A 225,660-nucleotide genomic window follows, 5' to 3' on the forward strand; every position below is an offset into this window, starting at 1 on the left:
TGCAGGTTCAACCCATGCATGACAAGCAACTGTCCACCGAAGAACTGATCGCCCAGGATGTCGGTGCGCGCACCCCGCTGGGAGCCATGGCCCAGGTGATCACCGGCCTGGCTCTGCTCTGGTCGCTGTTTCAACTGTGGATCGCCTCGCCGCTGCCGTTTGTGTTCGGTATTGGTGTGTTCAACGACACCGAAACCCGCGCTATCCACCTGGCGTTTGCCCTGTTGTTGGCGTTTCTCGCCTACCCTGCCTTTCGCAAGTCGCCGCGTGACCGCGTGCCGCTGCTGGATATCGCCCTAGGTCTGGTCGCTGCCGCCAGCGCCGCCTACCTGTTTATTTTCTACCAGCAGTTGGCGTTGCGCCCCGGTAGCCTGACCACTGCGGACATGCTGACCGCGTGCATCGGCATCCCGTTGCTGCTGGAAGCCACCCGCCGAGTGCTCGGCCCGCCACTGGCGATCATCGCTCTGCTGTTCCTCGTTTACAGCCTGGCCGGGCCTTATATGCCGGGGATGCTGGCGCACCGTGGGGTCAGCTTCAATGCCATGGCCAACCACCAGTGGATCACCACCGAAGGGGTGTTCGGCATCGCCCTCGGCGTATCCACCAGCTTCGTGTTTCTCTTTGTGCTGTTCGGTGCCTTGCTCGAACGGGCCGGCGCGGGGCATTACTTTATTCAGCTGGCTTTCAGCATGCTCGGCCACTTCCGTGGTGGCCCGGCCAAGGCGGCCGTGGTTGCGTCGGGGCTGACCGGACTGATCTCCGGCTCGTCGATTGCCAACGTGGTCACCACCGGCACCTTCACCATTCCGATGATGAAGCGCACCGGCTTCTCGGCCGAGAAGGCCGGCGCGGTGGAAGTGGCGTCGTCGGTGAATGGCCAGATCATGCCGCCGGTGATGGGGGCTGCGGCCTTTCTGATGGTCGAGTACATCGGCATGCCCTATGTCGAGATCATCAAGCACGCTTTCCTGCCGGCGGCGATTTCCTATATCGCTCTGCTCTATATCGTCCATCTGGAAGCGCTGAAGCTTGGCCTGCAGCCGGTGGGCGGGCATCAGCCCAAGCCCTGGCTGCGCCGCCTGACCGGCTTCGCCTTCGGTGCGGCGCTGATCAGCGGCCTGTCGCTGGCGGTGTATTACGGCCTCGGCTGGCTCAAACCGGCGCTGGGTGAATATGCCCTGCCGGGTATCGGCGCGCTGCTGGCGCTGATCTACCTGGGCCTGCTGAAAATCGCCGCCAGTGTGCCGGTACTGCCGGCCGAAGACCCGGATGCGCCGCTCGACAAACTGCCGCAAACCCGCGCCGTGCTGCTCTCTGGTCTGCACTTTCTGCTGCCGGTGGTGGTGCTGGTCTGGTGCCTGATGATCGAGCGTCTGTCCCCCGGCCTGTCGGCCTTCTGGGGCAGCGTCATGCTGGTGATCATCCTGCTGACTCAGCGTCCGCTGCTGAGCTGGCTGCGAACCGATGGCACGCATGCCCACGGCTCGTTTATGGACGGCGTGATCGACCTGCGTGAAGGCCTGATTGCCGGTGCGCGCAATATGATTGGCATCGGTATTGCCACGGCGGCGGCGGGCATCATCGTCGGCGCGGTGTCGCAAACCGGGGTGGGCCTAGTGCTGGCCGATCTGGTCGAGTTGTTGTCGATGGGCAATCTGCTGCTGATGCTGGTGCTGACGGCGATCTTCAGCCTGGTGCTGGGCATGGGCTTGCCGACCACTGCCAACTACATTGTGGTGTCCAGCCTGCTGGTGCCGGTGATCGTCACCCTCGGCCAGCAGAATGGCCTTATCGTGCCGCTGATTGCCGTGCACCTGTTCGTCTTCTACTTCGGCATCATGGCCGACGTGACACCGCCGGTTGGCCTGGCCTCGTTCGCCGCTGCCGCGGTGTCCAAGGGCGATCCGATCAAGACTGGTCTGGAGGCCTTCTACTACAGCCTGCGCACAGCGGTGCTGCCGTTCCTGTTTATCTTCAACACTGACCTGCTGCTGATCGACGTGGATTTTTGGCACGGGGTGCTGATCTTTATCATCGCCACCGTCGCCATGCTGATCTTCGCCGCCGGCAGCCAGGGTTACTTCCTGGTGCGCAGCCGCTGGTACGAGAACCTGCTGCTGTTGCTGGTGGCGTTCACCCTGTTCCGTCCGGGCTTCTGGATGGACATGGTGCACGACCCTTACCGTGACATCCCGCCCGCGCAACTGGCCCAGGCCATGGGTGATGTAGCCGATGGCAGCCAGCTGCGTTTGCGCATCAAAGGCGAGGATGCGGTCGGCGATGCCCGCGAGTTCAGCCTGCTGCTGCCGGTGCCGGAAGGCGCCACGGGTGAAGAGCGCCTGGAGAAGCTCGGCCTGCTGACCTATGAAGAGGGTGGCAAGGTGCTGGTCGACAGCGTCACCTTCGGCAGCCCGGCGGCCGAAGCCGGTCTGGAGTTCGATCAGGAAATCCTCAAAGTCCGCGCCCCAACGGATCGCTGGACCAAGGAGCTGATGTGGATTCCTGGCTTCCTGGTGTTCGCCCTGGTGATCTGGTTGCAGCGTCGCCGGCGGGCCAACGGTGCGGCTTGAGTCGAGCCTGACGCCTCACCCGCTGCGCAGCTTGTTGCGCAGCGGATTGTTGATAAGTCTCTGGGGATCAGGCTGTAGGTCTTGTCGCCATTGGCTTTGAGCGGGCTGCGCAGAAACTTGCGCAGCCCTGCGCAACAAGTTGCTCAGCTTTTAGTGATCTGGCTCACAGTGGGTTTGAGTTCGCGCTTTAAAAGATTGCAAGATACTGATTTATAAGGTTTTTATTTAATTGGCATGCTTGTCGCTATAGGGGGAGTTCCCGGATCACTGCAGATCCATGACCCAAGGCAAGGAAAGCACTCATGCCAACACCCGCGTATCTGTCCCTCGAAGGCACCAAACAAGGCCTGATCACTGCCGGCACCTTCACCGAAGATTCCGTCGGTAACATCTTCCAGGAAGGTCATGAAGACCAGATCCTGGTTCAAGCCTTCAACCACCAGGTCATCATCCCGCGTGATCCGCAATCCGGTCAGCCGACTGGCCAGCGCGTCCACAAGCCGCTGATGATCACCAAAGTCTTCGACAAATCCTCGCCGCTGATCTTCAACTCCCTGACCTCCGGTGAGCGTCTGTCCAAGTGCCGTCTGGAGTGGTACCGCACTTCCTCCACCGGTACTCAAGAGCACTACTTCACCATCGAGCTGGAAGATGCCGTGATCGTTGACGTGCAGTCGCGTATGCCGAACTGCCAGGACCCGAACATGTCGCACTTCACTCACCTGGAAGACGTTTACTTCACCTACCGCAAAATCGTCTGGACCCACGAAGTCTCCGGTACTTCCGGTTCCGACGACTGGCGTACCCCGATCTCCGCCTAAGCATTGGCTGAGTTCGTGTAATACCGCTTCGGCCAGGCTTGTCCTGGCCGCTGCGTTTTCAGTGAGACCTGCGTCGCCAAACGCTGACAGGCATCGCGTAAAACCGCGAACAGGCACGGCTGCCAGGCCAAGCCTGGTTTAGAAATGCGCAGTGGTTTGATTCATGGAACGAAACGAGAGGAACAACGAATGTTCGCCGCCGCCAACCAGACTCATTTCAGCCTGACGATCGAAGGTGTAAGCCACGACCTGCAGGTGCTCGAATTCAAAGGTCGCGAGGCGATCAGTCAGCCCTTCGAGTTCGAACTGGAACTGGTCAGCGAACGTCCTGACCTGGATCTGGAAAGCCTGCTGCATCAGGCTGCCTTTCTCGCCTTCGATCAGGCCGGACACGGCATTCACGGGCAGATCTACCGCGTCGCCCAGGGCGAATCCGGTAAACGCCTGACCCGCTACCACGTGACCTTGCGCCCGCAACTGGCGTACCTGGCACACCGCACCAACCAACGCATCTTCCAGCACCTGACGGTGGAGAAGATCATCAGCCAAGTGCTGCAAGAGCACGGCATTCAGGCCAACGCCTACCAATTCCAACTCGGCTCGATTTACCCCGAGCGCGAGTACTGCGTGCAGTACGACGAATCCGATCTGCACTTCGTCCAGCGCCTGTGCGAGGAAGAGGGTATTCACTACCACTTCCAGCACAGCGAGCAAGGCCATGTATTGGTGTTCGGCGACGACCAGACGCCGTTCCCCAAACTCGCTCCTACCGCCTATCAGCAGGACAGCGGCTTGGTCGCCGATCAACCGGTTATCAAACGCTTCGGCGTGCGCGTGGAAACCCGTTCGAGCCGGGTGACCCGCCGCGATTACGACTTCGAAAAACCCAAGCTGCTGATGGAGGCGGACGCCAAGAGTGCGTTCAAGCCCGACCTTGAGGATTACGACTACCCCGGCCGTTTTGTCGACCGCGAGCGCGGCAAACACCTCAGCCAGCGCATCCTCGAACGCCATCGCCACGACTTCGAATTGGCGCAAGGTGACGGCGACCAGCCGCTGCTGGTCAGCGGCCATTTTCTGGCACTGACCGAGCACCCGCGCGCCAGCTGGAACGACCTCTGGCTGCTCACCGAAATCCACCACGAGGGCAAGCAGCCGCGGGTGCTGGAAGAGTCGGTGACCAGTCACACCGAAGTCAGCGATGGCTTCCAGCAGGGCTACCGCAACCGCTTTACCGCTACGCCCTGGACCGTGTTGTATCGCCCGCCGCTCAACCACCCAAAACCGCGCATCCTCGGCAGCCAAAGCGCCGTGGTCACCGGGCCTGCGGGTGAAGAGATTCACTGCGACGAGTACGGCCGGATCAAGGTGCAGTTCTTCTGGGACCGCGAAGGTCAAGCCGACGACAAAACCAGTTGTTGGCTGCGTGTGAGTTCAAGCTGGGCCGGCGACCGCTACGGTGGCATCGCCATTCCGCGCGTGGGCATGGAGGTGCTGGTCACCTTCCTCGAAGGCGATCCCGATCAACCGCTGGTCACCGGCTGCCTGTACCACGCCGAACACGTGGTGCCCTACGCCTTGCCAGCGAACAAGACCCGCAGCCTGTTCAAGACCCTCAGCAGCCCCGGCGGTGGCGGCTATAACGAGCTGCGTATCGAAGATAAGAAGGGCGCTGAACAGATCTACATCCACGCCGAGCGCGACTGGGATGAAAACATCGAGCACGACCAGAAAATCCGCATCGGCAACGAACGCCACGACACGGTCGAGGCCAACAGCTACAGCGAATTCAAAGCCGAAGAACACCGCACCACCCACGCCGACCGCAAAAGCGAAATCAAAGCCAACGACCACCTCACCGTCGGCAACAACCAGCACATCAAAATCGGCACCGGCCAATTTATCAACGCAGGCCAAGAGATCCACCTGTCCAGCGGCCAGAAAGTCGTACTCGAAGCCGGCAGCGAACTCACCTTCAAAGCCGCCGGCAGCTTTATCAAACTCGATGCCAGCGGCATCACAATGGCCGGCCCGATCATCAAATTCAACTCCGGCGGCGCGCCGGGGAGTGGCTCGGGTGCGGCGCCGGTATTGCCGGGTAAGGTTAGGCCGGCGGATGCGGATAAGGCGGGGCTTACCACGGAGGCATACCTCAAACAGGCCTTGGCAGGGCATCTGTTGGTCGCCAGCGGCTGCATTTTCGATGCGCAAGGCAATTGCACGTTACACCAGCACGGATGAGCGATATGACGCAGAGCATTCCCTCCCCCTTTCTTGAGTCGCCATCGCCCTACTTGCGTTGCGTGATACTCGACGGAAGCGCCGATAAGGACTTGCTAACCAACCTTTATCAGCTCAGCAGCCAAGGTACTCCAACCTGGGAGCCACTTTTTCACGGCACTCCTTATTCCGATTTGGAAGAGAGCGGCCCGGTTCTGGTCTTGAGCGATCAACAGGACGGCTGGGAGGCCTACAGCTCAAACCTTCTAGAGCAGAGCGATGCAGGTTGCGTGCTCTATCTGGAAGATCGTCGCGACTGGGAGGCGGCTATCAAGCATTGCAAGAGCCTCCTGACCGTCCGTGTGGAAAACCAGCAGCAACAGCTAATGCGGTTCTTTGAACCGCGCTGGTTGGAGCCGCTGCTCGCTAGTCTCGGCCCAACCGAGCGTGAGAAATTCTTCGGGCCTTTTCGCGCCATGGCCTGGAGGAACGAGCTGGGCTGGCGTTATGCACAACGTTCGGGCAAGTGGGATGGCAAGGTCCAGGCAGACGGCTGGCTATGGCTGGGGCAGGATCTGCAGCAAGCCCTGGAAATGGCGCGGTTACGCATCATCGCCAAGGAGTTGGCGAATGACTATCAGGCGGCCCTGCCTTCTGCTGAGCCCGAAGATTTTGTCCATGGCGAGCTGCTTGCTGCACATGCGGCCGATTTCCATCAGAAAAGCCACTATGAACGCTGGCTGAGAATGACCCTGAGTAAGCCGAAAGGCTTCTGGAAAGAGGCCTTGACTAACGCGGTGCTGGAGCGCGACGACCTCGCTGCGGGTGAAAAATTGGACACATTGGAAGGCCTCTGACTTCAAGGACGACGGACATGACAAGCGGCAAGTCTTATATCGTGCAATCGGGCGACAGTCTCAGTGTGATTGCCAGTGAGCAGGGCACTAGCCAGGCCGAGTTGCAGCAACTTAACCCTATTATCCGCGACCCGAACAAACTTCAGGTCGGCTGGAAACTCAACTTGCCGGACAAGCCTCAACCCCCTACAGCTGATAAACCGGCTGCTTCGCCAGCTGCAAAGCCAACGTCAGCGGTCCCTGCGCCCGCAGCGCTGCCACCGGCCAAACACCAGCAAGACACCGCGAGTGCAAAAGCGCAGTGCGCGAGCCAGTGCAGTGATGAGCTGGTGGATGTCGTGCATGTAACCGGTGACGAGCATTTCTATGTACTGACTGAAGAGCAGTCCAGCTTATTAAAAGCTGAGATTAAACGCGTTCAGACTCTGATGGATGAGTTCAAGCAGATTGTCTCCAGTGCCACCGATAGCCTGTCGTGCAAGAAGGAAAAGAATCCCCAAGCCAGTTGTGCCTGCATTCGCTGCAAGAAGGCCGAGTGGGGTAAGAAAGCCGAGGCTGCTGGCCTGGTCAAGCTTGGCCCACCTCCGCCATCTCCAGCCGAGCCGCCATTGGTGACTGAGGAGGACATCCAAGGCAAGCTCCGCTCTCTGCAGCAAGCCCGCGACTGGTACGAGACATACGAGCCTTCTCTGGTTCGTGACGGCGTGCTGGGCAACGTGATGGAAAACAACTGGCCTGGTCTGAGGAATGCCAAGGTTCGTGAGCTGAATGCAGAGATCGCTGTGTTGCGTGCTCGTCTTGCTTCCGAGCCAGCGGCCTCCGGAACCACGGCCGGCGGTACGCGTCCTTCCCAGGACCACGGCCGCTCACGTACCGCTGAGTACGAGCGCGGACAACAAACCCGCACGGGTTTTGGCGTTGTTGAAGTCGCCTTGTTTAGCCAGCCGGACCGGCGCTACTACATTCCCGTGCGTTACCGCGAGCAGGTGCGTTGGACGCGTAAGGTGCGTAGCGCCGTGCTCAATGGCAAACCATTCGGCAAGGCATTGGCTGGTGAGCTTATCGAGGACATCAAGAAAGGCGTGGGTGGTGATGGCAAAGCCAGTCCCTTGGGTAAGCTGGAAGCCAAGTTGAAGAGCTGGGATGCCCCGGATAACTGCCTGCTTAATGCCTTGCACAAAGAAGCCGCGTGGTCCTCGAATCCCGACGATTCAGCGCCATACGCCGTTCAGGCAGAGGGGCATCTTTTACGCTTTGCGGCCAGTGCGAGCGCCGGTATCAACAGCTGGGACATGAAGAACGGTGAAATTGAAGTGGGCGTGAAGGGCAGTGCAGCCTTTTCCTTGGCGGAAGGTCGCGTCGCCCTTGAGTCCTACTTCCCTTCCCAGGGCGGTCGCACGGTACAGATGGCCTACAAAAATGCCCTTGGCAAGACGGTTTATCACCCTTTCGGCAGTTTTCGGCTACTAGGCAAGGTGGAGTTGTCCTGCTTTGCGGGTGCCCATGTCCAGGGTAGCGCGGGGGTGAAGGTCAATTACAAACCCACCGAGCAGCCGGCGGGTGCGACAGCGTTGCTTGGTACGCCCCACGCCTCCACCCAACTTAGCCGTGGTGGCCAGGTGGGTTTGAAGGCCGACGCCTTCGCGGGTGCGCAAGCCGGCGGTAGCCTGACCGGTGCGATTCAATGGATTGAGCCAAAAAAAGAAGGGCGTGGAAAAATTGAAGCCGGACAGGCGAATGCGTCATCCAGCTGGGGCAGCCTGGCGGAGGTCAAGGCCGAGGGTAACGTCGCGGTCGGTATTGGTGCCGGCTTCGATTTTGGCCTCAGCATCAGCAAGAACCGCCTAGCGGTGAACTGCAAGGCTAGCCTGGTATTCGGCCCCGGCGCGGGTGGCGGTTTTGCGACGGTTGCGGACTTAGAGAAGGTTTACGACCTGGCATCGTTGGTTTGTGGTGCGCTGGCGGAGGTCGATTACCGGCATTTGCTCAGTTTCGAGCCCGCCGCCTTCAACTATATCGCTTGGGGGCTCTACCAAGCGGCATCCGCCCCGCAGAATGCTGTGAAGAAAGCTTTTGAGATGAGCTACAGCGAGATGACCCAATGGTGGACGAACCGCAAAGCCCTAATAGCGGAGGCCGAGCACCTGGCGGCCAGCCTGCTGACCCATCAGGCCGTACTGCTGAAAGGGCGCAAGCTTCCCCTCAGCCAACTGCCCCCCGAAACCATCGGCCCGATGCTGTATGTATTAAGCGAGAGCTTTGTCGAGAGCCTCGAGAGCGAGCAGGAGAAGGCCATCGTTCTGCTGCTATCGCATATGCGCCGCTGGCGTCATTTTATCGAGGCCCTGGAGCATATGTCGCCTAAGGCCACCAAGGTCAATGCGATGGACAGCCTCAATCGTCTAAATGCCTTTCTGGATCGTAACCAGCAACAGCAGTTCAACCAGTTTATTGATCGTCTTGCCGTTCTGCAGGACTCAACTGTTGGCGCTACGCTAGCTTGGACGCCGGTTGCGCCACAACTGAAGCGTAACGTCATGTTGGCCGCACAGCGCAGCGGAAAATTCGATGGCCTGGCTTAGGTTAGGCCGGACTACAATCTGGCCTAACTGATTATTTGAGTGGACGCTCCGACTGGACCGAGCAGCGAAAGCTGGTCGTTGTCACATACCCTGTCTGGTCGATTGCCTCAGGCCAGCGTATGACGGTATTGGCCATGATGACCTCGCCCTCGTTAATGCCGAAGCCGCGCATGATCTTGTAGACACCCGTTTCAGGCCCCTTGGGGTTATCGAGCGGCGAGTTAGGGTAATAATCAGGGTCGTACCAGTCATTGACCCAATCTTTGGCATTGCCCGCCATGTCATACAGCCCCAACGGGTTGGGCGCGAAGCTACCCACGGGATGTGTCATGCCCTGCCAGTCGTCTTCTCGTGGTGGGTAGTTGCGCCCGAAATCCAGGGTGCCCGTGTCTGTCGGGTAGATAACGTACTGACCCCGGTTGCGGGCTGCGAACTCCCATTGTGCTTCTGACGGCAGATCGACCGGAACACCACTGAGCTCACCCAGCCATAGGCAGTAATCCTTGGCCTCCTGCCAATACCTGGTCGGGGCCGGTTTGTCCGGCGAGAAATAGTCCTGCATTTGCTCGCTGTCGCGGTATTCGGCTCCCGAGAGCGGTTTGCCGCGAATTACCTGGAACAGGTCAAAATCACCCTGACGGGTCTGGTAGCGCGATAGGTGGAAGTTGCTCAGGCGCACGGGGTGCACCCCACTGTCTTCCATGTTCTCGGTAATAACGCAGAGCTGGTCGAGTGGCACACCGCACGGCCATTCACATAACTCGGTCAGCGCACGGTCGCATGGCCAACCGAAATCGCCCATATCAAACTCACCGCCTTCGATAAACACCATCTCGTCCAGTGAGCGCACCACGGTGCGCAGCACTGCATCGTGTTGTTCGGCGGACAGGTTGGGGTGGCGCTTTGTGATCGTCGCTGCGATCGCTTTTACCTTGGCAGGGGCCAGCTTGCTACTGCTGGGAAACGGTTCTGATTGGGCGTGGCAGCCCGTTAATGCCAATAAGAGAGCAGCCAGAGACACGCGGAAGAACATTGGACGATCCTTGTCGAAGCAACATAAGCGAGAACTTAGCAGGCGAGGCGGCAAAACCCAATGGAGGCAAATTGCTGGCAGTCGTCCAGTCAGTAGTGGCATCGCAGAATGCGGTGCTAGGTCTCATTTAGTCTCTGCCAGCGGGTGGTGCCGGGCTGGATGTGTTCTCACTCTGCAACAACTCCGGCCTCTCCCTTTGCAGTTTGTTCTGCAGCATTTCCAGTTGCTCCAGCGCGGCGCGGGCTTCGTCGAGTTCGGTTTGGTTGCGTTCGCCGGATTGCGCGGCCTGTTCGATGCGTTCGCGGATGGCGGGGATCTGCTGCACGCCGCTGGCGTAGGCCATGATCTGGTCGCGGGTTTGCTGGTCTTCGAAGGCGTTGTACTGCGCCGGGTCGGCCAGCTGTGCGGCGGATGCGGGTTGACGCGGTTTCAGTTGGCCTAGGGCGGGGCTGCGTGGGTCGCCTTGGTCGGCCATTAGCTGGATCAGCATCTGTGCTTCCTGGGCATTCAGTTGCGGTTTGCTGGGCGGCTCTTTCACCGGTTTTTCTGCGGGCGCTGGGATTGCAGCGGGCTGCTGTGCCGGCAGGGCTGCGGGCATCTCTGGCAAGCGGATAGGCGGGCTGATCGGCGTTGCAGCCTGTGCTGCAGCGGCTGGCGCGGTGTCGGCCTGGGGCGTGCGCACAACGACGATGGTCACCGCCGTGATCACGCCGAGCAGGCCGATGCCGAGCCAGGCCCTCATAGTCCTTCTACCTTGGCGTTGGCCAGCAGAGCGTCGACGCGAGCCTGGAAGGCTTGAGTCAGCTGCTCCTTGGCGACGGCCTGGTTGACCTCATAGCGCACGCTCGGATCACTAAGCGGCAGTTGCTTATCCTCACGGCTACGCACCTGCACGATTTCGAAGGCGCCGTCGATCAGCATTGGTTGGGAAACGCTGTTCGCCTTCTGCAACAGGGCGGTCTTGCGCAGAAAATCCAGCTGCGCATCCTGCGGGCGAATCAGGCCGAGGTCGCCGGGTGGTGTGTTGTTCTTGGTATCCGCCAGTGAGTAACGGCGCACGGCTTCATCGAAGCTCAGATCCTGTTGCAGTTCGGCATATACCCGGTCGGCACTGGCTTGATCAGCCAGGCGGATATGGCTGGCTTGCACCTTGGCAACGTTGAGGTAGAGCTGCAGGTTGCGCTGGTAGTAGGCCTCGGCGTCCGCATCGCTGACTCGGCTGGCGCGTTCGCGCAGGCTGGCGGTTTCATGGTGAAAGTCGTTGTGCAGGCCAAGTTGATGCAGGTATTTGTGGCGGACCAGTTTGTCGCGCACCAACTGGCGGATGCCGGCCTGTTCGTCTGCACTAAATCCCTTTTCTCCAAGCTGATACCAGAGGTAGTCGCGCAGCGCCTGCTGACGCACCTGTTCGGCCAGGTACACCAGGTTGCCCTGCTGCAGCTCCACCCGGCCTTGTACGTTATCGCCCTGATACAGCTCGAGCAGATTCAGGCGTTGTTCGGCCTGACCGGGGAATTGCCAACTGATCAGTTGCACCTGCGCGGCGTCGGCTTGCTGTTGGGGGCTCAGTTGCAGGCTATCGAGCACCACGCCTTGCGTCTGCGTGGTCAGCACCTGGCGCAGGCGGGCGCTGCTCAGCGCCTGTGGCTGGCGCAGAAAGGGCCGTACATCGTGATCGAACTGGCGGCCGTAGACCTGCTCGATCAGGTTGGCAGCCTCGCGTTCGACCAAGGCATCCAGATCACTGCGGTATTTACTGTTCAGTTCGGTTTCCACCTCACGGGCCAGTAGGTGGTTTTCCGCCAGGCCCTTGCGCAGCAGGCGCAGGTCGGTATTGAATTTGACTCGGGTCACGGCCTGCTCCAGCAGGCCGATGCTCTTGCCGGGCAGGCGCTCACCGTTGATACGCATGTCCTGGCTGCCCAGGGCTGACAGGCAAATGCCAGCCAGCCCCAGTACCAGCAAACTGCGCTGGATAAGCCCGCGCACCTTACAGGCCACCCTGGCCGTAGAAGGTGTTGGCACCCTTGGTCAGCACGCTGACGGTGAGGGCGATGGACTCCGGAATCAGCTCCTTGGCCACTCGCAGGCGGGTCGCGTAGCTGGTGTCATACAGCGGTTCGGGGCGCTGGTAGGCAACCTGCGCGGTCTGGGTCAGCAGATCGCGAATCGGCTTTTGCGGATCGTAACTGCCGACGCGGTTGGCCACTGCCGCCATATTGTTCAGGCCTTCGCTGAAGTAGTGATCATCCACCCAGCCTTCCCAGCCGGAGTGACCATTGCCCGAGGTAACCCAGGCATGGTGCGGCTGCGCGACATCGCCGGTGGTGTGCAGCGAGTAACCGATGGTTTGCAGGGACGGTGCGGTCTTGAACTGATCGAACCAGTACTTGGCCAGGTTATCGATGGGCTGGAAGGCCGCCGTCTGGAAGTCGCCGTAGTGCGTCTGCCAGTTGGAGGAAGTGCCCTGGCGGTAATGCGCTTCGGTGGTGTCGAAGTCGCTCTTCTTCAGCTCGCGGTTGTACAGGTAAACCATGGCGTACCAGTCAACGTCGCCGCTCCAGCTGCCATCTACCTTGCGGTAGCGGTAGTCGTAGCCGCCGTGGTCGTTGCCGTGGGCGTCGCCCTGGCGGGCCATGTTGATAAAGTGCCAATAGGACGTGTAATTGACGATGGAGGCCGCTGCGCCATACACCGGCGCGTGCTCGTAGCCGACCCACCAGCCGCCCAGACGGGTGTCCTGGAAGTCATCGACGTCGTAGGCCGCCTGGCCAAGGATTTCCCCTGCGCGGGCTTCGCTGCCGGCTGCGCCGACGTAGAACTGGTAGGCGCGTTTCATCTCGGGTGTGGCGTGCGCCGAGTTGAGGAAGGCCAGGGCGTCCTTGACGATGTTCTTGTGTGTAGGTTGCGACCAGGCGCTGGCGTGGCTGGCACTAAAAGCCAGGCCTAGACCAACGACCAGGGAGGTGAGGGTTTTCATAGGGAAGGCGCTCTTTTGTTGTTGGAGTTGAGCAGTATTAGCGGTCATTGATGGCAGAACTGTTGCAATGCCGCACGCCAACTTAAAGCTGATGCGCTGTATTACCTCAACCCAACTAAGGTTTGGTGGTATAGACCAATTTCCATGTACGTCTTAATCCGCGCCGTTGTCTTCCTGATACAAGGCCCCTGTCTCGCTGCTTTCCAGCACCACATAGGCGCTGGCACAGAACAGTGAGTTGAGGCGCTTCATATCGGCGATCAGCTCCATGTGCAGGGCGCTGGTTTCGATGCTTTGCACCACCTGATGGTGCAGACGGCTGACATGCGCGTGCGCCAGGCGGCGTTCCTGGGTGCGGAAGCGGCGTTTTTCGCGTAGCAGCTGGCGCGCGCTTTCCTTGTCGGCGGAGAGGAACACCGAGAGGCCCAGGCGCAGGTTGGCCAGCAACTGGCCGTGCAGGGCGGTGAGTTCCTCCAGGCCGCTGTCGGAGAAGGAGTGGCGCTGGGCGGTTTTCTGATCCTGCACTTTGCCGAGCATGCGTTCGATGATGTCGCCGGCCTGCTCCAGGTTGACCGCCAGCTCGATGATCTCCGCCCAGCGCCGGCTGTCGTGCTCACTCAACACCTCGCGTGGCACCTGCGCCAGGTAGAGTTTGACCGCGCTATAGAGCGCATCGACATCGTCATCCAGGCGGCGCAGCTCTTTGCCCAGGGCGGTTTGCCCGCCACTTAGTACTTCCAGCAAATGGTTGAGCATGGTCTCGATCAGGTCGCCGATGCGCAGGGTTTCGCGCACTGCATTGGCCAGCGCCAGGCTTGGTGTTGCCAGCGCTGTAGGGTCGAGGTGGCGCGGGCGGGCGACGCCGTTTTCGTCCGGGCGATCCGGCAGCAGCCAATTACAGAAGCGCGCCATCAGCCCGACCGTGGGCAGCATCAGCACGCAGCGCAGGCCGTTGTAGAGCAGGTGAAAGCCGATCACCAGCTCCTCGGGCCGCCACTTCAGGCTGTCCAGCCAGTTGGCCAGCGGATCGAGGAGCGGCATCACTAGCAGCAGGCCGATCAGCTTATACAGGAGGCTGCCCAGGGCCACCCGGCGGCCGGCCGGGGATTGCAGGCTGCTGGTGAGAAAGGCCAGCACGCCGCTGCCGATATTGGCGCCAATCACCAGGCCGATGGCCACCGGCAGGCCGATCAAACCGGCGCCAGTCAGGGTTGCGGTGAGCAGCACGGCGGCCAGGCTGGAATAGGAAATCAGCGCAAACAGCGCGCCGACCAGCGCATCCAGCAGCAGGTCGCCAGTCAGCGAGGCAAACAGCACGCGGATGCCCTGCTCCTGAGTGATCGGCGTGGCAGCGGCAACGATCAGCTCAAGCGCCAGCAGCATCAGCCCCAGGCCGATGGCCACGCGGCCAAGCTGACCGGCGCGGGTCTGTTTGCGCGAGAGAAAGAAGATCACGCCGAGGAAAATCAGCAACGGGCTTAGCCAGCTCAGGTCGAGGGTCAGCACGCGGGCCATCAGCGCCGTGCCGACGTCCGCACCGAGCATGATCGCCAGCGCCGGGGTCAGCGCCATCAGGCCCTGGGCGACAAACGAGGTGACCAGCAGCGCGGTGGCGTTGCTGCTCTGCACCAGCGCGGTCACGCCGATACCGGCGGCAAACGCCAGCGGCCGCTTGCTGACGTTATGGCTAAGCACCTTGCGCAGGTGCGAGCCATACACCCGCAGGATGCCGGTACGGACGATGTGGGTGCCCCAGATCAGCAAGGCGACGGCAGACAGAAGATTCAGCAGGGTGAGCATGGTGCTGCTCCCTGGCGCGCCCGCCCGGTTGCAGCGTGACGCGTGGTTTTTACTTGTTATAAAGGCCCATCGTGTAGAAGTGCAGACCCTGTATGTAGCTTTAGCTGGGGTTGGCACTCTGCGCCAGCGCGCGACACAGACTGTCGCGTAATCCCGTCAGCTTGATTGACCTGATAACCTTGCGCGCTACTGAACGGATGCCCCTCGATGCTGACGCTTTATCACGCCCCCGATCTGGAAACCCTTGGCGAGCTGGCCACCACCCTGCTCGCCACGCCGATGCGCGAGTCCTTTGCTCCGGCGTTAGTGGTGGTGCCGAGCCAGGGCATGGGGCGTTGGTTGACCCTGGAGCTGGCGCGCAAGCAGGGCATCGCCATGCAGCTGGACGTGCAGTTGCCGGCCAAGTTCGTCTGGGACTTGTCGCGCCTGGCTTTGGGCCAGCTGCCGGAGCAATCGGCTTTTAGCCCCAGCAGCCTGAGCTGGCGGCTGTATGACTGGCTGTGCGAGCCGCCCCACCTGGCCGAGGCGCCGCGCCTGGCACATTATCTGGATGGTGGCGATGAGCGCCGCAGGCTGTCATTGGCCGTGAAGATCGCCGACGTATTCGACCAATACCTGCTGTATCGCGACGACTGGCTGGCCGCCTGGGAACGCAACGACTTGCTCGACCTCGGCCCGGATGAAGGCTGGCAGGCGCTGCTCTGGCGCGAGCTGACCAAAGACGGCCATCCACACCGCGCGCGTTTGCTGGAAGAGCTGCTCACCCGCCTGTATGACGCCACGCCCATCGCCGGGCTGCCCGAGCGCGTGCTGGTGTTCGGCATCAGTTCGCTGCCGCCGCACCATATGCGGGTATTGGAAGGCCTGGCGCGGCATACCCAGGTGATTGTTTTCGCCCTCAACCCGTGCCGCGAAGCCTGGGGTGAGATTCGTGATATCCGCGAGCTGGCGCGGCAACCCGAAGCCAGTCCAGAAGACTGGTACCTGGATGTCGGCCATCCGCTGCTGGCCAGCCTGGGCAAACAGGGCCGCGATTTTTTCGACAGCCTGTTTAGCCTGGCCTCCAGCGAGGGCAGTCAGGAAATCGGCCTGTATTCCGAAGACGCTGACCTGCACGACGCCAGCCTGTTGCAGGCATTGCAGAACGACATCCTGCGCCTGCGCACCCGAACGGCGGCTGAACGCTTGGTGCTGCGTGAGGACGATCGCTCGCTGGAACTGCACGTCGCCCACTCGCCGCTGCGCGAGGTGGAAATCCTGCATGACCAACTGCTTGCCCGCTTTGCCGCCGACCCCGCGCTGACGCCCGATCAGGTGGTGGTGCTGACCCCGGATATCGAGCGGTATGCGCCCTATATCGAAGCGGTGTTCGCCCCGCGCGAGGGTGTGCCTCGCGTGCCGTTCAGCCTGGCTGACCGCAGCCTGCGCGCAGAAATTCCGCTGATCGAAGCCTTTCTCAACCTGCTGGCGCTGCCGGACAGCCGCTTTGCTGCCGAGGAAATCCTCGCCTGGCTGGAACAGCCGTCTATTGCCCGCCGCGCAGGTATCGAAGCCGAAGATTTACCGCTGCTGCGCGACTGGCTGCGCGACGCGGGCGTGCGCTGGGGCCGTGATGAAACGCACCGCGAGCAACTGGGCCTGCCTGCCGACGCAGCCTTTACCTGGCGACAAGGGCTGGACCGCCTGCTGCTGGGCTTTGCCGCGCCGCCGCAGCTGGCCGGTCTGGCTGCACCGTTGCTGGGTGACAGTTGGCCGCTGGATGCGCTGGAAGGTGGCCGCGCACAACTGCTCGGGCGCTTGGCCGGTTTTGTCGAGCGTTTGGCCGCGCTGGCGCAGAGCCTGCAACGGCCGCGCGCCCTGGGCGAATGGGCCGAATCCCTGCAAGGACTGATCGATCAGCTGTTTGATGAGCGTGAGGCCGGCGAGACCTTGTTGCTGCTGTCCAAGGCCAGCGCGGCGCTCAAGGAACAGGGCGACGCCTCGGGGGTTGAGCGGCCGATTGAGCTGGCGCTGATCCGCCAGCAACTGACCGCCGCCTTGGAGCAGGGCAGCGCCGCCTCGGGCTTTCTCACGGGTGCGGTGACCTTCTGCACCATGGTGCCGATGCGCAGCCTGCCGTTCCGACTGGTCTGCCTGCTTGGCCTGGATGACGGCGCCTTGCCGCGCCGCACCCCGGCAGCGGGCTTTGACCTGATCAGCCAGAAACCCCGCCGTGGCGACCGCGCACGCCGTCTGGACGACCGTTACCTGCTGCTGGAAACCCTGCTCTCGGCCCGTGGCGGCCTATACCTGAGCTACGTCGGCCGCGACCCGCGCAGCAACGCCGAGCTGCCGCCTTCGGTTTTGGTCAGCGAATTGCTGGATGTGGTTGACCTCACGGCGGTAGATGGCAACGGCCCGGCCAGCGCAAGGGTTACTCACCACCATCCATTGCAACCCTTCGCGCCGGGTAACTTCGCCGGCAACCGCCATGCCGGCTTTGCCGCGCCCTGGTTCCACGCTGCGCAGCGTTTGAGTCAGGCGGTGCAAGCCCCCGCGCCCTTTGCCAGTCCGTTGGATAAGCCGGATCAAGATTGGCTGAGCATCGAGCCGAGTCAGCTGATTCACTGCTTTAAACACCCGGCGCGCTACCTGCTAGAACAGCGCCTCGGCCTGCGCCTTGCGCAGACAGAGGAAACCCTGGCTGGTGACGAGCCGTTCAGTGTCGAGTGGACCAGCCAGCATGGCCTGCGCCAGCTGGCGTTGCAGGCTATCGAGAACGGTTGGAGTGAACGCCAGGAGCACGCCGTGGCGGCTGCGTCCGGCTGGCTGCCGGTGGGCGAGTTGGGCCAGGCGCACTGGGGGCAGATTCGCGGGCCGATCCGCGCCTTTGCTCCGACGCTGTTCGATGAACGCCCGGAAGATGCACCGCAACCGCTGCTGGTGGATCTGCAGCTGGCCGGCGTACGTATCCATGGCTGGCTGGATGGCGTGACCCGCGCCGGCCTGTTCGACTATCGCCTGCGTGATCTCGGCGCTTGGGAGCTGGCGCCGTTCTGGCTGCGTCACCTGCTGCTCAACTGCGCTGCTACGCCTGACATCAGCCGCGACAGCCGCCTGTTATCGCCGAAAAGTGAATGGCGCCTGGGTCCGCTGGCGAATGCCCGTGAACTGCTGTTGCCCTGGCTCGAAGCCTACAAAAGCGCGCTGTGCGAGCCGCTGCCGCTGTTCGCCAAATGCAGCCACGGTTTTGCTCGCAAATGGCGCAACCCCGGGCGCAAAGAGCCGATTGACGCCGCTCGCAGCGAAGCGCGGGTGATGTGGCAAGGCAATGATTTTATGACCGGTGAAGGCCAAGATCCCTGGAACGCCCTGGCCTTCCGCGACCGTGAAGCGCTGGATGAGCACTTTGAAGCGCTGGCCGAACAACTCTACGGCCCAGCCCTCGATGCCCTGCAAGACAGTGACGAGGACGAAGCATGAGCAGCGCCAGCCTGAACCTGCTGCACGACAGCTTCACCGGCCGATCGCTGATCGAGGCCAGCGCCGGCACCGGCAAGACCTGGACCCTGACCGCGCTGTATGCGCGCCTGTTGCTGGAGAAGCAACTCAGCGTCAGCCAGATTCTGGTGGTGACCTTTACCACCGCTGCCACGGCCGAGCTGCGCGAGCGCATTCGTAAGCGCCTGGCCGAGTTGCTGGCGGTGTATGAACAGGGGCCGGGCGACGACGCCTTGCTCAATGAACTGCGCGCCCAGTACCCGGATGCAGCCAGCCACCGGCGTTTGCTGCTGGCGGTGCATGGCTTTGACGAAGCGGCGATCTTCACCATCCACGGCTTCTGTCAGCGCGCCTTGCAGGACGCGGCGTTCGAGGCAGGTGGTGATTTTGATAACGAACTGACCCATGACGACCGCGAGATTATCGATGCCCTGCTGGCCGACCTCTGGCGGCATGAGTTGGCCGCCGCCGAGCCGGAATGGGCGGCGTTTCTGGTGCAGCAAAAGATCACCCCGCAAAGCCTGCGTCAGCGTTTGCGCAATCACCTGGGCAAACCGTACCTGCGCATCGAACCACAACCGGGCACGCGCAGTGAGATGAGCGCCCTGCGTGCCGCCTGGCAGCAGGCGCAGCGTCTTTGGCAGGGTGAAAGCGCCGGCTGGCTGGCGCAGCTCAAAGCCTTCGATGGCTTCAAGAGCAATATGTGCAACCCGGCCAAACTGGGCGTCTGGCAGGCCGAGCTGGACGGTTATTTCAGCGATGCCGCTGCGCTGTTCAGCAAGACCGAAGCGCATCGACGGCTGGCTCGCGAAGGGCTGAACAAAGCCAGTAAGAAGGGCTGCGAAGCCCCGGCCAATCCGCTGGCCGCTGCCTTGCAGGAACTCTGCGACGCCCTCGATACGGCGCAACCCCAAGCCGAGCAACGCCTGATCGACCTGCAGGTGCGCTTGATCCATCAGCTCAACGAGCAACTGCCCGCGCGCAAGGCGGCGCAACGCCTGCTGGCCTTCGATGACCTGCTCAACAAACTGCAGCAAGCCTTGCAGAGTGAGGGCGGCGAACACCTGGCAAGCACCCTGCGCACGCAGTATCCGGTGGCGCTGATCGACGAGTTTCAGGACACCGATCCGGTGCAGTACCGAGTTTTTCATCGCATTTACCAGGACGCCGGCGACCTGTGTTTTGTCGGCGACCCCAAACAGGCCATCTACGCGTTTCGCGGTGCCGACTTAGCCACGTATTTAAAAGCCCGCAGCGAAGCCGCGCGGCAATACAGCCTGGCCACCAACCACCGCTCCACGCCAGAACTGATCGACGCGCTGAATCAGCTGTTCGACCGGCCCATGCCCTTTGCCGAGCCGGGCTTGGCTTACCAGCAGGTCGGCGCCAGCAGCAAGGCGCGGGCGCAACTGGTGCTGCCGCGTATTGAGGATGAAACCGACGCACCGCTGGCGTTGGTCTGGCTGGATAACGACTACCTGGGCAAGGGTGAAGCGGGCGCTTTGGTGGCACGCGACACCGCGCGGCGAATCGCGTCCGTGCTAAGCGCCAGCAGCCGGGGGGAGGCCTATTTCGAACAGTCGGGTATCCATACGCCGTTAAAGGGCGGTGATATCGCCGTGCTGGTCGCCAGTCACCGTCAGGCTGGCGAAGTGGCCGCCGAGTTGGCCGCCCGTGGCGTGCCCAGCGTGCGCCGGGGCAAGGAGAACGTCTGGCACAGCGAGGAGGCCGATGAGCTGTCCGCCGTGCTCGCCGCCTACGCCGAACCGGGCCGCGAGGGTGCGTTGCGTTATGCCCTGGCCAGCCGTTTGCTGGGCCGTAGCGCCGCCGATCTGGCCGCCTGCAGCGAGGATGCCCAAGCCTGGGACCGCGAGCGCGAAGCCGCCGAACGCTACCACCAGCTGTGGCAGCAGCAGGGCTTTATGCGCGCCTTCCGCGCCTGGCTGGATGAGCAGTACGTGGCCCAGCGCCTGCTGGCCCTGGTCGATGGCGAGCGCCGCCTGACCAACCTGCTGCATCTGGCCGAACTGCTGCAAACCGAAAGCCTGCAACGCCCCGGCCTGGAGCAATTGCTCGCCTGGTTCAACGCCCAACGCAGCGCCGAGGCCCACGGCGAAGACGCCTTGCTGCGTTTGGAAAGCGATGCGGAGCGGGTGCAGATCGTCACTATCCACACCTCCAAAGGCCTGGAATACCCGCTGGTGTTCTGCCCCTACCTGTGGGACGGCGCGCTGCTACGCCAGCATGAGGACATCAGCTGCCACGCCGACGACGGCACACCACTGCTGGATCTGGGCAGCGAGCAGATCGACACGCATCGCGAGCGCGCCCGCCATGAGCGTTTCGCCGAAAAACTGCGCCTGACCTATGTGGCTCTGACCCGCGCGCGCGATCGCTTGTGGCTGCACTGGGGGCCGGTGGACTGCAAACCGAAAAAGGACGGCACCCTCGGCGACAGCGGCCTGCACAGCAGCGCCCTGGCCTGGCTGCTGCACGGCCGCGCATTGCCGGGTGACGATGCCCTCGCCGAGCTGGCCGGCCACCTGCAAAGCCTGAGTCCGCAGGGTTTGCGTGCAGAAGTCGAACAATTGATCGCCAGCAGCCAAGGCCAGATGACCCTTCAGCCGTTGCGTGACAGCGAGGCCAGCGCCGCCGGTGAGCAACGCGCCCCGGCCCCGCAGCAACTCGCCACCTTGCAGCGCAGCCTGCACAGCGCTTGGCGCATCGGCAGTTTCTCCGGGTTGGCGGCGGGCATGCATATGGAAGCCCCGGACCGCGACGGCCTGGTGCTGCCGGACGCCAGCGAGCCGGGCACGGGCTTCTTCGCCTTCCCCCGGGGCGCGCGGGCCGGTACTTGCCTGCATGCCATTCTGGAAGATTGGGCGCGCGGCAAAGGCGCGCTGGCTGAGCTGATCGAACCGGGGCTGAGTGGCCACGGCATCAGCAGCGACTGGCAGGCCGTGGCGCTTGACCATCTGCAACAGGTGATCGACGCCGATCTGGATGGCAGTGGTCTGACCCTCGCCTGCCTGAATCCGACGCGCCGCTTGCCCGAACTGGGCTTTACCTTTCCCCTGGCCGGGCTGGATGTGCAGCGCCTGCGTGCGATTCTCTGCGATCCGGCCCATGGCCTGGCCGCACCGATGCGCGAGGCGGCGGCGCGCCTTGAATTCGACAGCCTCAAGGGCTTTCTCAAGGGCTTTATCGATCTGACCTTCGAGCACGATGGGAGCTGGTATATCGCCGACTACAAGTCCAACTGGCTCGGCCCGGATGCCAGCTACTACGGCGGCGAACGCCTGCTGCAGGCCCTGGCTGCCGAGCATTACTACCTGCAATACCTGATCTACCTGGTGGCGCTGCGGCGCTTTCTGCGTCAGCGTCTGGATGACTTCCAGAATGAGCAGCTGGGCGGCGCGTATTACCTGTTTCTGCGCGGCATGCCGGATGCTGGCGTATATTTTTCGCGGCCCAGCGATGGGCTTTTGGATGCATTGGATAAGCTGTTTGCGGAGGGCGCGTGATGCTTAACGATCTACCCCTCGGCCCGTTGGAACGCTCACTGGTCGACAGCCTGCAGCGCCTTGATCCGCAGGCGTCGCCTGTGGTCTTGGCGTCAGCGGCGTTGCTGTGCATGGCCTTGGACAAGGGTGATGTGTGTTTGCCGTTGGCGCGTCTGGCCGGGCAGCGGCCCTGGCCCGACCACGGCTTCAGTTTGCCGCCGCTGGCCGAGTGGCAGGCGCAGCTGGAAGCATCGCCCCTGGTGGGTGGCGACGGTGATTTCACCCCGCTGATTCTCGAGCATGGCCGCCTCTATCTGGCGCGGTATCAGGCCTATGAGCGCCAGTTGGCCGAGCAGCTGTTGCAACGCGCCGCCGATTTGCCCGAGGTGGATGAAGTCCAGCTCAGTGAAAGCCTGACCCGGCTATTTGCTTTTAACCAACAGCAACCCGACTGGCAGCGTCTGGCCGCTGCGCAAGCGGTGCGGCGCAAACTGGCGGTGATCTCCGGCGGCCCCGGCACCGGTAAAACCACCACAGTGGTGCGTCTGCTCGCCGCGTTATTAGAGCAACCTGGCTGCGAACATCCGGGCGGCGCTCCGCTGGCCATCGGCCTGGCCGCGCCTACGGGCAAGGCCGCGGCGCGAATGGCCGAAGCGATCCGCAATGCCAAAGCCGAATTGCCGGTCAGCGAGTCAATCAAAGCCGCCTTGCCGGATGAGGCGCGCACCCTGCATCGCCTGCTCGGCAGCCGGGGCGACAGCCCACAAGTGCGCCATCACGCGGCCAACCCGCTGGCGCTGGATGTGCTGGTGGTGGACGAAGCCTCGATGGTCGATCTGGCGCTGATGGCCAAACTGCTCGACGCCCTGCCGCCCACAGCGCGGCTGATCCTGCTCGGCGACAAGGACCAGCTGTGCGCCGTGGAAGCCGGCGCGGTGTTCGCCGAACTCTGCGAGGGCCGTGGTTTCGACGCCCAGGCTGCTTGTGAGCTGCAGCGCATTACCGGCCAGCAAGTGCCGGTCAGCCAGCCCAGCTCGCAGCTCGGTGATGCCGTGGTGCTGCTCACCCACAGCCACCGCTTTGCCGGCGATAGCGGCATCGGCGAACTGGCGCGGCGGATCAATGGCGGCGACGTCAGCGGCACCCTGAATCTGCTCAAGGAAGCGCGCATCGACCTGGCCTGGAATGCTGCGCCAACGCCCATTGATCTGCTGGAGCGTCTGGATCAGGGCTACGCGCCCTACCTGGCGGCGGCGCAAAGCGGTGATCCGGCTGCGGCCTTTGCCGCCTTTAACGCCTTCCGCGCGCTTTGCGCCCAGCGTGAAGGTGCCTGGGGCGTGGCCGGTATCAACGAAGCCCTGGAAGCACGGATCAAACGCCGCAGTCAGGTGCCCAGCCGCGAACGCTGGTACGTTGGCCGGCCGGTGATGGTGCGGCAGAACGACTACGCCCTCGGCCTGTTTAACGGTGATATCGGCCTCTGCCTGCACACTGAATACGGCCTGCGCGTCTTTTTTGAAGGCGAAAACGGCTACCGCCCCTTCGCCCCGGCACGCCTGCCGAGCCACGATAGCGCCTTCGCCATGACCGTGCACAAAAGCCAGGGCTCGGAATTTGCCAACGTGCTGCTGGTGCTGCCCGAACTGCCCAGCCCCTTGCTCAGCCGCAGCCTGTTCTACACCGGCATCACCCGGGGTAAACACAAGGTGGAAATCTGGGGTTTGCCGGCGCGTTTAAGCGAAGCCGTGGCCACCCGTGCGGAACGGGCGGCTGGTTTGGCTGAGCGGCTGGCCACAACGTCTTTAATAGCAACGCCGCAGCCATTCGCAGCAGACGGCTCCACTCAATTTTCGCTTTTCTAAGGACCGTATGAAGTATGTTTTTCTGACGATATGGGCCGTGTTTTTTTTGCCGTTGGGAGGTTTCGCCAGCCTTGGTCTGTGGAGAAGCCCCGGTAGCTATCAGAGTTATCTGCTTATTGCCGGAGTGGCCTATGCCGCGGTTTGTAGCTTCAAGCTGATTCAAGAAGGCTACCGTAGCAGAGCTTTATTTGGTTCCAGCAAAGTGGGCTTCTGGTTATGCCTGCTGTTGTTGCCATTGTGTTTGCTGCCCTTATACGGTGCCTACGAAACCTGGTTACAGGGTATTTATGTACCCAGCTCTTCAGGGCGTAAGACATACTTGAGCAGTTTGCTACTGGAGGGTTTGCAAGCTTTGGTCGGTCACTGGGGGCCGATCATCGCGTTGTTGGTATTTGGGCTGGGGATGTTGTTTTTTCTGCTGGACGTGATCCGTCAATACCGCCGCTGACGTTGCGGTAGGCTGCCGTGTAATCCGTCTGAACGCCTACACTGCGAAAGCAATTACTGAGTTTTGCGATCCGCCGCGGTGCTGACCGCTAAGGTTGAGGCGCAATGCGCATTCGAACATTTATCTGTTTGTTCTTAAGCCTGGCGCTCTGCACCAGCGTCCTGGCGGCGCCGTTGCGCCTAGTCACCGGCGATGACTACGCGCCCTTTACCGGCAAGGCGCTGCCTGCAGGTGGCATGCTGACGCAGTTGGTGCGTGCGGCGTTGCAGCGCAGCAGCATCGCCAGCAGCCTGGACTGGCAGCCCTGGAAGCGCGGTTACCTGAAAACCCTGCAAGGCGATTACGACGCCACATTCCCGTATGTCCGCACTGCGCAGCGTGAAGAGGTGTTTCTCTACTCGGAGCCGTTGTTTACCGCCGAGCAGTATATTTTCAGCCGGGCAGGTGAGGTAATCGAGCTCGATGATGTCCCCAGTATGCAAGGGTTGCGACTCTGCTACCCGCTGGGTTGGCAGCCGCCACCCATCATTCAGCAGTTGCTGGATGATGGGCAGTTACGCCGGCATTCCCCTACCGGATTGAATGAGTGCGCCCGTTTGCTGTTGATGGACCGCGATGATTTTTTTATCTCGGATCGACGCCTGGGCGAGACGGCGTTGCAATTGAGCGGTGTGCCTTTAGAACGCTTTCGTCGCTCCAACAGCGCCATTAACCGCAGCACCCTGCACCTGATCGTGCCGCGCAGCCACCCGCAGGCGGCGGTGATCATCGCGCAGTTCAATCAGGGCTTGGCGCAGTTGCGCGCCAGTGGCGATTATCAGCGCATGCTTGAGCGCAACCTGCAGCAGAGTGAGGTCGCTGCGCCCTGAGTTAGCGCAGTGGCTTTATGGCCGGCCATCCCTGGCGGCCACCCAGCTATTTCTTAAGTTTGGGGTTAGGAAAGAACTGCACGACTTGCACTTTGGGGTCGGCAACCTTGGGTTTCAGGGCGCTGATATTGACCCGTGTGGGCAGTTCACGCGGCACTGAGTTGCCGCGTTCGTCCAGGGTGTCGGCGTAGCCGCAGCCGATGCACTCGCGGTGCGGCACGCCGTCCACGTTCCACATCTGGATCTTGTCCATTTCGCTGCACGCCGGGCAGACCGCGCCGGCGATAAAGCGTTTTGCGCTGATATTCACAGGTGCATCTGTCATGCGGCCTCCTGGCTCAAACCAAGGTGGCGCAGCAGCGCGTCGATCGACGGCTCGCGGCCACGGAAATCCACAAACAGCACCATCGGTGCCTGCGAGCCGCCGCGCGCCAGGATGGCTTCACGGAAGGCTTGCCCAGTGGCGCTATTGAATACGCCTTCTTCCTCGAACTTGGAGAAGGCATCGGCGCTCAGCACTTCGGCCCATTTGTAGCTGTAGTAACCGGCCGCGTAACCGCCGGCGAAGATGTGCGCGAAGCTGTTGGGGAAGCGGTTGTAGGCCGGTGGACGCAGCACCGAGACTTCCGCGCGGATGCCTTCGAGTACGTCGAGCACGCTGCGGCCGTCGCAGTGGGTGGCGTGCAGTTCGAAGTCGAACAGGCTGAACTCGATCTGCCGCACCATCATCAAGCCGGACTGGAAGTTCTTCGCCGCCAGCATCTTGTCCAGCAGGTCCTGCGGCAGCGGTTCGCCAGTCTCGTAGTGACCGGAGATCAGCGCCAGACCTTCCGGTTCCCAGCACCAGTTCTCCATAAACTGGCTCGGCAGCTCGACCGCATCCCAGGCCACGCCGTTGATACCGGACGCACCGGCGTGTTCGACGCGGGTCAACAGGTGATGCAGACCATGGCCGAATTCATGGAACAGTGTGGTGACTTCATCGTGGGTGAGTAGCGCCGGCTTGTCGCCGACAGCCGGGGTGAAGTTACACACCAGATTGGCCACTGGGCTGATCAGCGTGCCATCGGCGGTGCGACGTTTGTCACGCGCGCCGTCCATCCAGGCGCCGCCGCGCTTGTTGGCGCGGGCGTAGAGGTCGAAGAAGAAGCGCCCGACGTGGGTGCCGTTCTCGGTGATTTCAAACAGGCGCACATCTGGGTGCCAGGTGTCGAAGCCACTCAATTCCTCGATCTGGATGCCGTAGAGCTTTTCAACGATAGCGAACAGGCCAGTCAGCACCTTGTCGATGGGGAAGTAGGCACGCAGGATTTCCTGGGAAATGCTGTAGCGCTGCTCGCGCAGTTTCTCGCTGTAGTAGCCGACGTCCCAGCTTTGCAGCTCGCTGCAGCCCTGCTCACTGGCGAAGGCTTGTAGTTCGCGCAGGTCCTGCTCGGCAAATGGCTTGCCGCGAGTGCCCAGGTCGCGCAGGAAGTGCAGCACCTGGTCGGTGGTTTCAGCCATTTTGCTGGCCAGGCTCAGCTCGGCGTAGTTGCCGAAACCCAGCAGCTTGGCCAGTTCTTGACGCAAGGCGAGAATCTCCTGCATCACCGGGCCGTTGTCGTTCTGCCCGGCATTCGGCCCCTGATCGGAAGCGCGGGTGCAGTAAGCGGCATATAGCTCTTCACGCAGGGCGCGGTCGTTGGCGTAGGTCATCACCGCAAAATAGCTGGGGAATTCCAGGCTGATCAGCCAGCCGTCCAGGCCCTTGGCCTCGGCAGCCTGCTTCATCTGCGCCTTGGCCGAGTCGGTCAGGCCATCCAGCGCCGCCTCGTCGGTGACGTGCTTGGTCCAGGCTTGAGTGGCATCCAGCAGCTGGTTGGAGAATTTGCTGGCCAGTTCGGAGAGCTTCATCTGGATCTCGCCGTAGCGCTTCTGCTGCTCGGCTGGCAGGTCGATACCGGACAGGCGGAAGTCGCGCAGGGCATGTTCGAGGATGGTCTTCTGCGCCACGTCGAAACCGGCTGCTGCAGGGCTCTCGGCCAGCGCTTGATACGCCTGGAACAGCGGTTGGTTCTGGCCAATCTCGGTCCAGTATTCGGACAGCTTGGGCAGGCAGGCCTCATAGGCGGCGCGCAGTTCGGCGCTGTTGCACACGGCGTTCAGGTGGCTGACCGGGCTCCAGGCGCGGCCCAGGCGCGCGCCCAGTTCGTCCAGGGCCAGCACCAGGCCGTCCCAGCTAGGGTCGGCGGCCTGCTGCTCAAGCAGGTTGCTCATGGCGGCGCGGTTGTCGGCCAGAATCTGCTCGACGGCGGGCTCGACATGCTCCGGACGGATGGCGCTGTAGGGGGGCAGATCGAAGGCTTGCAGCAGCGGGTTAGTGGCAGTCACGACAGGTCACCTGTTACGAAATGGGTTTGCAGCTGTGACCCTGGGGGGCGCAAAAGGCTCCCAGGGGCAGGCTTGAGTGGACAGCGGCGCCATAAAGCAGCGCAGTTGTCCTGAACATGGGTGCCATCTTAATTACAATCAAGGCCAGACGCAGCTTAAGAGGTTTCTATCGTGGCGATTCGTACTTACCAGCAGTTAACCCCGCAGCTTGGCGAGCGGGTATTTGTCGATGCCTCGGCGGTGGTGCTGGGCGATGTGGAGATTGGCACCGACAGCTCGGTATGGCCGCTGGTGGTGATTCGCGGCGACATGCACAGCATCCGCATCGGTGAGCGCAGCAGTGTGCAGGACGGCAGCGTGTTGCACATCACCCATGCCGGGCCGTTCAACCCGCAGGGTTTTCCGCTGAATATCGGCGACGAGGTGACCATCGGCCACAATGTCACTTTGCACGGTTGCAGCCTGGGTAACCGCATTCTGGTCGGCATGGGCAGCATCATCATGGACGGTGCCGTGGTGCAGGATGAGGTGGTGATCGGTGCCGGCTCCCTGGTGCCGCCGGGCAAAGTGTTGGAAAGCGGTTACCTGTACGTCGGCAGCCCGGTGAAACAGGCGCGGCCGCTGACGGACAAGGAGCGCAGCTACTTCAGCTACAGCGCGGCCAACTACGTGCGGCTAAAGGACCAGCATCTGATGGAAGGTTATGCCGGCTGATGAGCGAACCTGTCATGCATTACCAGAACATCCTGTTTGACCTCGACGGCACCCTGACCGACCCGCGTGAGGGGATTACCCGCTCGGTACAGCATGCGCTGGCCAAGCTGGGCATTGATGAGCCTGATCTGCAGGCGCTTGAACACTTTATCGGTCCGCCGCTGCTGCAGTGTTTTATGCAGACCTATCAGTTTGATGAGGCCACGGCCTGGCAGGCGGTGAACCATTACCGCGAGCGCTTCCGTGAGGTGGGGCTTTATGAAAACCAGCTGTTCGACGGCGTGGGTGAGCTGTTGCAGCTGCTGCAGAACCAGCAGCGCTCCTTGTATATCGCCACCAGCAAACCGACGGTATTTGCCGAGCAGATCGCCCGGCACTTTGGCTTTGCCCAGCACTTCAAGGTGATTTACGGCAGCGAGCTGGACGGCACGCGCACCGACAAGGTTGAGCTGATCGCCCACCTTCTGGAAAAAGAACAATTGCCGGTGCAGAGCACGCTGATGATCGGAGATCGTAAGCACGACCTGATCGGCGCGCGACGTAATGGCCTGGATGCGGCCGCGGTGGGCTATGGCTTTGGCAGCCTGGCCGAATTGCAGGCCGAAGCGCCGACCTATCACTTCCACAGCCTGGCCGAGTTACACCAGGCGTTTGTGCGGTAGGTGTCGCATGCGGGCTGCCTGGATCAGGCAGCCCGCATACGAGGATTAACCGTTTTTCTGGTAGATGATCTTCTTGGTGCCGCCGTCGCAGCTGCCGACCACCATATTGGAGTCTTGGGCGTCTTCGTTGGGCACGATTTCCAGGGTGTAGCTGGCAACGCCGGCGGCCTGGATTTTCACTTCGATCTCCGCACGCAGCTCTTCGCAGGGCTTGGGTGCGGCCAACACGCTGGTGCTGAGTAGGCCAAGCAGCACGGCCAGGGTGAATTTGTTCATTGCATCGCTCCTTTTGCGTGAACAGAAACTACTGATGTTGGAGTAGGAACTCGGTACGTAAGTTCTAAGAGCCCGCAGATAAGTCCATCAGCGCCTGATGCCGTTCGCGTTCGGGCAACTCGCCCAAGGCGGCGACACGCTGATAAAAGCGCGGCCAATCGCGTTCAACTTGTTCAAACAGCGCGGCGAATGCCGGCACCCATTGATCATAGAGGCCAAACGGCAGCAGCTTGGCGTTGTTTATCGGCGCGTTAATCCAGTCGTCGTAACGCCCGCTACCGCCCCACTCGCGTTTGCTGAGTGCATGGTATTCGGCGCGCAGGCGGGCGATCTCGGCCTGCTTGCCACTGCGCATCTGCGCGGCTGGCAGGTCGCTGGCATAGAGCTGCTGCAGGCGTGTTCGGCTGGCCAGCACCAGGGCGATAAATTGCTCGCGCTGCTGTTCGCCCTGCGGATCGTTAGGCGGCAGCCCCTGTTTGATACGCCATTGGCTTAGGCCTTCACGCTCGACAAAGCTGGCGAAGGATTCGTTGAACGCGGTGTCGTTAGCCACATACAGCTGCTGGTGCGCCAGTTCGTGGAAGATCACCGCCACCAGGCGCTCATCGCTCCAGCGCAGCATGGTGTTGAGAATCGGGTCATCGAACCAGCCGAGGGTGGAATAGGCCTCGACGCCGCCCAGGTAGGTGTCCAGGCCCTGCTTTTTCAGCACTGCTGCCGCGCCCCGTGCCCGTTCTTGGCTGTAGAAGCCGCGATAGGCCACGCAACCGGCGATGGGAAAACAGTGCAGCTCGGGCGACAGGGAAAATTCCGGGGTGGCAAACACATTCCACACTACAAACGGCCGCTGAATATCGGCGTACAGGCGGTAGCTGTCATTGTCGGGCAGGCTCAGCTGGGCGCTGGCGAAATCCCGCGCCTGTTGAGCAAGTGCCAGGCGTTGCTTGAGTTCGGGGTCGGCAGTCGGGTTCTCCAGCAGCTCGGCAATCGGCTCGCGCGCCTGCAGCAGGTGCAGTTGCCCGCCGGCCAGGTGGCTGTAGTAGTCCAGGGTGCTACAGCCGTTCAGCAGCAGCGCAGCGGCCAGCGGAACCCAGCGCCAGAGCAGAGCGTCGAACATGGATAAGTACCCGTGAGTAAACAGGCTGTCACGCTAGCGCATCGGCGCTGCTGCCTCCAGCACGGGATCGGCGTAGGCTAACTGTCGTTGCGATTTATGGAGGTGTCCCATGCGTTACCTGGCTTTGCTTGGCGGTGTGCTGGTGCTCAGCGCCTGCGCCTCTCCCGTGCCTGCGCCTGATCCGAGCCAGGCTTGGGTGGACCTGCGCAGTAATGCCGGCACCCTGCTGATGGCCGATCGCCTTGATGGCCAGCGCCTCAACGATGGTCGTTACTTCCAGGTGCCTGCTGGTGCTCATGAGCTGCAGGCGCGCTTTCAGTTCGAGGTAAACAGCGGTGGTGGCCTGGATGGGGCCTATGAGCCGCGTCAGGTGACCTGTGAAGTTCGCGTGCGGCATGACAATTTCGTGGCCGGCCAACGCTACCGGCTGGAAGCCAGGCCCATGCAGATGAAAGCGCAGGCCTGGCTGTATGACGAGCAACGCAATGTGCTGGCGCGCGGTAAGGTCATGCGCTGCGGTACATTCTGATCAGCTGTCGAGCACTGCTTCTAGGGTGATCTCGGCGTTCAGCACCTTGGACACCGGACAGCCGTTCTTGGCGGTTTCTACGGCTTTCTCGAAGGCCGCGCGGTCGGCGCCGGGGATGCGCGCCTTGAGCGTCAGATGCACGGCGGTGATGGAAAAACCGCCGTCGGCTTTGTCCAGGGTGACTTCCGCTTGTGTGTCGATACTCTCAGCGGTCATTCCGGCTTCGCCTAGCTCCTTTGACAGCGCCATGGAAAAGCAGCCGGCGTGAGCGGCGCCCAGCAGTTCCTCCGGGTTGGTGCCCGGCTGATCTTCGAAGCGGGTGTTGAAGCCATAGGGCGCGCTTTTCAGGGCGCCGCTCTGGGTCGAGATCGTACCTTTGCCGTCCTTGATGCCACCTTGCCAGTGGGCTGATGCTGTCTTCTTCATCCGAGTTCTCCAGTGCGTGGGTTACAAGGTTGAGAGCAGGCTGAGGTGGCACAAGTTCGAAAAATAAGTCCTGGCAGTCGGTTAACGCAGTTGCGCGACCAGCTCGAATGCATGCAGTCGGTCGGCAAAGTCGTACAGGTCGCAGGTGAAAATCAGTTCATCGGCACCGGTCTGTTCCAGTAGCACTTCCAGGCGTGCGCGCACCTTCTCCGGGCCGCCGATCATCGCCATGCCGAGGAAGCTGCTCACCGCTTCTTTTTCATGCGGCAACCACAAGCCCTGCATGCTGGTAACGGGCGGTCTCTGCACCAGGCTCTGGCCGCGAATCAGCGCTAGGATGCGCTGGTAGGCCGAGGTGGCCAGGTATTCAGCCTGTTCATCTGTGTCGGCAGCGATCAGCGGTACGCCGAGCATTACATAGGGTTTGTCGAGCACCTCAGAGGGCTTGAAGTGATTGCGGTAGACGCGAATCGCCTCATGCATATAGCGCGGCGCGAAGTGCGAGGCGAAGGCGTAAGGCAGGCCCCTCTCGCCAGCCAGCTGGGCGCTGAACAGGCTGGAGCCGAGCAGCCAGATTGGCACATTGGTGTCGCTGCCAGGCATGGCGATCACCCGCTGATCCGGCGTGCGCGGCCCAAGGTAGCGCTGCAGCTCTGCAACATCCGCCGGGAAGTCATCGGCGTTGCCAATCCGGTCGCGGCGCAGCGCCTGGGCGGTGAAGTGATCGGCCCCCGGCGCACGGCCCAGACCCAGCTCGATGCGGCCGGGATAGAGCGTGGCCAGGGTGCCGAACTGCTCGGCGATCACCAACGGCGCGTGGTTGGGCAGCATTACCCCGCCGGAGCCCAGACGAATCTTCGATGTACCAGCTGCTAGGTAGCCGAGCAGCACGGCGGTGGCTGAACTGGCGATGCCATCCATATTGTGGTGTTCGGCCACCCAGAAACGCTCGAAGCCCAGGCGTTCGACATGCTGCGCCAGCGCCAGGGAGTTGTGCAGAGCCTGGGCGGCGTTGCCGTCATCGCGAATCGGGGCGAGGTCCAGGGTGGAGAATTTGCTCTGTGCGAGTGCGCTCATCGGGCTGCCTGTGGGTTATCCGTGTGTTCGGGCGCCACAAAGCGCCAATACCTGAGTTAGATAGTGGGGCTTATTCTGCAGATTCCAAGGGGCAATGTGCGTGGGGTGGGTGGATCGGCGGCCATGTGTGGCATGACCGCATGCCTATGGACTCAGCTATTGCTCAGGCGGAAGCCGATTTTCAGGGTGACCTGGTAATGACCGACCTTGCCATCCACGATGTGCCCGCGGGTTTCCACTACCTCGAACCAGTCCATGTTACGCACCGACTTGGCGCATTCGGCCAGGGCATTTTCGATGGCATCTTCGATGCTGACTTTCGAGGAACCGACGATTTCGATTTTCTTGTAGGTGTGATGATCGGACATTGCAGCTCTCCCAGGTGGTTGAACAGGTGGGTCATCTAGTTGAGTCCCACCCCTGAACGCTAAAGTTCAGATTAGTCGCACTTGGTCTGCCCGTTTGCCGGTGACTGCTGCTAGCGCTCCAGCTCCTTGCGCAGCCACTGTGCCAGGCGTTCGGCGCGGTTATTGCGGCTGCGTATTGGCACCCAAAGCGCCAAGCGTGCGCTGGTTTCGACAAAGCCCCAGGGCGCGACCAGGCGACCGGCGGTCAGATCATCGGCGACCAGTTGCTGCGGTGCGATGGCCACGCCGAGGCCTGCCGCGGCGGCTTCCAACAAGTAATAAAGATGCTCGAAACCCTGGCCGAGCTTCAGCGCGCTGGAATCCAGCCCGTTACTGGCGGCCCAGCTGGGCCAGGCTTGCGGGCGCGAGCTGGTGTGCAGCAAGGGTTCGCCGAGCAGGGCGGCGGCGGCAGCCTGATGCAGTGCTGCGAACTGCGCATAACGCGGGCTGAGCACCGGGCCGATGCGCTCGGCGGCCAGCTCGAACACCTGCATATCCGCCGGCCACGGCGGTTCGGCGAACCACAGCGTAGCGTCCACCCCGCTGCGGCGCGGGTCCAGGTCACCTTCGCTGGCGGACAGCTGCAGGCGCAGTTCTGGCAGCTCGCGGTTGAGCCGGTCTAGGCGCGGAATAAACCAGCGCGCCAACAGGCTGCCCGGGCAGGCCAGCACAAACGGCGCATCGGCCTGCCCCTGCTGCAGTTCGGCGCAGGTGCTGCGCAGGCGGTTGAACAGTTCGGCGCTGACATCGCGCAGACGAATGCCCGCATCTGTGAGTTTAAGGCCACGACCTTCCTTGCTGAACAAGGCCACGCCCAGGTGCTCTTCCAGGCTGCGCACTTGGCGGCTGACTGCGCCATGAGTGACGTTCAGTTCGTTAGCTGCCTGGCTGACGCTGTTCAATCGGGCAGCCGCTTCGAAGGCGCGCAAGGCATTAAGTGGCGGAAGGTCTTGACTCATCTGTGAGTTTTCCTAACAGGTTTCGGCAATCTTATCGCTTTTGCCGCGCACGCCACAGCTTTATCCTGTGTCCATTGCCGTAGAAGCAGGCCGATGGCCTGCCAAGCGCGCCCGAATTTTCTGAGGAGAACGCCATGACTTCCTTCCGCGCTGGTCCTGATGCCAACGGCCTGTTCGGCTCGTTCGGCGGCCAATACGTCGCTGAAACCTTGATGCCGCTGATCCACGACCTGGCCGATGAGTACGAGAAAGCCAAGCTCGACCCCGAGTTCCAGAAAGAGCTGGCGTACTTCCAGCGTGATTTCGTCGGCCGTCCCAGCCCGCTGTATTTCGCCGAGCGCCTGACCGAGATGTGCGGCGGCGCGAAGATCTACTTCAAGCGTGAAGAGCTGAACCACACCGGCGCGCACAAGATCAACAACTGCATCGGCCAGGTGCTGTTGGCCAAGCGCATGGGCAAAAAACGCATCATCGCCGAGACCGGCGCCGGCATGCACGGCGTTGCCACTGCCACCGTCGCCGCACGGTTTGGCATGGAATGCGTGATCTTCATGGGTAGCACCGACATCCATCGGCAGAACGCCAACGTACTGCGCATGAAGCTGATGGGCGCCACCGTGGTGCCTGTAGTCGCCGGTACTGGCACCTTGAAAGATGCGATGAACGAAGCCCTGCGTGACTGGGTGACCAACGTCGACACCACCTTCTACATGATCGGCACTGTGGCCGGCCCGCACCCGTACCCGGCGATGGTCCGTGACTTCCAGGCCGTAATCGGCAAGGAAACCCGCGACCAGATGCTCGCCCAGGAAGGTCGCCTGCCGGACAGCTTGATCGCCTGCATCGGCGGTGGCTCGAATGCCATCGGCCTGTTCCACCCCTTCCTCGATGACAAAGACGTGAAGATCATCGGCGTGGAAGCGGCTGGCCACGGCATCGAAACCGGCAAACACGCGGCCAGCCTCAACGGCGGTGTACCGGGCGTGCTGCACGGTAACCGTACCTTCCTGCTGCAGAGCGACGACGGCCAGATCATCGACGCCCATTCGATTTCCGCTGGCCTGGACTACCCCGGCATCGGCCCGGAACACGCCTGGTTGCATGAAGTGGGCCGCGTTGAGTACACCTCGGTGACCGACACTGAAGCCCTCGAAGCTTTCCACATCTGCTGCCGCCAGGAGGGCATCATCCCGGCCCTGGAAACCGCTCACGCCCTGGCGGAAGTGTTCAAGCGTGCGCCGAAGCTGCCCAAGGATCACCTGATGGTGATTAACCTTTCCGGGCGCGGCGACAAGGACATGCAAACCATCGTGCACCACATGGAACAACAGGAGAAGCACGCATGAGCCGCCTGCAGAGCCGCTTTGCCGAGCTGAAAGAACAGAACCGCGCCGCCCTGGTGACCTTCGTCACCGGCGGCGACCCGAACTACGATGCCTCGCTGGCGATCCTCAAGGGCCTGCCTGCCGCCGGCGCGGATGTGATTGAGCTGGGTATGCCCTTCACCGATCCAATGGCCGATGGCCCGGCGATACAACTGGCCAATATTCGCGCCTTGGACAACGGTCAGGACCTGGCGAAAACCCTGCAGATGGTTCGTGAGTTCCGCGAAGGCGAGCAGGTCACCCCGCTGGTGCTGATGGGCTACTTCAACCCAATCCACAAATACGGCGTGGCGCGGTTTATTGCCGAAGCCAAAGACGCCGGCGTCGATGGCTTGATCGTGGTCGACCTGCCGCCCGAGCATAACTCTGACCTGTGCGACCCAGCGCAGGCTGCTGGCCTGGACTTTATCCGTCTGACCACCCCGACCACCGACGACAAACGCCTGCCGAAAGTGCTGAACGGCAGCTCTGGCTTTGTCTACTACGTGTCGGTTGCCGGTGTGACCGGTGCCGGCTCAGCCACCCTGGACCACGTAGAACAAGCGGTCACCCGCCTGCGTCGCCACACTGACCTGCCGCTGTGCATCGGCTTCGGCATTCGCACTCCGGAACATGCGGCGACCATCGCACGTCTGGCCGAAGGCGTGGTGGTCGGTTCGGCATTGATCGACCAGATCGCCAATGCCAGCAGCGACGAGCTGGCTGTAGACGGTGTGCTGAGCCTGTGTGCGGCGTTGGCTGAAGGGGTGCGCGGCGCGCGCGCCTAAGTCCTGGGGTGGGCGGAGCTCCTAGCGGACGCTCCACCCATCCACCGCGGCATCGGTGGATGAAAAAAGCGTTATCCACCCTATTTACCCTGATCTACCTCGTATGGCTCCCGCTATGCGGGAGGTCATTCGCAGCATTTCTTGCCATGAAAAGCGTTCCCGGATTTTATCCGGGCTATGGGTTCGGTGTAGGGTAGGCGGCGAAATGTCATCTGCCCTATTTCCTTGCTCCGAGTCTCGCCATGTCACGCTCACCTGTAGCCCGCAAACCCCGCGCCAGTAGTCAGAGCCGCATCGCCGGCATTCTGGCTGCTGCCCGTGAGTTGCTGGCCGAGCAGGGTGTGGCCAGCCTGTCGATCTACAGCGTGGCTGAGCGCGCGCAAATTCCGCCGTCTTCGGTGTACCACTTTTTCGCCAGCGTACCGGCGTTGCTGGAAGGGCTGACTGCGGATATCCACAGCGCGTTTCGCGCCTGCCTGCAGCAACCGATTGAACATGCGCAACTGCGCGATTGGCGTGACCTGTCGCGTTTAGTGGAGCAGCGCATGCTGGCGATCTATGCCGCCGATGCCGCCGCGCGCCAGTTGATTTTGGCGCAGCACGGCCTGGCCGAAGTCACCCAGGCGGACCGTCAGCACGATATCGAGCTGGGCCAGTTGATGCAGCAGTTGTTCGATCACCACTTCCCGTTGCCGCAGCTGCCGGAGGATGTCGATGTGTTCGCCCTGGCCATGGAGCTGGGCGACCGCGTTTATGCCCGCTCGGTGCAGCTGCACGGCGCCATCACGCCGCGCATGGCTGAGGAAGGCATGCGGGTGTTCGATGCCTATCTCAGTCTCTATCTGCCACCCCATCTACCAAAAAGGGCGCTCTAAGCGCCCTTTTCAATTTCCACCACAGTTCGTTCAGAGCGCCTTTTCAAACACCTGCGAGTTGCGCTGGTAGTTGTACAGCGAGGCGCGCGCAGCCGGCAGGCGGTCGACGCTGCTGGGCATAAAGCCGCGTTCGCGGAACCAATGCGCGGTGCGCGTGGTGAGTACGAACAGGGTCTTCAGGCCCTGGGCGCGGGCGCGTTCTTCGATGCGTTCGAGCAATTCATCACCGCGTCCGCCATGGCGGTAGGCCGGGTTGACCGCCAGGCATGCCAGCTCGCCGAAATCCGAGTCGGCAATCTGGTACAGCGCGGCGCAGGCGATGATCAGCCCTTCACGTTCAACAATGCTGAACTGCTCAATCTCACGCTCCAGCACCTCGCGTGAGCGGCGCACCAGAATGCCTTGGTCTTCCAGCGGGGTGATCAGTTCCATCAGGCCGCCAACATCCTCGATGGTCGCTTCGCGCAGCGATTCAAACTGCTCCTGCGCCACCAGAGTGCCGTTGCCGGTGCGGGTGAACAGTTCGCTAAGCAGTGCCCCGTCTTCCGCATAACTGACGATATGGCTGCGGCGTACTCCGGCTTTGCAGGCTTCGGCGGCGGCATCCAGCAGTTCAGCCTGGTAGCTGCTGCCCAGGCGCAGCAAGTGCGCGGGCACTTGCTGCGGGCGCAGTTCACGCACCAGTTTGCCGGCTTCGTCGAGCAGGCCGCACTCGGCGCCGAACAGCAGCAGCTTGTCGGCGTCCAGGTCGATGGCGGCGCGGGTGGCGACGTCTTCGCAGGCGAGGTTGAAGATCTCACCGGTCGGTGAGTAACCCAGCGGCGACAGCAGCACGATGCTGCGCTCATCCAGCTGGCGATTGATGCCTTTGCGGTCGATGCGGCGAACTTCGCCGGTGTGGTGATAGTCGACGCCATCGACCACGCCAATCGGCCGCGCAGTGACGAAGTTGCCGCTAGTAATGCGCAGGCGCGAGCCCTGCATCGGCGAGCGTGCCATGTCCATCGATAGGCGTGCTTCGATGGCGATGCGCAGCTGGCCGACGGCATCGATCACGCATTCCAGGGTCGGGCTGTCGGTGATCCGCAGGTCACGGTGAAAGCGTGGAGTCAGGCCGTTATTGGCCAGGCGTGCTTCGATCTGCGGGCGCGAGCCGTGCACCAGTACCAGGCGTACGCCGAGGCTGTGCAGCAGCACTAGGTCGTGGACGATATTGCCGAAATTCGGGTGGGCAACACCCTCGCCCGGCAGCATCACCACAAAGGTGCAGTCACGGTGGGCATTGATATAGGGCGAAGCGTGGCGGAGCCAGTTGACGTGGTCGTGCATTGCTTGAAGAACCTGTGTCGAATACGGAACGCATGGGAAGAGCGCAAGGTCGCGCCAGGCGGCAGCCGAGAGCAGCGGTTTTATCGTCGCAGTTGGGGCAGCTTCACGCGTTCTCTCCTCCGGATGACTCAGGTTGTTTGGTTTGCAGGCAGTAGTGTTCGATCAGCTGTTGCAGCAGACGCACAGTAGGCTGCAAACGTGACATTTCCAGGTACTCGCCAGGCTGGTGGGCGCAGTCGATATCGCCAGGGCCGAGCACCAGGGTTTCGCAGCCAAGCTGCTGAAGATAAGGCGCTTCGGTGGCAAATGCCACCGCTGTGGCGCTGTGTCCGGTCAGGCGCTCGGCAATGCGCACCAGCTCACTGTCGGCGTTTTGCTCGAAGGGCGGCACGCTGGGAAACAGCGGGGCGAAATCGATCTTCACCTGATGCTGCTCAGCTAACGGTTGCAGCTTCTGCCGGATTGCCGCGCGCAGGGCTTCTGGCTGCATGCCCGGCAGCGGGCGCAGGTCGAATTCCAGCGAGCACTGACCACAGATGCGGTTGGGGTTGTCGCCGCCGTGGATGCAGCCGAAGTTCAGGGTCGGCGTGGGCACGCTGAATTGCGGATTGTTGTACTCGCGCTGCCACTGCGCACGCAGGCCGCGCAGCTCGATCATCACGTCCTGCATGGCTTCCAGGGCGCTGTGGCCGAGGCTCGGGTCTGAAGAGTGGCCGCTTTGCCCAAGAATATCGATGCGCTCCATCATAATGCCCTTGTGCAGGCGGATGGGCTTGAGGCCGGTCGGCTCGCCGATCACTGCCGCACGGCCCAGCGGCTGTCCGGCTTGCGCAAGGGCGCGGGCCCCGGACATCGAGCTTTCTTCATCGCAGGTGGCGAGAATCAGCAGCGGCTGCTGGAAAGGCTGCGTCAGCAAGGGTTGCACGGCTTCGATGATCAGGGCGAAAAAGCCCTTCATGTCGCAACTGCCGAGGCCCACCCAGCGGCCATCGACTTCGGTGAGCTTGAGCGGGTCGGTTTGCCACAGCGCGGCGTCGAACGGCACGGTGTCGCTGTGCCCGGCCAGCACCAGGCCGCCTGGACCAGAGCCGTAGCTGGCAAGCAGATTGAATTTGCCGTGGGCGACTTGCTGCACATCGCAGGCGAAACCGAGGTCGCCGAGCCAGCTTGCTAGCAGCTCAATAACGGCGCGGTTGGACTGGTCCCAATGCGCCTGGGTACAGCTCACCGATGGCGCGGCGATCAGGGCGGCGAATTGGTCTTTGAAAGAAGGCAGGGGCATCGGTCATCTCCGCAAGCGAGGCCCATCATAGGGCCATCGCCTGCGCAGATAAAACCGTGCAGCGGGTGTTTAGAGGAAAACGCCGCGCAGGATGTAGAAGAACAGAATCGACAGCGCAGCACCCACGGGCAGGGTGATCAGCCAGGACATAAAGATCTTGCCAATCACGCCAAGGTTCAGCGCGCCAATGCCGCGCGCCAGGCCGACACCGAGTACCGCGCCGACCAGGGTGTGGGTGGTGGACACCGGCAGGCCGATGGCCGAGGCGCCAACCACGGTGGTGGCGGTGGCCAGTTCAGCGGCAAAACCACGGCTTGGGGTCAGCTCGGTGATTTCCTTGCCGATGGTCGCGATCACCTTGTAGCCGTAGGTGGCTAGGCCAATGACGATACCCACGGCGCCGAGCAGCAATACCCAGCCGGGTACGGCCGATTTGGCGCCAACGGCCATTTCGCCACCGGACTGGATCACCCCGACAATGGCCGCCAGTGGGCCTACGGCGTTGGCTACGTCGTTGGAGCCGTGGGCGAAGGCCATGGCGCATGCGGTGAAGATCATCAGCACGGCGAAGACTTTCTCCACGCTGGCGTAGTGGAAGTCTTTGTCTGCTTCGACATCGATCTTGATCCGGCTAAGCAGGACGATGCCCAGCAGCATGATCAGGCCACCGACGCCGAGCGACAGGAAGAAGCCCTCGGTCGTGGAGAGGTCCAGGCCAATGTGCTTGAGGCCTTTGGTCAGGGTCATGATGCTGACCATGAAGCCGGTGGCAAACATGTACAGCGGCACGAAGCGTTTGGCGTTGAGGAAGGGATTATCGGTATCGATAATCAGCTTCTGTACGCTGACGAACAGGCCAAAGGCAACGATACCCGACAGCACTGGGGACACCACCCAGCTGGCGACGATGGGACCCACGCCGTCCCAGTGCACCGCGTCCATGGACACACCAACGGCTGCGAAGCCGATGACTGCGCCGACGATGGAGTGAGTGGTCGACACCGGCCAGCCCTTGGTCGACGCCACCAGCAGCCAGGTGCCGGCCGCCAGCAGGGCCGACATCATGCCCAGCACCATCAGGTCCGGGCTGATCATCGACGCATCGACAATGCCGCTCTTGATGGTTTCGGTCACCTCACCGCCGGCAAGGTAGGCGCCGGCGAACTCGAAGACCATGGCGATCAGGATCGCCTGTTTGATGGTCAGGGCTTTAGAGCCGACCGAAGTACCCATGGCGTTGGCCACGTCGTTGGCGCCCACACCCCAGGCCATGAAAAAACCAAAGAGACAGGCAAGCAGCAGCAATACGAGGCCGTAGTCCGCAATCAGAGACATAAATAATTAATCCGTAGATTCCAGAAAGGACACTGGCGCTTAGCGCGCCAGCAGTTGTTCCAGTCGGTTGCCGACACGTTCGGCACGGTCGGCTACGTCGCCGATCCATTCGATGATCTTGTAGAGGAACATCACATCGACAGCGGGAAGGTCCTTTTCCAGTTTGAACAGTGCACGCCGCACTTCGATTTGCATCTTGTCGGTATCGCGTTCGATTTGTTCCAGCTCCATGACCATGGATTCGACCAGCGCCGCTTCACGGCCACCGAAGCCGGTTTCCAGCAACTCGTCGAGCTCGTTCATGGCTTTCAGCGCTTGTGCGCTGGCATCTACAGTGCGCTGCACAAAGGCCCGCATCAGCGGCTGCAGAGCCTGTGGAATGGCCATTTCGCGGCCCAGCATAAGGCCGGCGATGTCCTTGGCGCGGTTGGCGACTTTGTCCTGTACACTCAGCAGCTCAAGCAGATCCGAGCGCGGTACGGGCAGGAACAGGCTCTTAGGCAGGTGCAAACGCACGCTTTTCTTGAGCTTGTCGGCCTCATGTTCGAGGCTGGCCATTTCCTGTTGTACCTGTTCCACCTTGGCCCAATCTTCAACCATCACGGCTTCGAAGAAAGGCACCAGATTGGCTGCGCACTCGTGGGCTTTAGCAAAGTGTTTTTGCATCGGCCCAATCGGTGAACGGCCAAACAGGCTGGCAAATGGATTGACTGGCATAGGGTGAACCCCGGCGTTAAGAAGGCGGCAAGTATACGGATCAGTCCGCAGGCTCGCCAGCGCATGTAATCGGACTGTCACAATTTCATAGTAGGCGTTGATTCCCACCATCATGAACAAAGAAACCGAAATCAAACTGCGGGTTAGCCGTGAAACCCTGGCCGCCCTGCGTGATCACCCGTTGCTGAAGAAGCGCAACAAGAGTGGTTGGGAGCAGCGCGAACTGTTCAATCAGTACTTCGATACCCCTGAGCGTGACCTCGCGGCGGCCAAGGTCGCCCTGCGCGTGCGCCGTGACGGCGAGCAGTTCATCCAGACCCTGAAAACCCGCGGGCAGAGCGTGGCCGGTTTGTCCGAGCGCAATGAGTGGGATTGGAACCTGGCCAAGGCCAAGCTGGACCTGAAAAAACTCGATGACAGCTGCTGGCCGGCGGCCTTGTCCGACCTGGACAAGAAACAGCTGATGCCGATCTTCACCACGGACTTTATCCGTGAGAAGGCGGAAATCGCCTGGGGTCGCGGCAAGGCCAAGGTGGTGATTGAGGCGGCGCTGGACCTCGGTAAGGTGATTGCTGGTGAAGGCGAAGAGGAAATCTGCGAGCTGGAGCTTGAGCTGCGCCAGGGTGAGCCTGAGGCATTGCTGGAGCTGGCCGCTGAGTTGGCGGCCGACCTGGCGTTGATGCCCTGCGATATCAGCAAGGCCGAGCGCGGTTATCGCCTGTTCGATGCGGGCAGCTATAGCCTGAATCTGCCGGCGCCGAGCCTGACTGCGCAAACCAGCCTGGATGACAGCGTTGCGGCACTGGCCTGGCACCTGCTGGGCAGCAGCCAGCGCCTGGCCGAACAGTACCGCTTTAATGGCCACTGGCGCTTGCTGGTCGATTGGCTGGAGCAACTGATCGGTCTGCGTGCATTGCTCGGCAGTCTGGGCCAGGCGGCGCCGCGCGCCAGCAGTCATGCGCTGCGCGAGCTATTGGATGCCCTGTTGTTGGAGTGGCGCCCACGCGTTCTGGCCGGCCAGGACAATGACAGTCTGCGCAAGAATGCACCGGCGTTGTTCGCTGCCGAGTTGCAGGGTAATCGCTGGGGGCTGTTTTCGCTGAACCTATCGCGCTGGTTGTTGGCGCGCAGCTGGACGGTGGAGCGGAACAACCGGGGCAATCGTCAGGGTGCAGCGCCCTTGGGCAACTGGCTGCCGACTCTGGTTGCGGATGAAGGCGAGGCCTTGCAGCTGCGGCGTTATGTGCAGCAGCCGGAAGACCTTGCCGAGCAGCTACCACGTATCGAGCGTCTGCTGGTTTGGTTGGACCTGGCGCGCAGTGTGCTGGAGGTGCCCGAGGTCGATCGCCTGTATGGCGAGCTCAACAAGTTGGTGGAGCTGGCCAATCAGTCGATCGATCCGGACGTGCTAGAGGCGCGCAAGGCGCAGCTGCTGACCATCGGTTCGCTGAAAGCCTGGCGTCAGCTGGTCAAGTAACGGCCGCGTCGCTGTCGGCTTTTTCAGGAGCCCGGATCATCCCCGGGCTCTTTTAGCATTACTCAACTGCCATCCCGAAAGCGCGTCCACACGGCGTCGCGCGTTGCGCTGTGCTTTTCTGGCAGGGTTTCCAGCGGATGCAAGCGGCGTTTGGTGTCGCGGTCCGGGTAGAGGTCGGGCTGGTTGCGCAGGGCTTCGTCAAGAAACTCGCGCGAATCGGCATTGCCACTGGGGTACAGGGTTTCGGCGGTGATCAATGCCGCCACCTTGGGCTGCATCAGGTAATCGATAAAGCGATGCGCCAGGTCGACGCGCGTGGCGCTGCTGGGAATGACCAGGTTGTCGATAAACAGGATCGAGCCTTCATCCGGCACTAAAAAGCGCACTGGCTGCCCGGCATCCGCGGCGGCCAGTGCATCACCGACCCAGGCCATGGCCACACACAACTTGCCCTGGTTGAGATCCTCGATATAGCGCTCGCTGTCGACGTAGCGCAGATTCGGCCGCAGTCCATCCAGCACACGGCTGGAGCGTTCGATGCGGCTCGGCGCGCTGCGCGCCAGGCTGCGGCCCTGATAGTTGAGCAGCAGGGTCAGGGTCTCGTCAGGAGCGTCCAGCACGCTGATGCCGCAACTGGCGAGACGCGCACTTTGTTCCGCATCAAATAGCAGGCTCCAGCTATTGGGCAGTGGGCCGCCAAAGGCTGCTTCGGCCTGCGGCGTGTTGATTGCCAGCCCGACCGCACCCCATAGGTAGGGCACTGCATGACGATTGGCGGGGTCGAGGGCGACCAGGGTGCTGAGCAGCTGCTTGTCGAGGTGTTTGCGGTTGGGCAGCAGGCTGAAATCCAGCGGTTGCAGGGCGCCGTTCTTGATCATCGCTGGCAGTGCGTCGTGCGACGGCACGGCAACATCAATGGCTTCACCGGTTGCCAGCACCGCCGCCAACTCTTCAGCGGTGCTGTAGGTGTGGTAGTCGACGCGGATGCCGGTTTCGGTCTCGAAGTCTTTTAGCACCTGCGGGGCGATGTAGTCGTTCCAGTTGTAGACGCGAATCACCTCTTCGGCGCTGGCCAGCATGGGCGTCAGGGCAAGTAGCAATGCGGCAAACAGGCGAGGCATGGAGGTCTCCTGAGTAGTGTGAAGTCGCGTTAACTGAAACGCGCGGCGCAACCTGCCCGTCATCACGCCGGGGCGTGAATAAGCGGCAGGGCTGCGCAGCGCGCGGAATAAAATGGCCAGTGCCATAAAAAACGCCGGCTCAATGGCCGGCGTTGGGTGTTGCATCAAACCGTGTGCAAGTACCAGTTGTATTCGAGGTCGGAGATCGAGTTTTCAAACTCGGCCAACTCGCTTTCCTTACAGGCGACGAAGATGTCGATGTATTTCGGGTCGATATAACGAGCCAGCACTTCACTGTCGTCCAGCTCGCGCAGGGCATCGCGCAGGTTGTTCGGCAGGCTCTGTTCGTTCTGCTCGTAGGAGTTGCCTTCTACGGGGGCGTTTGGCTCGATCTTGTTGGTCAGGCCATGGTGAACGCCCGCCAGCACGGCTGACATCAGCAGGTACGGGTTGGCATCGGCACCGGCAACGCGATGTTCGATGCGCACCGCGTCGGCTGTGTCGTTCGGCACACGCAAGGCCACGGTACGGTTGTCGATGCCCCAGCACGGTGAGTTCGGCACGTAGTACTGCGCGCCGAAACGACGGTAGGAGTTGACGTTCGGGCAGAGGAACGCCATTGACGCTGGCATGGTTTCCAATACGCCGCCGATGGCATGGCGCAAGGCGTCATTCTGCTCGGGGTCATCGCAGGCGAAGATATTGTTGCCCTGCTTGTCGAGAATCGAAATGTGCACATGCAGACCGTTACCCGCCTGGTTGGGGTACGGCTTGGCCATGAAGGTGGTGTCCATCTCATGGTCGTAAGCGATGTTTTTCACCAGGCGCTTGAGCAGCAGCGCGTGGTCGCATGCCTTGATCGGGTCTGCCACGTGGTGCAGGTTCACCTCGAACTGGGCCGGGGCGCTTTCCTTGACGATGGCGTCAGCAGGGATGCCCTGCTCTTTGGCGCCTTCAAGGATGTCCTGCAGGCACTCGGCGTATTCGTCGAGGTCGTCAATCAGGTACACCTGGGTCGACTGTGGGCGCTTACCTGACAGCGGCGACAGCGGTGGCTGCGGCCGGCCGTTCACGTTGGCCTGGTCGATCAGGTAGAACTCGAGTTCAAAGGCTGCGCAAATCGTAAGGCCCAGTTCGTCGAACTTCGCCACCACCTGACGCAACACTTCCCGTGGGTCGGCAAAGAACGGCTCGCCTTCCATTTCGTGCATGGTCATCAACAGTTGCGCAGTTGGGCGCTTCTGCCAAGGCTCATTGCTCAGGGTGTTGGGGATGGGAAAGCAGACCCGGTCAGCGTCACCGATATCCAGACCCAGGCCAGTGCTTTCCACTGTTGAGCCGTTGATATCGAGGGCGAATAGGGACGCCGGGAGATTAATGCCGCGCTCGTAAACCTTATGCAGGCTCGCACGCTCGATACGCTTGCCGCGCACCACACCATTCATATCTGCGATCAGAAGGTCGACGAACAGGACCTCAGGATGTTTCTTAAGGAACGCGTTCGCTTCGTTAAGCTGAACGGCACGCGGGGGTACCGACATGATGCAACACCTTTTTTGTTAAAAATATCAATCATGCAACTGCACAGGTGTGAGTCAATCTTAAACACCTGGTGCTGTCAAGAGAGGCGCATTTTGCCCCAAAAGGGTGCTCGATGGCCAGTTTTAGGGCATTACAGGGCAGTGCAGCCCTCCTCAAAGCCTTGCCTGCCGGGGTGCTCAGTCGGGTGTGTTCAATTTTTTACATGACTATTGTGAAAAAAAATGAACAAGGCTAAGCTCGGTCGAAACCCATAACAGCAATAAAACGGGTGTCTCATGTCGCGCCAGCCGATTATCGGCGTTAGTGCCTGCACCAAGCAGATCGGGCACAACATCTACCACACCGCAGGCGATAAATACTTGCAGGCCATCGTACAGGTGGTTGGCGGTATGCCAGTGATCATTCCTGCACTGGGTGAGCAACTGGATCAGGCCTACCTGCTGCAGCACCTCGATGGCCTGGTTTTTACCGGCTCGCCATCCAACGTCGAACCGCACCACTACGCTGGCGACGCCAGCGAACCCGGCACCGCCCATGACCCGGCGCGTGACAGTACAACCCTTCCCTTGATTAAAGCAGCAATTGCCGCCGGTATCCCGGTGCTCGGCATTTGCCGTGGCTTTCAGGAGATGAATGTGGCCTTCGGTGGCGCGCTGCACCAGCGTGTACATGAGGTTGCAGGGCTGATGGATCACCGCGAGCCGAGTGACCTGCCCGCAGAACAGCAATATGGCCTGCGTCACGCGCTGCATGTGCAGCCGGGCGGGCTGCTCGCCGGCATCGGCTTGCCGGACGAGATTCAAGTCAATTCCATTCATGGCCAGGGCGTTCAGCGTCTGGCGCCGGGCCTTCGCGTAGAAGCACTGGCGCCTGACGGGTTGATCGAAGCCTTCTCCGTCGAAGGTGCCAAAAGCTTCGCATTGGGGGTGCAATGGCACCCTGAATGGCAGGTACGATCCAACCCGAATTATCTCGCCATCTTCCAGGCCTTTGGTGAGGCTTGCAGGAAGACGGCGGGGCAACGCTGAGCCGACTATATATAAGTCGGCTCTAACCAACCCTGAGGTCTCTATGAGCACCAAATTAGACCAGCTTTCGAGCTGGCTGAAAGAACGCAAAATCACCGAAGTTGAATGCCTGATCAGCGATCTTACCGGCATTGCCCGTGGCAAGATTTCGCCGACCAACAAGTTCCTCGACGAGAAGGGCATGCGCCTCCCCGAGAGTGTGCTGCTGCAGACCGTAACCGGCGACTACGTCGAGGACGACATCTATTACGACCTGCTCGACGAAGCGGACATCGATATGTTCTGCCGCCCGGACGAGAACGCCGTATTCCTCGTGCCCTGGGCCATTGAGCCGACTGCGATGGTGATTCACGACACCTTTGATAAGCAGGGCAACCCGATCGAGCTGTCGCCGCGCAACATTCTCAAGAATGTGCTCAAGCTCTATGCGGACAAGGGCTGGAAGCCAATCGTCGCGCCGGAAATGGAGTTCTACCTGACCAAACGCAACAGTGACCCGGACTTCCCGCTGGTCGCGCCGATGGGCCGTTCCGGGCGTCCGGAAGTGGGCCGTCAGTCGTTTTCCATCGATGCCGCCAACGAATTCGATCCGCTGTTTGAAGACGTCTACGACTGGTGTGAAATCCAGGGCCTGGACCTCGACACGCTGATCCACGAAGACGGCCCGGCGCAGATGGAAATTAACTTCCGTCACGGCGAGGCCCTGCACCTGGCCGACCAGATCACCGTGTTCAAGCGCACCATGCGTGAAGCGGCGCTCAAGCACGATGTGGCCGCGACCTTTATGGCCAAGCCGATCACCGATCAGCCAGGCAGCGCGATGCACATCCACCAGAGCGTGGTTGACATCAAAACCGGCAAGAACCTGTTCTCCAACCCGGATGGCAGCATGAGCGAACTGTTCATGCTGCACATTGGTGGCCTGCAGAAATACATCCCCGAGCTGCTGCCGCTGTTCGCACCTAACGTCAACTCGTTCCGCCGCTTCCTGCCGGATACCTCGGCGCCGGTGAACGTCGAGTGGGGCGAAGAGAATCGCACCGTGGGCCTGCGCGTACCGGAAGCCACGCCGCAGAACCGCCGTGTGGAAAACCGTCTGGCCGGTGCCGACGCCAACCCTTATCTGGTGCTGGCGGCTTCGCTGCTGTGTGGCTACATGGGCATGGTCGGCGACTTCAAGCCAAGCGCGCCGGTCAAAGGCCGTGCTTACGAGCGCCGTAACCTGCGTCTGCCGATCACTATCGAGCACGCGCTGGAACGCATGGAAGCCTGTAAGGATGCAGAGAAGTTCCTGGGTGAAAAATTCATGCGCGGCTACGTCGCGGTGAAGCGCGCCGAACACGAAAACTACAAGCGGGTCATCAGCTCCTGGGAACGTGAGTTCCTGCTGCTGTCGGTGTAACCCTCAGGCGGCTGGCGTGGGTGATCCCTGCACCAGCCGCCACCAAGAATTTTCTGGGGCTGCGGCAATACGCGGCCTGTGTAATCAAGGTGTTGTTATGAACAGTCAAGTGACCAACCCGAAAACCCGCGAGTGGCAGGCCATGAGCCGCGAACACCACCTCGCGCCGTTCAGCGATTTCAAACAGCTGGCGGAAAATGGGCCGCGCATCATCACCAATGCCGACGGGGTGTACCTGTGGGACAGCGAGGGCAACAAGATCCTCGATGCCATGGCCGGGCTCTGGTGTGTGGCGATTGGTTATGGTCGCAAGGAACTGGCAGACGCCGCCGCGAAACAGATGCAAGAGCTGCCCTACTACAACATGTTCTTCCAGACCGCCACGCCGCCCGCGCTGGAGCTGGCCAAGGCGATTTCTGAACTGGCTCCGGCCGGCATGAACCACGTGTTTTTCACCGGTTCGGGTTCGGAAGGCAACGACACCATGCTGCGTATGGTGCGCCATTACTGGGCGATCAAGGGGCAGCCAAACAAGAAGGTGATCATCAGCCGGGTTAACGGTTACCACGGCTCTACCGTGGCTGGCGCCAGCCTGGGCGGCATGAAGTACATGCATGAGCAGGGCGACCTGCCGATTCCGGGCATCGTGCACATCCCGCAGCCGTACTGGTTCGGTGAAGGCGGCGATATGAGCCCCGAAGCGTTCGGTATCTGGGCCGCTGACCAGCTGGAGCAGAAGATCCTCGAAGTCGGCGAAGAGAATGTTGCCGCCTTTATTGCCGAGCCGATCCAGGGCGCGGGCGGCGTGATCATCCCGCCGGACAGCTACTGGCCGCGCATCCGCGAAATCCTCGCCAAGTACGACATTCTGTTTGTTGCCGATGAAGTGATCTGCGGTTTCGGTCGTACCGGCGAGTGGTTCGGTAGCGATTACTTCGGTAATACGCCGCACATGATGACCATCGCCAAAGGCCTGACCAGTGGCTACATCCCCATGGGCGGGCTGATCGTGCGCGACGATATCGTCGAGGTACTCAACCAGGGCGGTGACTTCAACCACGGTTTCACTTATTCCGGGCACCCGGTTGCGGCGGCTGTTGCGCTGGAAAACCTGCGCATTCTGCGCGAAGAAAAGATTGTTGAGCGCGTCAAGGCAGAAACGGCACCGTATTTGCAAAAGCGTTTGCGTGAACTGGCCGATCACCCGCTGGTGGGTGAAGTGCGTGGCGTTGGCATGTTGGGCGCCATTGAGTTGGTGCAGGACAAGGCCAGCCGCCAACGTTTTGCCGGAGATGTCGGCGTTGGCATGATCTGCCGCGGTCACTGCTTTAATAATGGGCTGATCATGCGCGCCGTGGGCGACACCATGATCATCTCGCCGCCGCTGGTGATCAGCCACGCGGAAATCGACGAACTGGTTGAAAAGGCCCGTAAATGCCTCGACCTGACTGCCGCAGAGGTGCTGGTTTAAGGTTCAATTACCATTGGTTTCAGATGCTTACGTCTGAAAGTTGTCAACGGGTGGTGACCTTGCCAGACTGCGCCAATGCGTAGGTCAGGCTCACCGGAAGGTGCTGCAGATGGCTGCGCATCTTCCGGAAAACGACTACAACAACAGGAGCTGTACGCATGAACACATTCGGCAAAACCCTTCTCGCGTTGTCCCTTGCTGGGGCCGTAGTGAGTGCCGCACACGCGGATGACAAGGTCCTGCACGTTTACAACTGGTCCGACTACATCGCAGAAGACACCCTCGACAACTTCCAGAAGGAAACTGGTATCAAGGTCGTCTACGACGTCTTTGACAGCAACGAAACCCTGGAAGCCAAACTGCTGGCCGGCAGCTCCGGTTACGACATCGTGGTACCGTCCAACCCATTCCTGGCCAAGCAGATCAAGGCCGGTGTGTTCCAGAAGCTGGACAAGTCCAAGCTGCCAAACTGGGAAAACCTCGACAAGAGCCTGCTCAAGGCCCTCGACCCAAGCGATCCAGGTAATCAGTACTCGATCCCTTACATGTGGGGCACCATCGGTATCGGTTACAACGTCGACAAGGTTAAAGCGGCCCTGGGCGAAGACGCACCGGTCAATTCCTGGGACCTGGTGTTCAAACCAGAAAACATCGCCAAGCTGAAAGACTGCGGTGTGTCCTTCCTCGATTCACCGACCGAAATCCTCCCGGCAGCCCTCAACTACCTGGGTTTCAAATCCGATAGCACCAATGCTGCCGAGCTGAAGAAAGCCGAAGAACTGTTCCTCTCGATCCGTTCCTCGACCTCCTACTTCCATAGCTCCAAGTACATCGGTGACCTGGCCAACGGCAACATCTGTGTGGCCATCGGCTACTCGGGCGACCTGTACCAGTCCAAGTCCCGTGCTGAAGAAGCCAAGAACGGCGTGAACATCTCCTACAGCATCCCGAAAGAAGGTGCTGGTAGCTTCTTCGACATGATGGCCATCCCGGCTGATGCGAAAAACGTCGAAGCCGCTCACGTGTTCCTCAACTACCTCATGAAGCCAGATGTGATGGCCAACATCACCAACTTCGTGCAGTTCCCGAACGGCAACGCGGCGGCCACCCCGCTGGTTGACGAAGTGCTGCGCAACGACCCGGGCATTTACCCGGACGCGGCCACCATGGCCAAGATCTACACCTTCCCGGATCTGCCAGCTAACGCGCAACGCGCGATGAACCGCAGCTGGACCAAGATCAAATCGGGTAAGTAATGCCATAGCCCTAACGGTGTGCGGTGGCTTGCTCCGCCGCATTCACCCACAACAATAAGGAAGCTCCTATGCGTCGTACCCCACTTCTGGCTGGCCTGCTGGCCGCCGCCGTCAGCATCAGCGCCGTGCAAGCCGCTGAACCCGTAGTCAATGTCTACAACTGGTCTGACTACATCGGCGAAACCACCCTGGCCGACTTCCAGAAGGCTACTGGCATCAAAGCCATGTATGACGTGTTCGACTCCAATGAAACCCTGGAAGGCAAACTGCTGGCGGGCCGTTCCGGCTACGACATCGTGGTGCCGTCCAACCATTTCCTTGGCAAGCAGATCAAAGCGGGCGCGTTCCAGAAGCTCGACCGCAGTCTGCTGCCGAATTGGGATAACCTTGATCCCGCGCTGCTCAAGCAGCTGGAGGTCAACGATCCTGGCAACCTGTATTCGGTGCCGTACCTGTGGGGCACCAATGGCATTGGCTACAACGTGGCCAAGGTCAAAGAAGTACTCGGCGTCGACGAGATCGACTCCTGGGCCATGCTCTTCGAGCCAGAGAACCTGAAGAAGCTCAACGCCTGCGGCGTGGCCTTCATGGATTCGCCCGACGAGATGTTCCCGGCCGTCCTTAACTACCTGGGCCTTGACCCACGCAGCACCAATGCCGAGGACTATCAGAAAGCCGAAGCCAAGCTGATGGCCGTGCGTCCTTACGTCACCTACTTCCACTCCTCGAAGTACATCGGCGACCTGGCCAATGGCGACATCTGTGTGGCGTTCGGCTACTCCGGCGACGTGTTTCAGGCGGCCGCACGCGCCGAGGAAGCGGGCAAGGGCATCGAGATTGCCTACAGTATTCCCAAGGAAGGCGCCAACCTGTGGTTCGACCTGATGGCCATTCCGGCCGATGCGAAGAACGTCAAGGAAGCGCATGCCTTCATCAACTACTTGCTTGATCCTGCGGTGATCGCCAAGGTCAGCGACTATGTGGGTTACGCCAACCCGAACCTCAAGGCGGGCGAACTGATGGACCAGGAAGTGCGTAATGATCCGTCGGTCTATCCAGCGCAAGCCGTGCTGGACCGTCTCTACATCTCTGCTGAGCTGCCTCCGAAGATCCAGCGTGCGATGACACGCGCCTGGTCGAAGATCAAGTCAGGCCAGTAAGCGGAAGCTGAAACACAGCGTACGGCAGGCTTTGCCTGACCGTACGGCCCGCTGCGTGATGCGCGGCAGATTTTATTCGGGTCCACGACCCATTATTTGCGGGAGTTTTGGTAATGGCAGTTGCTTCCAGTGCCTATAAAAAGGTTCTCGAGGGTGATCAGCAACCGAAAGAGGTGCTGGTCAAGATCGAGCGCGTAACCAAGAAATTTGATGAAACCATCGCCGTTGATGACGTTTCGCTGACCATCAACAAAGGCGAAATCTTCGCCTTGCTCGGCGGCTCCGGCTCGGGTAAATCGACCCTGCTGCGCATGCTCGCCGGCTTCGAGCGACCGACAGAAGGGCGCATCATTCTGGACGGTGTCGACATCACCGACCTGCCGCCCTACGAGCGGCCGATCAACATGATGTTCCAGTCCTACGCGCTGTTCCCGCACATGAGCGTGGCTGACAACATCGCCTTCGGCCTCAAGCAGGACAAACTGCCTAAGGCTGAAATCGACGCCCGCGTCGACGAGATGCTCAAACTGGTGCACATGACCCAGTACGCCAAGCGCAAGCCGCACCAGTTGTCTGGTGGCCAGCGTCAGCGTGTGGCTCTGGCCCGTTCGCTGGCCAAGCGCCCGAAACTGTTACTGCTCGACGAACCTATGGGTGCTTTGGACAAGAAGCTGCGCTCGCAAATGCAGCTTGAGCTTGTCGAGATCATCGAGCGCGTCGGCGTAACCTGCGTGATGGTGACCCACGACCAGGAAGAGGCCATGACCATGGCCCAGCGCATTGCCATCATGCACCTGGGTTGGATCGCCCAAATCGGCAGCCCGGTGGACATCTACGAAACCCCGACCAGCCGCCTGGTCTGCGAATTTATCGGCAACGTCAACCTGTTCGAAGGCCAGGTGGTCGAGGACATGGAAGGCCATGCACTGATCGCCAGCCCGGACCTGGAACGCAACATCTACGTCGGCCACGGCGTCAGCACCTCGGTGCAGGATAAGAGCATCACCTACGCGATTCGTCCGGAGAAGTTGATCGTCACCACCGAGCAACCGACCTGCGAATACAACTGGTCGCGCGGCACCGTGCATGACATCGCCTACCTCGGCGGCCACTCGGTATTCCACGTGCTGCTGCCAAGCGGCAAAGTGGTGCAATCCTTCGTTGCCAACGCCGAGCGGCGTGGCGCCCGACCTACCTGGGACGATGAAGTGTTCGTCTGGTGGGAGGACGATAGCGGGGTGGCATTGCGCTCATGAACATTATCCGAAGCATCAGCCGCCGTATGCCCAAGGGCCGGCACTTGGTTATCGGGGTGCCGTTCCTCTGGCTGTTCCTGTTCTTTATGTTGCCGTTCTTCATTGTTCTGAAGATCAGCTTCGCCGAAGCCGACGTGGCCATCCCGCCGTACACCGACGTGTACACCTGGGTGGAAAACAAATTCACCCTGGTACTCAACCTGGGTAACTACATCTTCCTCAGCGAAGATGCGCTGTACCTGGCTGCTTACCTGGGCTCCCTGAAAATGGCCGCGGTCAGCACCTTGTTGTGTTTGGTCATCGGCTTCCCGATGGCGTATGCGATTGCCCGCGCCGACAAGGATAAGCAGATGGTCCTGTTGCTGCTGATCATGATGCCGACCTGGACGGCCATCCTGATCCGCGTGTACGCCTGGATGGGTATTCTCAGCAACAACGGCCTGCTCAATGGCTTCCTGATGTGGTTGGGGTTGATCAACGAGCCGTTGCAGATCCTCAACACCAACTTGGCGGTGTACATCGGTATCGTTTATTCGTACCTACCCTTCATGATTCTGCCGCTGTTCGCCAACCTGGTAAAACACGACCAGAGCTTGTTGGAAGCGGCTGCGGATCTGGGTTCGAGCACCTATAACAGCTTCTGGAAAATCACCGTGCCGTTGGCCAAGAACGGCATCATCGCCGGCTGCATGCTGGTGTTTATCCCGGTGGTGGGTGAGTTCGTGATTCCGGAACTGCTGGGCGGCCCCGAAACCCTGATGATTGGTAAGGTGCTGTGGCAAGAGTTCTTCAACAACCGCGACTGGCCTGTAGCCTCTGCCTTGGCGGTGGTGATGCTGGCGATCCTGATCGTGCCCATCATCCTGTTTAACCGTAACCAAGCGAAAGAGATGGAGGGTCGACCATGAAGCGTTTCAGTTTCTCCAACTTCATGCTGTGGGCCGGCCTGACCTTTATCTACCTGCCCATGCTGATTCTGGTCATCTACTCGTTCAACGCCTCGCGGCTGGTAACGGTGTGGGGCGGCTGGTCGCTGAAGTGGTACATGGGTCTGCTGGACAACACCCAGCTGATGAACTCGGTCATGCGCTCGTTGGAAATCGCCTGCTACACCGCGATTGCCGCCGTAGCGCTGGGCACCATGGCCGCCTTCGTGCTGACCCGCGTCACTCGCTTCAAGGGTCGCACGCTGTTCGGTGGCCTGGTCACCGCGCCGCTGGTAATGCCTGAGGTGATCACCGGTCTATCGCTGCTGCTGCTGTTCGTGGCCATGGCCCAGCTGATCGGCTGGCCTGCTGAGCGGGGCGTGCTGACCATCTGGATCGCCCACACCACCTTCTGTTCGGCCTATGTGGCCGTGGTGGTGTCGTCGCGTCTGCGTGAGCTGGACCTGTCCATCGAAGAAGCGGCCATGGATCTGGGTGCTAAACCGTGGAAGGTGTTCTTCCTGATCACCATCCCGATGATTGCGCCTTCGTTGGCGGCCGGCGGCATGATGTCCTTTGCCCTGTCGCTGGACGACCTGGTTCTCGCCAGCTTCGTCTCCGGTCCAGGTTCCACGACCTTGCCGATGGAAGTCTTCTCTGCCGTGCGTTTGGGCGTGAAGCCGGAAATCAACGCCGTGGCCAGCCTGATCCTGCTGGCCGTGTCCTTCGCCACCTTCCTGGTGTGGTTCTTCGCCCACCGTGCCGAAGAGAAGCGCAAGAAGGCCCTGCAGCAAGCCATGGATGAAACCACCGGTGCCGCGTTAATGAACGGCCCCGACAGCCGTCGTGATCCATCGCAAGTGCATGCCTGATCGCACCTCGGAGTAACCCACAAGGGCCGCATTAGCGGCCCTTGTGCATTCTGCTGCAGCACTGACCAGTCAGCCCGGCCAGTGTTGCACCGCCCGCTGATCTTGGTTACAACCTCAGCCATCAGCCATCAGCCATCAGCCATCAGCCATCAGCCATCAGCCATCAGCCGTCCGGATTGCCTGCCATGACCGACTCAAACAGCACCGAAAGCGCGGTGTACAAGACCCTGCTGGAGTCGACCAAGGCCATCCCCTGGAAGATCGACTGGGCGAGCATGACTTTCGCCTACATCGGCCCGCAGATCGAAACCCTGCTCGGTTGGCCGCAGGCCAGCTGGGTCAGCGCCAACGACTGGGCAGAGCGTATGCATCCCGAAGACCGCGACAGCGTTGTGGCCTTCTGTGTGTCGCAGTCCCAGGCGGGCACCGACCATGAGGCCGACTACCGCGCCCTGACCCGCGATGGCGGTTATGTGTGGATTCGCGATGTGGTGCACGTGCTGCGTAATGAAGCGGGCGAGGTGGAGTCGCTGATTGGCTTTATGTTCGACATCAGCGAGCGCAAGCAGACCGAACAGCAGCTGCAGCAATTGCAGCAACAGTTGGAAGAGCTCTCCTACCTCGACGGCCTCACCGGCGTGGCCAACCGACGCATGTTCGACAGCCGCTTACAGGTGGAGTGGAGCAACGCCCAGCGCACCGGTCAGCCGCTGTCACTGATCCTGCTGGATATCGACTACTTCAAGGAATACAACGATCACTACGGGCATATCCAGGGCGATGATTGCCTGAAAGGCGTTGCTCGGGCCTTGAGCGCCGCCGCCGTGCGCCCGCGTGACCTGATGGCCCGCTATGGCGGTGAGGAATTTGTTCTGCTGCTGCCGGAAACCGATGCCCAGGCGGCTGCCCAGGTTGCCGAGCGCTGCCGCCAGCTGATTCATGAGCAACAGATTCACCACGCGCATTCGCGCGTCAGTGCATGGCTGACCCTGAGCCTCGGGGTAGGCACCCTGACACCGGGCCCGCTCGACACGCCCCAGGCCTTCCTCGAACAGGTTGATCGCCTGCTCTACAAGGCCAAGCACGCCGGGCGTAACCAGGCCATGCTGGCCACGGCCCCTTAAGGCCCCTGGTTAGGCGTTAACGCGGCTTGTATTGGCTTGGGCAATACGCCCGTGACACCTGCGGGTCACGCAGCTGCAGGTGCTTGGTCTGCCGGCCACTGACCCGTTCACGCCACAGCTTGAAGCTGCTCGGTTTGAGGTGGCGCCGCATCAAGGCGATTACCTGCGCTTCGGGCAGGCCAAACTGCACCTCAATGGCCTCAAATGGGGTGCGATCTTCCCAGGCCATCTCGATCACCCGTGACACCTCATCTGCTGATTGCAGCATCTTGCACCTCAATCCGTCTGAGCACGTCGGGCAGCCCCATGAGCTGCGCCACCTTGCGGTTGTTCAAGCTGTCAGCCCAGCACTGCCTGGGCCCGCGCGGCATGCAGCTTCTTGTAGCTTTCTATCAGCCGCAGGTGACGGTCGAGCCCTTCCAGCTGCATGTTGGTTGGCGTCAGCCCGTGGAAGCGCACGCTGCCGTCCAGTGAGCCCAGTACCGCGTCGATGCGCTCATTGCCAAACATGCGGCGGAAGTTCGGCTCGAAGTCGCTCATCTCCAGCTCGCTGTCCATCTGTACTTCCAGCGCGGCATTCAGTGCCTGATAGAACAGGCCGCGCTCGACGGTGTTGTCGTTGTACTGCAGGAAGGTCTCCGTCAGCTCCTTAGCGTCGTCGTACTTCTTCAGTGCCAGGTTGATCAGCAGCTTCAACTCAAGAATGGTCAGCTGGCCCCACACCGTGTTGTCGTCGAACTCGACCCCGATCAGCGTGGTGATGTCGGTGTAATCGTCGACATCACTGTTCTCCAGATTGCGCAGCAGGGATTTCAAGCCGCGATCATTCAGGCTGTGCAGGTTTAGGATGTCCGCGCGGAACAGCAGCGCTTTGTTGGTGTTGTCCCAGATCAGGTCCTCAACCGGGTAGATCTCCGAATAGCCCGGCACCAGGATGCGGCAGGCCGTGGCGCCCAGGTGCTCGTAAACCGCCATATAGGCTTCTTTGCCCATGGCCTCGAGAATACCGAACAGGGTCGCGGCTTCCTCGGCGTTGGCCTGTTCGCCTTCGCTGGAGAAGTCCCACTCGACGAATTCGTAATCGGCTTTAGCACTGAAGAAGCGCCACGACACCACGCCGCTGGAGTCGATGAAATGCTCGACGAAGTTGTTCGGTTCCATCAGCGCCTGGCTTTCAAAGGTCGGCGGCGGCAGATCATTCAAACCCTCAAAGCTGCGACCCTGCAGCAACTCAGTCAGGCTGCGCTCCAGCGCCACTTCAAAGCTTGGGTGCGCGCCGAACGAGGCGAATACGCCGCCAGTGCGCGGGTTCATCAGGGTCACACACATCACCGGGAATTCGCCGCCCAGGGAAGCGTCCTTCACCAATACCGGGAAGCCCTGAGCTTCGAGGCCCTGAATACCGGCGAGGATGGCCGGATACTTGGCCAACACCTCAGCTGGCACGTCAGGCAGGCACAGCTCTCCTTCGAGGATTTCGCGTTTAACTGCGCGCTCGAAAATCTCCGACAGGCACTGCACCTGCGCCTCAGCAAGGGTGTTGCCGGCGCTCATGCCGTTGCTCAGGAACAGGTTCTCGATCAGGTTGGACGGGAAGTACACCACCTCGCCATCGGACTGACGTACAAACGGCAGCGAGCAGATGCCGCGCAGCGTATTGCCCGAGTTGGTGTCGTACAGGTGCGAGCCGCGCAGTTCGTCGTCCGGGTTGTAAATCGCCAGGCAGTAATCGTCGAGAATCTCCGCTGGCAACGCATCCTTGGGCCCCGGTTTGAACCAGCGCTCGTCCGGGTAATGCACGAACGCCGCATTGGCGATTTCTTCACCCCAGAACTGATCGTTGTAGAAGAAGTTACAGTTCAGCCGCTCGATAAACTCGCCCAGCGCCGACGCCAGCGCGCCTTCTTTGGTCGCGCCTTTGCCGTTGGTAAAGCACATCGGCGAATGCGCATCGCGGATATGCAGCGACCACACGTTGGGCACGATATTGCGCCACGAGGCGATCTCAATCTTCATGCCGAGCTTGGCCATGATGCCCGACATATTGGCTATGGTTTCTTCCAGCGGCAGGTCCTTGCCGAGGATGCGCGTGCCTTCACCAGCTGTCAGTGCGGGGATCAACAATGCCTGGGCATCGGCATCGAGGTTGTCCACTTCCTCGATCACGAACTCTGGCCCGGCCTGCACCACCTTCTTCACCGTGCAACGGTCGATGGAGCGCAGAATGCCCAGGCGATCCTTCTCGGAGATATCTGCCGGCAGCTCGACCTGAATCTTGAAGATCTGCTGGTAGCGGTTTTCCGGATCAACGATATTGTTCTGCGACAGGCGGATGTTGTCGGTGGGGATATTGCGCGTATCGCAATACAGCTTCACAAAGTACGCCGCACACAACGCCGAAGAGGCCAGGAAATAATCAAACGGCCCCGGCGCCGAGCCATCGCCCTTGTAGCGGATGGGCTGGTCAGCCACCACCGTGAAGTCATCGAACTTGGCTTCAAGTCGGAGGTTGTCGAGAAACTTGACCTTGATTTCCATACGGGATTACCAGAATACGGGCTAAACGAATGGCGGCCATTATCCGGGTTTTCGGCGGGAAGTGGTGGTGGCTGCAGCCTGTACTGCTGATCGGTCAGGCATGCAGCCCCTTACGTTTGCTCAATGGCTGAGCTTTAAATCATCTCATTGAGGCGGTGAAGGGTTTGATGCAGTTTTTAGCGGTGATACCACGTGGCGTTTTTGATTTTGCCTACCGGCGTGTATTTCTTAAGAATCTCAGCCATTTTCGCTAAATTTTCATACCCTTCAAAGCGTAGGTTGCTGAAAGAGCGTGTAGTCAGCAGCAGCGATTTGACATTGCCTTTAATGCTCTGAACTCGAAGACTTTCGATATCCGCTAGCGGGATGCTCACAACAGAGCCTTTGTGCGATATTTCGAGTTTATGTTGGGATTCAAGAATTTCTACATCGGGGTATGAAGTATCTTTATTTTTTAAGCTTCGATACGCATGCGGTAAATTTTTAGCAAGAAAGAATATGCCGATTACAGCGATGACCTTGTTTGATAAGTCGTCGCTGTTCGTTAGCATGAATATAAACCCTGCTATTAAAGCAAAGACAAATATCGTGGCGTAAATAGTCTTACGCTTTTCTTGCTGTTTGTGTTTTTCAGATGCGCTAAATTTCATTGTCTTTCGCGGGTATTTAATTGAAAGGATCACAGTGAACGAAGCGAGCGATTTGAACCTGTTGTTTGGCTTGCATTACAAGTGGGTTCTGCAATCGGCCACGAAGAGTTATTTGTTAGCGACATTTGTTTGCTACTGAAAGGTTTTGCGCTGGCTCATAATTAACTTGCTGTAAGCCGTCGTCGCCTTGAAAAATAAAATATTTAACTCTGCAGTCTTTTGTCATTGCCGAATAGCCTTCTGCACGAATGCCACCGCCTTCAATGGTTTTCGTTATATTGTTGTTTGGTTTGAGACTTGCAAGCACCTTTTCGTAACTGTCCCCCATTGAGATTCCTGGCTCTCCAGTTGTGGTTGTCATTGAAGTGCATGAGGTAATAAGAGCGGCTAAAGGTAAAAGATAAATTTTCATGAGTTTCCTAGGTGTCGATAATTATGAAGCCCAACGTTTGGTCAAGGGACGGGCTATAGCCAGTCACAGTGAGCGAAGCTAACGGTTTGAACCATTTGTTATGCGTTCAATATCTGTTAGCATTCAACTCCAATAAGCCATTGGGTTTTATCGGCGTTTGATTTATTAAGGTCGGGGCGACGAGCAATTGGCTCAGTGCGTCCCCTTGGCTGAATGTATTCTTCTGCTATTTCGGATGCTTCGGCCAAAGAAATTGGTTTTTTGTCGTTGCGTTTGACAGTGATATAGTACGGTTGCTGAAATAATATGATGTAACTGTCAAGGGTGTAGCTATTGCCGTGTTTAGCTATTGTCGCATGTTTTTCTTTTACAAGAACCAAGTTGCTCGTATCTATGTTTTTGTTTGATGCGCAGCTAAGAGTGCTGCTTGCTGTTATTGCTATTAGAGCAATTTTTAAATATTTCACTTGAGTTCCTTTTAAGTGCGTTGCGTGGTGGTGATTTTTTAAATGAGGGCATAACTACAATTAGACGACATAACCATATCTGCACACTGTTTCCACCGCTGGCAATAAGTATCCAAATCTGACCATCAGCGATTGATGATCCGTTCTTGCAGCCCAAGCTCGACTACTGCTTTGCAACTTAGCAACCAGGTTTTCTGTTCAGGCTGCAACTTACTACTGGCCTGCTTTAACGCCTGCTGCATTTCTTTCTCGTCATAGCCGACGCGCGCGGATACCAACGCCGTTGGTTGTTTGGGCGGTTGGGTGCGGGTTTTGGGTGGTTTATGTTTGCGTTCGACGATCAGTTCGACGGTGTTGTAGCTGATCTGTTGTTCGGCGTCGTAGCGTTCGACAAAGTGTTTGCTGCCGTTCTTGCCTGACTTGAGGCTTTTTACAACGTCCATATCGTGCCTCGTGGGGTGGCAGTGTCCTGCTGGCAGTCTGCCTGTATCCACTGGGGGGCTCAAGTGGGCATAAGGTGCACTCGCTTCGCGTTGTCCACCCTAACTACGGGCAAGGGGCATTGCGCCCCTCGCATGGTTTTGGCTTAGTTGGCCGAGGTGTTCAGGCTTTGCAGCAGGCGGTAGTAGAGGCCACTGGCATTGGCCAGCGTATCGATCGCTACGCGCTCGTTGGTGCCGTGCATACGCGGCAGGTCGTCGCGCTCCATCAGCAGTGGGCTGAAGCGGAAGACGTTGTCGGTCAGCGGCTCGTAATAGCGCGAATCAGTGCCGCCGACGGTGAGGTTGGGGCTGACCAGGGTATTGCTGAAGCTCTGGCGGATCACCTCGGCGAACTGCTGATAGGCCTCGCCCCTGACATCGGATACCGCCGAAGGCTCGCGCCCGCCGGGCATGACTTTGACCTGAATCTGCTCATCCGCCACGGCATTGCGCACGTGGGCGGCCACGCTGTCGATGCTGTCGCGCGGGTGGATGCGCAGGTTGAGGGTGGCGCGGGCGCTGGGCGGCAGGACGTTTTCCTTGATCCCGGCGCGCAACAGGGTGGGCGACAGCGAGGTTTGCAGTTGCGCGGCCCCGGCTGGCGAGGCGGCCAGTTGTTGTTCCACCAGCGGGCCGAACAGCCAGAGGTTGGCGAAGATCAACCGGTAACCGAAGGCTTGCGCCGGGGTAAAGCTGGCCAGCAGGTCGCCAGTGGGGCCGTCGAAACCGCGCTGGAAGGGTGCGTCGCCGACCCGTTGCAGGGCCTGGCTCAAGCGGCCGATGGCGGTTTCAGCAAAGGCGGGCGGCTGCGAGGAGTGGCCACCCTGGGCGCTGGCGGTAAGGGTCAGGCTGACGTAGCCCTTTTCTGCGATACCGACCACGGCGACATCCTGGCTGACGCCGGGGATCTGCCCGCGCACCACAAAGCCGCCTTCATCGCTGACCCAGGCCAGGCGTTTGCCCTGTTCCTGCAACTGCGCGGCGATGCGCCGGTTGCCCTGGTGGCCGCCGATTTCTTCATCGTGACCGAAGGCCAGCAGCACATCGCGTTGTGGCTGGAAGCCCTGGGCGATCAGGGTTTCCACCGCTTCGAGAATCGCCACCATCGAGCCTTTGCTGTCGATGGCGCCACGCCCCCAGACAAAGCCATCGGCAATCGCCCCGGAGAATGGTGGGTGAGTCCACAGTTCTTCGGTGCCAGGCGCGACGGGCACCACATCCTGATGTGCCATCAGCAATGCGGCGGGTAACTGGCTGTCCTTGCCCGGCCAGCGCAGCAGGATGCTTGGGCTGCCGGTGGCGAGCGGTTCGGTGTTGGCAGTGATCTGTGGGTAGCGCTGCGCCAGCCACTCACGCATGCCGGCGAAGGCGGCGTTGCTGGCCGCCAGTTGGCTGGCCGGCGCGCCGACCTGATGCGACAGGGTCGGCAGGCGAATGGCGGCCGCCAGGCTCTCGGCAGCGCGCTGGCCATCCAGCCCTTCAGGCAGGCTGATCGGCGCGCTGTTGTATGCGGCAGCCGGCAGTAGCAGGGTACGGCCGACCACCACGGCCACCAGGCCGAGCAGGATGATCAGCAGAAGCAGTACCAGACGTTTCATCGCCGTTCTCCTTGGCTTATGGGTGCAGGATCAGCTGGCTGCGGCTGTTGGCTTTGATCGCCTCGGCATCCAGATGCATCGGCACGTACTCGCCACGAATATAGCGTTCGGCCTGGTCCTTGTAGTGCTGATCAAACAGCACGCCGCTCTGGCCCACCGGGTTGATGCCCAGGGCGCTGCCGGCGTCAGCCAGATCGATCAGGCGGCGGGTCGAGGGGCCGTAGACCACCGACCAGGGCGCCGGGCCGACCGGTTGCGACAGGTTGTTCGGTGTTTCATGGCCGCCCGGTGCGGCAAAGGCGCCGACGTTGAACAGCTTATCCAGCGGCTTCTGCTGGCCCAGCGGGTGGCTGTGGGTGAGGGTGTGCGCGCTGCCCCAGGCCCATTTCGCGCTGTCGTCACCCAGGTTGCTGCGCAGGTGAGCAAGGCTGGCCTGCCAGGCGGCCTTGACGGTATCGGCACGGCTTTCCACGGCATCGCTGCCGCGTTTGTCCCACCAAGGCGAGCTGGCATCGGCGGCCAGACGCGGCAGGGCGCTGTCGAGCACGCGGGTTTGCAGCAGGTTGGCGAAGAAGACTTCGCTCAGCTCATCGGCCATGGCTTCGCGGGCCAACTGGTAAACCAGCTGGTTGAACAATGTGGCGGCGGTGTTCTCGACCTGGTGCTGGCCATCCCAGCTCAGCAGTTGCTCGACCAGTGCCTGCTCTTCGCTGCCAGTGGCGGCAGCCCGCAAGTCAGCGGCCAGCGGTGCGAGCAGGCGTTGCGGGTAGCCGGTGCCGGGCTCCAGTTGCAGCGCCTGGCTGTTGTGCACGTCCCACTTCACGCTGTCGTCGCGCAGGCGTTCGTCCAGGCGCTGGCCGCGATCGGCCAGGTTGTAGTAGCCCGGCACTTCCATGCCAGTCGGTGACACGGGCTGGTAGTTGGCGGAGAGGATATAGCCTCGCTCCGGGTTCTCTTCCTGCGGGTTGGCGCTGAACGGGTAGTAGCCGTCTTTGTCCGCTTCACCGTTGCTGCCGTCGAGGATAAAGCTCGGGTTGACCCCGGCCGGGCGGCGCGGCAGTTTCGCCGCCGCCCACCAGCCGATATCGCCCGTGGCATTGGCCCACACCACGTTCAGCCCCGGCGCTTCGATGTGCTCGGCGGCGACGCGGGCTTGCTCCAGCGTGGCGGCGCGGTTGAGCTGGTAGAAGCCATCGAGGATCGGATTGTCGGTTTCCAGGAAGGCCCACCACATGGCAATCGGCGTGCTGCCGACGGTTTCACCCAGGGCGCTGTTAATGATCGGACCGTGCGGCGAGCGGCGTATGGTCAGGCGCACCGGCTCGGCATCCTTGACGCTGATCAGCTCCTCGCGGCTTTGCAGCTCGACCCACTGATCGCGGTACCAGACCTGGTTGGGGTTGTCCGGGTTGGTTTTCTCGGCGATCAGGTCGAGGTCATCGTTCTGGAACATGGTGATGCTCCAGGCAAAGTCGCGGTTATGCCCCAGCGAGGCCACCGGATTGAGCGCCTGGTGGTGGCCGTACAGGCTGAAACCGGGGTAACTCAGGTTGGCTTCGTACCACACCGACGGCACCGCGAAGCGGATGTGCGGGTCGCCGGCCAGCAGCGGTTTGCCGCTGGCGGTGCGGCTGCCGGAAATCGCCCAGGCGTTACTGCCCTCGAACTGCGGCAGGCCGGCATCCAGCAGCGCGGCATGGCTCAGCTCGGCGATGGCGTTGAGGTCCTGCCAGTCGCCAGCGGCGAGGTGCTGACCGACCACGCCTTGCGGGTGCCAGTCGAGGTCAAAGGCCTTGAGGTAATCGGCGCCCAGCTGATCGCGGATGTGCGTCAGCACTGGCTCGGTGCGGAAGGCCGCAGCGAAGCTGTAGGCCATATAGCCGGCGACGCTGAGGGTGTCGGCGACGTTGAACGGGCGCTTTTCGATGCCCAGCACATCGAACTCGATCGGTGCCGGGTGGTTGGCCTGGTATTGGTTGATGCCATCCAGATAAGCCTGCAGCGCTTTGCTGGCTGGGGCATTCATATCCATCTTCGCGGCGTAACGGTCGGCGTGTTCGCGGATGCCCAGGGTGCGGAACAGGCGGTCGGTGTCGACTAGCTTGCTGCCGAGCACCTCGGCCAGCTCGCCACGGGCCAGGCGCCGCAGGATTTCCATCTGAAACAGACGGTCCTGGGCGTGCACATAACCGAGCGCGCGGTACATATCGGCCTCGTTCTGCGCCTGGATATGCGGTACGCCGCGTTCGTCGTAATCCACCGTGACTGCGGCCTGCAGGTGGCTCAGCTGCAGCTCGCCGTCGCGTTGCGGCTGCTTGCTGTCGATGTACCAGTAAGCGCCGGCGGCAGAGGCCGCGACGATCAGGGCCAGGGCAGTCAGGGTGCGTTTCATGGGGTTTTCCTTGTTATAGGTTTTATCAGCCTGGCCATTGTGCGCACTACCGGTTGTGCAGGCATTGACCAAAAACAGCAAGAGTGAAAGTCTTTGGTCAATCCAAGAGGCCGCTATGCCACACGATCCGCACAACAGCATTGCCAGCGCGTTGACCCATTCTTCAACCTTGCGCCGCCTGCTCTATGAAGCCTTGGCGGGGTTGGGGTTGGACCCCACCGACACCTATCGCCAGGCGTATCAGGGCGTAGTACTGGCGCCACCGCTGCTCAATGCCCGCGAGGACCATGACAATGCGCCGCGCTTCTGGCAGGCGCTGGCGGGCATCAGCGGTGATCCTGACATCGGTCTGCACCTGGGCGAAACCATGCAGCCACGGCCGATGGATGTGGTGGGTTACCTGCTGCTGGCCAGCCGCGACCTGGGCCAGGCATTGGAGAGTTTTGTGCGCTTTCAGCACATCCTCTCCGGTGGTTTTGCCGCGCGGCTGGAGCTGGAGGGCGAGCAGGCGCGGCTGATCTTCGACCTCAATTACCGTGGCGTGGGTTCGTTGCGCCAGCAGATGGAGTGCCTGGCGCTGCTGCTGCAGAAAATGCTCGCCAGCGTCAACGACGGCGGCTTTGCGCTCGATGGTGTGGAGTTTCGCCACCCGGCCCCGCGCCGCCTGAGCGAGCATCGCCGGCTGTTTGGCCTGCTGCCGCGTTTTGCCCAGGCGCATGATGCGCTGATCTTCCCGCGCGCCTGGCTCAGCCGGCCCTCGCGCAGCGCCAACCCACGGTTGTTCGCGGTGCTCTGGGCGCAGGCGGAAGTGGAGCTGGCCGAGTTGGAAGAAAACCAGCTGCTCAACCGCGTGCGCTATTGGCTGGAGGTCAACCTGGGCGTGCAGCTGTGCGACCTGCCCCGCTGCGCCACCGCGCTGGGTTACAGCGTCAGTGGGCTGCAGCGGGCGTTGACCGAACAGCAGCAGAGCTTTCGCCAGCTGCACGATGAGGTGCGTCGCTTGCGTGCACAGACCCTGCTCGACAGCGGCCTGGCTATCCGTGAAGTGGCCCGCGCCTGTGGTTTTGCCGAGCTGTCGCCGTTCTACCGTGCGTTCAAGCGCTGGCAGGGCGCGACCCCGCAGGCTTATCGCACTAGCGGCTGACGCGGAAGCGCCGGCTCAGGTCGCTCAACCGCTCAGATAAGTGGCTGAGTTGCTGGCCATCATGACTCAGGGCTTCGGCATCACTGAGGTTTTGTTCAGCGACCTGTTGCACGCTGGTCAGGTGCTGGCTGACCTCCGCGCTGACGGCCGCCTGCTGGTGGGTGGCGGCGGCAATCAGCTCGTTCATCTGAGTGATCGAACTGATGTCCTGCGCCACGGCGCCGAGCAGGTCGGCAGTGGCCTGGCTGTCCTGTACGCAACTGCGCACGCTGTCGCGGCTCTGCTGCATGGCTTCGGCGGCCTGACGGCTGCCTTGTTGCAAGCGGCTGATGATCTGCTGAATTTCAGCGGTGGACAGGGCGGTCTTCTGTGCCAGGTTACGCACCTCGTCGGCGACCACAGCAAAGCCACGGCCCTGATCACCGGCGCGGGCAGCTTCGATCGCGGCGTTGAGGGCCAGCAGGTTGGTCTGTTCGGCAATCGAACGGATCACTTCCAACACCTTACCGATCTGTTCAGATTGGTTGGCCAACGCCTGCACTTCACCTTCGGTGACGTCGATCTGAGCAGCCAGCTTGCCGATCTCGCTGCGTACGTGATTGACCGAACGGCTGCCTTCGGCGGCTTGCTGGTTGGCCGTTTGCGCGGCACTGGCAGCCCCATCGGCGTGCCCGGCCACCTCATCAATGGCGCTGCTCATCTGCTGCATGGCTGAGCTCATGTAGACGATTTCACCCTGCTGGCGATCGGCGCCACTGCGCAGATGACCAGTGGCTTGCGCCAGGTTGTCGCCCATCGTTTGCAGGCCCTGGGTGTCTTTGATTACTTCGCCAACCAGCTCATCCAGTGTGTCGAGGAAGCGGTTAAAGCGCTTGCTGACCTTGCCTTCAGCATTGCTGCGGTAGCTCAGGTCAATGGCGTCGTCATTTTCGGTGAGTTGTTCGGCGGTTTGCATCAGGGCGGCCCCCTCCACGGCTTCGGCATGGGTTTGCAGGGCCAGGTAAATCAGGATCGCGCTTTCCAGCACCACGTAGAACGCATGCAGGAAGATGATTGGCCAGCTGCCTTGTGCCACCACTGTGACGCTGAACCCTTGGGTTTGCAGGGCATAGAAGCCCAGGTGGTGAACTGCAATCACTGCAGCCGCCACCACGATCGGCAGCCAGTCGCGGTAATACACCAGAAACGCCAGCAACACGAAAATACCGAAGTGCATTTCCAGCATGCCGCCCGCCTGGTTGATGTGCAGTGCGGACATCACCATAAACGCTGCACCAATCGCACAGCGCAGCAGACGGCGCCCGGCAATCAGCTGCTGCAGTACGGTCATCACTGCCGCTGTTCCACCGCCCACCAGCAAGGCTTGGCCCCAGGTACCGTGCCAGAGCGCCAGACCCAGCGAGTAAAGAAACATCAGCCACAGCACCATCAGCATGATGCGGTCCGCTTTACGGTAGTGCAGCTCTAAGGGTGAAAGACGGCTAGGCATGGCAAAAGACCTAAAAAGTAGCGTGATATTCGGATCAAGTATGGCAGCCGTCCGTGGGTGCGCAGGGCTTTTCTAGGGTGATAAGTTGTACACGGTATGTCATTTGTACAATTTTATTCGATAAACATACAGGGCTCAGTGCATGTCGCCGGCGGTCAGTGGGTGCAGTGCTGGTCTCAGACTGATCTAGCCTCATAAGCATGCAAGGAGGTCATGCTTATGCAGCGGGTGCTAGTCGGTGCGTGGTTTACCCTGATCGGGCTGCCCTGTCTGGCCGCAACGCCGCCAGTGCAAATTTGCTTGGGCGACAGTAACGAGTGGCCGCCCTACACCTATTGGCAGCGCAGCGATGGCGAGGTGGACCGCAGCCGTCTGACTGGGTCGGCCAGCACCCTGGTGCTGGCGATTCTGCAGCGTTTGCAGCTGCCCTATGAGGTGCACTACATGCCTTGGGCGCGGGTGCAGCAGGAGCTGGCGGACTTTGCTGAAAAGGGTCGCTGCGAGCTGACCTGGGATGCCAGCTACAACGCGGAGCGTGCTGCCTATGCCCATTACAGCGCGCAGCTGTATGAAACGCGTCTGGGGCTGTTCTACTCCGCGCAGCGCTTTGCCGAAGTGCCGTTGCCCGCCTTGTTGCAGAACCTGCAGCCCTATCGGGTGTGCGGAGTGATTGGCTACAACTACCAGCCGTTTGGCTTGGGCGAGCCGATCAAGCGCTTCCCCAGCATTCAGCAGAACCTGGATATGCTGCAGCGCCAACGTTGCGACTTCTTCCCCAGCGAGATTGAGCCGTTGTATGGCGGCCTGGCGCTGGGTATTTATCAGGGCCATGAGCATTTGCGGCATATGCCACTGGTCGCAAGCAAAGCGTTCTATCTGCTGGTCAGTAGGGGTTCGCCGCGTGGTGAACGGCTGATCTCGCAGTTTGATCATCAACTCAAGCAACTGCAGGCCAGCGGTGAAGCGCAGCAGATCTTTCAGCGCTTTAGCCCGGATGGTCTGCGCTAGTCAGTGGCGTTGCCAGTCGCAGAAACAGCCCACCGCCAGGGTGTTGCTGGCGTTGACCGGGCGATTGGCGACCAAGGCGTCGAGAATCGGCTCGATAAAACTGTTGCTGGAGGTACAGGTAGCGCCTTCGCTGTAGGGGCCGAAGTAGGCCAGTTGGCCATTGCGGTCCCAGATCGCCACCGCCGGGCTGGCGGGGATTTGCGCGCTGCCAGCCAGTTCAGCCAGGGGTTGCAGGGCGCTCAGGGTGCTGGGCAGTTGACCGTTGGTGCCGGGTTTTTGTACGGCATAGAAGGTAACGCCCTGGGCGCCGAAGCGTTCGATCAATTCGGCCAGGTGCTGTTGATTGCCAACATTGCACGGGCAGGCGGGGTCCCAAAAATGCACCAGGCGAATTGGCCCAGGGCCGGCCAGCTCGTCGGGCAGACGCAGTTGTTCGCCATAGAACAGCGCGGTTTGTTCACTGAAGCTGCGCAGGTAGCGTGCTTCGTACCACCAGTAGGCGGCCAGCATGGCGGCTGCCCAGAACAGAATCAGTAGGCTGGCGAGTAGGGTCTTGCGCGTGGGTCGAGTCATGAGCAGCCTTCGGCAAACAGGCGCGCAGCTTGCCATGACTGGCGCGACAGCTGAATATCCGCAACCTGATTGCGCGGCCCAGGATGGCCTGTGATTACTCCGTAAGTTTGATGGAAGCCCTATGCCAGAGCCGTTTCAGCCCGAAAACCTGCTTGCCAGTCTGCGACCCTTGGCCGCAGCCGCTGCGCTTTCACCGGCCGAACAGGCCTACCGGCAGTTTTACGGCTTCAGCGATACCTGGGCGACGCACACCCGCATGGGTACGCTGCAAGCCGCCGGTTACCAGATTGCTGTGCAGGCTTGGTGGCCTGAGCAGCCGCGCGCCACGCTGGTGCTGCTGCATGGCTATTACGACCACGTTGGCCTGTATCGCCATGTGATCGAATGGGCTCTTGGAATGGGTTTTGCCGTGCTGGCCTTCGACTTGCCGGGGCATGGCTTGTCCAGCGGTGCGCGGGCGAGCATCGGTGCGTTCAGCGAGTATCAAACGGTGTTGCGCGCAGTGCTGGCCGAAGCGGCAGCCCTGGCGTTGCCGCAGCCCTGGCACCTGTGCGGGCAGAGTACGGGCGGGGCGATTCTGATTGATTACCTGCTGACCGGCGCACCGGGGCCGGACATCGGTGAAACCATTCTGCTGGCCCCACTGGTGCGGCCACGCGCCTGGGGCTGGTCGCAGTTCAGTTACCGCATCATGAAGCGCTTTGTTAGCGAGATTCCACGGCGTTTCAGCGTCAATTCCAGCGATGCCGAGTTTATCGATTTCGTTCACCACCAGGATCCGCTGCAGCCGCGCAATTTACCGACTGCCTGGGTTGGGGCGCTCAGCCGGTGGGTGCCGCACATCGAAGCCGCGCCGCGCAGTGCGCGCAGCCCTCTGATCATTCAGGGGGAAGCCGACATGACGGTGGCCTGGCGCTACAACCTGCGGGTGCTGCAGGATAAGTTCGCTGACCCGCAGATGCTGCGTCTGCGCGAGGCACGGCACCACCTGGCCAACGAAACGCCGGCCCTGCGCCAGCGCTATTTCGAGTTTCTTAGCCAGCGGTTGAGCTAATCAGATACCGCGCGGCGCCGGAGCCAGCGCAGCGCTGCTCTGGCCAACCGCCAGGCCGCTACGGATCGCCGCCAGGGCGGCCTGGTAGTAAGCCTTGCCGGCATCGGACTGGGCGAAACTGACGAACTCTTCCAGCTCCGGGTCGCTCAGCTCGCGGTAGACGTGCAGCAGGGTGTTATCCAGATCCGCCCCGATTTGCTCCATCAACCGCTGGCGCTGGCCATTAAGCATGGCCTGGGCGCTGTCGCCCCCGAGCAGACCGGGGAGCATCTGGCTGAGGCTGTCGGCGGCTACACCGGCCAGGGCCAGGCTGACTTCGGCACCGGCTTCCCGCGCCGGCAGGGCCTGGGCCAGGTGGCGAATCAGCAAGCGGCGGGTGGCGCTGGCCTCACTGCGTGGCAGGCCGTTGGCGTAGCGCGCCAGTTGATCGCTGCGGGTGGCGAGCAATTCGGCATCGACAATCTTGCGCCCCAGTGGTGACTGGAAAAACTGCAGGGCGCTGCCCGGCTCGCCGAGGTTGTCACGCAGGCCTTGTTGCGCGCGCTGATCCACGGCCGCAGCGGCAAAGCGCTGGTTGCTGTTGTTCACCAATGCCTGATGCACCGCCGGCGGCAGGCTGCTGCGGTAGCGTTCCTGGGCGGCCTGCAGGGCATCGCTGAAGTGCATGCGCTGTTGCGGCCAGCCGGCCGCCTGATACAGCTGCAGGTAATCGTCGGCCAGGGCGGGCAGGCTGAGCAGCAGGGTCAGTACAACGGAAAGGGCGCGCATTAGGGACTCCATTCAGGGGCGGCTATTTTCTGCGGCATGCTGACGCTTGTCGAGGCTCGGCAGGGCGCTGGTAGAATCGCCGGCATGACGACCGATACCCATACCGCGCTCCTGACCCGCATCGTTGACGACCTGGCCGAACAGGGTTGGTCGCTGCAGCCGCAGTTTATTGCCCCCTCTCTGACCTTCGAACTGGCCGAAGAGTGCCGTAAACGTGCCGCACACGGTGCATTGGCACCCGCCGGCGTCGGCCGTGGCGCGCAGCAGCAGATCCGCGAAGGGGTGCGCGGCGATCATATTCAGTGGCTGGAAGCCGGTCAGGCTGAGGCCTGTGATCAATATCTACAGGCGCTTGATGAGCTGCGGGTGGCGCTGAACCAGGGCTTGTACCTGGGGCTGGAGGATTTCGAGGGGCATTTCGCCCTGTATCCGCCGGGGGCGTTCTACCAGAAGCACGTGGACCGCTTTCGCGATGACGATCGCCGCGCGGTGTCCGCGGTGTTCTACCTCAATGAGGATTGGCAGGGCGAACAAGGCGGCGCGCTGCGCCTGTATCTACCGAATGGCGAGACGCGCGACGTATTGCCTCAAGCGGGCAGCCTGCTGCTGTTTCTATCCGCCGACATGCCCCATGAGGTCTTGCCGGCCAGTCGTGATCGACTGTCGCTGACCGGCTGGTTTCGCCGGCGGGGCAATGGGCCGTTCTAGTCAAGATTGGCTAGAACCTGTTCACGATCTCGCGAGCTAGAGCCATGCAAGGCAAAGGCAGGCGAGGAAGCGGAGTGTACTTTTGTACATGAGCATTCCGAGCCTGTTTTTAACGCTGCAGGGCCGACGCGCAGCAGATCGTGAGGAGGTTCTTAGTGGCCCCAGACCTTGAAGGTCCCCCGCAGATCAGTGATGTCGCGCATCTCGATGCTGCCCAGACGGCTTTCGCCGACGTACATATCAGCCGCCACCCGCACGCGAATGCGCTGCGCCGGGATACCGCTGGCCACCAGTTGATCATTGATGGTGGTGAGGTCGGGGAGGGTTAGTTGCAGTTGCTGTTGGCCGCTGCCATTGGACACCACATCGATTTTCAAGGTGGGCAGGTTGACGCCGAAGATTGGCAGGGTTAGCCCCAGTTGCGCCGCGCCGAAGGCGAAGCTGCCGCCAGAGCCGTTCGGGCAGCTGGCGGGGGTGATGCAGCCGTTGTCGATTTTCACATTGCGCAGCGAGGCGTGGCCGCCATCATCGCTCCAGCGCACCTGGCTGATGGTCGCCAGTACGTCCGCACGGATGCTAATGCCCGCTTGGCCACTGACTTCGCTCAAGCTCTGGTTGTCCATCGGCAGCAAGGCCGCCTGGCTCGGCAGGGCGTAGGCCATAAAGCTGGTAGCGAGTGATAGGGCAAGGGTGCGGAGTGGGCGATGCATGGAAGTGTCCTCAACTAGAGTGCCGAGAGTCTGTGCTGGGCCTGGCGCGCGCGCCATCGGGCCGCGTTGCTTCCCGCCGAAGGATAGGCCGGGGTTGCGCGCGAATGGCGCTGCCAGCGTGATGTGATTGGCAATCTGCTCGGCAGCCCGTCCCTTTGATCGGCGGCCAGCAAGCGCAGTAACCTGACGGTGTTACGCCGGGTGACCAATGAGAGAGAGTGATGCAGAAGATTCTGGTAAGCCGTTGCCTGTTGGGCCAGCGCGTACGTTATGACGGCGGCGCCCATGGCCCGTTCAACCTGCTGGAGCGCTGGCAGCAGGAGGGGCGCATTGTGCCGCTGTGCCCGGAAGTCGCCGGTGGCCTGCCAACTCCGCGCGCCCCGGCGGAAATTGCCGGCGGTCAGGGGGCAAAAGTACTCGACGGGCAGCTGCCGGTGCTGACGGTGAGTGGCGAGGATGTCACGGCGGCTTTTGTTGACGGCGCAGAGCAGGCTCTGGCCTTGGTGGCGCAGCATGGCATCCGACTGGCACTGCTCAAGGCGCGCAGTCCCTCGTGTGGCAATTTCGAGGCGTATGACGGCAGTTTTAGCGGCACCAAGGTCGCTGGCGAAGGCGTGACGGCCGCGGCCTTGCGCCGCGCCGGGGTGCGGGTGTTCAGTGAAGAAGAACTGGCGGCGGCGCAGGCCTTTCTGGCGGTGCTGGATGGCACTGATTAAGGCGCTTGATCATCATCGAAGTGCAGTGGCAGAAGCTGTTCGATGGCATTGGCCAGCTGCCAATACTCCTCTTCACAACTGTCCCGGCGCTCCTCAGGGAGCTGATCGCCCGCATCGCTGTAGCGCTCGATGTCGGCACCGTATGCCCAGCACATGACGTTGTAATAGCGTTGCCCGTTCAGGCTGTGCGTCGCGGCCAGCCCGTCTTCGCTGATGTCGTCTTCCCACGCGCCAAAGCTGAAAATGGTGCCGTTGAGTATGTGCTCGCCATCTTCACGGTGCACCCAAATGTAGGTGCTGATCTGATCGGCCACATCTTCTTCGCGCCCCAGCATGGGGATTTCCAATTGATCGATCAGCGCGTGGCCCAGTTCGTGGAAGAACAGGTAGTCGCTCCAGCCGACGGCGAACGCCTGCGCCTCTTCGGCATTGAGTTGGCCCTCGGCTTCAAATTGAGCGAAGTTGTTTTGCGTGTCTTGCAGCTCTTCATAGCAATAAATGATGCTCTGTTCGTCGCTGTCGTAAAAAGCGTTGGCCTCATCGCATGTGCGCATCGTCAGCAGCAGTTGCAGGCCCTGATCCGGCAGCAACGCGTCGATATGCTCACGCCAACCCTCGAGAATGGCATCCTGTTCGGCCTGTGCAGCGATGTCTCGCAGCTCAAGCGGCGCAGCCTCGTAGCGCACGCTCAACTTGTTGGAATTGGATTGGGCCTGAGTGCAATCGAGGGCTAGTAAGCCGGCCAATAGCAGGGCAAAACGGGCTGGAAGGGTGAGCATAGGAATTCCTGGGTGTGTCGAGCGCGCATTAAAAAGGCGACCGAAGTCGCCTTTTTAATGTCTGCGCCGCGTTAGAACAAGACGCGGCTACGGATGGTGCCTTTAACGTGCTGCAGCTTCTCTAGCGCCAGGTCGGAGTAATCGGCGTCGACGTCGATGACCACATAGCCGACCTTGTCGTTGGTCTGCAGGAACTGGCCAGAGATGTTGATGCCGTTTTCGGCAAACACGTTGTTGATCTCGCTCATCACGCCCGGGATGTTGGCGTGGATGTGCAACAGGCGATGCTTGCCCGGGTGCGCCGGCAGGGCCACTTCGGGGAAGTTGACCGAGGACACCGAGGTACCGTTGTCGCTGTACTTGACCAGCTTCTCGGCCACTTCCAGGCCGATGTTGGCCTGCGCTTCGGCAGTCGAACCACCGATATGCGGAGTCAGGATCACGCGGTCCAGGCCACGCAGCGGGCTTTCGAACTCTTCGTCGTTGGACTTCGGCTCGACCGGGAACACGTCGATGGCGGCGCCAATCAGGTGCTCGTCCTTGATCGCAGCAGCCAGGTGGTCCAGTTCAACCACGGTGCCGCGTGCGGCGTTGATCAGAATGCCGCCCTTTTTCATGGCGCGGATTTCTTTCTCGCCGATCATCCACTGGGTGGATGGCAGCTCAGGCACGTGCAGCGACACGATGTCGCACATGCCCAGCAGGTCGTGCAGTTTGGCGATTTGGGTGGCGTTGCCCAGCGGCAGCTTGGTCACGGTGTCGTAGAAGAACACCTGCATGCCCATGGCTTCCGCCAGTACCGAGAGCTGGGTGCCGATCGAGCCGTAACCGACGATACCCAGCTTCTTGCCGCGGATTTCGAAGGAGTTGGCTGCCGATTTGATCCAGCCACCACGGTGGCAGGAAGCGTTCTTCTCGGGGATGCCGCGCAGCAGCAGAATGGCTTGAGCCAGTACCAGTTCGGCCACCGAGCGGGTGTTCGAGTAGGGGGCGTTGAACACGGCGATACCGCGCTCGCGGGCGGCGTCGAGGTCAACCTGGTTGGTGCCGATGCAGAAGCAACCGACGGCGACAAGGCGCTTGGCGCAGTCGAAGACTTCGGCAGTCAGCTGGGTGCGCGAGCGGATACCGATAAAGTGCGCATCGGCGATCTTTTCTTTCAGCTCGTCGTCGGAGAGTGCGCCCTTGAGGTACTCGATGTTGGTGTAACCAGCGGCCTTCAGGGTGTCCACTGCATTCTGGTGGACGCCTTCAAGAAGAAGGAACTTGATCTTGCTCTTGTCGAGAGAGGTCTTGCTCATCGGAGTACCTGTTGTCCCACAAATAGTGTCAGGGAAGAGGCCGAACGCCGCCGGCCGCAGCCCGCAGATCGGCTCGGGGGCACGATTCACGGGGGGCGTATGCTAGCATACGAGCCCCGCGAAACACCTACCCTGGCAGATGAAGCGTGCTCAGGGTGACCATGAATCGTTTGAGAGTTCCGTAGATGACCAACCCTGCGCTGATCGAAGAGCTGAAGACCCTGGTTGAGCCCGGCAAGGTGCTGACCGATGCCGATTCCCTCAATACCTACGGCAAGGACTGGACCAAGCACTTCGCCCCAGCGCCGCTGGCGATTGCCTTCCCCAAGAGCATCGAGCAGGTGCAGGCCATCGTTCGCTGGGCCAATCAGCACAAGGTCGCGCTGGTGCCGTCGGGTGGCCGCACCGGTTTGTCCGCCGGCGCGGTGGCGGCCAATGGTGAAGTGGTTGTGGCCTTCGACTACATGAACCAGATTCTCGACTTCAACGAATTCGACCGCACGGCGGTATGCCAGCCCGGCGTGGTGACCAAGCAGCTGCAGATGTTCGCTGAGGACAAGGGCCTGTACTACCCGGTGGACTTCGCCTCGGCGGGTTCCAGCCAGATTGGCGGCAACATCGGCACCAATGCCGGCGGTATCAAGGTGATTCGCTACGGCATGACCCGCAACTGGGTGGCTGGGCTGAAGGTCGTCACCGGCACCGGCGAGCTGCTGGAACTGAACAAGGACCTGATCAAAAACGCTACCGGTTATGACATGCGTCAGCTGTTTATCGGCGCTGAAGGCACCCTGGGCTTCGTCGTCGAGGCCACCATGCGCCTGGACCGTGCACCGAAGAACCTCACCGCGATGGTGCTCGGCACCCCGGACTTCGACTCGATCATGCCGGTGCTGCATGCCTTTCAGAACAAGCTGGACCTGACCGCTTTCGAATTCTTCTCTGACAAAGCCCTGGCCAAGATCATGGCCCGTGGCGACGTACCGGCGGCGTTTGAAACCGATTGCCCGTTCTACGCCCTGCTGGAATTCGAAGCCACCACCGAGGAAGTCGCCGAAGCGGCCCTGGCCACCTTCGAGCATTGCGTCGAGCAGGGCTGGGTGCTGGACGGCGTGATGAGCCAGAGTGAGCAGCAGCTGCAGAACCTGTGGAAGCTGCGCGAATACATCTCCGAGACCATCAGCCACTGGACGCCGTACAAGAACGATATTTCGGTCACCGTCTCCAAGGTGCCAGCCTTCCTGCACGATATTGACCGCATTGTCGGCGAACACTACCCGGACTTTGAAATCGTCTGGTTCGGCCATATCGGTGACGGCAACCTGCACCTGAATATCCTGAAGCCGGAGAACCTGTCCAAGGACGAGTTCTTCGCCAAGTGCGCCACCGTCAACAAGTGGGTGTTTGAGACCGTGCAGAAGTACAACGGCTCGATCAGCGCTGAACACGGTGTGGGCATGACCAAGCGCGATTACCTGACCTACAGCCGTTCGGAAGCCGAGATTGGCTATATGAAGGCGATCAAGGCAGTGTTTGACCCCAACGGCATCATGAACCCGGGCAAGATCTTCCCGCTCTGAAAGCTGCTGCGCTCGGCCATGCTGCGTTGGCGAAGTCAGGAAAAATGCTCATTGGCACAAGCCAACTCCGCTTTTTCCCGACTCCGCCGCCTTGCCTGGCCTTCGCTCGCAACGCTTTCAGCAAGCTGATTAAGTCTTTAGTCGAAACGACAGCCCGTGAAAGGTCGTCCACCATGGGCGATCAACGATTCAGAGCGTAGGGCGGGGCTACCGCTCTACGCCGTCTGCTCGCACAACGAGCGGCGTCATGCATTCCCATCAGGAGTTGCTTATGAGCTACCAGCATCAGTATGTCGATGGCACCCATATCCACTTTCCCATGGGCAAGGTTGTGTGCATCGGTCGTAACTACGCCGAACATGCCAAGGAACTGAACAACCCGGTTCCGACCGAGCCCTTGCTGTTTATCAAAGCGGGCAGCTGTGTGGTGCCGCTGGATGACGGTTTTACCCTGGTTGAAGGTAAGGGTGACGTGCATTACGAGGCGGAAATCGCTGTGTTGATCGGCAAGCCGCTGTCGCGCACGCCGAACGCTGAAGAAGTACGTGATGCCATTTCCGGCTTCGCCCCGGCGTTGGACCTGACGCTGCGCGACCTACAGGCCACGCTCAAGGCCAAGGGTTACCCCTGGGAAACCGCCAAATCCTTCGACGGTGCCTGCGTGCTGGCGCCATTCGTGCCGGGTGATGCCGTTGAAGACCTTGCCGATATCGGCATCCGCCTGGCGATCAACGGTGAAGTGCGTCAGGACGGCAACAGCCGTGACATGCTTAACCCAATTCTGCCGATGATCCAGCACATCTGCGGCCACTTCAGTCTGCAGCCGGGTGATGTGATCCTCACCGGTACGCCAGTGGGTGTCGGCCCGCTGCACAAGGGTGATGAGCTGGTGCTGGAACTGGTCGGCCACAGCCGCTTCGCCAGTCGCGCGCTCTAGGTCATCTGGCCGTGTACGCAGGCACCTGGAGGTGCCTGTTGGTCGGTTGGCGTCATAGAAACTTAAGGGTTGCTCTCTAGTCTGATAGCCATCGTTCTGCTGAGTTGTGTGCGATGTCGATCTGGATTACTCGGCTGGTGCGTCTGCGCTGGCTAATTGTGTTGTTCCTCCTCCTCGTGATTGCTCTGCTGGTGATGAATTATCGTCACTGGGATGATCGCTTTTCCTTCTGGGTTCAGCAGCAGCAGGTGGGTGCTGCCGAGCAGCAGGCAAGCATCTGGTTGCCGGGTTATAAGGCCGTGCTGCAAGGCAAACCACTGCAAGGGCTGGAAGACGACGAGGTGTCCGGGCTGACCTACAGCGCGGAAAGCGACACCCTGTTTACCGTGACTGGGAAATACCCACAGTTGATCGAGCTGACCCTGGATGGTCAGGTGCTCCGGCGTATCGATCTGCTCGGCTTCGCCAATCCCGAAGGGGTCGAGATGCTGTCCGACGGCCGCCTGGCGATTATCGATGAGCGCAAGCGCACCTTGACCACCTTCAAACTCAGCGCCCTGACACGCCGCCTGGAGTTTGCCGATCTACCGTCGTTCGACCTGGGTTTTATTGATGCCGGCAATAAGGGCTTCGAGGGCATTGCCTGGGATTCGCGCAACGAGCGCGTGCTGCTGGGTAAGGAGCGTGGTCCGCTGGGGTTGTTCAGTCTGCCGTTTCCAGGCGAGGACGGTGCCACGGGCACCCTTGAGCCGATGAGTTCCGGGCACCTGTTTCTGCGTGATATTTCTTCACTGACCTACGATCCTCGGACTGGGCATGCCTTGGTGCTTTCCGATGAATCCAGCCTGCTACTGGAGGTGGATGCTCTGGGCGAGCCCGTCAGCTTTATCAGCCTGAGTCGCGGCATGAATGGCCTGCATGGCGGCATTGAGCAGGCCGAAGGAGTGACCATGGATGCGGCAGGCAATATCTATATCGTCAGCGAGCCCAACCTGTTCTACGTCCTGCGCAAGGCCCCGGTGGCCGAACAGCCCGCTGTTGCGGATTAAGTTTGGCTTAAGCACCGATTAAGCCTGGCTTCAGCTAGGCCCTCTACTCTGGCCCCATCACCTAACTGATTAGAGGGTTACCCCATGAAGCGTTTCACCTTGGCTCTGCTGCTGGCTCCACTGTTCTCCACCGCCGCCATGGCCACCGGTTATACCGGCCCAGGCGCCACTGCTCAGGTCACCACCGTAGCGGCCGCATTGGACGCTGCCGACGATACACCGGTGGTGCTGCAAGGGCAGATCGTCAAGCGCCTACAGGATGAGTTGTACGAATTCAAAGACGCCAGCGGCACCATCAACGTCGAAATCGACGACGAGCATTGGCCGGCCCAGGCCATTTCTGAAAAGGCCGTGGTCAAGATCAGTGGTGAAGTGGATCGTGACCTGACCAGCCGCGAAATCGATGTCGAATACCTCGAACTGGTCAAGTAAATCACTCGATCATGCGCCCATGTCAGCCCGAAGCCCTGCTTCGGGCTGACGCCGTTGTGCCACCCGTTATTGTTGAGAGTGAAGCGTCATGCGAGATCATTTCACCCTGAAGCGTCTGCTGCTGAGCCTTGTCGCGCTGTCCTTGCTGCTGCTGGGCCTGTTTGCGCAGGAGTACCGTTTGTTCGAGCGGGCTTGGTTCAATGTGCAGCAGTGGCAGCAAGCCGGTAACGGACAGCAGGGCTCCATGCTGTTGGCGGATTATCAGGTGGACCTTGAGGCCCGCGTGATCGAGGGCCTGAACGATGATGTCTCGGCGCTGACCTTCGACCCAGACCGCAACAGCCTGTTCACCGTGACCAACCAGAAGCCGCAGCTGCTGGAGTTATCGCTAGATGGTGAACTGCTACGGCGTATCGACTTGCATGGTTTTGGCGATGCTGAAGCGGTTGAGTACATCAGCCCAGGCCTGTATGTGATCACTGATGAGCGTAAGCAGCGTCTGATCAAGGTGCGGGTGGATGATGCCACCACCGAGTTGCATGCCGACCAGGCCCAGCAGTTCTCATTAAGCATTGGCCTGAATGGCAACAAGGGTTTCGAGGGCTTGGCCTACGATTCGGCTGGGCAGCGTCTGTTTGTAGCCAAAGAGCGCGATCCGATGCGCATCTATGAGATTCACGGTTTTCCTCAGCGAGACCCACAGAGCCCCTTTGCCGTGCACGTGGTGGATGATCAGCAGCGTGACGCTGGGCTATTTGTACGTGACCTCTCCAGCCTGCAATTTGATGAGCGCAGCGGGCATTTGCTGGCGCTGTCCGACGAGTCACGTCTGGTGCTGGAGCTGAATGTCGAGGGTAAGCCGATCAGCAGCCTGTCGCTGCTTGGCGGACGTAACGGCCTCAAACGCAGCGTACCGCAGGGCGAAGGCATCGCCATGGATAACCAAGGCGTGCTCTATCTGGTTAGCGAGCCGAATCTGTTCTATCGCTTCAAGAAACCAGGCGCTTAGGCTGTTGCGTGAAGGTTGTGGCCGCCGGTTGCAGTAGGCGCGCGGTTTTCCATTCAAAGCCCAGGGTTAGGCCGATGGCGGCGCAGGCCAGGCCGCCGGCTAATCCCCACCAAACGCCTTCTGCGCCCCAGCCCAGGGGGAAGGCTAGAGCCCAGGCCAGTGGCGCCCCAACTGCCCAATAGCAGCCGAGGCCAACCCAGAAGGTGGTCTTGGCGTCCTTGAGGCCGCGAATTGCGCCCATGGCGATGGTCTGAATGCCATCGAAGAACTCGAACCAGGCAGCAATCGCCAGCAGTGCAACGGCCAGGCTCACCACCTCGGCATAGGCGCTGTCGCTGTGGTCGAGAAACAGCCCCACTACCCAATGCGGCGCCAGCCAGAACAGGCAGGCGAAACCCAGCATACACAGCGCACCGAGGCCAAGGCCCAGGCGACCGGCTTGGCGTGCCTGCTGCAGGCGGCCGGCACCAAAGTGCTGACCGATACGGAAGGTCACCGCGTAGGAAATCCCCACCGGCACCATAAACGCCACGTACACCGACATGATTGCGATCTGGTGCGCCGCCAGTTGCGTGCTGCCCAGCGCGCCCATGCACAGCGCGGCAAAGGCAAACAGGCCTGACTCCACCGCATAGGTGCCGCCAATCGGCAGGCCCAGACGCAGTAGCTCTTTCAGCTCGGCCCACACCGGCCGCAACAAGCCGCGCCACAGCGGATAAGGGCTGTAGGCGCTGTGGTGCAACACATGCCAGGCCAGCAGCAGCGCCATCACATTCATCACCACGGCGGTGACCAGGCCGATTCCGGCCAGGCCCAGTGGCGGCAGGCCGAACCAGCCCTTGATCAGTGCATAGTTGAGGATGAAGTTGGCCAGCGCCCCGCCAATGCTGATGGCCATCACCGGGCCTGGGCGGCCGATGGCGCTAGTAAAACCGCGCAGGGCCATAAAACTCATATAGCCGGGCAGGGCAAACACCAGGGTTGAAAGAAACTGCATGCCGCCGCTGACGTTCTCCGGCTTCTGGCCGAAATACAGCAGTGCCGGGCCGAGGTTCCACAGCGCCAGGCCAGCCAGCAGTGCCAGGCCCCAGCCCAGCCACAGGCCGTTCTGCGTCAGCCGGGTCACTCCGGCGGCGTCCTGTGCGCCGTGACGGATCGCCACTAGGTTGCCGACTGAGGCAATCACCCCCACGCAGAAGATCGACACAAAGGAGTAACTGGCTGCGCCCAGGCCGCCAGCGGCCAGGGTGGCGGGGCCGAGCAGGCCCATCATCACGGTGTCGGTAAACACCATCAGCACATGCGCCAGTTGCGCAGCAATCAGCGGCCCGGCAAGTTTCAGGATGGCGCGCAGTTCGCCACGAAGCGGATGCAGCATGATGAGTTCTACTCAGTTAGAAGGCTTGCTCGGGTGATCCGCGCAGGCAGAGAATGCGCCTATTCTCATAAGCCAGCCGTGGCAGCACAAAAGGATAATAGCGATGACAGGCATGACTATTACTCATGGAGCGCGGTCGTGAGTCAGCGCTTGCCCCCGCTCTATGCCCTGCGCGCCTTCGAGGCGGCGGCACGGCACAGCTCCTTTACCCGCGCCGCCGAAGAACTGGCGATTACCCAGAGTGCGGTCAGCCGTCACGTGCGCACCCTGGAGGAACACTTTGCCTGCCGCCTGTTCGAGCGTCGGGGCCGCAGTCTGCAACTCACCGAGACGGCGCGCATGTTGCTGCCGGGGCTGCGCGATGGCTTCGAGGCGTTGGAACGCGCCTGTAACACCCTGCGTGTCGACGATACGGTGCTGCGCCTGAAAGCCCCGTCGACGCTGACCATGCGCTGGTTGCTGGCGCGCCTGTCGCGCTATCGCCTGCTCAGCGCCAGTGAGGTGCAACTGACCAGCGCCTGGATGGACGTGGACAAGGTGGACTTTCTGCATGAGCCATTCGACTGCGCCGTCCTGCTCAGTCAGGGCGATTTCCCGGAGGAATGGGAAAGCACCGAGCTGTTTGCCGAATGGTTGATTCCGGTCTGCGCGCCAGAAGCCTTGAGCGAACAACCTTGGGATCTGGCGCGTCTGCAGGCCGCCGAACTGCTGCACCCGACTCCGGATCGCCGCGACTGGCGACAGTGGTTGCAGGCCATGGGCCTGGCGGATCAGTTGCCGCTCAAGGGTGGCCAGGTCTTCGACACCCTGGAGCTGGGCATGGTGGCCGCGGCGCGTGGCTATGGCGTATCGATTGGTGATCTGGTGATGGTCGCCGAGGATGTCGCGCAAGGCCGGCTCGGCCTACCCTGGCCCAGCGCGGTGCCCAGTGGCTGCAGCTACTACCTGGTATGGCCAAAAGCGCGCCGAGGCCAGGAGCGCTTTCGCCGTTTGCGCGATTATCTGGTAGCCGATGTGGCGGCTATGCAGCTGCCGGTTGTTGAGCGGGTGGGAAGTCGGGCACGTTAGCGGGTGACGCGTAGAGCGTAAAAAATATTGGACTATCCTTTGTTGGCTTATTCGTATTAACGCTTTTAAAACATAGGGTTAATGCGATTTTATATTGAGCTGTCTGCTGCTTGCGGTCTGATTTCTTAACGATCCGAGCGTATTTGTTTGACATATTTTACGGCTTTGGCAGACTGGCTTCAGGATTGTGGCTGCCAGATGAGCGCTTATCGTGCATCTGATGCCGCTGCGGCGGGCATCTAGACAGGCGCAATCAGCCGTAAAACAGAAGGTGCGCGACAACCGTCAGCCCTTCTGCACAACAACGGCAGCCAATCCCGGCTGCCCCAAGGTGATGTATGTCCAACAACAATACGAAACAGCGCCCAGGCGCGCGTAAACCGGTTGTCCTGATGTCCATGGGCGCTCAAGAGCGCAAAGGGCATGCCTATCAAGTCATGACCCACAAATACATAACCCCGCTGGTCGAACTGTCGGGCTGTGTGCCGCTGCTGGCGCCCAGCTGCTGCGGCGCGGATGACATCGAGCAGTACCTGTCGATGGTCGATGGCGTGTACCTGACCGGTGCGGGCAGCAATATCGATCCGGCCCTCTACGGCCAGGAAAACCTGACCCCGACCAAGGGCCAGGATAAGGACCGTGATCTGTTTGATATTCCATTGATTCACGGTGCGTTGGCCCGTGGTCTGCCGCTGTTCGCGATCTGCCGTGGCATGCAGGAAATCAACGTGGCCCTGGGCGGCAATATCCACCAGAAGGTCTACGAAGTCCCGGGCATGAATGACCACCGCGAAGACACCAGTGCTCCGGTGGAGGTGCAATACGCCGACAGCCACAGCGTGCGCGCGCTGCCTGGTAGCTGGTTTGCTGAGCTGATGGGCGAGGCCGAGTTCCCGGTCAACTCGCTGCACGGCCAGGCGTTGGATCAGCTGGGGGAGGGCGTCGAGGCGCTAGCTCACGCCGAGGATGGCCTGGTTGAGGCGATTCACCTGCCGGGCGCCGAGCAGTTCACACTGGCAGTGCAATGGCACCCGGAGTGGCAGGCGGCGCAGAACCCGCATTCGGTGAAAATCTTCAAGGCGTTCGGTGATGCGTGTCGTGAGCAGGTAGCCCGCCGCGACCAGTAAGCGTTCCAACTGCACATTAAGAAGCCCCGCTTGCGGGGCTTTTTTATGGCTGCGATTCAGGCTCCGCTGATGCTGGGTCGGTACTGCAGGGCTTCACCCAAGTGGCTGCGGCGAATATGTGCAGCACTGTCTAGGTCGGCCAGGGTGCGCGCCACCTTCAACACCCGATGGGCCGCACGCAGGCTCAGTCCCAGGCGCTCACAGGCGTTTTCCAGCCACTGGCGGTCTTCGCCCTGCAGGCTGCAATGTTGCTGCACGCCATTGAGATCGAGGTGGGCATTGGCGCAGCCCTGGCGCGCCAGTTGCTGCTGGCGTGCCTGCACCACCTGCTCGGCCAGTTCGGCGCTGCTTGGGCTGGGCTCGGCGTCAGCGTGCAGTCGGGTGGTTTCCCGCGGCACGCTGAGGTGCAGATCGATGCGGTCGAGTAACGGGCCGGAGAGTTTGCTGCGGTAGCGCTGGATCTGTTCAGTGGAACAGCGGCAGCGCCCGGACGGATCGCCCAGATGCCCGCAAGGGCACGGATTCATAGCCGCCACCAGCTGAAAGCGCGCAGGAAAACGCACTTTGTCGCGTGCCCGAGCAATCACGATCTGGCCACTTTCCAGGGGCTCACGCAGCACCTCCAAAACCTTACGGTCAAATTCGGGGAGCTCATCGAGGAATAAAACGCCGTGATGAGCCAAGGTGATTTCACCCGGCTGCGGGCGACTACCGCCACCGACCAGCGCGGGGCCTGAAGCACTGTGGTGTGGGGTTCTGAAGGGGCGTTGCGGCCAGGCGCTAAGCGGAACGTGGCTGGCCACGGAATGAATTGCGGCGACTTCCAGCGCCTCCTGTTCATCCAGCGGCGGTAACAAGCCGGGCAGGCGGCTGGCCAGCAGGGTTTTTCCCGTGCCGGGTGGACCGGTAAATAGAAGATTGTGCGAACCGGCCGCTGCTACCAGCAGCGCGCGTTTGGCGGCGATCTGCCCCTGCACTTCGGCTAGATCGGGGTAGGGCAGCACTTGGCGCAGCAAGCCCTGGGCCTGATAGGGCGCAATCGGTGTTTGGCCATTGAGGTGGGCGGCGACTTCCAGCAGGTGCTCGACGGCAATCACCGTGAGTCCCGAGGCTAGGCTGGCTTCCTCGGCATTGGCCTTGGGCACTACTAAGGTGCGTCCGGCGGCGCGGGCGGCTAGCGCGGCGGGTAAGACGCCTTGTACCGGGCGAATCGCCCCGGACAGCGCCAGTTCACCCAGGAACTCAAGCGGCTCCAGTGCGCTGCTTGGCACCTGTCCGCTGGCGGCGAGAATGCCGAGGGCAATCGCCAGGTCGAAGCGCCCGCCGTCCTTGGGTAAATCGGCCGGTGCCAGATTCAAGGTAATCCGCCTGGGCGGGAACTCGAAGGCGCAATTGAGGATGGCGCTGCGCACCCGGTCCTTGCTTTCCTTGACGGCGGTTTCCGGCAAACCAACTAGGGCTAGCGAGGGCAGGCCATTGGCCAAGTGGGCTTCGACGGTGACGGCGGGGGCTTCAACACCCACTTGGGCGCGGCTGTGGACTATGGCCAGGGACATCGATCACTCCTTGATCGGCTGATGCATCCGCTGCGGGTGTTACTCGCGGGTGGCTGGGGCGTCTGCGCTGCGTGCTTCCATTTCGGCGACCTTGGCTTCGAGAGCTTCCAGGCGGGCGCGGGTGCGGGCGAGCACGACCATCTGGCTGTCGAATTCGTCGCGGCTGACTAAGTCGAGTTTGCTGAAGGCGCTTTGCAGCAGCACTTTGAACTGGGCTTCGAACTCGCCGCGCGGCAAGGGCGCGTCACCGTTGAACAGGCGCGAGGCGTGGGTGGTCAGGGCGTCTAGTAGGGCTTTAGGTGGCAGCATGATGAGGTTCCGTTTACAGATGGCGGCAGTGTAGCACGCAGCTTTATCGGGCTTGCCGGCCGGGTCCGGAACGGGTTGGCGGCTTCTGCACGGTTTTCGCGCGCTGCTTGGCGGGCTGTTGCACCGTTGTTGTGCGCTGGCGGTTGGCTAGTACTGGGCTAAAACGCCCGTTTGCCGGGTAACTGCATGAAATAAATCGGTTTTACCTGATCTGGCAAGCTTTCTGCTTTGTCTCTTGCGACGCATGCACCGATGCAGTTCCGGTGCGTCAGGCGAAGCGGGGAAGTGCTTCGTCGGGAGCGGTTGGTGAGTATCGGTGCTGCTGGATCAGGGCGGCGATGCATTACAAAAGCCAGGCACTGCGCTTAGACTTGGTCCGGGTTCGCAATTCCTGGGGCATGTCCACCTTACACGGGAGAGAGTTACATGAAGCTAGTCACTGCCATCATCAAGCCGTTCAAGCTGGACGACGTCCGTGAGTCACTGTCGGAGATCGGCGTGCAGGGTATCACCGTCACTGAAGTCAAAGGCTTCGGTCGCCAGAAAGGCCATACCGAGCTGTATCGCGGTGCTGAATACGTGGTCGATTTCTTGCCAAAAGTGAAAATCGACGTGGCCATCGCTGACGATCAACTCGATCGCGTCATCGAGGCCATCACCAAAGCTGCTAACACCGGCAAGATCGGTGACGGCAAGATTTTCGTTGTAAACCTGGAACAGGCGATCCGCATCCGTACCGGCGAAACCGGCACCGACGCAGTTTAAGCCTCCGAACGAACCCCACGCCCCAGGAGTTAAACCATGACTCTGCGAAAAATCGCAGGGCTAGGAGCCCTTTTGTCTCTAGTTCCTGGCTTTGCCATGGCCGAAGAGGCAAGCCTGAACAGCGGCGACACCGCTTGGATGTTGGTCGCCACTGTACTGGTGCTGTTTATGACCATCCCCGGTCTGGCGCTTTTCTACGCTGGCATGGTGCGTTCGAAGAACGTGCTGTCGGTGCTGATGCAGTGTTTTGCAGTAACCGGGTTGATCAGCATTCTGTGGGTCGTTTACGGCTACAGCCTGGCCTTTGATACCACTGGCATGGAGCAGGGAGTCGTCAACTTCAACTCCTTCGTCGGCGGTTTCTCCAAAGCCTTCCTATCTGGTTTGACCCTGGACAGCCTGGTGGCTGGGATTCCAGAGAGCGTGTTCATCACCTTTCAGATGACCTTCGCCATCATCACTCCGGCGCTGATCGTCGGTGCCTTCGCTGAGCGCATGAAGTTCTCGGCCATGCTGATCTTCATGGCCGTGTGGTTCACCCTGGTATATGCGCCTATCGCGCACATGGTTTGGGGCGGCAACGGGGCGCTGATGTGGGACTGGGGTGTGCTCGACTTTGCGGGCGGCACCGTGGTGCACATCAACGCCGGTATCGCCGGTCTGGTGGCCTGTCTGGTGCTGGGCAAGCGCAAGGGTTTCCCAACGACCGCCATGCCGCCGCACAACCTTGGCTACACCCTGATCGGCGCAAGCATGCTCTGGGTCGGCTGGTTCGGCTTCAACGCAGGTTCTGCGCTGGCAGCCAACGGCAGCGCCGGTATGGCCATGCTGGTAACCCAGATTGCCACCGCTACCGCTGCGTTGAGCTGGATGTTCGCCGAGTGGATCACTCACCGCAAACCAAGCGTTCTGGGCATTGCCTCGGGCGCTGTGGCGGGTTTGGTGGCGATCACTCCGGCGTCCGGTACCGCGGGGCCGATGGGTGCTCTGGCGATTGGTCTGGCAAGTGGGGCGATCTGCTTCTTCTGCGCCACCAGCCTGAAACGCAAGCTGGGTTATGACGATTCCCTCGACGTGTTCGGTGTACACGCCGTGGGCGGCATTGTCGGCGCCATTCTCACCGGGGCGTTCGCCGCACCGGCCTTGGGTGGCTTCGGCACGGTGGAAAATATTCCGGCGCAGCTGTGGATCCAGTTCGAGGGGGTGGCCTTCACCGTGGTGTACACCGCAGTGGTGACCTTCGTGATTCTGAAAGTGATCGACCTAGTAATGGGCCTGCGTGTCAGCGAAGAGGAAGAGACCATCGGTCTCGATCTCGCCCTGCATAACGAGCGCGGCTACAACCTGTAAGCACACGGAGCGCGTCCGGAGCCAACCCGGACGTCTTAACCGAATAGCGCTAAAAAGCGCAACGGCAAGAGGTGAACCATGGACAACACAGCATTGACTGCACTGCAGTACGGTTTTGATACCTTCTACTTTTTGGTTTGCGGCGCCCTGGTAATGTGGATGGCAGCGGGTTTTGCCATGCTCGAATCCGGTCTGGTGCGAGCCAAGAACACCACTGAAATTCTCACCAAGAACATCGCCCTGTACGCAGTGGCGAGCATCATGTACCTGGTGATCGGTTACCACATCATGTACTCCAGCCCGGAAGGCGGCATCCTGCCAAGCCTGGGTTTCCTGCTGGGAGAAGAGAACAGCGTTGAGTCGGTTCTGGCCGGCGGTGACGATGCTCCTTACTACTCGGCCCGTTCGGATTTCTTCTTCCAGGTGGTGTTTGCCGCGACCTGCATGTCGATCGTTTCCGGTGCCGTGGCTGAGCGCATGAAGCTGTTCGCCTTCCTGGCGTTCGCCGTGGTCATGACCGGTTTCATCTACCCGGTACAGGGCTTCTGGAAATGGGGTTCGGGCTTCCTCAACGAAGCTGGCTTCCTCGACTTCGCTGGTTCTGGTGTGGTGCACATGGCTGGCGCTACGGCTGCCCTGGCTGGCGTACTGCTGCTCGGCGCCCGTAAAGGCAAGTACGGCCCGAATGGCCAGGTCAACGCCATTCCGGGGGCCAACCTGCCGATGGCAGCGCTGGGTACTTTCATCCTGTGGATGGGCTGGTTCGGCTTCAACGGTGGCTCGCAGCTGAAGATGAGCACCATCGAAGACGCCAACGCCGTGGCTAACGTGTTTGTTAACACCAACATGGCGGCTGCCGGTGGCCTGATCGCTGCGCTGATCGTGGCACGCATCCTGTTCGGCAAGGCTGACCTGACCATGGCCCTCAACGGTGCCCTGGCTGGCCTGGTGGCAATCACTGCCGAGCCGCTGACCCCGACTGCCCTGCAAGCAACCCTGATCGGTGGCGTGGGTGGCGTGCTGGTGGTGTTCTCGATCCTCGGTCTGGACAAACTCAAGCTCGACGATCCAGTCGGTGCCATCTCCGTACACGGTGTGGTCGGTATCTGGGGCCTGCTGGCGGTCTGCCTGACCAACAGCGACGCCACCCTCGGCGCACAGCTGCTGGGTATCGGTTCGATCTTCGCTTGGGTCTTCGTCTGCAGCCTGATCGTCTGGTCCATCATCAAGTTGGTGATTGGCCTGCGCGTCAGCGAGGAAGAAGAGTACGAAGGCGTGGACATCGCCGAATGCGGTATGGAAGCCTACCCGGAATTCACCAAGCGTTGATTTCCTCTGGTTTTGACAAGGGCGCCTTAGGGCGCCCTTTGTTTTTTCTGAATGCCCATTAAAGGTTGTGGTTTTTCAGCGTGTGCGCGGTTGTGATGGAGCGGCAACAGACCCTAGAATGCGCGCCGTTGAGCGCAGTTCGCCGATGCGCGGCGCTCAGCCCTAGGCAAGGCCACGGGATTTTTTATCAGCGACGTTAGAAAGCTGACGCAGCTGGGCTATAACTACTCTGCTTTTCGCAAGTCATGAGGTTGGAACATGAGCGACGAAGATCTGGAACACGACGAATTAGAAGGCGCTGACGAAGACGAAGGCGAGGAGCTGGCTGCCGCCGATGATGGCGACAGCAGCGATGATGGCGATGGTGACGACGAAGTCGTACCCGCTAGCAAAGGCAAAAAAGCCAAAGCCGCCGTCGACGTAGAAGAACTGCCGAGCATCGAAGCCAAGCAGAAAGAGCGTGATGCACTGGCCCGCGCCATGGAAGAGTTCCTCTCCCGTGGTGGCAAGGTGCAGGAAGTCGAGCCGAATGTGGTCTCTGATCCGCCCAAAAAGCCGGACAGCAAGTACGGCAGCCGCCCTATCTAAGGGCCTGCTGTAAAACAAAAAGCCCGTATGCCATCCGCGTGCGGGCTTTTTTGTGCGCGATGCCTTGTTAAGGCAGGCAGATGGCTTTGTAGGGTGGATGGCGCTTTATCCATCCACCGTTCATCGTCGGCCAACGCCGCACGTCTGCAGGCTATGCCCAGCTGTGCAGCAGCGCCGGCAGCTCGGCCAGGCTGCGGATCTCGCCATCAGGCGTAATCGCGTCGCTCCAGGTCTTACCCTGCGGGTTGAACCAAATCGCTCGCAGCCCGGCGGCCTTGGCTCCGGCGATGTCATCGCTGGGGTGGTCGCCGATATGTACCGCGTGTTCGGCGGCTATCCCGGCGCGCTTGAGCGCTTCCTCGAAGGGCTTCGGGTCGGGTTTGCCAATCCCAAGCTCTTCGGCGCACAGGGCGAACTGGAAGTAGTCGGCCAGGCCCAGACGACGCACATCGGCATTGCCGTTGGTGATGACCCCGAGCTGGAAGCGGTTGGCCAAAGCTTCAAGGGTTGGATGCACCTCGGCGAACAGTTCGACCTGATGACGCGCGGCAAGAAACACCTGAAAGCCCGCTTCGGCCAGCGCCTGCGCATCCGAGTTTGCATAGCCAGCGTCTGTCAGGGCATGCAGCAGAATGCGCCGGCGCAGTTCGCTGAGGCGATGCTTGAGCATCGGCTCGGCCTGCAGCAAGGTGGCGCGAATCGACCACAGATGCTCCACCGGCACCGCACCCAGCCGCGGCGCGTGCATCGCCAGCCAGTTGCGCAGCGCCGCTTCGGCGTCCTGCATCACTGGGGTGACATCCCACAGAGTGTCGTCGAGGTCGAAAGTGATCAGCTGAATGCTCATTCTGTGTTGCCTTTGCCTTTGCGTTTGGCCCTTGGGTGGGCCTGGTCATAAACAGTGGCCAGGTGCTGGAAATCCAGGTGGGTATAAACCTGGGTGGTGGCGATGTCGGCATGGCCGAGCAGCTCCTGCACCGCGCGCAGGTCCTGGGATGATTCGAGCATATGACTGGCGAAGCTGTGGCGCAGCATATGCGGGTGCAGGTGCTGGCCCAGCTCACGCACGCCGGCCTGGCGCACGCGCAGTTGCACCGCGCGTGGACCAATACGCCGACCTTGCTGGCTGATAAATACCGCGCCGTCGCTCGGGTTCGCCAGCGCACGCAGTGGCAGCCACTGCTGCATCGCTTCACGTGCCATGCGCCCAAGCGGCAGCTCGCGGGTCTTGTTGCCCTTGCCGATAACCCTTACCAATCCGGCGGGCAGGTCGAGGCCGTCGAGGTTGAGGCTCACCAGCTCCGACAGACGCAAGCCTGACGAGTAGAACAGCTCTAGCATGGCCTGATCGCGGCGGGCGATAAAGTCATCTTCCAAGGCGCCGTCGAGCAGTTGTGCGGTGCGGTCAGCGTCCAGGGTCTTTGGCAAGCGGCGCTCGCCCTTGGGCGGCGTCAGCCCGCTGGCTGGATCGCTGTCGCAGTGGCCCTCACGAATCAGATAACGATAGAGGCCACGGGTGGCCGAGAGCAGGCGCGCCAGGCTGCGGCTGGACTGGCCCTGCATGTGCAGGCGACCGACCATGCGGCGTAGGCGTGGGGTATCGAGCGTACGCCAGCTGTCGATCTGCTCTTGGGTGCAGAGCGCCAACAGCGTGCTGAGGTCGTGGCGATAGCCAATCAGGGTGTGCGGGGATAGCTGACGTTCGCTGCGCAGGTGTTCAAGGTAGGCGTCCAAGAGGTCTTGCATGGAAGCTCCCTGCGGTGCGGTCGGTGCAATGTTTAGCGCTAGCGCACCGAGCGCAAAGGTGTGGCAAAGCCTGGAGCGACGCGTGCCAGTACTTCGGCGATGTAACCGAGGAACAGTGTGCCCAGCGAGCTTTTGTAATGCTGCGGATCGGCGCTGCCAATCGCCAGCACGCCATGCAGGCCCTGATGGCTGATGCTGACCACCGCCGCTGAGCCCACCTGGGCACCGTCTTCGTTGCCGAACAGGAAGTTCAGTTCATGCTCGCGCAGCACGCCACAAATGGTTTTGCCACCAGCCAGCAGGCCGCCGATGGCTTGATGCGCTTCAGCGCTGCTGACTGAACGGCCGACCGGTATGGGCGTATCACTGAACAGAATCAAGCTGACAAAAGGCACCTGAAACTCGCGGCGCAGGCTGTCTTCGACGCAACTGACCACTTCTTCCAGGCTACTGGCGTCGAGTAGGTCGAGCACCAGGCGGCGGGTCTTGTCGAACAAACGATCGTTGTCGCGGGCCACGTCCATCAGTTGCGAGAGGCGGTGGCGCATTTCGATATTGCGCTCGCGCAGCAGTTTCACCTGGCGCTCGACCAACGATACGGTATCGCCGCGCTGGTGCGGAATGCGCAGCTCGGGGATCAACTCGTCGTGGTCGATAAAGAATTCCGGATGCAGACGCAGATAAGCGGCAACCGTTTCCGAATCCAATGGCTTGGGTGAATCCTGCTTGTCGGTCATAGGCGAACCTGTCCTTCGTACACACGTACTGCGGGTCCGGTCATCATAACGGGCTGGCCAGGACCTGCCCACTCGATGCTCAGTTTGCCGCCGGGCAGTTCGATCTGCACCGGTGAGTCCATCCAGCCCTGGCTGATTGCCGCCACTGCCGCAGCGCAGGCGCCGGTACCGCAGGCCTGGGTTTCCCCGGCGCCACGTTCCCAGACGCGTAGCTTGGCGCGTTGGCGGTCGACCACTTGCAGGAAACCGACGTTCACCCGCTGCGGAAAGCGCGAATGGTGTTCGAGTTTTGCCCCCAGGCTGTGCACTGGTGCGTTGTCGACGTTGTCGACGCGCAGCACGGCATGCGGGTTGCCCATGGATACGGCAGCCAGCTCAACGGTCTGACCGTCGACGGCCACGCTGTAGCTCAGTGCTTGCTGTTCGGCCTGGAACGGGATCTCGGCTGGCACCAGGCGCGGTGCGCCCATGTTGACACTGATCTGCCCGTCGTTGCGCACGTCCAGTTCGATGATGCCGCCCTTGGTTTCCACGCGCATCTGCTTCTTCACCGTCAGGCGCTTGTCCAGCACGAAGCGGGCGAAGCAGCGCGCACCGTTACCGCACTGCTCCACTTCCGAGCCGTCGGCATTGAAAATGCGGTAGCGGAAATCCACGTCCGGGTTGCTTGGCGGCTCGACCAGCAATAGCTGATCGAAGCCCACGCCGGTGTGGCGGTCGCCCCACTGCTTGGCGTTTTTCGGCTGAATATGCGCGTGCTGGCTGACCAGGTCGAGGACCATAAAGTCATTGCCGAGGCCGTGCATCTTGGTAAAGCGCAATAACATCGCCACTACTCCGGCAGGCGGCTTTCGCCCGCAAAGAGTTCGCTGAGCGTCTCACGGCGACGCACTTCGAAGGCGTGTTCACCATCCACCATCACCTCGGCGGCACGGCCGCGGGTGTTGTAGTTGGAGCTCATGACAAAACCGTAGGCACCCGCCGAGCGCACAGCCAGCAGGTCGCCTTCGGCCAGGGCCAGTTGGCGATCCTTGGCAAGGAAATCGCCGGTCTCGCAGATCGGCCCGACGATGTCATAGTTGCGCGGCGCACTGTCGCGCGGCTGAACTGCGACCACGTCCATCCAGGCCTGGTAAAGGGCCGGGCGGATCAGGTCGTTCATCGCCGCATCGACGATGGCGAAGTCTTTGTGCTCGGTGTGCTTGAGGTACTCGACCTGGGTCAGCAGCACGCCAGCGTTGGCGACGATCGAGCGGCCCGGTTCGAACACCAGGGCCAGGTCGCGGCCAGCAATGCGTTCACGCACGGCCTTGATGTAATCGCCGGCCAGTGGCGGCTGCTCGTCGCGGTATTGCACGCCGAGACCGCCACCCAGGTCCAGGTGCTTGATGCGGATGCCGTCTGCGGCGAGTTGATCGATCAGCGCGAGCAAACGGTCGAGGGCATCGAGAAACGGCGGCAACGTGGTCAGCTGCGAGCCGATATGGCAATCGACGCCGACCACTTGCAGGTTCGGCAGCGCAGCGGCGCGGGCGTAAACAGCCAGGGCCTGCTCGATATCGATGCCGAACTTGTTTTCTTTAAGACCGGTGGAAATGTACGGGTGGGTGCCAGCGTCGACGTCTGGGTTGACCCGCAGCGAGATCGCCGCAGTCTTGCCCAGCTCGGCGGCAACCAGTTGCAGGCGCTCGAGCTCGTCGGTGGATTCGACGTTGAAGCAGTGCACACCCACTTCCAGAGCGCGGCGCATGTCGTCACGACTCTTGCCAACGCCGGAGAAGACGATCTTGCTCGGCTCGCCACCGGCGCTGAGTACGCGTTCCAGCTCACCACGGGAGACGATGTCGAAGCCAGCGCCGAGGCGGGCCAGGACATTCAGCACGCCGATATTAGAGTTGGCTTTAACCGCAAAGCACACTAGGTGCGGCATGCCCTGCAGGGCATCGGCATAGGCGCGGTACTGCGCTTCGATGTGCGCACGCGAGTAAACGTAGGTCGGCGTACCGAAGCGTTGGGCGATGGCGGACAACGCCACGCCTTCCGCGAACAGCGCACCGTCGCGGTAGTTGAAGGCGTTCATGAGCTGTCCTTATTCGGTTTGCGCAGGCGCTGGCTGGCTTTCTTCCGGCAGGTACAGCGGGCCTTTCTGGCCGCAGCCAGCGAGCAGGGCGCTGATGGCAAGCATCGCGACAAAGGCAGTAAATAACCGCTTCATGGTGGAATCCTTGTAATAAAGCATGATTGCGCCGGAGTATACCGACCCCCCGACGCCTTGCCTATGCGCTGGGGTTCCCGTCGGGCGGGGCTTTGCCTGTATCTTTGGCGCTAGGGTCTGTTCCCATTTCGTCACGAGCCGCGTTGCCACGAAAAATCTCGCCAGGCTAGGCGGAGGACGCAGGTAATGGTGTTCCCTTGCCAAGTCCTCCAACACCGCATGGCGAGATTTTTCGCGCAACCCGAAGGGCCGGGCTAGTTTTAGCGCGATGCTGCGTTTCTCGACACTCATTTGGAACAACCAAACTTCGTGTCTCGTGCCTTGCCTCGCGCTAAAACTAGCTCCGGCGCGGCCGCGAACGAAACGGGAACAGCCCCTCGCTTTGCACCCATCGCCAGCGATCAGGAGACTGGATGGATAACCCCGTACCCGTTAGCAGCTCGGTTTCCGTTGCCTACCTGCAAGGTTTGCTCGATTACCTGACGCGCCAGGGTGTCGACAGCGCAGAGCTGCTGGAACGGGTGCAGCTCAGCCCGCAGATTCTTGCTCAGCGAGATCAGCGCATTGCCGCCAGCACTTATCTAGAGCTGCTCGGCCATGGCGCGCGGTTGACCGGTGATGAGCAACTGGGTCTGCACCTGGGTGAGGCGGTGCGTCCCGGTTATTACGGCGTGTTGGGTTATCTGATCATGAGCTGTGCGACCCTTGCCGACGCGTTGCATCGCCAAGCGCGCTATGCCGCGCTGGTTGGCAACCTGGGCCAGGTTGATCTTGCCGATGAGCCGCCGCGTGCAGGGCTGGAGCCGCAGGTGGCGCACAGCTGGCAGCCGTTGTTGCCGCAGCAGAAGCGTCAGCTCAGCGAAGAAACTCTGGCCGGCTGGGTAACCTTCGGCCACTGGATCAGTGGCCTGGATATTCCGCCGACCGAGGTGCGCTTCCAGCATTCGGCCCCGGCGGATAGCTCCGAGTACCAGCGGATCTTCCGTTGTCCGGTGCTGTTCGATCAGGCCGATAACGCCCTGGTATTCCCTAAGCGCCTGCTCGCCACGCCGCTCGGTCAGGCCGATGCGCAGGTGCGCTTGATGCTCGATGCCTATGCTGATCGCCTGCTTGGCGAGATTCAGCAGGGCCATAGCGTGCTCGATCGCGCGCGCCTGGAATTGTCCCGCCAGCTGCCGGAAGTGGGCGCCGATCTGCAGCAAATCGCCGCGCGTTTAGCGCTTAGTCCGCGTACCCTGCAGCGGCGTTTGCGCGAAGCCGGGTTATCCTTCAATCAGTTGGTGGATGAAACCCGTCAGCAACTGGTGTTGCATTACCTGCGCGACCCGGCGCTCGAACTGGCAGAAATCGCCTTCCTGGTCGGTTTCAGCGAGCCCGGTTCACTGGCCCGCGCGTTTCGCCGTTGGACCGGGCAAAGCCCAGGCGAATATCGCCGTAGCTTGAAAGAACATTAATCACCGCAGCCCAAGACTTTTGCAGTCGCTGAATTTTTTGAGGTAAGTCGCAATGAGTTTGACCGAAGCCCGCTTTCACGATCTGGTCGATGCCACCCAGCAGGCGGTGGAAGATATCTTCGATGACAGCGACCTGGACCTCGACCTGGAAAACTCCGCCGGGGTGCTGACTGTGCGTTTTGAAAACGGCACTCAGCTGATCTTCAGTCGTCAGGAGCCGCTGCGTCAGCTGTGGCTGGCGGCGCGTTCGGGCGGCTTCCACTTCGATTACGACCAGGCCAGCGAGCGCTGGATCTGCGACAGCAGCGACGAGCAGCTGGGCGAAATGCTGGCGCGTATCACCCTGGAACAATCCGGTGCCGACCTTGAGTTCGAAGAGCTCTGACGGCGCGGGCCAGGAGGTCGCCTCGCCCTGCCGTCGCCAGTGTTGTCTGGATGATCAGGATATCTGCCTGGGCTGTGGCCGTTCGCTGCAGGAGATTCTCGACTGGGGCAAAGCCGATATAGCGGGCAAACGCAGCATCTGCGCGGCTGCTGAAGCGCGCTTGCGACAGCGTAGCGCGGCACCTTGACCGGGCGGTCTTGTTTATTTGACTAGCTGTGGTACGGTCAGCCCAAGCCTTGCAAAACCCCGTCTTAGTGATGGGGTTTTGCTTTTTTCACGATCCGTAAAGGGGACATACCCGCACCATGACCAGCGCACCTTCGCTCACCATCACCCGTCTTGACCTGCAGCGCCTGGAGCATCTGCTCGACAGCCTGGATGACTTCGGCCCCAGTGCCATCGCGTTGCAGGCCGAACTGGACCGCGCCGATGTGGTTGGCCACGACGAGGTGCCGGCCGGGGTGGTGACCATGAATTCTCGGGTGCATTGCCGTGAGGAAAGCAGCGGCAAGGATTACCACCTGACCCTGGTCTATCCGCAGGACGCCGGCGGCGAAGGCTGTGTGTCGGTGCTGGCGCCGGTCGGCACGGCCCTGCTGGGGCTGTCCGTGGGTCAGCATATCGACTGGGCCGCGCCCGGCGGCAAAGTACTCAAGCTGACCCTGCTGGCGGTGGAATATCAGCCGGAAGCGGCGGGTGAGTACAGCCGCGCTTGAGTAGGCCGGTCAGGCCTTTTGCAGGGCTTGATTCAGCGCCGCCTCCAGGCGGCTCTTGTAGCGCAGGTAATGCACGCTCTGCATGTGCCCTTCGCCCAGCACTGCCGACAGATCAAGGTCGGTGATGTAGCAGGGGTAGCGCGCACCATCGCGGCGCTGCGCAAGAATGTGCTGGGCCACGGCGGCGTATAGGTCGCCAGCGTACTCCAGCTCGGAAAATTCGCGGTGATTACAGTACAGGGTGACGTGTGAGCGCTTGCCATCGCCAGGTTCGACGATGGCCTGAACGTCATAGAACGGGTGGCTGATCGGTGACAGTGGCGGCGGCCGGCGCTCCAAACGCTGTGCGCGCAAAGGCGCATCCGGTAGCACCTGGTAATACAGCACTTCCAGCGGCTGATGCGCCGGCAGGTTATCCAGCGGCAGCAAGGCGTTGCGTCGGTACAGCACCGATTGCAGGAAACGTTGCAGCGGGGTCAGCAGGCTCTGCTCATCGCGGAACGGCATCTGCTGGCGCCACAGGGCATTGTGTTCGTCGAGGACGCTGAGTTCTGCCGTGGCGCTGCCTTCGTTGAGGCGGTAGAACACCTGAATACACTGCGGTCGTCCCACGGGCAGAATCAGCGCTAGGTCTTCCCCTTCCAGGGCGCTGCGGTCCAGGTGCAGTTCGCTGTAGCCGGGCAGCTCCTCACCCAAGTGCTCGATCAGGGTGGGCAGGTCTTTCAGGCTGGTGTGGCTGACATGGCCAGGCTTCAATTCGAGCAGGTGATACTGCTGTTTGATCTGCAGCAGGTAGCGGTTGGCCTGATCGCTGCTGAAGCTCCCCAGGGTTTCGCGGAACAACTCTTCCACCCGCTCGGCAATCGCCGTGGCGCGGTTGCGGCAGAAACAGCGTACGCGCAGGTTCGGCTTCCTGCCGCGGGTGGGCAGGGCGTTGAGGAAGTCGCGCAGGCAGTCGAGCAGCGCATGTGGGCCGTCATAGCGGGTCACCAGCAGCTCGTTCCAGCTGTTCAGGGTGACCTGGTCGATGGTCAGAATCAGGTTCTCGCGCACCCCGGAATAGCCCAGTGCATCGGTGCGCTCGGTGGTCATGTGCATGTTCATCTGGCTGAACTGCCTGAGCGGGTCGACGCCAACGTTGACCAGCAGCAGCACCTCGCTGGCTACACTGGCGCTGAGCAGCGCCGCCTCATCGACAGCCGGCAAGGGCAGTGGCACCACCTGCTGCAGGCTGTTGAGCAGGTTGGACAGCTCGTACTCGGTCAGGTCACTGGCGCCTGGGTGTAAGGATAACCGTGTGCTGTTGTCGATCACGCCATTGCGCTGGCACCAGGCGAGCAGTTCGACCAGCTCGCGCGAGCGTTTGAGTGGTGAAAAGTCTTCCAGGTCCTGAGCGTTGACGCTGCCGCTGTAGAGCGCCCAGAGGGTTTCATTGGGCTCGTCCGGGCTGGGGTTCTGCGCCAGGGTCAGGGTGTCTTCAGCGAGGTCCGGGGCAATGCCCGGGTTGATAAATTCGATCTTGCCGGCCTTGCGCTCGAAGGCGGCATACAGGCGGCGGCCGAGGATGCCCAGGTCGCGGCTGTTGAGCGAGCTGCCGGCATGTTCGCTGCGGGCGAACTCGGAGAGAAAGCGGTAGCTGTAGGTCAGCTCGTTGACCAGCATGCGCCGCTCGGCGCTGACCTGGCGCACCTTCCACTGGCTGCGGCTGTCGAGCATCGCCAGTTGGCGGCTGTCCCAGTTCCAGTCGCGGGTCAGGCGCTCCAGCAGCAGGCGTTGCCAGCTTTTGCGGTTATTGCGCGGTGGGCGGCTGAGCTTCTTGTCGACCTTGAGGTACAGGCAGCGGCGGATCAGCTCCAGGCGCTCATGCTCGCCACGGGCCTTGAGGTATTCCTCTAGGCGCCGGTAGACCACGATATAGGGGTCGAGCTCATCGACATCCAGGCGATTGGCGAACACCGCCTGCTTGAAACGCAGCGACAGGCACTCGACCTTGGGGTGTTCGCTGGCGTAAACCTCGGTGAGCAGCAGCTTGAGCACCGACTTGTAGGGCGACTCGATGCCCTTGAACAATTGCCACATGCCGGCGCCGATAAATTCTTCCGGCGGAATACGTGCCAGGTGGCCGAGGTCGAGCACGTCCTCGGCGCGGATAAAGCGCTTGGCCAGCAGGGTGCTCGTGTAGTGCTGATAGCGCTGCTCTTCATACACCGGCACCAGCCACCACAGCGGCGTGCGCCCGCCTAGCCAGATGGCGGTGCGGTAGAACTCATCCAGCAGCAAGTAATGCTGGGTGGTGCCGCAGTCGTCCGAGGTCAGTTGCGCCTCGCGTTCGCCTTGGGTGAAACGCGCGGGATCAATCAGGAAGAAATGCGCTTCGGCGCCGAAGGTGGCCGCCCAGCTTTCCAGTAGCGCGCACTTCTTGTTCAACTCATGCAGCTGTTGCTGGCTCAGGTCGCTGGCGTGGCATACCCACAGGTCCATGTCGCTTTGCTCAGCCTGAGCCACGGTGCCCAGACTGCCCATCAAAAATAGGCCGTGGATTGGCAGTGTCTGTTTGCCGCGGTAGGGCTTGTAGGCGAACGAGCGGGTCAGGCGCTGCGCCTCGGACAACAGTTCGTCATCCGGTTCAAAGCCGCTGAGGCCGGCTGGGGTCAGGCCGGACACGTAGCCCGGCAGCAAAGGGTGATTGACGTGGAACAGCAGCGGCAACAGCTTCAGCACCAGTTGCTGGCGCGTCGACAGCGCCTGCATGGCGCGTTGCAGGCGGCCTTGGTTGAGTTTGAGGAAGCGCGCACGCAGCTGCGTCAGTACCTTGCGGTCGATACCGTCTTCAATGTCTGGGCGAATTTCCTCGGTACGGCTCATGCTCAGGCTCTGCAGGGCGGTGCGTGATCATGCCTGGCCAGGCGGCTGGCGGCGGATACAGGGTTATCGCCTGCGTCACGGGCAGCTTGAGAAAGCCGTTGCGACGCAGGCTGGGTTGTCTTAGAAGCAGTTTCGGTTGGGCCAGTGGACGAGGTTTTCAGGTGCTTCTTAGGCCGCTTCAGTCACATTGAGAATGGTCAGCAGAACTTGCGCGTGTTCGGCGGCGTCGAGCCCCAGGCTGGTCAGATAACCGCCGTCTGGCTGGTTGATCAGGCCTTTGTCATGCAGGCGTTGGGCAGCGGCAATCGCCGAGGGGGTGGCAGTGTGGTGAACCTTGATTCCTTCCTGAGTGGTGCCCAGGTTAAACAGCGCGAGGATTTCCAGTTCGGCAATCAGTTCAGGGGTAAAGGCCATAAGTACTCCAGCTTCTTGTTTTAGTGAGCTGCGGCCGGCGGCTGCAGCACCCGCTGCGGTAAATCGGCTGAAACAACAGGCAGCCTGCGAAGCAGTGTAGTGAAGCGCCAGGCAGTCTGCTGTGACCTGATGCTGCCAGAAGTTGGCGTGCTGTGGGGTAAATTTTTCGGCGCTGATTACGGTGCCTGTTCGGGCAACTTGGGTAGGGCGCGCAGGCCTTGCTCATAGCGGGCGAGATCGAAGGGGCGGTCATCGCGCAGCATGACGTCGATTTCATCAGCCAGCACCAGGGCCATCAGCTCGATAATCTCGTCTCGCTCGTAACCGACCAGACTCAGCTTGTTCAGCACAGCCTGGACGAAGGCCGGTTCGCCGGCTTCCAGCTGGTTTTCGATGGCCTGGATCAGGGTGTCCTGGGCAAAATCTTCGTCTTCTTGCTCGCTCATGCGCGGCTCCTTGGTGGGGCCTACAGTGTGCCATGTGTGGGCGTAAAGGCGAGTGACCGGGTACAGGCACAGTCAGTGGGGTGGGTTGCGGTGATCGTGTGATCACCGCATATGGGAGTGCAACGCTAGCTGTCGGTACACCGTTTTAGCGCGGGACTATTACTTGCAGGGTGATCCCACGGTGTTCAAGGCGCGCTTGAAGAACTGCAATTGGTAACCAGAGGCGGAAGCTTTGCTGCACAGGTTGCTGTTGTAAGAGCGGTATTCCGCGATGAAAACAGCTTTGCCCTGCTGCCTGAATAAACGGTACGCCTCGCACTCCTTGTAGGCATAGCAACTTTCGTTGAGGGCAAAGTCAAAGTCATCGACCAGGGCGGGGATCAACTCGACTGCATTTTTCAATGCAATTGCCAGGTTATGCTCATGCGCTTGCTGGCTTAACCAGCGGTTGTAGTCGATCTGGTTTGCCTCACTCAACCCCAGGCCATTGCCGTTGCTGTAGCCGTCCACATTGTCCGGTTCGACAGCATCACAACCTTTTTCGGCCGCCAAACGTATGCGTTTGGCCATGAGTGTGCGAACAGCGGGGTGGCGGATATCCAGCCAGCGTTCGCCCGGCCAGCCGTCCAGTTGTGCACCCAGTGCTTCTTTAGGGTATTGGGCGGCATCACTGCGCCAGTCTTCCCAGCTCCCCGCGCTGAAATAGCAGACCACGATACGGCCCTGGCCTTTCAGGTTGGTGATGGTGGTCGTTGAGGTGTCGAACAGGTCAATGTCATAAACCTGGCGCTCGGGGGTTTTCAGTTTGCCACTGAGTTGCCAGTGCCAGCTTGCCTGGCTGGGAATAACGATGGGTGTAGCGCTGACACAGGCGGCGAGGGTGAGCGTGCCGATGCTTGCGAGTAAGCGTTGGAAGATTTTCATGGCTTTCTCCAGTGCGCAGACGAGTGTCTGGCGGCGTGGAGGAAAGTATTTGGCCTGCAGGAAAGAGTACGCCAGCGGCTGGCGGCGGGTTTGTTCGCATTTTGCAGGGCTGTTTGCAAATTGACGCTGTTTTTTTGGCATTGTCAGTTCAGGTCTTATGCCGGCAGCGAATAAGGGCGCGACGGGGTCGCGCCCGTAGGGTTTAGCGCAAGGCGAGTAGCGCCTGGCCGCGCGCCACCGCTGCTCTTACCTGATTCGGTGCGGTGCCGCCGATATGGTTGCGAGCATTGACCGAGCCTTCCAGCGTCAGCACGGCAAACACGTCCTGTTCGATCTGTTCGCTGAACTGGCGCAGTTCTTCCAGGCTCATCTCGGCCAGATCCTTGCCGGACTCGACGCCGTATTTCACCGCATGGCCGACGATTTCGTGACAGTCACGGAACGGCAGGCCCTTGCGTACCAGGTAGTCGGCCAGATCAGTGGCGGTGGAGAAGCCGCGCAGCGCCGCTTCCCGCATGATCGCGTGCTTGGGCTTGATCGCCGGGATCATGTCGGCAAAGGCGCGCAAGCTGTCGCGCAGGGTATCGGCGGCGTCGAACAGCGGTTCTTTGTCTTCCTGGTTGTCCTTGTTGTAGGCCAGCGGCTGGCCTTTCATCAGGGTCAGCAGGCCCATCAGTGCGCCGAACACGCGGCCGGTCTTGCCGCGCACCAGCTCGGGTACGTCGGGGTTTTTCTTCTGCGGCATGATCGAGCTGCCCGTGCAGAAGCGATCCGGCAGGTCGATAAACTGGAACTGCGCGCTGGTCCACAGCACCAGCTCTTCGGAGAAGCGCGACAGGTGCATCATGGCAATCGAGGCAGCGGCGCAGAATTCGATGGCGAAGTCGCGATCCGACACGCCATCCAGCGAGTTGCCGCCAACGGCGTCGAAACCGAGCAGTTGCGCGGTAACTTCGCGCTGAATCGGGTAGGTGGTGCCGGCCAGCGCTGCCGAGCCCAGCGGCATGCGGTTGGTACGCTTGCGGCAATCCACCAGGCGCTCGTAGTCGCGGCTAAGCATTTCGAACCAGGCCAGCAGGTGGTGGCCGAAGGTTACTGGCTGAGCGGTTTGCAGGTGGGTGAAGCCCGGCATGATGGTCTCGGCTTCACGCTCGGCCTGCTCCAGCAAGCCCTGCTGCAGGCGGGTGATCTCGGCCAGGATCAGGTCGATTTCGTCGCGTAGCCACAGGCGGATATCGGTGGCCACCTGGTCGTTGCGGCTACGGCCGGTGTGCAGCTTCTTGCCGGTGACGCCGATGCGGTCGGTCAGGCGCGCTTCGATGTTCATGTGCACGTCTTCCAGGTCGACGCGCCAGTCGAACTGGCCGGCTTCGATCTCGCTCTGAATCTGCGTTAGGCCGTCGACGATGGCGTCGCGCTCGGCATCATTCAGCACGCCGACCTTGGCCAGCATGGTGGCGTGGGCGATGGAACCCATGATGTCGTGGCGATACAGGCGCTTGTCGAATTCGACGGAGGCGGTAAAGCGGGCAACAAAGGCATCGACTGGCTCGCTGAAGCGGCCGCCCCAGGATTGGTTGGTTTTTTCAGTGCTCATGGGCTTCGCTCGGCTGGTGCGCTAAAACGGGCTGGCCGCGCTGGGGCGGCCGGCAAGACGGAAAAGTGCGCCGATAATAACAGGCTGGCCGGCAAATTCGCCGCGTCGCTTTGTCGGTGGGCGCAGCTAGGCTGCAGTGGAGCAATGTTGCGCCGTTCACAGTTTTACCGCGGCGAGCGCATTTCGGTGCTTTATTTTGCCCGGTCGCAGCTGTCTATCTTGCTGCTGGCGCGGGTCACGCGGAAACTGCGGCGATGAAAATAAAAAGCGCTTTATCAGAAAAACAACCACCACTGGTCGATGACTTCTTCGTGCCCGAACTCTGCCAGCCAGAAGCTCTGCTGAGCATGGTGCTGCTGGCTGAGTTGTTGGTGCTGGTGTTGGTGTTGTCCGAGCCGATGCTGCCGGGCTTCGATTGGGTGCGCCTGGCGCTGACGTCGCTGTTTGTGCAATGGATCGTGCTGCTCTCGGCCGCCGTGCTGTGCCGTCTGCGTCCGCTGATGGCGCGCATGCCGGCAGCCACGGCCGGCGCCTTGTGCTGCGCGATTGTGGTCACTCTGAGCCTGATCTGTACCGCAGTGGCGGACTATTACGAGCTGGGCGGGCCGCTGCCGCGTACTGGAGAGGTCAATCTGTATCTGCGCCATGCCTTGATCAGTCTGATCATGTCGGCGTTGCTGCTGCGCTATTTCTACCTGCAGAGCCAGTGGCGCAAGCAGGAGCAGGCCGAGTTGCGCGCGCGCATCGAGTCGCTGCAGGCGCGCATCCGCCCGCACTTTCTGTTCAACAGCCTGAACAGCATTGCCAGCTTGGTGGTGGTCGACCCCTACAAGGCCGAGCAGGCGGTGCTGGATTTGTCCGACCTGTTTCGCGCCAGCCTGGCCAAGCCCGGTAGTCTGGTGCCCTGGCGTGAAGAGCTGGAGCTGGCGCAACGATATTTATCGATTGAGCGCTATCGGCTCGGCGAGCGTCTACAGTTGCAGTGGGAGATTGTTGATGTGCCGGACGATCTGCCCATTCCACAACTGACGTTGCAGCCTTTACTGGAAAACGCCTTGATCTACGGTATTCAGCCGCGCATTGAGGGTGGCCTGGTGCGGGTCGAAGCAAGTTATCACGATGGGGTATTCCAGCTGTGCGTGAGCAATCCATACGAACAAATAGGCGAGGAGCCGCCGTCGCGCGGTACCCATCAGGCGCTGACCAATATCGATGCGCGGCTGGTGGCACTTTTCGGGCCGCGGGCCAGTCTCAGCGTAGAGCGCCGTGACGGACGCCACTTCACTTGTCTACGCTATCCTTGTGCGAGACCCAAGCAGGAAGCCCGTGCATTATGAATGTCCTGATTGTCGATGATGAACCCCTGGCCCGAGAGCGCCTAAGCCGCATGGTGGGCGAACTCGATGGCTATCGCGTGCTTGAACCCGCAGCCAGCAACGGCGAGGAGGCCCTGAGCCTGATCGACAGCCTGAGGCCGGATGTGGTGTTGCTGGATATCCGCATGCCGGGCCTTGATGGCTTGCAGGTGGCAGCAAGGCTATGTGAGCGCGAGGCGCCGCCAGCCGTTATTTTCTGCACCGCTCATGATGAATTTGCCTTGGAAGCCTTTCAGGTCAGCGCCGTGGGCTATCTGGTCAAACCAGTTCGTGCGGAAAGCCTCAGCGAAGCACTGAAGAAAGCTGAACGGCCCAACCGCGTGCAACTCGCCGCCCTGACCCGTCCAGCAGTAGACAGCGGTGGTGGCCCGCGCAGCCACATTAGTGCACGCACCCGCAAAGGCATTGAGCTGATTCCGCTGGATCAGGTGATCTACTTTATTGCCGACCATAAATACGTAACCCTGCGTCATGCGGGCGGCGAAGTACTGCTGGATGAGCCGCTGAAAGCCTTGGAAGACGAATTCGGTGATCGCTTTGTGCGTATCCACCGTAATGCCCTGGTTGCCCGCGAGCGTATCGAGCGCTTGCAGCGCACGCCGCTTGGGCATTTTCAGCTGTTCCTCAAGGGCATGAATGAGGAAGCACTGATTGTCAGCCGCCGGCATGTGGCCGGGGTGCGTAAGCTGATGCACAACCTTTAGCGTTCTGACTGGATCTGCTGCACGTCGGCGATCCTGCGTTGGAAACAGGCTCGGAATGCTCATTTACAACAGTAAACTCCGCTTCCTCGCCTGTTTCCGCCTTGTCTCACTCTAGCGCGCAAGATCCGATACTGGTTGCTAAGGCGCTTTAGCTGCTAGGGTCGCAGGCCTGATCTGGGCCAGCCTGTTATTATCCCCGGCAGTTCGTTTTCTGGAATTGCCCATGTCTCGCGAAATCCGCATTGCCACCCGTAAAAGTGCCCTGGCCCTGTGGCAGGCCGAACACGTCAAGGCCCGCCTGGAACAGGCGCACCCTGGCCTCAAGGTCAGCCTGGTGCCCATGGTCAGCCGTGGCGACAAGCTGCTCGACGCGCCGCTGGCTAAGATTGGCGGCAAGGGATTGTTTGTCAAAGAGCTGGAAACCGCGATGCTTGAGAACCAGGCCGACATCGCCGTGCATTCGATGAAGGATGTGCCGATGGACTTCCCCGAAGGCCTGGGCCTTTACTGCATCTGCGAGCGGGAAGATCCGCGCGATGCCTTCGTTTCCAATACCTATGCCAGCCTCGATGCCTTACCCGCAGGCAGCGTGGTCGGCACCTCCAGTCTGCGCCGTCAGGCACAGCTGCTGGCGCGCCGTCCTGATCTGAAAATCCAGTTTCTGCGTGGCAACGTCAATACCCGTCTGGCCAAGCTGGATGCTGGCGAGTACGACGCTATTATCCTGGCCGCGGCCGGCCTGATTCGCCTGGGGTTCGAAGCGCGCATCCGTTCCTCGATCAGCGCTGAAGACAGCTTACCAGCAGGTGGTCAGGGCGCTGTAGGTATCGAATGCCGTACTGCCGACAGCGAGATCCATGCCCTGCTGGCGCCTCTGCATCACCGTGACACCGCACTGCGGGTGACCGCCGAGCGCGCACTTAACAAGCATCTGAACGGCGGCTGCCAAGTGCCAATCGCCTGCTACGCGGTGCTCGAGGGCGAGCAGCTGTGGCTGCGCGGCCTGGTCGGTCAGCCGGATGGCGGTTTGCTGCTGCGGGCGGAAAACCGTGCTCCGCTAGCGCAAGCCGAACAGCTGGGTGTGCAGGTCGCTGAAGCCCTGTTGGCCCAGGGTGCTGCGGCCATTCTGCAAGCTGTTTACGGCGAGGCCGCTGCCGAGTGACGGGTTGGCGTGTGCTGCTGACGCGACCGGCCCAGGAATCGGCTGCGCTGGCGGCAACCTTGGCCGAACAGGGCATCTACAGCAGCAGCTTGCCGTTGTTGGCCATCGAGGCGCTGAGCGAGAGTGCCGAGCAGCGCGCCACGCTTGCCGATCTGCAGCGCTATAGCGCGGTGATCGTGGTGAGCAAGCCGGCGGCGCGGCTGGCGCTTGATCTGTTGGATCGCTACCAAACGCCAGTGTCTGCCGAGCAGCCCTGGTTCAGCGTCGGTGCAGCCACTGCGCAAGTTCTCCGCGAGCGAAGCCTGCAGGTGCACTATCCAGAGCAGGCCGATGACAGCGAGGCGCTGCTCGCCCTGCCGCAACTGCAGCAGGCGTTGACGGCGGCTGCCAGCCCACGGGTGTTGATCCTGCGTGGCGAGGGTGGCCGAGAGCTACTGGCCGAGCGCTTGCGCGGCCAAGGCGTGCAGGTGGACTATCTGCCATTGTATCGCCGGGTGCTGCCGGATTACCCGCCGGCTGCGCTCGCCGAACGCATTCAGGAGGAACGCCTGAACGCGCTGGTGGTCAGCAGTGGGCAGGGCTTTGTGCATTTGCGTGAGCTGGCCGCTGAAGCTTGGGCCGAGCTGGCCCAGCTACCCTTGTTTGTACCCAGCCCGCGAGTGGCCGAAATGGCCCGTGCGGCAGGTGCACAATTTGTTGTGGACTGCCGCGGCGCGAGTGCCGCGGCGTTGCTGGCAGCCTTGCAGGCGCAACCTGCCCCGATCTCTGACGCAAAGGATGGATACGTGAGCGAAGCAACTACTCCGAAAGAGCAAGCCCCGCAGGATCACGATGTGAACCAACAGCCGTCCGAGCCTGTGCAGGCTGCGGCGAAACCCGTTACACCCGCAGCGGTTGCGGGCAAACCCGCTTCGCGTGGCAACGGCCTGGCACTGCTGGCTTTACTGGTTGCGGCGGCCGGTGCCGGTGCAGGCGGTTGGGGGCTTTGGCAGTTGCAGGCGCTGGACACTCGCGAGCAACAACAGCAAGGCCAGTTGCAGGACGCGCGCAGTGAAGCGCAAAGCCTGGCGCAGACGGGTAAGCAATTAGAGGCTCGCCTCGATCAGCTACCGAGTGTCGAGGAGCTGGAAACCCGTCGCCGCCTGCTGGCACAGCTGCAGGGCGATCAGCAGCTGCTCAACCAGCGCCTGGAAACCGTGCTGGGTGCCAGCCGGCAGGATTGGCGCCTGGCCGAGGCCGAGCATCTGCTGCGCCTGGCCAGCCTGCGCCTGTCCGCGTTGCAGGACATCAACAGCGCCACCGCGCTGGCGCAGGCTGCCGATGAAATCCTCCACGAACAGGATGATCCCGCCGCATTTGCTGCCCGCGAGCAATTAGCCAAGAGCCTGCAAGCGCTGCGCTCGACCGCCAACCCAGATCGTACCGGGCTGTTTCTGCAACTGGGCGCCCTGCGCGATCAGGTGGCACAACTCAATGCCCTGGCCCCGAGTTTCAGCGGTGAGGGCGGTGTGCTCAGCGAGCTGGCTGACGAAGGTGTCATGGAGCCGCAATGGTGGCAGCGCGGCCTGCAGACCTTGTCGGAATACTTCCGCATCGATTTCAACGCCGACCGCAATATCCGCCCTGTGCTCGCCGGGCAGAGCCTGACCCAGGTGCGTCTGGCCCTTAGTCTGGCGCTGGAGCAGGCGCAGTGGGGCGCACTGCACGGTCAAACGGCGGTGTACCAGCAAGCCCTGCAGCAGGCGCGTGAGGTGCTGGACGCGCACTTCGATGTGGACAACCCCAACAGCCGCGCCCTGCGTGCGCGTATTGATGAATTAGCCGAGCGCCCGATTGCAGTGACGCCGCCGGACCTCAGCCAGACGCTGAATGCCGTGCAAGCCTATCTTCAGGCCAAGCAGGCCGCGCGCAGTCAGCAGCAGGTCGAAGCTGAGCCCGCCGCTGCAGCCACCGATGATGTTGAGGCGCAACTGCAGGAGGCGCTGCAATGAAGCGCTTCTGTTGGTTGCTGCTGATCCTGGCGCTGGTTGCCGGCGTCGCCAGCTTGGTGTTGTTCGGTTTGCCGCTGGCTGAGCACAAGGGTTATGTGCTGATTGCTTTCCAGGGCTTTCGATATGAGTCCAGCCTGTGGGCATTTGTCGCTCTGGTGCTGGCGCTCTGGCTGCTGGTTTATCTGCTGCGATTGAGCGTGAGGTTGCTGGTGACATCGGGGGGCCTGCTCAACCCGTGGTCACGCTTGCACAAACGTCGTCGCGTGCGGTTGGCATCCGAGCAGGGTTTTCTCGATCTTGCCGAAGGTCGCTGGGCACGTGCTTTGCGTCATCTTAAACAGGCGGCCAACGACTCGCCGCAACCATTGAGCTACTACCTCGGCGCCGCGCAGGCCGCGCATCAGCTGGGGCATCACAGTGACAGCGATGACTTGTTGGAGCAGGCGCTCAATCGCCAGCCGCAGGCTGAGCTGGCGATTGCGCTGCAGCACGCCGAATTACAGCTGGCGCGCGGCCAGACGGCGGATGCGCTGGACACCCTGCAGGCCATGCGCTCGCGTCATCCGCACCATCACCTAGTCTTGCGTCAGCTGCAGCAGCTGTATCTGCAGGCGGGCGATTGGTCAGCGTTGCTCGGCCTGCTGCCAGAGTTGCGCAAGGAAAAAGCCCTGGGCAATGCCGAGTTGAGCGAGCTTGAGCGTCAGGCCTGGCGTGGCCGCTTGTTGCAAGCTGCGCAGACGGCTGATGGCGAGGCGCCTGCCGCACTGCTGGCGTTGCAGCACGCATGGCAGGCCATGCCAACCGCACAGCATCAGGAGCCCGAACTGCTGGCGATTTACGCCGAGCAACTGCGCCTGCTGGGCGCCGAAGTTGAGGCTGAAGCGCTGCTGCGCCCTTACTTGAAACAGCACTACGACACCGCTCTGGTGCGCCTGTACGGCTTGCTGCGAGGCAGCGACTTGGGCAAGCAGCTGCAAGCCGCCGAAGCTTGGCTGAAGCAACACCCGCAGGATGCCGGGCTTTTGCTGACGTTGGGGCGGTTGTGCTTGCACAGTCAATTATGGGGCAAGGCCAAGGATTATCTGGAAACCAGTCTGGCCTTTCAGCGTCACCCGGAAACATGTGCCGAGCTGGCTCGTCTATTGGCGCAACTGGGTGAGCTGGAGCGCAGCAATAGCCTGTATCAGGAAGGCCTGCGCTTGCTCGACGCACGGTTGTGCACGCCGGCCTTGTCCGTTGAAAACTGAATAACTGTTGCCCGAGGTGCTTATGCGAACGTTGTTGATGGGTTGTCTGATGGTGCTTTTGCTAGGGTGCGCCGGCCCGCAGGTGAGTGATTACGCCAATGAGCAGCCGCGCCTGGAGCTGAGCGATTACTTCAAGGGTGATATGCAGGCCTGGGGGATGTTCCAGAACCGCTCCGGCGAAGTGGTCAAACGCTTCCATGTAGCCATGACCGGCACCTGGAAGGGCGATGTAGGCGTGCTGGATGAGCGCTTTACCTACAGCGATGGCAGCGCCGAGCGGCGCGTCTGGACCCTTAAAAAACAGGCTGACGGCAGCTGGCGTGGCACGGCAGACGATGTGGTTGGCGAGGCTATCGGTGAGGTGGCCGGCAACGCCCTGCACTGGCGTTACAAACTGCGGCTAAAGGTCGATGATTCAACCTATGTGGTTGATTTTGATGACTGGATGTTCCTGATGGATGGCCAGGTGATGCTCAACCGTGCACGTATGTCGAAGTGGGGGATCGATCTGGGTCAGGTTACCCTGAGTTTTTACAAGCCCGCCGTGGCGGGTAAAGCCGAATAGTCGCCGGTTAAACGCTTGTATGAAATTTTCTCCGGCGCTACCTTGAAGGCCTAGGCCGGCGGGAATAATCTGGCTCTTAGATACCGCCGGAAAGTTGCCGTTTCGCGGCTGTCTTCCCAGACCTTGCACGGACTGACAAAAAACTGTCTCGATGCGGGCGTACAACACTAATAGCAATAGGGAAGTAGAGGTCATCATGCTCGAGAGTTGTCAGAACGCCCAGGAACGTTGGGGTGGAGTTCACCTGCTGATCGACCGCTGGCTGCAAGAGCGCAAGGAATTGGTGAGTGCCTACGCGGCCATCAACAGTTCGCCGCAAGCGCCGAGCGCCAACGCAGAGCCGCTGCAGCACTTCTGCGAAATCCTGGTTGACTATGTGTCCGCTGGCCATTTCGAGGTGTACGAACAGTTGACCAGCGAAGCCAAGGCCTTTGGTGACCAGCGTGGCCTCGATTTGGCCAAGCAGATTTACCCGCGCATTGAGGTCATCACCGAAGTGGCGCTGGCGTTCAACGACCGCTGTGACAATGGCGATTGCCATGACTCGGTCTCGCTGATCGACGAGCTGAAACGCTTAGGGCAGTTGTTGCACGAGCGGTTTGAGCTGGAGGACTGCTTGATTGAAGTCCTGCACAACGCCCATCAGGAACAGGCCACGCCTGCCCTCTGATACGCCGGCGCGTTACTCCTTGGTGTCGAGCAATTCCAGCTCGAACACCAGGGGCGAGTAGGGTGGAATCAAATCTCCCGCACCTTCTTCGCCATACGCCTGCGTCGATGGAATCACCAAACGCCATTGTGCGCCGACTGGCATCTGCTGCAGCGCACTGCGCCATCCGGCGATCACGCTGTCCAAGCGAAACCACTGCGCAGTCTGACTTTCATCAAACTGACTGCCATCCGCCAAGAAGCCGATATAGCGCACCTGAATACGATCCTTCGGGCCTGGTTTGCGGCCGTTGCCGGCGCGCAGCTCCTGCATCAATACGCCATCTTGCAGTACGCGTACACCGGCCTTGGCTTTTTCCATGGCGAGAAAGCGCTGTTCGGCCGTCTTGGCTTTTTCAACGCGCTCGGGCGCGTTAGCCAGTTGCGCTTCATGCTCGGCTAGCAGGCTTTCGATGCGTTTGGCATCCACTGCCAGCGGCTCATTGCGGTAAGCCTGACGCAGGCCATCGAGCAGCGCTTGCAGTTCCAGATCCGGTACTTCGTCGCGCAGTCGCTCGCCGAGTTTTACCCCCAAGCTGTAAGCCAGGTCGTGGGCGTGCTCGTCTGCTTGAGACAAGGGCGCGAGCAGGCAGAGCAATAACAGGGCAAAACGTGGCATGGGGGTTCTCCGGCGAAGATGCGCCGATTATGCCAGCCAGGTGCGGCGAGGTGGCAAGGCGGACAAAAGGAGGTCTAGTATGACGCCATCTTCATCCGCCAGGAGGCGTGTCATGTCGGCAACAAAGAATGCAAAGAAGAAATCAGTGAGTACCCCGCTGCACCTGCTGCAGCAACTTTCCAGCAGCCTGCTTGAGCATCTTGAAGATGCCTGCACGCGTGCTTTGGTTGATGCCGAGAAGTTGCTCGCCAAGTTGGAAAAGCAACGCGGCAAGGCCCAGGAAAAACTGCATAAAGCCCGCAGTAAAATGCAGGATTCAGCGGTAGCCGGCAAAGCCAAGGCGCAGGCCAAAGGTAAAGAAGCCGTGGCTGAGCTGGAGCAATTGCTCGATACCCTGAAAGACCGCCAAAGTGAAACCCGTACCTACATCGCCAGCCTTAAGCGCGACGCACAGGAAAGCCTGAAGCTCGCTCAGGGCGTTGGAAAGGTTAAAGAAGCCGTAGGCAAAGCGCTCGATAGCCGTTCCGCCAAGGCCGCAGTGGTCAAACCTGCTGCCAAGCCAGCCGCAACTAAAGCTCCGGCCAAACCCGCAGCCAGCAAGCCAGCGGCTAAACCTGTCACTAAAGCTGCTGCGCCAGCTGCCAAGGCCCCGGCTAAAGCGCCCGCCAAACCGGCTGCCAAAGCACCGGCCAAGGCTGTCAGCAAAGCTCCCGTCGCGGCAAAGCCAGCAGCCAAGGCACCTGCCAAACCTGCGGCGAAAAAACCAGCAGCCAGCGCGGCCAAGCCTGAAGCGAGCAAGCCGGTGGCACAGCCTGCCAAGGCAGCTGCTAAACCTGCGGTGAAAAAGGCTCCGGCGGCTAAACCTGCCAGCAAGCCTGCTGCAAAACCTGCAGCCAAGCCGGTTGTGAAGAAAGCTGCCGCCAAGCCCGTTGCTGCCAAACCAGTGGTTGCCGAAGCGCCTGCTGCACCTGTCGGCAGCAATGGCAGCACTCCGCCCAGCGCTGTTTAAGCGCTGAGGTGTGCCGCCGCGATGCGCAGCGTTTGCAGCGCATCGCGGTTGCACTGCTGTGTAGCCAGTCTTTCCAGCCAATTCAGCGGCGCGTTCGCCGCTTGGCTTGACCAGTCCTGAGTACAGGCTGCCAACCGTTCCAACTGCTCGCGCTCTGCGGTCAGCTCCAGCTGTTTGATCTGTTCACGTAATTGCGCCAGGTCATGATCGCTCTGCGCTTGCTCGCGCCAGCTTTGGCGCAATTGGCGCAGCGGTACTACTACCTGCTGTTGCCAGGGTTGCGCGATATTGCGTAACGCATCGCTGCGCTCGTTGGTGCAGGTAATCTGCCGGCGTTCTAGCCAGGCGGCGCAAAGCAGCAGGCACACGTCCGCCCCTTGCGTTTGCAACAGCAGGCACGCGGCCCCGACGCCAGGGCGTTGATACAGTGCTTCGGCGAATCGCCACAGGTCAGTAGGCATGGTGCTTTCCGGGTTTCACTAGGGTCTGTTCCCGTTTCATTCACGGCCGCGCCGGAGCCTGTTTTTGCGCGAGGCAAGGCGCGAGACACGAAGTTTGGTTGTTCCAAATGAGTGTCGAGAAACGCAGTATCGCGCAAAAACAGGCCCGGCCCTTTGGGTTGCGCGGGAAATGGCCCCCGCTGTTGTTGCAGGACTTGGCAAGGGAATGACCATTACCTGCGTCCTGCGCCTAACCGGGGGCCATTGCTCGCGGCAACGCGGCTCGCGATGAAACGGGAACAGACCCTAAAGGGACTCTGGTAGACTCCGCCGCCATTATGATCCGACTCCAGAACCTGACTTTACAGCGTGGCCCTCAGCGTCTGCTAGAAGACGCTGAGATGGCCCTGCACCCCGGCCACAAAGCCGGCTTGATCGGCGCCAACGGCGCCGGCAAATCCAGCCTGTTTGCCCTGTTTCGTGGCGAGCTGAGTGCGGACGCGGGCGACTGCCTGATTCCCGCCGATTGGCGTGTGGCGCATATGCGCCAGGAGATCGATGCGGTCGAGCGTCAGGCAGTCGACTATGTGCTCGATGGCGACCTGCAACTGCGCAAGGTGCAGGCCGAACTGGCTGTGGCCGAAGCGGCGCATGATGGCGCAGCCGTGGCGCGGTTGCACACCGAGCTGGACACCCTCGACGGCTACAGTGCCGATGCCCGTGCGCGCAAGCTGCTCGCCGGTCTGGGTTTTGACAGTGCGCAGATGGATCGCCGCGTCGGCGACTTCTCCGGTGGCTGGCGCATGCGCCTGAACCTGGCGCAGGCGCTGATGTGCCCGTCTGATTTGCTGTTGCTCGATGAGCCGACCAACCACCTCGATCTCGATGCAATCCTCTGGCTGGAAAGCTGGCTGAAAGGTTACCCCGGTACCTTGCTGCTGATCTCCCATGACCGCGATTTCCTGGATGCCGTAGTGGACCACGTTGCTCACCTCGACCAGCAGAAGCTGACCCTCTATCGCGGCGGCTATTCGGCCTTCGAGCGCACCCGCGCCGAGCGCCTGGCTCAGCAGCAGCAGGCGTACGAGAAGCAGCAGGCGCAGCGCGCGCACATGGAAAAGTACATCGCCCGCTTTAAGGCCCAGGCCACCAAGGCGCGTCAGGCGCAGAGCCGGATCAAAGCGCTGGAACGCATGGAAGAGCTGTCGGCCGCGCACGTCGATTCGCCGTTTGATTTCAGCTTCCGTGAGGCCGACAAGATCTCCAGTCCGCTGCTCAGTCTGAGCGAAGGCCGCCTGGGTTACGGCGACAAGGTGGTGCTGGAGAAGGTCAAACTGAACCTGTCTCCCGGCGCGCGCTTGGGCCTGCTCGGACCGAACGGGGCGGGTAAGTCGACCCTGATCAAAAACCTGTCGAACGAACTGCAGCCCATCAGTGGCCATCTGCAACGGGGTGAGAACCTGGTGGTCGGCTACTTCGCCCAGCATCAGCTCGATGCCCTGGATGACAAGGCCAGCCCATTGCTGCACTTCCAGCGCCTGGCCCCGACCGAGCGTGAGCAGACCCTGCGCGACTTCCTAGGTGGTTTCGACTTCCGCGGTCCGCGTTGCGACGAGCCGGTGCTGAATTTCTCCGGCGGTGAGAAAGCCCGCCTGGCCCTGGCGCTGATTGCCTGGGGCAAACCCAACCTGTTGCTGCTCGATGAACCGACCAACCACCTCGACCTGGAAATGCGCCTGGCGCTGACCATGGCGCTGCAGGAGTTTTCCGGCGCAGTGGTGGTGGTGTCGCACGATCGCCATCTGCTGAAAAGCACCACCGACGAGTTCCTGCTGGTCGCCGATGGTCAGGTGCAGCCGTTTGATGGTGACCTGGAAGACTACGCACGCTGGCTGGTGGATTACCGCACGCGGCAGGCGCCGACCAGCAGTGGTGAAAGCAATCCGGATAAAGCCGACAAGCGTGTGCAGCGTCAGGCCGCAGCAGCTTTGCGTCAGCAATTGGCGCCGCATAAGCGCGAAGCCGACAAGCTGGAGAAAGAACTGGGCCAGTTGCACGAGAAGCTCGCTGCCGTCGAAGCGCGTCTGGGCGCCAGCGGCATCTACGAGGCCGCGCGCAAGGACGAGCTGCGTGACGCCCTGGCCGAACAGGCCAAGCTGAAAAGTCGCGAAGCCGATCTTGAAGAACGCTGGATGCTCGCGCTGGAAACCCTCGAAGCTCTGCAAGCCGAGCTGGAGGCCGCCAGTTGAGCATCACCCTGCCGACGCTGGAATGGCTGACGACCTGGCAAGAGCCGTTGCTGCGCACCGGTCAGGTCATCCTGATTGTGCTGCTGGCCTGGTTGTTTCAGCGCATTCTCACCCGTGGCATCACCCGCCTCGGTAACCGCTACCCGCAGTTGCCGGCCGAGTTGCTGATGCCGCTGCGCGGTCTGCTGCGCTGGCTGATTCTCGGTAGCGCATTCATGTTGGTGCTGGAGCGACTGGGCGTTTCCGCGCAGGTGCTGTGGACCGCACTGACCGGCTTTGCCGCCGTCGCTGCAGTGGCCTTTTTCGCCATCTGGAGCGTGTTGTCCAACATGTTCTGCGCGTTGTTGATCTTCGCCATGGGGCCGTTTCGTATTGGTGATTGTGTCGAAGTGCTGGAAAGCGCCGACAAGCCCGGGGTGCGCGGCAGGGTGATGGCGATCAACCTGTTCTATACCACCCTGGAAGATCTCAGCGGTGATGCCCCTGGTGCCTGGGTGCAGATTCCCAATAGCCTGTTTTTTCAAAAAGCCGTGCGCCGCTGGCGCAATGGCGAACTCCCACCTGTACGTACTAGCGAGAACTGATTCCTATGGAATGGCTGGCCAGCCCTGAACTCTGGGTCGCGTTTCTGACCCTGACCGCCCTGGAAATTGTCCTGGGCATCGACAACATCATCTTTATCTCGATCCTGGTCAGCCGTCTGCCCAAGCATCAGCAACCCAAGGCGCGCTTCTTCGGCCTGGCCCTGGCGATGGGCACGCGGATTCTCCTGCTGCTGTCGATCAGCTGGGTGATGCGCCTGACCGCCGATCTGTTCCATGTGTTCGATCAGGGTTTCTCTGGCCGTGATCTGATTCTGTTCTTCGGTGGTCTGTTCCTGTTGTGGAAGAGTACTGCGGAGATCTTCCACAGCCTGGAAGGCGAAGAAGAAGCCCAAGCCGTGGGTGGCAAGACCTATGGCTTTATGGGGATCATCGTACAGATCGCGATCATCGACATCGTGTTCTCCCTGGACTCGGTAATCACTGCGGTCGGCCTGGTCGACAACGTGCCCGTCATGGTCGCGGCCATTGTGATTTCGGTGATCGTAATGATGCTGTCAGCCGGCACCATCAGCGACTTTATCGACAAGCACCCGAGCCTGAAAATTCTTGCCCTGTCGTTCCTCATCGTGGTCGGTACCGTGTTGATCGCCGAAGCCTTCGAGGTGCATGTGCCGAAGGGGTATGTGTACTTCGCCATGGCCTTCTCGCTGGCGGTGGAAGCCGTCAATATCCGCATGCGTACCGCTCGTGCTCGTGCACGCAAGGAAGAAGACGCGGAGCCGGTGCAGTTGCGCAAGGACTTGCCAAACTAAGCCACAGGCTGGGCGAGGCAATCGACAAGGGGTAGGCTAAGGCCTACCCCTTTTTATTTCGCATTTGTTTAATGGAGAAATGCCATGGCACTGGAAACCTGGCTTGCGTTCTTTGTGGCCTGTTGGGTCATTAGCCTGTCGCCGGGTGCCGGGGCGATTGCCTCGATGTCGGCCGGGCTGCAATACGGGTTTTTGCGTGGTTACTGGAATGCTCTGGGCCTGCAGCTGGGCCTGGCCTTGCAGATTGCCATCGTAGCCGCCGGTGTTGGGGCGATTCTGGCGGCGTCGGAGCTGGCTTTCAGCCTGATCAAATGGTTTGGCGTGGTTTATCTGGTGTACCTCGGTTATCGCCAGTGGCAGGCGCTGCCCAGTGAGATGACCGCACAGACCGAGCGCCCCATCGGCCGACCGCTGACCCTGGTGCTGCGCGGCTTTCTGGTCAACTTCAGCAACCCCAAGGCGATTGTCTTTATGCTCGCGGTGCTGCCGCAGTTCCTTAACCCGCAGGCACCGCTGCTGATGCAGTACATGGTGATGGGGGTGACCATGATCTGCGTCGACCTGATTGTTATGGCCGGTTACACCGGTCTGGCTGCCCGGGTGTTGGGCGCGCTGCGTTCGCCACGTCAGCAGAAGCTGATGAACCGCACATTTGGCGCGCTGTTTGTCGGCGCGGCGGCACTGCTGGCCAGCGTGCGGCGCGCGCCGGTCTGAACTGCGCGGGTTGAGTTACCAGGGAATTGGTTGGCCATCCCAGCCCCAGAAGCTGCCTGTCTGCGCCGGTCCGTGCTGTTCGATCTGCGCAAGCAGGCATCCGGCTGAGTAGTTTGGGGTAAACAGTTTGTCGGCTGGCACATTCGCCTGAAAGGGTTTCGACAGTTCGGTGTCGGTGGTGCCAGGGTGCAGGCTGAGCACGCAGCTGTTGGGGTTGAGACGGCTCAACTCGATGCTCGCGGTGTGCAGCAGTTGGTTCAGCGCGGCCTTGCTGGCACGGTAGCTGTACCAGCCGCCGAGGCGGTTGTCGCCAATCGAACCGACCCGTGCCGACAGCGCCGCCACGGTGCAGGTGTGCTGACCACGCAGCAGCGGCAGCAGGTGCTTGAGCAGCAGAATCGGCGCAAAGCTGTTGCGTTGAAAGGTTGCCAGTAGCCCTTCAAGACTGATCTGGCTTAGGCCTTTCTCGGCTTTCGCTGCGCCGTCCTGCAGCACACCAACGGTACACAGCAACAGGTGCAGGCGTGGTATGGCTGCACGTAAATGTATGGCCATCGCGCTCAGCGCCTGTTCATCGCACACGTCCACATCCAGGCAGCGCAGGCGTTGGCCGTATTGCGCTTGCAGCTCAAGCAAGCCGGGCGCCTGATTGGCGTGTCGGGCGATGGCCCACACTTCAGCAATATCGGCGCGCGCCAGCAGCTGCGCGGTGAGGGCTAGGCCGATTCCCCGGCTGGCACCGCAGACCACGACATGCGCTGGTTCTTCCAGGCGTTGCCAAAACGTCATCGCATCACTCCTGCATCCTTGCGACGATCCGTCGCAGGCCATGGTCGATCAAAGGTTGAGGAAAATCATTAGGAGGGTAACAATCGAATGTCATCCATTCGTATTTGGGATCCACTCCTATATGACTTCCGTATTACGTTTCTGCAGCTGGTTGCTGATGCCTGTGTTGGCATTCTGCAGCCTGGCTGTTATGGCCGAGCCCATTGACGGCGCGGCGCAAGCGTTGCATCTGCTCGGTTACCTGGGCGCTGACTACCCGGCCACCGTGGCTAATGGTCAGGTAATCGACTCCGGTGAGTACCGTGAGCAGCTTGAGTTTCTTACTGTACTGCAAGGGCTGATCGTTGCACTGCCAGCGCGTAACGAGCAAGCCGAGTTGCAGCAGGGCGTTGCCAGCTTGCGTCAGGGCATTGAGCAACGTGTCGACGGCGGCCAGGTTGCGCTGCAGGCCCGGCAGTTGGCCGCGACCTTGGCCAGCGCTTATGGCGTCAGTCAGACCCCAGCCATCACCCCCGATCCTAGTCGTGGCGCGCCGCTGTTTGCCCAGCACTGCAGCGTGTGCCACGGCGACAGCGGTGCGGGTGATGGGCCGGCCGGTGTCGGCCTGGAGCCGCCACCAGCCAACCTGCGCGACCTGGCGCGGCTCAACCGGTTGAGCCTGTATGACCTGTTCAACACCATCGGTCTGGGCATCGAAGGCACCGATATGGCGGCTTTTGCCGATCAGTTGGATGAGCGTCAGCGCTGGGACCTGGCCAGTTATATCGCCGGCTTCAGTGCCGAGCCGGTTGCCGCCGGCGCGCCATTCACGATGGCGGAGCTGGCCGGCACGACCCCGGATGAAGTGGCCGCCGCGCAGGGCGATGAGGCGGCTGCACGCTTCCGTATCCAGCGGGCTCAGCCTCCGGTACAACAGCGTGGCCCGCTGCAGTTGATTGAGCACACTCGCGCCACCCTTGAGCAGAGCCTCGCAGCCTACCGCGCCGGCGATCACGAGCAGGCCTATGACCTTTCTGTCGGTGCCTATCTGGAAGGCTTCGAGCTGGTCGAAAGCGCCCTGGATAACCTTGACTCGGTGCAGCGCAAGACCACCGAGCGTACGCTGATGGCTTACCGCCAGGCGCTGCAGGATGGTCTGTCGGTACCCCTAGCGGCGCAGCGGCTGGAGCAGGCCAAGGCCGAGCTGGCGACGTCTGCCGCGTTGCTCGACAGCGATGGCTTGTCGGACTCACTGAGTTTCTTCTCCAGCCTGCTGATCCTGCTGCGTGAAGGGCTGGAGGCGATTCTGGTGCTGGCGGCGATTCTCGCCTTCCTGCGCAACACCGGCCAGCAACAGGCGGTGCGCAGCGTGCATATCGGCTGGGGCCTGGCACTGCTGGCCGGCGCGGGCACCTGGGCGCTGGCGGCGTATTTGATTGATGTCAGCGGCGCGCAGCGTGAGCTATTGGAAGGCGTGACTGCGTTGTTTGCCAGCGTGATGGTGCTCTGGCTCGGGGTGTGGATGCATGACCGCCGGCATGCGGCGGCCTGGCAGGATTACATCAAGAGCAGCCTGGTCGGCGGTGGCGGGCGTTTCGGCTTTGCCGTGCTGGCGTTCTTCTCGGTGTACCGCGAGTTGTTCGAAGTCATCCTGTTCTACGAAACCCTCTGGCTGCAGGCCGGTCCGCAAGGCCACGGCATGGTGCTGGCGGGTGCGGCGGCGGCTTTGGTTCTGCTGCTGGGGCTGGCCTGGGTGATTCTGCGCGGCTCACGCAAACTGCCGCTGGCGACCTTCTTTGGCGTCAATGCGGTGTTGCTCTGTGTGCTCTCGGTGGTATTCGCCGGCCATGGCGTCGCGGCGCTGCAGGAAGCTGGAGTGCTCGGTACTCGGCCAGTGGCATTCTTTGAATTCGACTGGCTGGGTATTCACGACGATGCCTACAGCCTGGCGGCCCAGGCTGCGGCGCTGGCAGCCATCATCCTGTTGTATGGGCGCAGCCAATTGACTCGCAAGGTCGCCTGAGCCAGAAAAGACAGGCGGCCATCGGGCCGCCTGTGGATTAACGCAGAATGACCGGCGCTTCGTTGGGGGGCAGTGTGCTGTTGCCTGACGGGCTTTGCAGGCCAGGGTTACGGTTACCGAGCAGTTGCTCGTGCAACTGACCGGCAACGTCTTCACCCAGCGCCTTGGACACATCGCGGATTACTCGACCGCGATTGGGGGTGACGCGGATATCGTTGCCATTGACCAGTTTCACGTCCTGTGCTTCACCCATGGCGGTGAACGCCGAGGTGATTTCGTAGGTTCGGGTGTTGATCAGGCTGAAATCCGCCACCAGGGTCAGGCCGAGCACCTTGGAGTAGCTGTCGGTTTCGGCTATGTCGTTGAGGTCCTGGCGGAAGTCGATATCCGACAGGGTGCCGAACAGCACATAGTCAGCGCCCTTGAAGTGACCCTGCTTGATCCGCGCGATGACGTCGTAGAGGCCTTCGTTCTGCTTGGCGGTGTAGGGTTTGCCCTGAATCAGCTGGAACATCCGTGATTTGAGGATCTCGCCCTTGATGTCACCGGTGAACTTGCGTAGTTCGCCGCGCTCAACGTAGCTGTAGGTTCCTTCCACTTCGTTGTAGCTGGACGAGTTGCTTGCCGAAAAGCCACTGGCCTGTGCCTGGCTGTGCGCGCTGACCACGCGGATGTATTCGCGTACACGTTCCTCGTAAGCCAGATCGGTGACCGCGACCTTGGGTGCAGCCTGGGCCAGCCCGGCGATGCCGAGCAGCAGTAATGCGATCAGATGCTTCATCTCAACGCTCCGTAGTTTTGCGGATTTCTTTTTCGTCCATCCACTCGGCCAGGCCGCTTTCCACATCGACCAGTTGCAGGCTGAACTTGTAGAACACGTCTTTGTAATCGCTGCTGCGTTTGACGATGGAGCTGATCGAGCCTTCCAGGCGGTATTGGGCAGCAATCATGTTGCCGGTTTTGGCTACCGTGGAGTTCTTGTACAGGCCGCTCTGGTTCTGCAGCTTCAGCTGGTCAACCTGGCTCTGCATGTCGACATTGTCACTGGCGAAACGGGCTACACCGCTCTTCAGCAACTGGGTCTTGATCGATGTGGTGATTTCGCGGGTATCGATGTACTCGCTGGTCTTGTTCTTCACATCGTATACCTGCACCACCGGACGACCCTGCAGCACGCCAGCCTGAGCCAGCGAGCGGGTCATCGATTCGGCGATCATCTGCAGATCGGTGGAGCCGAATTCATTGGTTACCAGCTCGACAGCCTTGCTGTCGCCATAGCTGACATTGCCGCCACCGAGCACGGGCGACGAGGTGGAGGCACAGCCACTGGCCAGCAGAGCAAGGGCGGCTACGAAGGAAAGGCGTGCAAACAACATGGCGATCTCTCTTAACGGAACAGGTTGACGTTATTGTCGGGCGTCTGGACTTCCAGACGGAAATCGGTGGCCTGCGGCACTGGGGCGATGGCGGGCAGGTAGGCGGTTTGCGTGCCGTACAGGGTCAGGCTTTTCCAGCCTTCTTCGCCGGCAACCGGGAACCCGTCATTGCCCAGCCAGGCAAAGCGGTAGTACATGGATTTGTTTTTGTGGCTGCTGTTCTTCAGTTCGACTTTGACGGTGAGAAAACCGTTTTCACGGGCAACGCGCATGGCACCCACTTCGATGTGCTCCATGCTGCCGAGCGATACCACCTTGCTGGCCGCGCTGCCTGGTGCAGGCGGGGGCGGTGTGGCACAGCCGGCCAACAGGGCCAGGCCGAAAATGGCAAAAAGCGGACGTGACATCATCTGTCTCCTTAAAGGCTAGAGGCCTGTGCCACACTGGGCAGCGGCGCGGGTGTAACCAGATTGGCGGCGGTGCCGCTGGTGAAAATCTGCCTGCCGATCAGGCGCAGTGGCACAACCTGGTAGTTCTGTTCAACCTTCAGACGTACCTGACTGTCGGCGAGTTGCAGCAGATGCTCACCTTTTTTCAGTCGCAGGCGAATGATCTGGGTGTTGTCGGGCAGGGTGCGCCAGGTGCGTTCATCGGCGCCTTCGGTGATGGCCGATGCGATGCCTACGGCCAGGCCTGCGAGCGGGTTGACATCGTTGAGCTGTTTTTGGGCCACGCTGCGTGTGGCGGCACGTACGCTGGTGCGCAGAATGATGCCGGGCATGTCGTCACGCAACGCGCGGCGCGACATGGCTTCAGTGCTGTTGAGTTCAGTCAGGCTCAGGCTCTGTGCGTCCAGCGACAGGCTGCTGATGTCTGCGGTGGAGGCATCGCTTTTAATCACCGGGAAGGACAGCGGGGTGATGATCAGACCATTGCTGGTTGGAATTGGCAGAGGAATGCGGACCGAGTCCCGTGCCGGAGCCAGCCCGGTTTGCACCACCAGCAGCACATCGCTTTGATCGGCTGCACGGGCGTCGGGCTTGTCCAGCTCAAGCAGTGCCTGCTCCAGCAGCGGCGTGTCAGGGCGTAATTCAGCAGCCTTGCGGTAGCCAGGGGCGGCCATGCCGCGTTCGCCCAGCGCTTCATAAACGAAGCCGGACAGGTAGTGGCTGAAGGCGCTCTGATAGCTGTTCTTCAGGCTGATCACCTCTGGGGCATTCAGCGACTCCACGGGGTAACCCTGGAGGTCCTTGAGTTCGGCCGTGACGCCCTGTTTTTCGGCCTCTTCCTCGCGCTTGAGGTATTCCTTGTCGCGCAGTTCAGCAATCAGTGCTTCGCGCTCATGGGTCTTCTTGATTTCAACGCGCGCCGCTTCGAAGTCGCCTAAGGCCAGGTGGTTGATGGCCATCTGGGTGGTTAGCATGACCTTTTCGTAGTCATACCCTTCATAACGGCGCACCCGGTCATTGACCAGAAAGCTGCCGAATTCGCCCAGGTATTTGTTTGGGTCGCCGCGCACAGCTTCTTCCCACGCCATGACCTGCTTGTCAGCCTCGGTCCAGGCGGCCAGGCTACCTTGCAGATCGCCTTTGCTGCGCAGCAGTTCGCCTTTCTCGAAGTAGTAGAGAAGGTCTTTGCTTTCGCCGTTGTTGTTCTTTTCCAAGAGCGCCAGGGCTGCGTCGATATCACCGTTTTGCAGGTGCTGGTTGGTTTGGGTCAGCTCGCTTTCGTAGCTGCGGAAAGCCGCACAGCCGCTTAGGAGCAAAGACGCGCACAGCATGAGCGCGACTAGAGCACGAGATTGCATCGGATACTCACATTTTCATCGGGTTCGTAAATTCTGCCGACTCTGCGGTCAGCAAGACGAGGTCCGCTTGGCGTGCATTGCTTTTGGCTATCCTGCCAATCCCTCATAAGCGCGAGGGCCAAAATACCTTTTGGGCATAAATGGTGGGGGCGAAATTATATGCCCAATTTTGTGGTGCGTAATGGCAATTTGTTCGCGTCCAGACCAGCTGTCGTCTCTCAGGTGATGACACTCAGCGTGAACAGTGGCGGCGAGCATGGCTCGCAGGTTGCAACTGGCATAATGATGCTTTGCTGAGGGAGAACACGCGCATGCGAGTCTGGATTGATGCCGATGCCTGCCCTAAGGCGGCCAAGGATCAGGTGGTGAAGTTCGCCTTGAAGCGACGCTTCGAGGTGCTGTTGGTGGCGGGGCAGGCGCAGGTCAAACCGGCCTACAGCTGTGTGCGGCTGATTGTGGTGCCCAGCGGTCCGGATGCAGCGGATGACTACCTGGTGGAACATGCGCTGCCGGGTGAGCTGGTGATCTGCAGCGACGTACCGCTGGCCGACCGCTTGGTGAAGAAGGGCGTGGCTGCCCTCGACCCGCGTGGCCGCGAGTTCGATGAGCGCAACATGGGCGACAAACTGGCCGTGCGTAACCTGTTCACCGAGTTGCGCGAGCTGGGTCAGGTGGGTGGCGGTCAGCCGCCTTATGGTGAGCGCGACAAGCAGGCGTTTGCCAATTCATTGGATCGCATTCTTACGCGTTTGCAGCGCAGTTAGCATTTTAGCCGCACAGATAAGTGCCAGTACCGACGGCGACCAAGGTGCCGTCATCGCTGTGCAGTTCGCTGCGCACCACCGCTACCTTGTTGCCGGTACGCAGCAGCACGGCGCTGGCGGTAAAGCGCTGGCCACGGCCGGGGCGTAGGTAGTCGATGCGCAGGTCGATGGTGCCGAGCTTGGACAGCCGCGCCATGCGTTCGGCGCTGGACAGATGCTGGTGCTTATCGAAGGCGCCAATCAGCGCCATGGCACCGCCGGCTACATCCAGCAGTGAAGAAATCACCCCGCCATGCAGAATGCCGTGGACGAAGTTGCCGATCAGCTCGGGCTTCATCGGCAGGTGCATGGTCACGCGCTGGGCGCTCAGCTCGTCCAGCTCGATGCCGAGCATCTGATTAAACGGGATACGTTGGAAGAAGCTGCTAACCGCTTGCTGCAACTCGGCGGTCAGCTCGAAAGGTGGGTTGCTCATGGTAGTCGTGCCTGGGCGGATGGATGATCAACCTGCCGCACTGGGGCCGCGGTGACCAGTGGCGCGGCCGGAGTACCGCGCGCATTGGCGTGATTGGCTTGCTATCGGCCTGATCTGCGGCTGATCAGGCCAGCATTCTCAGGCTGGGTGGCTGAGCTCCAACACCCGATCAACCAACTTGTTGATGCCGGCGGCGGCTTCACTGATCGACTGGGCGGACATATAGGCCGGGGTGGTCACCAGCTTGCGTTCGGCGTCTTCGACAATCTCGCTGACTTCGCACTCATGGTGCTCGGCACCCATCTGCACCACGGCAGCGGCGGTTTCATGGTCTTTGCCGATGGTGCAGATCACGCCCGCGCCGAAGATTTTTGCCGCCAGCGCCGGGGCGATGCACATCAAGCCCACCGGCTTGCCGGCCTTGACGAAGGCCTGGGTGGCGCTCAGTACATCGGGCTGCACGGTGCAGTTGGCGCCGCTGATGGCGAAGTCGGAAAGGTTTTTTGCCACGCCGAAGCCGCCTGGCAGGATCAGCGCATCGAAGTCGCCGACATGCAGCTCCTTGACGTCCTTGATCTTGCCGCGGGCGATGCGCGCCGATTCAACCAGTACGTTGCGCGTGTCGTCCATTTCGTCGCCACTGTAGTGATCGACCACGTGCAGCTGCGGCACGTTGGGGGCAAAGCACTGCACCTGTGCGCCGCGCTGATCGAGACGCAGCAGGGTGATCACGCTTTCATGGATTTCCGCGCCGTCGTAGACGCCACAGCCGGAAAGAATCACCGCGACTTTCTTGTTCATCAAATTCTCCTGAATAACCAGCTGTACCGAATTGAGTCGTGTCGTCGCCTGAACCCTAATGTCGCCATATGCCACCCAGGTTGGCATGGCGCGCCGCGAGGCGGATGTGATGCTGGGCTAGGATTTATTGAGCAATCCTAGCCGTTAGCCTCGTGCAGCGATATGGCGATTCTATGCAACCGGTGAAACCATGAATTACATCCTCTATGCCGTACCGTTCTTCTTTGCCTTGATCGCTCTTGAGCTGCTGCTCGACCGCTGGCGCGGAGTCAGCACCTACCGCTTCTCCGACGCCATCAACAGCCTCAGCGCCGGGGTGCTGTCGACTACCGTGGGCCTGCTGACCAAGGCCGTCGGGTTACTCACCTACACCCTGGCCTGGCAGCACTTCAGCGTGTTCGAGTTGTCGGCAAACAGCCTGTGGGTCTGGCTGTTTGCCTTTGTCTTCTACGACTTCTGTTACTACTGGAACCACCGTCTGGGCCATGAACGCAATGTGCTCTGGGCCGCGCATTCGGTGCATCACCAGAGTGAGGACTACAACCTTTCCACTGCGTTGCGGCAGACCAGTACCGGCTTCATCTTCGGCTGGATCTTCTACCTGCCGATGGCGCTGATTGGCGTACCGCCGCTGGTATTCCTCACCGTGGCTGCGTTGAACCTGCTGTATCAGTTCTGGGTGCACACCCGGCATATCCCCAAACTGGGCTGGTTCGAATGGGTGTTTATCACGCCGTCCAACCACCGTGTGCACCATGCGCAGAATGCTGTGTATATGGATCGCAATTACGGCGGAGTGTTCATTCTCTGGGATCGGTTGTTCGGCACCTTTCAGGAGGAGCTGGACGAAGAACCGGTGATCTTTGGCGTGACCACGCCGCTGGCCAGCTGGAACCCGCTGTGGGCCAATGCGCAGTTCTATGTCGCGCTGTGGCGGGACGCGGTACGGGCTGAGTCCTGGTGGGACAAGCTGCGCATCTGGTTTATGCGCACCGGCTGGCGCCCGGCCGATGTGGCGGCCAAGTACCCGCAGAGCAAGCCGGACCTCAGCCAGTTCGTCAAATTCGACGTGCCTCTGAGCCTGGCGCAGAAACTCTACGCGGGTGTGCAGTTCAGCCTGTACGTAGTGGCCGGCACCGCGTTGCTGGGCATGGGCGACACACTGAGCCTGATGCAGGCGCTACTGGGCATCGTCTGGATGGCCGTGGGGCTGATGATCATCGGCAGCTGGCTGGAAAACCGGCCGACGGCCAGGCGCTGGGAAATGCTGCGTTTGCTGCTCAACCTGCCGGCAGTCTGGCTGGCCCTGCAGCTTGGCCTGTTGACCGCCCAGCCACTGCTCTGGGCGCTACTGCTGGGCTACAGCCTGCTCAGTGTCGGCGCTCTGTTCTGGACCCCGCGCGGACATACTCCCGTGCCTGCTTAGGCAGAGGCTGCTGCTGGACCCGATAACGGTGGAGAGGCGCAGGCCAGCTCCACCGTTATGCTTTTAAGCCCTGCGATTCGGGCTGCCTACCTGCTTTTCCGGCATATCCTCGCGTCGGTCGCGGCGCTATGCTTGCTGAGCTTGCGGCAAGCGGTCGCAGCGCTGTCGTGCGTTGTCATACTTTGGTCATAATGGCCGCTTATAACTGTCACACTCGCCCGTCGCTACGGGCTTCGGAGCCTGCCGTGAGCTTTACCCCCGCCAATCGCCTGTTTCCCGCCACTCGCCTGCGTCGCAACCGCCGTGATGATTTTTCCCGGCGTCTGGTGCGTGAAAACCGCCTGAGTGTCGATGACCTGATTCTGCCGGTGTTCGTCCTCGACGGCGAAAACCGCCGCGAAGCGATTGCCTCGATGCCCGGCGTCGAGCGCCTGTCCATCGACCTGCTGCTCAAGGAAGCCGAGCACTGGGTGGCTCTGGGCATTCCGGCGCTGGCGCTGTTCCCGGTGACGCCGCTGGAGAAGAAATCCCTGCTGGCTGAAGAAGCCTGGAACCCGGACGGCATCGCCCAGCGCGCCATCCGCGCCTTGCGCGCCAAGTTTCCCGAGTTGGGGGTGATCAGCGACGTGGCGCTGGACCCGTTCACCACGCACGGTCAGGACGGCATCCTCGATGAGTCCGGCTATGTGCAGAACGACATCACCGTCGATGCGCTGGTCAAGCAGGCGCTGTCACATGCTGATGCCGGTGCTCAGGTGGTGGCGCCCTCGGACATGATGGATGGCCGTGTGCAGGCGATCCGCGAGGCGCTGGAACTGGCCGATCACAGCAATGTGCGGATCATGGCCTACTCAGCCAAGTACGCCAGCGCCTACTACGGCCCGTTCCGCGATGCAGTGGGTTCGGCAGCCAATCTGGGCAAGGCCAACAAGGCCAGCTACCAGATGGACCCGGCCAATGGCGACGAAGCACTGCATGAAGTAGCGGCGGATCTGGCCGAAGGCGCGGATATGGTGATGGTCAAGCCGGGCATGCCCTATCTGGACATCCTCTGGCGGGTCAAAGCGGAATTCAAGGTGCCGACCTTTGTCTATCAGGTCAGCGGTGAGTACGCCATGCATATGGCGGCGATCCAGAATGGTTGGTTGGGCGAGGCGGTGATTCTTGAATCACTGACTGCCTTCAAACGTGCGGGTGCCGATGGCATCCTGACTTATTTCGCCGTGCGCGCGGCAGAACTGCTGAAGCAGGGGCAATAGCCCCGCCAGGACTTTGTAATGAACACCGAAGGACTCAGTACCCCTGAATTGCAAGACGCCCAGCCGGTCGTCGACGAGGTTGTAGCCGTGGAAGTGCCTGTCATCGAAGCCCCAGTGCCGGTCGCCCCGGCGCCTGTGGTGATCCATAACCTGGATGACAGCAGCCTGTACATTCACCGCGAGCTGTCGCAGCTGCAATTCAATATCCGCGTGCTGGAACAGGCGCTGGATGAGTCCTATCCGTTGCTGGAGCGGTTGAAGTTCCTGCTGATCTTCTCCAGCAACCTCGATGAATTCTTCGAGATCCGCGTGGCTGGGCTGAAGAAGCAGATCAACTTCGCCCGTGAACAGGCCGGCGCCGATGGTCTGCAACCGCACCAGGCGCTGGCGCGGATTGCCGAGCTGGTGCACGAGCAGGTGGATCGTCAGTACGCCATTCTCAACGACACCCTGTTCCCGGCGCTGGCCAAGCACAACGTCAACTTTATCCGTCGGCGCTTCTGGACGGCCAAGCACAAGGCCTGGGTACGCCGCTATTTCCGCGACGAGATCGCGCCGATCATCACCCCGATCGGCCTCGATCCGACGCACCCGTTCCCGTTGCTGGTGAACAAGAGCCTGAACTTTATCGTCGAGCTGGAAGGTATCGACGCCTTCGGCCGCGACTCGGGTCTGGCGATCATCCCGGCGCCGCGCCTGCTGCCGCGCATCATCAAGGTGCCGGAAGACGTCGGTGGCCCTGGCGACAACTTCGTCTTCCTCTCCTCGATGATCCACGCCCATGCCGATGACCTGTTCCAGGGCATGAAGGTCAAGGGTTGCTACCAGTTCCGCCTGACCCGTAACGCCGACCTCTCGGTGGACACCGAGGATGTCGAAGACCTGGCTCGCGCCCTGCGTGGCGAGTTGTTCAGTCGCCGTTATGGCGATGCGGTGCGCCTGGAAGTGGTCGACACCTGCCCACGGCCGCTGCTGGATTACCTGCTCAAACAGTTCAGCCTGACCGAGGCCGAGTTGTACCGGGTCAATGGTCCGGTCAACCTGACCCGCCTGTTCAGCATCACCGGTCTGGAAAGCCATCCGGAGTTGCAGTACACGCCGTTTACCCCGGTGATCCCCAAGCTGTTGCAGAACGCCGAGAACATTTTCAGTGTGGTCAGTAAGCAGGACATTCTGCTGCTGCACCCCTTCGAGTCGTTCACCCCAGTGGTCGATCTGCTGCGTCAGGCGGCTAAAGACCCGCACGTACTGGCCATCAAGCAGACGCTGTACCGCTCCGGGGCCAACTCGGAGATCGTCGATGCGCTGGTGGAGGCCGCGCGCAACGGCAAGGAAGTCACGGCGGTGATCGAGCTGCGCGCGCGCTTTGATGAAGAGTCCAACCTGCAGCTGGCCAGCCGCCTGCAGGCCGCTGGCGCGGTGGTGATCTACGGTGTGGTGGGCTTTAAAACCCACGCCAAGATGATGCTGATTCTGCGTCGTGAAGCGGGCGATATCGTCCGGTATGCACACCTGGGCACCGGTAACTACCATGCCGGCAACGCCAAGTTGTATACCGACTACAGCTTGCTCACCGCTGATGTTGCGCTGTGTGAAGACGTGTCCAAGCTGTTCAGTCAGCTGATTGGCATGGGTAAGACCCTGCGCATGAAAAAGCTGCTGCACGCGCCGTTTACCCTGAAGAAGACTCTGCTCGACATGATCGCCCGCGAAACCGCGCTGGCGGCCGAGGGCAAGCCGGCGCATATCATCGCCAAGTTCAACTCGCTGACTGATCCGAAGATCATCCGCGCGCTGTACAAGGCCAGCCAGACTGGGGTGAAGATCGACCTGGTGGTGCGCGGCATGTGCTGCTTGCGTCCAGGGATTGTCGGGGTCTCGCACAACATTCAGGTGCGCTCGATCATTGGCCGTTTCCTGGAGCACACGCGGGTGTTCTATTTCTCCAATGGCGGCGAGGAGAAGATCTACCTGTCGAGTGCCGACTGGATGGAGCGCAACCTCGACAAGCGCGTCGAGACTTGCTTCCCGGTGGAAGGCAAGAAGCTGATTCTGCGGGTCAAGAAGGAGCTGGAAAGCTACCTGACCGACAACACCCAGGCCTGGGTGCTGCAGCCGGACGGGCGTTATCTGCGTGTCAGCCCCAGCGGCAACCAGAATCCGCGCAGCGCTCAGGCTGGCCTACTGGAGAAGCTGACTGCGCCGCTGATCAGCGCGCGCTAAGCAAGGCTGCCACATCTATCTGAATGGCCCTCTCCCACTATGGGCGAGGGCCGTGAGTATCAGCTCACACTCAGTTCAATCCCGATGCGCTTAAGCCACTCCGCTTCCTGGGTGAAATCTGCCTGGGTCAGCGGGTTGCTCTCCAGCCAGCCTTCAGGGAACTGAATATCCAGGCGCTGTTCGGCCGCTTTTAGCTGCACGTTGGGCATTTCCTGAGTACCACGGATGTGGTGGAACAGGATGGCAAAGCGCAGCAGCACGCAGAGGCGGATCAGTTTCATGCCCTCGGCGCCGAACTCGGCAAACTTGTCCTTGGGGATGTTACGTCGATGGCCGCGCACCAAGAGCGCGAGCATCTGCTGATCCTGTCGCGAGAAGCCGGACAGATCCGAGTGTTCGACCAGGTAAGCACCGTGCTTGTGGTACTGGTAGTGGGCAATATCCAGGCCCACTTCATGCACCTTGGCCGCCCAGCTCAGCAACTCGCGGTGCCAGTCGTCTTCCAGCTGCCAATCCCCTGCGACCTTCTCCAGTGCCGAGAGTGCCTTGCTTTCGACCCGTGCGGCCTGCTCCAGGTCGACGTGGTAGCGCTCCATCAGCGAGCTCAGCGTGCGTTCACGCACGTCTTCATGCTGATGGCGGCCCAGCAGGTCGTACAGCACGCCTTCACGCAGCGCGCCTTCGGAATGGCTCATGCGCTGGATATCACAGGCATCGAAGATCGCTTCGAGAATCGCCAGGCCCGCCGGGAAGATGCCTCGGCGATCTGGCTTGATGCCGTCGAGGTCGAGCTTTTCCACCTCGCCAGCCTTGAATACTTTGCGTTTCAGCCAGGCCAGACCCTGGGCGTTTACTTCGCCTGCGCCAAGGCCCGCCGCTTGAATGGTCAGGCCGATGGCCTTTATTGTGCCGGATGCGCCCACCGCATCTTCCCAGCCCAGGCGGCGCAGAGCATGCTCAATGCCCATGATCTCCAGCCGCGCCGCTGTGTAGGCCTGGGCGTAACGCGCCGGGGTGATCTTGCCGTCCTTGAAGAAACGCTGGGTAAAGCTGACGCAGCCCATTTGCAGGCTTTCGCGCAGCAGTGGCTCGAAGCGCTGGCCGATGATGAACTCGGTACTGCCGCCGCCAATATCGGCGACCAAACGCTTGCCTGGGGTGTCTGCGATGCTGTGCGACACGCCTAGGTAGATCAGGCGCGCTTCTTCGCGCCCGGAGATGACTTCCACCGGGTGGCCGAGAATTTCTTCGGCGCGGCGGATAAATTCGCCACGGTTGCGCGCCTCACGCAGGGCATTGGTGCCCACCACGCGCACTGCGCCTTCCGGCAGGCTAGCGGTCAGCTGGGCGAAGCGGCGCAAGCAATCGAGCCCGCGCTGCATGGCTTCTTCGCTGAGCAGGCGCTGCTCGTCGATGCCAGCGGCCAACTGGACCTTGTCGCCGAGGCGTTCGAGGATGCGGATCTCGCCATGATCGGCTTTGGCCAGCACCATATGGAAGCTGTTGGAGCCCAGGTCGATAGCTGCAATCAAAGGAAAAGACTCGGCAGGGGTATGCGGCATGGCAGAACGATCTCAATGCGGAACCGCGCCATCGTGCCACGATAGGCTGGCCCCGCCAACGCATACTGATGTCGCAGGTACAGGCCAAGCCGGCTGCACTACGGCTCGTGCGGCGGCCGGCCAGGGCTTGCCGGCCGTCTGAATAAATTGTGACGCAGGCCTTTGCGCGGCTTGCTGGTGACCAGGCCATAGAGAAGCTCAATTGCCACCGCCTTCCTGTGTGGGAAAAGCCGGGCTATGATGTCGCCCATCTTTTGCTTACGAACTCGGAGACTTTCCATGAGCGAATTCATCACCAATGTCAGCGATGCCAGTTTCGACCAGGATGTTCTCCAGGCCGAGGGTCCGGTGCTGGTCGACTACTGGGCTGAGTGGTGCGGCCCGTGCAAAATGATCGCACCGGTGCTCGATGAGATCGCCCAGACTTATCAGGGCAAACTGAAAGTCTGCAAGCTGAACATCGATGAAAACCAGGACACCCCGCCGAAGTTCGGTGTGCGTGGTATCCCGACGCTGATGCTGTTCAAGAACGGCAATGTTGAAGCCACCAAAGTTGGCGCACTGTCCAAGTCGCAACTGGCAGCCTTCCTCGACAGCAACATCTAAGTTGCGCTGAGACGGCAACAAGCCCTGAAAGCCCTGCACATTGCGGGGCTTTTTTCTGTCTGGGCGCTAGACGTATGAATAAAACCGGTGTTACATTCGGTCTCGCTGCATTTCCTATGTAGCCCCCTGCAAGCCGTCGCCGACGCATTCCTATTCGAATCTTTCGATATACAAGCAGGCGATCAAGTCGCCTTCTCAGCGGCGCGGCCTCCCAAGCTAAATAGCTTATTCCCCTCCTTCATGATTACGTCATTCCTATGAATCTGACCGAACTCAAGCAAAAGCCGATTACCGAACTGCTGGAACTCGCTGAACAACAAGGCCTGGAAAACATGGCCCGTTCGCGCAAGCAGGACGTGATTTTCTCCCTGTTGAAAAAACACGCTAAAAGCGGTGAGGAAATCTCCGGTGATGGCGTGCTGGAGATTCTCCAGGACGGTTTCGGCTTTCTCCGCTCTGCGGATGCCTCGTACCTCGCTGGCCCCGATGACATCTATGTCTCGCCGAGCCAGATCCGCCGCTTCAACTTGCGTACTGGCGATACCATCGTCGGCAAGATTCGCCCGCCGAAAGAAGGCGAGCGTTACTTCGCGCTGCTCAAGGTTGACACGATCAACTACGACCGCCCGGAAAACGCCAAGAACAAGATTCTGTTCGAAAACCTGACGCCGTTGTTCCCCAACAAGCGTCTGGTGATGGAAGCCGGTAACGGCTCCACCGAGGACATCACTGGCCGGGTGATCGACCTCTGCGCGCCGATCGGTAAAGGTCAGCGTGGCCTGATCGTCGCGCCGCCGAAAGCCGGTAAGACCATCATGTTGCAGAACATCGCGGCGAACATCGCGCGCAACAACCCCGAGTGCCACCTGATCGTTCTGCTGATCGACGAGCGCCCAGAAGAAGTGACCGAGATGCAGCGCACCGTGCGCGGCGAAGTAGTCGCGTCGACCTTCGACGAGCCGCCAACCCGTCACGTGCAAGTGGCCGAAATGGTCATCGAAAAGGCCAAGCGCCTGGTCGAACACAAGAAGGACGTGGTCATCCTGCTCGACTCCATCACCCGTCTGGCACGTGCCTACAACACCGTGATCCCAAGCTCCGGCAAGGTGCTCACCGGTGGTGTCGACGCCCACGCCCTGGAGAAGCCGAAACGCTTCTTCGGCGCAGCGCGTAACATCGAGGAAGGCGGTTCACTGACCATCATCGCCACCGCGCTGGTGGAAACCGGCTCGAAGATGGATGAAGTGATCTACGAAGAGTTCAAAGGCACCGGCAACATGGAACTGCCACTGGACCGTCGTATCGCCGAGAAGCGTGTATTCCCTGCGATCAACATCAACCGCGCCGGTACTCGCCGCGAAGAACTGCTGACCGCCGATGACGAACTGCAGCGCATGTGGATTCTGCGCAAGCTGCTGCACCCGATGGATGAGATTGCCGCCATCGAGTTCCTCACCGACAAGCTGAAAGCGACCAAGACGAACGAAGAGTTCTTCCAGTCGATGAAGCGTAAGTAAGGCGTTCTTCGCTTTATAACAAAAGCCGGGTAAGCCCGGCTTTTGTGTGTCTGGAGGCTGGCTTTCCCTTCTGAAAGACCCCGTTCGGCGCTAAACTTTGCGCCCCTATTGCTCGGCCCGAAACGAGGCATTTGCATGCAGTATCGTGATCTGCGCGACTTTATTCGCGGCCTGGAAGCGCGTGGTGAGCTTAAGCGCATCCAAACGCCGGTTTCCCCTGTGCTGGAAATGACCGAAATCTGCGACCGTACCCTGCGTAAAGGCGGGCCGGCGCTGCTGTTCGAAAACCCCACAGGGTTTGATGTGCCGGTACTCGGCAACCTGTTCGGCACGCCCAAGCGCGTGGCCTTGGGTATGGGGGCCGAGGAAGTCAGCGAGCTGCGTGAAATCGGCAAGCTACTGGCTTTTCTCAAGGAGCCCGAGCCGCCGAAAGGCCTCAAGGACGCCTGGAACAAGCTGCCGATCTACAAAAAGGTGCTGAGCATGGCGCCTAAGGTGCTGAAGGATGCGCCGTGCCAGGAAGTGATCGAGGAGGGCGACGACGTCGACCTCAGCAAGCTGCCCGTGCAGACCTGCTGGCCAGGTGATGTCGGCCCGTTGATTACCTGGGGCCTGACCATCACCAAAGGCCCGAATAAGGAACGGCAGAACCTCGGTATCTATCGCCAGCAGGTGATTGGTCGCAACAAGCTGATCATGCGCTGGCTCAGCCACCGCGGCGGCGCGCTGGACTTTCGCGAGTGGTGTCTGAAGTACCCGGATCGCCCCTACCCGGTGTGCGTGGCCCTCGGTGCCGATCCGGCCACCATCCTGGGGGCGGTGACACCTGTTCCCGATACGCTGTCTGAATACGCGTTTGCCGGTTTGTTGCGAGGCCACCGCACCGAGCTGATCAAGGCGCGTGGCAGCGATCTGCAGGTGCCGGCCAGCGCCGAAATCGTGCTGGAAGGCGTGATCCATCCGGGCGAGACCGCGCCGGAAGGTCCGTACGGCGATCACACCGGCTACTACAACGAGGTCGACACCTTCCCGGTGTTTACCGTCGAGCGTATCACCCGTCGGCAAAAGCCGATCTACCACAGCACCTACACCGGTCGTCCGCCGGATGAGCCGGCGATTCTCGGCGTGGCGCTTAACGAAGTGTTCGTGCCGATCCTGCAGAAGCAGTTTCCCGAGATCATCGACTTCTACCTGCCGCCGGAAGGCTGCTCGTATCGTATGGCGGTGGTGACCATCAAGAAGCAGTACCCTGGCCACGCCAAGCGCGTAATGCTCGGTGTGTGGTCGTTCCTGCGACAGTTCATGTACACCAAGTTCGTTATCGTCACCGACGACGATATCAACGCACGGGACTGGAATGACGTGATTTGGGCGATTACCACGCGCATGGACCCCAAGCGCGACACCGTGATGATCGACAACACACCGATCGATTACCTCGACTTTGCCTCGCCGATCTCGGGTTTGGGCTCGAAGATGGGCCTGGATGCCACCCACAAGTGGCCGGGCGAGACGACGCGCGAGTGGGGCCGGGCTATCGTTCAGGATGATGCGATCAGGCAGCGCGTCGACGCACTGTGGTCTGAGTTGGGAATTGATTGATGAAAGTCACCCTGAACCCTTCAGGCGCGGTACTTGACGTGCAGCCCCACGAACGCATCCTCGATGCGGCACGGCGGCTTGGGTATGACTGCCCGCAGAGCTGCCGCAATGGCAACTGCCATATCTGCGCGGCGCTGCTGGTTGAAGGCCGTGTGCAGCAGGGCGGGGTTGAGCTGAGTCAGGGTGAGCTGTTCACCTGCCTGGCCGAACCGCTGGAAGACTGTGTGCTGCACTGGGATGGTGTGCTGGCCCCTGGCGAGCTGCAGGTGCGTGAGCTGGCATGCCAGGTGGTCGCGTGTGATGACGTGGGCGGTGATGTCTTTCGCCTGCGCCTGCAGGCGCCTGCCGGCAAGGTGCCGCGCTACCACGCCGGGCAATACCTGCTGCTGCAGCGTGATGGTGATGATTACGCGGCCTTCTCCCTGGCCTCGGCGCCGCAACGTGGGCGTGAGCTGGAATTGCATGTGCTGGCTCGCGATGAGGCCACGGTTGCGCTGATTGCTCAGCTGCGCCGTAGCGGCTTGGTACGGGTGAAGCTGCCGTTCGGCGACACCCACCTGGCCGAGTTACCGGACGGGCCGCTGGTGCTGATTGCCGCCGGTACTGGTATGTCGCAGATGCACAGCTTGATCGAGCACTGCCGCGCCACTGGTTTTGCTCACCCAGTGCACTTGTATTGGGGCGCGCGCCGTCCGGACGACTTCTACGAACTGGAGCACTGGGCGCAGTGGCAACAGGTGCCGAATCTATTTCTGCATCAGGTGGTCAGCGACCAGTGCGGCTGGCAGGGTCGTTGCGGCCTGCTGCACGAAGCAGTACGTGAAGATTTCCCCAGTCTTAAGGCGTTGCACGTTTACGCCAGCGGTTCGCCGGCGATGGTCTACGCCACCCTGGATGCGCTGGTGGAGGCCGGTATGGATGCCCATCAGATGCGCGCGGATGTATTCGCCTATGCGCCGCGCGGCTGAATCCCGCGCATAAAAAAGGCCGCCTGATGGGCGGCCTTTTGCTACTTGTGCAGGCTTAACGCACGGTGACTACCACTTTGCCCACGGCCTTGCGCTGACCGAGGGTGTTGATCGCCTCCGCCGCTTGCTCCAGTGGGAAGGTCTGCGAGACCAGTGGCTTGAGTTTGCCTTCGGCGTGCCAGGCAAACAGCTGCTGGAAGTTAGCCGCATTGTCCTGCGGCTGACGCTGGGCAAACGAGCCCCAGAACACGCCGACCACGGCCGCGCCCTTGAGCAGAGTCAGGTTAACCGGCAGTTCGGGGATGCGCCCGCTGGCAAAACCCACGACCAATAGGCGGCCGTTCCAAGCGATGGAGCGGATGGCGGCATCGAATAGATCGCCACCCACCGGGTCATAGATCACGTCTGCGCCCTGGCCGCCGGTCAAGCGCTTTACTTCATCCTTAAGGTTGATTTCGCTGTAGTTGATCAGCTCATCGGCGCCCGCGGCCTTGGCTACTTCGAGTTTTTCCGCGCTGCTGGCAGCGGCAATTACCTTGGCACCCATGGCCTTGCCGATTTCCACGGCCGCCAGGCCAACGCCACCGGATGCGCCGAGTACCAGCAGGGTTTCACCTGGTTGTAGGTTGGCGCGCTGCTTGAGGGCGTGCATCGAGGTGCCGTAGGTCATGCCAAATGCGGCCGCGCTGGCGAAATCCATGCTCGGCGGAATCGGCATGACGTTGTAGCCAGGCACCGCGACCTCTTCGGCAAAGCTGCCCCAGCCTGTGAGTGCCATCACCCGGTCGCCGACTTTCAGGTGGCTGACTTTTTCACCAACGGCAGTAACTACGCCAGCGGCCTCGCCACCCGGAGAGAACGGGAAGGGCGGCTTGAACTGGTACTTGCCTTCGATGATCAGGGTGTCGGGGAAGTTGACCCCCGCTGCATGCACTTGCAGCAGCACTTCATTCTTCTTCGCTTCGGGGCTGGCGATTTCTTCCAGTACTAGGGTTTCGGCGGGGCCGAAGGCTTTGCACAGCACGGCTTTCATCGGGCTTTTCCTCTGCGGTTGATGGCCATGCAGTGTAGGTGCGGGCGATATCCGGTCAACAAGCATGCCTGCGCCTGATAGCGATGCATAAGCTTAGGGCTTGGGCTGCCGCCTGACTGTGGCTATGCTAAGGGCTGAACTGTTGAGGAATACTGCCTGTGAAAGTCTGGATCGCATTGCTGCTAGCGCTGTTCCTGCCATTGCTGGCTCAGGCCAATGAGGAGAAAGAAGCCAAGGAGGGGGAGGCTGCTGCTCCGGTGGTGGCTTATGTGTCACTGTTCCCGGCGTTGGTGGGGAATTTTGGTGAAGGGCCGAAGCTCAAATTCTTCAAGGCCGATATTTCCCTGCGCGTGACGGGGGCGGATATTGAGGCCAAGGTTAAACACCACGATCCGCTGATCCGTAATCAATTGGTCATGTTGTTCTCCCAGCAAACAGAAGCGGCCATGTCGGCCCCAGGCGCACGTGAGACCTTGCGTGCCGAGGCGCTTAAGCAGGTGCAGGAAGTGCTGACACAGGAAGAAGGCAAGCCGTTGGTGGAAGACTTGCTATTCAACAACCTGATTATTCAATAAGCCCATGCTCGGCTGGTGCAGCGCCTTTTCAGCGCAGCGCCAGCACCGCTGCCCATTCCTCGTCACTGACGGGCATCACAGAAAGGCGGCTGCCCTTCTGCACCAGCGGCAACTCCAGCAATGCACTCTGCGCTTTCAGCTGTGCCAGCGGGATCACCCGCTTGAACGCCTCGACAAACGCCACATCGACTGCGCTCCAGGGGTTCTTGGCGGCACTGGCCTTGGCATCGTAGTAATGGCTCTGGGGCTCGAGCGCAGTCGGGTCCGGGTAGTGCGCCGAAGCGATGCGAGCGATGCCGGCAATGCCCGGCTCCGGGCAACTGGAGTGATAAAAGAAGAACAGATCACCCGGCTGCATGCTGCGCAGAAAGTTGCGCGCCTGGTAATTGCGTACGCCATCCCAGCGTGCTTGCTCCTGGCGCTGCAGGTCGTGAATTGAGAGTTCGTCGGGTTCTGACTTCATTAGCCAATAAGGCATGAACTTTGCTCCTGTGGTTCGGTCCGTTAGCGGGCAGGTGCTGTTTGCCGGGTGGTATTCGGCGTGTTGCAGTTTTGCACCCGGCGAATGTGGATGGCAGACGCTGTTGGACCTATAAAAATAATCGCCGCGTATACAGCGTGCGTTATGCCTTTAAGGGGGAGGCATTCGATGAAACGTAAACCCGATGTGTTGTTGATTTTGGTAATACTGTTCAGCCTGGGTGTGGTCACTACCGGTTACACCCAGAGCCTGTGGGAGCGCCAGCCTGCTCCGGTCGTGCAGTCTAAAGTGGCTGGCTGAGGTGCTCATGTACCGCAGGGAACGCGGTACGGCCTTATCCCATCAATACCACGCCTTATTCGTGACGGTGCCTTGCAACGGCACATCCCAGCTGGCCATGGCCAGTCGCTCCACCTGCTGACATTCATGCGCCAAGCCCAGTAATGTTGGTTTGTGCCAATTTTTGCGCAATGCGCGATACGCCAGGCTGCGGTCATAGAACCCACCGCCCATACCCAGGCGCGCACCGTGTCGGTCGAAACCGACCAATGGCAGCAACACCAAATCCAGTGCCCAGACCTTGCGTTGCTGTTTGCGATTGCACCGGGGCTCATCAATGCCAAAGCGATTTTTCTGCAGGCGCTGTTTGGCGCGGATGCGTTGGAACACCATCTTGCTGCGCGGCCAAGGGCTGAGCACCGGTAAATAGGTGGCTTTGCCTCGTTGCTGTGCGGCTCGCAAGAGGGGGCGCGGGTCGATCTCGCCGTCATTCGGTAGGTATAAGGCAATATGTCGTGCGCGGCGAAACAGCGGGTGCTGCGCCAACTGTTTATACAGGCCTTGCGCGGCTTGGTGCTGGGCGTGACGGCTGAGCGCCCGACGTTGCCCACGCAAGTGGCGGCGCAATTGCGCACGGCTTAGTGTGGAAGTGTCGAGCATGGGGTGTTACTGAAGCGATTGCCGCAGGAGGGCAATTGGCTGGAAGAAGTGACTCCCCGACGTGCCGCTGTCGGCTTAGCCCTTGAACCCGAAAGTTCAAGGTGGAGGTTGCAGGAGACGTTAAGGCTTTCCGTCAAGCGGACATGCACACCGGTCTCAACGTGCAACCTCCGGGGTTGTGCGAATCGGCTCAGGGACATCACCAACTGGCGCACACTCCAGGGAGCTGCGGCCAGTATACCCGAAAGCGTCGGCGCGCAATCAGCTGCCTTGCTCATCGGCATCCCGAGCCAGAGCGCTGTCGACTCGATTAAGTAGGCTACGCACCTGATCGCGGTTGGCCCCGGCCTGTTGATCAAGGTGTTGCTGTTTGTGTAGCAGGTCGTGGGTGATGTTCAGGGCAGCCATCACCGCAACGCGGTCAGCACCGATGACTTTGCCGCTCGAGCGGATCTCCCGCATCTTGCCATCCAGGTAGCGCGCGGCGCTTTCCAGGTTGCTGCGTTCATCGCTTGGGCAGGCGATGCAATATTCTTTGTCCAGAATCTGGACGGTCAAGGTGTTCGACTGGGTCATTAATCCTGCTCCAGGGCTTTGAGGCGCGAAATCATGGATTCGACCTTGTGCCGGGCCATTTCGTTCTTTTCAATTAAATGGGCGCGTTCTTCGCGCCAGGCCTTTTCGCTTGTCAGAAGCTGTCGGTTTTGCGCCTTGAGCTGTTCGACACGCTGGATCAGCAAGTCCAGCTTGGTCGTAAGAGCCTGCAGGTCGACGTCTTCCATGGTTCTCTACTCTTACTAGGTGAGTGGGCTGGCAGGTGAAAAATAGCGTCTTTGCGGCGTCTTCGACAGTGCCAAGCGGTGCGCGGCACAGTTGTTTGCCAGTGTGGGGCAGTTCAGCACGCCAGAGGTTGATGCATTTCACCCACGGATCACGGCGCGGCAATTTTTGCGCTGGCTTGGCGGGCTCCGTCGAGCCGCTTGAATAGTCTTGGCACGCCTGCCGGTGCTAGGATACAAGGCCTCCATTCTAGTGATCGCGCAGCTTTGCGCCTAGTTATCTATGCCAACTTCAAATTCTCCGTACTCCGCGTTTGCCGCCCTGCTTGCCAGCAGCGGTTACACCATTTCCCCAGCCGAGTTGCATGGTCTGCTGCTCGGTCGCAGCTGTGCTGGTGCGGGCTTTGAAATCGACTCCTGGCTGGTGGATGCCGCCGAGCTGCTCGGCGCGGCGCCAGAAGACACCGTACGCCAGGCGCTGATCGGCCTGCAGGAAATGGTCAAGAACGAACTGACCAGCAACGACGTCACCGTGGTGCTGTTGTTGCCCAGCGACGATGCGCCGCTTAGCGAGCGTGCCGTGGCTCTGGGACAATGGTGCCAGGGCTTCCTCGGCGGCTTCGGTCTTACTGCCCGTGACAGCGCCCTGAGCGCCGAAGCCATGGAAGTGCTGCAGGACCTCTCGGCCATTTCCCAGGTGCAGAACGCCCTGGACGAGTCCGATGATGGCGAAAACGATTACATGGAAGTGATGGAGTATCTGCGCGTTGCGCCGCTGCTGCTGTTCAGCGAGTGCGCCAAGCCAGTGGTTGCCGCGGCGAAGCCGTCGCTGCATTGATTTTCATGCAATAGAAGTGGACTCAATCTGCCCATGATCAGCATCCCCAAGTCGGAATACGCCCGTCGGCGCAAGGCGCTGATGGCGCAGATGGAACCCAACAGCATTGCGATTCTGCCGGCGGCGCCGGTGTATATCCGCAACCGCGATGTTGAGCATATCTACCGCCAGGACAGCGACTTTCAGTACCTCTCCGGCTTTCCCGAGCCGGAGGCGGTAATCGCGCTGATTCCCGGGCGCGAGCATGGCGAGTACGTGCTGTTCTGTCGCGAGCGTGACCCGCTACGCGAACTGTGGGACGGCCTGCGTGCTGGCCAGGATGGCGCAATCAGCCAGTACGGCGCGGATGACGCGTTCCCGATTGGTGACATCGACGACATCCTGCCGGGGCTGATCGAAGGCCGTGATCGGGTCTATTCCTCCATGGGTACTAACCATGAGTTCGATCGCCAGCTGATGGAGTGGATCAACGTGATCCGCTCCAAAGCGCGGCAGGGCGCGACGCCGCCCAATGAATTCATCACCCTCGAACACTTGCTGCATGACCTGCGCCTATACAAGTCGGCTGCCGAGGTCAAAGTGATGAAAGAGGCGGCGGAAATCAGCGCCCGCGCTCATGTGCGCGCCATGCAGGCCAGTCGCGCCGGCTTGTTCGAGTACCACCTGGAAGCCGAGCTGGATTACGAGTTCCGCAAGGGCGGGGCGAAGATGCCGGCTTATGGCTCCATCGTCGCGGCCGGCAAGAACGCCTGCATCCTGCATTACCGTGAGAACGACGCGCCGCTGAAAGACGGTGACCTGGTGCTGATCGACGCCGGTTGCGAGATCGACTGCTACGCCAGTGACATCACCCGCACCTTCCCCGTCAGCGGCACGTTCTCCCCTGAACAGAAAGCCATCTACGAGTTGGTGCTGGCTTCACAGGAAGCTGCGTTCAAGGAAATCGGCCCCGGCAAGCATTGGAACCAGGCTCATGAAGCCACGGTGCAGGTGATTACCGCCGGTCTGGTGGAACTCGGCTTGCTGCGGGGCGATGTGGCCGAGCTGATCGCCACTGAGGCTTACAAGCCCTTCTATATGCACCGCGCCGGCCACTGGCTGGGGATGGATGTGCATGATGTGGGTGAGTACAAGGTCGGCGGCGAATGGCGCGAGCTGGAAGTCGGCATGGCCATGACCGTCGAGCCGGGCATCTATATCGCCGTGGACAATCAGGACGTGGCGAAGAAATGGCGCGGCATCGGCGTACGCATTGAAGACGACGTGGTGGTGACCAAGACCGGTTGCGAAATCCTCACCAGTGGCGTGCCGAAAACTGTCGTCGAGATCGAAGCGCTGATGGCCGCCGCACGCAGCGTGGCGGCCTAGAGCATGCCACGCGTCGACATTGCGATTATTGGCGGCGGCTTGGTCGGCGCGAGTTTGGCCGTGGCCCTACAGGCCGAAGCCAAGCAGCGCGGCTGGCGCATTTGCCTGATTGAACCGTTCACTCCGGGCACTGGCTATCAGCCTAGCTACGATGCGCGCTCCACTGCGCTGTCGTTTGGTTCGCAGCAGATTTATCAGCGCCTTGGTCTGTGGTCGCAAATCAGCCAGCGCGCCGAGCCGATCAAGCAGATTCATGTTTCCGACCGTGGTCGTTTCGCCGCCGCGCGCCTAAGTGCCGAGGAAGAAGGCGTGCCGGCGCTCGGCTATGTGGTGGAAAACGCCTGGCTCGGCGAATGCCTGTGGCAGGCCCTGGATCAGCAGGTGGTGAGCTGGCGCAGCCCGGCACAGGTTACCCGCATGCAGGCTTTGGCCGATGGCTACCGCCTGACCCTGGATGATGGCAGCGAACTTGAATGCAACCTGGCGATTCTCGCCGAAGGCGGCCGCTCCGGTTTGCGTGAGCAGCTGGGAATCGCCGTGAGTACCACGCCCTATGGGCAGAGTGCGTTGATCGCTAACGTCAGCCCGCAGGAGGCGCACAACGGCCTGGCCTTTGAGCGCTTTACCGAAGAAGGGCCAATGGCCCTGTTGCCGCTGGCGGATAACCGCTGCGCGCTGGTCTGGACCCGTGCCACGCTGGAAGCCGAACGGCTTTCAGAGCTGGGCGATGCAGCGTTTCTCGCTGAGCTGCAGCACGCTTTCGGCTATCGTTTGGGCAGTCTGCGCCAGGTCGGCGCGCGGCACCTCTACCCGCTGGCGCTGACGGCCGCCAAAGAACAGGTGCGCCAGCATCTGGTTGTGCTCGGCAATGCCGCACACAGCCTGCACCCGATTGCTGGGCAGGGCTACAACCTCTCGCTGCGCGACACCCTGGTGCTGGCGGAAACGTTGTTGGCCAGTGATGCGCCGTTGGGCGATCTGGCCACGCTACAGGGCTACCTGAATAGCCAGCAGATGGATCAGCAATTGACCGTCGGCTTCTCTGATCAGGTAACCCGTCTGTTCAGCACCGGCCAGCCGCTGTTGGCCGCCGGGCGTAACCTCGGTTTGCTTGGTCTCGATCTTCTTCCTCCGGCGAAACGCTGGTTTGCCCGCCAGGCCATGGGCCTCGGCACCCGCTCGGAGCATTGATTCATGTCGGCAAATAAATTGGCGCGCAAGGCGCGGCTGCTGCGTTGGGCGATGAACCTGTATCCGCCCTACCTGGGTGCTGGCGTGCGTGTGCGACAGATCAGCGCGGACTTCCGTCAGGTGCAGGTCAAGATGGGCCTGGGCTGGTATAACCGCAACTATGTTGGCACCCAGTTCGGCGGCAGTCTGTATTCGATGACCGACCCGTTCTTCATGCTGATGATCATGGAAAATCTCGGACGCGATTTTATTGTCTGGGACAAGGCCGCGCGCATCGACTTTATCGCCCCCGGCAAAGGTCCGGTGTACGCCGATTTCAGCATCGACCAAGGCCTGCTTGACGATATTCGCCAGCACACCGCAGACGGTGACAAGTACCACCCCGAGCTGCATGTAGAAGTGCGCGATGGCAGCGGTATCTTGGTGGCGCGGGTGCATAAAACTCTCTACGTGCGACTTAAACCGCGCGCTCGTCAGGCAGCCTGAACAAGGAATATGTGATGCAAGCGGATCTGATCATCGTAGGCGCAGGCATGGTGGGCAGCGCCCTGGCGCTGGCCCTGCAGGATCAGGGCCTGGAAATTCTGCTGGTCGATGGCAGCCCGCTGAGCGTCAAACCCTTTGATCCGCAGGCTGCCTTCGAGCCCCGAGTCAGCGCGCTGTCGGTTGCCAGCCAACGCATTCTTGAACGCCTGGGCGTGTGGGAAGGCATCGCCGCGCGGCGTGTCTGTCCCTATGGCGAGATGCAGGTGTGGGATGGTTCCGGTACCGGGCAGATTCACTTCAGCGCGGCCAGCGTGCATGCCGAATCCCTCGGCCATATTGTCGAGAACCGTGTGGTGCAGGACGCGCTGCTTGAGCGCCTGCATGACAGTTCGATTGGCTTGCTCCCCGGCGCGCGCCTGGAGCAGCTGCGTCGCTCGGGCGAGGGCTGGTTATTGAGCCTCAATGATGGCCGTGAGCTGCGTGCGCCATTGGTTATCGCTGCGGATGGGGCCAACTCAGCGGTACGCCGCCTGGCGGGTTGCGCCACCCGTGAATGGGATTACTTGCACCACGCCATTGTCACCAGCGTGCGCTGCGCCAAGCCGCACCAGGCCACTGCCTGGCAGCGCTTTACCGATGACGGCCCGTTGGCCTTTTTGCCGCTGGCGGGTCCTGAAGGTGAGCATTGGTGCTCGATTGTCTGGTCGGTGACCCCAACTGAAGCCGAACGACTGATGGCGCTGGATGATGCAGGCTTTCGCCGCGCTCTGGGCTTTGCCTTCGAGCATCGTCTGGGAGAGGTGCTGCAAGCTGACCCGCGCCTGTGTATTCCGTTGCGTCAGCGGCACGCCAAGCGTTATGTCGAGGATGGCCTGGCACTGATTGGCGATGCTGCGCACAGCATCCACCCGTTGGCCGGGCAGGGCGTCAACCTGGGCTTTCTTGATGTCGCGGTATTGGCTGAGGTGTTGCTGCACGCCATGCAACGTGGCGAGCGTCTGAGTGATGTAAAGGTGCTGAGCCGCTACGAGCGTCGGCGCATGCCGCACAACTTGGCGATGATGGCGGCGATGGAAGGCTTCGAACGGCTGTTCCAGGCTGATCCGCTGCCCGTGCGCTGGCTGCGCAACAGCGGCCTCAACTGGGTCGACGACCTGCCCGAAGCCAAGGCGCTGTTCGTGCGCCAGGCCCTGGGTTTGTCTGGCGATCTGCCAGAGTTGGCGCGGGTTTAACTCTATAGCCCAGTGATGTGTGTTCCGCCGAGGGTGGGTTACGCCGCACGGCGTGAACCTGGCCATGGCGCATGGCGCCAATCCGCCTGACAAAAAACTGCGAGCAAAAAAAGCCCGGCACTGAGGCCGGGCTGAAAGTGTGCAGGGAAGTACACACGGAGTTGCTGTCAGGTCATACCCAGCCAGTTTGGCAGTGCCATGGAGACGGCGGGGATGTAGGTGATCACCATCAAGAAGCCAAGCAGCAGCATCAGCCATGGCCAGGCGGCCTTGACCACGGCGGTCAACGGCATGCCGGTCACCGCCGAGGTGACGAACAGGTTCAGTCCCACCGGTGGTGTGATCAATCCGATTTCCATGTTCACCACCATGATGATGCCCAGGTGGATCGGGTCGATGCCCAGTTGCACGGCAATCGGGAAGAGGATTGGTGCGAGGATCAGGATGATCGCCGACGGCTCCATAAAGGCGCCCGCCACCAGTAGCACGATGTTCACTACCAGCAGGAACTGCCACGGCTGCAGGCCCATCTCCACCACCCAGGCGGTGATGGTCTGCGGGATCTGCTCGGTGGTCAGTACGTGGGCGAAGAGCATGGCGTTGGCGATGATGAACATCAGCATGATGGTCAGCTTGCCGGACTCCAGCAGCACCCGTGGGCACTCGCGGATGGTCATGTCCTTGTACACGAACAGCGCCACGAAGCCGGCGTAGACTGCTGCCACAGCAGCTGCCTCGGTCGGGGTGAACATACCGGTGTAGATACCGCCGAGGATGATCACCATCAGCAGCAGGCCCCAGATGGCCTTGCGTGCCGCCGTGATGAACTCACGGAAGCTGGCGCGCGGCATGGCCGGCAGGTTCATCTTCCGCGCGACGATATAGATCGCCACCATCAGTGCCACGCCCAGCAGCAGGCCCGGTACCACACCGGCCATAAACAGCTTGCCCACCGACTGCTCGGTGGCAGCGGCGTACACCACCATGACGATTGACGGCGGAATCAGGATGCCCAGGGTGCCGGCGTTACATACGATACCGGCGCCAAAAGCCTGTGGATAACCGGAGCGCACCATACCGGCGATGGCAATCGAACCCACGGCAGCCACGGTGGCTGGGGAGGAGCCGGACAGCGCGGCAAACAGCATGCACGCCAATACCGCCGAGATAGCCAGGCCACCACGGATATGGCCGACGCAGGCGTTGGCGAAGTCGATCAGGCGCTTGGCCACGCCGCCAGTGGTCATAAACGCACCGGACAGCAGGAAGAACGGGATCGCCAGCAGGGTGTAGTGTTCGCTGGTTTCGAACAGCTTGATCGCCAGCGAACGCACCGAGTCCGGGCTGAACAGCATGATCGTCACCGAACCGGCCAGACCCAGCGAGGCGGCAATCGGCACGCCGATAAACATCAGCAGGAACAGCAGAATGAAGAGGAACAGGATGGTCATTGTTTGTGCTCCCCGTGCTCATTGATCTTCAGCGCGTCGGCGGCTTCATCAGCCAGGCCCAGGCCGGTCTGCTGGTTGCGCAGAATGCGTACGAAGATTTCAAAGAAGCGGATAAAAACCATGGCGTAGCCGAACGGCACGATCAGGGTGATATGCCATTGCATGATGCCGTAGTGACCGAGGTCTTCCGCACCGATGTCGGCGGTGAACAGGGTTTTCACCCAGTCGAAGCTGGCGACGGTGATCAGCCCGGCATAGCCCAGGCAGGCCAGGCAGGCGATCAGGCCGATAACTCGTTGCACTGGTTTGCTGGCCAGCTTGACCAGCGCGTCGACGCCGATATGCCCGGCGGTGCGCACACCGTAGGCCAGGCCGAAGAAAATCAACCAGGCGAATAACGCCTTGGTCAGGGCAATGCTCCAGGTCATCGACTGGGCCATGCCGAGAATGCTGTCGCCAATGGCGAAGAAAAACTCACTGCTGCCTTCCCAGCGATCCGCCAGGTTGTAGAACAGTGTGTAGAGGTTGTTGAGGATCACGTAGACGAAGGTCACCAGCGTCATGGCGGCCAGCAGGAACGCGATAAAGCCTTCCTCGAAGTGGTCCCAGACGCGCCGCAAGGCGTTCATCAATAGAGTCTCCAGTGGTTAGGGGCGGCGTACCCAAGCAACCCGTGAAGGGGTGCCTGGGTATTCGGCCAATCGCGCAGCGGCATGGCTGCGCTGTGGTTGGGTGCAGGCCGCAGCCTGCTCCGCCTTACTGGTTGGCTGCGTCGGCAGCCTTGATCAGGTCGGCACCGATTTCAGCTTCGAACTTGCTCCACACCGGCTTCATGGCATCGCGCCATTCATTACGCTGCTCTGGGGTCAGGGTAATGATTTCGGTGGTTTTCGCGTCGATGATGCGCTGCTTGTCGCCATCGTTCAGCGCGCCAGCCTGCTTGTTCACTTCAGCGGTCACTTCCACGATGATCTTGTCCAGCTCGCTGCGTACATCGGCAGGCAGGCTGTTCCAGAACTTGGTGTTGGTGATCAGCATGTAGTCCAGAACACCGTGGTTGGATTCGGTGATGAACTTCTGCACTTCATGCATCTTCTGGCTGTAGATGTTCGAGTAAGGGTTCTCGGCACCGTTTACCACGCCAGTCTGCAGACCCTGGTAAACCTCGGCGAAGCTCATTTTGCGCGGGTTGGCGCGCACAGCCTTGAACTGCTCTTCCAGTACGGCGGAAGCCTGTACGCGGAATTTCAGGCCACGGGCATCCTTCGGCTCACGCAGCGCCTTGTTGGCGGACAGCTGCTTGAGGCCGTTGTGCCAATAGGCCAGACCGGTGATGTTTTTCTCTTCCATGGACTTCAGCAGCGCCTGACCTTCTGGGCTGAGCTGGAAGCGGTCGACGGCGGCCATGTCCTTGAACAGGAACGGCAGGTCGAATACCTGAATTTGCTTGGTGTACTGCTCGAATTTGGCCAGCGATGGGGCGATCAGCTGCACGTCACCGAGCAACAGCGCTTCCATTTCCTTGCCGTCACCGAACAGCGAGGAGTTCGGGTAAACCTCGACCTTGACCTTGTCGCCCAGACGCTCTTCAGCGAGCTTCTTGAACAACGCGGCACCCTGGCCTTTAGGGGTGTGGTCGGCGACCACATGGGAGAACTTGATCACGATCGGGTCGGCCGCTTGGGCCATGCCGGCGATGCTCAGCGACAGGGCGCACGCGAGCGCCTTGGCAGTCAGTTTGAACATGGAGTCTTTCCTCTTGTTTTTGTATAGCGTGATGCGCCGCAGCGCTACAAGTTGGGCGAACAGGCTCAAGTCTAGGCGGCCTGTCAGAAAATGACGGGCGTCGGGCAGATTGCCTAGAGCTGTGCGTTGTTGAGTCGCCTGCAGGAGGCTAGAGCAACCGCCATGCCAGGCGCTGAAATGGCCGCTGCGGGCGTGATGAAACGCAGCAGCGGCAAGGCTTGGCGGGTTATTGCCGGAGATTTTCAGCGCGGCTGCGTAGGCGTTATACGCAGCTTTTGGCGGAAATCCGCCAGCTAGTCGAGGCTGTCTGGCGAGCTTCCGCCAGCGTCGGCGAAGCTCAGGCCATGTTTGCGCAGCTTGTCGTGCAGGGTTTTACGCGGCACGCCCAGTGCTTCGGCGAGGCTTCGCAGCGAGCTGTGCGAGCGGCTCAGTTCGGCGCTGATCAGGCTGCGTTCAAAGGCTTCTACTTGGGCATTTAAGCCGCCGCTGTTGCTCTCTTCATCGAGTAACGGCGCCGCCGCCTGGGCCTGCAGGTCGAGATCCAGCTCCAAACCGAGCGCGAAGCGTTCTGCCGCGTTCTGCAGCTCACGCACGTTGCCCGGCCAGGGGTGGCGCAGCAACGCTGCGCGCTGACTCGGCTGCAGGCTACGTTCAGCCAGGCCATGGCGGCTGCTGGCGGCTTCGGCAAAGTGCTGGAACAGCAGCAGCGCATCTTCACCGCGCTCACGCAGGGCCGGGATACGCAGCGGCGCGACGTTCAGGCGGTAATACAGGTCGGCGCGGAAACGTCCTTGGTCGGCTGCCTGGCGCAGATCTTCCTTGGTCGCGGCAATCACCCGAATATCCAGGGGAATCAGCTGGTTGCCGCCGAGGCGTTCGACCACGCGCTCCTGCAGCAGGCGCAGCAGCTTGACCTGCACTTCCAGGCTCATGCTTTCGATTTCATCGAGGAACAGCGTGCCGCCATTGGCGAATTCGAACTTGCCAATACGGCGCTTCTGCGCCCCGGTAAAGGCGCCTTGCTCATGGCCGAACAGCTCGCTTTCCACCACTGATTCAGCCAGGGCGCCGGCGTTGATCGCCACGAACGGCCCGGCGCGACGGCTGGACAGGTCGTGCAGCGCACGCGCCACCACTTCCTTACCGGCGCCGGTTTCGCCGAGGATCAGCACATCGCTGTTGATCCCGGCCAGGGCGCCAATCTGTTCACGCAGGCGCAGCATCGCGGGCGATTGGCCGACCAAACGCGCCGACAGGGTGTGGCGGTCGGCCAGGGCCATGCGCAGGCTGCGGTTATCCAGTACCAGGCGGCGTAGCGCCAGGGCGCGGCGCACGCTGTCGAGCAGGTCGTCGCTGGCGAAGGGTTTTTCCAAGAAGTCATAGGCCCCGGCGCGCATGGCCTGCACGGCCAGCGGCACATCGCCGTGGCCGGTGATCAGCAGTACCGGCAGTTCCGGGTCCTGTTCCTGCAGTTGTTGCAGCAGTTGCAGGCCGTCGATGCCGGGCATGCGGATATCGCTGACCACCACGCCCGGCCAGTCGCGCTCGATGCGCGCGGCGACGCCATGGGCGTCGGCCAGGCTGCTGACCTTGAGCCCTGCCAGGTCGAGAGTCTGGCTCAGCGCCTGACGCAGGTGCGGGTCGTCGTCGATCAGCAGCACCTGGGTGCGGGAGTCAATCATGCTCATACAACAAAGTCCTCTGGCGACTGGGTTTTGATGCCCTGATCCGCGGCGCGCAGGCGCAGGGTCAGCTGGGCGCCGCCGTCGGGGTGGTTGGCGAACAGCAGTTCACCGCCCAGGGCGCGCATCAGGGTATCGCAAATGGCCAGGCCGAGGCCGAGGCCCTGAGCGCTGGTTTTGGTGGTGAAGAATGGCTCACGGGCGCGTTGCAGCGCCTCCTGGCTAAAGCCGGGGCCATTGTCCCGCAGGTGTAGATCGACGCCTTCGGCGGTAAGTTCGGCACTTAGCCACAGGCGGCGTGGCTGCGGCACTTCGCTCAACGCGTCGAGGGCATTGGCCAGCAGGTTGCCGAGCACCTGACGCAGGCGGGTTTCGCCAGCCTGCACCCACAGGGTGGCGTCCGGCAGGTCACGGGTCAGCTCGACCTGCATGGCTTGACGACGTTTGGCCAATAGGGCCAGGGCATCGTCGATGGCCGGCTGCAGGGCCACGCTTTCCGGAGCGTGACGGTCGCGGCGGGCGAAGGCGCGCAGGTGGGCGATGATTGAGGCCATGCGCTCGGTCAGTTTGCTGATCAGCTTGAGGTTGGCGCGGGCTTCGTCGCCGCGCTGGTGGTCAAGCAGCACCCCGGCGTTGTCGGCGTAACTGCGGATGGCTGCCAGCGGCTGATTGAGCTCATGGCTGATGCTCGCACTCATGGTGCCCAGGGCTGAGAGTTTGCTCGCCTGCACCAGTTCATCCTGGGCTTGGACCAGCTCCTGCTGGGCCTGTTCGCGCTCCAGCACTTCCTGCTTCAGCCGGCTATTGAGGCGTTCCAGATCGAGGGTGCGCTCCAGCACACGCTGTTCCAACTGTTGACGGGCCTGGCTGTCGAGGGCGATGCGCTCCAGGTAGTGACGGCGGCGCTGCATCAGCAGGCCAAGCAGCAGCATTAACAACAGCAGCATGCCGCCGCCGGCCACCAAGGCTGTCCGTACCGGGCGGTCGAGCAGGCTGCGCGGGGCGAGAATACTGACGGTCCAGCCGGTTTCCTTGAGTTCGCGGTCCTGGCGAATCCAGTTCTGCGCATCCAGCTTGATCGGCGGTGGCGCCTGGGTCGGGTAGGGCAGGTTGGCAGCGATTGCGGCGCGTTCGGCGGCGTCCAACGGGCGACTGGCGGTAAAGCGCCACTGGCTGTTGGACGTGAGGATCACCACGCCATTGGCATCGGTCACCAGCAGTTGTTCCGGGGTGTTGCCCCAGAGGGTTTCGGTGTGGTCGAGGTCGACCTTGACCACCAGCGCGCCGAGGTTGCGCTCACCGTCGCGCACGGCGGCGGCGAAGTAGTAGCCGCGCTTGCCCGAGGTGGTGCCGAGGCCGAAGAAACGTCCTGGGCGGCCGGCGATGGCTTCGCGAAAATATGGGCGGAAGGCGAAGTTGCGGTCGACAAAGGAGTCGGCCTGCTCCCAGTTGGAGGCCGCCAGGGTGTTGCCGTTGGGGGCCATCAGGTAGATCACGTCGGCGCCGGTCTGCCCGCGCACCTGGTCAAGCAGGCGGTTGGCGTTCTCCAGCAGGGTGCGCTCAGTCGGCTGTTGCAGGGCCAGACGCAGGGCGGGTAAGTCGCCGAGAATCGGCGGTAGCACCTCGTAGCGGCGCAGCGTACCAAGCAGGTTGGCCACGTAGAGGTCGAGGGTCTGGCGGTTCTGCTCGACCAGGACGCCGCTGTAGTAACGCTCGGCCAGCTGCTGCAGCGGCCACAACAGAGGCGTCAACAGCAGGGCGAGGACTGCCAGGCTGCGCCAACGCGGACGACGCGGGTGAGGATGAACGGTTGGCATGCGCTTACTCGTACAGGGTGATCAGTTCAGAGTGGCGGTTATGCAATAAGTGGGCAAGCTCGCCAATATGGGTCAATACTCAAGCCGTTTGGCATCGCCCTGGAGTAATGGTACCGCCCGCTTGCGCCCTGCATGGACGGCTGCGCTTTAGTCCTGGAGATACCCTGATGCTGGCTCAATTGACGGTACGGGCGAGGTTGCTGCTGTTGGCGGTGGTGCCGCTGCTGGTGCTGATTGTGGTGATCAGCATGGCGTTGTCCAATGCCAGCAAGCTGAATGACAGTTTTGACGAGTTGTTTACCGACCGCATGCAGCCGATCAGCCAGCTCAAGGTGGTGTCGGATGCCTACGCGGTGGCGATGGTCGATGCGTTGCATAAATACCGCGCTGGGGTGTTCGATGAAGCCGCATTGCGCAAGGCATTCAGCGATGCCAGGAGCCGTGGCGACAAAGCCTGGGCCGAGTACATCGCCACTCGACTGACCCGTGACGAAAGTAGCCGGGTCGAGCGCACCAAGCCACTCCTGTTGAAGGTCCAGCAACTGGCGGACCAGTACCTGGGGCAACTCGCAAATGGCCAGTTACTGGCGGCCGAAGCTGCCTCGTTCAACCGCACCCTGTATGACACCTTCGATCCGCTGGGTGGCGAGCTGGAAGGGTTGATCAGTTTGCAGCTGAGCGAGGGCGAGCGGCTCAACGTCGAGACCACGGCCCAGTACTTGGCCATCCGTAATACCTTCCTGTTGATCGGCGCCGTTGCGTTGGTGCTGGTGCTGGTGGCCGCCGTAATGATCAGCCTGTCGATCATTCGCCCGCTGTCCGGTTTGCGCAGCGTGATCAGCGAGGTGCAGGAGTCATCCAACTTGACCCTGCGTGCTGACACCCGCGGCCGAGATGAGGTGTCCGATACCGCGCGGGCCTTCAATGCCATGTTAGAGCACCAGCAGGCGTTGATCCGCCATTTGACCGACACCGCCACGCAGCTGGCGGCGGCGTCCGAGGAAATGAGTGCGATCAGTGCTCAGGTCAGTCAGGCCGCCACGGCCCAAGGCGACCAAACCAGCATGGTGGCTACCGCCGTGCACCAGATGAGCGTGGCGGTGCAGGAGGTCGCGCGCAATGCGCAGGCCACTGCCAGCAATGCCGCGGACGCGAATAAGGAAGCGCGCCAGGGCAGCGAGTTGGTGCAGTCCAACCTCACATCGATTCAGGGGCTGTCGACCTCGGTGGAAAAAGCCGGTGAGGTGATCGACACCCTGCACAGCCAGAGCGATGAAATCAGCAAGGTGCTTGGGGTGATCCAAAGTATTGCCGAGCAAACCAACCTGCTGGCGCTGAATGCCGCCATTGAGGCAGCGCGTGCGGGCGAAGCGGGGCGCGGCTTTGCCGTGGTGGCTGATGAAGTGCGCAGCCTGGCCAGTAATACGCAGAAAGCCACTGAATCGATCCGCAGCATGATCGATGCCCTGCAAGGCGGCGCACGCAGTGCGGTCAGTGCGATGCAGCTGTCGCGCGAGCAGGCGCAAAACAGTGTCAGCCGTGCCCGTGAGGCGGGTGAGGTGCTCAATCACATTGCCCTTGCGATTGAAGGTATCGCCGACGGCAATGTGCAGATTTCCGCTGCCACGGAACAGCAAACGGCAGTGGCGAATGAGATCAGCGAGAACATCAGCAGCCTCAATGACAGCATCGGTGATGTGGTCAACGGTGCCGAGCAAAGCTCGATTGCCAGCCGCGATCTGGCGCAACTGGCCACAGGATTGCAGCAGCAGATACAGCGCTTCAGGGCTTAGCGATGAGCGAGGCACTGCTCCAGCGCAGCCTGCCAGGTTGGCAGTTGAACCTGCCAGTCCTGCTGCAGGCGGCTGCAGTCCAGACGCGAATTCAGTGGGCGCTGCGCCGGGGTTGGATAAGCGCTGCTGGGGATGGGGTGCAGCGTCGCCACGGTTTTGCCTTGGCTGTGCAGGTGCGCAGCAATCGCGCGGGCAAAACCGAACCAGCTGGTTTCGCCTTGTGCGGTCAGGTGATAGACCCCCCACGGGCCTGGATGGCCGCTACGCCACTGCGTGATCAGCTGCGCAGTGGCTTGCGCAATCGTGCCGGCCCAAGTGGGCGCGCCGATCTGATCGTCCACCACGGATAAGCTTTCGCGTTCTTGCAGCAGGCGTTGCATGGTCAGCAGAAAGTTCTTGCCGTGCTGCGAGTAAACCCAGCTGGTGCGCAGAATAAGGTGCTTGCCGCCCACGGCCTGAATCGCCTGCTCGCCCGCCAGTTTGCTGCGCCCGTATACGCTCAGTGGATGGGTGGTATCGTTTTCGCGGTAAGGCTCGGCCAGGCTGCCATCGAACACATAGTCGGTGGAGTAGTGGATCAGCGGAACACTCAGTTCGGCGGCTGTTTCGGCGAGGATGCCCGGTGCCGTGGCGTTGATCGCGAAGGCCAGCTCCGGCTCGCTCTCGGCCTGATCGACCGCTGTGTGCGCGGCGGCATTGATGATCAGCTCGGGGCGCAGTAGCTGAAGCTGTTGGCGAATCCGCTCCGGCTGAGCCAGATCCAGCTGCTCGCGGCCCAGTACCGTCAACTCGGCGGCACCGTGCAGGGCGCGCTGCAGTTCCTGACTCACCTGGCCGTGTTGGCCGAGCAGGAGAACTTTCATGGGAGGACCTGCGCATCGACGAAGCTGACGCCGGCCTGGTCCTTGGCGGATAGCTGCGGTGCACTATCCAGCGGCCAGTCAATGGCCAGTGTTGGGTCATCCCAGCGGATGCAGCGCTCATGTTCCGGCGCATAGTAGTCGGTGGTTTTGTAGAGAAACTCGGCGAACTCACTGAGCACCACAAAACCATGGGCAAACCCTTCCGGCACCCACAACTGCCGATTGTTTTCGGCGGACAGGTGCACTCCGACCCAGCGGCCGAAGGTGGGCGAGCTGCGGCGTAGATCCACGGCTACGTCATAGACTTCGCCGGCGGTGACCCGCACCAATTTGCCCTGCGTCTGTTGCACCTGATAATGCAGGCCACGCAGCACCCCTTTGGCTGAGCGCGAATGGTTGTCCTGAACGAACGCGCACTGCAGGCCGGTGGCATCGGCAAAGTCTCGGGCGTTGAAACTCTCGAAGAAAAAGCCGCGCTGATCGCCGAACACCTTGGGTTCGAGGATGATCACGCCGGGCAGCTCTGTGTTGATTGCCTGCATGCTCACTCCTCGGCCAGTTTGAACAGGTACTGGCCGTAGCCGGTCTTGCCGAAAATAGTGGCCTGCGCCAGTAGTTGCTGACGATCAATCCAGCCCTGCTGGTAGGCGATTTCTTCCAGGCAGGCGACTTTCAGGCCCTGGCGGTGCTCGATGGTCTGCACGTATTGCGATGCATCCAGCAGGCTGTCGTGGGTGCCGGTGTCGAGCCAGGCAAAGCCACGGCCGAAACGTTCGACGCGCAAGTCACCGCGCTGCAAGTAGGCGTTGTTGACGTCGGTTATTTCCAGCTCACCACGCGGCGAGGGTTGGACCGCTTTGGCAATCTCAATCACATCGTTGTCGTAAAAATACAGGCCAGTCACCGCGTAACTGGACTTAGGTATGACGGGCTTTTCCTCAATGGAGATGGCCTTACCCTGAGTGTCGAACTCGATCACGCCAAAGCGCTGCGGGTCCTTGACCCAGTAGCCGAAAACCGTAGCTCCTGATGGTTCGGCTGCAGCGCGCAGAAGTTTTTCGGTGAAGTGCTGGCCATGGAAAATGTTGTCGCCAAGGATCAGGCACACCGAATCCTTGCCGATAAATTCTTCGCCCAGAATAAAGGCCTGGGCCAGACCGTCGGGTGAGGGTTGTTCGATGTACTCGAAACGCACACCAAACTGGCTGCCATCACCGAGCATCTTGCGAAAGTTCGGCAAGTCCTGCGGGGTGGAGATAATCAGAATCTCGCGCACACCCGCGAGCATCAGCACGGATATCGGGTAGTAGATCATCGGTTTGTCGTAGATCGGCAGCAGCTGTTTGGACACCCCTAGGGTGATGGGGTGCAGGCGACTGCCGGAGCCACCGGCGAGAATGATGCCTTTCATTGTGCTGCTCCTTATAGTGCGCCGAGGCGTTCGCGCTGGTAGCTGCCATCCTGTACGCGGCGGCACCAGTCGAGATTATTCAGGTACCAGAGTACGGTTTTGCGCAGGCCGCTGGTGAAGGTTTCCTCAGGTTTCCAGCCCAGCTCGCGTTCGATCTTGCTGGCATCGATGGCATAGCGCAGATCATGACCTGGGCGGTCGGTCACGAAATTGATCTGCTCTTTATAGGAGCCGTTCTGGCGTGGGCACAGCTCGTCCAATAACGCGCAAATGCTCTCCACCACATGCAGGTTCTTCTGCTCGTTATGCCCGCCGATATTGTAGGTCTCGCCTACCTTGCCTTCACTCACCACCGTTAACAGCGCGCGGGCATGGTCTTCCACATACAGCCAGTCACGCACCTGCTGGCCGTTGCCGTAAACCGGTAGCGGCTTGCCATCCAGAGCATTGAGGATCATCAGCGGGATCAGTTTTTCTGGAAAGTGGTAAGGGCCGTAGTTGTTCGAGCAGTTGGTCAGCAGTACTGGCAAGCCATAGGTGCGTTGCCAGGCGCGGACTAGATGATCCGACGCGGCCTTACTCGCCGAGTAGGGCGAGCTGGGTGCGTAGGCTGTGGCCTCGGTGAACAGATCATCTACACCGTGCAGGTCGCCATACACTTCATCGGTCGAGATATGGTGAAAGCGAAACGCGGCTTTGCGTGCCGGATCCAGCTGCATCCAATAACTGCGCGTGGCTTCGAGCAGCGTATAGGTGCCGACAATATTGGTTTGGATAAACGCTGCTGGGCCGTCGATGGAGCGATCGACATGCGATTCAGCCGCCAAGTGCATGATCGCGTCCGGCTGAAATTCAGCCAGTGCCTGGCTGACGGCTGCACTGTCGGCAATGTCGGCCTGCATGAAGCGATAGCCGGGATGATTGGCAACACTGGCCAACGACTCGAGGTTGCCGGCATAGGTCAGCTTGTCGAGGTTAAGCACCTGATGCTCGGTGTGATTCAGCAGATGACGAATCAGTGCCGAGCCAATAAAGCCGGCGCCGCCGGTGATCAGGATACGCACAGACTTATACCTTCCGTTGCTCAGGTAGCCGGTTAATATTGCGGGCAGTGTTGCAAGCCGCGTCTAGGTGAGCAAGCTGCAGTATTTTTTCGGCAAAAAAAAGCCCCGCATCGCTGCGGGGCTTTCTTTGTATGGTGCCGGCACCAGGAATCGAACCCGGGACCTACTGATTACAAGTCAGTTGCTCTACCAGCTGAGCTATACCGGCCTTTGAGGGTCGCCATTATATCCATTCATTTGGCTGAGTAAAGCCGTCTGAGCGTAGTTCTGTGCAGGCATTGTTATCAGTAGCTAAATCGTTATGCACATAAGCAGGGCATTTGGCACGGACGTGCGCAGACTTTGTGCGCTGGTTCGCGGTATTGGCTAAGTCTATGTTTTTACAAGCTATATTTTCAGATTAAAAAATGCGCAGCTTGGCAAAATTCAGCTGGGGCGGGCTTTTGCGCGATTTGCTCAGATTCTGTCAACAGAGTTATCCACAGATGCTGTGGGCAAGTTTTGCTGGCGTTCTGCCAGCAGTAGCAGGTTTCTCGGGCTCTGTTGGCGGCTGCAAAAGGTGCCAAGGCGTACGGTGTAGCCGCGTTCCTGCAGGTAGAGGGCGCGGTCGAGCAGTAGCCAGAGTTCCAATGGGCGGCGGAATAATCCGCGCAGCAGTTCCAGATTGCGCACCTCGGCCAGACGTTGCCAGCCTTGTTGTTCGAGCTGTTGCCAGTTTTGTTTCGCGGGGGTGGGCAGCTGTTTAAGTGCGGCGAGGTCTTGGCAGTAATTGGCAAACGATTTGTCGAGCCAGGCTGGCGGCAGGGATGGCGTTGGCAAGTACTCGTCGATACCACGAAGTTGGCGCTGCAACAGATCGAAGGACAGGCGCCAGGCCATGGACTGATCGCGCTGCCGGCGAATGCGGGCGCCTGCAGTGACGGTTTCGCTCAGTGGGAGGCCGAGATCGTCGATAGACAGTTGCAGTGATGAGGCCTGGGCGCTTGCCGATAGTGGCTGATAGCTCGCAGTGCTGATGCGGTTGTAGCAGCAGGGCGCCACGGCCACGTGCTGGCAGCCGACCTGGCTGGCCAGTTGCAGCAGGCGCGTATGCAGTTCGCCGCAGGCATGCAGCGCCACGGGGGTGTGCTGCGCCTGCAGTTGCTTCGCGGCGTCGGCGGCCAGCACATCCTGCTCGATATGCTGCGCGGCGATGCCGAGTTTATGGCTGAGCTGTTGGCCACTGCTGACCAGCTGTGGGTTGTATTCCAGGCAGGTCAGGCTGCCGCCCGTGTGTGCCAGCATGCGGCCGAGGTGGCCTTTGCCGGCGCACCAGTCCAGCCAGTGTTGCGGTGTATGGGTAAAACTCAGGCTGCGGGCGAAGGCATCAATCTGTTGCCATTTGCGCCCCGGTACATCGCTGCTAAAGCGCGCAGGCAATACCGTCGCGGGTGACTGTGGCAGTTCACCAATTTGGCTTAGGTCATGAGCTTGGGCGGCCAGTTGCAGGAAGGGCGCAGGTGCTTGCAGCAGGTGGGGCTGGTTATGTGCGGCTTCGGCATGCTCCAGGCTTTGTGCCCTAAGCCAGGCGGCCAGTTGTGGGTGCTCGGCTTCCCAGGGGAGTGCGGGGTAATGCACAAATGGCCGTGGCCGCCATAGTGTTTGGTGTTCGATAAGAAAGCTATCTACTGCCTGAAAGCGCTGCAACAGGGCAACGTCTTGCAGGATCTGGGCGGGAGTTGTGGTTGGCATGATGGCGGTGCCTGAGGGTGCGAGCCCTCAGGCAATCAGCGGCCCTGGCAGGCGTCGACGCGCAGCCAGCGTTCCAGCAGCTTGAAGCCGTGCACCAGCAGGAAGGCGATCAGCAGGTAGAACATCCCCGCAGCAAAGAAGATCTCCACCGGTAGGTAGGTGCGGGCGATGATGGTGCGGGCCATGCCGGTCAGCTCCAACAGAGTCACGGTGCTGGCCAGGGCGCTGGCCTTGAGCATCAGGATTACTTCGTTGCTGTAGGCAGGCAGGCCGATACGCGCGGCGCGTGGCAGGACGATATAGAACATCGTCTTGGCGCGCGACATACCTAGCGCACGAGCGGCTTCGATCTCGCCCGGCGGCACGGCCTGAATCGCCCCGCGCAAAATCTCAGCGATATAGGCGGCGGTGTGCAGGGTCATGGTCAGCACCGCGCACCAGTAGGGTGAGCGCAGATAGGGCCAGAGCGGGCCTTCGCGCACTGCATCGAACTGCGCCAGGCCGTAGTAGACCAGGAACAATTGCACCAACAGTGGTGTGCCACGGAAGAAGAAGATGTAGCCATAGGGCAGTGCGCGCACATACCAGTGCCGCGACGCGCGGGCGATGCCCATCGGTAGGGCGAGAATCAACCCGGCGAGAACCGCGATACCCACCAGCTCCAGGGTCAACAGGGCGCCTTCAGACAGCCGCGGCAGCCACTTGATGATCACGTCCCAGTTAAGGGCAGTTAGACCGCTCCACAGCGCATAGGCAATAAGCGCAACGGCAACCGACCAGGCCGCGATTTCAGAGATCTTTCTCATGACGCGCTCCTGACAAAGCCACGGCTGGAGCGTTTTTCAAGGAAGTGCATGCCGATCATCGCGAGTACGGTCAGGCCGAGGTAGATAAAGGCCGCCACCATATAAAAGGTGAAGGGCTCCTTGCTGGTGGTCACGGCGATTTGCGAGCGGCGCATGATTTCTTCAAGGCCGATCACCGAGACCAGTGCGGTGTCCTTCATCAGAATCATAAACAGGTTGCCCAGACCGGGCAGGGCGATGCGCCACATCTGCGGCAGGATCAGCCGCCAGAAGATCCGTGGTTTGGACATGCCCAAGGCTTGGCCGGCTTCGCGGTGGCCTTTGGGGATGGCCAGGATCGCGCCGCGAAACACTTCGGTGGCGTACGCGCCGAAGCAGATGCCGAGGGCAATGGTGCCGGCGGCGAAGGCGTTCAGCTCAAGGCTTTCGATGCCGAGCAGGTCCGCCAGGTTGCGCATCAGTTGCACGGTGCCGAAATAGATCAGCAGCACCCAGAGCAGCTCGGGAATCCCGCGCACGATGGTCGAGTAAGTACCGCCAAGCCATTGCAGCGGCTTGTACGGGGAAGTCTTGGCGAGGGCGCCGAGCAAGCCGAGCACCAGACCCAGGCACAGCGCGCTGAGCGCCAGCTTGATGGTCATCAGGGTGCCAGCAGCCAGGGCCGGGCCGAATCCGTAGAGGTCGAAATTCATAGGGGCTCAGAAGCCTGCGCCGCCCGGGCGGGCGACGCAGTGCCGGCAGCTTAGTAGATGCTGAACGGGAAGTACTTGTCGTTGATCTTCTTGTAAGTGCCGTCAGCCACGATCTCGGCCAGTGCGGCGTTCAGCTTGTCGCGCAGGGCATCACCCTTGCGAACGGCAATGCCGATCTTGTCGTTGTCGAATACCGGGTCGCCTTTGAACTCGAAGCTCTTGCCAGCGTCGCTCTTCAGCCATTCCCAGTTAACGAAGGTGTCAGCCAGCACGCCATCGAGACGGCCCGAGGACAGGTCGAGGTAGGCGTTTTCCTGGGTGTCGTACAGCTTGATGTCGACCACGCCATTGAGGTTATCTTCCAGCCAGGTGCCAGCGATGGTGGCGCGCTGAGCGCCGATCACTTTGCCTTTCAGGCTGGCTTTATCAGTCTTGAAGTCGCCGCCTTTCGGTGCGATGAACTGCAGCTTGTTGGTGTAGTAGGGTTCGGTGAAGTCCACCGCCACTTTGCGTTCTTCGGTGATCGACATGGAGGCGATCAGGAAGTCGAATTTCTTCGCGTTCAGAGCCGGGATGATGCCGTCCCAGTCGGAGGTGACCACTTCGCACTCGACCTTCATTTTGGCGCACAGGGCCTGGCCGATTTCCACGTCAAAACCGCCGACCTGGCCACTGGCATCGATCAGGTTGAATGGTGGGTAAGCACCTTCGGTACCGATTTTCAGCTTGTCTGCGGCGACGGCGCTGGTGCCGAAGGCCAGTGTAGCGGCCGCGGCCAGCAGGATCTTCTTATAGTTCTGCATGCGTAGTTGCTCCGTGTTTTCAGTGATTGCTGGACATGAATTGTTTGCAGCGCGCCGAGTTCGGGTTGTCGAACACCTGCTCCGGGGAGCCCTGTTCTTCAACCAGGCCCTGATGCAGAAACACCACCTCGCTGGACACTTGGCGGGCAAAGCCCATTTCATGTGTTACCAGCAGCATGGTGCGGCCTTCTTCGGCGAGTGCGCGGATCACATTAAGCACTTCTTGTACCATCTCCGGGTCGAGAGCCGAAGTGGGCTCATCGAACAGGATGACTTTCGGCTGCATGGCCAGGGTGCGGGCAATTGCCGCGCGCTGTTGCTGGCCGCCGGAAAGCTGATTCGGATAAACATGGCGCTTGTCAGCAATACCGACCTTGGCCAGCAGCGCTTCGGCCACCTCAATGGCCTCGGCCTTGCTCTGCCCCAACACGCGGCGTGGCGCCTCGATGATGTTGTCGAGCACGCTCATGTGCGGCCACAGATTGAAATTCTGGAAGACGAAGCCGATCTCGCTGCGCAGGCGATTGATCTGGCGGCTGTCGGCGGCGACCAGGTCGCCATTCTTCGCGGCTTTGAGCTTGAGCTCTTCACCCGCGAGGATGATCTGCCCCTTGTGCGGGTTTTCCAGCAGGTTGATGCAGCGCAGAAAGGTCGACTTACCGGAGCCGGAAGAACCGAGGATGGAAATCACATCGCCGTCGCGAGCAGTGAGGGAGATGCCCTTGAGCACCTCAAGGTCGCCGTAGCGTTTATGCAAGTCGCGTATTTCCAGCGCGGGCGTGGCCTCGGCCATGGAGTGTCCTCTTATTCTTCGGTTGCGCTCAGGCGTTGCGTGGCCTCCCTGGCGAGGCGTCAAGCTAGCATAGCGTTTCGCTGACCGCCAAGCCGTTTACCGGCCGCGCCGGGCTTGGCCGGTCATGGTGTCGCCTGGTTACAGTTGGCTGTCGCGCAGATGCAAAACGGGTCGATCAGCTCACGTCGTTCAAATACATCTCAACCATGTCATCGAGGTGCTGCTCGTGTTTTTTGAGCAATGCACTGGAGAGGTCACTCGTATTTACGCCGAGGTCACCTGTATTTGTAGGTTAAGTCACCTGTATTTGCCGCTGAGCTCACTTGTATTTGAGGTGATATAGCTGTCATCCGACTGCGCTGCTGGACACTAGAGTCAAGTATTAATTTGTCCTCGTAATGCCTCGTACAGCCGCGTCGGCCCCAGCAGCAGATTGATAACCTCGCGTTGAATCTGCTCCGAGTTCAGCGCCTGCAAGCTCAGGTTGCTCTGCGCCGAATGGCTGTCGATCAGCGCATCGATAAACACCCGCGTCAGGTCGGGCGAACTGGCGAACTGCTCCTTGGTGTTGTTCGCCGCCTGCTGCGCCAGCACCTCGGACTCCAGTAGCTTCTCGCGCTGGCTGTTGAGCCAGGACAGCTTGTCGCCGTCGGTGGTGTCTGCGCCGAACAGCTCGTTAACCTTCTCGACAATCTGGCTGAGGTAGAGCTTTTCCTTCTCCTGTACTTGGCCGCTGCCGGTGGCGCTCATCGGTGGCAGTTTCGGGTACTCGCCGTTTACCAGTGGTAGGTCGCGGGTGCCCTTGTCCTTGAGTTTGTAGCGCACCAGTTCCAGCTTGGAGAGGTCCACGCCTTCGCGCTCCCGGCCGAATTCGATCAGTGGCAGCAGATGTTTGAAGAACAGCTGGCGCTTCTCGATATCGGTATTGCCGTAGTCGAATATCTGCGAGAGGAAGGCATACAGACGCTGGAAACTACCCATGTCACGCTTGAACAGCACCAGCGCATCCATTTCATCCTTGGCCTCTTTCATTGTCTGACCATCGCCGTTCGCTTCGGCAGCGCGCCACTCATCCTGCGCGATGCGATAGCGCACCAGCAGACGGTTTGCCACCGGTTCCAATGCTGCGCTCAGCTCGCTCTGGCGGGCCGCTGGATTGAGCAGCACCGCCACCACCCGCTCGACCTCGAACTGGTCGTAGTGCCCGGCGCTGTCCAGTTTGGTGCGCAGGTCGTAAACCAGATGCGGGTCTGTCACGTCCTCCAGCTCGGCGGTGCTGTAGTAAGCCTTGAACGCCGTGAGGATTTCGTCCGGCTCGTTGACGAAGTCCAGTACGTAGGTGGTGTCTTTCTTCGGATGGGCACGGTTGAGTCGCGACAGCGTTTGTACCGCTTGAATGCCGCCCAGCTTTTTGTCCACGTACATGCCGCAGAGCAGCGGCTGGTCGAAGCCGGTCTGGAATTTATTGGCGACCAGCAGTATCTGGTACTCGTCGCCGCTGAACGCTTCGCGGATATCGCGGCCACGCAGGTGCGGGTTCAGCGCCTGGCTGGTTTCAGTGAAAGGATCGGGGCCAGACTCGGGGTCATTCACTTCGCCGGAGAACGCCACCAGGGTGCCGATTGGATAGCCCTGGCGCTTCACATACTGGTCGATTGCGAGCTGCCAGCGCACTGCCTCCTGCCGGCTGGCAACCACCACCATGGCTTTGGCTTTGCCCTCCAGCAGCGGCTGCACGTTTTCGCGGAAGTGTTCGATCACCACCTGCACCTTTTGCGCGATGTTGTAGGGGTGCAGTTTCACCCAGCGCATGATGCCTTTCAGTGCCTGGCTGCGTTCCACCTCGGCTTCGCTCAGCTCCTCGCCGTTGTGTGCCAGCTTGAATGCGGTCTTGTACGCCGTGTAGTTGTGCAGCACGTCGAGGATAAAGCCCTCCTCGATAGCCTGGCGCATGGAGTACACATGAAACGGCGCCGGCAGGTTGCTGCTCGATGCCGGCAGCTCTGGATTTGGCCGCCGACCGAATAGCTCCAAGGTTTTGGCCTTGGGCGTGGCGGTAAAGGCCACGTAGGTGATGCCGCTCTCGGCCGAGCGTGCACTCATCTGCGCCGCGAGGATGTCCTCGGTACTGGCTTCGCCACCGTCGGCCAGTTCCTTCAGCTCCTCGATGGACAGCACCTGCTTGAGCTTGGATGCGGCCTCGCCGGTCTGCGACGAGTGCGCCTCATCGGCGATTACCGCAAAGCGCTTGCCCTCGGTGGCGGCTAACTCTTGCACCGCCTTCAAGGCAAAGGGGAAGGTCTGGATGGTGCACACGACGATCTTCTTGCCGCCAGCCAGCGCCTTGGCCAACTCGCCGCTCTTGCTCGCCGACTCACCGGTAATGGTCGCCACCACCCCAGTGGTGCGTTCGAAGCTGAAAATCGCCTCCTGCAGCTGTGCGTCCAGTACGGTGCGGTCAGACACCACCAGCACCGACTGGAACAGCTTCTGCTGCTCGGCGTCATGCAAGTCCGCGAGGAAGTGCGCGGCCCAGGCAATCGAATTGGTCTTGCCGGAGCCGGCCGAATGCTGGATCAGGAACTTGCCGCCTGGCCCTTCCTCCAGCACCTTGGCTACCAGTTTGCGCGTGGCATCAAGTTGGTGGTAACGCGGAAAGATGATCGACTTGAGCTGCTTCTTCTTGTCCTTCTGCGCCACCAGGTAGCGGGCGATGATCTCCAGCCAGCTGTCGCGTTGCCATACCTGCTGCCAGAGATAGGCCGTGGCATGGCCAGCCGGGTTGAGTGGGTTGCCTGCACCGCCATCGTTACCCAGGTTGAACGGCAGAAAGCGCGTTGCCGCGCCCTCCAGGCGGGTGGTCATCTGCACTTCACGGTTGCTCACGGCAAAGTGTACCAGCGCGCCACAGGGGAAGCTCAGCAGCGGTTCTGTCCGGCCCTTGGGCTTTGGCTCGCGGTCGAAGCGGTATTGATCCACCGCATCCTGCACCGACTGAGTGAAATCAGTTTTCAGCTCGCATGTCGCAACGGGAATGCCGTTAAGGAACAGCACCAGGTCGATGGAGTTTTCGCAGGTCAGCGAGTAGCGTACCTGGCGTACCACGCGCAGACGGTTGGCCGCGTACTTGGCGGTCAGCTCCGGGTTCATGCTTAGCGCCGGCTTGAACTGCGCCAATTGCAGCGGCTGACGCAGGCCCAGCAACTCGATGCCTTGGCGCAACACATCGAGGGTGCCGCGCTCGTCGAGGGATTTGCGCAAACGATCGAGCAGCACCGCCTCGGCGGCTGCGCCATGGTTCTTACTCAGCGCCTCCCAAGCCTGTGGCTGGGTGCTCTTGACCCAGTCGAGCAGGTCGGCAGGGAACAGCGCCCGTGTGCGGTCATAGGCCTGCGCGTCGCCTTCGGCGTAGAGCCAGCCACTAGCGGCCAGCTGTTCGCAGATCTCGTTCTCGAAGGACACTTCCTTATGCAGACTCATCGGCTATCTCTACTCAGCAGGGTTGGCAGGCAGGCTGATGTGCTTCGAAATCAGCGCGACCGTTTCCTGAGGGGCTTGCATGAAGTCCGCCAGTGGCACCTCCAACCATGTGCCCCTGAGGTCATCTGTCAGGGAAGAAGTGCTGTTGGCCTCTCCTGCTGGATGCTCTGCTTTGTCCCATTCACTTTTTATGTCTGTAGACGAGTTGGCTTTCAGCCAGTACAGGTAAATCCGTAGGGTCGGGGTCACTTCGGGCAAATTGCTCGGATTGGGCTGGCCCTTATTCGGTCGAGCTCCCGGCAGCACTGACGGATCGATGCGCAGCTGCAACTCAATGGCAGCCTGATTGCCGTCATCATTACGGGTATATACGAACTGTGCTGCTATGAGCGGGAGGAAGTCCCACACCCACTTGCTGGAGGGTTTGGTCGAGGAGTTACAAGGGCGGTCAAAACTGATCGGCCCCCAATACCAGAAGCTGGCGCCGAAGTTCGAAGCCAGGTCGTCCAAAGCGGGGAGCATTCGCTTGTAAAACCCTGCCAATAGGCGATGAGAGCGTTGTACCTGGTTTGCCAGGGACGCAGCCTGATCACGGTTCATGTCCATTGAAATTCTTCCTGTTCGAGCTCCCGCACAAGAGGTAGCAGGGGCGTCCAGTCGATATAGGTGATGGTTTTATGCTGATTTTGTACCTTTGGAGCCCATTTCTGTAAGGCGGCAAAACTCTCATTGAAAGTTTCAGCCGAGCTGCAGAGTGGCAATAGATCGCTGAAGGGCGCTGTAGCAGTGATCATTCCAAACAGGTGGAAGGCTTCAAACCAGTCGGCATAAATGCGCGCGTCACGTGTTTCGGCTTCATTTCGCATGGAGCTGATAGCGCTAAGCAGGTCATGCCATTCACGGCAGAAAATCCGTAAGTTGAGTTCTTCGAACTCACCTTCCAGTTTTTGCGCCATGGTCCGCCAGCCCGGCATATTGCGTCCCAGTGCAAGTAGCACGATGTTTTTTTCATCATCGTTGTTGCTCTGCAGGGACTGAATCTCATTGCGCCATTGTTGAGATGATTGCGAGCCACCGAAAGGGGGCTTCACCTCGACCAGCAATAGGTGTTCGTTAAACTCTAGGACCACATCGGGCTCGACATATTTACGGCCCTCAGTTCCATCCAGTTTGGGCCAGAACCGTATGTCCCGCAGCTGGCCAAACTCGCCGGCTAACGTTTTGCCTATGAGTAGGGCCAGTATCTGTTCCTGAGCCTCATCTGAGAGATAAGGCAGCCGTCCGAAAAATACTGCAGTCAGCAAGTCCTCGCGCTTGCGAAACAGCTGACGCCAGCTGACGGGTAGCCCGTCGAGCTCTACTCGTCCCGCTTTTCCGTGCAGGATTGCCGTCAGCATTTAGTTCTCCTGGTAGCTGCGTTCGATCAGCGTTTTGGCTCTTTCCAGGTCAGCCGGGGTGCGCAGGCTTAATTCCAGGTCGCCCGTGCCCCAGTGGCCGATGGTGCGCACGTCGCGGCTGAAGTCCTCGACCAGCTCGACCGAGTCGGGGTTGAGCTTGAGGTACAGCTGCAGGCGTTTGGACTGCACCACGATGCTGGCGAAGTTTTTTAGCCGGCGGAAGGCCAGGTAGAGCTTGAGAGGCTTCTCCTGCACATCATCGCCGAGGGAATGCAGGTAGCTGGTGGTTTGCTCAAACAGCGCAGCGATCTCCGCTGGAGCCAGGGCCAGTTGTTCCTGCCAGGTCTTGTCTTTGCTCACTGCTGCGGGCTTGCCCGCTTCGGCCTCGGCCGTTGTGGCAGCAACCACGGTGCTGGCCATGCTGACCGAATTGACCAGCTCCAGCAGCAACAGGTCGTCGCCAAACAGCTTGTAGCGGATCAGCTCGATATTGCGCTGGATCAGCTGCACCGCATGCTGGTCGTAGCGGGTGAAGTCGGCGGCGATGCACAGCAGGCGGGTGCCGCCCCATTCGATCTGCTCGGCGGCCTGCTTGCCCAGCTTCTCCATCACCAGCCAGCGGAATTCGGCTTGGTGGTCGAGTAACCAATCCAGGTAGAACAGCCCCTGATTGATCACGTTCTCGTTGCTGTGGCGCTTGTATTCGATGATTACCGGGCAGCCGTTCTCGTCCAGGCCCAGGGAGTCGATGCGGCCCTTGTGGGTCTTGCCGGTGGCGTATTCGCTGGCCAGGAAGCGCACGCCGAGAAAGCACTCCATCTGCGCCTCGATCAGGCTCTGCAGCTGCTTTTCCACCGCCACTGTACGGCCGGGCAGCTCGCTGGCGGAACCATTGGCACCTAGGCGAAATAGCTGGATATCGCTCATGCGGCTTGCTCCTGTTCATCCTTGATTAGGCCGCGTACATCGATCTGGCCGGTAACGGCGGCGGAGATTAGGGCGGTGCGGCGTTCTTTGAGTAGGTCGATTGCACTTTGAGCCGTTGATATCAACTCATCGAACTTACTAGTTTCTGTCGCTAGGTACTTAACAGCCTCAGCCTGGGTTTCCAGTGGCGGAACTGGAATGAAAAGCTCTTTGACGTTCCCGCAATTCAAGTGAGGGTGCAAGGCTCCTGTTTGAATGGAGAGCAGGCTATGGAAGCCATATTCGCTGTTGAGCACCCAAGAAAGCCATTCACCGAGAATCACGGTGCGGAGCGGGCTGACAATGATCAATGCATGACAGTTGCAGCCCTCAAATTCTTCCGTGACAACAGCGACCTGACCAATATCTCCGGTCTGTACAATCAGAACGTCCCCGGTTTGTAGAATGGACTTCTGATGATCAAGGCTCCACTGCAGGCTCACGAAGTAGGGCTCGTTAAAACGAATTTCGTTTTTCTTGATATGCAGTGACTGCAAGTAGCGCACCCCCTCGTCGAGAAGGATATCGCGCGTAGGACCAACATAGCCGTTGGTGATTTTGGTGCTGATAGAAGAAAGCCGTTTCACATCCCAGCTTTCAGGGACGGTGCCCAGCCACTCGATCCCTGATTCTTTCATCGGCACCGTCGGATCGAGCCCCTTGGTCACGGCATGGGCAATCACCGCCTGGCGTTTTTCCTTAAGCAGTGCGATCAGCTTTTCCTGCTCGGCCATCAGGTCGTCGATCTTGGCGGTTTCGCGCTCAAGGAAAAGGGTTATTTGCAACTGTTCATCAATTGGCGGGAGCGGGATGCGAGTCTCCGCTAAATAGTCGTGCTCAATGCTGTCCACTGTTGCACCTGGCTTCGACCAAGCCAGCAATAAGCGGTCATTTAGGCCTTGAACCCAACGCCAGAAAAAACTGCTCAAGCATTTCTCACGCGCAAATTTTAGCGCTTTCATGTCTTGATTGAGGGCGACCGGGACATCATTGATTGCAACGGGAATGGTGTGTTTCAGAATTCCTGAGCGGACAACCATCAACACACGATCTTTCGCGATCAGTGACGAAGAGCTGCTAAGTAGCCCTTCTTCGGTTATGCACTCTTCTGCACCAGTGATGCGCTCCGACTTCATATCTTTGGGCGATACCCAAGGAATATCACCATTCCAAAACTCAAGCTTGTCTCGACTTGGCGTACCGCCACCGACGAAGTGCGTAAAGTGCTTGAGCTTAGAAATATGCCAATGCCCCGGCACCTTCCCCAGCCACTCCACCCCAGAATCCTTGTACTCGGGATAACGCGGAAAACTCATGCCGAAAGTCCCCCGATCATCGCCAGAATGCGGTCGGTCACGCCCTTAAGTTCGGCATCGATCTCGGCCAGCGGCCGTGGCGGCTCGAATACATAGAAGTGCCGGTTAAACGGGATCTCGTAGCCGACCTTGGTCTTATCGTGGTCGATCCAGGCATCCGGTGCGTGGGGCAGCACTTCGCGTTTGAAGTAGGCCTGCACGTCTTCGCCGAGCGGCACGTTTTCCGTGTCGCGCAGGCTGCTGTCGGGCTGGGGTTTGCCCTTTTGCTTGCCCTTCTGGCCGATAACGATGGCGCCGTGCTCGTCACGCTGCGGGCGCTCGATGGTGATGTTTTGGTAGCCGAAGGCCTGGTTGGGCAGCAGGCGTGACAGTGGTGCGAGTTTGACCTTGCCGCCAGCCGGCGCGCTGGGTTCGGCTTCGCCGTCACGCAGAATCTGCCGGGCAACTTCTTTGCCGTTGGCATCCAGCACCGTGGCCAAGCGCGCTTCGGTGCATTGGCCGAATAGCTGGGTGATTGACTCGATGGCGCTGTCGGGTATTTCCTTGCGCTTGGAACCGAGGCTCTTGCGCATCTTCTGCCAGAAGCTCGAGGCATCGATCAACTGCACCAGGCCCTTACGCTGGGCAGGCTTGCGGTTGGTCAGCACCCACACGTAGGTGCTGATGCCGGTGTTGTAGAACATATCGGTGGGCAGGCCGATGATTGCTTCGACCAGATCGTTCTCCAGCACATAGCGGCGGATCTCGCTCTCGCCGGAACCGGCACCGCCGGTAAACAGCGGCGAGCCGTTGAGCACGATGGCAAAGCGGCTACCGCCCTCGTTGGCTGGGCGCATCTTGGCGATCAGGTGCATCAGAAACAGCAGCGAGCCATCGGAGACGCGTGGCAGGCCTGGGCCAAAGCGGCCATTGAAACCCTGCTGCTCGTGCTCCTGACGGATGGCCTTCTCGACCCTCTTCCACTCCACGCCGAACGGCGGGTTGGACAGCATATAGTCGAAGCGCTTGCCGGCATGACCATCGTCGCTGAGGGTGTTGCCGGCCTTGATATTGGCCACGTCCTGACCCTTGATCAGCATGTCCGCCTTGCAGATGGCGTAGGACTCGTCGTTGAGCTCCTGGCCATGCAGATTGAGGCGCGCCTGGGGATTGTGCTCGACAAGGTACTCCTCGGCGATCGACAGCATGCCGCCGGTGCCAGCTGTCGGGTCATACAGGTTGCGCACTACGCCGGGGTTGGTCAGCACCTCGTCGTCTTCGATAAAGATCAGGTTGACCATCAGGCGGATCACTTCACGTGGAGTGAAGTGCTCCCCGGCGGTTTCGTTGGAGATTTCCGCAAACTTGCGGATCAGCTCCTCGAACACCAGGCCCATCTGCATGTTGTCCACTGCATTCGGGTGCAGGTCGATCTGGGCGAAGCGTTCGGCCACCTGGTAGAGCAGCCCGCATTTGTGCAGGCGGTCGATCTGGGTGAAGAAGTCGAAGCGCTCGAAGATATCGCGCACCGGCAGGGAGAAGCCCTGGATATAGCTGTAGAGGTTGTCGCGGATATGGTCGGGGTCGCCCATCAGCGTGGCCATATCCAGCGGCGAGATGTTGTAGAAACTCTGCCCAGCCTTGCGCAGCAGAAAGGGCTCGGGGTTGGCCACCAGCTTCATCTTTTCGGCCTGCTCGGCCAGCACGGCTGCCTTGGTGTTCTCCAGCACGCAATCCAGCCGGCGCAGCACGGTGAAGGGGAGGATCACCTTGCCGTATTCGGACTGGCGGTAATCACCACGCAGTAGGTCGGCAACCGACCAGATAAAGGCGGACAGGGCTTGTTGGTTCATGGGGCACGAAATCCTTGAGTGACAACTTCCTGGGTGAGCGGGCGCGGCACCGGGAAACAGATGGGCAGGATTATGCCGGGCGAGCGCCTGGAGGCCTACCTTTGCTTTCGGCCCATAGCCGGGAGTGATGTTGCTGGCAGGCGGACGAAGGCACCAGGTGGTGGGCTTTAGGTACGGGTAAATACGCGGGAATTGCAGGCAATAAAAAACCCGCACTAGGCGGGTTTCTTAGGTGTTTTCGAGTGGTTTTGACATCACCAGAAAACTATATGTGGTGCCCGGGGACGGAATCGAACCGCCGACACGGGGATTTTCAATCCCCTGCTCTACCGACTGAGCTACCCGGGCTAACGGGGCGCTATTAGACGGATTTGAGGGGTAGGTGTCAAGCGTGAGTTTGAAAAATATTTAATTATTACGGGCGCTTAGCTGCGGCAGGGGCTTCGCTGGGGGTTGGGGCTGGTGGGGCGAGCTGATCGCGGGCAAGCCCGCTCCTACAGGTGAGTGTGGCGCAGGGGAGTTCGGATGCAATCCGGGGAGGGATCTGTAGGAGCGGCGGGGACGCCCAGGCCCATGGCCGCGAATAGGCCGTGCCCGGCAAAGTTATCGCGGGCATGGCACTAGGCGTCCCCCTCAGTCCTACAAAGGCGACGCTGTTGTTACTCGCTGGGCGGCACGTAGCCGTCAGCCTGGGCGTATTCCTCGCCGGAGAGGAATTTGTCCATCTCGACCTGGAGGAATTTGCGGTCTTCGGCGTTCATCATGTTCAGGCGGCGTTCGTTGATCAGCAGGGTCTGGTGCTTCTGCCATTCGTCCCAGGCTTGCTTGGAGACGTTGTTGAAGATGTCCTCACCTTTGGCGCCTGGATACGGTGGGCGGTCCAGGCCGGGGAGTTCTTGCTTGTGTTTGCGGCACTGTACGGTGCGGTTCATGGCGTTTCTCCAGTATTTGCTGCGAGTGCATCGGCCGCGCGCTTCAGCAGTTTCTTCACTGGGGCTGCGAGGCCCAGGCGCGGCGGGGTGGCGAGGTTATACCAGAGCCAGTCAGCCTCGGCCACGGCGGCTGGCGCGGCGTCGACCTGGATCAGCCAGGGTTCGATGGCCAGCTGGAAGTGGCTGAAGGTGTGAGTCAGACCGCTCAGTTCGCGCTGTGCGCCGAGCTGCAGGGTGTGGCGGCTGGCCAGTGTGGCGATGGCTGTTGCTTCATCCAGCTCGGGTAGGCTCCACAAGCCGCCCCACAGGCCGCTGGACGGGCGACGATAGAGCAGCACCTCGCCGTTGCGGTTGGCGAAAATCGGCATCAGCGTGCGTTTCTGCGGTAGCGCCTTGCGTGGCTTGGGGATTGGGTAGCGGATTTCCAGGCCGAGCAGGTGCGCCTGGCAGCCGCTTTTCAGCGGGCAGAGCAGGCAGCTGGGTTTGCTGCGGGTACACAGGGTGGCGCCGAGGTCCATCATCGCCTGGGTGTAGTGGTTGACTCGGGCGTGCGGAGTAAAGCGCTCGGCCACATCCCACAGTTGTTTCGCCACCTTCGGCTCGCCGGGATAGCCTTCCTGTGCCACGTAGCGCGCCAGTACGCGTTTGACGTTACCGTCGAGGATCGGCGCACGCAGGCCCATGCTTAAGCTGGCGATGGCGCCGGCTGTAGAGCGGCCGATGCCGGGAAGTTCGGTGAGCTGGTCGACATCGCGGGGGAATTCGCCGGCATGTTCGCGCATAACGATCTGCGCGGTTTTTTGCAGATTGCGCGCGCGGGTGTAGTAACCGAGGCCGGTCCACAGGTGCAGCACTTCGTCTTCCGGCGCTGCGGCCAGGTCATTTACCGTCGGCAATGCGGCCATAAAGCGGTCGAAGTAGCCGAGCACGGTGCTGACCTGGGTCTGCTGCAGCATGATCTCCGAGACCCACACGCGGTACGGCGTGATGCCCTGTTGCCAGGGCAGGTCTTTGCGCCCGTGGCTGTCGTACCAGTTCAGTACTGCGTCAGAAAACTGCTCGGGGCTCATCGGTTGAACAGGCCCTTGAGCGCGTCTTTCAGCTCGGGGCTGACCTTGTCGCCGAGTTTTTCTTCGATCTTCTCGTTGAGCTTGTTGCCGGCCAGTTTGGCGGCGACCTTGCCCAGGCCGTCTTGATCCAGGCGGCAGGCTTTGCCGCCCATTTCCAGTGGGCCGCGGCAGCGCACCGGCCATTCGATACCGACATAGCGCTCGTTGACCTGGCAGGCCGCGTCGGGCATTTCGCGTTGATCGCCGGTGATGGTGATGCCGACGCGGTAGTCGAGGCCGAGGATGCGCAGGTCCAGATCGCCATTGCCGCTGACCGCCAGGCCCGGAATAACGGCCTTGAGGTCGGGGTTGTGGGCCACACCGTTACGCAGGATCAGGCTGCCTTGCAGGGTTTCGAAGGGTGTGTCCTTACCGCGTGGGTCGCTGCTCAGGGATTTGCGGTTGAGCGTGGCGATGCCGCGGCACAGTTGCTGTTCCAGATTGGCGTCGACCAGCACGCCATCGTTGAGCAGGAAACTGGCCTCGCCCGTCAGTCCGTCGATCCAGGCGCGCTGGCTGTTGCCGCTGGTGGTCAGGTTGGCGTTGAGGTCAAGCAGGCCTTTGACCGGTGACGGTTGGTCGGGCTTTTTCAGGAATGGCTCAACCGGGATGCTGCTGAGATTCTTCTGCACGCTGAGCAACGGCACGGCTGGGCGTACATCGATGCTGGCCTTGGCATTGAAGCTGCCGTTGCCGATAGTGCCGCGCAGATCCTGCAGGGTCAGCAGGCCGCCTTTGCTTTGCGCCTTGGCGCTGAAGTCGCTGATCACCTGCTGTTGGGCAGTGAGCTGATCGAGGCCGAGGTCGAGTTGCATGTCGAGCTTGCGCAGCAGTTCGATCGGCAGCACTTCGCTGCTGCTCCAGGCGTGCTGGGTCGGTGCGTCGGGCAGCGGTGTGCTACCGCTTTGTCCGGCGCTGGCGACGCTGGCCTTGACCTCAGCCTTGCGTGCGGCGCCGGCATCCTTGGTGTCCTTGGACGGTGCGGGCAGGTAACGGTCGAGGTTCAGCTGGTCGCCCTTGAGTTGCACGCGCAGGGCCTGTTTGGCGAAGTCGGCTACCGCCAGTTGCCCGCTGAAGTGGCTGTCATCCAGGGTCAGCTTGAGGTCTTCGAAGGTCAGGCTGTTATCGGCGCCGCTTAGGCGGGTGACCAGTTCAAATTGGCTGAGGGTCTTGTCGTCATTCATCGGCGGCAGTTTCTGGCCGATGGTGGCGAGGAACTCGCGCAGGTTGAGTGGGGCAATCGACAGGCCGCCGCTGAGTTTTGGCTGCTTGTCGAGATCGCGGACTTTCAACTCGCCGAGGGCGCGCAACTGGTTGCCGGAGAGTTTCAGGCCGTTCCATTCGGCAACTTGAGCGGCCAGATCAACCAAAAGCTGGCCCTGTGCCGAGTAGGTCAGGGTCTGGCCGTCGAAAGGCTCGCCGGAGACCTCCCCGGAGAACTTGGCATCTTCCAGCTGATAGCGCTTGAGTGCGCGGTCGAAGCGCAGTTCGCCTTGCAGCTCGCTGCGTGCGCGCAGTACCGGTTTGTTGAGGCCGAAGAAGGCGCTGAGTTTGACCGGGATGCTCGCGCCTTCGCGTATCGCGCCGGTGGTCAGCTGGATGCTCTCGGCGCTGAATTGCTGGCCTTTCTGTGCGTCGTGGTAGTCGATGCGCGCGCTGTTGACGATCAGGCTGTCGATATCCAGTTTCAACGGCTGGCTGCTTTCGCCTGGCTCGGTGGCTGGGCTGTCGGTCTGTGCGCTGTCGGTGCTCGGTGCTTGGGCGTCGGCTGTTGGAGTCGTGGCGCTGGCCGGTTTGCCGACATCTTCCCAGTTGCTGCGGCCTTTCTCGTCGCGCTGCAGGTTGAGGTTGAGGCCATCAATGCGGATGTCGCTCATCTGCACTTCTTTGTGCAGCAACGGCAGTACGCGTACCGACAGGCCGAGCAGGCGTAGGTCGGCGAACGGTTTGTCCGGAGTGCTGACGCTCGCGAGGGTGGCGTCGGTCAGCTCCAGGCCGAGCCAAGGGAACAGGCTCCAGCCGATATCGCCTTTGAGGGTCAGCTCCAGGTTGGCCTTGTCGCGGGCAAGCTGGCGAATTTCATCTTTGTAATCGTTGGGATCGAACAAGTGGGTAAGGGCAAAGCCCAGCGCCACGATGATCAGCAAGAGCCCGAGAAAAAACAGGCCGAGAATTTTGCCGAGCGCTTTCATGTGCGAATCCTTGTTTCGAAGCGAGATGGTGAAGAGCTGCAATTCGAGCCGGCGAGTATAGCGCCAGCGTTTTTACCTTGACCGCCGACAGTCCCGTTTACGCGGTGATTTTGCAAGCGGCTTTTGCAGGTGCGCAGCGTGGCTGGCTCTGGCCGGGCCCGTCGCGCCTGGGCTTTCGAACCGTCTGCTCTGGCAGTTGGATAGGTAAGTCGGTGGCCGGTTCCCTGCTCGGGGTGAGTTTCCCCACGGGCTCGCGCAGGCTGCGAGGCTTCGGTTGGGCCATTAGTCTGTGCCTCTGATCGCCGCCGGTAGCCGCCCAGGCGGATGCCCGCCTATAATGCCAGCCTTTTTCCGTGGGCAATTTCTGGAGCTGGTGATGGCCGAACGTACGGCATCCGTCGAGCGCAATACCCTGGAGACCCAGATCAAGGTCTCGATCAACCTGGATGGGACTGGTAAGGCCAAGTTCGATATTGGCGTGCCGTTCCTTGAGCACATGCTCGATCAGATCGCCCGTCACGGTCTGATCGATCTGGATATCCAGTGCAAGGGCGACCTGCATATCGATGATCACCACACCGTGGAAGACGTCGGCATCACTCTTGGGCAGGCCTTTACCCAGGCCATCGGTGACAAGAAGGGCATGACTCGTTACGGCCATTCCTACGTGCCGCTGGATGAAGCGTTGTCGCGCGTGGTGATCGACTTCTCCGGCCGTCCAGGCCTGCAGATGCACGTGCCATTTACCCGCGCCGTGGTCGGTGGCTTTGATGTGGACCTGTTTCAGGAGTTCTTCCAGGGCTTCGTCAACCACGCGCTGGTTTCGCTGCACATCGACAACCTGCGTGGCACCAATACCCACCACCAGATTGAAACGGTGTTCAAAGCGTTTGGTCGCGCCCTGCGCATGGCCGTGACGCTGGATGAGCGCATGGCCGGGCAGATGCCGTCGACCAAGGGCTGCCTGTAAATGCAGACAGTTGCAGTAATCGACTACGGCATGGGCAACCTGCACTCGGTGGCCAAAGCCTTGGAGCACGTCGGTGCCGGCAAGGTGCTGGTGACCAGTGATGCCCAGGTGATTCGCGAAGCCGATCGCGTGGTATTCCCCGGTGTGGGTGCGATCCGCGATTGCATGGCCGAGATCAAGCGCTTGGGCTTCGACAGCCTGGTGCGTGAAGTCAGCGCGGATCGGCCGTTTCTCGGCATCTGCGTGGGCATGCAGGCGCTGCTGGAGCACAGCGAAGAGAACGATGGCGTTGATTGCATTGGTCTGTTCCCCGGAAAAGTGCGCTTCTTCGGCAAGGACATGGTCGAAGATGGCGAGCCGCTGAAGGTGCCGCATATGGGTTGGAATGAGGTGGCGCAGTCGGTCAAGCACCCGCTGTGGCACAACATCCCGGACCTGGCGCGCTTTTACTTCGTGCACAGCTATTACATCGAGGCTGGCAACCCCAAACAGGTGGTCGGTCGCGGTCACTACGGTAAGGATTTCGCTGCGGCGCTGGCCGAAGGCTCGCGCTTTGCCGTGCAGTTCCACCCGGAAAAGAGCCACACCCATGGCCTGCAGCTGCTGCAGAACTTCGCCGCCTGGGATGGCCGCTGGTAAATGAGCCGAGGCAAGGCGAAACCGCCGATCATGACCTTGAGTGCCGAGCAGGAGCGTGAAGCCTGCCTGGTGCTCAAGCGGTTCATGGCCGAGCGCTTTGAGCTGGAGCTGGGCAGTTTCGAGGCCGCTGAGGTGCTGGAACTGTTTGCCCGCGAGATTGCGCCGCACTACTACAACCGGGCGATTTTTGATGTGCAGGCTCACCTGAAAGAACGGTTCGAGAGCATCGAAAGCGACCTCTGGGCACTCGAAAAGAGCTGACCCACCGAATTCACACGACTTGAGCAGGTTCAACCGATGCTGATTATCCCCGCTATCGACCTGAAAGACGGCGCCTGCGTGCGCTTGCGCCAGGGCCGCATGGAAGATTCCACGGTGTTTTCCGATGACCCGGTGAGCATGGCCGCCAAGTGGGTAGAAGGTGGCTGCCGCCGCCTGCACCTGGTCGACCTCAATGGTGCCTTCGAAGGCCAGCCGGTCAACGGCGAAGTGGTCACGGCCATCGCCAAGCGCTATCCGACGCTGCCGATCCAGATCGGCGGTGGCATCCGTACGCTGGAAACCATCGAGCACTACGTGCGCGCTGGCGTCAGCTACGTGATCATCGGCACCAAAGCGGTGAAAGACCCGCAGTTCGTCACCGACGCCTGCAAAGCCTTCCCGGGCAAGGTGATTGTCGGCCTGGACGCCAAAGATGGCTTCGTCGCCACCGACGGTTGGGCGGAAGTGTCGACCGTGCAAGCGACTGACCTGGCCAAACGTTTCGAAGCTGATGGCGTCTCGGCCATCGTTTATACCGACATCGCTAAAGACGGCATGATGCAGGGCTGCAACATCGAAGCCACGGCGGCCCTGGCGGCGGCCAGCCGTATCCCGGTGATCGCCTCCGGCGGCATCCATAACCTGGGCGATATCGAGAAGCTGCTGCTGGCGCGTTCGCCCGGCATCATCGGCGCCATCACCGGCCGTGCCATCTATGAAGGCACCTTGGATGTGGCTGAAGCGCAGACCTTCTGCGACAACTTCAAGGGCTGATTCGTCTGCTCTGGCGGTGCACGCCGCCTGGGCTGCCCCGCGATACCCTACGGAAATACCGATATGGCACTGGCTAAACGCATCATCCCCTGCCTCGACGTGGACAACGGCCGCGTGGTCAAGGGCGTCCAGTTCGAGAACATCCGCGACGCCGGTGACCCGGTGGAAATTGCCCGGCGTTACGACGAGCAGGGTGCTGACGAGATTACCTTTCTCGACATCACCGCCAGCGTCGACGGCCGCGACACCACGCTGCACACCGTCGAGCGCATGGCTAGCCAGGTGTTTATCCCGCTGACTGTCGGTGGCGGCGTGCGCACCGTGCAGGACATCCGCAACCTGCTCAACGCCGGTGCTGACAAGGTGTCGATCAACACTGCGGCGGTATTCACCCCGGAGTTTGTCGGCGAAGCGGCATCACGCTTCGGCTCGCAGTGCATTGTCGTGGCCATCGACGCGAAGAAAGTTTCCAAGCCGGGCGAAGCGCCGCGCTGGGAAATCTTCACTCATGGCGGGCGCAAGCCCACCGGCCTTGATGCGGTGCTCTGGGCCAAGAAGATGGAAGACCTCGGCGCCGGTGAAATCCTCCTGACCAGCATGGATCAGGATGGCGTTAAAAGCGGCTACGACCTGGGTGTGACCCGCGCCATCAGTGAAATGGTTGGCATCCCGGTGATCGCCTCCGGTGGCGTCGGCAACCTGCAGCACCTGGCTGACGGCATCATCGAAGGCAAAGCTGCGGCCGTACTGGCGGCGAGCATCTTCCACTTCGGTGAATACACCGTGCCGGAAGCCAAGGCCTACATGGCCGCTCGCGGGATTGTCGTGCGCTAAACCTCGCTGGCCGGCAGCCCTGTCAGCGAGTTGGCAGGTCAGTGAGCGTTGCCACCTTGTGCGAAGGGGCAACGAGTTGTGCGCCAGCGTCACCCCGTAAGCCGTTTCCCGTAAGGGCCGTTCAAACCGCTGCGCATCGCACTCAATGCCGTACGTTTGCCGTGCGCGTATGACGATTGTTGTGACTGCCCTGAATCAAAGCTGGATTAGACATGCAAGTTGATGCTGTTATTACTTGGGTTGATGGAGGCGACGCTAATTGGCGGGCCAAGCGTGAATATCACTCAGGTGAACCGCACCAAGACTTTCTGCCCTTTGCCAACGGCGAGGGCCGCTATCGAGATAACGACGATTTGTTGTTTTTGCTTCGCTCGATGGAGCAGTTCTGGGGCATAGACGGCAACATCTTTATTGTCACCGATCAGCAAGTACCGGGCTTTATCGCGGAGCACCCTCGGCTGCGCATCGTTGACCATTCGCAGATTCTGGATGCACGCTATCTTCCGACATTCTCATCCCGGGCGATCGAATCGGCGCTGCACCATATCCCCGACCTAGCGGAACACTTCGTTTCATTCAACGATGATCAAATGCTAACCCGGCATGTTCAGCCCAAAGACTTTTTCAGCGCGGTTGGCGCTATGGTGTTCTTAACCCGAGAGGCTATTCCAACCAGTGATGCAGATCTACAGCTGTCGGGTCATAACGATGCCAGTAACGCGCGGCACTGGATGCAAAAAAACTATGGCGCATCGAGCATCGCGTTCATCCCTGAGCACGCCCCCAAAGGCATTCGTAAGAGCTGGATGATGGAGCTTGAAGCGGCGCACCCTGATATTTTCGACGAGGTCCGTCAGGAAAAATTCAGGCGCAGGACAGGTCAAAGCATCCTGGCTAATTTATACCTTGATTGGTGTGCGACCCATGGACGAGCAGATATTGACTGGGAGCAGTGCCGCTACCTGTTCACCGATGATGTGGAGAATGACCGGGTGGCGTCGCTGCTTGACTCGCTCGGGCGTCATCTATGCATCTGCATCAACGACACGACTGACGACCGCTCAGACATCGCAAAAATGCGCGATAAGCTGGATCGAATACGCACAGAGCTGTTCCCGCGTCCGAGTTACTTTGAGTCATCACGCGGCTCCGCATCTGTTAGCTCATAAGCTCGCGCACCCTCAGATGTAATCGCGCCTTTATGGTCCCTAGTTGCGTAGACACCCCCAAACTTCATCATGTGCCGCCGCTAGGCGGAGCTACAAATACGCCAGCGTGCCCCCACTCATTTAAAACGAAGCAATTTAACGGCTAGCTCTGCGATGTCTACATGTGGCCGCTGGTTTAGGCCTATCAACAGGCAGCCCTGCTGGCCACTGCTGCGGGCGAGTCGACAGCAAAATGTCGACTCGCCCGCTAAAATCAGATTGTCTGCGTTCGGGTTGATACATTCAGCATCCCGCAGCGCCCCTCTTTCTATAAATGGCATTTCTATACACGGAGTTCTTATGTCCGCTATCCGGCTATTCACCGCAGTGTGGCTGTTGTGTGCCGTCAGCCTGGCTCGCGCAGAGCCTTTGGTTCTGCTGACTGAAAACCTGCCGCCGTTCAGCATGGCGGCTAACGGCGGCAACTTCGCCAAGGATGCTGATGTTCAGGGCATTAGCGGCGATACAGTGCGTGCGCTGTGCAGCAAGGCACAGCTTGAGTGCCAGATGATCCTGCGCTTCCCGTGGGATCGTCAGTACAAGCAGGCATTAGAGAACAAAGGGTATGGGGTGTTTTCCACGATTCGTACGCCGGATCGTGAATCGCTGTTCAAATGGGTTGGGCCAATTGCCGTGAGCGACTGGGTGTTGCTGGCCAAGGCCGATAGCAGCATTACGTTGAACAGCCTGGATCAGGCAAGTGCCTACAAGATCGGCGGTTATCGCAATGATGCGATTTCACAGTTTCTGATCGACCGTGGCGTGACGGTACAAACCAGCCTGCAGGACAAGGAAAACCTCAACAAGCTGGAGAAGGGCGTGATCGACCTGTGGGCCACCGATGAAGTCGGCGGGCGCTACATGGCTAAGCAGTCGCCACTGGGTGCGCTCAAGGTGGTACATCGCTTTAACAGTGCTGACCTCTACTTGGCGCTGAATAAAGAGACACCCGATGATGTGGTGCAGAAGTTGCAAAAAGCGTTGGACGATATGCGCGCTCAAGGTGGATTGACCGCTATCAAAGACGGTTATCTTTAACCCGCTGCTGTCGATCCCCTCGGCAAACCTGGGCTGGGCTTAGCCGGACGTGCTGGGTATGCTTGCATGCTCAGCCCAACTATCGATGTGAGACATCATGTTTAAACACTTACTAGCCGCCCTTGCCGGCACAGTTATGGTGCTTGCGGGCAGTGCTCGGGCCGAAATTGACCCGAACTACCGCATGGTTCTACTGACCGAGAATTTCCCGCCGTACAACATGGCGATCAACGGCAAGAACTTCGCTCAGGAAGACAATATTGACGGCATTGCCGTAGACATCATCCGTGAGATGTTCAAACGTGCCGGCATCCAATACAACATGACTCTGCGTTTCCCTTGGGATCGCATCTACAAGCTGGCGCTGGAAAAGCCTGGCTATGGCGTGTTTGTTGCGGCGCGCTTGCCGGAGCGTGAGGCGCTGTTCAAGTGGGTCGGTCCGATTGGCCCGGATGACTGGGTGTTGCTCGGCAAGGCCGATAGCAGCATTACCCTGAACAGCCTGGACGACGCCAAACAGTACAAGGTTGGCGCTTACAAGGGCGACGCGATTGCCGAGCACTTGGTGGAAAAAGGTCTGGAACCGATTACCGCTCTGCGCGACACGGAAAACGCCAAGAAGCTGATGGCCGGCCAGATTGATCTGTGGGCCACCGGCGACCCCGCCGGCCGCTACCTGGCCAAGCAGGAGGGCATCTCCGGGCTGAAAACCATTCTGCGTTTCGATAGTGCAGAGTTGTATCTGGCGCTGAATAAAGAAGTGCCGGATGAAGTTGTGCAGAAGCTGCAAGCCGAGCTGGACAAGATGCGCAGCGAAGGTTTTGTCGACGATATTCTGAACAACTACCTGTAATACGCAAAACCAGTGGGCCGGTCACAAACCGGCCCGCGGCCATGGATGGTTGACGCCACGTACCATACGTCGCCGGGCACCCGCCCGAGCAAGGATGCCGCTAGCCATAATCACAATTCATGCGAGCGGAATGACCTATGTTAAAAACCCTGAAAGCCAGCCTGTTGTTCGGGCTTGTTCTGAGTGCCTGTGCTGCCCGTGCAGAGCTTCCAGCCGATTACAAAGTGGTGTTGCTGACCGAGAACTTCCCGCCGTTCAACATGGCGGTGGATGACAAGAACTTTGCCCGTGATGACGGTATCGACGGCATCAGTGCCGAGATTGTCCGTGCGATGTTCAAGCGTGCCGGCATCAACTACACGCTGACCCTGCGCTTCCCTTGGGACCGCTTGTACCGCCTGACCCTGGACAAACCCAACTACGGCTTGTTCTCCACCACGTTCACTGCTGAACGTCAGCCTCTGTTCAAGTGGGTGGGGCCATTGGCTAAAACCGGTTGGGTGCTGCTGGCGGCGCCAGGTAATAACGTCAGTGTCGCTAGCCTCAAAGATGCAGCGCAGTATCAAATTGGTGCCTACAAAAATGACGCGGTTAGCCAGCATCTGGAAAGCCAGGGGCTGAGTCCGGTCAATGCGCTGCGTGATCAGGAGAACATCAAGAAGCTGCTCAGCGGCAAGATCGACTTGTGGGCTACCACTGATCCCGTGGGGCGCTATCTGGCCAAGCAGGAGGGCGTCAGTGGTCTGAATACCGCGCTGCGCTTTAACGAGGCTGAGCTGTACCTGGCGCTTAACAAGGACACCCCGGATGAGGTGGTGCAGCGTCTGCAGAAAGCATTGGATGAACTGCGCGCCGAAGGCTTTATTGATGAGATGACCAATAACTACCTGTAGTCTCAGGCGTTATTAAAAAGCCCGACCTTGATTACTCAAGGTCGGGCTTTTTTAGTGCTGTGCCTCTACAGCTGAAGCCTAGTCGCCGCGGGTGACGCTCAGGCCCTTGAGCAGGTTGAGGGCTTGGCTGAGCTGGTAGTCGTCATCCTGTGGGCGTGCCGGTGCGCTGGTCTTGCCTTTGCTTGGCTTATCGGCGCCGCCGTTGCCATTGCCCAGGTGACCTTGCAGGTCGGCTTCCTTGATGGTTTCGTCGCCCTGTTCGCGGGTCAGCTTGGCGCGCGCCACTTCGATGTCCGGCACGATGCCTTGAGCCTGAATCGAGCGGCCGTTAGGCGTGAAGTACAACGCCGTGGTGAGCTTAAGGGCGCGATCATTGTTCAGTGGCAGCACGGTCTGTACCGAGCCCTTGCCGAAGCTATCAGTGCCCATCAGCACGCCACGCTTGTGATCCTGCAGGGCGCCAGCGACGATTTCGGAGGCCGAGGCGCTGCCGCCGTTGATCAGCACGACCAGCGGCACGCCTTCACTGGCGTCTGCCGGATCGGCATTGAAGCGCAGTTCGGAGTTGGCTATGCGTCCTTCTGTGTAAACAATCAGGCCTTTCTTGAGGAAGTGGTCGGTGACTTCCACGGCTGCCTGCAGCACGCCGCCGGGGTTGTTGCGCAAGTCGAGCACCAGGCCGCGCAGCTTCTTGCCGTTTTCCTTGCGCAGTTTGGCCAGGGCTTTGCCGACTTCTTCGCCGCTGTTGACCTGGAACTGGGTGATGCGTATGTAGCCGTAGCCATCGTCAAGCAGCTGGCTCTTCACGCTCCTGACCTTGATCACGGCGCGTGTCAGTTCAACATCGAAGGGCTTGCCGCCTTCACGCACTAAGGTCAGTTCGATGTCACTGCCAGCTTTGCCGCGCATCTTCTCCACGGCTTCCATCAGCGATAGGCCCTTGGTTGGCTGGCCGTCGATCTTCACGATAAGGTCGCCTGGCTGGATGCCGGCCGCAGAGGCTGGGGTGTCATCAATCGGCGAGACCACCTTGAGGAAGCCATCCTCGGTGCCGAGCTCAATGCCCAGGCCGCCGAATTCGCCGCTGGTGCTCTCCTGCAAGTCGCGGAAGGCTTCCGGCTCCAGGTAGGCCGAGTGCGGATCAAGGTTGCTGAGCATGCCCTTGATCGCGTTTTCCAGCAGGGTTTTGTCCGTGACCGGCTCAACATAGGCGGACTTGATGCGATCCATCACCTCGGCAAAGGTACGCAGGTCGTCCAGGGGCAGTGGCGCGCTGTCGTTGGCGGTGGCCGGTACTTCGGCTGGCGCGGCAAAGGCGGCAGTGCTACCCAGCAGGGTAACGGCCAGCGCGAGGGCGGTGAGGCGGAACAGATGCGGCATGTCGAACTTACTCCTGTCCTGAATCGGTAATCGCAGCACTTATCCTTGTGCGCGGCACCATTGAGCAGGGTCGATCGGGCGGCCCTGCTGGCGAATTGCGAAATACAGTGCTGAGGTTTCCTGGCCACCGCTGTTGCCAACGGTGGCGATGGCTTCGCCGGCTTTGACCACATCCCCGGCGTCTTTGAGCAGGCTCTGGTTATGCCCATAGAGGCTCAGGTAGCCGTTGCCATGGTCGAGAATGACCAGAAGCCCGGCTCCACGCAACCAGTCGGCAAACACCACGCGCCCGCCATGCACGGCATGCACCTGGCTGCCAGCGGAAGCGCCGATCAGCACACCGTCCCATTTGGTGCGAGCATCGCCGCCGCGGGGGGTGCCGTAGCGAGCCACCAGGCGACCATTAACCGGCCAGGGCAGTTTGCCGCGGGCTTTGGCAAATGGGCCGCCGAAGCTGGCGCCAGAACTTACCAGTGGACCTGTCGGCCCGGTATTAGTGCTGTTGCGCGATTGTTCACGTTCGGCGAGCAGGGCTTGTTGACGCGCGGCTTCAGCTTCACGGGCCTGGCGGGCAAGGGTTTCTTCAATGGTTTTCAGCACGCGGGCAAGGTTGGCTTGTTCCTGCTGGCGGGCCTTGAGCTTCTGGTCGCGGGCGGAAAACTCCTTGTTTAGCTTGGCTAGGGCCAGCTGACGCTCCTTTCGTACGCTGGCGAGCTGTTCGCGGCGACCATCCAGGGCACTTTTCTGCTCCAGTAACTGGTTCTGCTGGTTGGCGATGTCCTGCTCGACGTTAGCCAGCTGGCGCAGGGTTTCATTGAAGGTCGCAAGTTGTTCCATGCGCGCTTCGCTGAGGTAGTCGTAGTAGGTCAGGGTGCGTGAGAACTTTTCTGGGTTCTGCTGGTTGAGGAGCAGCTTGACGTACTCCTGGCGCCCGCTCTGGTAAGCGGCGCGGGCTTGGATGCCGATCAGGCGTTGCTGTTCAAGGCGCGCGCCCTCAAGTTTTTTTTTCTCGGTGCCGAGCCGCTGGATTTCCTCTTCGCTTTTTTTCAGGTCCTGCTGCAGGCCTTTGACCTGCTTCTCCAGTTGGCCCATCTCGCTTTCGGTTTTCTTCAGGTCTTTCTGCACGCCGGATTTTTCCTGCTGCAGCTTTTCCAGCAGTTGCTTCAGCTCGGCGACATCGGCGCGCGCGGCATCCAGTTGCTTCTGCGCATCGCTCTTCTCGTCGGCGATCGCAGGCGTCAGCAGGAGGGTCAGGAAAATAAGGGCGAGGGCACGAAACATGGGGCGGGCGGCACCTGAATTAAGAACGCGCCTAGTATGCCTAAAAAATGGCCGGGAGCCATGGTTAACGTCACGTTGCGACGGCCCGCAGGCCAGGCATTGCACCTGGCTGCGGGCAGTTGCTTAGTTCAGCTCGACGATGCTGGTGCCGGTCATTTCCGCTGGTACTGGCAAACCCATCAGCGTCAGCAGGGTCGGGGCCACGTCGGCCAGTACACCGCCTGAACGGATTGTCGCCGGACGTTTGCCAACGTAGATGAAGGGCACGGGCTCGCAGGTGTGTGCGGTGTGCGCCTGGCCGGTGCTTTCATCCGCCATCTGCTCGACGTTGCCGTGGTCGGCGGTGATCAGCGCTTCGCCGCCGACTTTATCCAGCGCGGCGACGATGCGGCCGACGCAGCTGTCCAGGCATTCCACCGCCGCCACAGCCGCCGCGAACACCCCGGTATGGCCAACCATGTCGCCGTTGGCGTAGTTGACGACAATCACGTCGTAACGCTGGTTTTCGATGGCATCGACGATCTTGTCGGTGACTTCCGGCGCGCTCATCTGCGGCTGCATGTCATAGGTGGCGACGTTCGGTGACGGGATCAGAATGCGCTCTTCACCGGCAAAGGGCTCTTCACGGCCGCCGGAGAAGAAGAAGGTGACGTGGGCATATTTTTCGGTTTCGGCGATGCGCAGTTGGGTCTTGCCGTTATTCGCTAGGTATTCGCCGAGCACGTTGGTCAGGGCTTCCGGCTTGTAGGCGCTGGGCGTCGGGATGCTCGCGGCGTACTGGGTGAGCATGACGAATCCGGCCAGTTGCGGCACGCGCGTGCGCTCGAACTCTTTGAAGCTCGGCTCGACAAAGGCGCGGGTCAGCTCGCGTGCGCGGTCGGCGCGGAAGTTCATAAAGACTACGGCGTCGCCGTCTTCCATCCGCACGGGCTCGCCAATGGTGGTGGCTTTGACGAATTCATCGCTTTCGCCACGCTCGTAGGCAGCATTTAGGCCTTCCACGGCAGTGGTCGCGTTGAACTGGCCGTTACCGTCGACCAGCAACCCGTAGGCCTGCTCGACGCGGTCCCAGCGGTTGTCGCGGTCCATGGCGAAGTAGCGGCCGCTGAGGCTGGCGATGCGGCCCTTGCCGAGTTTGGCGAAGGTGGCGTCAAGCAGTTCAATGGACGGCTGTGCGCTTTTCGGTGGGGTGTCACGGCCGTCGAGGAAGGCGTGCAGGTAGATTTTTTCGGCACCGCGCTGAGCGGCGAGTTCGGCCATGGCCACCAGATGGTCCTGGTGGCTGTGCACGCCGCCATCGGAGAGCAGCCCGAGGATATGCACGGCTTTGCCAGCGCTGACGGCTTTATCGACGGCAGTGGTGATGGTTGGGTTGGTGAAGAACTCGCCATCGCGAATGGCTTTGGTCACTCGGGTGAAGTCTTGATACACCACGCGGCCGGCACCGAGGTTCATGTGGCCGACCTCGGAATTGCCCATTTGCCCGTCTGGCAGGCCGACATCCATGCCTGAACCCGAGATCAGGCCGTGGGGCTGGGTGGCGCGCAGGTGGTCATAGACCGGCGTATTGGCGGCCATGATGGCGTTGGATTCGGGGCTGTCACTGTGGCCGAAGCCATCGAGGATGATCAGTACCAGGGGTTTGGGCGTGGCGCTCATAAAGCTGGTTCGCTCTGGGTCGATGGGCGGGAAACAAGGCTGGGCATTTTACGGCCAAGTGTGGAAAACGTCACCGCCGGGCGGGGTTTGGCCGACCTGTGCGGCTGTGTATACTGGCCGACATTTTACCGCCCCGGAACCGCACAATGCTTGCCAACTTGATTGAATTTGCCACTACCCACTATGTCCTGAGCGGTTTGTTCGCAACTCTGCTCGCGCTGCTGATCTTTACCGAAGCGCGTAAGGGCGGACAGAGCCTGAGCAGCCGCGAGCTGACCGCGCTGGTTAACAGCGAGCAGGGCGTGGTGTTGGATATCCGCGGGCAGAAGGACTTTTCCGCTGGGCATATCGTCGGTGCACTGAATATTCCGTTCGAGAAATTCGCCGCTCGTATGGTTGAGCTGGACAAACACAAGGCCAAAACCATCATCGTTGTTGATGCCATGGGCCAGCACAGCGGCGGTGTTTGCCGTGACCTGAAAAAGGCCGGCTTCACCGCGGCCAAGCTGTCCGGCGGGATTGCCAGCTGGCGTGGCGACAACCTGCCATTGGTGAAGTGAGATGCAGCCTGTCGTCATCTATTCCAGCGATTGGTGCCCGTACTGCATCCGCGCCAAACAACTGCTGACGCACAAAGGCGTGGCCTTTAACGAGATCAAGGTTGATGGCAAACCGGATGTGCGTGCTGAAATGACCCGCAAGGCGCGCCAGACCTCGGTGCCGCAGATCTGGATCGGCGACACCCATGTGGGTGGTTGCGATGATCTTTACGCCCTGGAGCGCGCGGGCAAGCTCGACGCGCTGCTCAAGGCTTAATTCCCTGTTTACCCGTACCTAACGACAAGAAGGCTTTGCCATGACAGAACAAGCTAGCAACGGCGCCGCTCAGGGCGAACAAAATCCACAGTTCTCCCTGCAGCGTATCTACGTACGTGACCTGTCCTTCGAAGCGCCGAAGAGCCCGGAAATTTTCCGTCAGGAGTGGGCGCCTAGCGTTGCCATGGACCTCAACACCCGTCAAAAGGCGCTGGATGGCGACTTCCACGAAGTGGTGCTGACCCTCTCGGTAACCGTGAAAACTGGCGAAGAAACCGCCTTCATCGCTGAAGTGCAGCAGGCCGGCATCTTCCTGATCAAGGGTCTGGATGCGGCGTCCATGAGCCATACCCTGGGTGCGTTCTGCCCGAACATCCTCTTCCCGTATGCCCGGGAAACTCTGGACAGCCTGGTTGTGCGTGGCTCGTTCCCGGCGTTGATGCTGGCGCCGGTGAATTTCGACGCCCTCTACGCTCAGGAGCTGCAGCGCATGCAGCAAGCTGGCGAAGCGGCCACCGCGCACTAAGGTTTGCGGTTGCAACAAAAACGCCCTACGGGGCGTTTTTTATGGGCGCTGTACAGCACGATCGGCGCTACTGGGCGTCGGCAAACCCCTGCTGGCGCCAGGCTTCATAGACCGCCACGGCGACGGTATTAGACAGGTTCAGGCTGCGGCAGCCTTCGCGCATCGGCAGGCGCAGGCGTTGTTCGGGCGGCAGGCTGTCGCGAATCTCCTGAGGTAGGCCGCGGCTTTCCGGGCCAAACAGGAAGGCATCGCCAGGCTGATAGCTAACGTCGTGGAACGCCTGCGAGCCCTTGGTGGTAAAGGCGAACACGCGCGGTTGGCCGATGCTCGCCAGGCAGCTGTCGAGGTCGGCGTGGCGCTGCAGGGTGGCGTATTCGTGATAATCCAGCCCGGCGCGGCGCAGGCGTTTGTCATCCAATTCGAAGCCCAGCGGCTCGATCAGGTGCAGGTGGCAGCCGCTGTTGGCGCAGAGCCTGATAATGTTGCCGGTATTGGGCGGTATTTCCGGTTGAAAAAGGATGACGTGAAACATGCGCGGCTCCGAGCTTGAAGACGAGCAGCATTCTACAGACCCGCGCCCCCGTCCGTGGGTGCGGGTGATTGCTTCATTGGGTGTGTTTGGATTTTTGATTGGTTTGATGATTGGCCGGATGTTCCAGCCTGACCCATTGTGGCTTGAGCGTGTTGACGTGCTGGAGCAGCGGCTGGAGTTCTGGTTCAACGTTGAGCCGGTGCCGCATGAAGAGCATGTGGGCGGTGTGGTGATCCTGCGCTTGCAGAGTTTTGGGCGCGAGCAGCAAGGCCAGTTAGAAGTACAGGGGCGCTTGGCCAACTGGCGTTTGCAGCGTGAGCGAAGGGATTTGGTCTTGAAGGTGGTGGCGGCCCGTCCTTTGCGCAGTGAATGGCGCGCTGAAGAGGTGGACGGGCGCTGGCGGCTGGTGGTCAGCCTGATGGAGCAATAAAAGAGGGGAATCCCCGGCCTGCCTGTACCAAGGTCCCCAAAACTGGGATTGCTTGAGCCTATGCAGGCTGTGTGCCAGTTTTATTACGTTGGCTGAAGGGCTAGTAAATAGGGGCTTAGAGCCTGGCGGCCGTTGTTGCCGATGACAGCTAGGGCTGGCGGGGATGAATCATAGCTGTGCATCGGGGTTGTGGATGTGCATTGCTTTGGCGCATTTCCAGCCTCGTTCGTGGCGAAGGCCTTGGCGGGGATGGGCGCAGCACGGGGTCGAGGCCTATGCTTTGTGTTATACAGTCTTCAACCGATGTATGGCCTTTTGATGTCGCGTGGCTGTGCAGTGCTTTCTAGCAACTGGCGTTGCTATATGGCCGGCGAAGGTGTTGAGCTCAGGCGGTTGGGTGAGGGGCAGTCGAGGCACGGTTCCAGGCGTTGCAGCAGGGGGCATTGATCAGCATCAGGGGCGCGCCTGACAGCTATTCTAAACTGTGCGGCCGGCAGGATTGCCTGGGTCGCTATGGGTGGTGGGGTTTACAGTTGGCGTGGTTTGCTAAAAGAAAGATAAAAGTCGCCAATGGTTTGCTGGGCATCGAAACCAGTCCTGAAGGTATTGCGCTGGCACGCGTGCTACGTGAGCCCGGCCAGCCGCCGCGCCTGCTGGAATGCCAATTCCATGAGGCCACAAGTGTTGAACAGCCTGCCTTGCTCAAACGCCTGGTCAATGAGCTGGGCTTTGCCGGCATGCCGGTCAACCTGCTGTTGCACCCTGCGACTTACCAGATGCTGCTGCTCGACAGCCCTGATGTACCGGCCACTGAATTGCGTGATGCGATGCGCTGGCGAGTCAAGGAGCTGATTAGCGAGCCGCTCGAGAACGTCGTCGTCGATGCGTTCAATCTGCCAGAAGATGCCTACCGTGGGCGCTCACGTATGGCCTATTGCGCTGTCCTGAATAAGGCGCGGATGCATGCCTTGGGGGCCATGTGCAACGAGGCGGATTTGCGCCTGGACAGCATTGATGTCACCGAAATGGCGTTCCGCAATCTGGGCGTGCTGGCTGGCAGCGAGGGCATGAGCCTGGCGCTGCTGCGTTTACGTTCCAGTGAAGGACTGATCGCTGTTCAGCATGGCGCCGATTTGTATATGGCGCGGCGAATCGAGCAGGGCCTCGACCAGGCGGACCCGGAGTTCTCGGCGATGACCCTGGAGATTCAGCGTTCGCTCGATTACTACGAAAGTCAGCTCGGTAAGGGGTACATCAACCGGCTGCTGCTGTTGCCCATGAAGCGCAATGGCGCCGCAGCCCTGCAAGCCTTGTCCAACGGCTTGGCGGTTAAGCTGCAGGCACTGGACTTGCGTGAGCTGTTTCCGGGCCAAGCCAGCGCCGAATTATCCGAGCAGGAGCAAGCCTATTGCATGGGCGCCGTAGGTGCGGCGCTGCGGCAGGAGGCTGGCTGATGCAAAACCTCAACCTGTATCAGCTTGAACGTACACAACAGAGTGGACCGCGTCCTGCGCAGATGTTGCTGGGCTTAGGCGTCGTGTTGTTGCTGTGCCTGGGCCATGCCAGTTGGCAGGCCTGGCAGCTGCATCACGGCGCACAGCGTCTGGCCGAGAAGCAGCTGCAAGCACAGCAGGAAGAGGCCCAATTGGCATCGGCCCTTGGCAGTTTTATCGAGCCCACGCTGGATGAACGATTACCCGAGGAGCTGGCTGCGCGCGAGCAGGGCAACCGTGAGTTGCAGCGACTGGTCGCTTACTTGCAGCTGCTTGGCAGCCAACGCAGTGCCGGATTTGTTGCACCGTTGGCGGCGCTGACCGAGCAACATCCCCCAAGTGGTTTGTGGCTGAACGGCATCAGCCTGCGCGAGGGGGGGCGGCATATTCGTCTGCAGGGGCGTAGCCAGGACCAGGAGTTGCTGCCGGCGTACTTGCAGCGTCTGGGGCAGAGTGCCGTATTCAGCGGGCGTGAGTTCGCGCGTTTCGATGTGCAGCGTGGTGACGATCAACTGCTGCATTTTGACCTCTCGTCCCAGCTGAAGGATAAGGAGGCAGGCGATGAATAAGTGGCTACAGCGCTGGCAGGGTATGGCCATGCGTGAGCGCTGGCTGACGTATGGTGTGGCGCTGGGTCTGCTCGGGGTGCTCTATGTTCTGCTGGTTGGCGACCCCTTGAGCATGCGCCTGGCCAAGCAGCAGAGTGACTGGCAAGTGGCCGAAGGTCGTCGTGCTGAGGCCGAGAGTGCTCGGTTGGAATTGCAGCGTCGCACAGAGGCTGATCCCAATAAGCAATACCTCAGCGCCCTGAGCGCTGCAGCGGCGAATCGTGATGGGCTCATCCAGCAGATTGATCAGCACACCGCAGAGCTGATCACCCCGCAGAAAATGCAAACGGTGCTGCAAGAGCTGCTGCGTAAACAACCGCAGCTGCGTGTGCTGGGCATGAGTAGTTTCAGTGAGCCGGTACAGTTGGCTCCTGCCGAGCCGGCTGCGGCGCCGGTGAGCGCTGATAAAGCGCCGCCGACCCCAGCGGTGACACTCTATAAACATGGCTTGGAGCTGCAGCTGGAAGGTGGTTATTTCGACCTGTTGAACTACCTGCAAGCAGTGCACGCCAGCGGTTGGCAACTCAACTGGGACAGCCTGGATTATCAGGTTGGCGAGGCGGGCCCGAACAAGGCCAGCATCCGTCTGAAACTCTACACATTGAGTCGGCATGCGGGGTGGGTCGGTGTCTAAAGTCCTGTTACTGAGTCTGCTATTGAGCAGTGCGGCGCTGGCCGACAATGTGGGTATCGACCCAACCCAGCCACCACGCGAGCTGTTGCCTGCCGCCACGGCCAGTGGCGACAGCCCGCTGATATTGCAAGCTATCGTGCGTGGCGCCCAGGGCAGCCGCGCAGTGATTGGTGGACAGAACCTGCGAGTCGGCGACCGCTATGCCGATGCCCGGGTGCTGGCCATCCATGCGCAGTCCGTATTGATTGAGCGCCAGGGCCAGCAACAGCTGCTGCGCCTGGCTGAACCCGTTATGCAACCGAGCCGATGATGCCCATGATCAGATTTTTGCCCAGTGTCTGTCTGTTGAGCCTGAGCTGTCTGCTTGTGGCCTGCCAGACCTTCAAGGATGGTGACGCGCAACTCTATGAGCAGAGCGGCAAGTTGCTGGATGACAGCCTCAAGCAGGCTCAGGCCGCCCCCAAGGTGATGCCGCCGCTGGCCGTGCAGGCCGCGTTGATCCCGCCGCTGGGCAGCGGCTTCAGCAGTGGCCCGCGCTTTGATGTGGCTGCCAAGGACATGCCGGCGCGTGAGTTCTTTCTCAGCCTGATGGAGGGTGCTGGGCAGAACCTGGTGGTGCACCCAGACGTGAGCGGCACCATTACCTTCAGTCTGCGCCGCGTCACCCTCGATGAAGTGCTCGCAGCGGTGCGCGACAGTTATGGTTATGACTTCCGCCGTACCAGCTATGGCTACCAGATCCTGCCCAATCAGGTGATTACCCGCAGTTACGACATCAACTACCTCAACCTGCAGCGTATCGGCCAGACCGATACGCGAGTCAGCTCCGGGCAGGTGGAAAGCACCAGTAACAACAACGCGGGTAGCGGCGTCAGCAACAGCACCAACACCAGCGGCAACAGCAATACTGTGACCACCCTCAACGCCAGCCAGGTCAGCACTTCCAGCAATGTCGACTTCTGGAATGAAGTGCGCCAGGTGGTGGAAATGATCGTGGCGGGTGACAGCAACAGCAGCGTGATGGTCAATCCGCAGGCCAGTCTGCTGGTGGTGCGGGCGCACAGTGCTGCTCAGGAAAACGTCGCGCGCTTTCTTGAGCAGGCGCAGATCAACCTGCAGCGTCAGGTGATTCTGGAGACCAAAATCCTCGAGGTGCAGCTCTCCGACGGCTTCCAGGCAGGCATCAGCTGGGACCAGATCGGTGGTGATGTCAGCAGTAACCTGGGGGCTGCGGCGCTGAGTGGCCCAACCGGGGTCAATGGCGTATTCGGCATTGCCCTGACCCTGGGGGATTTCACCGGGCTGATCGAGTTGCTGGAGACGCAAGGTGAGGTACGTGTGCTCTCTAGCCCGCGTATCTCCACGTTGAATAACCAGAAAGCGGTGATCAAGGTGGGGACTGACGAATTCTTTGTCACCAATGTCTCCTCCACCGGTTCCACGGCCACGGTGGGCGGCGTTACTGAGCCGACCCAGGACATCACCCTGACGCCATTCTTCTCCGGCATCTCCCTCGACGTCACGCCGCAGATCGATCAGAACGACACCGTGACCCTGCATGTGCGGCCGACCGTCAGCCGTGTGCGTGATCAGAACAAGACCATCACCCTGGGCGAAGACAATGTATTCAACCTGCCGCTGGCGTTGTCCACCACGCGTCAGTCGGACTCCATCGTGCGTGCCCGCAGTGGCCAGGTGGTGGTGATTGGCGGCCTGCTGCAGAACAACAACGAAAACACCGACGCCAGCATTCCCTGGGCCAGCACCCTGCCGATCGTCGGCAACCTGTTCAAGCAGCAGCGCAAAGCACTGCAGCAGAGCGAGCTGGTGATTCTCATGCGGCCGCAGGTGGTCAGTGATGAGGTCTGGCTGAATGAGCTGCGCAAGAGTGCGCAAACCTTCAAAGAGCTGAGATAGGCCGATGTATGAAGCCTTCTTTGGTCTGCACGAAAAGCCCTTCGCGCTGACCCCGAACACCGGTTTTCTGGTGCAGCTGGCGCCCTATCAGGCGTGCCTCAACCTGCTGCGCGTGGCACTCGGTGAAGGTGAAGGGTTTATCAAAGTCACAGGGGAAGTGGGCACCGGCAAGACGTTACTCTGCCGCACGTTGCTCAATGAGCTCGACGCTGAGCGCTTTCAGCTGGCCTATTTGCCCAATCCGGGCATGAGCCCGACGGGCTTGCGCCAGGCCTTGGCGCGTGAGCTGGGCATTGAAGGTGTTGAAGAGCTGGATACCCAGGCGGTGCTGGAGGCCTTGCACCGACGGCTGATTGAGCTGGCTGCCGCAGGCAAAAGCACTGTGCTACTGATTGACGAGGCCCAGGCACTGCCTACCGTGACTCTGGAAGCACTGCGTCTGCTGACCAACCTGGAAACCGAGCGGGCCAAACTGCTGCAGGTGGTGTTGTTCGGCCAGCCCGAGCTGGATGCGACCCTGGCGCGTCCGGAGTTTCGTCAGCTGCGCCAGCGCATCACCTTTTCCTATCAACTGCGTGCGTTGGATGTCAAAGACACCAGCCGTTACTTGAACGAACGTCTGGCGGTGGCCGGCTATCGTGGCGAGTCGCTGTTTGAAATGCCCGCAGTGCGGTGCTTGGTACAGGGCAGCGGCGGTATTCCACGATTGCTCAATATCCTGGCGCACAAAGCCTTGATGGTGGCCTTCGGTGAGGGGGTGCGGCAGGTGCGTGTCAGCCATGTCAAACGCGCCCAGCGCGATACTGAAGGTGCGCAACCTTTCCTGCATCGGCGCTCCCCCTGGTTGGGGTGGGGCATGTTGGCCGGTGTGTTGTCGATTATGTTGGTTGTGGGCGCGTGGCCCTGGCTGGCGCACTGGCGGGAGTGGCTGCCATGAGCCTGGTGAACGACATGCTGCGTGACCTGGAAACCCGGCGCGCCGCACCCAGTGAACGGCTGCAGTTGGATGGGCTGTACGCGGTGGATGAAACCGCTGTGACCCGCCGCGACCGATATGAGCGTCTGCGCCGCAGCGTTGTCGTGCTGGCGGTGGTGGCCGTACTCGCTGTGCTACTTGGCCTGTTGGTTGATCGGCTGCTCAGCGCAGCGCCTGAGGTGGCCACCGTTACGCCGCCCGTGGCGACCCCTTCGGCGGTACCGTCGCCGGTGCAGATACTCGATGTGCTGCCGCAACACGATGGCCGTGGCTTGGTGTTGCAGCTGCTGCTGGATCGCAGCGTGGCCTATCAGCGTAACGAAGAAAGTGGCGCTGTCAGCCTGCGCCTGAAAGATACCCAGCTGGCCGGTGAACTGCAGCAGGGGCGGTTGCAGCGCGATGGCCGGAGCATTTCCTGGCGGGTGGAGAACTCGGGTACGGATGTGCAAGTCCTGCTGGTCGGCCTGGGCAATAGCTTGGCAGTGTCTGACCGCCTTGAAGCGGCAGGTGACCGCTGGATGCTTTGGATAGACGTGCCGCTGAATACGCCTGTTGAGGCGATTGATGCCCCTTTGGCATTGGATAACCTGCCCCCGGCCGAAGCCGAAAACGCGCACAGTGAAGCGCCACTGCCGGCGTGGGTCAGTGCGCCATTACCGACGCCTGTTGCCGCCTCGCCACCTCCACCCGCAGTACAACCCATCGCACCCGTTGCTGCGCCGCAGGTGAAGATTGCCGCGTACCAGCCCGACACCCTCACCTTGGCGCGGCAGGCCTTACAGGCAGGCGACCACCCTCGCGCAATCAGCCTGCTGGAAACCCTGCAGAACACCCGTGGCCATGACCCACAGGTGCTGCGCTGGTTGGCCCGCGCCTATCTGGCGGCCGACGATCAGCAGCGTCTCCTCGACTGGCTGCCCGCGCAACTGGCGCAACTGCCCGATGACAGTGAGCTACGCCTGATACTGGCACGCGCGCAATTGCAGGCCGGTGATACCCGTCGCGCCGTGGCGACGCTGGAGCAGAACCCGCCGCGCCTCGAACAGGAACCGACTTACTTTGCGTTGCTGGCCGCGAGCTATCAACAGACCGACCAATGGCAAAACAGTGCCGACTTGTACCAGCGTCTGCTCGCCCTGCGGCCCAGCCAGTCAACCTGGCAACTCGGGCTGGCGATTGCCCTTGAGCAGCTCGATCAACCGGCCGAAGCTGGCCGCCATTACCGTCTGGCCCTCCTGAGCACAGACCTGGACGACAGCACTCGACGCTTCGTCAGTGAACGCGCCAAGGCGCTTGGAGGCCTTTGATGAGTCAGGATGATGTTCGCCAGCGCAAGGTGCGCCTCGGTGACCTGCTGATCCAGGCCGGTTTGCTCAGCGATGCGCAGCTGCAACTGGCCCTGCAGGATCAGAAACGCACGGGCTCCAAACTGGGTCGCACAGTAGTGGATATGGGCTTTGTGGATGAGGTGCGCCTGCTCACCGCCTTGTCCGAGCAGATGAAGATCCCGTTTATCGATCTCAAGCACTTCAAGTTCGACCAGGAGTTGGTGCAAAAACTACCGGAGGCCATGGCCCGGCGGTTCCGCGCGCTGGTGCTGTCACGCGAAGGCGATGGCCTGTTGGTGGGCATGTCCGACCCGCTCGACCTGTTTGCCCTGGATGAAATGGACCGCATCCTCAAGGTTCGCGTGCGCCCTGCAGTGGTGCGCGAGGCCGAGCTGCTGGCGACGCTGGATACGGTGTACCGGCGCACCAGTGAAATTGCCTCGATTGCCGGTGAGCTGGAAGGTGAACTCAAGGACAGCGACTTCGACCTGTCCAAACTCGGCGCTGACAGCAACACCGAAGCGCCGGTGGTGCGCCTGCTGCAAACCCTGTTTGAAGACGCCGTGCAGATGAAAGCGTCGGACATCCACATCGAGCCCGACGAAGGCGTGGTACGCATTCGTCAGCGCATCGACGGCGTGCTCAATGAGCAGGTGATGAAGGAGGCGCGGGTCGCTTCGGCCCTGGTGATGCGCCTGAAGATCATGTCCGGGCTGGATATTTCCGAAAAGCGCCTGCCCCAAGACGGCCGTTTCAATATCCGCGTTAAAGGCCACAACATCGATGTGCGGGTCTCGACCATGCCCGTGCAGTACGGCGAGTCAGTGGTCATGCGTCTGCTCGATCAAACCGGCGGGGTGTCCACCCTGGAAGCCAGCGGCATGCCGCCGGACATGCTGGTGCGCTTCCGCCGCCTGCTGCAACGCCCGTTTGGCCTGGTGCTGGTGACCGGGCCGACGGGTTCGGGTAAGACCACCACGCTGTATGCCGGGCTGTCGGAGCTGAACAGCCCAGAGAAAAAGATCATTACCGTGGAAGACCCGGTGGAATACCGCCTGCCACGCATCAACCAGGTGCAGGTCAACGCCAAGATCGACCTGAGCTTTGCCCGCGTGCTGCGCGCCGCGCTGCGTCAGGACCCGGACATCGTGCTGATCGGTGAGATGCGTGACCAGGAAACTGCCGAAATCGGCCTGCGCGCTGCACTCACCGGTCACTTGGTGCTCTCGACCCTGCACACCAACGACGCACTGACCTCGGCCATGCGCCTGATCGACATGGGTGCTGAACCCTTTCTCGTTGCCACCTCGCTGAATGCCGTATTGGCCCAGCGCCTGGTACGCCGGGTGTGCGAGAACTGCATGCAGGATCACACCCCGGATGCCCGTCAGCTGGTCTGGCTGGAAAACCTCTACAAAGCGCCGCTGCTCGGGCGCAGCTTCAAGCGTGGCGCAGGCTGTCACCAGTGCCACAACACCGGTTATGCCGGTCGCGTGGGGGTGTATGAACTGTTGGAAATGGATGACGGCATGATCGCCGCCCTGCGCCGCAATGACCCGCAAGGCTTTGCCGAAGCGGCCCAAACCAGTGCCCACTACCGGCCGCTGGCCGCCTGTGCGCTGGACTACGCCCTGGCCGGGGTCACCAGCGTGGACGAAGTGCTGAAAGTCTGTGCCACCTTGACCGATGAAGGGGTGGCCTGATGGCGAGCGCATGGCGCCAGGAGGCCGGGCGGTGAGCCTCTATCGCTTTACCGGCCGTGATGCCCAAGGCGGCAAGATCATCGGCAGCCGTGAGGCCGGTTCGGCGGACAGCCTGGCCAGTGAACTGCTGGCCGAACGCATTACCCCGCTGACCATCGAGGAGCAGGCACAGGCGAGTGACAGCGACGTGTTCGCCCAGCTCAAGGAAAGCCTGCGGCGCAAACATGTCGACCTGGAAGAGCTGATTATCTTCTGTCGGCAGATGTACAGCCTGAGCAAGGCTGGCGTGCCGATCATCCGTGCGATTGGTGGTCTGGCCGAATCCAGTCGCAACCTTTACCTGCGCGAAGTGCTTCAGGCGGTGCGCAGCGATCTGGAAGGCGGGCAGGGCATGGCCGTGGCGCTCAACGCTCATCCCAAGGTGTTTAACACCCTGTTTGTCAGCATGATCAGCGTCGGGGAAAACACCGGTCAGCTCGATCAGGCTTTCCGCCAGCTGTCGGTCTATCTGGAACTGGAGCGCGAAACCCGCAAGCGCATCAAGCAGGCCACGCGTTACCCGCTGTTCGTGCTGTCGGCCATGGCGGTGGCGCTGGTAGTGATCAACCTGTTCGTGATTCCGGCCTTCTCCAAGGTGTTTGCCCAGTTCAAGGCGGACCTGCCCTGGGCTACGCAGATCCTGATCGGCACCTCGCAGTTCTTTCAGGATTTCTGGTGGCTGCTGGCGCTGCTGTTCGGTGGCAGCCTGTTTGGCTTTTTCAAATGGATCGAGACCGATGCCGGTGCCCTGAAATGGGACCAGATCAAACTGCGCCTGCCGATTGTCGGCGGCATTTTCGAGCGGATCGCCCTGGCCCGCTTCACTCGCACCTTCGCGATGATGTACCGCGCCGGCGTGCCTTTGTTGCAAACCCTGTCGATCAACAGCGCCAGCGTGGGCAACCGCTATATCGGCCAGGCGATTCTGGCCATGCGTGAAGGCATTGAGCGCGGTGAAGCCCTGACCCGCACCGCGTCTGCCAGCGGTCTGTTCACCCCCCTGGTCTTGCAGATGATGGCCGTGGGCGAAGAAACCGGCGCGCTGGACGACCTGTTTGTCGAGGTGGCGGATTTCTACGAGCAGGAAGTGGACTACGACCTTAAACAACTGGCCGATGCCATCGAGCCTATTCTGATTGTTGCCATGGGCATCATGGTGCTGGTGTTGGCGTTGGGCGTGTTTTTGCCGATGTGGGAACTGGCTTCGGCGGCCAAGGGTGGCCGTTGAGGGGCGAGTACCAATTGGAAGAGCACGTGCGTCTGGCGCGGCGGCTCGTTTGGACTATTGGCGGTGTACTGCTGGTGGCCGTGCTGCTGGCACTGGCTTGGAAGATTGCGCAGGTCAGTGAGCAGCGTGCGCAGCAGGCCACCCGTGAGTACCTGGCGTCTAGTCTCGCCAGCCTGAGTGCCGAGCATCATGCACAGGGGCGTCCTCTGGACAGTAGCTGGCGCAAGAGAAATCCGTTTGCCCTGTTGCGTTGGCAGCAGGACAACTATTGCGGTGAATTGACGGAAGAGGCTGCGCCTCGGGGCGGTTGCTGGTATTGGTTACCAGACCACGCTTGGGTTCTTTACCAAGCCAGCTTTGCCGACGGGTGGACAAGAACACAGGGTGAGGTGCGTGCGTGGCGGTTGTTGGTAGTTTCAGCTGGCCCGCCAGCTGCGTCACAATCATTACAAGCATCATTTACTCTGGAGCTTGAGGCTGTACCCGCGACGGAGTTGTCTGCAGCGGGGTATTGAAGTGACTGAGAGGAAGCAATGAAGAACAGCAAAGGCTTTACCCTGATCGAATTGGTTGTCGTCATCGTCATACTCGGCATTCTTGCCGCTGTGGCGCTGCCGCGTTTTATCAACGTCTCCAAGGATGCTCATGAAGGTGCCGTCAAAGGTGCCGGCGGTGCATTGGCTTCAGCTGTTCTGCTGGTTCGTTCGCAGTGGGAAGTGAATCGCTCCAACGGCTCGGATACGACTCCTGATACGGATGTAACTGGATACGGCGACGGCCTGGTGGATGTGAACGCCAGCGGCTGGCCAATCGGAACCGGTGGTGCGCTCAACTGCGTGCAGCTGTGGAACGCGATTCTGCAGGGATCTGCTCCGACTGTTGGCACTACCTCGACACCGACTGCTCCGGTGGATTACGTGGCCACAACTGCCGGTACAACCTGTACTTACACCTATCAACTCGACCCGCCAGTGAGTGCCACCACAGGTGACCGGATCGTCTACAACTCCGCAACGGGCACTGTCGTCACGACTTACGTACGTTGATCAATTGCTGTTAGAGGACCTATCTGATGAAGAAGCAACAAAGCGGTTTTACCCTGATCGAGCTGATTATGGTGATTGTGATTCTGGGCATCCTGGCGGCGTTTGCGTTGCCGCGGTTTGCGGATTTCGGTGCCGATGCTCGCCGCGCAACCATTCAGGGTGTTGAGGGCGCGATGAAGTCGGCCAGCGCGATCACGCGTTCGGCATTTCTGGCGGCTGGTACGAATCCGGGGACTGTCAATCTGGAAGGGGCCGCTGTTGCAATTACCAACGGCTATGCCAGCCCTGCTGGCATCATAGTGGCGGCGAATATTACTGGGGGAACTCTTGACAACGCTGCCAATACGGGCGATTTCGTCGTCACTACCACGACCACCACAGCAACTGTGCAGGCTAAAGGTGCAGCTTCGGCAGCTAACTGTCAGGTGGTTTATACAGCAGCCACATCATCGGGTACGCCGGCTGTGATTACGGCTCCGACTATCGTCCGTACTACCACGACCACAGGCTGCTAAACCCTGTGCGTGGCTTTACCCTGGTCGAGTTGCTGATGGTCATGGTGATCATCGGCATTCTCGCCGCCGTGGTAGGGCCGCGCTTTTTTGATCGGCAGGTGTTTGATGAGCGCCTGTTTTTTGAAGAAAGCCTGGCGGCAGTGCGCTACGGGCAGAAGCTGGCAGTGGCCAGTGGTTGCCCGATCAATGCGCAGATCAGCAATGCCGGCTATGCACTGACCTACGCGACGGCCTGTGGTGCACAGGCAGAGGGCAGTGCGGTGGCCAACCCGGCTGGCGGTAGCTATGCCGCCAGCAAGCCTGACAACGTGGACGTGAGCACCGCGTTAGACGTTACATTCAATTCCCTGGGGGGCGCTGCTGGTCCGGATAACACCGCCAAGATGGCCAAGGGAGCCTTTGTGCTCAGCGTCCATACCGTCACCGGTTTTATTGAGACCACACCGTGAGCCTGCCGCGGGTTGCCCGTCTTGAGTACAAGCCTGCGCAGAGCGGCATGACCCTGGTGGAGCTGGTTATCACCATTGTGGTGTTGGGCATCGCGTCGGCGGCCATGTTTTCGGCCATGGCGGCGATTACCGGGCGTTCGGCGGACCCCATGCTGCGCCAGCAGAGCCTGGCGATTGCCGAGGCCTATCTGGAAGAAATCACCCTGCAGGCGTATCCGGCCAGTACGCCTTGTGCGGCGAGCCATGACGGCGCTGGGCGAGGCAGCTTCGATGACCTATGCGATTACAACGGTTTGTTCTTCGTCAATCAGCCGTTTGCACCGCGCAGCGCCGGATCGGTTACGCCGTTGGCCGGCCTGGAGGCCTACCAGGTGACCGTTGCGGTAGTACCCGAACAACTGAACGATGCTGATGCCTTGCGAATCACCGTAACGGTGCGTGACCCCTCCGGCCAGCTGCTGTCGCTCGATGGCTACAGGACGGCCTACTGATGAGCAATCGGGCATTTGCTATCCCGCCATCAAGTGCGCTTGCATCTAGAGGGCGTGGTGAGCATGGCTTCACTCTGGTGGAGCTGATCATGGTGATCGCCCTATCGGCGCTGGTGGCGGTGCTGATCAGCAGTGTGCTGTCCAACCCATTGCAAGGGTTTGTCGACCAAAGCCGGCGGGCCGCACTGGTGGACCTGGCGTCTGGTGCGCTCAACCGCATGGCCCGCGACGTTCGCCTGGCCGTACCGAATACCTTGCGCACGCCGGATGGGCAGACGGTTGAACTGCTAGCCATTCATGAAGCCGGGCGTTACCGCGCCAATTTGGCCGGCAGTACGGTGCGCCATGATCCGCCGCGTTGCCCACCATCGCCGCAGACCTGTGAAATCGACGTGCTGAGCCCCGGCATGACAGCCGCACGTGTCGCCGATGCGCGTTGGATGGTGCTGTACAACATCGGCATGAACACTGCGGGTGATTCCGTCTGGCCCCCGTTCAACAGCAGTAATGCTGCCACCCCAGCCGTAGTAACACCCAATGGTGTTGGGTTTGCCTTCAATGCAGGGGTGATGACCCTCAGTGGCGCTGCGGCCTCAGGTTTTCGATTTAAATTCGCCTCGCCGCAGCGGCGCTTTTACCTGGCCCGAGAAGTGGTGGGCTACCACTGTGAGAGTCCGGGTACAGATGCGAGTACAGGAAATGGAACCGGGGTTATCCGGCGTGCCAGCTTTACCAGTCTGGCTAGCAGTTATACGTATGCAGTGGGCAACAGTTCGCTACTGGTGGACAACGTGTCGCGTTGCACGTTTACCTACGAGCCAGGCACCAATACCCGTGGTGCGTTGCTGACCCTGCGGTTGGGGGTAAAACTGCAAGGTGAGGAAATCACGCTGATGCAACAGGTGCACGTCGACAATGCGCCCTGACTCGCGGCAAAACGGCTTTGGCCTGGTGGCGGCGATGTTCGTGATCATCATCATGGCCGCCGTAATCGCCGTCATGGCACGGCTGGCTGTAAGCCAAAATGCCACCAATAATCTGGCCATTCAGCAAGCGCGCGCATATCAGGCGGCGCAGGCAGGGCTTGAGTGGGGCATTAAGCAGGCCCTGAACGGGGAGGCGTGCATTGACAGTTTCAGCGTGTCTGGGTTTGCCGTCAGTGTCAGCTGTGTGGCGACCACGCCGTTGAGCGTGAGTGAGGAAGGCCGAATGGTGCAGTTTTATCAGCTGACCGCTACGGCTGAGTACGGTGTTACGGGTAGCGCTGATTATGCGTATCGTCAGTTAGCCGCCGTCGTGGAACGTTGAGCCGTGCGGGGGCTGGATGCCCTGTGTCGGTTGTTGGTGAGTCGTGCGCCAACAAGGTGAGCATACTATTTGGGTTGGAGAATGGGGTATGAAGATGGGCCTTGAGGACGGGCTTCGCGGCTTTAGACGGATGGCGTATGCGCTGTCTCACGTTGGACTGCTGCTCGTACTTTTTGCTCTTCTTCCTTTTCAGGCAATGGCCGCGACTTATGCATTTCAGTCCACGAACTATGCGTGGGAGTCTGCTAATACCAATATTGTCTGGGACCAAACGCAGACTGGTTTTCCTCGTGATGATGACAAACAAGTTATCAATATTGGTTTTACCTTCCGCTTTGCTGGCGTTAATTACACTCAGGTTCGTGTACATGCCAATGGGGCTTTGCAGTTTGGTGCCGATACTCAGTTCCATCGGCAATTTAATAATACAGATCTGCCAGTAACTACTACGCCCCCCGCCTGCTCAGGCTGTTCAGCAGGTTCGCAGGCCGATCGCCTTATGTTGTTGTATTGGGATGATATCAACCCGCGGTTGGGTGGCACCGTGCGATATCAGACAAAAGGCACTGCACCTAATCGCAGGTTGGTGGTGTCTTGGGAAAGCGTTCCACACTTCAACTTTGGTGGGGCCTATAGCTTTCAAGCCATTCTTTATGAATCAGGTGAGTTTGTTTTTCAATACGGTACAGGTAATGCCAGTGGTGTGAGTGCCACTATTGGTGTTGAAGTCGATAACTCCGACTTCACGCTTTACTCCCTTAATAGTGAATATAGCTATTCCGGCACAGCTATTCGCTGGTTTATCCCTTCGGGGGAACCCGCTCGTTTGGCTGAATACCGTTTTGAGGAAGGTGTGCTCAATGGCACAGTCAACGAAGTTATTGATTGGTCCGGTAATGCGTTCCATGGGCAGGCCGTTGGAAGTGCTTCTTCTGAGGCCGATGGCTACATATGCCGGGGGGTTCGCATTGCGGCAAATACCAATGGCACCAGCAATGCGGTAAATACCAATCTTGATATCGATGCAGCCATTGGTAACAGCGGTTCAATTACCTTCTGGTATCGGGGGAATAATGCTTGGAGTGTTCGTGATCATCAGCTGTTGGATGCAACTACTCAAAACAATCGTTGGTTTTTTCTGACTAAGCGCGCTAATCGCACGTTGCGTTTTGTGATGAGTGATAGTGCGGGAGGTCTTGCAACTGTAGACACACTCCCCCAAACGGTGAATGCCAATGCTTGGAAACATATTGCTGTTACTTGGCGATTTGCACCAGGTACAAACCAGACCGTTCTTCGGATTTACGTGGATGGCGTGCTCGCGAGGGTCGCGCAGACAACTACTAATGGCATTCTGCCCAGTAATTTAGGTACGTTATTTGTTGGTGATAATCGCAGTTCCGTGATCGGTCAAAATGGAACGCTAAACTCGGCCGATGGTACTTTCGATAGTGTGCGGGTTTACAATTTTGAAATTAGTAATGCTGCTGTTTTGGCTGACGTGGTTGCGACACATCCCTGTGTGGTGATTGATCATATTCGAATTAACCATGATGGCGCAGGGTTAACCTGTAACCCAGAGACCCTAACGCTGCAGGCGTGCGTCGACAGTCTTTGCACTTCGTTATATACCGGAGGCGTTAGTGCGACCCTCCGTTTAGACGAACAGGCTGTTGGATTCGCCAGTTTCTCAGGTGGTACAGGTACTGTGCAGTTCAATAAGAGAACTGCAGGCACGTTTTTGCTGGATGTTGTAGAAGTAAAGCCGGTTGCTAGCAACATTTCCCGATGCCAGTTGGGGGGGGCTTCGAACAGTTGTTCAATTACCTTTGCAGACAGCGGTTTTTTGTTGGATGTCCCCAATTTGCTGGCAGCGCGGCAAGCTGACGCAACCATTCGAGCTGTGCGCAAAGATAATGCCAGTCAGGCCTGTGTTCCAGGCTTTGCAAGTGGTAAGCGCAATGTCCAATTTAGCTCTACGTACACCGACCCTGACAGTGGAACCGAGCCTGTTGTCGTCAATGGCGTGGGCTTGGTGGGAGGTACCGCTGCGCTCGACTTGAATTTTGATGCGAACGCCAGCGCACCACTTACTGTGCGTTACGACGATGCTGGGCTGGTGACGCTCAGTGCTCGCTACATTGGCAATGACGACTCTGACGATGACGGATTGCTGATGACGGGTGTTGATCAGTTTGTAAGCAAGCCCTATGGATTGTTGCTGGAGACTGATGCTGCGGGCAGTTGTGCTGCAAACATATCGTGTCCTGTGTTCCCGGGTGGTGTACGTGCTGGCGATCCGTTCAGCATGCGCATCAAGGCAGTAGCCTGGCAAAGTGATACTGAGCCACTTACGGCAGCAGACCTGAGTAACAATCTCGTTACACCTAACTATCGTCAGAACAACATTGCCTTGAATAGCCAAGTTCAAGCGCCTGCTGGTGGTAGCAACGGTGTGCTTGGGATCAGCAGTTATGCCCATCTCGTGGGCAATGAAACTACCGTGGAAAACCAATCTATTTCTGAAGTTGGTGTGTTTAGGTTGACGGCCACGCCACCGGCTAACGGTTATTTTGGTGAGACGGTCAGTGGCGGCAGCAGTGGTCTGGTTGGGCGTTTTATTCCGGCGCATCTTGGCGCGGCCGGCAGCGCCAGCCTGACGCCGAGTTGTGGCAGTACCTTCAGTTATCAAGGGCAGCCCATGGGTTTTACTTCAGGCAATGAGCCGACCTTGATGGTTACTGGTTACAACAGAAGCGGCAACGTCACGAGTAACTATGATCGTGGTGACTTTTGGCGTCTGGCAGTACCGAATGCCGGTGCGTTTATTTCGACTACCGGGGTAGTTGGACTTGATGCGCGCCTTGCCAGCCAAGGGACGGCCAACCTCACACAAGAGGGTGCGGGGGATGGGGATGGTAAACAGAGTTTTCGCTGGAGCAATCAACAGCTGCTCTATAAACCGGCGGAGCTGCCGAGCAGCGATGACTATCCGTTTACGGCCAGTGTGCAGCAGCGTTTTGTTGCGGCAGCCTTAACTGACAGTGATGGGGTTTGTATCGGTGCTGGGGGCGGCTGCCAAGACTTTAGCTATGACTTTACCAATAGCCCCGGCAGCGAAGTGCGTCTGGGCCGCTTGCGCCTGGGCAACGCGCATGGCTCGGAACTGCAGGGGCTGAGTCTGCCGGTGGTGCTGGAGAGTTGGCAGGCTAACGCAAACGGCAGCTTTCAGCCTGAAGGGTTGGACACCTGCACCACGGCTGTCAGCCTAGGGGCGGCGCAGCTGGATCAATTCAGTGGCCATTTGGCTGCTGGGGAAACCACGGCCAGCCTGGCTTGGCCGCTGAATCCAACTCAACGTCAGGTGCTAATGAGTGCGCCAGGCAACGGTAACGACGGTTCGGTGCAGGTCAGTTTTCCATCCGCGCCCAGCTGGTTGCAGTACCCCTGGGACGGGGCGACCCGTTCTGCTGCGCGTGGCCTGGCCAGTTTTGGGATCTACAAGGGCTCGGCCCCGGTGATCTACCGCCGCGAACTGTATCGCTGAAACAGCAAGGCCGCCTGTGCGGCGGCCTTGCTTGGATCGGTTTAGCCGCGAGGCCTCAGTCATCGCTGTCCTCGTCATCAGCGCTTTCGACGTTCATGCCCAGCTCCTTGATCTTGCGGGTCAGGGTGTTGCGGCCCCAGCCCAGCAGCACTGCGGCGTCGCGGCGGCGGCCGGCGGTGTGTTTGAGGGCGGTTTCGATCATGATCCGCTCGAACGCTGGCACGGCGGTATCCAGCAGGCTGGACTGACCACGGCCCAGGGCCTGATCGGCCCACTGGCGCAGCGCCTGTTCCCAGTTGCTGACCGGCGCGCTTTCCTGCGGCTGGCTAAGCAATTCGGGCGGCAGGTCGTCGACATGCACCTCACGGCCCGAAGCCATCACGGTGATCCAGCGGCAGGTGTTCTCCAGTTGGCGCACGTTGCCCGGCCACGGCAGCTGCTGCAGGTAGTCTTCGGTTTCGCTTTTCAGCAGCTTGGGTTCGACTGCCAGCTCCAGCGCGGCGCGGCTCAGGAAGTGCCGGGCCAACGTCGGGATGTCTTCGCGGCGATCCGACAGCCGTGGAATATGGATGCGGATAACGTTGAGGCGGTGGAACAAGTCTTCGCGGAACTTGCCGGCCTGCACCAGGCTTTCCAGGTTCTGGTGGGTGGCGGCGATGATGCGCACGTCCACTTTTACCGGGGTGTGGCCACCAACTCGGTAAAACTCACCGTCGGCCAGCACGCGCAGCAGACGGGTCTGGGTGTCGGCTGGCATATCGCCGATTTCATCGAGAAATAGCGTGCCCCCGTCGGCCTGCTCGAAACGCCCACGGCGCTGATTGGCCGCGCCGGTAAAGGCGCCTTTTTCGTGACCGAACAGCTCGGACTCCATCAGGTCTTTGGGGATCGCAGCCATGTTCAACGCGATAAACGGCGAGGCCGCGCGCGGGCTGTGGCGGTGCAGGGCGTGGGCGACCAGCTCCTTGCCAGTGCCGGATTCGCCGTTGATCAGCACGGTGATATTGGAGTGCGAAAGACGGCCAATGGCGCGGAATACCTCCTGCATGGCCGGCGCTTCACCGATGATCTCCGGCGTACGTGGCTGCTCGACCGGCACGGCCAGGCTCTGCTGCTCCTGCGCATGCATATTGGCGCGCTTGACCAGCGACACCGCCTCGTCGACATCGAACGGCTTGGGCAGGTATTCAAAGGCGCCGCCCTGGTAGGACGCCACGGCGCTGTCCAGGTCTGAATGCGCGGTCATGATGATCACCGGCAGGCGCGGGTACAGCTCGCGAATGCGCGCCAGCAGATCAAGGCCGCTGGCCCCCGGCATGCGGATATCGGAAATGATCACATCGGGTTGCTGACGGCTCAGGCGGCTGAGCACGCCATCGGCGCTGTCGAAGCTCTGGGTGGTCATACCTTCCTGTTGCAGGGCCTTTTCCAGGACCCAGCGGATGGAGCGGTCGTCATCGACAATCCAGACGGTTTCACTGCGACTCATGACGGTGATACTCCTTGTTCCAGCGGCAGGAAGATCGAGAACACGGTATGACCCGGATGGCTCTCGCACTCGATCAGGCCTTGGTGCTGACTGATTATGTTCTGGGTAATGGCCAGGCCAAGGCCGGTGCCGTCGGCCCGACCACTGACCATGGGGTAGAAGATGGTTTCTTGCAGCTCTGGCGGAATGCCGGGGCCGTTGTCGATGATTTCGATCTTGGTCACCAGGCGGTGGCGACAATGACCGATGGTGAACTGGCGCAGCGCACGGGTGCGCAGGGTGATGCGCCCCAGGCGTAGATCGCTTTGCCCGGACAGCGCCTGCATGGCGTTGCGCACGATATTCAGCACCGCCTGGATCATCTGCTCGCGGTCGATCAGCACATCAGGAATGCTCGGGTCGTAATCGCGCACCAAAATGATGCTGCCCTGGCTTTCCGCTTCCACCAAGCTGCCGACGCGCTCCAGCACTTCGTGCACGTTGGTCATCGCTAGGGACGGCAGCTTGTTCGAACCGAGCATGCGGTCGACCAGGTTACGCAGGCGGTCGGCCTCCTCGATGATCACATTGGTGTAATCCTTGAGGCTTTCTTCGGGCAGTTCGCGCGCCAGCAGCTGCGCGGCGCCACGGATGCCGCCGAGTGGATTCTTGATTTCATGGGCCAGGCCGCGCACCAGCATTTTGGTGGTTTCCTGCTTGGACAGCTGCGCCTCTTCCTTAGTGATGCGCAGCAGGCGGTCGCGTGGGTGCACTTCCAGCAGCAGCAGGGTTTCGCCTTTGCTGAGCACCGGCGTCACCGCGTAATCGACGGTCAGGGTCTGGCCACTGACTGACGTGACCACCGCTTCGCGCTTGTTGAAGGGGTGTGCGTGCTGAACGGCCTGGCGCAGGGCGCTCAGCGCTTCACTGGATTCGGTAAACAGCTCGCTGATGAACTGCCCGTGACTGCGCTGGCCGCTGACGGCCAGGAGCATCTCCGCTGCCGGGTTCATGTACTCAAGGCGCAGGTCGTCGTTGAGCAACAGCGTGGCAGTGGTCAGGTTGTCCAGCAGCAGGCGGTGCAGTGCGTCGTTGATGATCATATGGGATGTCAGCAGACCCTTGGGTTCCAGCAATGCAGCTGGAAAATGCAAGAAGCAAACCAAAGCCCCGAAAAGAAGCGTGTTTGGCCGTGGGATGCCGGGAATTAGCTGCTTTTCAGCGCAGCCGGGTCGCGCGCGGCGACCCAAAACAGGGAGAGTATAGAAACGCTGGGCAATATGCGCACTGCTTTGGTGCGTATCGCAAGATTAGATAAATGGGACGAGGGGAATGTCTTTCTTTTCCGGCGGTTTGTCCTTGAGAGGGCACTCCGGGCGCACGCCGTAATCGGCTTTCTTGCAGGGTGTCACCATGCGCTTCTGCGCCAGGGAGATGCGCAGCATGTGGAACGGCTGAGTGGGGGTGCGTTCGATGATGCGACCCTGCTGGTCGATGATTTCCACCGCCAACTGGTGCGTGCCGCGGTCGATATTCTCCAGTGGGAAGACCGGGCTGCTGCCTGCTTCGCCGACCTGAGTGCCATTCAGCAGCAGGCGATAGCTGTGCTGCGGGAAGAGTTTCGGTTCGCTGTTGACGCTGACTATCAGGTTGCCGGCGCTGTCGCGGATGGTCGCGTCAGGCTGCGGCACCAGAATACGCAGCAGGCTGTAGCGCTGGCTGGGTTCTGGTGGCGCTTCAATAACTGGCGCGGTTTGTGTCTGGATGGTCGGCATCGAGTTGCTGGGCGCCAGTTCGACACGCTCGGCATCGCCGGACCGCGGTTTGTCGGTGAAGACGCGATTCCCTTCGCTATCTATATAGGTGTAGACCTGCGCGAAGGCAGGCAATGCGAGCAGCATCAGGCTGCAAAACAGCAGATTGCGCATGGATCAAGGGGCCGGTTTGGGTGTGGGCTTGGGCGTAGGTTTGGGGGGCGGCGGACGCAGCGCTGGGCTGCTGGTGTTGACCCGCTGCACGGTAAAGGTGGCGGTTGCGCTCTGCTGGATCGATTGCTCGCCACTGAGCACTTCCACAGCCAGGCTATGCTCGCCACGGTCGGCATTGCTGATTTGCAGGCGCGGTACGTTACTCGGTTGACCGTGTGGCTTGCCGTCGAGCAGCAGGCGCAGGCGATGGTTACTGGCCAGGCGTGGCTGGATGTCTACGCCCACGCTGAAGGTGCCATTGTTCGCACGCATGGCCTCGTCATCCGGGATGCCGGTCAGCTGCAGGGTGCTGTAAGGCGCGGCTTTGTCGACAGGGTCTGTGGTAGTTGTAGTGGGCTGGCTTGGGACGGGCATCGACACGCTGTTGGTTTTCGGCAGCTCGACATTCTGCGTCGCCTGGCCTTCGGGCGGCTGGTCGGTGAATACCGTATTGCCACTGGCATCGGTGTATTTGTAGATCTGCGCACTGGCCGGCAATGCCAGGCCCAGTAGCAGGCAAATAAGTAGAGGGCGCATACCGGACTCTCCCTAGTAAGGTGCCCTAAGCCTTGCACTGGTAGCGCGTGCTGGCAAGCATGTTGATGGCTGGGCGTGTACCAGCGCAGAAAACTACGGGCTGAAAGGTGGCTTGTGCCAGGCGCCAAACGCAAAAAGGCCACCCGAAGGTGGCCTTTTGTATTGCGTGCGGGTTTAGACGCTGTAGTACAGGTCGTATTCCAGCGGGTGTACGAAGGTGCGTACTTTGATTTCTTCTTCGGACTTCAGCTCGATGTAGGCATCGATGAAGTCGTCGGAGAACACGCCGCCTTTGGTCAGGAACGCACGGCCCTTGTCCAGCTCTTCCAGGGCTTCTTTCAGGCTGCCGCACACTTGTGGGATCAGCTTGCCTTCTTCTGGTGGCAGGTCGTACAGGTTCTTGTCGGCAGCATCGCCAGGGTGGATCTTGTTCTGGATACCGTCGATACCGGCCATCAGCAGTGCAGCGAAGGCCAGGTATGGGTTGGCAGCCGGATCCGGGAAGCGTGCTTCGATACGGCGAGCTTTCGGGCTGGAAACGTATGGAATACGGATCGAAGCCGAACGGTTACGCGCCGAGTAAGCCAGCATTACCGGAGCTTCGAAACCTGGGACCAGACGCTTGTAGGAGTTGGTCGACGGGTTGGTGAAGCCGTTCAGGGCCTTACCGTGCTTGATGATGCCGCCGATGAAGTACAGAGCGGTATCGGACAGGCCGGCATAGCCTTCGCCGGAGAAGGTGTTCTTACCATCTTTGGAGATGGACATGTGTACGTGCATACCCGAACCGTTGTCACCGTACAGTGGCTTCGGCATGAAGGTCGCGGTTTTGCCATAGGCATCGGCCACGTTGTGTACGCAATACTTCAGGGTCTGAACTTCGTCAGCCTTGGCAACCAAGGTGTTGAACTTCACACCAATTTCGTTCTGGCCGGCAGTCGCCACTTCGTGGTGGTGAACTTCGATGACCAGGCCCATTTCTTCCATGGCATTACACATGGCAGTACGGATTTCGTGGTCGTGGTCGCACGGCGGAACTGGGAAGTAGCCACCTTTGACGGCTGGGCGATGGCCCTTGTTGCCGCCTTCGATGTCAGCGTCGGTGTTCCAGGAGCCTTGTTCGGAGTAGATCTTGAACATGGAGCCGGAGATGTCGGACTTGAACTTCACTTCGTCGAAGATGAAGAACTCAGGCTCTGGGCCGACGAATACGGTGTCGCCGATGCCGGTGGTTTTCAGGAACTCTTCAGCGCGCTTGGCGATCGAGCGTGGGTCACGGTCGTAGCCCTGCATGGTGCTTGGCTCGATGATGTCGCACACGATGATCAGGGTTGGTTCTTCGGTGAACGGATCCAGTACGGCGGTTTCGTCAACCGGCAGCAGGATCATGTCGGAGGCTTCGATGCCTTTCCAGCCGTGGATGGAGGAGCCGTCGAACATTTTGCCGACTTCGAAGAATTCGTCGTCCAGCGCATCGCGTGCCGGCATGGTCACGTGGTGCTGTTTGCCCTTGGTGTCGGTGAAGCGCAGGTCAACCCACTTCACGTCGTGTTCTTTAATAAGTTGAATCGACTTCGACATGCTGTCCTCCAGGTGGATAAGGCTCGAATCGTGAGCCCTCAATAGTACGGTACGGCCGCGGCATACTCCGCCAGGGCATCCTGCCTCACAAGGGAGCAAATTGCATGCCAGTGCACAGGAATGGGTGTAAGCCCTGAAACTCAGGGCTGGCGGGGGTTGCGCGGCGCTGCCTGATAAATATTTGCACCGTTATGGGTCGCTATATTTGTTGTGCGCACATTAATGGTGCGTGTTTTGCGCGAGTGAGGATTTTTGATCAAAGCGTGAGCAATTTCCGCTATAATCCGCGCCCCTGTTTTTTCGCGGCCTCGGCACCCCCTGTTTTCATGAAACTGATTGTTAAAGTCTTCCCAGAAATCACCATCAAAAGCCGGCCGGTGCGTAAGCACTTTATCCGGCAGCTGGCGAAGAACATTCGTTCGGTTTTGCGTGAGTTCGATCCCCAGCTGCAGGTCAGCGGTGTGTGGGACAACCTGGAAGTCGAAACCCAGATCAGTGAACCGAAAACCCTGCAGGCGATGATTGAGCGTTTAAGCTGCACGCCGGGCATCACCCATTTTCTGCAGGTCGACGAATACCCGCTGGGTGACTTCGATGACGTGCTGGAAAAATGCAAGCGGCACTTCGCCGATCAGCTGCCAGGGAAAATCTTCTCCGTGCGCTGCAAGCGTGCGGGTAAGCACAGTTTCAGCTCCATGGATGTCGAGCGCTATGTTGGCAGCCAGTTGCGCCAACAGTGCGGCGCTGCCGGCATCTCGCTGAAAGATCCGGATGTGGTGGTGCGCATGGAGATTCGCGATCAGCGGCTCTTCGTTATTCATCACCAGCACGAAGGTCTGGGCGGTTACCCGCTGGGCTCGCTGGAGCAGACCCTGGTGCTGATGAGCGGCGGCTTCGATTCCACCGTTGCCGCCTACCAGATGATGCGCCGCGGTCTGGTCACCCACTTCTGCTTCTTTAATCTCGGTGGCCGCGCCCACGAGCTGGGCGTGATGGAAGTGGCGCATTACCTGTGGCAGAAATTCGGCAGCTCGCAGCGCGTCCTGTTTATCAGCGTGCCGTTTGAGGAAGTGCTGGGCGAGATTCTCGGTAAGGTCGACAACAGCCAGATGGGGGTCATCCTCAAGCGCATGATGCTGCGCGCCTCCACGCGCATGGCCGAGCGCCTGCAGATTGATGCGCTGGTCACCGGCGAGGCGATTTCCCAGGTGTCGAGCCAGACCCTGCCGAACCTCGCGGTGATCGATTCGGCCACCGATATGCTGGTGCTGCGCCCGCTGCTGGCCAGCCATAAGCAAGACATCATCGACACCGCCACGCGCATTGGCACAGCTGAGTTCGCCAAGCACATGCCGGAATATTGCGGGGTTATCTCGGTCAACCCGACCACCCGCGCAAAGAAACTGCGCATCGAGCATGAAGAGAGCCAGTTCGACATGGCCATTCTCGAGCGCGCCCTGGAGCGCGCGACCTTGCTGCCGATCGACAAAGTGATCGACGAGTTGGGCAAGGACGTGCAGATCGAGGAGGTCAGCGAAGCGCTGGCCAACCACGTGATCATTGATATTCGTCACCCCGATGCTGCCGAGGACGAGCCACTCGCCCTGCCTGGCGTCGAGGTCATGGCGCTGCCGTTCTACGCCCTGAACAGTTCGTTCAAGGCGCTGGATGAGGCGCGTCAGTACCTGTTGTATTGCGATAAAGGTGTGATGAGTCGTTTGCACGCCCACCATCTGCTGAGTGAGGGGCATGCCAATGTGCGCGTTTATCGTCCGGCATAAAACGCCCGGGTTGAATGGCGGCAGCATCCGCCATCGCCCTCCCGACCTACAGGCGGCGTGATTAACACGCTCGCGCCGCCTGGCAGAAATCGCAATTAGTTAATACTCGCCGCCTAGACTAAGCGGCACACCGAATCCTCTGATCGAGATACACACGTGATCGAAAATCTACGCAACATCGCCATCATTGCCCACGTTGACCATGGTAAGACCACCCTGGTAGACAAACTCCTGCGCCAGTCCGGCACCCTTGAGCGTAACGAGCTCAACGACGAGCGCGTGATGGACAGCAACGACCAGGAAAAAGAGCGCGGCATTACCATTCTCGCCAAGAACACCGCGATCAACTGGAACGGCTACCACATCAACATCGTCGACACCCCCGGCCACGCCGACTTCGGCGGTGAAGTTGAGCGCGTAATGTCGATGGTTGACTCCGTGCTGCTGCTGGTTGACGCCCAAGACGGCCCGATGCCGCAAACCCGCTTCGTGACCAAGAAGGCCTTCGAAGCCGGCCTGCGTCCAATCGTGGTCATCAACAAGGTTGACCGTCCAGGCGCGCGTCCGGACTGGGTTCTGGACCAGATCTTCGATCTGTTCGACAACCTCGGTGCCACCGAAGAGCAGTTGGACTTCAAAGTCGTCTACGCCTCGGCCCTGAACGGCATTGCCGGTCTGGATCACACCGACATGGCTGAAGACATGACCCCGCTGTACCAGTCCATCGTCGACAACGTGCCGTCCCCGGCTGTTGACGTTGACGGTCCGTTCCAGATGCAAATCTCCGCACTGGACTACAACAGCTTCCTCGGCATCATCGGCGTTGGCCGTATCGCCCGCGGTCGCGTCAAGCCGAACACCCCGGTCATCGCCATCGACGCCGACGGCAAGAAGCGTAACGGTCGTATCCTCAAGCTGATGGGTCACCACGGCCTGCACCGCATCGACGTTGAAGAAGCCACCGCCGGTGACATCGTCTGCGTCAGTGGCATGGACTCGCTGTTCATCTCCGACACCCTGTGCGACATCAACCACGTTGAAGCGATGACCCCGCTGACCGTTGACGAGCCAACCGTCTCCATGACCTTCCAGGTCAACGATTCGCCGTTCTGCGGTAAAGAAGGCAAGTTCGTTACCAGCCGCAACATCAAAGAGCGTCTGGATAAAGAGCTGCTGTACAACGTGGCCCTGCGTGTTGAAGAAGGCGACAGCGCTGACAAGTTCAAAGTCTCCGGCCGTGGTGAGCTGCACCTCTCGGTACTGATCGAAACCATGCGTCGCGAAGGCTTCGAAATGGGTGTAGGTCGTCCAGAAGTGATCATCCGCGTTGTGGATGGCGTGAAGCAGGAACCCTTTGAAAACGTCACCATCGACACCCCGGAAGAATCCCAGGGCAAGGTCATGGAAGAGATGGGCCTGCGTAAGGGCGACCTGACCAACATGGTGCCGGATGGCAAAGGCCGTGTTCGTCTGGAATACAACATCCCGGCTCGTGGTCTGATCGGTTTCCGTAACCAGTTCCTGACCCTGACCAACGGTGCTGGCATCCTGACCTCGATCTTCGATCGCTACGACACCATGAAGTCCGGCGACATGTCCGGCCGTCAGAACGGTGTACTGGTATCGGTAGAAACCGGCAAGGCACTGACCTACTCCCTGGAAACCCTGCAGGCGCGCGGCAAGCTGTTCGTCGAGCACGGCCAGGAAATCTACAACGGTCAGATCGTCGGCCTGAACAGCCGCGACAACGACATGGGCGTAAACCCAACCAAAGGCAAGAAGCTCGACAACATGCGTGCTTCCGGCAAAGACGAAACTATCGCCCTGGTTCCACCTGTCCGCTTCACTCTGGAGCAGGCGCTGGAATTCATCCAGGACGACGAGCTGTGCGAAGTTACGCCGAAGTCGATTCGTCTGCGTAAGAAGATCCTCGACGAAGGCGAGCGCACCCGCGCTGCCAAGAAAGCCAAGAACTGATAACAGTTCTAGCTAACTGAAAAGCCCCCGCCGGCGCGAGCCTGCGGGGGCTTTTTGTTTTCGGATGGTCTACTGGACGTGTGTTGAGTTTGCGCGCAAGGTTTGACGAGTTTTTCACAGTCTGTCTGGCATAACAGGCACCACTATTGGGCTGCCATGAGGTTGCTATGTCTGCAGTGTTGACAGGAATGGCGCGCCAGCGGGTTGATTGGGCCGGTTTGGGTTGGGCGTTTGTGTTTTTCTGGTACTTCTCCGGCGTGACCCAGTTGTTGATCCAGCTGACCGGTACGGCGGGGTTTTCTGGCTTTCGTCAGGCGTTACTGGCCAGTGCCTTGTGGCTGGTGCCGTTACTGCTGTGGCCGGCGCGCTCGCGTCAGCTGGCCGCGGTGATTGGGACAGTGCTATGGCTGTGTTCGCTGGGCAGCTTTGGTTACTTTCTGATTTACGGGCAGGAGTTCTCCCAGAGCGTAATTTTCATCATGTTCGAGTCGAACATGAATGAGAGCCGCGAATACCTGATTCAGTACTTCTCCTGGTGGATGCTATTGGCATTTGCCGCTTACGGTCTGGGCGGGTGGTGGCTGTGGCGCCAGGTGCGGCCAGTGTATTTATCGCGCCCGGGCGCGGTGTTCGCGGCGGCTCTGGCGCTGTTTGTGTCGCTGGGTTACCCGGCGTTGCGTCAGTTCAGTAAGCACGACCGCTGGCAGGCGGGCTTCGACAATTTTGCCCAACGCATTGAAACGGCTACGCCGTGGCAGTTGGCGGTGGGCTACAAAAATTACCGTGAGCAGCTGGCCAATATGCAGGTCTTGCTAGCGGAGAACGCCAGCATTGCGCCCTTAAGCAACTTACAGAACGCCCATGCTGGGCAGCCGGCCACCTTGGTATTAGTGATTGGCGAGTCGACCAATCGCCAGCGCATGAGCCTATATGGCTACCCGCGTGAGACCACCCCGGAGCTTGATGCGCTGCGTGACCAGTTGCAGGTGTTCGATAACGTGGTCACGCCACGGCCTTACACCATCGAGGCCTTGCAGCAGGTGCTGACCTTTGCCGATCAGGAGCACCCGGAGCGCTACCTGACCACGCCTTCGGTGCTCAACCTGATGAAGCAGGCGGGTTACAAAACTTACTGGATCACCAACCAGCAGACGATGACCAAGCGCAACACCATGCTCACGACTTTTTCCAAGCAGGCGGATGAGCAGGTTTACCTGAACAATAACCGTGAGCAGAACGCCCGCCAGTACGACGGGGATGTGCTGGAGCCCTTTGCCAAGGTGCTGGCCGACCCGGCCCCGCGCAAATTTGTGGTGGTGCACCTGCTGGGCACGCACATGAGCTACCAGTACCGCTATCCGCCGGAGTTCGCGCGTTTCAATGACCGTACGGGCGTGCCGGCGAATGTCACGGATGATCAACTGCCAACCTATAACAGTTACGACAACGCGGTGTTGTACAACGACCATGTAGTGGCCAGCCTGATCAAGCGCCTGGCTGGGCAGGAACCGAATGGCTTTCTGCTGTACCTGGCGGACCATGGCGAGGCGGTGTTCGATGCGCCCAAGGCCGATGTGTTGGGGCGTAACGAGGCCGCGCCGACCAGCCCGATGTACACCGTGCCATTTATTCTCTGGAACTCGCCCCAGTGGCGCGCGCAGCAACCCCGGGATTTCACCACGGCGCTGTCACGGCCCTACAGTTCGTCGCACTTTATCCATACATGGGCGGACCTGGCGGGCCTGCGGTTTGATATGTACGAGCCGCACAAGAGCCTGGTGAGTGATGCGTTCAGGCCGCTACCGCTGCTGATTGGCAATCCCGAGCAGCCGAAGAGCTTGATCGATTTCAGCCTGATCAAGCCCAAGGTCGATGTGACTGAACTGGCTCAACGTGAGCGGGAGCAGCCTGCTGCCGAGCTGTAAGACGCATGAAAAAGCCCCCGTCAGCCTGGCTGGCGGGGGCTTTTTATGGGCTCGTTACGCTGCCCTCGGTTAAATCCCGCTTTTCACCTTGCTCCAGATGCGCGTGCGCACACGGTCAATCTTCAGCGGCATGGCTTCCAGAGCGTAGAGGTTGTTCATCGCCTCTTGCGGTGGGTAAACGGTGGCATCGGCTTTCAGCTTGGGGTCAACCAGGCTGTCGGCGGCGCTGTTGCCGTTGGCGTACTGCACGTGATTGGTGATCTGTGCGATGACCTGGGGTTGCAGCAGGTAGTTCATATAGGCGTAGGCGGCCTGCTCGTTGTTACTGTCGGCGGGCATGGTGACCATGTCGAACCAGATCGGCGTGCCTTCCTTGGGGATCACGTAGTGGATGTTGATGCCGTTCTTCGCCTCGGTGGCGCGGTTGCCGGCCTGCATGATGTCGCCAGAGAAGCCCACGGCCATGCAGATGTCGCCATTGGCCAGGTCGCCGACGTACTTGGATGAGTGGAAGTAGCGCACGTTCTTGCGCATCTCCAGCAGCAGTGCTTCGGCCTTTTGGTAGTCCTCAAGGTTCTGGCTGTGGTGCGGCAGCCCCAGGTAATGCAGGGCAATCGGCAGCAGCTCCGGGCCGTTGTCGAGAATCGCCACACCGCACTGGCTGAGCTTGGCCAGGTATTCGGGTTTGAAGATCAGGTCCCAGGAGTCGAGCGGTACGTCCTCGCCGAGCACTTCACGCACCTTGGCCACGTTGTAGCCGATGCCGGTGCTGCCCCACAGGTAGGGAAAGCCGTACTGGTTACCAGGGTCGTTGGTTTCCAGGGCCTTCATCAGGATCGGGTTGAGGTTGTTCCAGCCGGGCAGGCGGCTCTTGTCGAGTTTCTTCAGCCCGCCCCCCTGAATCTGCCGGGCCATGTAGTGGTTGGACGGGAATACCACGTCATAGCCCGAGCGCCCTGCCATCAGTTTGGCGTCGAGGGTTTCATTGCTGTCGTACACATCGTAGTGGCTGCTGATGCCGCTGCTTTGCTCGAATTGCTTGAGGGTGTCGGGGGCGATGTAGTCCGTCCAGTTGTAGATGCGCACGGTTTCCGCGGCCTGGCTGATGCTGCTGAGCAGCAGCAGGGGAAGCAGTTTTTTCAGCATGGGAATACCTCATCGTTTTTATCGGTGTTGTCGAAGCGGCAGTTGAATAGAGGGGAGCAGGGCCTGCGCTGGGCCCGGTTACTTGAGCAGAACGAAGCTCTTGCGCACGGTTTCCGTGATGTCCCACACGCCGAAGGTGTTGGCGGGCAGCAACAGGGCGTCGCCAGCTTGGATCTGCATGGGCTCGCCGCCATCTGGGGTGAAGGTGCAGCGCCCGGCGATAAAGTGGCAAAACTCCTGCTGGGCGATCTGCCGGCGCCAACGCCCGGGTGTGCATTCCCAGATACCGGCGGCGACGCCGTCCGCATGCTCGATGCCCTGGCTGCTGGTGATCGCCACGGGCTCGCCGAGCGGCACGGCCACCGGCGTGGCATCGCTCAGGGGCAGGTGGGCGGTGTTCTTGAAGTGTTCGATGCTCATGAAACTCTCCGTTAACGCATGAATTTTTCCATGGTGCCGGCCAGGCTGCTGGCCAGCTGGCGTCGCCAGGGCGCACTGTCTGGGTTGGCCAGTACGCGGTCCTCATGCACAAAGCTCTGGATGATTGCGTTGTAGCCGAGCCAGCGCAGCGGTTCCGGCTCCCAGCGCGGCAGGCGGTTGATCGGCTGGTCGCCGAGCACCCAGGGCTGGCGGGTCAGCTCGCTCTGCTGGTCGAGAATCAAGTCGGCCAGGGTGCGCCCGCCGAGGTTGCTGGCGCCCACGCCTTCGCCGCCGTAACCGCCGGACAAGGCGATGCCGTTGCTGCGGTCCACCAGCATGTGCGGGCGAAAGCGCCGCGCCATGCCCAGGTTGCCGCCCCAGGCGTGGGTGATGCGCACCTGCTTGAGTTGCGGGAACAGTTCGCCGAACAGGTAGCGGCGCAGGTCGCGCTCGTCCTCGCTGAGGTTGAAATCGGTGCGCAGGCGGCCGCCAAAGCGGTAACCGCCGCGGGCGCCGAATACCAAACGGTCGTCGGCGCTGCGCTGGCCGTAGGTCACCTGGCGGCTGTTCTCGCTGAAGGCCTGACCGCGCTCCAGGCCGATATCGGCCCAAACTTCCTTGGGCAGAGGCTCGGTGGCCACCAGCAGGCTCTGTACCGGCAGTTGGTGGTTGCCCAGCGGCGGCAGGCTGGCGGCGTAACCTTCCACGGCCGGGACGATCCAGTCAGCGCGTACGCTGCCAGTGGCGGTGCGCACCAGGCCGGTTTGCCAGTCGGTCACTCGGCTCTGTTCATACAGCTCGACGCCCATGGCGGTAACGCAGCGCGCCAGGCCGCGCACCAGCTTGGCGGGTTGAATGGTGGCGCAGTGCGGGGTGTAGATGGCGCCAAAGGCGTTGGCCAGCTGTAGCTGTTTGCCCAGGTCGAAGGGCGTCAGCCAGCGGTAGTCGGTTTCGTCCAGACCCAGGGCACGCAATTCGGCCAGGTGTTGACGCAGGCTGGTCAGCTGCTCCGGGTAGCGCGCGGCACAATACAGTACGCCGGCCTTACGGTAATCGCAGGCAATCTGCTCGTCCTGCAGCACGCTGGCGACTTCATCAGGAATGCCATGCAGCAGCGCATAGGCGCTTTGGCGCGCGGCGCTGGGTTGGTCAGCGACCAGGTTGTCCTGGCCGAGCAGGTTGCCCATCAGCCAGCCGCCGTTGCGCCCGGAGGCGCCGAAGCCGGCAATCTCGCCTTCGAGAATGACGATGCGCAGGTGTGGCGCCTGGCGCTTGAGGTAATAGGCGGTCCACAGGCCGGTGTAGCCGGCGCCGATGATGGCCACATCGGCGTGCAGGTCTTCGGTCAGCGCGGGGCGGGCGGTCAGCGGTTCGGTCAGCTGATCCATCCACAGGCTGAGGGAGCGCCATGGGCTCATCGTCGATCTCCGGCAGTCAATCACTATGCGATGCGCAGAGACTAGGAGGTCGATCAGGGCTTGTCTTGTGTGCGTGCCCGCAAGGAAATTTGTTTGAGGTAGACCTTGGGCGACAAGCCGGTATGCCGGCGGAAGCAGCTGTAGAACGCCGAGAGCGAGTTGAAACCGGCGGCGAAGGCCAGTTCATCGACACGCTGCAGGTCGTTGCCGGCTTCCAGCCCCGCCAGCAGGTGCTGCAGGCGCTTCTGGTTGATATAGCGGTAGAAGCTCTGGCCGAGCACCTGGTTGAGCAGGTGGGAGATCTGGTTGCGGCTGTAGCCGGTGGCGGTTGCTACCTGCGGCAGGCTCAGTTGCGGGTCGAGGTAGGCCTGGGCGCGCTGCATGTAGTCTTCCAGGTCCTGCGCCAATAGCCCCAGCTGGCGGGCACTGAGGCCGAGGCGGCTAAGGGCCGGGCGGGAATCACTGGCGGCGGATAGCTCGCGCTCTTCGCGCATCAGCGTGGCGTATTCATGGATGCGCCAGATCAGCCCGTCACGCACGGTAATCGCCTCGCCGGTGCGGAACGCCAGCAGGCCGCCACTACCGTGCAGGCTGATGCGGTACTGGATAAACGCGGTATGACCGTCGATGCGGATGCGGTCGGTGTGCTCCAGTGCTTCGCCAGGCTGGCGCGGCAGGTTGTTGCGCACATACTCGCGCAGCTCGGTAAAGCCCATGCAGCGCTGCTGAAAGAAATCGTGGTACTGGATATCCGGGTGATACAGCGCCATCACCGCGTCGAGGTCGCGGTCTTTCCAGCTGTAGTGATAGCGCATCACCGTGGCGCGGGTGCGCTCGGTCTGTTGGGCGTCATCGGGGAAGTCGGCGTTATGCATGCCTGCCAGCTTGCCCGAGGCGTCGCGGCAGCTCAATGCTGTTGCTTAGCTCTTCGGCTTGTAGGCGCAGTAGCCGGGACGTGGGCCGATCTTCGGGTGGTTGCGGCAGGTGTCCGGACGCTTTTCGTAGATGGTGCACAGGCGAGTTTTACGATCGAGGTAATAGCAGTCGTTGTTGCTCATGCGGGTCAGGGTGAAGATGCCCGACTTCTGATGGAAGCGTTCGACGATGCCGTCTTTCTGCAGGCGCTTGGCGATGTTCTTCAGCGGCTCGCTGCGTTCGAACTCATCGACCACGCCGATGCGAATCAGGTCATTCAGGCGCGCTTCGACCGGCAGCGTGCAGCAGCTGGACATGCAGCTGTGGCACATATCAGCGGTGTATTTGGCCCAGGTTTCCAGGCGGTCGAGTTCGGCGGCGGCAATCAGGTTGTTTTTCATCGAGGCAGGCATGCATCAGTGGTTCGGCGCGCGATGATAGCGGCCTGGCGACGTTTGTGAATGACTATCTGCCGGCTGGTCATCATTTGTGCGGCAGCGTCGCCCCGAGTTTCTTGTTGTGCTGTGATGCGTGCGGCATTCGTCTCTCTGGGTATGCACCGGTCGGGCTCCTATACTGCTGCGCAGTGTGCGCCGGGTGCCGGGCAACAGGATGTTCGGGTTTAGCTGATATAGGAACGCGCTGCATGCAATGGATCTTCATGCTGGTGGGGTTGGTGCTCGGGGCGTTGGCGGATGAGACGCTGACGGCGTCGCTACTGGGCGCTCTGATTGGTCTGGGCCTTGGTCAGGCGCTCAAACTGCAGGGTTTGGCGCGCGAGAATGCTGCGCTGACAGCGCAGCTCAAGGCCTTTTCGCAGCGCTTCGAGCAAGGCACTGCGGCGCTGTATGAGCGCTTGCTCAAGTTGGAGCAGAGTGTCGCGCCAGCTCCTGAGGCGCCGCCAGCGCCGCAGCCGGTCAACCCTGAAGCCGAACCTGCACCTGAACCTATCGTCAGTGCCCAAGCGGCCCAGCCTGAACTGGATTGGACCCTGGATTTTGTCCTGCCCGAGCCTGCTCCTGAGCCTGTCGCGCCTATGCAGGCGGCCGAACCCGCCGCCGCGCCGATCAAGCCGCCTCCCGCTAAGCCATGGAAACCTGCCGAACCGCGTCAGCCAACGCTGCTGGAGCGAGGCTTTACTGCGGTGAAGGACTGGCTGCTGGGCGGCAATACGGTGCTGCGCGTCGGTGTGGTGCTGTTGTTTCTCGGTCTGGCCTTCCTATTGCGCTACGCCACCGAAGGTGTGGTGGTGCCGGTGGAATTTCGCTACGCCAGTGTCGCCGCCAGTGCGGTGGCCTTGCTCGGCCTCGGTTGGTGGTTGCGTCTGCGTAACCCAAACTATGCCCTGATGCTGCAAGGCACCGGCGTTGCCGTGCTGTATCTGACGGTGTTTGCCGCGATGCGCTTACACCCGCTGTTGGATCCTGGTGTGGCGCTGGGTCTGCTGGTGCTGGTCACGGTTTTTTCGGCGATTCTGGCGGTCAAGCAGAATGCCCTGGGCCTGGCGGCTGCAGCGGCGTTGGGTGGTTTCGCCGCGCCGATCCTGACCAGCACGGGCAGTGGCAACCATGTGGCGCTGTTCAGTTACTTCGCCCTGCTCAATGCCGGGATCTTTGCCATTGCCTGGTTCAAGGCCTGGCGGCTGCTCAACCTGATCGGCTTTGTCGGCACCTTCGGCATCGGCTTCGCCTGGGGCATTCGCTCCTATAAGCCAGAGCTGCTGTGGAGCACCGAGCCGTTCCTGATTTTGTTCTTCCTGATGTATGTGGCCATCGGTCTGCTGTTTGCACGGCGCAAGCTGCGTGAAGCTCTGGATGCGCCCGAGGATCGCGATGAACTGTTGCGCTGGGCCGCACGCAAAGGCGACTACATCGACGCCACCGTGCTGTTCGGCCCGCCGCTGGTGGGCTTTGGTCTGCAGTTCGCCCTGGTGCAGCACATCGAGTTTGCCGCAGCGTTCAGTGCGTTGGCGCTGGGGCTTTTCTATTTAGTGCTGGCGCGGCTGCTGGTCGGTCGCACCGGTGATCGTGCCGTGTTGCTGGTGGAAACCTGCCTCGCGTTGGGCGTGGTTTTCGGCAGTTTGGCGATTCCCTTGGGCCTTGATGCGCGCTGGACTTCGGCCGCCTGGGCGGTGGAAGGCGCGGGCATCTTCTGGCTCGGTTTGCGACAGCAGCGCAGCCTGGCGCGAGCGTTTGCCCTGCTCCTGCAGTTTGGCGCGGCGCTGGCGTTCGTCATCGGCCTGCGCGGTGGTGAGCTGACGCTGTTGGACGGCGCGCCGCTGGGCGCGCTGATGCTCGGCGTAGCCTTGCTGTTCAGCTACTGGCAATTGCGCCAGAACACACAATACGCCAGCAGCTGGGAAGTGCGCGGGCTGCCGGTGCTGGCCTGCGCCGGGCTGGCGTTTCTCTATCTGCTTGCGCCGCTGCTGTTTGCCGCTCAGGGCACAGCGATCAGCTGGGCGCTGGCCGGTCTGCTGACGCTGTGGCTGGGTTTGCGTATTCAGTCGCGCAGCTTTCTGTTCAGCGCCTTTGCCGTGCAGTTGCTTGGCGGTGTGGTGTTTATGCTGGACATGGCCGGCAATGCGGCCACCGGCATGGGCGGCTTCTCTGCTGGTTGGCAGGGCTTGCTGACTTCGTCCTTGATCGGATTCGGCCTGATCGCCGGCATGCTGCTGGCCGCGCGTGATCCGCAGGTGGGTAACGACCGTCGTCTGCTGCGCGGGCTGTCCGTGGTGCTGCTGGTGGGTCTGGTGTTCCTCAATCTGGCGGTGCTGTTCGTCCTGCCGTGGGCCACGGCCAGTGCGGTGTGGGGCGGCAGCGGGCTGCTGATTATCTGGCTCAGTCTGCACTTGCAGCAGCGAGCCAGCTTTATCTTCGGTCTGCTGTTGCAGGTGCTGGCGGGACTGGTGTTCCTTGCGGTCAGCCCGCTGCTGTTTGGGCAGCTGTCGACCGAGGGCATTCGCCCACTGGCGCATATGGATTTCTGGACGCCGCTGGTGCTTGGTGTGGCCGCGTTGGTCGGCGCCTGGCGTTTGCAGCAGCTGGCGCGGCGCGAGGCGCCTAGTGCGCTGGGCAATTTCAGCTTGCTGGGCCTGGCGCAGTTGCTGCTGGTATGGGGTACGGCTTGGTGGGCGCTGGCGCTGAGCAGCGAAGTGCTGCGCTTTGTTGCAACTGAATGGCAGGCAAGTGCCTTGCTCGCGGTGCTTGCGGCCAGTGTTGCATTGGCGGCATTCCTCGCCCCGCGTACACGCTGGGCCGAACTGGCGTTGCTGTGCTGCCTGCTGACGCCGCTGGCCGGTGTGGTGCTGCTGCATGCCTGGCACTTGCACTATCACCCGGCTGCGCAGTTCGGCTGGCTGGCCTGGACGCTGCTGTTTGCTGTGCACTTCTGGGCGCTGCGACGCTTGGCTGCGCAGTTGCCCGCGGGGGCGCTGAGCGCTGCCCATGTGCTTGGCTGCTGGTTGCTGCTGGGCGTGTTGGCGCTGGAGTTGCGTTACCTGCTGCTGGCGCTGTCGGAGCATTACAACGCCTGGCGTTGGCTGGGCTGGGCGCTGCTGCCGAGTGCCTACCTCTGGCTGATGGCGCTGCCGCGTCGCTGGCCTTGGCCGGTGGCCGCTTATCCGCGCGAATACCGCGTCTTGGCGGCGGCGCCGCTGGCGCTGCTGATGCTCGGCTGGTTCTGGCTGGCCAATGTCGTCAGCGCTGGGGAGGCTGAACCGCTGGCCTATCTGCCGCTGCTCAACCCGCTGGAGCTGGGCCTGCTGTTTGCCCTTGGCGCGGTATTCGCCTGGGCGCGCCTGGGTCTGGCCGAGTTGGGTGTCGAGAGTCTGCGCAGTCAGTGGCTGACTCAGGGCGTGGCGGGCGCCTCGCTGTTCGCGTTGCTGACTGCCATGGTGATGCGCACCGCCCATCATTGGGGTGGCGTGCCTTATCAGCTGGATGCGCTGCTTGATTCGATGCTGGTGCAGGCGGGTCTGTCGATTGTCTGGACGCTGATCGCGCTGCCGTTGATGGTCCTCGGCAATCGCCTTGGCCGTCGCGAGCTGTGGCTGATTGGTGCGGCGCTGATCGCGCTGGTGGTGGCCAAGCTGTTCTTCGTCGAGCTGGGTAATCGCGGTGGTCTGGAGCGCATCGTGTCGTTTATCGGGGTAGGTGTATTGCTGTTGGTGGTGGGCTATTTTGCGCCCTTGCCAGCACGCAAAGCGGATTCGGATCAGCCGCAGGAGCCAGCATGATCAGTCGTTTAATCAGCACTATGTTGCTAAGCCTGCTGTGCAGCGCGTCAGCCTTGGCGCAGGAGCAGCCGGGCGACTATGCCGTGCAATTACCGCTGAGTCTCAGTGGCGAAGGACCCTGGTATCGCCTGGATGTGCCGATGG

General features: G+C 60.8%; 209 protein-coding genes, 2 tRNA genes, 1 other RNA gene and 1 pseudogene (1 of these 213 running past the window's edge). 111 read left to right on the forward strand and 102 right to left on the reverse strand.

Annotated features, from left to right (window positions below; all coding sequences use genetic code 11):
• The first annotated feature begins 14 nt into the window (after window positions 1-14).
• The 5 genes from HCI85_RS16580 to HCI85_RS16600 all read left to right on the forward strand — a co-directional run bounded on the left by HCI85_RS16580 (window position 15) and on the right by HCI85_RS16600 (window position 9,053).
• Window positions 15-2,573 carry a TRAP transporter permease gene (locus HCI85_RS16580; RefSeq protein ID WP_167146149.1) on the forward strand — a complete coding sequence of 853 codons (2,559 nt, stop codon included), beginning with the start codon at window positions 15-17 and terminating at the stop codon, window positions 2,571-2,573.
• Window positions 2,574-2,875: 302 nt separating this feature from the next.
• Window positions 2,876-3,394 (forward strand): Hcp family type VI secretion system effector, encoded by a 519-nt coding sequence (locus HCI85_RS16585; RefSeq protein WP_108490538.1) that lies wholly within the window; start codon window positions 2,876-2,878, stop codon window positions 3,392-3,394.
• A 189-nt stretch (window positions 3,395-3,583) separates the two neighbouring features.
• The gene (gene tssI, locus HCI85_RS16590; RefSeq protein WP_167146150.1) at window positions 3,584-5,635 is read left to right on the forward strand and encodes a type VI secretion system Vgr family protein; all 2,052 of its coding nucleotides are present in this window, start codon (window positions 3,584-3,586) and stop codon (window positions 5,633-5,635) included.
• A gap of 5 nt (window positions 5,636-5,640) precedes the next feature.
• Window positions 5,641-6,471, forward strand: a complete 831-nt coding sequence (locus HCI85_RS16595; protein ID WP_241693799.1) for a DUF4123 domain-containing protein — start codon at window positions 5,641-5,643, stop codon at window positions 6,469-6,471.
• Between the two features lie 17 nt (window positions 6,472-6,488).
• On the forward strand, window positions 6,489-9,053 hold the full coding sequence (locus tag HCI85_RS16600) for a LysM peptidoglycan-binding domain-containing protein (RefSeq protein ID WP_167146154.1): 2,565 nt from the start codon (window positions 6,489-6,491) through the stop codon (window positions 9,051-9,053).
• 31 nt (window positions 9,054-9,084) lie between these two features.
• Here HCI85_RS16600 and HCI85_RS16605 read toward each other — a convergent pair whose 3' ends face one another.
• From HCI85_RS16605 to HCI85_RS16625, 5 genes are all read right to left on the reverse strand, one after another.
• The gene (locus HCI85_RS16605) at window positions 9,085-10,086 is read right to left on the reverse strand and encodes a formylglycine-generating enzyme family protein (protein ID WP_167146157.1); all 1,002 of its coding nucleotides are present in this window, start codon (window positions 10,084-10,086) and stop codon (window positions 9,085-9,087) included.
• 127 nt (window positions 10,087-10,213) lie between these two features.
• Entirely contained in the window at window positions 10,214-10,828 is a 615-nt protein-coding gene (locus tag HCI85_RS16610; protein WP_167146159.1) for a hypothetical protein, read from the reverse strand.
• Window positions 10,825-12,075, reverse strand: coding sequence for a peptidyl-prolyl cis-trans isomerase (locus tag HCI85_RS16615; RefSeq protein WP_176600651.1), 1,251 nt, complete (start codon window positions 12,073-12,075; stop codon window positions 10,825-10,827). The genes HCI85_RS16610 and HCI85_RS16615 overlap by 4 nt, the downstream gene beginning before the upstream one ends.
• Before the next feature lies 1 nt (window position 12,076).
• Window positions 12,077-13,066, reverse strand: coding sequence for a phospholipase (locus HCI85_RS16620; RefSeq protein ID WP_167146162.1), 990 nt, complete (start codon window positions 13,064-13,066; stop codon window positions 12,077-12,079).
• A 153-nt stretch (window positions 13,067-13,219) separates the two neighbouring features.
• Entirely contained in the window at window positions 13,220-14,866 is a 1,647-nt protein-coding gene (locus HCI85_RS16625) for a Na/Pi cotransporter family protein (protein WP_167146164.1), read from the reverse strand.
• A gap of 207 nt (window positions 14,867-15,073) precedes the next feature.
• Between HCI85_RS16625 and recC the strand changes: the two genes are divergently transcribed.
• The 5 genes from recC to HCI85_RS16650 all read left to right on the forward strand — a co-directional run bounded on the left by recC (window position 15,074) and on the right by HCI85_RS16650 (window position 25,028).
• The gene (gene recC / locus HCI85_RS16630) at window positions 15,074-18,328 is read left to right on the forward strand and encodes an exodeoxyribonuclease V subunit gamma (RefSeq protein WP_167146166.1); all 3,255 of its coding nucleotides are present in this window, start codon (window positions 15,074-15,076) and stop codon (window positions 18,326-18,328) included.
• Window positions 18,325-21,870 (forward strand): exodeoxyribonuclease V subunit beta, encoded by a 3,546-nt coding sequence (gene recB / locus HCI85_RS16635; RefSeq protein ID WP_167146168.1) that lies wholly within the window; start codon window positions 18,325-18,327, stop codon window positions 21,868-21,870. Before recC ends, recB begins: the two co-directional genes overlap by 4 nt.
• Window positions 21,870-23,711, forward strand: coding sequence for an exodeoxyribonuclease V subunit alpha (recD, locus tag HCI85_RS16640; protein WP_446730796.1), 1,842 nt, complete (start codon window positions 21,870-21,872; stop codon window positions 23,709-23,711). The genes recB and recD overlap by 1 nt, the downstream gene beginning before the upstream one ends.
• A gap of 7 nt (window positions 23,712-23,718) precedes the next feature.
• Window positions 23,719-24,159: a hypothetical protein gene (locus tag HCI85_RS16645; RefSeq protein ID WP_167146172.1), complete on the forward strand. Its 441-nt coding sequence runs from the start codon at window positions 23,719-23,721 to the stop codon at window positions 24,157-24,159.
• A gap of 104 nt (window positions 24,160-24,263) precedes the next feature.
• Window positions 24,264-25,028 carry a substrate-binding periplasmic protein gene (locus HCI85_RS16650; protein WP_167146174.1) on the forward strand — a complete coding sequence of 255 codons (765 nt, stop codon included), beginning with the start codon at window positions 24,264-24,266 and terminating at the stop codon, window positions 25,026-25,028.
• A 46-nt stretch (window positions 25,029-25,074) separates the two neighbouring features.
• On the opposite strand, the gene HCI85_RS16655 is transcribed toward HCI85_RS16650, so the two are convergent.
• A complete protein-coding gene (locus HCI85_RS16655; protein WP_090254479.1) occupies window positions 25,075-25,353 on the reverse strand; it encodes a YheV family putative zinc ribbon protein in 279 nt (92 codons plus the stop codon).
• On the reverse strand, window positions 25,350-27,398 hold the full coding sequence (prlC, locus tag HCI85_RS16660) for an oligopeptidase A (RefSeq protein ID WP_167146176.1): 2,049 nt from the start codon (window positions 27,396-27,398) through the stop codon (window positions 25,350-25,352). The genes HCI85_RS16655 and prlC overlap by 4 nt, the downstream gene beginning before the upstream one ends.
• 171 nt (window positions 27,399-27,569) lie before the next feature.
• Between prlC and HCI85_RS16665 the strand changes: the two genes are divergently transcribed.
• Window positions 27,570-28,112, forward strand: a complete 543-nt coding sequence (locus tag HCI85_RS16665; RefSeq protein WP_167146178.1) for a gamma carbonic anhydrase family protein — start codon at window positions 27,570-27,572, stop codon at window positions 28,110-28,112.
• A 14-nt stretch (window positions 28,113-28,126) separates the two neighbouring features.
• Entirely contained in the window at window positions 28,127-28,774 is a 648-nt protein-coding gene (locus tag HCI85_RS16670; RefSeq protein ID WP_167147072.1) for an HAD family hydrolase, read from the forward strand.
• A gap of 45 nt (window positions 28,775-28,819) precedes the next feature.
• Here HCI85_RS16670 and HCI85_RS16675 read toward each other — a convergent pair whose 3' ends face one another.
• Both HCI85_RS16675 and HCI85_RS16680 read right to left on the reverse strand, forming a co-directional pair.
• A complete protein-coding gene (locus HCI85_RS16675) occupies window positions 28,820-29,050 on the reverse strand; it encodes a DUF1161 domain-containing protein (protein ID WP_167146180.1) in 231 nt (76 codons plus the stop codon).
• Between the two features lie 64 nt (window positions 29,051-29,114).
• Entirely contained in the window at window positions 29,115-30,167 is a 1,053-nt protein-coding gene (locus HCI85_RS16680) for an aminopeptidase (RefSeq protein ID WP_167146183.1), read from the reverse strand.
• 109 nt (window positions 30,168-30,276) lie between these two features.
• Here HCI85_RS16680 and HCI85_RS16685 point away from each other — a divergent pair, with 109 nt between their 5' ends.
• Complete coding sequence (locus HCI85_RS16685) at window positions 30,277-30,696, forward strand: PA0061/PA0062 family lipoprotein (protein ID WP_167146185.1); 420 nt, start codon at window positions 30,277-30,279, stop codon at window positions 30,694-30,696.
• On the opposite strand, the gene HCI85_RS16690 is transcribed toward HCI85_RS16685, so the two are convergent.
• The 4 genes from HCI85_RS16690 to HCI85_RS16705 all read right to left on the reverse strand — a co-directional run bounded on the left by HCI85_RS16690 (window position 30,697) and on the right by HCI85_RS16705 (window position 33,565).
• Window positions 30,697-31,122 carry an OsmC family protein gene (locus tag HCI85_RS16690; protein WP_090254493.1) on the reverse strand — a complete coding sequence of 142 codons (426 nt, stop codon included), beginning with the start codon at window positions 31,120-31,122 and terminating at the stop codon, window positions 30,697-30,699.
• Window positions 31,123-31,203: 81 nt separating this feature from the next.
• Complete coding sequence (locus HCI85_RS16695; protein WP_167146187.1) at window positions 31,204-32,199, reverse strand: LLM class flavin-dependent oxidoreductase; 996 nt, start codon at window positions 32,197-32,199, stop codon at window positions 31,204-31,206.
• 152 nt (window positions 32,200-32,351) lie between these two features.
• Window positions 32,352-32,567, reverse strand: a complete 216-nt coding sequence (locus tag HCI85_RS16700) for a dodecin (RefSeq protein WP_090254497.1) — start codon at window positions 32,565-32,567, stop codon at window positions 32,352-32,354.
• Between the two features lie 110 nt (window positions 32,568-32,677).
• The gene (locus tag HCI85_RS16705) at window positions 32,678-33,565 is read right to left on the reverse strand and encodes a LysR family transcriptional regulator (protein ID WP_167146189.1); all 888 of its coding nucleotides are present in this window, start codon (window positions 33,563-33,565) and stop codon (window positions 32,678-32,680) included.
• 134 nt (window positions 33,566-33,699) lie between these two features.
• Here HCI85_RS16705 and trpB point away from each other — a divergent pair, with 134 nt between their 5' ends.
• From trpB to HCI85_RS16720, 3 genes are all read left to right on the forward strand, one after another.
• Window positions 33,700-34,911 carry a tryptophan synthase subunit beta gene (gene trpB / locus HCI85_RS16710; RefSeq protein WP_090254501.1) on the forward strand — a complete coding sequence of 404 codons (1,212 nt, stop codon included), beginning with the start codon at window positions 33,700-33,702 and terminating at the stop codon, window positions 34,909-34,911.
• A complete protein-coding gene (trpA, locus tag HCI85_RS16715) occupies window positions 34,908-35,717 on the forward strand; it encodes a tryptophan synthase subunit alpha (protein ID WP_167146191.1) in 810 nt (269 codons plus the stop codon). The genes trpB and trpA overlap by 4 nt, the downstream gene beginning before the upstream one ends.
• A gap of 242 nt (window positions 35,718-35,959) precedes the next feature.
• Entirely contained in the window at window positions 35,960-36,592 is a 633-nt protein-coding gene (locus HCI85_RS16720) for a TetR/AcrR family transcriptional regulator (RefSeq protein WP_167146193.1), read from the forward strand.
• Window positions 36,593-36,622: 30 nt separating this feature from the next.
• Here HCI85_RS16720 and argA read toward each other — a convergent pair whose 3' ends face one another.
• From argA to HCI85_RS16740, 4 genes are all read right to left on the reverse strand, one after another.
• Window positions 36,623-37,921 (reverse strand): amino-acid N-acetyltransferase, encoded by a 1,299-nt coding sequence (gene argA, locus HCI85_RS16725; RefSeq protein WP_090254507.1) that lies wholly within the window; start codon window positions 37,919-37,921, stop codon window positions 36,623-36,625.
• 103 nt (window positions 37,922-38,024) lie between these two features.
• Window positions 38,025-39,203: an acetylornithine deacetylase gene (argE, locus tag HCI85_RS16730; protein ID WP_167146195.1), complete on the reverse strand. Its 1,179-nt coding sequence runs from the start codon at window positions 39,201-39,203 to the stop codon at window positions 38,025-38,027.
• A gap of 69 nt (window positions 39,204-39,272) precedes the next feature.
• A complete protein-coding gene (locus tag HCI85_RS16735; RefSeq protein WP_160086599.1) occupies window positions 39,273-40,538 on the reverse strand; it encodes an inorganic phosphate transporter in 1,266 nt (421 codons plus the stop codon).
• A gap of 39 nt (window positions 40,539-40,577) precedes the next feature.
• Window positions 40,578-41,255, reverse strand: coding sequence for a TIGR00153 family protein (locus HCI85_RS16740; RefSeq protein ID WP_160014094.1), 678 nt, complete (start codon window positions 41,253-41,255; stop codon window positions 40,578-40,580).
• 112 nt (window positions 41,256-41,367) lie between these two features.
• Between HCI85_RS16740 and HCI85_RS16745 the strand changes: the two genes are divergently transcribed.
• On the forward strand, window positions 41,368-42,732 hold the full coding sequence (locus HCI85_RS16745; RefSeq protein WP_167146197.1) for a CYTH domain-containing protein: 1,365 nt from the start codon (window positions 41,368-41,370) through the stop codon (window positions 42,730-42,732).
• A 62-nt stretch (window positions 42,733-42,794) separates the two neighbouring features.
• Here the strand turns inward: HCI85_RS16745 and HCI85_RS16750 are convergent, their stop codons facing one another.
• Together HCI85_RS16750 and HCI85_RS16755 are read right to left on the reverse strand one after the other, a co-directional pair.
• Entirely contained in the window at window positions 42,795-43,853 is a 1,059-nt protein-coding gene (locus tag HCI85_RS16750; RefSeq protein ID WP_167146200.1) for a polyamine ABC transporter substrate-binding protein, read from the reverse strand.
• A gap of 164 nt (window positions 43,854-44,017) precedes the next feature.
• A complete protein-coding gene (locus tag HCI85_RS16755) occupies window positions 44,018-45,394 on the reverse strand; it encodes a glutamine synthetase family protein (RefSeq protein ID WP_090254520.1) in 1,377 nt (458 codons plus the stop codon).
• Between the two features lie 276 nt (window positions 45,395-45,670).
• On the opposite strand from HCI85_RS16755, the gene HCI85_RS16760 reads away from it, so the two are divergent.
• From HCI85_RS16760 to HCI85_RS16800, 9 genes are all read left to right on the forward strand, one after another.
• Window positions 45,671-46,423 (forward strand): gamma-glutamyl-gamma-aminobutyrate hydrolase family protein, encoded by a 753-nt coding sequence (locus tag HCI85_RS16760; protein WP_160086605.1) that lies wholly within the window; start codon window positions 45,671-45,673, stop codon window positions 46,421-46,423.
• A 43-nt stretch (window positions 46,424-46,466) separates the two neighbouring features.
• Window positions 46,467-47,825, forward strand: a complete 1,359-nt coding sequence (locus HCI85_RS16765; RefSeq protein ID WP_090254525.1) for a glutamine synthetase family protein — start codon at window positions 46,467-46,469, stop codon at window positions 47,823-47,825.
• Between the two features lie 97 nt (window positions 47,826-47,922).
• Window positions 47,923-49,296: an aspartate aminotransferase family protein gene (locus HCI85_RS16770; RefSeq protein ID WP_167146202.1), complete on the forward strand. Its 1,374-nt coding sequence runs from the start codon at window positions 47,923-47,925 to the stop codon at window positions 49,294-49,296.
• A 158-nt stretch (window positions 49,297-49,454) separates the two neighbouring features.
• On the forward strand, window positions 49,455-50,552 hold the full coding sequence (locus HCI85_RS16775) for an extracellular solute-binding protein (protein WP_090254529.1): 1,098 nt from the start codon (window positions 49,455-49,457) through the stop codon (window positions 50,550-50,552).
• 68 nt (window positions 50,553-50,620) lie between these two features.
• Window positions 50,621-51,712, forward strand: coding sequence for a polyamine ABC transporter substrate-binding protein (locus HCI85_RS16780; RefSeq protein ID WP_167146204.1), 1,092 nt, complete (start codon window positions 50,621-50,623; stop codon window positions 51,710-51,712).
• 113 nt (window positions 51,713-51,825) lie between these two features.
• On the forward strand, window positions 51,826-52,968 hold the full coding sequence (gene potA, locus HCI85_RS16785; RefSeq protein ID WP_090254534.1) for a polyamine ABC transporter ATP-binding protein: 1,143 nt from the start codon (window positions 51,826-51,828) through the stop codon (window positions 52,966-52,968).
• 26 nt (window positions 52,969-52,994) lie between these two features.
• On the forward strand, window positions 52,995-53,876 hold the full coding sequence (locus HCI85_RS16790) for an ABC transporter permease subunit (RefSeq protein ID WP_167147075.1): 882 nt from the start codon (window positions 52,995-52,997) through the stop codon (window positions 53,874-53,876).
• Window positions 53,873-54,766: an ABC transporter permease subunit gene (locus HCI85_RS16795; protein WP_090254539.1), complete on the forward strand. Its 894-nt coding sequence runs from the start codon at window positions 53,873-53,875 to the stop codon at window positions 54,764-54,766. The genes HCI85_RS16790 and HCI85_RS16795 overlap by 4 nt, the downstream gene beginning before the upstream one ends.
• Window positions 54,767-54,951: 185 nt before the next feature.
• Complete coding sequence (locus tag HCI85_RS16800; RefSeq protein ID WP_167146206.1) at window positions 54,952-55,890, forward strand: sensor domain-containing diguanylate cyclase; 939 nt, start codon at window positions 54,952-54,954, stop codon at window positions 55,888-55,890.
• Between the two features lie 16 nt (window positions 55,891-55,906).
• Here the strand turns inward: HCI85_RS16800 and HCI85_RS16805 are convergent, their stop codons facing one another.
• The 8 genes from HCI85_RS16805 to HCI85_RS16840 all read right to left on the reverse strand — a co-directional run bounded on the left by HCI85_RS16805 (window position 55,907) and on the right by HCI85_RS16840 (window position 64,429).
• Window positions 55,907-56,158 carry a TIGR03643 family protein gene (locus tag HCI85_RS16805; protein ID WP_090254542.1) on the reverse strand — a complete coding sequence of 84 codons (252 nt, stop codon included), beginning with the start codon at window positions 56,156-56,158 and terminating at the stop codon, window positions 55,907-55,909.
• Between the two features lie 71 nt (window positions 56,159-56,229).
• Window positions 56,230-58,428, reverse strand: coding sequence for an OsmC domain/YcaO domain-containing protein (locus HCI85_RS16810; RefSeq protein WP_167146208.1), 2,199 nt, complete (start codon window positions 58,426-58,428; stop codon window positions 56,230-56,232).
• 176 nt (window positions 58,429-58,604) lie between these two features.
• Window positions 58,605-59,078, reverse strand: coding sequence for a hypothetical protein (locus HCI85_RS16815; protein WP_167146210.1), 474 nt, complete (start codon window positions 59,076-59,078; stop codon window positions 58,605-58,607).
• A gap of 115 nt (window positions 59,079-59,193) precedes the next feature.
• On the reverse strand, window positions 59,194-59,490 hold the full coding sequence (locus HCI85_RS16820) for a hypothetical protein (protein WP_167146212.1): 297 nt from the start codon (window positions 59,488-59,490) through the stop codon (window positions 59,194-59,196).
• A gap of 116 nt (window positions 59,491-59,606) precedes the next feature.
• Complete coding sequence (locus HCI85_RS16825; protein WP_167146214.1) at window positions 59,607-59,957, reverse strand: hypothetical protein; 351 nt, start codon at window positions 59,955-59,957, stop codon at window positions 59,607-59,609.
• A gap of 125 nt (window positions 59,958-60,082) precedes the next feature.
• Window positions 60,083-60,400: a hypothetical protein gene (locus HCI85_RS16830; protein ID WP_167146216.1), complete on the reverse strand. Its 318-nt coding sequence runs from the start codon at window positions 60,398-60,400 to the stop codon at window positions 60,083-60,085.
• A 143-nt stretch (window positions 60,401-60,543) separates the two neighbouring features.
• Entirely contained in the window at window positions 60,544-62,037 is a 1,494-nt protein-coding gene (locus HCI85_RS16835) for a M20 family peptidase (protein ID WP_167146218.1), read from the reverse strand.
• A gap of 16 nt (window positions 62,038-62,053) precedes the next feature.
• Window positions 62,054-64,429 (reverse strand): penicillin acylase family protein, encoded by a 2,376-nt coding sequence (locus HCI85_RS16840; protein WP_167146220.1) that lies wholly within the window; start codon window positions 64,427-64,429, stop codon window positions 62,054-62,056.
• Window positions 64,430-64,544: 115 nt separating this feature from the next.
• Between HCI85_RS16840 and HCI85_RS16845 the strand changes: the two genes are divergently transcribed.
• A complete protein-coding gene (locus HCI85_RS16845; protein WP_167146223.1) occupies window positions 64,545-65,573 on the forward strand; it encodes an AraC family transcriptional regulator in 1,029 nt (342 codons plus the stop codon).
• Here the strand turns inward: HCI85_RS16845 and HCI85_RS16850 are convergent.
• Window positions 65,563-67,062: a methyl-accepting chemotaxis protein gene (locus tag HCI85_RS16850; protein WP_090254556.1), complete on the reverse strand. Its 1,500-nt coding sequence runs from the start codon at window positions 67,060-67,062 to the stop codon at window positions 65,563-65,565. The two genes, HCI85_RS16845 and HCI85_RS16850, sit on opposite strands and share 11 nt — an antisense overlap.
• Window positions 67,063-67,281: 219 nt before the next feature.
• On the opposite strand from HCI85_RS16850, the gene HCI85_RS16855 reads away from it, so the two are divergent.
• A complete protein-coding gene (locus HCI85_RS16855; protein WP_167146225.1) occupies window positions 67,282-68,070 on the forward strand; it encodes a substrate-binding periplasmic protein in 789 nt (262 codons plus the stop codon).
• Here the strand turns inward: HCI85_RS16855 and HCI85_RS16860 are convergent, their stop codons facing one another.
• Window positions 68,071-68,679, reverse strand: coding sequence for a DUF6436 domain-containing protein (locus tag HCI85_RS16860; RefSeq protein ID WP_167146227.1), 609 nt, complete (start codon window positions 68,677-68,679; stop codon window positions 68,071-68,073).
• A gap of 85 nt (window positions 68,680-68,764) precedes the next feature.
• Between HCI85_RS16860 and HCI85_RS16865 the strand changes: the two genes are divergently transcribed.
• Window positions 68,765-69,697, forward strand: a complete 933-nt coding sequence (locus HCI85_RS16865) for an alpha/beta hydrolase (protein ID WP_167146230.1) — start codon at window positions 68,765-68,767, stop codon at window positions 69,695-69,697.
• On the opposite strand, the gene HCI85_RS16870 is transcribed toward HCI85_RS16865, so the two are convergent.
• Window positions 69,698-70,465, reverse strand: a complete 768-nt coding sequence (locus HCI85_RS16870) for a DUF2059 domain-containing protein (protein ID WP_167146260.1) — start codon at window positions 70,463-70,465, stop codon at window positions 69,698-69,700.
• 84 nt (window positions 70,466-70,549) lie between these two features.
• On the opposite strand from HCI85_RS16870, the gene HCI85_RS16875 reads away from it, so the two are divergent.
• The gene (locus tag HCI85_RS16875) at window positions 70,550-71,173 is read left to right on the forward strand and encodes a 2OG-Fe(II) oxygenase (RefSeq protein WP_167146263.1); all 624 of its coding nucleotides are present in this window, start codon (window positions 70,550-70,552) and stop codon (window positions 71,171-71,173) included.
• A 152-nt stretch (window positions 71,174-71,325) separates the two neighbouring features.
• Here HCI85_RS16875 and HCI85_RS16880 read toward each other — a convergent pair whose 3' ends face one another.
• Complete coding sequence (locus HCI85_RS16880) at window positions 71,326-71,883, reverse strand: DUF6160 family protein (protein WP_241693800.1); 558 nt, start codon at window positions 71,881-71,883, stop codon at window positions 71,326-71,328.
• 221 nt (window positions 71,884-72,104) lie between these two features.
• On the opposite strand from HCI85_RS16880, the gene HCI85_RS16885 reads away from it, so the two are divergent.
• Window positions 72,105-72,599 (forward strand): DUF523 domain-containing protein, encoded by a 495-nt coding sequence (locus tag HCI85_RS16885; protein WP_167146266.1) that lies wholly within the window; start codon window positions 72,105-72,107, stop codon window positions 72,597-72,599.
• Here the strand turns inward: HCI85_RS16885 and HCI85_RS16890 are convergent.
• Window positions 72,596-73,378, reverse strand: a complete 783-nt coding sequence (locus HCI85_RS16890; RefSeq protein ID WP_160086643.1) for a DUF4344 domain-containing metallopeptidase — start codon at window positions 73,376-73,378, stop codon at window positions 72,596-72,598. The two genes, HCI85_RS16885 and HCI85_RS16890, sit on opposite strands and share 4 nt — an antisense overlap.
• Before the next feature lie 71 nt (window positions 73,379-73,449).
• Entirely contained in the window at window positions 73,450-74,679 is a 1,230-nt protein-coding gene (serA, locus tag HCI85_RS16895) for a phosphoglycerate dehydrogenase (protein ID WP_167146271.1), read from the reverse strand.
• A 185-nt stretch (window positions 74,680-74,864) separates the two neighbouring features.
• Between serA and HCI85_RS16900 the strand changes: the two genes are divergently transcribed.
• The 5 genes from HCI85_RS16900 to HCI85_RS16920 all read left to right on the forward strand — a co-directional run bounded on the left by HCI85_RS16900 (window position 74,865) and on the right by HCI85_RS16920 (window position 79,686).
• Window positions 74,865-76,259 carry an FAD-binding oxidoreductase gene (locus HCI85_RS16900; RefSeq protein ID WP_160086645.1) on the forward strand — a complete coding sequence of 465 codons (1,395 nt, stop codon included), beginning with the start codon at window positions 74,865-74,867 and terminating at the stop codon, window positions 76,257-76,259.
• A gap of 271 nt (window positions 76,260-76,530) precedes the next feature.
• On the forward strand, window positions 76,531-77,196 hold the full coding sequence (locus tag HCI85_RS16905; RefSeq protein WP_167146274.1) for a fumarylacetoacetate hydrolase family protein: 666 nt from the start codon (window positions 76,531-76,533) through the stop codon (window positions 77,194-77,196).
• Between the two features lie 113 nt (window positions 77,197-77,309).
• Window positions 77,310-78,245: an SdiA-regulated domain-containing protein gene (locus HCI85_RS16910; protein WP_167146277.1), complete on the forward strand. Its 936-nt coding sequence runs from the start codon at window positions 77,310-77,312 to the stop codon at window positions 78,243-78,245.
• Between the two features lie 84 nt (window positions 78,246-78,329).
• On the forward strand, window positions 78,330-78,677 hold the full coding sequence (locus tag HCI85_RS16915; RefSeq protein WP_160086651.1) for a NirD/YgiW/YdeI family stress tolerance protein: 348 nt from the start codon (window positions 78,330-78,332) through the stop codon (window positions 78,675-78,677).
• Window positions 78,678-78,765: 88 nt separating this feature from the next.
• Window positions 78,766-79,686: an SdiA-regulated domain-containing protein gene (locus HCI85_RS16920; RefSeq protein ID WP_167146280.1), complete on the forward strand. Its 921-nt coding sequence runs from the start codon at window positions 78,766-78,768 to the stop codon at window positions 79,684-79,686.
• Here the strand turns inward: HCI85_RS16920 and HCI85_RS16925 are convergent.
• Window positions 79,667-81,064, reverse strand: a complete 1,398-nt coding sequence (locus tag HCI85_RS16925) for a NorM family multidrug efflux MATE transporter (RefSeq protein WP_167146283.1) — start codon at window positions 81,062-81,064, stop codon at window positions 79,667-79,669. The two genes, HCI85_RS16920 and HCI85_RS16925, sit on opposite strands and share 20 nt — an antisense overlap.
• Before the next feature lie 138 nt (window positions 81,065-81,202).
• On the opposite strand from HCI85_RS16925, the gene HCI85_RS16930 reads away from it, so the two are divergent.
• The gene (locus tag HCI85_RS16930) at window positions 81,203-82,132 is read left to right on the forward strand and encodes a LysR substrate-binding domain-containing protein (RefSeq protein ID WP_167146287.1); all 930 of its coding nucleotides are present in this window, start codon (window positions 81,203-81,205) and stop codon (window positions 82,130-82,132) included.
• Window positions 82,133-82,470: 338 nt separating this feature from the next.
• Complete coding sequence (locus HCI85_RS16935) at window positions 82,471-83,259, forward strand: gamma-glutamyl-gamma-aminobutyrate hydrolase family protein (protein ID WP_167146290.1); 789 nt, start codon at window positions 82,471-82,473, stop codon at window positions 83,257-83,259.
• 56 nt (window positions 83,260-83,315) lie between these two features.
• On the opposite strand, the gene HCI85_RS16940 is transcribed toward HCI85_RS16935, so the two are convergent.
• Together HCI85_RS16940 and HCI85_RS16945 are read right to left on the reverse strand one after the other, a co-directional pair.
• Entirely contained in the window at window positions 83,316-84,815 is a 1,500-nt protein-coding gene (locus HCI85_RS16940; RefSeq protein ID WP_167146293.1) for a YifB family Mg chelatase-like AAA ATPase, read from the reverse strand.
• A 39-nt stretch (window positions 84,816-84,854) separates the two neighbouring features.
• Complete coding sequence (locus tag HCI85_RS16945; RefSeq protein ID WP_090254591.1) at window positions 84,855-85,124, reverse strand: accessory factor UbiK family protein; 270 nt, start codon at window positions 85,122-85,124, stop codon at window positions 84,855-84,857.
• Between the two features lie 426 nt (window positions 85,125-85,550).
• On the opposite strand from HCI85_RS16945, the gene glnK reads away from it, so the two are divergent.
• The 4 genes from glnK (at window position 85,551) to sutA (ending at window position 89,156) form a co-directional block, all read left to right on the forward strand.
• The gene (glnK, locus tag HCI85_RS16950) at window positions 85,551-85,889 is read left to right on the forward strand and encodes a P-II family nitrogen regulator (protein WP_021700071.1); all 339 of its coding nucleotides are present in this window, start codon (window positions 85,551-85,553) and stop codon (window positions 85,887-85,889) included.
• A 36-nt stretch (window positions 85,890-85,925) separates the two neighbouring features.
• Entirely contained in the window at window positions 85,926-87,239 is a 1,314-nt protein-coding gene (locus HCI85_RS16955; RefSeq protein ID WP_160086663.1) for an ammonium transporter, read from the forward strand.
• Window positions 87,240-87,317: 78 nt separating this feature from the next.
• Window positions 87,318-88,568, forward strand: coding sequence for an ammonium transporter (locus HCI85_RS16960; RefSeq protein WP_160086665.1), 1,251 nt, complete (start codon window positions 87,318-87,320; stop codon window positions 88,566-88,568).
• A gap of 258 nt (window positions 88,569-88,826) precedes the next feature.
• Complete coding sequence (sutA, locus tag HCI85_RS16965) at window positions 88,827-89,156, forward strand: transcriptional regulator SutA (protein ID WP_160014953.1); 330 nt, start codon at window positions 88,827-88,829, stop codon at window positions 89,154-89,156.
• A gap of 151 nt (window positions 89,157-89,307) precedes the next feature.
• Here sutA and HCI85_RS16970 read toward each other — a convergent pair whose 3' ends face one another.
• From HCI85_RS16970 to lptM, 6 genes are read right to left on the reverse strand one after another with little or no spacing between them, the layout of a single operon-like run.
• On the reverse strand, window positions 89,308-90,003 hold the full coding sequence (locus HCI85_RS16970; protein WP_167146296.1) for an HAD family hydrolase: 696 nt from the start codon (window positions 90,001-90,003) through the stop codon (window positions 89,308-89,310).
• On the reverse strand, window positions 90,000-90,902 hold the full coding sequence (xerC, locus tag HCI85_RS16975) for a tyrosine recombinase XerC (protein WP_167146299.1): 903 nt from the start codon (window positions 90,900-90,902) through the stop codon (window positions 90,000-90,002). Before xerC ends, HCI85_RS16970 begins: the two co-directional genes overlap by 4 nt.
• A gap of 38 nt (window positions 90,903-90,940) precedes the next feature.
• Window positions 90,941-91,639: a DUF484 family protein gene (locus HCI85_RS16980; protein WP_160086671.1), complete on the reverse strand. Its 699-nt coding sequence runs from the start codon at window positions 91,637-91,639 to the stop codon at window positions 90,941-90,943.
• Window positions 91,636-92,466 carry a diaminopimelate epimerase gene (gene dapF, locus HCI85_RS16985; protein WP_090254604.1) on the reverse strand — a complete coding sequence of 277 codons (831 nt, stop codon included), beginning with the start codon at window positions 92,464-92,466 and terminating at the stop codon, window positions 91,636-91,638. Before dapF ends, HCI85_RS16980 begins: the two co-directional genes overlap by 4 nt.
• Before the next feature lie 5 nt (window positions 92,467-92,471).
• Entirely contained in the window at window positions 92,472-93,719 is a 1,248-nt protein-coding gene (gene lysA / locus HCI85_RS16990) for a diaminopimelate decarboxylase (protein ID WP_167146302.1), read from the reverse strand.
• Window positions 93,720-93,728: 9 nt separating this feature from the next.
• Window positions 93,729-93,854: an LPS translocon maturation chaperone LptM gene (gene lptM, locus HCI85_RS16995; protein WP_167146305.1), complete on the reverse strand. Its 126-nt coding sequence runs from the start codon at window positions 93,852-93,854 to the stop codon at window positions 93,729-93,731.
• Between the two features lie 413 nt (window positions 93,855-94,267).
• Here lptM and HCI85_RS17000 point away from each other — a divergent pair, with 413 nt between their 5' ends.
• From HCI85_RS17000 to rnk, 4 genes are all read left to right on the forward strand, one after another.
• Complete coding sequence (locus HCI85_RS17000) at window positions 94,268-95,308, forward strand: AraC family transcriptional regulator (protein ID WP_167146308.1); 1,041 nt, start codon at window positions 94,268-94,270, stop codon at window positions 95,306-95,308.
• A 52-nt stretch (window positions 95,309-95,360) separates the two neighbouring features.
• A complete protein-coding gene (gene cyaY, locus HCI85_RS17005; protein WP_090254611.1) occupies window positions 95,361-95,693 on the forward strand; it encodes an iron donor protein CyaY in 333 nt (110 codons plus the stop codon).
• On the forward strand, window positions 95,674-95,880 hold the full coding sequence (locus tag HCI85_RS17010; protein ID WP_167146311.1) for a DUF1289 domain-containing protein: 207 nt from the start codon (window positions 95,674-95,676) through the stop codon (window positions 95,878-95,880). Before cyaY ends, HCI85_RS17010 begins: the two co-directional genes overlap by 20 nt.
• 118 nt (window positions 95,881-95,998) lie before the next feature.
• On the forward strand, window positions 95,999-96,409 hold the full coding sequence (gene rnk, locus HCI85_RS17015; protein WP_090254613.1) for a nucleoside diphosphate kinase regulator: 411 nt from the start codon (window positions 95,999-96,001) through the stop codon (window positions 96,407-96,409).
• 9 nt (window positions 96,410-96,418) lie between these two features.
• On the opposite strand, the gene HCI85_RS17020 is transcribed toward rnk, so the two are convergent.
• From HCI85_RS17020 to argH, 5 genes are all read right to left on the reverse strand, one after another.
• Window positions 96,419-99,274, reverse strand: coding sequence for a class I adenylate cyclase (locus HCI85_RS17020; RefSeq protein ID WP_167146314.1), 2,856 nt, complete (start codon window positions 99,272-99,274; stop codon window positions 96,419-96,421).
• A gap of 168 nt (window positions 99,275-99,442) precedes the next feature.
• Window positions 99,443-99,688, reverse strand: a complete 246-nt coding sequence (locus tag HCI85_RS17025; RefSeq protein ID WP_090254617.1) for a TIGR02647 family protein — start codon at window positions 99,686-99,688, stop codon at window positions 99,443-99,445.
• Window positions 99,689-99,864: 176 nt separating this feature from the next.
• Window positions 99,865-100,134: a hypothetical protein gene (locus HCI85_RS17030; RefSeq protein ID WP_160086683.1), complete on the reverse strand. Its 270-nt coding sequence runs from the start codon at window positions 100,132-100,134 to the stop codon at window positions 99,865-99,867.
• 159 nt (window positions 100,135-100,293) lie between these two features.
• On the reverse strand, window positions 100,294-101,199 hold the full coding sequence (locus tag HCI85_RS17035; RefSeq protein WP_241693801.1) for an endo alpha-1,4 polygalactosaminidase: 906 nt from the start codon (window positions 101,197-101,199) through the stop codon (window positions 100,294-100,296).
• A gap of 61 nt (window positions 101,200-101,260) precedes the next feature.
• Window positions 101,261-102,655, reverse strand: coding sequence for an argininosuccinate lyase (argH, locus tag HCI85_RS17040; RefSeq protein ID WP_167146317.1), 1,395 nt, complete (start codon window positions 102,653-102,655; stop codon window positions 101,261-101,263).
• A 254-nt stretch (window positions 102,656-102,909) separates the two neighbouring features.
• On the opposite strand from argH, the gene HCI85_RS17045 reads away from it, so the two are divergent.
• The 8 genes and pseudogenes from HCI85_RS17045 (at window position 102,910) to rsd (ending at window position 110,370) form a co-directional block, all read left to right on the forward strand.
• A complete protein-coding gene (locus HCI85_RS17045) occupies window positions 102,910-103,992 on the forward strand; it encodes a sensor histidine kinase (protein ID WP_167146320.1) in 1,083 nt (360 codons plus the stop codon).
• Entirely contained in the window at window positions 103,989-104,735 is a 747-nt protein-coding gene (locus HCI85_RS17050) for a LytR/AlgR family response regulator transcription factor (protein WP_090254627.1), read from the forward strand. The genes HCI85_RS17045 and HCI85_RS17050 overlap by 4 nt, the downstream gene beginning before the upstream one ends.
• A gap of 223 nt (window positions 104,736-104,958) precedes the next feature.
• Window positions 104,959-105,897, forward strand: a complete 939-nt coding sequence (gene hemC, locus HCI85_RS17055) for a hydroxymethylbilane synthase (protein WP_090254630.1) — start codon at window positions 104,959-104,961, stop codon at window positions 105,895-105,897.
• Window positions 105,898-105,908: 11 nt separating this feature from the next.
• A pseudogene (locus HCI85_RS21050) lies at window positions 105,909-106,649 on the forward strand (uroporphyrinogen-III synthase); the annotation flags it as partial.
• Window positions 106,650-106,682: 33 nt separating this feature from the next.
• Complete coding sequence (locus tag HCI85_RS21055) at window positions 106,683-107,888, forward strand: uroporphyrinogen-III C-methyltransferase (RefSeq protein ID WP_241693818.1); 1,206 nt, start codon at window positions 106,683-106,685, stop codon at window positions 107,886-107,888.
• Window positions 107,885-109,135: a heme biosynthesis HemY N-terminal domain-containing protein gene (locus HCI85_RS17065; protein ID WP_167146326.1), complete on the forward strand. Its 1,251-nt coding sequence runs from the start codon at window positions 107,885-107,887 to the stop codon at window positions 109,133-109,135. Before HCI85_RS21055 ends, HCI85_RS17065 begins: the two co-directional genes overlap by 4 nt.
• A gap of 22 nt (window positions 109,136-109,157) precedes the next feature.
• The gene (locus HCI85_RS17070) at window positions 109,158-109,700 is read left to right on the forward strand and encodes a DUF3833 domain-containing protein (protein WP_167146329.1); all 543 of its coding nucleotides are present in this window, start codon (window positions 109,158-109,160) and stop codon (window positions 109,698-109,700) included.
• A gap of 196 nt (window positions 109,701-109,896) precedes the next feature.
• On the forward strand, window positions 109,897-110,370 hold the full coding sequence (rsd, locus tag HCI85_RS17075; protein ID WP_090254640.1) for a sigma D regulator: 474 nt from the start codon (window positions 109,897-109,899) through the stop codon (window positions 110,368-110,370).
• Window positions 110,371-110,382: 12 nt separating this feature from the next.
• On the opposite strand, the gene HCI85_RS17080 is transcribed toward rsd, so the two are convergent.
• The gene (locus HCI85_RS17080) at window positions 110,383-111,027 is read right to left on the reverse strand and encodes an FKBP-type peptidyl-prolyl cis-trans isomerase (RefSeq protein WP_167146332.1); all 645 of its coding nucleotides are present in this window, start codon (window positions 111,025-111,027) and stop codon (window positions 110,383-110,385) included.
• A gap of 112 nt (window positions 111,028-111,139) precedes the next feature.
• Here HCI85_RS17080 and HCI85_RS17085 point away from each other — a divergent pair, with 112 nt between their 5' ends.
• A complete protein-coding gene (locus HCI85_RS17085) occupies window positions 111,140-112,036 on the forward strand; it encodes an AlgP family protein (protein WP_167146335.1) in 897 nt (298 codons plus the stop codon).
• Here HCI85_RS17085 and HCI85_RS17090 read toward each other — a convergent pair.
• Window positions 112,033-112,497, reverse strand: a complete 465-nt coding sequence (locus HCI85_RS17090) for a TIGR02444 family protein (RefSeq protein ID WP_167146338.1) — start codon at window positions 112,495-112,497, stop codon at window positions 112,033-112,035. The two genes, HCI85_RS17085 and HCI85_RS17090, sit on opposite strands and share 4 nt — an antisense overlap.
• A 317-nt stretch (window positions 112,498-112,814) precedes the next feature.
• On the opposite strand from HCI85_RS17090, the gene HCI85_RS17095 reads away from it, so the two are divergent.
• The 4 genes from HCI85_RS17095 (at window position 112,815) to rhtB (ending at window position 116,796) form a co-directional block, all read left to right on the forward strand.
• A complete protein-coding gene (locus tag HCI85_RS17095) occupies window positions 112,815-114,725 on the forward strand; it encodes an ATP-binding cassette domain-containing protein (protein ID WP_167146341.1) in 1,911 nt (636 codons plus the stop codon).
• A gap of 8 nt (window positions 114,726-114,733) precedes the next feature.
• On the forward strand, window positions 114,734-115,309 hold the full coding sequence (locus tag HCI85_RS17100; RefSeq protein ID WP_167147083.1) for a mechanosensitive ion channel family protein: 576 nt from the start codon (window positions 114,734-114,736) through the stop codon (window positions 115,307-115,309).
• Window positions 115,310-115,314: 5 nt separating this feature from the next.
• On the forward strand, window positions 115,315-116,082 hold the full coding sequence (locus HCI85_RS17105; protein ID WP_167146344.1) for a TerC family protein: 768 nt from the start codon (window positions 115,315-115,317) through the stop codon (window positions 116,080-116,082).
• Between the two features lie 84 nt (window positions 116,083-116,166).
• Window positions 116,167-116,796, forward strand: coding sequence for a homoserine/homoserine lactone efflux protein (rhtB, locus tag HCI85_RS17110; RefSeq protein WP_167146347.1), 630 nt, complete (start codon window positions 116,167-116,169; stop codon window positions 116,794-116,796).
• 15 nt (window positions 116,797-116,811) lie between these two features.
• Here rhtB and HCI85_RS17115 read toward each other — a convergent pair whose 3' ends face one another.
• Entirely contained in the window at window positions 116,812-117,585 is a 774-nt protein-coding gene (locus tag HCI85_RS17115; RefSeq protein WP_167146350.1) for an SDR family NAD(P)-dependent oxidoreductase, read from the reverse strand.
• Between the two features lie 121 nt (window positions 117,586-117,706).
• On the opposite strand from HCI85_RS17115, the gene HCI85_RS17120 reads away from it, so the two are divergent.
• Window positions 117,707-119,587, forward strand: a complete 1,881-nt coding sequence (locus HCI85_RS17120; RefSeq protein ID WP_167146353.1) for a cytochrome c/FTR1 family iron permease — start codon at window positions 117,707-117,709, stop codon at window positions 119,585-119,587.
• Between the two features lie 37 nt (window positions 119,588-119,624).
• Here the strand turns inward: HCI85_RS17120 and HCI85_RS17125 are convergent, their stop codons facing one another.
• The 4 genes from HCI85_RS17125 to HCI85_RS17140 are packed head-to-tail and all read right to left on the reverse strand — an operon-like array spanning window position 119,625 to window position 122,770.
• Window positions 119,625-120,368 (reverse strand): penicillin-binding protein activator LpoB, encoded by a 744-nt coding sequence (locus tag HCI85_RS17125; RefSeq protein WP_167146355.1) that lies wholly within the window; start codon window positions 120,366-120,368, stop codon window positions 119,625-119,627.
• Window position 120,369: 1 nt separating this feature from the next.
• Window positions 120,370-120,960 carry a penicillin-binding protein activator LpoB gene (gene lpoB / locus HCI85_RS17130; protein WP_167147086.1) on the reverse strand — a complete coding sequence of 197 codons (591 nt, stop codon included), beginning with the start codon at window positions 120,958-120,960 and terminating at the stop codon, window positions 120,370-120,372.
• A gap of 14 nt (window positions 120,961-120,974) precedes the next feature.
• Complete coding sequence (locus HCI85_RS17135) at window positions 120,975-121,370, reverse strand: YcfL family protein (protein ID WP_108489111.1); 396 nt, start codon at window positions 121,368-121,370, stop codon at window positions 120,975-120,977.
• Between the two features lie 11 nt (window positions 121,371-121,381).
• Window positions 121,382-122,770: a COG3014 family protein gene (locus tag HCI85_RS17140; protein ID WP_167146358.1), complete on the reverse strand. Its 1,389-nt coding sequence runs from the start codon at window positions 122,768-122,770 to the stop codon at window positions 121,382-121,384.
• A 311-nt stretch (window positions 122,771-123,081) separates the two neighbouring features.
• Here HCI85_RS17140 and HCI85_RS17145 point away from each other — a divergent pair, with 311 nt between their 5' ends.
• Complete coding sequence (locus HCI85_RS17145; RefSeq protein WP_167146366.1) at window positions 123,082-123,534, forward strand: YaiI/YqxD family protein; 453 nt, start codon at window positions 123,082-123,084, stop codon at window positions 123,532-123,534.
• A gap of 4 nt (window positions 123,535-123,538) precedes the next feature.
• Here the strand turns inward: HCI85_RS17145 and HCI85_RS17150 are convergent, their stop codons facing one another.
• Both HCI85_RS17150 and elbB read right to left on the reverse strand, forming a co-directional pair.
• The gene (locus HCI85_RS17150) at window positions 123,539-124,009 is read right to left on the reverse strand and encodes a thioesterase family protein (protein ID WP_090254664.1); all 471 of its coding nucleotides are present in this window, start codon (window positions 124,007-124,009) and stop codon (window positions 123,539-123,541) included.
• 138 nt (window positions 124,010-124,147) lie between these two features.
• Window positions 124,148-124,810, reverse strand: a complete 663-nt coding sequence (gene elbB, locus HCI85_RS17155) for an isoprenoid biosynthesis glyoxalase ElbB (protein WP_167146369.1) — start codon at window positions 124,808-124,810, stop codon at window positions 124,148-124,150.
• 190 nt (window positions 124,811-125,000) lie between these two features.
• On the opposite strand from elbB, the gene HCI85_RS17160 reads away from it, so the two are divergent.
• The 3 genes from HCI85_RS17160 to ppk1 all read left to right on the forward strand — a co-directional run bounded on the left by HCI85_RS17160 (window position 125,001) and on the right by ppk1 (window position 129,718).
• A complete protein-coding gene (locus HCI85_RS17160) occupies window positions 125,001-126,236 on the forward strand; it encodes a sterol desaturase family protein (protein WP_167146372.1) in 1,236 nt (411 codons plus the stop codon).
• A 245-nt stretch (window positions 126,237-126,481) separates the two neighbouring features.
• Window positions 126,482-127,495 (forward strand): porphobilinogen synthase, encoded by a 1,014-nt coding sequence (gene hemB / locus HCI85_RS17165; protein ID WP_160014923.1) that lies wholly within the window; start codon window positions 126,482-126,484, stop codon window positions 127,493-127,495.
• 18 nt (window positions 127,496-127,513) lie between these two features.
• Window positions 127,514-129,718 carry a polyphosphate kinase 1 gene (ppk1, locus tag HCI85_RS17170; RefSeq protein WP_160086721.1) on the forward strand — a complete coding sequence of 735 codons (2,205 nt, stop codon included), beginning with the start codon at window positions 127,514-127,516 and terminating at the stop codon, window positions 129,716-129,718.
• Window positions 129,719-129,777: 59 nt separating this feature from the next.
• Here ppk1 and ppx read toward each other — a convergent pair whose 3' ends face one another.
• Window positions 129,778-131,280 (reverse strand): exopolyphosphatase, encoded by a 1,503-nt coding sequence (ppx, locus tag HCI85_RS17175; protein WP_090254674.1) that lies wholly within the window; start codon window positions 131,278-131,280, stop codon window positions 129,778-129,780.
• A gap of 279 nt (window positions 131,281-131,559) precedes the next feature.
• Here ppx and trxA point away from each other — a divergent pair, with 279 nt between their 5' ends.
• The 4 genes from trxA to HCI85_RS17195 all read left to right on the forward strand — a co-directional run bounded on the left by trxA (window position 131,560) and on the right by HCI85_RS17195 (window position 135,973).
• On the forward strand, window positions 131,560-131,886 hold the full coding sequence (trxA, locus tag HCI85_RS17180; RefSeq protein ID WP_090241426.1) for a thioredoxin TrxA: 327 nt from the start codon (window positions 131,560-131,562) through the stop codon (window positions 131,884-131,886).
• 257 nt (window positions 131,887-132,143) lie between these two features.
• Window positions 132,144-133,403: a transcription termination factor Rho gene (gene rho, locus HCI85_RS17185; protein ID WP_160014921.1), complete on the forward strand. Its 1,260-nt coding sequence runs from the start codon at window positions 132,144-132,146 to the stop codon at window positions 133,401-133,403.
• A 135-nt stretch (window positions 133,404-133,538) separates the two neighbouring features.
• Window positions 133,539-135,005: a 4-hydroxy-3-polyprenylbenzoate decarboxylase gene (gene ubiD / locus HCI85_RS17190; RefSeq protein ID WP_167146375.1), complete on the forward strand. Its 1,467-nt coding sequence runs from the start codon at window positions 133,539-133,541 to the stop codon at window positions 135,003-135,005.
• Complete coding sequence (locus tag HCI85_RS17195) at window positions 135,005-135,973, forward strand: CDP-6-deoxy-delta-3,4-glucoseen reductase (RefSeq protein ID WP_167146378.1); 969 nt, start codon at window positions 135,005-135,007, stop codon at window positions 135,971-135,973. The genes ubiD and HCI85_RS17195 overlap by 1 nt, the downstream gene beginning before the upstream one ends.
• A gap of 55 nt (window positions 135,974-136,028) precedes the next feature.
• Here the strand turns inward: HCI85_RS17195 and HCI85_RS17200 are convergent, their stop codons facing one another.
• Window positions 136,029-137,006 (reverse strand): NADPH:quinone oxidoreductase family protein, encoded by a 978-nt coding sequence (locus HCI85_RS17200; protein ID WP_167146381.1) that lies wholly within the window; start codon window positions 137,004-137,006, stop codon window positions 136,029-136,031.
• Between the two features lie 158 nt (window positions 137,007-137,164).
• On the opposite strand from HCI85_RS17200, the gene HCI85_RS17205 reads away from it, so the two are divergent.
• On the forward strand, window positions 137,165-137,581 hold the full coding sequence (locus HCI85_RS17205) for a flagellar basal body-associated protein FliL (protein ID WP_090254685.1): 417 nt from the start codon (window positions 137,165-137,167) through the stop codon (window positions 137,579-137,581).
• A gap of 28 nt (window positions 137,582-137,609) precedes the next feature.
• Here HCI85_RS17205 and HCI85_RS17210 read toward each other — a convergent pair whose 3' ends face one another.
• Window positions 137,610-138,059, reverse strand: coding sequence for an EVE domain-containing protein (locus HCI85_RS17210; protein ID WP_167146384.1), 450 nt, complete (start codon window positions 138,057-138,059; stop codon window positions 137,610-137,612).
• 171 nt (window positions 138,060-138,230) lie between these two features.
• Between HCI85_RS17210 and HCI85_RS21135 the strand changes: the two genes are divergently transcribed.
• Window positions 138,231-138,362: a hypothetical protein gene (locus HCI85_RS21135; RefSeq protein ID WP_256665625.1), complete on the forward strand. Its 132-nt coding sequence runs from the start codon at window positions 138,231-138,233 to the stop codon at window positions 138,360-138,362.
• Between the two features lie 42 nt (window positions 138,363-138,404).
• Here the strand turns inward: HCI85_RS21135 and HCI85_RS17215 are convergent, their stop codons facing one another.
• From HCI85_RS17215 to HCI85_RS17230, 4 genes are all read right to left on the reverse strand, one after another.
• Complete coding sequence (locus HCI85_RS17215; protein ID WP_167146387.1) at window positions 138,405-139,001, reverse strand: 5-formyltetrahydrofolate cyclo-ligase; 597 nt, start codon at window positions 138,999-139,001, stop codon at window positions 138,405-138,407.
• A gap of 49 nt (window positions 139,002-139,050) precedes the next feature.
• Window positions 139,051-139,229, reverse strand: a non-coding RNA gene (gene ssrS, locus HCI85_RS17220) — 6S RNA.
• Window positions 139,230-139,262: 33 nt separating this feature from the next.
• Window positions 139,263-139,577: a cell division protein ZapA gene (locus HCI85_RS17225; RefSeq protein ID WP_090254691.1), complete on the reverse strand. Its 315-nt coding sequence runs from the start codon at window positions 139,575-139,577 to the stop codon at window positions 139,263-139,265.
• Window positions 139,577-139,783 (reverse strand): TIGR02449 family protein, encoded by a 207-nt coding sequence (locus tag HCI85_RS17230; RefSeq protein WP_090254694.1) that lies wholly within the window; start codon window positions 139,781-139,783, stop codon window positions 139,577-139,579. Before HCI85_RS17230 ends, HCI85_RS17225 begins: the two co-directional genes overlap by 1 nt.
• A gap of 280 nt (window positions 139,784-140,063) precedes the next feature.
• Between HCI85_RS17230 and HCI85_RS17235 the strand changes: the two genes are divergently transcribed.
• Genes HCI85_RS17235 through HCI85_RS17255 form a run of 5 tightly spaced genes read left to right on the forward strand, consistent with a single transcriptional unit; the run spans window position 140,064 to window position 144,895 of the window.
• A complete protein-coding gene (locus HCI85_RS17235) occupies window positions 140,064-140,618 on the forward strand; it encodes a YecA/YgfB family protein (protein WP_167146390.1) in 555 nt (184 codons plus the stop codon).
• Window positions 140,619-140,651: 33 nt separating this feature from the next.
• On the forward strand, window positions 140,652-141,986 hold the full coding sequence (gene pepP, locus HCI85_RS17240) for a Xaa-Pro aminopeptidase (protein ID WP_167146393.1): 1,335 nt from the start codon (window positions 140,652-140,654) through the stop codon (window positions 141,984-141,986).
• A gap of 3 nt (window positions 141,987-141,989) precedes the next feature.
• Window positions 141,990-143,177, forward strand: a complete 1,188-nt coding sequence (gene ubiH / locus HCI85_RS17245) for a 2-octaprenyl-6-methoxyphenyl hydroxylase (protein ID WP_167146396.1) — start codon at window positions 141,990-141,992, stop codon at window positions 143,175-143,177.
• Between the two features lie 3 nt (window positions 143,178-143,180).
• A complete protein-coding gene (locus tag HCI85_RS17250; protein WP_167146399.1) occupies window positions 143,181-143,663 on the forward strand; it encodes a DUF4442 domain-containing protein in 483 nt (160 codons plus the stop codon).
• A 14-nt stretch (window positions 143,664-143,677) separates the two neighbouring features.
• A complete protein-coding gene (locus HCI85_RS17255; protein WP_167146402.1) occupies window positions 143,678-144,895 on the forward strand; it encodes a 2-octaprenyl-3-methyl-6-methoxy-1,4-benzoquinol hydroxylase in 1,218 nt (405 codons plus the stop codon).
• A gap of 167 nt (window positions 144,896-145,062) precedes the next feature.
• Here the strand turns inward: HCI85_RS17255 and dctM are convergent, their stop codons facing one another.
• From dctM to HCI85_RS17280, 5 genes are all read right to left on the reverse strand, one after another.
• Complete coding sequence (dctM, locus tag HCI85_RS17260) at window positions 145,063-146,346, reverse strand: C4-dicarboxylate TRAP transporter large permease protein DctM (RefSeq protein ID WP_160086746.1); 1,284 nt, start codon at window positions 146,344-146,346, stop codon at window positions 145,063-145,065.
• Window positions 146,343-146,975 (reverse strand): TRAP transporter small permease, encoded by a 633-nt coding sequence (locus HCI85_RS17265; RefSeq protein ID WP_167146405.1) that lies wholly within the window; start codon window positions 146,973-146,975, stop codon window positions 146,343-146,345. The genes dctM and HCI85_RS17265 overlap by 4 nt, the downstream gene beginning before the upstream one ends.
• A 127-nt stretch (window positions 146,976-147,102) precedes the next feature.
• Complete coding sequence (dctP, locus tag HCI85_RS17270) at window positions 147,103-148,092, reverse strand: C4-dicarboxylate TRAP substrate-binding protein DctP (protein WP_167146408.1); 990 nt, start codon at window positions 148,090-148,092, stop codon at window positions 147,103-147,105.
• A gap of 293 nt (window positions 148,093-148,385) precedes the next feature.
• Entirely contained in the window at window positions 148,386-149,780 is a 1,395-nt protein-coding gene (locus tag HCI85_RS17275; RefSeq protein WP_167146411.1) for a sigma-54-dependent transcriptional regulator, read from the reverse strand.
• Entirely contained in the window at window positions 149,777-151,591 is a 1,815-nt protein-coding gene (locus HCI85_RS17280; RefSeq protein ID WP_167146414.1) for a sensor histidine kinase, read from the reverse strand. Before HCI85_RS17280 ends, HCI85_RS17275 begins: the two co-directional genes overlap by 4 nt.
• A 167-nt stretch (window positions 151,592-151,758) precedes the next feature.
• On the opposite strand from HCI85_RS17280, the gene HCI85_RS17285 reads away from it, so the two are divergent.
• Window positions 151,759-153,384, forward strand: a complete 1,626-nt coding sequence (locus HCI85_RS17285) for a methyl-accepting chemotaxis protein (RefSeq protein ID WP_167146417.1) — start codon at window positions 151,759-151,761, stop codon at window positions 153,382-153,384.
• On the opposite strand, the gene rfbD is transcribed toward HCI85_RS17285, so the two are convergent.
• The 20 genes from rfbD to HCI85_RS17385 all read right to left on the reverse strand — a co-directional run bounded on the left by rfbD (window position 153,381) and on the right by HCI85_RS17385 (window position 174,771).
• Window positions 153,381-154,247, reverse strand: coding sequence for a dTDP-4-dehydrorhamnose reductase (rfbD, locus tag HCI85_RS17290; RefSeq protein ID WP_167146422.1), 867 nt, complete (start codon window positions 154,245-154,247; stop codon window positions 153,381-153,383). The genes HCI85_RS17285 and rfbD overlap by 4 nt on opposite strands.
• Complete coding sequence (rfbC, locus tag HCI85_RS17295) at window positions 154,244-154,789, reverse strand: dTDP-4-dehydrorhamnose 3,5-epimerase (RefSeq protein WP_167146425.1); 546 nt, start codon at window positions 154,787-154,789, stop codon at window positions 154,244-154,246. Before rfbC ends, rfbD begins: the two co-directional genes overlap by 4 nt.
• 2 nt (window positions 154,790-154,791) lie before the next feature.
• A complete protein-coding gene (rfbA, locus tag HCI85_RS17300; protein ID WP_090254723.1) occupies window positions 154,792-155,658 on the reverse strand; it encodes a glucose-1-phosphate thymidylyltransferase RfbA in 867 nt (288 codons plus the stop codon).
• An 11-nt stretch (window positions 155,659-155,669) separates the two neighbouring features.
• Window positions 155,670-156,722 (reverse strand): dTDP-glucose 4,6-dehydratase, encoded by a 1,053-nt coding sequence (gene rfbB, locus HCI85_RS17305; RefSeq protein ID WP_167146429.1) that lies wholly within the window; start codon window positions 156,720-156,722, stop codon window positions 155,670-155,672.
• A 132-nt stretch (window positions 156,723-156,854) separates the two neighbouring features.
• Window positions 156,855-156,930, reverse strand: a tRNA-Thr gene (locus HCI85_RS17310).
• 248 nt (window positions 156,931-157,178) lie between these two features.
• Window positions 157,179-158,453, reverse strand: coding sequence for a methyltransferase (locus tag HCI85_RS17315; RefSeq protein WP_167146432.1), 1,275 nt, complete (start codon window positions 158,451-158,453; stop codon window positions 157,179-157,181).
• Between the two features lie 35 nt (window positions 158,454-158,488).
• Window positions 158,489-159,259 carry an ABC transporter permease gene (locus HCI85_RS17320; RefSeq protein ID WP_167146435.1) on the reverse strand — a complete coding sequence of 257 codons (771 nt, stop codon included), beginning with the start codon at window positions 159,257-159,259 and terminating at the stop codon, window positions 158,489-158,491.
• Window positions 159,256-159,951, reverse strand: a complete 696-nt coding sequence (locus HCI85_RS17325) for an ABC transporter permease (RefSeq protein WP_167146438.1) — start codon at window positions 159,949-159,951, stop codon at window positions 159,256-159,258. Before HCI85_RS17325 ends, HCI85_RS17320 begins: the two co-directional genes overlap by 4 nt.
• 50 nt (window positions 159,952-160,001) lie before the next feature.
• Window positions 160,002-160,754 carry an ABC transporter substrate-binding protein gene (locus HCI85_RS17330; RefSeq protein WP_167146441.1) on the reverse strand — a complete coding sequence of 251 codons (753 nt, stop codon included), beginning with the start codon at window positions 160,752-160,754 and terminating at the stop codon, window positions 160,002-160,004.
• A 19-nt stretch (window positions 160,755-160,773) separates the two neighbouring features.
• Window positions 160,774-161,547: an ABC transporter ATP-binding protein gene (locus HCI85_RS17335; RefSeq protein WP_167146445.1), complete on the reverse strand. Its 774-nt coding sequence runs from the start codon at window positions 161,545-161,547 to the stop codon at window positions 160,774-160,776.
• A 375-nt stretch (window positions 161,548-161,922) separates the two neighbouring features.
• Window positions 161,923-165,027, reverse strand: coding sequence for a type I restriction endonuclease subunit R (locus HCI85_RS17340; RefSeq protein WP_167146448.1), 3,105 nt, complete (start codon window positions 165,025-165,027; stop codon window positions 161,923-161,925).
• Between the two features lie 9 nt (window positions 165,028-165,036).
• Window positions 165,037-165,633: a hypothetical protein gene (locus HCI85_RS17345; RefSeq protein WP_167146452.1), complete on the reverse strand. Its 597-nt coding sequence runs from the start codon at window positions 165,631-165,633 to the stop codon at window positions 165,037-165,039.
• Window positions 165,624-166,424 (reverse strand): hypothetical protein, encoded by an 801-nt coding sequence (locus tag HCI85_RS17350; RefSeq protein WP_167146455.1) that lies wholly within the window; start codon window positions 166,422-166,424, stop codon window positions 165,624-165,626. The genes HCI85_RS17345 and HCI85_RS17350 overlap by 10 nt, the downstream gene beginning before the upstream one ends.
• Window positions 166,425-167,351, reverse strand: coding sequence for a DUF5655 domain-containing protein (locus HCI85_RS17355; RefSeq protein ID WP_167146458.1), 927 nt, complete (start codon window positions 167,349-167,351; stop codon window positions 166,425-166,427).
• Window positions 167,348-168,706 carry a restriction endonuclease subunit S gene (locus HCI85_RS17360; protein WP_167146461.1) on the reverse strand — a complete coding sequence of 453 codons (1,359 nt, stop codon included), beginning with the start codon at window positions 168,704-168,706 and terminating at the stop codon, window positions 167,348-167,350. Before HCI85_RS17360 ends, HCI85_RS17355 begins: the two co-directional genes overlap by 4 nt.
• A complete protein-coding gene (locus HCI85_RS17365; RefSeq protein WP_167146464.1) occupies window positions 168,703-170,538 on the reverse strand; it encodes a type I restriction-modification system subunit M in 1,836 nt (611 codons plus the stop codon). Before HCI85_RS17365 ends, HCI85_RS17360 begins: the two co-directional genes overlap by 4 nt.
• A gap of 272 nt (window positions 170,539-170,810) precedes the next feature.
• Window positions 170,811-170,886, reverse strand: a tRNA-Phe gene (locus HCI85_RS17370).
• Window positions 170,887-171,197: 311 nt separating this feature from the next.
• Window positions 171,198-171,470, reverse strand: coding sequence for an oxidative damage protection protein (locus HCI85_RS17375; protein ID WP_167146469.1), 273 nt, complete (start codon window positions 171,468-171,470; stop codon window positions 171,198-171,200).
• The gene (gene mutY, locus HCI85_RS17380) at window positions 171,467-172,540 is read right to left on the reverse strand and encodes an A/G-specific adenine glycosylase (protein WP_167146473.1); all 1,074 of its coding nucleotides are present in this window, start codon (window positions 172,538-172,540) and stop codon (window positions 171,467-171,469) included. Before mutY ends, HCI85_RS17375 begins: the two co-directional genes overlap by 4 nt.
• A complete protein-coding gene (locus tag HCI85_RS17385) occupies window positions 172,537-174,771 on the reverse strand; it encodes an AsmA family protein (protein WP_167146476.1) in 2,235 nt (744 codons plus the stop codon). Before HCI85_RS17385 ends, mutY begins: the two co-directional genes overlap by 4 nt.
• Window positions 174,772-175,147: 376 nt before the next feature.
• On the opposite strand from HCI85_RS17385, the gene hisB reads away from it, so the two are divergent.
• The 9 genes from hisB (at window position 175,148) to HCI85_RS17430 (ending at window position 182,241) form a co-directional block, all read left to right on the forward strand.
• Window positions 175,148-175,741, forward strand: coding sequence for an imidazoleglycerol-phosphate dehydratase HisB (hisB, locus tag HCI85_RS17390; protein WP_090255169.1), 594 nt, complete (start codon window positions 175,148-175,150; stop codon window positions 175,739-175,741).
• Window positions 175,742-176,380 carry an imidazole glycerol phosphate synthase subunit HisH gene (gene hisH, locus HCI85_RS17395; RefSeq protein WP_090254742.1) on the forward strand — a complete coding sequence of 213 codons (639 nt, stop codon included), beginning with the start codon at window positions 175,742-175,744 and terminating at the stop codon, window positions 176,378-176,380.
• Entirely contained in the window at window positions 176,381-176,641 is a 261-nt protein-coding gene (locus tag HCI85_RS17400; protein ID WP_160089774.1) for a DUF2164 domain-containing protein, read from the forward strand. It begins immediately after the preceding gene.
• A 36-nt stretch (window positions 176,642-176,677) separates the two neighbouring features.
• Entirely contained in the window at window positions 176,678-177,415 is a 738-nt protein-coding gene (hisA, locus tag HCI85_RS17405; protein ID WP_090254746.1) for a 1-(5-phosphoribosyl)-5-[(5-phosphoribosylamino)methylideneamino]imidazole-4-carboxamide isomerase, read from the forward strand.
• Window positions 177,416-177,478: 63 nt separating this feature from the next.
• Window positions 177,479-178,249, forward strand: coding sequence for an imidazole glycerol phosphate synthase subunit HisF (hisF, locus tag HCI85_RS17410; RefSeq protein ID WP_090254748.1), 771 nt, complete (start codon window positions 177,479-177,481; stop codon window positions 178,247-178,249).
• Between the two features lie 212 nt (window positions 178,250-178,461).
• The gene (locus HCI85_RS17415) at window positions 178,462-179,418 is read left to right on the forward strand and encodes a stealth family protein (protein ID WP_160090228.1); all 957 of its coding nucleotides are present in this window, start codon (window positions 178,462-178,464) and stop codon (window positions 179,416-179,418) included.
• A gap of 339 nt (window positions 179,419-179,757) precedes the next feature.
• Window positions 179,758-180,495, forward strand: a complete 738-nt coding sequence (locus HCI85_RS17420; protein WP_167146479.1) for a substrate-binding periplasmic protein — start codon at window positions 179,758-179,760, stop codon at window positions 180,493-180,495.
• 97 nt (window positions 180,496-180,592) lie between these two features.
• Window positions 180,593-181,348, forward strand: a complete 756-nt coding sequence (locus HCI85_RS17425) for a substrate-binding periplasmic protein (RefSeq protein WP_090254752.1) — start codon at window positions 180,593-180,595, stop codon at window positions 181,346-181,348.
• Between the two features lie 137 nt (window positions 181,349-181,485).
• Window positions 181,486-182,241: a substrate-binding periplasmic protein gene (locus HCI85_RS17430; RefSeq protein ID WP_160089766.1), complete on the forward strand. Its 756-nt coding sequence runs from the start codon at window positions 181,486-181,488 to the stop codon at window positions 182,239-182,241.
• Between the two features lie 78 nt (window positions 182,242-182,319).
• Here the strand turns inward: HCI85_RS17430 and HCI85_RS17435 are convergent, their stop codons facing one another.
• The 3 genes from HCI85_RS17435 to gpmI form a co-directional block, all read right to left on the reverse strand.
• The gene (locus tag HCI85_RS17435; protein ID WP_167146482.1) at window positions 182,320-183,621 is read right to left on the reverse strand and encodes a S41 family peptidase; all 1,302 of its coding nucleotides are present in this window, start codon (window positions 183,619-183,621) and stop codon (window positions 182,320-182,322) included.
• Window positions 183,622-183,660: 39 nt separating this feature from the next.
• A complete protein-coding gene (locus tag HCI85_RS17440) occupies window positions 183,661-184,902 on the reverse strand; it encodes a murein hydrolase activator EnvC family protein (RefSeq protein ID WP_167146486.1) in 1,242 nt (413 codons plus the stop codon).
• 123 nt (window positions 184,903-185,025) lie between these two features.
• Complete coding sequence (gene gpmI, locus HCI85_RS17445) at window positions 185,026-186,561, reverse strand: 2,3-bisphosphoglycerate-independent phosphoglycerate mutase (protein ID WP_167146490.1); 1,536 nt, start codon at window positions 186,559-186,561, stop codon at window positions 185,026-185,028.
• A 146-nt stretch (window positions 186,562-186,707) separates the two neighbouring features.
• On the opposite strand from gpmI, the gene HCI85_RS17450 reads away from it, so the two are divergent.
• The 3 genes from HCI85_RS17450 to secB are packed head-to-tail and all read left to right on the forward strand — an operon-like array spanning window position 186,708 to window position 187,903.
• Window positions 186,708-187,121: a rhodanese-like domain-containing protein gene (locus HCI85_RS17450; protein WP_090254763.1), complete on the forward strand. Its 414-nt coding sequence runs from the start codon at window positions 186,708-186,710 to the stop codon at window positions 187,119-187,121.
• A gap of 1 nt (window position 187,122) precedes the next feature.
• A complete protein-coding gene (gene grxC, locus HCI85_RS17455; RefSeq protein ID WP_090254765.1) occupies window positions 187,123-187,377 on the forward strand; it encodes a glutaredoxin 3 in 255 nt (84 codons plus the stop codon).
• A gap of 40 nt (window positions 187,378-187,417) precedes the next feature.
• Complete coding sequence (gene secB / locus HCI85_RS17460) at window positions 187,418-187,903, forward strand: protein-export chaperone SecB (protein ID WP_090254767.1); 486 nt, start codon at window positions 187,418-187,420, stop codon at window positions 187,901-187,903.
• Between the two features lie 67 nt (window positions 187,904-187,970).
• Here secB and trmL read toward each other — a convergent pair whose 3' ends face one another.
• Window positions 187,971-188,435: a tRNA (uridine(34)/cytosine(34)/5-carboxymethylaminomethyluridine(34)-2'-O)-methyltransferase TrmL gene (gene trmL, locus HCI85_RS17465; RefSeq protein WP_167146493.1), complete on the reverse strand. Its 465-nt coding sequence runs from the start codon at window positions 188,433-188,435 to the stop codon at window positions 187,971-187,973.
• Here trmL and HCI85_RS17470 point away from each other — a divergent pair.
• The 18 genes from HCI85_RS17470 to HCI85_RS17555 all read left to right on the forward strand — a co-directional run bounded on the left by HCI85_RS17470 (window position 188,434) and on the right by HCI85_RS17555 (window position 206,147).
• A complete protein-coding gene (locus HCI85_RS17470; protein ID WP_167146497.1) occupies window positions 188,434-188,865 on the forward strand; it encodes a hypothetical protein in 432 nt (143 codons plus the stop codon). The two genes, trmL and HCI85_RS17470, sit on opposite strands and share 2 nt — an antisense overlap.
• 533 nt (window positions 188,866-189,398) lie before the next feature.
• Entirely contained in the window at window positions 189,399-190,319 is a 921-nt protein-coding gene (locus HCI85_RS17475) for an MSHA biogenesis protein MshI (RefSeq protein WP_167146500.1), read from the forward strand.
• Window positions 190,319-190,927 carry a PilN domain-containing protein gene (locus tag HCI85_RS17480; protein WP_167146503.1) on the forward strand — a complete coding sequence of 203 codons (609 nt, stop codon included), beginning with the start codon at window positions 190,319-190,321 and terminating at the stop codon, window positions 190,925-190,927. Before HCI85_RS17475 ends, HCI85_RS17480 begins: the two co-directional genes overlap by 1 nt.
• Window positions 190,920-191,600 (forward strand): type II secretion system protein GspM, encoded by a 681-nt coding sequence (locus HCI85_RS17485; RefSeq protein WP_167146505.1) that lies wholly within the window; start codon window positions 190,920-190,922, stop codon window positions 191,598-191,600. Before HCI85_RS17480 ends, HCI85_RS17485 begins: the two co-directional genes overlap by 8 nt.
• Window positions 191,593-191,910 carry a Type II secretory pathway component gene (locus HCI85_RS17490; protein WP_241693802.1) on the forward strand — a complete coding sequence of 106 codons (318 nt, stop codon included), beginning with the start codon at window positions 191,593-191,595 and terminating at the stop codon, window positions 191,908-191,910. Before HCI85_RS17485 ends, HCI85_RS17490 begins: the two co-directional genes overlap by 8 nt.
• 5 nt (window positions 191,911-191,915) lie before the next feature.
• Window positions 191,916-193,517 carry a pilus (MSHA type) biogenesis protein MshL gene (locus HCI85_RS17495; RefSeq protein WP_241693803.1) on the forward strand — a complete coding sequence of 534 codons (1,602 nt, stop codon included), beginning with the start codon at window positions 191,916-191,918 and terminating at the stop codon, window positions 193,515-193,517.
• A gap of 4 nt (window positions 193,518-193,521) precedes the next feature.
• Entirely contained in the window at window positions 193,522-194,454 is a 933-nt protein-coding gene (locus HCI85_RS17500) for an ExeA family protein (protein WP_167146509.1), read from the forward strand.
• Window positions 194,451-195,800, forward strand: a complete 1,350-nt coding sequence (locus HCI85_RS17505) for a tetratricopeptide repeat protein (protein ID WP_167146511.1) — start codon at window positions 194,451-194,453, stop codon at window positions 195,798-195,800. Before HCI85_RS17500 ends, HCI85_RS17505 begins: the two co-directional genes overlap by 4 nt.
• On the forward strand, window positions 195,800-197,524 hold the full coding sequence (locus HCI85_RS17510; protein ID WP_090254789.1) for a GspE/PulE family protein: 1,725 nt from the start codon (window positions 195,800-195,802) through the stop codon (window positions 197,522-197,524). Before HCI85_RS17505 ends, HCI85_RS17510 begins: the two co-directional genes overlap by 1 nt.
• Before the next feature lie 10 nt (window positions 197,525-197,534).
• Window positions 197,535-198,791: a type II secretion system F family protein gene (locus HCI85_RS17515; protein WP_167146513.1), complete on the forward strand. Its 1,257-nt coding sequence runs from the start codon at window positions 197,535-197,537 to the stop codon at window positions 198,789-198,791.
• A 14-nt stretch (window positions 198,792-198,805) separates the two neighbouring features.
• The gene (locus tag HCI85_RS17520) at window positions 198,806-199,306 is read left to right on the forward strand and encodes a hypothetical protein (protein ID WP_167146516.1); all 501 of its coding nucleotides are present in this window, start codon (window positions 198,806-198,808) and stop codon (window positions 199,304-199,306) included.
• Between the two features lie 18 nt (window positions 199,307-199,324).
• A complete protein-coding gene (locus HCI85_RS21140; protein WP_167146519.1) occupies window positions 199,325-199,837 on the forward strand; it encodes a type II secretion system protein in 513 nt (170 codons plus the stop codon).
• A gap of 26 nt (window positions 199,838-199,863) precedes the next feature.
• Window positions 199,864-200,352, forward strand: coding sequence for a type II secretion system protein (locus tag HCI85_RS21145; protein WP_167146522.1), 489 nt, complete (start codon window positions 199,864-199,866; stop codon window positions 200,350-200,352).
• A 5-nt stretch (window positions 200,353-200,357) separates the two neighbouring features.
• Complete coding sequence (locus HCI85_RS17535) at window positions 200,358-200,801, forward strand: prepilin-type N-terminal cleavage/methylation domain-containing protein (RefSeq protein ID WP_241693804.1); 444 nt, start codon at window positions 200,358-200,360, stop codon at window positions 200,799-200,801.
• Complete coding sequence (locus tag HCI85_RS17540) at window positions 200,798-201,292, forward strand: type IV pilus modification PilV family protein (protein WP_241693805.1); 495 nt, start codon at window positions 200,798-200,800, stop codon at window positions 201,290-201,292. Before HCI85_RS17535 ends, HCI85_RS17540 begins: the two co-directional genes overlap by 4 nt.
• A complete protein-coding gene (locus HCI85_RS17545) occupies window positions 201,292-202,218 on the forward strand; it encodes a PulJ/GspJ family protein (protein WP_167146525.1) in 927 nt (308 codons plus the stop codon). The genes HCI85_RS17540 and HCI85_RS17545 overlap by 1 nt, the downstream gene beginning before the upstream one ends.
• 34 nt (window positions 202,219-202,252) lie before the next feature.
• Window positions 202,253-202,600 carry a pilus assembly protein MshP gene (locus HCI85_RS17550; RefSeq protein ID WP_241693806.1) on the forward strand — a complete coding sequence of 116 codons (348 nt, stop codon included), beginning with the start codon at window positions 202,253-202,255 and terminating at the stop codon, window positions 202,598-202,600.
• A gap of 88 nt (window positions 202,601-202,688) precedes the next feature.
• Entirely contained in the window at window positions 202,689-206,147 is a 3,459-nt protein-coding gene (locus HCI85_RS17555; RefSeq protein ID WP_167146532.1) for a LamG domain-containing protein, read from the forward strand.
• 55 nt (window positions 206,148-206,202) lie between these two features.
• Here HCI85_RS17555 and ntrC read toward each other — a convergent pair whose 3' ends face one another.
• From ntrC to glnA, 5 genes are all read right to left on the reverse strand, one after another.
• Window positions 206,203-207,636: a nitrogen regulation protein NR(I) gene (gene ntrC / locus HCI85_RS17560; RefSeq protein WP_090254813.1), complete on the reverse strand. Its 1,434-nt coding sequence runs from the start codon at window positions 207,634-207,636 to the stop codon at window positions 206,203-206,205.
• Window positions 207,633-208,715: a nitrogen regulation protein NR(II) gene (gene glnL / locus HCI85_RS17565; protein ID WP_176600653.1), complete on the reverse strand. Its 1,083-nt coding sequence runs from the start codon at window positions 208,713-208,715 to the stop codon at window positions 207,633-207,635. Before glnL ends, ntrC begins: the two co-directional genes overlap by 4 nt.
• Window positions 208,716-208,925: 210 nt before the next feature.
• Window positions 208,926-209,543 carry a DUF4124 domain-containing protein gene (locus tag HCI85_RS17570; protein WP_167146536.1) on the reverse strand — a complete coding sequence of 206 codons (618 nt, stop codon included), beginning with the start codon at window positions 209,541-209,543 and terminating at the stop codon, window positions 208,926-208,928.
• Window positions 209,544-209,546: 3 nt separating this feature from the next.
• The gene (locus tag HCI85_RS17575; protein WP_167146540.1) at window positions 209,547-210,119 is read right to left on the reverse strand and encodes a DUF4124 domain-containing protein; all 573 of its coding nucleotides are present in this window, start codon (window positions 210,117-210,119) and stop codon (window positions 209,547-209,549) included.
• Window positions 210,120-210,293: 174 nt separating this feature from the next.
• Window positions 210,294-211,700, reverse strand: coding sequence for a glutamate--ammonia ligase (glnA, locus tag HCI85_RS17580; protein ID WP_090254820.1), 1,407 nt, complete (start codon window positions 211,698-211,700; stop codon window positions 210,294-210,296).
• 326 nt (window positions 211,701-212,026) lie between these two features.
• Here glnA and thiI point away from each other — a divergent pair, with 326 nt between their 5' ends.
• The 3 genes from thiI (at window position 212,027) to cptA (ending at window position 217,383) form a co-directional block, all read left to right on the forward strand.
• Window positions 212,027-213,481 carry a tRNA uracil 4-sulfurtransferase ThiI gene (gene thiI / locus HCI85_RS17585; RefSeq protein WP_090254822.1) on the forward strand — a complete coding sequence of 485 codons (1,455 nt, stop codon included), beginning with the start codon at window positions 212,027-212,029 and terminating at the stop codon, window positions 213,479-213,481.
• Window positions 213,482-213,637: 156 nt separating this feature from the next.
• Entirely contained in the window at window positions 213,638-215,458 is a 1,821-nt protein-coding gene (gene typA, locus HCI85_RS17590) for a translational GTPase TypA (protein ID WP_090254824.1), read from the forward strand.
• 167 nt (window positions 215,459-215,625) lie between these two features.
• The gene (gene cptA / locus HCI85_RS17595) at window positions 215,626-217,383 is read left to right on the forward strand and encodes a phosphoethanolamine transferase CptA (protein WP_167146543.1); all 1,758 of its coding nucleotides are present in this window, start codon (window positions 215,626-215,628) and stop codon (window positions 217,381-217,383) included.
• A gap of 69 nt (window positions 217,384-217,452) precedes the next feature.
• Here cptA and HCI85_RS17600 read toward each other — a convergent pair whose 3' ends face one another.
• The 5 genes from HCI85_RS17600 to HCI85_RS17620 all read right to left on the reverse strand — a co-directional run bounded on the left by HCI85_RS17600 (window position 217,453) and on the right by HCI85_RS17620 (window position 221,683).
• Window positions 217,453-218,529: a polyamine ABC transporter substrate-binding protein gene (locus HCI85_RS17600; protein WP_167146546.1), complete on the reverse strand. Its 1,077-nt coding sequence runs from the start codon at window positions 218,527-218,529 to the stop codon at window positions 217,453-217,455.
• A gap of 78 nt (window positions 218,530-218,607) precedes the next feature.
• Window positions 218,608-218,949, reverse strand: a complete 342-nt coding sequence (locus HCI85_RS17605) for a cupin domain-containing protein (RefSeq protein WP_160089725.1) — start codon at window positions 218,947-218,949, stop codon at window positions 218,608-218,610.
• Between the two features lie 11 nt (window positions 218,950-218,960).
• Window positions 218,961-220,367 (reverse strand): NAD(P)/FAD-dependent oxidoreductase, encoded by a 1,407-nt coding sequence (locus tag HCI85_RS17610; protein ID WP_167146549.1) that lies wholly within the window; start codon window positions 220,365-220,367, stop codon window positions 218,961-218,963.
• 53 nt (window positions 220,368-220,420) lie between these two features.
• Window positions 220,421-221,242, reverse strand: a complete 822-nt coding sequence (locus HCI85_RS17615; protein WP_167146552.1) for a helix-turn-helix domain-containing protein — start codon at window positions 221,240-221,242, stop codon at window positions 220,421-220,423.
• A 45-nt stretch (window positions 221,243-221,287) separates the two neighbouring features.
• Window positions 221,288-221,683, reverse strand: a complete 396-nt coding sequence (locus HCI85_RS17620; protein WP_090254835.1) for a YkgJ family cysteine cluster protein — start codon at window positions 221,681-221,683, stop codon at window positions 221,288-221,290.
• Between the two features lie 245 nt (window positions 221,684-221,928).
• Between HCI85_RS17620 and HCI85_RS17625 the strand changes: the two genes are divergently transcribed.
• Together HCI85_RS17625 and HCI85_RS17630 are read left to right on the forward strand one after the other, a co-directional pair.
• The gene (locus tag HCI85_RS17625; protein ID WP_167146555.1) at window positions 221,929-225,516 is read left to right on the forward strand and encodes a DUF2339 domain-containing protein; all 3,588 of its coding nucleotides are present in this window, start codon (window positions 221,929-221,931) and stop codon (window positions 225,514-225,516) included.
• Window positions 225,513-225,660, forward strand: the start of a protein-coding gene (locus HCI85_RS17630; RefSeq protein WP_167146558.1) for a DUF3999 domain-containing protein. The gene runs 1,211 nt beyond the window's last position; only the first 148 of its 1,359 coding nucleotides appear in the window; the start codon lies at window positions 225,513-225,515; its stop codon lies off the right edge, out of view. Before HCI85_RS17625 ends, HCI85_RS17630 begins: the two co-directional genes overlap by 4 nt.

Source organism: Pseudomonas sp. OTU750018 (assembly GCF_011636575.1).
GTDB classification, from domain to species: domain Bacteria; phylum Pseudomonadota; class Gammaproteobacteria; order Pseudomonadales; family Pseudomonadaceae; genus Aquipseudomonas; species Aquipseudomonas peli.

Bases quoted from the DNA above. Each gene is read 5' to 3' on its own strand.
- HCI85_RS16580 (WP_167146149.1), top strand. From the start codon at position 15: ATGCATGACAAGCAACTGTCCACCGAAGAACTGATCGCCCAGGATGTC.
- HCI85_RS16585 (WP_108490538.1), top strand. From the start codon at position 2,876: ATGCCAACACCCGCGTATCTGTCCCTCGAAGGCACCAAACAAGGCCTG.
- tssI (WP_167146150.1), top strand. From the start codon at position 3,584: ATGTTCGCCGCCGCCAACCAGACTCATTTCAGCCTGACGATCGAAGGT.
- HCI85_RS16595 (WP_241693799.1), top strand. From the start codon at position 5,641: ATGACGCAGAGCATTCCCTCCCCCTTTCTTGAGTCGCCATCGCCCTAC.
- HCI85_RS16600 (WP_167146154.1), top strand. From the start codon at position 6,489: ATGACAAGCGGCAAGTCTTATATCGTGCAATCGGGCGACAGTCTCAGT.
- HCI85_RS16605 (WP_167146157.1), bottom strand. From the start codon at position 10,086: ATGTTCTTCCGCGTGTCTCTGGCTGCTCTCTTATTGGCATTAACGGGC.
- HCI85_RS16610 (WP_167146159.1), bottom strand. From the start codon at position 10,828: ATGAGGGCCTGGCTCGGCATCGGCCTGCTCGGCGTGATCACGGCGGTG.
- HCI85_RS16620 (WP_167146162.1), bottom strand. From the start codon at position 13,066: ATGAAAACCCTCACCTCCCTGGTCGTTGGTCTAGGCCTGGCTTTTAGT.
- HCI85_RS16625 (WP_167146164.1), bottom strand. From the start codon at position 14,866: ATGCTCACCCTGCTGAATCTTCTGTCTGCCGTCGCCTTGCTGATCTGG.
- recC (WP_167146166.1), top strand. From the start codon at position 15,074: ATGCTGACGCTTTATCACGCCCCCGATCTGGAAACCCTTGGCGAGCTG.
- recB (WP_167146168.1), top strand. From the start codon at position 18,325: ATGAGCAGCGCCAGCCTGAACCTGCTGCACGACAGCTTCACCGGCCGA.
- recD (WP_446730796.1), top strand. From the start codon at position 21,870: ATGCTTAACGATCTACCCCTCGGCCCGTTGGAACGCTCACTGGTCGAC.
- HCI85_RS16645 (WP_167146172.1), top strand. From the start codon at position 23,719: ATGAAGTATGTTTTTCTGACGATATGGGCCGTGTTTTTTTTGCCGTTG.
- HCI85_RS16650 (WP_167146174.1), top strand. From the start codon at position 24,264: ATGCGCATTCGAACATTTATCTGTTTGTTCTTAAGCCTGGCGCTCTGC.
- HCI85_RS16655 (WP_090254479.1), bottom strand. From the start codon at position 25,353: ATGACAGATGCACCTGTGAATATCAGCGCAAAACGCTTTATCGCCGGC.
- HCI85_RS16670 (WP_167147072.1), top strand. From the start codon at position 28,127: ATGCATTACCAGAACATCCTGTTTGACCTCGACGGCACCCTGACCGAC.
- HCI85_RS16675 (WP_167146180.1), bottom strand. From the start codon at position 29,050: ATGAACAAATTCACCCTGGCCGTGCTGCTTGGCCTACTCAGCACCAGC.
- HCI85_RS16680 (WP_167146183.1), bottom strand. From the start codon at position 30,167: ATGTTCGACGCTCTGCTCTGGCGCTGGGTTCCGCTGGCCGCTGCGCTG.
- HCI85_RS16685 (WP_167146185.1), top strand. From the start codon at position 30,277: ATGCGTTACCTGGCTTTGCTTGGCGGTGTGCTGGTGCTCAGCGCCTGC.
- HCI85_RS16690 (WP_090254493.1), bottom strand. From the start codon at position 31,122: ATGAAGAAGACAGCATCAGCCCACTGGCAAGGTGGCATCAAGGACGGC.
- HCI85_RS16695 (WP_167146187.1), bottom strand. From the start codon at position 32,199: ATGAGCGCACTCGCACAGAGCAAATTCTCCACCCTGGACCTCGCCCCG.
- HCI85_RS16700 (WP_090254497.1), bottom strand. From the start codon at position 32,567: ATGTCCGATCATCACACCTACAAGAAAATCGAAATCGTCGGTTCCTCG.
- HCI85_RS16705 (WP_167146189.1), bottom strand. From the start codon at position 33,565: ATGAGTCAAGACCTTCCGCCACTTAATGCCTTGCGCGCCTTCGAAGCG.
- trpB (WP_090254501.1), top strand. From the start codon at position 33,700: ATGACTTCCTTCCGCGCTGGTCCTGATGCCAACGGCCTGTTCGGCTCG.
- trpA (WP_167146191.1), top strand. From the start codon at position 34,908: ATGAGCCGCCTGCAGAGCCGCTTTGCCGAGCTGAAAGAACAGAACCGC.
- HCI85_RS16720 (WP_167146193.1), top strand. From the start codon at position 35,960: ATGTCACGCTCACCTGTAGCCCGCAAACCCCGCGCCAGTAGTCAGAGC.
- argA (WP_090254507.1), bottom strand. From the start codon at position 37,921: ATGCACGACCACGTCAACTGGCTCCGCCACGCTTCGCCCTATATCAAT.
- argE (WP_167146195.1), bottom strand. From the start codon at position 39,203: ATGCCCCTGCCTTCTTTCAAAGACCAATTCGCCGCCCTGATCGCCGCG.
- HCI85_RS16735 (WP_160086599.1), bottom strand. From the start codon at position 40,538: ATGTCTCTGATTGCGGACTACGGCCTCGTATTGCTGCTGCTTGCCTGT.
- HCI85_RS16740 (WP_160014094.1), bottom strand. From the start codon at position 41,255: ATGCCAGTCAATCCATTTGCCAGCCTGTTTGGCCGTTCACCGATTGGG.
- HCI85_RS16745 (WP_167146197.1), top strand. From the start codon at position 41,368: ATGAACAAAGAAACCGAAATCAAACTGCGGGTTAGCCGTGAAACCCTG.
- HCI85_RS16750 (WP_167146200.1), bottom strand. From the start codon at position 43,853: ATGCCTCGCCTGTTTGCCGCATTGCTACTTGCCCTGACGCCCATGCTG.
- HCI85_RS16755 (WP_090254520.1), bottom strand. From the start codon at position 45,394: ATGTCGGTACCCCCGCGTGCCGTTCAGCTTAACGAAGCGAACGCGTTC.
- HCI85_RS16760 (WP_160086605.1), top strand. From the start codon at position 45,671: ATGTCGCGCCAGCCGATTATCGGCGTTAGTGCCTGCACCAAGCAGATC.
- HCI85_RS16765 (WP_090254525.1), top strand. From the start codon at position 46,467: ATGAGCACCAAATTAGACCAGCTTTCGAGCTGGCTGAAAGAACGCAAA.
- HCI85_RS16770 (WP_167146202.1), top strand. From the start codon at position 47,923: ATGAACAGTCAAGTGACCAACCCGAAAACCCGCGAGTGGCAGGCCATG.
- HCI85_RS16775 (WP_090254529.1), top strand. From the start codon at position 49,455: ATGAACACATTCGGCAAAACCCTTCTCGCGTTGTCCCTTGCTGGGGCC.
- HCI85_RS16780 (WP_167146204.1), top strand. From the start codon at position 50,621: ATGCGTCGTACCCCACTTCTGGCTGGCCTGCTGGCCGCCGCCGTCAGC.
- potA (WP_090254534.1), top strand. From the start codon at position 51,826: ATGGCAGTTGCTTCCAGTGCCTATAAAAAGGTTCTCGAGGGTGATCAG.
- HCI85_RS16790 (WP_167147075.1), top strand. From the start codon at position 52,995: ATGCCCAAGGGCCGGCACTTGGTTATCGGGGTGCCGTTCCTCTGGCTG.
- HCI85_RS16795 (WP_090254539.1), top strand. From the start codon at position 53,873: ATGAAGCGTTTCAGTTTCTCCAACTTCATGCTGTGGGCCGGCCTGACC.
- HCI85_RS16800 (WP_167146206.1), top strand. From the start codon at position 54,952: ATGACCGACTCAAACAGCACCGAAAGCGCGGTGTACAAGACCCTGCTG.
- HCI85_RS16805 (WP_090254542.1), bottom strand. From the start codon at position 56,158: ATGCTGCAATCAGCAGATGAGGTGTCACGGGTGATCGAGATGGCCTGG.
- HCI85_RS16810 (WP_167146208.1), bottom strand. From the start codon at position 58,428: ATGGAAATCAAGGTCAAGTTTCTCGACAACCTCCGACTTGAAGCCAAG.
- HCI85_RS16815 (WP_167146210.1), bottom strand. From the start codon at position 59,078: ATGAAATTTAGCGCATCTGAAAAACACAAACAGCAAGAAAAGCGTAAG.
- HCI85_RS16820 (WP_167146212.1), bottom strand. From the start codon at position 59,490: ATGAAAATTTATCTTTTACCTTTAGCCGCTCTTATTACCTCATGCACT.
- HCI85_RS16830 (WP_167146216.1), bottom strand. From the start codon at position 60,400: ATGGACGTTGTAAAAAGCCTCAAGTCAGGCAAGAACGGCAGCAAACAC.
- HCI85_RS16835 (WP_167146218.1), bottom strand. From the start codon at position 62,037: ATGAAACGTCTGGTACTGCTTCTGCTGATCATCCTGCTCGGCCTGGTG.
- HCI85_RS16840 (WP_167146220.1), bottom strand. From the start codon at position 64,429: ATGAAACGCACCCTGACTGCCCTGGCCCTGATCGTCGCGGCCTCTGCC.
- HCI85_RS16845 (WP_167146223.1), top strand. From the start codon at position 64,545: ATGCCACACGATCCGCACAACAGCATTGCCAGCGCGTTGACCCATTCT.
- HCI85_RS16850 (WP_090254556.1), bottom strand. From the start codon at position 67,062: ATGCCTAGCCGTCTTTCACCCTTAGAGCTGCACTACCGTAAAGCGGAC.
- HCI85_RS16855 (WP_167146225.1), top strand. From the start codon at position 67,282: ATGCAGCGGGTGCTAGTCGGTGCGTGGTTTACCCTGATCGGGCTGCCC.
- HCI85_RS16860 (WP_167146227.1), bottom strand. From the start codon at position 68,679: ATGGCAAGCTGCGCGCCTGTTTGCCGAAGGCTGCTCATGACTCGACCC.
- HCI85_RS16865 (WP_167146230.1), top strand. From the start codon at position 68,765: ATGCCAGAGCCGTTTCAGCCCGAAAACCTGCTTGCCAGTCTGCGACCC.
- HCI85_RS16870 (WP_167146260.1), bottom strand. From the start codon at position 70,465: ATGCGCGCCCTTTCCGTTGTACTGACCCTGCTGCTCAGCCTGCCCGCC.
- HCI85_RS16875 (WP_167146263.1), top strand. From the start codon at position 70,550: ATGACGACCGATACCCATACCGCGCTCCTGACCCGCATCGTTGACGAC.
- HCI85_RS16880 (WP_241693800.1), bottom strand. From the start codon at position 71,883: ATGCATCGCCCACTCCGCACCCTTGCCCTATCACTCGCTACCAGCTTT.
- HCI85_RS16885 (WP_167146266.1), top strand. From the start codon at position 72,105: ATGCAGAAGATTCTGGTAAGCCGTTGCCTGTTGGGCCAGCGCGTACGT.
- HCI85_RS16890 (WP_160086643.1), bottom strand. From the start codon at position 73,378: ATGCTCACCCTTCCAGCCCGTTTTGCCCTGCTATTGGCCGGCTTACTA.
- serA (WP_167146271.1), bottom strand. From the start codon at position 74,679: ATGAGCAAGACCTCTCTCGACAAGAGCAAGATCAAGTTCCTTCTTCTT.
- HCI85_RS16900 (WP_160086645.1), top strand. From the start codon at position 74,865: ATGACCAACCCTGCGCTGATCGAAGAGCTGAAGACCCTGGTTGAGCCC.
- HCI85_RS16905 (WP_167146274.1), top strand. From the start codon at position 76,531: ATGAGCTACCAGCATCAGTATGTCGATGGCACCCATATCCACTTTCCC.
- HCI85_RS16910 (WP_167146277.1), top strand. From the start codon at position 77,310: ATGTCGATCTGGATTACTCGGCTGGTGCGTCTGCGCTGGCTAATTGTG.
- HCI85_RS16915 (WP_160086651.1), top strand. From the start codon at position 78,330: ATGAAGCGTTTCACCTTGGCTCTGCTGCTGGCTCCACTGTTCTCCACC.
- HCI85_RS16920 (WP_167146280.1), top strand. From the start codon at position 78,766: ATGCGAGATCATTTCACCCTGAAGCGTCTGCTGCTGAGCCTTGTCGCG.
- HCI85_RS16925 (WP_167146283.1), bottom strand. From the start codon at position 81,064: ATGCTGCATCCGCTTCGTGGCGAACTGCGCGCCATCCTGAAACTTGCC.
- HCI85_RS16935 (WP_167146290.1), top strand. From the start codon at position 82,471: ATGTCCAACAACAATACGAAACAGCGCCCAGGCGCGCGTAAACCGGTT.
- HCI85_RS16940 (WP_167146293.1), bottom strand. From the start codon at position 84,815: ATGTCCCTGGCCATAGTCCACAGCCGCGCCCAAGTGGGTGTTGAAGCC.
- HCI85_RS16945 (WP_090254591.1), bottom strand. From the start codon at position 85,124: ATGCTGCCACCTAAAGCCCTACTAGACGCCCTGACCACCCACGCCTCG.
- glnK (WP_021700071.1), top strand. From the start codon at position 85,551: ATGAAGCTAGTCACTGCCATCATCAAGCCGTTCAAGCTGGACGACGTC.
- HCI85_RS16955 (WP_160086663.1), top strand. From the start codon at position 85,926: ATGACTCTGCGAAAAATCGCAGGGCTAGGAGCCCTTTTGTCTCTAGTT.
- HCI85_RS16960 (WP_160086665.1), top strand. From the start codon at position 87,318: ATGGACAACACAGCATTGACTGCACTGCAGTACGGTTTTGATACCTTC.
- sutA (WP_160014953.1), top strand. From the start codon at position 88,827: ATGAGCGACGAAGATCTGGAACACGACGAATTAGAAGGCGCTGACGAA.
- HCI85_RS16970 (WP_167146296.1), bottom strand. From the start codon at position 90,003: ATGAGCATTCAGCTGATCACTTTCGACCTCGACGACACTCTGTGGGAT.
- xerC (WP_167146299.1), bottom strand. From the start codon at position 90,902: ATGCAAGACCTCTTGGACGCCTACCTTGAACACCTGCGCAGCGAACGT.
- HCI85_RS16980 (WP_160086671.1), bottom strand. From the start codon at position 91,639: ATGACCGACAAGCAGGATTCACCCAAGCCATTGGATTCGGAAACGGTT.
- dapF (WP_090254604.1), bottom strand. From the start codon at position 92,466: ATGTTATTGCGCTTTACCAAGATGCACGGCCTCGGCAATGACTTTATG.
- lysA (WP_167146302.1), bottom strand. From the start codon at position 93,719: ATGAACGCCTTCAACTACCGCGACGGTGCGCTGTTCGCGGAAGGCGTG.
- lptM (WP_167146305.1), bottom strand. From the start codon at position 93,854: ATGAAGCGGTTATTTACTGCCTTTGTCGCGATGCTTGCCATCAGCGCC.
- HCI85_RS17000 (WP_167146308.1), top strand. From the start codon at position 94,268: ATGGATAACCCCGTACCCGTTAGCAGCTCGGTTTCCGTTGCCTACCTG.
- cyaY (WP_090254611.1), top strand. From the start codon at position 95,361: ATGAGTTTGACCGAAGCCCGCTTTCACGATCTGGTCGATGCCACCCAG.
- rnk (WP_090254613.1), top strand. From the start codon at position 95,999: ATGACCAGCGCACCTTCGCTCACCATCACCCGTCTTGACCTGCAGCGC.
- HCI85_RS17020 (WP_167146314.1), bottom strand. From the start codon at position 99,274: ATGAGCCGTACCGAGGAAATTCGCCCAGACATTGAAGACGGTATCGAC.
- HCI85_RS17025 (WP_090254617.1), bottom strand. From the start codon at position 99,688: ATGGCCTTTACCCCTGAACTGATTGCCGAACTGGAAATCCTCGCGCTG.
- HCI85_RS17030 (WP_160086683.1), bottom strand. From the start codon at position 100,134: ATGAGCGAGCAAGAAGACGAAGATTTTGCCCAGGACACCCTGATCCAG.
- HCI85_RS17035 (WP_241693801.1), bottom strand. From the start codon at position 101,199: ATGCCAAAAAAACAGCGTCAATTTGCAAACAGCCCTGCAAAATGCGAA.
- argH (WP_167146317.1), bottom strand. From the start codon at position 102,655: ATGAGCACTGAAAAAACCAACCAATCCTGGGGCGGCCGCTTCAGCGAG.
- HCI85_RS17045 (WP_167146320.1), top strand. From the start codon at position 102,910: ATGAAAATAAAAAGCGCTTTATCAGAAAAACAACCACCACTGGTCGAT.
- HCI85_RS17050 (WP_090254627.1), top strand. From the start codon at position 103,989: ATGAATGTCCTGATTGTCGATGATGAACCCCTGGCCCGAGAGCGCCTA.
- hemC (WP_090254630.1), top strand. From the start codon at position 104,959: ATGTCTCGCGAAATCCGCATTGCCACCCGTAAAAGTGCCCTGGCCCTG.
- HCI85_RS17065 (WP_167146326.1), top strand. From the start codon at position 107,885: ATGAAGCGCTTCTGTTGGTTGCTGCTGATCCTGGCGCTGGTTGCCGGC.
- HCI85_RS17070 (WP_167146329.1), top strand. From the start codon at position 109,158: ATGCGAACGTTGTTGATGGGTTGTCTGATGGTGCTTTTGCTAGGGTGC.
- rsd (WP_090254640.1), top strand. From the start codon at position 109,897: ATGCTCGAGAGTTGTCAGAACGCCCAGGAACGTTGGGGTGGAGTTCAC.
- HCI85_RS17080 (WP_167146332.1), bottom strand. From the start codon at position 111,027: ATGCCACGTTTTGCCCTGTTATTGCTCTGCCTGCTCGCGCCCTTGTCT.
- HCI85_RS17085 (WP_167146335.1), top strand. From the start codon at position 111,140: ATGTCGGCAACAAAGAATGCAAAGAAGAAATCAGTGAGTACCCCGCTG.
- HCI85_RS17090 (WP_167146338.1), bottom strand. From the start codon at position 112,497: ATGCCTACTGACCTGTGGCGATTCGCCGAAGCACTGTATCAACGCCCT.
- HCI85_RS17095 (WP_167146341.1), top strand. From the start codon at position 112,815: ATGATCCGACTCCAGAACCTGACTTTACAGCGTGGCCCTCAGCGTCTG.
- HCI85_RS17105 (WP_167146344.1), top strand. From the start codon at position 115,315: ATGGAATGGCTGGCCAGCCCTGAACTCTGGGTCGCGTTTCTGACCCTG.
- rhtB (WP_167146347.1), top strand. From the start codon at position 116,167: ATGGCACTGGAAACCTGGCTTGCGTTCTTTGTGGCCTGTTGGGTCATT.
- HCI85_RS17115 (WP_167146350.1), bottom strand. From the start codon at position 117,585: ATGACGTTTTGGCAACGCCTGGAAGAACCAGCGCATGTCGTGGTCTGC.
- HCI85_RS17120 (WP_167146353.1), top strand. From the start codon at position 117,707: ATGACTTCCGTATTACGTTTCTGCAGCTGGTTGCTGATGCCTGTGTTG.
- HCI85_RS17125 (WP_167146355.1), bottom strand. From the start codon at position 120,368: ATGAAGCATCTGATCGCATTACTGCTGCTCGGCATCGCCGGGCTGGCC.
- HCI85_RS17135 (WP_108489111.1), bottom strand. From the start codon at position 121,370: ATGTCACGTCCGCTTTTTGCCATTTTCGGCCTGGCCCTGTTGGCCGGC.
- HCI85_RS17140 (WP_167146358.1), bottom strand. From the start codon at position 122,770: ATGCAATCTCGTGCTCTAGTCGCGCTCATGCTGTGCGCGTCTTTGCTC.
- HCI85_RS17145 (WP_167146366.1), top strand. From the start codon at position 123,082: ATGCGAGTCTGGATTGATGCCGATGCCTGCCCTAAGGCGGCCAAGGAT.
- HCI85_RS17150 (WP_090254664.1), bottom strand. From the start codon at position 124,009: ATGAGCAACCCACCTTTCGAGCTGACCGCCGAGTTGCAGCAAGCGGTT.
- elbB (WP_167146369.1), bottom strand. From the start codon at position 124,810: ATGAACAAGAAAGTCGCGGTGATTCTTTCCGGCTGTGGCGTCTACGAC.
- HCI85_RS17160 (WP_167146372.1), top strand. From the start codon at position 125,001: ATGAATTACATCCTCTATGCCGTACCGTTCTTCTTTGCCTTGATCGCT.
- ppk1 (WP_160086721.1), top strand. From the start codon at position 127,514: ATGAACACCGAAGGACTCAGTACCCCTGAATTGCAAGACGCCCAGCCG.
- ppx (WP_090254674.1), bottom strand. From the start codon at position 131,280: ATGCCGCATACCCCTGCCGAGTCTTTTCCTTTGATTGCAGCTATCGAC.
- trxA (WP_090241426.1), top strand. From the start codon at position 131,560: ATGAGCGAATTCATCACCAATGTCAGCGATGCCAGTTTCGACCAGGAT.
- rho (WP_160014921.1), top strand. From the start codon at position 132,144: ATGAATCTGACCGAACTCAAGCAAAAGCCGATTACCGAACTGCTGGAA.
- ubiD (WP_167146375.1), top strand. From the start codon at position 133,539: ATGCAGTATCGTGATCTGCGCGACTTTATTCGCGGCCTGGAAGCGCGT.
- HCI85_RS17195 (WP_167146378.1), top strand. From the start codon at position 135,005: ATGAAAGTCACCCTGAACCCTTCAGGCGCGGTACTTGACGTGCAGCCC.
- HCI85_RS17200 (WP_167146381.1), bottom strand. From the start codon at position 137,006: ATGAAAGCCGTGCTGTGCAAAGCCTTCGGCCCCGCCGAAACCCTAGTA.
- HCI85_RS17210 (WP_167146384.1), bottom strand. From the start codon at position 138,059: ATGCCTTATTGGCTAATGAAGTCAGAACCCGACGAACTCTCAATTCAC.
- HCI85_RS21135 (WP_256665625.1), top strand. From the start codon at position 138,231: ATGAAACGTAAACCCGATGTGTTGTTGATTTTGGTAATACTGTTCAGC.
- HCI85_RS17215 (WP_167146387.1), bottom strand. From the start codon at position 139,001: ATGCTCGACACTTCCACACTAAGCCGTGCGCAATTGCGCCGCCACTTG.
- HCI85_RS17225 (WP_090254691.1), bottom strand. From the start codon at position 139,577: ATGACCCAGTCGAACACCTTGACCGTCCAGATTCTGGACAAAGAATAT.
- HCI85_RS17230 (WP_090254694.1), bottom strand. From the start codon at position 139,783: ATGGAAGACGTCGACCTGCAGGCTCTTACGACCAAGCTGGACTTGCTG.
- HCI85_RS17235 (WP_167146390.1), top strand. From the start codon at position 140,064: ATGCCAACTTCAAATTCTCCGTACTCCGCGTTTGCCGCCCTGCTTGCC.
- pepP (WP_167146393.1), top strand. From the start codon at position 140,652: ATGATCAGCATCCCCAAGTCGGAATACGCCCGTCGGCGCAAGGCGCTG.
- ubiH (WP_167146396.1), top strand. From the start codon at position 141,990: ATGCCACGCGTCGACATTGCGATTATTGGCGGCGGCTTGGTCGGCGCG.
- HCI85_RS17250 (WP_167146399.1), top strand. From the start codon at position 143,181: ATGTCGGCAAATAAATTGGCGCGCAAGGCGCGGCTGCTGCGTTGGGCG.
- HCI85_RS17255 (WP_167146402.1), top strand. From the start codon at position 143,678: ATGCAAGCGGATCTGATCATCGTAGGCGCAGGCATGGTGGGCAGCGCC.
- dctM (WP_160086746.1), bottom strand. From the start codon at position 146,346: ATGACCATCCTGTTCCTCTTCATTCTGCTGTTCCTGCTGATGTTTATC.
- HCI85_RS17265 (WP_167146405.1), bottom strand. From the start codon at position 146,975: ATGAACGCCTTGCGGCGCGTCTGGGACCACTTCGAGGAAGGCTTTATC.
- dctP (WP_167146408.1), bottom strand. From the start codon at position 148,092: ATGTTCAAACTGACTGCCAAGGCGCTCGCGTGCGCCCTGTCGCTGAGC.
- HCI85_RS17275 (WP_167146411.1), bottom strand. From the start codon at position 149,780: ATGAGCATGATTGACTCCCGCACCCAGGTGCTGCTGATCGACGACGAC.
- HCI85_RS17280 (WP_167146414.1), bottom strand. From the start codon at position 151,591: ATGCCAACCGTTCATCCTCACCCGCGTCGTCCGCGTTGGCGCAGCCTG.
- HCI85_RS17285 (WP_167146417.1), top strand. From the start codon at position 151,759: ATGCTGGCTCAATTGACGGTACGGGCGAGGTTGCTGCTGTTGGCGGTG.
- rfbD (WP_167146422.1), bottom strand. From the start codon at position 154,247: ATGAAAGTTCTCCTGCTCGGCCAACACGGCCAGGTGAGTCAGGAACTG.
- rfbC (WP_167146425.1), bottom strand. From the start codon at position 154,789: ATGCAGGCAATCAACACAGAGCTGCCCGGCGTGATCATCCTCGAACCC.
- rfbA (WP_090254723.1), bottom strand. From the start codon at position 155,658: ATGAAAGGCATCATTCTCGCCGGTGGCTCCGGCAGTCGCCTGCACCCC.
- HCI85_RS17315 (WP_167146432.1), bottom strand. From the start codon at position 158,453: ATGCCAACCACAACTCCCGCCCAGATCCTGCAAGACGTTGCCCTGTTG.
- HCI85_RS17320 (WP_167146435.1), bottom strand. From the start codon at position 159,259: ATGAGAAAGATCTCTGAAATCGCGGCCTGGTCGGTTGCCGTTGCGCTT.
- HCI85_RS17325 (WP_167146438.1), bottom strand. From the start codon at position 159,951: ATGAATTTCGACCTCTACGGATTCGGCCCGGCCCTGGCTGCTGGCACC.
- HCI85_RS17330 (WP_167146441.1), bottom strand. From the start codon at position 160,754: ATGCAGAACTATAAGAAGATCCTGCTGGCCGCGGCCGCTACACTGGCC.
- HCI85_RS17335 (WP_167146445.1), bottom strand. From the start codon at position 161,547: ATGGCCGAGGCCACGCCCGCGCTGGAAATACGCGACTTGCATAAACGC.
- HCI85_RS17340 (WP_167146448.1), bottom strand. From the start codon at position 165,027: ATGAGTCTGCATAAGGAAGTGTCCTTCGAGAACGAGATCTGCGAACAG.
- HCI85_RS17345 (WP_167146452.1), bottom strand. From the start codon at position 165,633: ATGGACATGAACCGTGATCAGGCTGCGTCCCTGGCAAACCAGGTACAA.
- HCI85_RS17350 (WP_167146455.1), bottom strand. From the start codon at position 166,424: ATGCTGACGGCAATCCTGCACGGAAAAGCGGGACGAGTAGAGCTCGAC.
- HCI85_RS17355 (WP_167146458.1), bottom strand. From the start codon at position 167,351: ATGAGCGATATCCAGCTATTTCGCCTAGGTGCCAATGGTTCCGCCAGC.
- HCI85_RS17360 (WP_167146461.1), bottom strand. From the start codon at position 168,706: ATGAGTTTTCCGCGTTATCCCGAGTACAAGGATTCTGGGGTGGAGTGG.
- HCI85_RS17365 (WP_167146464.1), bottom strand. From the start codon at position 170,538: ATGAACCAACAAGCCCTGTCCGCCTTTATCTGGTCGGTTGCCGACCTA.
- HCI85_RS17375 (WP_167146469.1), bottom strand. From the start codon at position 171,470: ATGAACCGCACCGTACAGTGCCGCAAACACAAGCAAGAACTCCCCGGC.
- mutY (WP_167146473.1), bottom strand. From the start codon at position 172,540: ATGAGCCCCGAGCAGTTTTCTGACGCAGTACTGAACTGGTACGACAGC.
- HCI85_RS17385 (WP_167146476.1), bottom strand. From the start codon at position 174,771: ATGAAAGCGCTCGGCAAAATTCTCGGCCTGTTTTTTCTCGGGCTCTTG.
- hisB (WP_090255169.1), top strand. From the start codon at position 175,148: ATGGCCGAACGTACGGCATCCGTCGAGCGCAATACCCTGGAGACCCAG.
- hisH (WP_090254742.1), top strand. From the start codon at position 175,742: ATGCAGACAGTTGCAGTAATCGACTACGGCATGGGCAACCTGCACTCG.
- HCI85_RS17400 (WP_160089774.1), top strand. From the start codon at position 176,381: ATGAGCCGAGGCAAGGCGAAACCGCCGATCATGACCTTGAGTGCCGAG.
- hisA (WP_090254746.1), top strand. From the start codon at position 176,678: ATGCTGATTATCCCCGCTATCGACCTGAAAGACGGCGCCTGCGTGCGC.
- hisF (WP_090254748.1), top strand. From the start codon at position 177,479: ATGGCACTGGCTAAACGCATCATCCCCTGCCTCGACGTGGACAACGGC.
- HCI85_RS17415 (WP_160090228.1), top strand. From the start codon at position 178,462: ATGCAAGTTGATGCTGTTATTACTTGGGTTGATGGAGGCGACGCTAAT.
- HCI85_RS17420 (WP_167146479.1), top strand. From the start codon at position 179,758: ATGTCCGCTATCCGGCTATTCACCGCAGTGTGGCTGTTGTGTGCCGTC.
- HCI85_RS17425 (WP_090254752.1), top strand. From the start codon at position 180,593: ATGTTTAAACACTTACTAGCCGCCCTTGCCGGCACAGTTATGGTGCTT.
- HCI85_RS17430 (WP_160089766.1), top strand. From the start codon at position 181,486: ATGTTAAAAACCCTGAAAGCCAGCCTGTTGTTCGGGCTTGTTCTGAGT.
- HCI85_RS17435 (WP_167146482.1), bottom strand. From the start codon at position 183,621: ATGCCGCATCTGTTCCGCCTCACCGCCCTCGCGCTGGCCGTTACCCTG.
- HCI85_RS17440 (WP_167146486.1), bottom strand. From the start codon at position 184,902: ATGTTTCGTGCCCTCGCCCTTATTTTCCTGACCCTCCTGCTGACGCCT.
- gpmI (WP_167146490.1), bottom strand. From the start codon at position 186,561: ATGAGCGCCACGCCCAAACCCCTGGTACTGATCATCCTCGATGGCTTC.
- HCI85_RS17450 (WP_090254763.1), top strand. From the start codon at position 186,708: ATGCTTGCCAACTTGATTGAATTTGCCACTACCCACTATGTCCTGAGC.
- grxC (WP_090254765.1), top strand. From the start codon at position 187,123: ATGCAGCCTGTCGTCATCTATTCCAGCGATTGGTGCCCGTACTGCATC.
- secB (WP_090254767.1), top strand. From the start codon at position 187,418: ATGACAGAACAAGCTAGCAACGGCGCCGCTCAGGGCGAACAAAATCCA.
- HCI85_RS17470 (WP_167146497.1), top strand. From the start codon at position 188,434: ATGCGCGGCTCCGAGCTTGAAGACGAGCAGCATTCTACAGACCCGCGC.
- trmL (WP_167146493.1), bottom strand. From the start codon at position 188,435: ATGTTTCACGTCATCCTTTTTCAACCGGAAATACCGCCCAATACCGGC.
- HCI85_RS17480 (WP_167146503.1), top strand. From the start codon at position 190,319: ATGCAAAACCTCAACCTGTATCAGCTTGAACGTACACAACAGAGTGGA.
- HCI85_RS17485 (WP_167146505.1), top strand. From the start codon at position 190,920: ATGAATAAGTGGCTACAGCGCTGGCAGGGTATGGCCATGCGTGAGCGC.
- HCI85_RS17495 (WP_241693803.1), top strand. From the start codon at position 191,916: ATGATCAGATTTTTGCCCAGTGTCTGTCTGTTGAGCCTGAGCTGTCTG.
- HCI85_RS17500 (WP_167146509.1), top strand. From the start codon at position 193,522: ATGTATGAAGCCTTCTTTGGTCTGCACGAAAAGCCCTTCGCGCTGACC.
- HCI85_RS17505 (WP_167146511.1), top strand. From the start codon at position 194,451: ATGAGCCTGGTGAACGACATGCTGCGTGACCTGGAAACCCGGCGCGCC.
- HCI85_RS17510 (WP_090254789.1), top strand. From the start codon at position 195,800: ATGAGTCAGGATGATGTTCGCCAGCGCAAGGTGCGCCTCGGTGACCTG.
- HCI85_RS17515 (WP_167146513.1), top strand. From the start codon at position 197,535: ATGGCGCCAGGAGGCCGGGCGGTGAGCCTCTATCGCTTTACCGGCCGT.
- HCI85_RS21140 (WP_167146519.1), top strand. From the start codon at position 199,325: ATGAAGAACAGCAAAGGCTTTACCCTGATCGAATTGGTTGTCGTCATC.
- HCI85_RS21145 (WP_167146522.1), top strand. From the start codon at position 199,864: ATGAAGAAGCAACAAAGCGGTTTTACCCTGATCGAGCTGATTATGGTG.
- HCI85_RS17545 (WP_167146525.1), top strand. From the start codon at position 201,292: ATGAGCAATCGGGCATTTGCTATCCCGCCATCAAGTGCGCTTGCATCT.
- HCI85_RS17550 (WP_241693806.1), top strand. From the start codon at position 202,253: ATGTTCGTGATCATCATCATGGCCGCCGTAATCGCCGTCATGGCACGG.
- HCI85_RS17555 (WP_167146532.1), top strand. From the start codon at position 202,689: ATGAAGATGGGCCTTGAGGACGGGCTTCGCGGCTTTAGACGGATGGCG.
- ntrC (WP_090254813.1), bottom strand. From the start codon at position 207,636: ATGAGTCGCAGTGAAACCGTCTGGATTGTCGATGACGACCGCTCCATC.
- HCI85_RS17570 (WP_167146536.1), bottom strand. From the start codon at position 209,543: ATGCGCAATCTGCTGTTTTGCAGCCTGATGCTGCTCGCATTGCCTGCC.
- HCI85_RS17575 (WP_167146540.1), bottom strand. From the start codon at position 210,119: ATGCGCCCTCTACTTATTTGCCTGCTACTGGGCCTGGCATTGCCGGCC.
- glnA (WP_090254820.1), bottom strand. From the start codon at position 211,700: ATGTCGAAGTCGATTCAACTTATTAAAGAACACGACGTGAAGTGGGTT.
- thiI (WP_090254822.1), top strand. From the start codon at position 212,027: ATGAAACTGATTGTTAAAGTCTTCCCAGAAATCACCATCAAAAGCCGG.
- cptA (WP_167146543.1), top strand. From the start codon at position 215,626: ATGTCTGCAGTGTTGACAGGAATGGCGCGCCAGCGGGTTGATTGGGCC.
- HCI85_RS17600 (WP_167146546.1), bottom strand. From the start codon at position 218,529: ATGCTGAAAAAACTGCTTCCCCTGCTGCTGCTCAGCAGCATCAGCCAG.
- HCI85_RS17605 (WP_160089725.1), bottom strand. From the start codon at position 218,949: ATGAGCATCGAACACTTCAAGAACACCGCCCACCTGCCCCTGAGCGAT.
- HCI85_RS17610 (WP_167146549.1), bottom strand. From the start codon at position 220,367: ATGAGCCCATGGCGCTCCCTCAGCCTGTGGATGGATCAGCTGACCGAA.
- HCI85_RS17615 (WP_167146552.1), bottom strand. From the start codon at position 221,242: ATGCATAACGCCGACTTCCCCGATGACGCCCAACAGACCGAGCGCACC.
- HCI85_RS17620 (WP_090254835.1), bottom strand. From the start codon at position 221,683: ATGAAAAACAACCTGATTGCCGCCGCCGAACTCGACCGCCTGGAAACC.
- HCI85_RS17625 (WP_167146555.1), top strand. From the start codon at position 221,929: ATGCAATGGATCTTCATGCTGGTGGGGTTGGTGCTCGGGGCGTTGGCG.